The organism is Kitasatospora sp. Xyl93 (genome assembly GCF_055383135.1).
Window position 1 is genome coordinate 796084 of the sequence record NZ_AP029185.1, and the last position, 230686, is coordinate 1026769.

General features: G+C 73.5%; 184 protein-coding genes, 4 pseudogenes and 1 riboswitch (2 of these 189 running past the window's edge). Of the genes and pseudogenes, 95 read left to right on the plus strand and 93 right to left on the minus strand.

From position 1 onward, the window contains the following. From ACZ5GH_RS03395 to ACZ5GH_RS03410, 4 genes are all read left to right on the plus strand, one after another. Positions 1–1290 carry the 3' portion of a putative baseplate assembly protein gene (locus ACZ5GH_RS03395; protein WP_464333380.1) on the plus strand. It extends 1935 nt beyond the left edge of the window, so 1290 of the gene's 3225 nt are visible here — the last part of the coding sequence; its start codon lies off the left edge, out of view; it ends in the stop codon at positions 1288–1290. After that, positions 1287–5042, plus strand: a complete 3756-nt coding sequence (locus ACZ5GH_RS03400; protein WP_464333381.1) for a putative baseplate assembly protein — start codon at positions 1287–1289, stop codon at positions 5040–5042. The genes ACZ5GH_RS03395 and ACZ5GH_RS03400 overlap by 4 nt, the downstream gene beginning before the upstream one ends. A gap of 100 nt (positions 5043–5142) precedes the next feature. Next, complete coding sequence (locus ACZ5GH_RS03405; protein WP_464333382.1) at positions 5143–7377, plus strand: hypothetical protein; 2235 nt, start codon at positions 5143–5145, stop codon at positions 7375–7377. Between the two features lie 46 nt (positions 7378–7423). Further along, positions 7424–8872, plus strand: a complete 1449-nt coding sequence (locus ACZ5GH_RS03410; protein ID WP_464333383.1) for a DUF6519 domain-containing protein — start codon at positions 7424–7426, stop codon at positions 8870–8872. Between the two features lie 52 nt (positions 8873–8924). Here the strand turns inward: ACZ5GH_RS03410 and ACZ5GH_RS03415 are convergent, their stop codons facing one another. From ACZ5GH_RS03415 to ACZ5GH_RS03450, 8 genes are all read right to left on the minus strand, one after another. Further along, complete coding sequence (locus ACZ5GH_RS03415; RefSeq protein WP_464333384.1) at positions 8925–9500, minus strand: hypothetical protein; 576 nt, start codon at positions 9498–9500, stop codon at positions 8925–8927. A 174-nt stretch (positions 9501–9674) separates the two neighbouring features. Further along, positions 9675–10718, minus strand: a complete 1044-nt coding sequence (locus ACZ5GH_RS03420) for an NAD-dependent epimerase/dehydratase family protein (RefSeq protein ID WP_464333385.1) — start codon at positions 10716–10718, stop codon at positions 9675–9677. Between the two features lie 15 nt (positions 10719–10733). After that, positions 10734–11312: a flavin reductase family protein gene (locus tag ACZ5GH_RS03425; protein WP_464333386.1), complete on the minus strand. Its 579-nt coding sequence runs from the start codon at positions 11310–11312 to the stop codon at positions 10734–10736. Next, the gene (locus tag ACZ5GH_RS03430) at positions 11309–11806 is read right to left on the minus strand and encodes an acyl-CoA thioesterase (RefSeq protein WP_387747470.1); all 498 of its coding nucleotides are present in this window, start codon (positions 11804–11806) and stop codon (positions 11309–11311) included. Before ACZ5GH_RS03430 ends, ACZ5GH_RS03425 begins: the two co-directional genes overlap by 4 nt. Then, on the minus strand, positions 11806–17697 hold the full coding sequence (locus ACZ5GH_RS03435; protein WP_464333387.1) for a type I polyketide synthase: 5892 nt from the start codon (positions 17695–17697) through the stop codon (positions 11806–11808). The genes ACZ5GH_RS03430 and ACZ5GH_RS03435 overlap by 1 nt, the downstream gene beginning before the upstream one ends. A gap of 275 nt (positions 17698–17972) precedes the next feature. Continuing rightward, entirely contained in the window at positions 17973–19034 is a 1062-nt protein-coding gene (locus ACZ5GH_RS03440; protein WP_464333388.1) for a carboxymuconolactone decarboxylase family protein, read from the minus strand. A gap of 39 nt (positions 19035–19073) precedes the next feature. Beyond that, complete coding sequence (locus ACZ5GH_RS03445) at positions 19074–20729, minus strand: GMC family oxidoreductase N-terminal domain-containing protein (RefSeq protein ID WP_464333389.1); 1656 nt, start codon at positions 20727–20729, stop codon at positions 19074–19076. Continuing rightward, the gene (locus ACZ5GH_RS03450) at positions 20726–21256 is read right to left on the minus strand and encodes a DUF5987 family protein (protein ID WP_387747462.1); all 531 of its coding nucleotides are present in this window, start codon (positions 21254–21256) and stop codon (positions 20726–20728) included. The genes ACZ5GH_RS03445 and ACZ5GH_RS03450 overlap by 4 nt, the downstream gene beginning before the upstream one ends. A 447-nt stretch (positions 21257–21703) precedes the next feature. On the opposite strand from ACZ5GH_RS03450, the gene ACZ5GH_RS03455 reads away from it, so the two are divergent. After that, positions 21704–22483 (plus strand): helix-turn-helix transcriptional regulator, encoded by a 780-nt coding sequence (locus ACZ5GH_RS03455; RefSeq protein WP_387747460.1) that lies wholly within the window; start codon positions 21704–21706, stop codon positions 22481–22483. Positions 22484–22590: 107 nt separating this feature from the next. On the opposite strand, the gene ACZ5GH_RS03460 is transcribed toward ACZ5GH_RS03455, so the two are convergent. The 3 genes from ACZ5GH_RS03460 to ACZ5GH_RS03470 all read right to left on the minus strand — a co-directional run bounded on the left by ACZ5GH_RS03460 (position 22591) and on the right by ACZ5GH_RS03470 (position 26031). Continuing rightward, positions 22591–23949 carry a cytochrome P450 gene (locus tag ACZ5GH_RS03460; RefSeq protein WP_464333390.1) on the minus strand — a complete coding sequence of 453 codons (1359 nt, stop codon included), beginning with the start codon at positions 23947–23949 and terminating at the stop codon, positions 22591–22593. A 2-nt stretch (positions 23950–23951) separates the two neighbouring features. Further along, positions 23952–24926 (minus strand): DUF1702 family protein, encoded by a 975-nt coding sequence (locus ACZ5GH_RS03465; protein WP_464333391.1) that lies wholly within the window; start codon positions 24924–24926, stop codon positions 23952–23954. A 91-nt stretch (positions 24927–25017) separates the two neighbouring features. Further along, positions 25018–26031 carry a DUF1702 family protein gene (locus tag ACZ5GH_RS03470; RefSeq protein WP_464333392.1) on the minus strand — a complete coding sequence of 338 codons (1014 nt, stop codon included), beginning with the start codon at positions 26029–26031 and terminating at the stop codon, positions 25018–25020. Between the two features lie 249 nt (positions 26032–26280). Between ACZ5GH_RS03470 and ACZ5GH_RS03475 the strand changes: the two genes are divergently transcribed. Further along, complete coding sequence (locus ACZ5GH_RS03475; protein WP_387747454.1) at positions 26281–27006, plus strand: maleylpyruvate isomerase family mycothiol-dependent enzyme; 726 nt, start codon at positions 26281–26283, stop codon at positions 27004–27006. Positions 27007–27127: 121 nt separating this feature from the next. Here ACZ5GH_RS03475 and ACZ5GH_RS03480 read toward each other — a convergent pair whose 3' ends face one another. The 4 genes from ACZ5GH_RS03480 to ACZ5GH_RS03495 form a co-directional block, all read right to left on the minus strand. Next, positions 27128–28135: an enediyne biosynthesis protein gene (locus tag ACZ5GH_RS03480; protein ID WP_464333393.1), complete on the minus strand. Its 1008-nt coding sequence runs from the start codon at positions 28133–28135 to the stop codon at positions 27128–27130. Next, positions 28132–30060 carry a CRTAC1 family protein gene (locus ACZ5GH_RS03485; protein WP_464336790.1) on the minus strand — a complete coding sequence of 643 codons (1929 nt, stop codon included), beginning with the start codon at positions 30058–30060 and terminating at the stop codon, positions 28132–28134. The genes ACZ5GH_RS03480 and ACZ5GH_RS03485 overlap by 4 nt, the downstream gene beginning before the upstream one ends. Before the next feature lie 402 nt (positions 30061–30462). Further along, positions 30463–31839, minus strand: a complete 1377-nt coding sequence (locus tag ACZ5GH_RS03490) for an FAD-binding oxidoreductase (protein ID WP_387747450.1) — start codon at positions 31837–31839, stop codon at positions 30463–30465. Positions 31840–31937: 98 nt separating this feature from the next. Further along, positions 31938–33179: an acyl-CoA dehydrogenase family protein gene (locus ACZ5GH_RS03495; protein ID WP_464333394.1), complete on the minus strand. Its 1242-nt coding sequence runs from the start codon at positions 33177–33179 to the stop codon at positions 31938–31940. Between the two features lie 181 nt (positions 33180–33360). Between ACZ5GH_RS03495 and ACZ5GH_RS03500 the strand changes: the two genes are divergently transcribed. Continuing rightward, positions 33361–34749, plus strand: a complete 1389-nt coding sequence (locus ACZ5GH_RS03500; RefSeq protein WP_464333395.1) for a condensation domain-containing protein — start codon at positions 33361–33363, stop codon at positions 34747–34749. Positions 34750–34807: 58 nt separating this feature from the next. Here the strand turns inward: ACZ5GH_RS03500 and ACZ5GH_RS03505 are convergent, their stop codons facing one another. Beyond that, positions 34808–36145 carry an extracellular solute-binding protein gene (locus ACZ5GH_RS03505; RefSeq protein WP_464333396.1) on the minus strand — a complete coding sequence of 446 codons (1338 nt, stop codon included), beginning with the start codon at positions 36143–36145 and terminating at the stop codon, positions 34808–34810. 203 nt (positions 36146–36348) lie between these two features. Between ACZ5GH_RS03505 and ACZ5GH_RS03510 the strand changes: the two genes are divergently transcribed. The 10 genes from ACZ5GH_RS03510 to ACZ5GH_RS03555 all read left to right on the plus strand — a co-directional run bounded on the left by ACZ5GH_RS03510 (position 36349) and on the right by ACZ5GH_RS03555 (position 46941). After that, on the plus strand, positions 36349–37923 hold the full coding sequence (locus ACZ5GH_RS03510) for a 4-hydroxyphenylacetate 3-hydroxylase family protein (RefSeq protein WP_387747442.1): 1575 nt from the start codon (positions 36349–36351) through the stop codon (positions 37921–37923). A 38-nt stretch (positions 37924–37961) separates the two neighbouring features. Beyond that, positions 37962–39713, plus strand: a complete 1752-nt coding sequence (locus ACZ5GH_RS03515; RefSeq protein ID WP_464333397.1) for an amino acid adenylation domain-containing protein — start codon at positions 37962–37964, stop codon at positions 39711–39713. Beyond that, positions 39710–39931, plus strand: a complete 222-nt coding sequence (locus ACZ5GH_RS03520) for an MbtH family protein (RefSeq protein ID WP_387747438.1) — start codon at positions 39710–39712, stop codon at positions 39929–39931. The genes ACZ5GH_RS03515 and ACZ5GH_RS03520 overlap by 4 nt, the downstream gene beginning before the upstream one ends. 13 nt (positions 39932–39944) lie before the next feature. After that, entirely contained in the window at positions 39945–41027 is a 1083-nt protein-coding gene (hppD, locus tag ACZ5GH_RS03525) for a 4-hydroxyphenylpyruvate dioxygenase (protein ID WP_464333398.1), read from the plus strand. Continuing rightward, the gene (locus ACZ5GH_RS03530) at positions 41017–41859 is read left to right on the plus strand and encodes a class I SAM-dependent methyltransferase (RefSeq protein WP_464333399.1); all 843 of its coding nucleotides are present in this window, start codon (positions 41017–41019) and stop codon (positions 41857–41859) included. Before hppD ends, ACZ5GH_RS03530 begins: the two co-directional genes overlap by 11 nt. 107 nt (positions 41860–41966) lie before the next feature. Then, positions 41967–43115: an LLM class flavin-dependent oxidoreductase gene (locus tag ACZ5GH_RS03535; RefSeq protein ID WP_387747432.1), complete on the plus strand. Its 1149-nt coding sequence runs from the start codon at positions 41967–41969 to the stop codon at positions 43113–43115. Positions 43116–43268: 153 nt separating this feature from the next. Further along, positions 43269–44822, plus strand: coding sequence for an FAD-binding oxidoreductase (locus tag ACZ5GH_RS03540; protein WP_464333400.1), 1554 nt, complete (start codon positions 43269–43271; stop codon positions 44820–44822). Continuing rightward, entirely contained in the window at positions 44815–45588 is a 774-nt protein-coding gene (locus ACZ5GH_RS03545) for an SDR family oxidoreductase (protein WP_387747428.1), read from the plus strand. The genes ACZ5GH_RS03540 and ACZ5GH_RS03545 overlap by 8 nt, the downstream gene beginning before the upstream one ends. 34 nt (positions 45589–45622) lie before the next feature. After that, the gene (locus tag ACZ5GH_RS03550) at positions 45623–46339 is read left to right on the plus strand and encodes a DUF2306 domain-containing protein (protein ID WP_387747426.1); all 717 of its coding nucleotides are present in this window, start codon (positions 45623–45625) and stop codon (positions 46337–46339) included. A gap of 239 nt (positions 46340–46578) precedes the next feature. After that, complete coding sequence (locus tag ACZ5GH_RS03555; RefSeq protein ID WP_401108743.1) at positions 46579–46941, plus strand: YciI family protein; 363 nt, start codon at positions 46579–46581, stop codon at positions 46939–46941. A 146-nt stretch (positions 46942–47087) separates the two neighbouring features. Here the strand turns inward: ACZ5GH_RS03555 and ACZ5GH_RS03560 are convergent, their stop codons facing one another. From ACZ5GH_RS03560 to ACZ5GH_RS03575, 4 genes are all read right to left on the minus strand, one after another. Next, positions 47088–48482: a multicopper oxidase family protein gene (locus ACZ5GH_RS03560; RefSeq protein WP_464333401.1), complete on the minus strand. Its 1395-nt coding sequence runs from the start codon at positions 48480–48482 to the stop codon at positions 47088–47090. Between the two features lie 117 nt (positions 48483–48599). After that, positions 48600–49619 carry an alcohol dehydrogenase catalytic domain-containing protein gene (locus ACZ5GH_RS03565; RefSeq protein ID WP_387747420.1) on the minus strand — a complete coding sequence of 340 codons (1020 nt, stop codon included), beginning with the start codon at positions 49617–49619 and terminating at the stop codon, positions 48600–48602. A gap of 21 nt (positions 49620–49640) precedes the next feature. After that, positions 49641–50873 carry a cytochrome P450 family protein gene (locus tag ACZ5GH_RS03570; protein WP_464333402.1) on the minus strand — a complete coding sequence of 411 codons (1233 nt, stop codon included), beginning with the start codon at positions 50871–50873 and terminating at the stop codon, positions 49641–49643. 89 nt (positions 50874–50962) lie between these two features. After that, positions 50963–52141: an acyl-CoA dehydrogenase family protein gene (locus ACZ5GH_RS03575; protein WP_387747416.1), complete on the minus strand. Its 1179-nt coding sequence runs from the start codon at positions 52139–52141 to the stop codon at positions 50963–50965. Positions 52142–52402: 261 nt separating this feature from the next. Here ACZ5GH_RS03575 and ACZ5GH_RS03580 point away from each other — a divergent pair, with 261 nt between their 5' ends. The 11 genes from ACZ5GH_RS03580 to ACZ5GH_RS03630 all read left to right on the plus strand — a co-directional run bounded on the left by ACZ5GH_RS03580 (position 52403) and on the right by ACZ5GH_RS03630 (position 64755). Then, a complete protein-coding gene (locus ACZ5GH_RS03580; RefSeq protein ID WP_387747414.1) occupies positions 52403–52816 on the plus strand; it encodes an SgcJ/EcaC family oxidoreductase in 414 nt (137 codons plus the stop codon). A gap of 83 nt (positions 52817–52899) precedes the next feature. Next, complete coding sequence (locus tag ACZ5GH_RS03585; protein ID WP_387747412.1) at positions 52900–54057, plus strand: epoxide hydrolase family protein; 1158 nt, start codon at positions 52900–52902, stop codon at positions 54055–54057. 82 nt (positions 54058–54139) lie between these two features. Beyond that, positions 54140–55729, plus strand: a complete 1590-nt coding sequence (locus ACZ5GH_RS03590) for an outer membrane protein assembly factor BamB family protein (protein WP_464333403.1) — start codon at positions 54140–54142, stop codon at positions 55727–55729. Between the two features lie 657 nt (positions 55730–56386). Next, positions 56387–57670, plus strand: coding sequence for a PQQ-dependent sugar dehydrogenase (locus ACZ5GH_RS03595; protein WP_464333404.1), 1284 nt, complete (start codon positions 56387–56389; stop codon positions 57668–57670). Positions 57671–57708: 38 nt separating this feature from the next. Next, positions 57709–58875, plus strand: coding sequence for an inositol-3-phosphate synthase (locus ACZ5GH_RS03600; protein ID WP_464333405.1), 1167 nt, complete (start codon positions 57709–57711; stop codon positions 58873–58875). Beyond that, positions 58872–59798 (plus strand): SCO3242 family prenyltransferase, encoded by a 927-nt coding sequence (locus ACZ5GH_RS03605; RefSeq protein ID WP_464333406.1) that lies wholly within the window; start codon positions 58872–58874, stop codon positions 59796–59798. The genes ACZ5GH_RS03600 and ACZ5GH_RS03605 overlap by 4 nt, the downstream gene beginning before the upstream one ends. Further along, a complete protein-coding gene (locus tag ACZ5GH_RS03610; protein ID WP_464333407.1) occupies positions 59795–60694 on the plus strand; it encodes a sugar phosphate isomerase/epimerase family protein in 900 nt (299 codons plus the stop codon). Before ACZ5GH_RS03605 ends, ACZ5GH_RS03610 begins: the two co-directional genes overlap by 4 nt. After that, positions 60691–61398, plus strand: a complete 708-nt coding sequence (locus ACZ5GH_RS03615; RefSeq protein WP_464333408.1) for an EboA domain-containing protein — start codon at positions 60691–60693, stop codon at positions 61396–61398. Before ACZ5GH_RS03610 ends, ACZ5GH_RS03615 begins: the two co-directional genes overlap by 4 nt. Further along, complete coding sequence (locus ACZ5GH_RS03620) at positions 61395–62255, plus strand: TatD family hydrolase (protein WP_387747398.1); 861 nt, start codon at positions 61395–61397, stop codon at positions 62253–62255. Before ACZ5GH_RS03615 ends, ACZ5GH_RS03620 begins: the two co-directional genes overlap by 4 nt. Beyond that, positions 62252–63370 (plus strand): metabolite traffic protein EboE, encoded by a 1119-nt coding sequence (gene eboE / locus ACZ5GH_RS03625; protein WP_387747396.1) that lies wholly within the window; start codon positions 62252–62254, stop codon positions 63368–63370. The genes ACZ5GH_RS03620 and eboE overlap by 4 nt, the downstream gene beginning before the upstream one ends. Continuing rightward, the gene (locus tag ACZ5GH_RS03630; RefSeq protein WP_464333409.1) at positions 63367–64755 is read left to right on the plus strand and encodes an alkaline phosphatase family protein; all 1389 of its coding nucleotides are present in this window, start codon (positions 63367–63369) and stop codon (positions 64753–64755) included. The genes eboE and ACZ5GH_RS03630 overlap by 4 nt, the downstream gene beginning before the upstream one ends. Positions 64756–64761: 6 nt before the next feature. Here ACZ5GH_RS03630 and ACZ5GH_RS03635 read toward each other — a convergent pair whose 3' ends face one another. Both ACZ5GH_RS03635 and ACZ5GH_RS03640 read right to left on the minus strand, forming a co-directional pair. Further along, positions 64762–66012: an RNA polymerase sigma factor gene (locus tag ACZ5GH_RS03635; RefSeq protein WP_387747392.1), complete on the minus strand. Its 1251-nt coding sequence runs from the start codon at positions 66010–66012 to the stop codon at positions 64762–64764. Between the two features lie 4 nt (positions 66013–66016). Then, positions 66017–66379 (minus strand): YciI family protein, encoded by a 363-nt coding sequence (locus ACZ5GH_RS03640; RefSeq protein WP_387747390.1) that lies wholly within the window; start codon positions 66377–66379, stop codon positions 66017–66019. A gap of 211 nt (positions 66380–66590) precedes the next feature. Between ACZ5GH_RS03640 and ACZ5GH_RS03645 the strand changes: the two genes are divergently transcribed. The 5 genes from ACZ5GH_RS03645 (at position 66591) to ACZ5GH_RS03665 (ending at position 71911) form a co-directional block, all read left to right on the plus strand. After that, positions 66591–68183: an MFS transporter gene (locus ACZ5GH_RS03645; protein WP_387747388.1), complete on the plus strand. Its 1593-nt coding sequence runs from the start codon at positions 66591–66593 to the stop codon at positions 68181–68183. 144 nt (positions 68184–68327) lie between these two features. After that, positions 68328–68972, plus strand: coding sequence for a dihydrofolate reductase family protein (locus tag ACZ5GH_RS03650; RefSeq protein WP_387747386.1), 645 nt, complete (start codon positions 68328–68330; stop codon positions 68970–68972). Between the two features lie 285 nt (positions 68973–69257). Further along, positions 69258–70448: an acyltransferase family protein gene (locus ACZ5GH_RS03655; protein ID WP_387747384.1), complete on the plus strand. Its 1191-nt coding sequence runs from the start codon at positions 69258–69260 to the stop codon at positions 70446–70448. Between the two features lie 30 nt (positions 70449–70478). Continuing rightward, positions 70479–71702 carry a cytochrome P450 gene (locus ACZ5GH_RS03660; RefSeq protein ID WP_387747382.1) on the plus strand — a complete coding sequence of 408 codons (1224 nt, stop codon included), beginning with the start codon at positions 70479–70481 and terminating at the stop codon, positions 71700–71702. 11 nt (positions 71703–71713) lie between these two features. Further along, complete coding sequence (locus ACZ5GH_RS03665; protein ID WP_387747380.1) at positions 71714–71911, plus strand: ferredoxin; 198 nt, start codon at positions 71714–71716, stop codon at positions 71909–71911. 69 nt (positions 71912–71980) lie between these two features. Here the strand turns inward: ACZ5GH_RS03665 and ACZ5GH_RS03670 are convergent, their stop codons facing one another. The 6 genes from ACZ5GH_RS03670 to ACZ5GH_RS03695 form a co-directional block, all read right to left on the minus strand. After that, positions 71981–73498: an MFS transporter gene (locus ACZ5GH_RS03670; RefSeq protein ID WP_387747378.1), complete on the minus strand. Its 1518-nt coding sequence runs from the start codon at positions 73496–73498 to the stop codon at positions 71981–71983. A 266-nt stretch (positions 73499–73764) separates the two neighbouring features. Beyond that, positions 73765–74553, minus strand: a complete 789-nt coding sequence (locus ACZ5GH_RS03675; protein WP_387747376.1) for an SDR family oxidoreductase — start codon at positions 74551–74553, stop codon at positions 73765–73767. An 86-nt stretch (positions 74554–74639) separates the two neighbouring features. Continuing rightward, positions 74640–75008, minus strand: coding sequence for a YciI family protein (locus tag ACZ5GH_RS03680; protein ID WP_387747374.1), 369 nt, complete (start codon positions 75006–75008; stop codon positions 74640–74642). 125 nt (positions 75009–75133) lie between these two features. Next, positions 75134–76504: an FAD-dependent oxidoreductase gene (locus ACZ5GH_RS03685; RefSeq protein ID WP_387747372.1), complete on the minus strand. Its 1371-nt coding sequence runs from the start codon at positions 76502–76504 to the stop codon at positions 75134–75136. A 36-nt stretch (positions 76505–76540) separates the two neighbouring features. Continuing rightward, on the minus strand, positions 76541–77347 hold the full coding sequence (locus ACZ5GH_RS03690) for a TIGR03084 family metal-binding protein (RefSeq protein WP_387747370.1): 807 nt from the start codon (positions 77345–77347) through the stop codon (positions 76541–76543). A 276-nt stretch (positions 77348–77623) separates the two neighbouring features. Beyond that, entirely contained in the window at positions 77624–79108 is a 1485-nt protein-coding gene (locus tag ACZ5GH_RS03695; RefSeq protein ID WP_464333410.1) for an MFS transporter, read from the minus strand. A 209-nt stretch (positions 79109–79317) separates the two neighbouring features. On the opposite strand from ACZ5GH_RS03695, the gene ACZ5GH_RS03700 reads away from it, so the two are divergent. Then, positions 79318–79992 carry a TetR/AcrR family transcriptional regulator gene (locus ACZ5GH_RS03700; protein WP_387747366.1) on the plus strand — a complete coding sequence of 225 codons (675 nt, stop codon included), beginning with the start codon at positions 79318–79320 and terminating at the stop codon, positions 79990–79992. A gap of 445 nt (positions 79993–80437) precedes the next feature. Then, positions 80438–81163 carry a helix-turn-helix transcriptional regulator gene (locus ACZ5GH_RS03705; protein WP_387748048.1) on the plus strand — a complete coding sequence of 242 codons (726 nt, stop codon included), beginning with the start codon at positions 80438–80440 and terminating at the stop codon, positions 81161–81163. Between the two features lie 129 nt (positions 81164–81292). Here ACZ5GH_RS03705 and ACZ5GH_RS03710 read toward each other — a convergent pair whose 3' ends face one another. Next, entirely contained in the window at positions 81293–82675 is a 1383-nt protein-coding gene (locus tag ACZ5GH_RS03710; RefSeq protein WP_464333411.1) for an MFS transporter, read from the minus strand. A gap of 670 nt (positions 82676–83345) precedes the next feature. Between ACZ5GH_RS03710 and ACZ5GH_RS03715 the strand changes: the two genes are divergently transcribed. The 6 genes from ACZ5GH_RS03715 to ACZ5GH_RS03740 all read left to right on the plus strand — a co-directional run bounded on the left by ACZ5GH_RS03715 (position 83346) and on the right by ACZ5GH_RS03740 (position 95819). Then, complete coding sequence (locus ACZ5GH_RS03715) at positions 83346–89378, plus strand: acyltransferase domain-containing protein (protein ID WP_464333412.1); 6033 nt, start codon at positions 83346–83348, stop codon at positions 89376–89378. Further along, positions 89375–91219, plus strand: a complete 1845-nt coding sequence (locus tag ACZ5GH_RS03720; RefSeq protein WP_387747360.1) for a non-ribosomal peptide synthetase — start codon at positions 89375–89377, stop codon at positions 91217–91219. The genes ACZ5GH_RS03715 and ACZ5GH_RS03720 overlap by 4 nt, the downstream gene beginning before the upstream one ends. A gap of 49 nt (positions 91220–91268) precedes the next feature. Continuing rightward, positions 91269–93050, plus strand: coding sequence for a beta-ketoacyl synthase N-terminal-like domain-containing protein (locus ACZ5GH_RS03725; protein ID WP_464333413.1), 1782 nt, complete (start codon positions 91269–91271; stop codon positions 93048–93050). A gap of 2 nt (positions 93051–93052) precedes the next feature. Next, positions 93053–94291, plus strand: a complete 1239-nt coding sequence (locus ACZ5GH_RS03730) for a cytochrome P450 (protein WP_387747356.1) — start codon at positions 93053–93055, stop codon at positions 94289–94291. After that, complete coding sequence (locus tag ACZ5GH_RS03735; protein ID WP_387747354.1) at positions 94288–94983, plus strand: formyltransferase family protein; 696 nt, start codon at positions 94288–94290, stop codon at positions 94981–94983. The genes ACZ5GH_RS03730 and ACZ5GH_RS03735 overlap by 4 nt, the downstream gene beginning before the upstream one ends. A gap of 242 nt (positions 94984–95225) precedes the next feature. Then, positions 95226–95819: a DUF4291 domain-containing protein gene (locus ACZ5GH_RS03740; protein WP_464333414.1), complete on the plus strand. Its 594-nt coding sequence runs from the start codon at positions 95226–95228 to the stop codon at positions 95817–95819. 50 nt (positions 95820–95869) lie between these two features. Here the strand turns inward: ACZ5GH_RS03740 and ACZ5GH_RS03745 are convergent, their stop codons facing one another. The 3 genes and pseudogenes from ACZ5GH_RS03745 to ACZ5GH_RS03755 all read right to left on the minus strand — a co-directional run. Next, on the minus strand, positions 95870–96070 hold the full coding sequence (locus tag ACZ5GH_RS03745) for a DUF397 domain-containing protein (RefSeq protein WP_464333415.1): 201 nt from the start codon (positions 96068–96070) through the stop codon (positions 95870–95872). Continuing rightward, positions 96067–96273, minus strand: coding sequence for a DUF397 domain-containing protein (locus ACZ5GH_RS03750; protein WP_464336791.1), 207 nt, complete (start codon positions 96271–96273; stop codon positions 96067–96069). The genes ACZ5GH_RS03745 and ACZ5GH_RS03750 overlap by 4 nt, the downstream gene beginning before the upstream one ends. Positions 96274–96310: 37 nt before the next feature. Further along, a pseudogene (locus tag ACZ5GH_RS03755) lies at positions 96311–97108 on the minus strand (helix-turn-helix domain-containing protein); the annotation flags it as partial. 161 nt (positions 97109–97269) lie between these two features. Between ACZ5GH_RS03755 and ACZ5GH_RS03760 the strand changes: the two are divergent. Both ACZ5GH_RS03760 and ACZ5GH_RS03765 read left to right on the plus strand, forming a co-directional pair. After that, positions 97270–97707 carry an ATP-binding protein gene (locus ACZ5GH_RS03760; protein ID WP_464333416.1) on the plus strand — a complete coding sequence of 146 codons (438 nt, stop codon included), beginning with the start codon at positions 97270–97272 and terminating at the stop codon, positions 97705–97707. Between the two features lie 14 nt (positions 97708–97721). After that, a complete protein-coding gene (locus tag ACZ5GH_RS03765; RefSeq protein WP_464333417.1) occupies positions 97722–98273 on the plus strand; it encodes a hypothetical protein in 552 nt (183 codons plus the stop codon). Between the two features lie 85 nt (positions 98274–98358). Here the strand turns inward: ACZ5GH_RS03765 and ACZ5GH_RS03770 are convergent, their stop codons facing one another. Continuing rightward, the gene (locus tag ACZ5GH_RS03770; protein WP_387747340.1) at positions 98359–98889 is read right to left on the minus strand and encodes an EF-hand domain-containing protein; all 531 of its coding nucleotides are present in this window, start codon (positions 98887–98889) and stop codon (positions 98359–98361) included. A 122-nt stretch (positions 98890–99011) separates the two neighbouring features. Continuing rightward, positions 99012–99155, minus strand: coding sequence for a hypothetical protein (locus tag ACZ5GH_RS03775; RefSeq protein WP_464333418.1), 144 nt, complete (start codon positions 99153–99155; stop codon positions 99012–99014). Positions 99156–99720: 565 nt separating this feature from the next. Between ACZ5GH_RS03775 and ACZ5GH_RS03780 the strand changes: the two genes are divergently transcribed. Continuing rightward, the gene (locus ACZ5GH_RS03780; RefSeq protein WP_464333419.1) at positions 99721–100119 is read left to right on the plus strand and encodes a hypothetical protein; all 399 of its coding nucleotides are present in this window, start codon (positions 99721–99723) and stop codon (positions 100117–100119) included. Positions 100120–100240: 121 nt separating this feature from the next. Here the strand turns inward: ACZ5GH_RS03780 and ACZ5GH_RS03785 are convergent, their stop codons facing one another. Next, positions 100241–100927 (minus strand): hypothetical protein, encoded by a 687-nt coding sequence (locus tag ACZ5GH_RS03785; protein ID WP_464333420.1) that lies wholly within the window; start codon positions 100925–100927, stop codon positions 100241–100243. Between the two features lie 177 nt (positions 100928–101104). Next, positions 101105–101707 (minus strand): hypothetical protein, encoded by a 603-nt coding sequence (locus ACZ5GH_RS03790; protein WP_387747334.1) that lies wholly within the window; start codon positions 101705–101707, stop codon positions 101105–101107. A gap of 220 nt (positions 101708–101927) precedes the next feature. Here ACZ5GH_RS03790 and ACZ5GH_RS03795 point away from each other — a divergent pair, with 220 nt between their 5' ends. Further along, on the plus strand, positions 101928–102509 hold the full coding sequence (locus tag ACZ5GH_RS03795; protein ID WP_464333421.1) for a hypothetical protein: 582 nt from the start codon (positions 101928–101930) through the stop codon (positions 102507–102509). An 18-nt stretch (positions 102510–102527) separates the two neighbouring features. Here the strand turns inward: ACZ5GH_RS03795 and ACZ5GH_RS03800 are convergent, their stop codons facing one another. The 3 genes from ACZ5GH_RS03800 to ACZ5GH_RS03810 form a co-directional block, all read right to left on the minus strand. Continuing rightward, on the minus strand, positions 102528–103943 hold the full coding sequence (locus ACZ5GH_RS03800; protein WP_464333422.1) for an MbnB/TglH/ChrH family RiPP precursor modification enzyme: 1416 nt from the start codon (positions 103941–103943) through the stop codon (positions 102528–102530). Positions 103944–103956: 13 nt separating this feature from the next. Beyond that, complete coding sequence (locus ACZ5GH_RS03805; protein WP_464333423.1) at positions 103957–104211, minus strand: hypothetical protein; 255 nt, start codon at positions 104209–104211, stop codon at positions 103957–103959. Between the two features lie 305 nt (positions 104212–104516). Next, complete coding sequence (locus tag ACZ5GH_RS03810; protein WP_387747326.1) at positions 104517–105518, minus strand: GlxA family transcriptional regulator; 1002 nt, start codon at positions 105516–105518, stop codon at positions 104517–104519. A gap of 70 nt (positions 105519–105588) precedes the next feature. On the opposite strand from ACZ5GH_RS03810, the gene ACZ5GH_RS03815 reads away from it, so the two are divergent. Beyond that, positions 105589–106539 (plus strand): NADP-dependent oxidoreductase, encoded by a 951-nt coding sequence (locus ACZ5GH_RS03815; protein WP_387747324.1) that lies wholly within the window; start codon positions 105589–105591, stop codon positions 106537–106539. Between the two features lie 69 nt (positions 106540–106608). Here ACZ5GH_RS03815 and ACZ5GH_RS03820 read toward each other — a convergent pair whose 3' ends face one another. Beyond that, positions 106609–106932, minus strand: a complete 324-nt coding sequence (locus ACZ5GH_RS03820; protein WP_464333424.1) for a hypothetical protein — start codon at positions 106930–106932, stop codon at positions 106609–106611. A gap of 125 nt (positions 106933–107057) precedes the next feature. Between ACZ5GH_RS03820 and ACZ5GH_RS03825 the strand changes: the two genes are divergently transcribed. The 4 genes and pseudogenes from ACZ5GH_RS03825 to ACZ5GH_RS03840 form a co-directional block, all read left to right on the plus strand. Next, entirely contained in the window at positions 107058–107879 is an 822-nt protein-coding gene (locus ACZ5GH_RS03825) for a hypothetical protein (protein WP_389575292.1), read from the plus strand. After that, the gene (locus ACZ5GH_RS03830; RefSeq protein WP_464336792.1) at positions 107879–110167 is read left to right on the plus strand and encodes a transposase; all 2289 of its coding nucleotides are present in this window, start codon (positions 107879–107881) and stop codon (positions 110165–110167) included. Before ACZ5GH_RS03825 ends, ACZ5GH_RS03830 begins: the two co-directional genes overlap by 1 nt. Then, complete coding sequence (locus ACZ5GH_RS03835; protein WP_464333425.1) at positions 110164–111450, plus strand: TniB family NTP-binding protein; 1287 nt, start codon at positions 110164–110166, stop codon at positions 111448–111450. The genes ACZ5GH_RS03830 and ACZ5GH_RS03835 overlap by 4 nt, the downstream gene beginning before the upstream one ends. 14 nt (positions 111451–111464) lie before the next feature. Then, a pseudogene (locus ACZ5GH_RS03840) lies at positions 111465–111899 on the plus strand (TniQ family protein); the annotation flags it as partial. Between the two features lie 987 nt (positions 111900–112886). Here the strand turns inward: ACZ5GH_RS03840 and ACZ5GH_RS03845 are convergent. Next, the gene (locus ACZ5GH_RS03845) at positions 112887–113036 is read right to left on the minus strand and encodes a hypothetical protein (protein ID WP_464336947.1); all 150 of its coding nucleotides are present in this window, start codon (positions 113034–113036) and stop codon (positions 112887–112889) included. A 648-nt stretch (positions 113037–113684) separates the two neighbouring features. Between ACZ5GH_RS03845 and ACZ5GH_RS03850 the strand changes: the two genes are divergently transcribed. Next, a complete protein-coding gene (locus ACZ5GH_RS03850) occupies positions 113685–114542 on the plus strand; it encodes a hypothetical protein (protein ID WP_464333426.1) in 858 nt (285 codons plus the stop codon). A gap of 6 nt (positions 114543–114548) precedes the next feature. Here the strand turns inward: ACZ5GH_RS03850 and ACZ5GH_RS03855 are convergent, their stop codons facing one another. Then, positions 114549–115664, minus strand: a complete 1116-nt coding sequence (locus ACZ5GH_RS03855; RefSeq protein WP_389575286.1) for a helix-turn-helix domain-containing protein — start codon at positions 115662–115664, stop codon at positions 114549–114551. Between the two features lie 260 nt (positions 115665–115924). Between ACZ5GH_RS03855 and ACZ5GH_RS03860 the strand changes: the two genes are divergently transcribed. From ACZ5GH_RS03860 to ACZ5GH_RS03880, 5 genes are read left to right on the plus strand one after another with little or no spacing between them, the layout of a single operon-like run. Continuing rightward, positions 115925–116812: an AAA family ATPase gene (locus tag ACZ5GH_RS03860; protein WP_389575285.1), complete on the plus strand. Its 888-nt coding sequence runs from the start codon at positions 115925–115927 to the stop codon at positions 116810–116812. Positions 116813–116858: 46 nt separating this feature from the next. Continuing rightward, entirely contained in the window at positions 116859–117278 is a 420-nt protein-coding gene (locus tag ACZ5GH_RS03865) for a hypothetical protein (RefSeq protein ID WP_386394031.1), read from the plus strand. Then, entirely contained in the window at positions 117275–117778 is a 504-nt protein-coding gene (locus ACZ5GH_RS03870) for a hypothetical protein (protein ID WP_389575284.1), read from the plus strand. Before ACZ5GH_RS03865 ends, ACZ5GH_RS03870 begins: the two co-directional genes overlap by 4 nt. Before the next feature lie 24 nt (positions 117779–117802). After that, positions 117803–118669 carry a CBASS oligonucleotide cyclase gene (locus ACZ5GH_RS03875; protein ID WP_389575283.1) on the plus strand — a complete coding sequence of 289 codons (867 nt, stop codon included), beginning with the start codon at positions 117803–117805 and terminating at the stop codon, positions 118667–118669. Beyond that, a complete protein-coding gene (locus tag ACZ5GH_RS03880) occupies positions 118666–119634 on the plus strand; it encodes an S-4TM family putative pore-forming effector (protein WP_389575282.1) in 969 nt (322 codons plus the stop codon). The genes ACZ5GH_RS03875 and ACZ5GH_RS03880 overlap by 4 nt, the downstream gene beginning before the upstream one ends. A gap of 179 nt (positions 119635–119813) precedes the next feature. On the opposite strand, the gene ACZ5GH_RS03885 is transcribed toward ACZ5GH_RS03880, so the two are convergent. Beyond that, positions 119814–120050, minus strand: coding sequence for a hypothetical protein (locus ACZ5GH_RS03885; RefSeq protein ID WP_464333427.1), 237 nt, complete (start codon positions 120048–120050; stop codon positions 119814–119816). Between the two features lie 195 nt (positions 120051–120245). On the opposite strand from ACZ5GH_RS03885, the gene ACZ5GH_RS03890 reads away from it, so the two are divergent. Both ACZ5GH_RS03890 and ACZ5GH_RS03895 read left to right on the plus strand, forming a co-directional pair. Then, positions 120246–121487, plus strand: coding sequence for a hypothetical protein (locus tag ACZ5GH_RS03890; protein ID WP_464333428.1), 1242 nt, complete (start codon positions 120246–120248; stop codon positions 121485–121487). A gap of 24 nt (positions 121488–121511) precedes the next feature. Continuing rightward, positions 121512–121913 (plus strand): hypothetical protein, encoded by a 402-nt coding sequence (locus ACZ5GH_RS03895; RefSeq protein ID WP_464333429.1) that lies wholly within the window; start codon positions 121512–121514, stop codon positions 121911–121913. Positions 121914–121952: 39 nt separating this feature from the next. Here the strand turns inward: ACZ5GH_RS03895 and ACZ5GH_RS03900 are convergent, their stop codons facing one another. The 3 genes from ACZ5GH_RS03900 to ACZ5GH_RS03910 are packed head-to-tail and all read right to left on the minus strand — an operon-like array spanning position 121953 to position 125142. Continuing rightward, positions 121953–123038, minus strand: a complete 1086-nt coding sequence (locus ACZ5GH_RS03900) for an NAD-dependent epimerase/dehydratase family protein (protein WP_464333430.1) — start codon at positions 123036–123038, stop codon at positions 121953–121955. Further along, positions 123026–124606: a DUF362 domain-containing protein gene (locus ACZ5GH_RS03905; protein ID WP_464333431.1), complete on the minus strand. Its 1581-nt coding sequence runs from the start codon at positions 124604–124606 to the stop codon at positions 123026–123028. The genes ACZ5GH_RS03900 and ACZ5GH_RS03905 overlap by 13 nt, the downstream gene beginning before the upstream one ends. After that, on the minus strand, positions 124489–125142 hold the full coding sequence (locus tag ACZ5GH_RS03910) for a hypothetical protein (RefSeq protein ID WP_464333432.1): 654 nt from the start codon (positions 125140–125142) through the stop codon (positions 124489–124491). The genes ACZ5GH_RS03905 and ACZ5GH_RS03910 overlap by 118 nt, the downstream gene beginning before the upstream one ends. A gap of 200 nt (positions 125143–125342) precedes the next feature. Between ACZ5GH_RS03910 and ACZ5GH_RS03915 the strand changes: the two genes are divergently transcribed. Beyond that, a complete protein-coding gene (locus ACZ5GH_RS03915) occupies positions 125343–126596 on the plus strand; it encodes a threonine/serine exporter family protein (RefSeq protein ID WP_464333433.1) in 1254 nt (417 codons plus the stop codon). A gap of 113 nt (positions 126597–126709) precedes the next feature. Here the strand turns inward: ACZ5GH_RS03915 and ACZ5GH_RS03920 are convergent, their stop codons facing one another. Both ACZ5GH_RS03920 and ACZ5GH_RS03925 read right to left on the minus strand, forming a co-directional pair. Continuing rightward, positions 126710–127423 (minus strand): IclR family transcriptional regulator, encoded by a 714-nt coding sequence (locus tag ACZ5GH_RS03920; protein ID WP_464333434.1) that lies wholly within the window; start codon positions 127421–127423, stop codon positions 126710–126712. 201 nt (positions 127424–127624) lie between these two features. After that, positions 127625–127767: riboswitch (SAM riboswitch) on the minus strand. Between the two features lie 146 nt (positions 127768–127913). Next, on the minus strand, positions 127914–128342 hold the full coding sequence (locus ACZ5GH_RS03925; RefSeq protein ID WP_387747306.1) for a DUF7144 family membrane protein: 429 nt from the start codon (positions 128340–128342) through the stop codon (positions 127914–127916). Positions 128343–128568: 226 nt separating this feature from the next. Here ACZ5GH_RS03925 and ACZ5GH_RS03930 point away from each other — a divergent pair, with 226 nt between their 5' ends. The 3 genes from ACZ5GH_RS03930 (at position 128569) to ACZ5GH_RS03940 (ending at position 131566) form a co-directional block, all read left to right on the plus strand. Next, on the plus strand, positions 128569–129240 hold the full coding sequence (locus ACZ5GH_RS03930) for a HEAT repeat domain-containing protein (RefSeq protein ID WP_387747304.1): 672 nt from the start codon (positions 128569–128571) through the stop codon (positions 129238–129240). A 3-nt stretch (positions 129241–129243) separates the two neighbouring features. Next, positions 129244–130251 (plus strand): MerR family transcriptional regulator, encoded by a 1008-nt coding sequence (locus ACZ5GH_RS03935; protein ID WP_387747302.1) that lies wholly within the window; start codon positions 129244–129246, stop codon positions 130249–130251. Between the two features lie 106 nt (positions 130252–130357). Continuing rightward, on the plus strand, positions 130358–131566 hold the full coding sequence (locus ACZ5GH_RS03940) for an MFS transporter (RefSeq protein WP_387747300.1): 1209 nt from the start codon (positions 130358–130360) through the stop codon (positions 131564–131566). 223 nt (positions 131567–131789) lie between these two features. On the opposite strand, the gene ACZ5GH_RS03945 is transcribed toward ACZ5GH_RS03940, so the two are convergent. Beyond that, complete coding sequence (locus ACZ5GH_RS03945; protein ID WP_464333435.1) at positions 131790–132623, minus strand: hypothetical protein; 834 nt, start codon at positions 132621–132623, stop codon at positions 131790–131792. Positions 132624–132929: 306 nt separating this feature from the next. Here ACZ5GH_RS03945 and ACZ5GH_RS03950 point away from each other — a divergent pair, with 306 nt between their 5' ends. Then, positions 132930–133484 (plus strand): hypothetical protein, encoded by a 555-nt coding sequence (locus ACZ5GH_RS03950; RefSeq protein ID WP_387747296.1) that lies wholly within the window; start codon positions 132930–132932, stop codon positions 133482–133484. 57 nt (positions 133485–133541) lie between these two features. On the opposite strand, the gene ACZ5GH_RS03955 is transcribed toward ACZ5GH_RS03950, so the two are convergent. From ACZ5GH_RS03955 to ACZ5GH_RS03965, 3 genes are all read right to left on the minus strand, one after another. After that, on the minus strand, positions 133542–134018 hold the full coding sequence (locus ACZ5GH_RS03955) for a hypothetical protein (RefSeq protein ID WP_387748046.1): 477 nt from the start codon (positions 134016–134018) through the stop codon (positions 133542–133544). A 317-nt stretch (positions 134019–134335) separates the two neighbouring features. After that, positions 134336–134740: a cupin gene (locus tag ACZ5GH_RS03960; protein WP_464333436.1), complete on the minus strand. Its 405-nt coding sequence runs from the start codon at positions 134738–134740 to the stop codon at positions 134336–134338. Further along, on the minus strand, positions 134737–136197 hold the full coding sequence (locus ACZ5GH_RS03965) for an MFS transporter (protein WP_464333437.1): 1461 nt from the start codon (positions 136195–136197) through the stop codon (positions 134737–134739). The genes ACZ5GH_RS03960 and ACZ5GH_RS03965 overlap by 4 nt, the downstream gene beginning before the upstream one ends. Positions 136198–136254: 57 nt before the next feature. Here ACZ5GH_RS03965 and ACZ5GH_RS03970 point away from each other — a divergent pair, with 57 nt between their 5' ends. Beyond that, positions 136255–136953: a TetR/AcrR family transcriptional regulator gene (locus ACZ5GH_RS03970; RefSeq protein ID WP_387747290.1), complete on the plus strand. Its 699-nt coding sequence runs from the start codon at positions 136255–136257 to the stop codon at positions 136951–136953. Between the two features lie 70 nt (positions 136954–137023). Here the strand turns inward: ACZ5GH_RS03970 and ACZ5GH_RS03975 are convergent, their stop codons facing one another. The 6 genes and pseudogenes from ACZ5GH_RS03975 to ACZ5GH_RS04000 form a co-directional block, all read right to left on the minus strand. Beyond that, complete coding sequence (locus tag ACZ5GH_RS03975; protein WP_387747288.1) at positions 137024–137824, minus strand: metal-dependent hydrolase; 801 nt, start codon at positions 137822–137824, stop codon at positions 137024–137026. A 285-nt stretch (positions 137825–138109) separates the two neighbouring features. Continuing rightward, the gene (locus tag ACZ5GH_RS03980) at positions 138110–138931 is read right to left on the minus strand and encodes a lipase family protein (protein ID WP_464333438.1); all 822 of its coding nucleotides are present in this window, start codon (positions 138929–138931) and stop codon (positions 138110–138112) included. Positions 138932–139134: 203 nt separating this feature from the next. After that, on the minus strand, positions 139135–139281 hold the full coding sequence (locus ACZ5GH_RS03985) for a hypothetical protein (protein WP_464333439.1): 147 nt from the start codon (positions 139279–139281) through the stop codon (positions 139135–139137). 280 nt (positions 139282–139561) lie between these two features. Beyond that, positions 139562–140050 carry a hypothetical protein gene (locus tag ACZ5GH_RS03990; RefSeq protein ID WP_464333440.1) on the minus strand — a complete coding sequence of 163 codons (489 nt, stop codon included), beginning with the start codon at positions 140048–140050 and terminating at the stop codon, positions 139562–139564. Further along, positions 140047–140322: pseudogene (locus ACZ5GH_RS03995) on the minus strand (nitrate reductase); the annotation flags it as partial. The pseudogene ACZ5GH_RS03995 and the gene ACZ5GH_RS03990, both read right to left, overlap by 4 nt. A 240-nt stretch (positions 140323–140562) precedes the next feature. Next, entirely contained in the window at positions 140563–141123 is a 561-nt protein-coding gene (locus tag ACZ5GH_RS04000) for a hemerythrin domain-containing protein (RefSeq protein ID WP_464333441.1), read from the minus strand. A gap of 221 nt (positions 141124–141344) precedes the next feature. On the opposite strand from ACZ5GH_RS04000, the gene ACZ5GH_RS04005 reads away from it, so the two are divergent. Then, the gene (locus ACZ5GH_RS04005; RefSeq protein WP_464333442.1) at positions 141345–142808 is read left to right on the plus strand and encodes an aminotransferase class I/II-fold pyridoxal phosphate-dependent enzyme; all 1464 of its coding nucleotides are present in this window, start codon (positions 141345–141347) and stop codon (positions 142806–142808) included. Positions 142809–142959: 151 nt separating this feature from the next. Here the strand turns inward: ACZ5GH_RS04005 and ACZ5GH_RS04010 are convergent, their stop codons facing one another. From ACZ5GH_RS04010 to ACZ5GH_RS04020, 3 genes are all read right to left on the minus strand, one after another. Then, entirely contained in the window at positions 142960–143418 is a 459-nt protein-coding gene (locus ACZ5GH_RS04010; RefSeq protein ID WP_387747278.1) for an SRPBCC family protein, read from the minus strand. Positions 143419–143575: 157 nt separating this feature from the next. Then, positions 143576–144502: a DUF5133 domain-containing protein gene (locus tag ACZ5GH_RS04015; RefSeq protein WP_464333443.1), complete on the minus strand. Its 927-nt coding sequence runs from the start codon at positions 144500–144502 to the stop codon at positions 143576–143578. Between the two features lie 185 nt (positions 144503–144687). Further along, positions 144688–145434: a GAF and ANTAR domain-containing protein gene (locus tag ACZ5GH_RS04020; RefSeq protein ID WP_387747274.1), complete on the minus strand. Its 747-nt coding sequence runs from the start codon at positions 145432–145434 to the stop codon at positions 144688–144690. Positions 145435–145762: 328 nt separating this feature from the next. On the opposite strand from ACZ5GH_RS04020, the gene ACZ5GH_RS04025 reads away from it, so the two are divergent. The 3 genes from ACZ5GH_RS04025 to ACZ5GH_RS04035 all read left to right on the plus strand — a co-directional run bounded on the left by ACZ5GH_RS04025 (position 145763) and on the right by ACZ5GH_RS04035 (position 147711). Beyond that, positions 145763–146650, plus strand: coding sequence for a Rieske (2Fe-2S) protein (locus tag ACZ5GH_RS04025; RefSeq protein ID WP_387747272.1), 888 nt, complete (start codon positions 145763–145765; stop codon positions 146648–146650). A gap of 175 nt (positions 146651–146825) precedes the next feature. Beyond that, positions 146826–147491, plus strand: a complete 666-nt coding sequence (locus ACZ5GH_RS04030) for a HemK2/MTQ2 family protein methyltransferase (RefSeq protein WP_387747270.1) — start codon at positions 146826–146828, stop codon at positions 147489–147491. After that, entirely contained in the window at positions 147475–147711 is a 237-nt protein-coding gene (locus ACZ5GH_RS04035; RefSeq protein ID WP_464333444.1) for a CDGSH iron-sulfur domain-containing protein, read from the plus strand. Before ACZ5GH_RS04030 ends, ACZ5GH_RS04035 begins: the two co-directional genes overlap by 17 nt. A gap of 28 nt (positions 147712–147739) precedes the next feature. Here the strand turns inward: ACZ5GH_RS04035 and ACZ5GH_RS04040 are convergent, their stop codons facing one another. The 4 genes from ACZ5GH_RS04040 to ACZ5GH_RS04055 form a co-directional block, all read right to left on the minus strand. After that, positions 147740–148045, minus strand: coding sequence for a hypothetical protein (locus ACZ5GH_RS04040; RefSeq protein ID WP_464333445.1), 306 nt, complete (start codon positions 148043–148045; stop codon positions 147740–147742). Between the two features lie 67 nt (positions 148046–148112). Next, the gene (locus ACZ5GH_RS04045) at positions 148113–150599 is read right to left on the minus strand and encodes a SpoIIE family protein phosphatase (protein ID WP_464333446.1); all 2487 of its coding nucleotides are present in this window, start codon (positions 150597–150599) and stop codon (positions 148113–148115) included. 333 nt (positions 150600–150932) lie between these two features. Next, on the minus strand, positions 150933–151859 hold the full coding sequence (locus ACZ5GH_RS04050; RefSeq protein WP_464333447.1) for a SigB/SigF/SigG family RNA polymerase sigma factor: 927 nt from the start codon (positions 151857–151859) through the stop codon (positions 150933–150935). A gap of 261 nt (positions 151860–152120) precedes the next feature. Continuing rightward, positions 152121–152645 (minus strand): ATP-binding protein, encoded by a 525-nt coding sequence (locus tag ACZ5GH_RS04055; RefSeq protein WP_387747260.1) that lies wholly within the window; start codon positions 152643–152645, stop codon positions 152121–152123. A 511-nt stretch (positions 152646–153156) separates the two neighbouring features. Between ACZ5GH_RS04055 and ACZ5GH_RS04060 the strand changes: the two genes are divergently transcribed. After that, on the plus strand, positions 153157–154158 hold the full coding sequence (locus ACZ5GH_RS04060; RefSeq protein ID WP_387747258.1) for a PHP domain-containing protein: 1002 nt from the start codon (positions 153157–153159) through the stop codon (positions 154156–154158). Here ACZ5GH_RS04060 and ACZ5GH_RS04065 read toward each other — a convergent pair whose 3' ends face one another. The 5 genes from ACZ5GH_RS04065 to ACZ5GH_RS04085 all read right to left on the minus strand — a co-directional run bounded on the left by ACZ5GH_RS04065 (position 154159) and on the right by ACZ5GH_RS04085 (position 160220). Continuing rightward, entirely contained in the window at positions 154159–155814 is a 1656-nt protein-coding gene (locus ACZ5GH_RS04065; RefSeq protein ID WP_464333448.1) for a multicopper oxidase family protein, read from the minus strand. A 116-nt stretch (positions 155815–155930) separates the two neighbouring features. Beyond that, positions 155931–157112 (minus strand): ABC transporter ATP-binding protein, encoded by a 1182-nt coding sequence (locus ACZ5GH_RS04070; protein ID WP_387747254.1) that lies wholly within the window; start codon positions 157110–157112, stop codon positions 155931–155933. A gap of 71 nt (positions 157113–157183) precedes the next feature. Beyond that, positions 157184–158017 (minus strand): carbohydrate ABC transporter permease, encoded by an 834-nt coding sequence (locus ACZ5GH_RS04075; protein WP_387747252.1) that lies wholly within the window; start codon positions 158015–158017, stop codon positions 157184–157186. After that, positions 158014–158946, minus strand: a complete 933-nt coding sequence (locus tag ACZ5GH_RS04080) for a carbohydrate ABC transporter permease (RefSeq protein ID WP_387747250.1) — start codon at positions 158944–158946, stop codon at positions 158014–158016. The genes ACZ5GH_RS04075 and ACZ5GH_RS04080 overlap by 4 nt, the downstream gene beginning before the upstream one ends. Continuing rightward, positions 158943–160220, minus strand: coding sequence for an ABC transporter substrate-binding protein (locus ACZ5GH_RS04085; protein WP_464333449.1), 1278 nt, complete (start codon positions 160218–160220; stop codon positions 158943–158945). Before ACZ5GH_RS04085 ends, ACZ5GH_RS04080 begins: the two co-directional genes overlap by 4 nt. A 286-nt stretch (positions 160221–160506) precedes the next feature. On the opposite strand from ACZ5GH_RS04085, the gene ACZ5GH_RS04090 reads away from it, so the two are divergent. Together ACZ5GH_RS04090 and ACZ5GH_RS04095 are read left to right on the plus strand one after the other, a co-directional pair. Next, on the plus strand, positions 160507–161364 hold the full coding sequence (locus ACZ5GH_RS04090) for a universal stress protein (protein ID WP_464333450.1): 858 nt from the start codon (positions 160507–160509) through the stop codon (positions 161362–161364). A 32-nt stretch (positions 161365–161396) separates the two neighbouring features. Beyond that, complete coding sequence (locus ACZ5GH_RS04095; RefSeq protein ID WP_387747244.1) at positions 161397–161960, plus strand: YbaK/EbsC family protein; 564 nt, start codon at positions 161397–161399, stop codon at positions 161958–161960. Positions 161961–162210: 250 nt separating this feature from the next. Here the strand turns inward: ACZ5GH_RS04095 and ACZ5GH_RS04100 are convergent, their stop codons facing one another. Then, positions 162211–162630: a MarR family winged helix-turn-helix transcriptional regulator gene (locus ACZ5GH_RS04100; RefSeq protein WP_387747242.1), complete on the minus strand. Its 420-nt coding sequence runs from the start codon at positions 162628–162630 to the stop codon at positions 162211–162213. Between the two features lie 69 nt (positions 162631–162699). On the opposite strand from ACZ5GH_RS04100, the gene ACZ5GH_RS04105 reads away from it, so the two are divergent. Next, positions 162700–163554, plus strand: coding sequence for an SDR family oxidoreductase (locus ACZ5GH_RS04105; protein ID WP_464333451.1), 855 nt, complete (start codon positions 162700–162702; stop codon positions 163552–163554). 70 nt (positions 163555–163624) lie between these two features. Here ACZ5GH_RS04105 and ACZ5GH_RS04110 read toward each other — a convergent pair whose 3' ends face one another. From ACZ5GH_RS04110 to ACZ5GH_RS04135, 6 genes are all read right to left on the minus strand, one after another. Further along, positions 163625–164077, minus strand: coding sequence for a MarR family winged helix-turn-helix transcriptional regulator (locus tag ACZ5GH_RS04110; RefSeq protein ID WP_464333452.1), 453 nt, complete (start codon positions 164075–164077; stop codon positions 163625–163627). Continuing rightward, entirely contained in the window at positions 164077–165540 is a 1464-nt protein-coding gene (locus ACZ5GH_RS04115) for an MFS transporter (protein ID WP_464333453.1), read from the minus strand. The genes ACZ5GH_RS04110 and ACZ5GH_RS04115 overlap by 1 nt, the downstream gene beginning before the upstream one ends. A gap of 166 nt (positions 165541–165706) precedes the next feature. Continuing rightward, a complete protein-coding gene (locus ACZ5GH_RS04120; RefSeq protein WP_464333454.1) occupies positions 165707–166795 on the minus strand; it encodes an IS110 family RNA-guided transposase in 1089 nt (362 codons plus the stop codon). Positions 166796–167028: 233 nt separating this feature from the next. After that, entirely contained in the window at positions 167029–167385 is a 357-nt protein-coding gene (locus tag ACZ5GH_RS04125; protein WP_387747234.1) for a zinc ribbon domain-containing protein YjdM, read from the minus strand. An 81-nt stretch (positions 167386–167466) separates the two neighbouring features. Continuing rightward, entirely contained in the window at positions 167467–169551 is a 2085-nt protein-coding gene (locus tag ACZ5GH_RS04130) for a HelD family protein (protein WP_464333455.1), read from the minus strand. A gap of 117 nt (positions 169552–169668) precedes the next feature. Further along, positions 169669–171288: an ADP-ribosyltransferase domain-containing protein gene (locus tag ACZ5GH_RS04135; RefSeq protein WP_464333456.1), complete on the minus strand. Its 1620-nt coding sequence runs from the start codon at positions 171286–171288 to the stop codon at positions 169669–169671. A 278-nt stretch (positions 171289–171566) separates the two neighbouring features. Between ACZ5GH_RS04135 and ACZ5GH_RS04140 the strand changes: the two genes are divergently transcribed. Further along, entirely contained in the window at positions 171567–172253 is a 687-nt protein-coding gene (locus ACZ5GH_RS04140; RefSeq protein WP_387747226.1) for a macro domain-containing protein, read from the plus strand. A 97-nt stretch (positions 172254–172350) separates the two neighbouring features. Here the strand turns inward: ACZ5GH_RS04140 and ACZ5GH_RS04145 are convergent, their stop codons facing one another. After that, complete coding sequence (locus ACZ5GH_RS04145) at positions 172351–173031, minus strand: TetR/AcrR family transcriptional regulator (RefSeq protein ID WP_464333457.1); 681 nt, start codon at positions 173029–173031, stop codon at positions 172351–172353. 99 nt (positions 173032–173130) lie between these two features. Here ACZ5GH_RS04145 and ACZ5GH_RS04150 point away from each other — a divergent pair, with 99 nt between their 5' ends. The 7 genes from ACZ5GH_RS04150 (at position 173131) to ACZ5GH_RS04180 (ending at position 182466) form a co-directional block, all read left to right on the plus strand. Beyond that, positions 173131–174144, plus strand: coding sequence for a zinc-binding dehydrogenase (locus ACZ5GH_RS04150; RefSeq protein ID WP_387747222.1), 1014 nt, complete (start codon positions 173131–173133; stop codon positions 174142–174144). 81 nt (positions 174145–174225) lie between these two features. Continuing rightward, positions 174226–174822, plus strand: coding sequence for a DUF1349 domain-containing protein (locus tag ACZ5GH_RS04155; protein ID WP_387747220.1), 597 nt, complete (start codon positions 174226–174228; stop codon positions 174820–174822). 173 nt (positions 174823–174995) lie between these two features. Further along, a complete protein-coding gene (locus tag ACZ5GH_RS04160) occupies positions 174996–177812 on the plus strand; it encodes a penicillin acylase family protein (RefSeq protein WP_464333458.1) in 2817 nt (938 codons plus the stop codon). A 191-nt stretch (positions 177813–178003) separates the two neighbouring features. Continuing rightward, on the plus strand, positions 178004–178558 hold the full coding sequence (locus ACZ5GH_RS04165) for a YceI family protein (RefSeq protein ID WP_387748044.1): 555 nt from the start codon (positions 178004–178006) through the stop codon (positions 178556–178558). A 74-nt stretch (positions 178559–178632) separates the two neighbouring features. Further along, positions 178633–179529 carry an IS982 family transposase gene (locus ACZ5GH_RS04170; RefSeq protein WP_464333288.1) on the plus strand — a complete coding sequence of 299 codons (897 nt, stop codon included), beginning with the start codon at positions 178633–178635 and terminating at the stop codon, positions 179527–179529. Between the two features lie 142 nt (positions 179530–179671). Further along, positions 179672–180889, plus strand: coding sequence for a threonine synthase (locus tag ACZ5GH_RS04175; protein WP_464333459.1), 1218 nt, complete (start codon positions 179672–179674; stop codon positions 180887–180889). Positions 180890–181131: 242 nt separating this feature from the next. Next, on the plus strand, positions 181132–182466 hold the full coding sequence (locus ACZ5GH_RS04180) for a hypothetical protein (protein WP_464336793.1): 1335 nt from the start codon (positions 181132–181134) through the stop codon (positions 182464–182466). 60 nt (positions 182467–182526) lie between these two features. On the opposite strand, the gene ACZ5GH_RS04185 is transcribed toward ACZ5GH_RS04180, so the two are convergent. The 6 genes from ACZ5GH_RS04185 to ACZ5GH_RS04210 form a co-directional block, all read right to left on the minus strand. Continuing rightward, positions 182527–183582: a zinc-binding dehydrogenase gene (locus ACZ5GH_RS04185; RefSeq protein WP_464333460.1), complete on the minus strand. Its 1056-nt coding sequence runs from the start codon at positions 183580–183582 to the stop codon at positions 182527–182529. Then, positions 183579–185243 (minus strand): phytoene desaturase family protein, encoded by a 1665-nt coding sequence (locus ACZ5GH_RS04190; protein WP_387748041.1) that lies wholly within the window; start codon positions 185241–185243, stop codon positions 183579–183581. Before ACZ5GH_RS04190 ends, ACZ5GH_RS04185 begins: the two co-directional genes overlap by 4 nt. Before the next feature lie 29 nt (positions 185244–185272). Continuing rightward, entirely contained in the window at positions 185273–186982 is a 1710-nt protein-coding gene (locus tag ACZ5GH_RS04195) for a phytoene desaturase family protein (protein ID WP_464333461.1), read from the minus strand. Beyond that, positions 186969–196214 (minus strand): non-ribosomal peptide synthetase/type I polyketide synthase, encoded by a 9246-nt coding sequence (locus tag ACZ5GH_RS04200; RefSeq protein WP_464333462.1) that lies wholly within the window; start codon positions 196212–196214, stop codon positions 186969–186971. Before ACZ5GH_RS04200 ends, ACZ5GH_RS04195 begins: the two co-directional genes overlap by 14 nt. A gap of 72 nt (positions 196215–196286) precedes the next feature. Next, on the minus strand, positions 196287–197144 hold the full coding sequence (locus ACZ5GH_RS04205; RefSeq protein WP_387747208.1) for a sterol desaturase family protein: 858 nt from the start codon (positions 197142–197144) through the stop codon (positions 196287–196289). 308 nt (positions 197145–197452) lie between these two features. After that, positions 197453–198886: a helix-turn-helix domain-containing protein gene (locus ACZ5GH_RS04210; RefSeq protein ID WP_464333463.1), complete on the minus strand. Its 1434-nt coding sequence runs from the start codon at positions 198884–198886 to the stop codon at positions 197453–197455. Positions 198887–199221: 335 nt separating this feature from the next. On the opposite strand from ACZ5GH_RS04210, the gene ACZ5GH_RS04215 reads away from it, so the two are divergent. Beyond that, the gene (locus ACZ5GH_RS04215) at positions 199222–202428 is read left to right on the plus strand and encodes a M28 family peptidase (protein WP_464333464.1); all 3207 of its coding nucleotides are present in this window, start codon (positions 199222–199224) and stop codon (positions 202426–202428) included. Positions 202429–202541: 113 nt separating this feature from the next. Here ACZ5GH_RS04215 and ACZ5GH_RS04220 read toward each other — a convergent pair whose 3' ends face one another. After that, positions 202542–203663 carry a hypothetical protein gene (locus ACZ5GH_RS04220; protein ID WP_387747202.1) on the minus strand — a complete coding sequence of 374 codons (1122 nt, stop codon included), beginning with the start codon at positions 203661–203663 and terminating at the stop codon, positions 202542–202544. Positions 203664–204273: 610 nt separating this feature from the next. On the opposite strand from ACZ5GH_RS04220, the gene ACZ5GH_RS04225 reads away from it, so the two are divergent. The 3 genes from ACZ5GH_RS04225 (at position 204274) to ACZ5GH_RS04235 (ending at position 208279) form a co-directional block, all read left to right on the plus strand. Then, complete coding sequence (locus tag ACZ5GH_RS04225) at positions 204274–205512, plus strand: cytochrome P450 (protein ID WP_464333465.1); 1239 nt, start codon at positions 204274–204276, stop codon at positions 205510–205512. 145 nt (positions 205513–205657) lie between these two features. Beyond that, positions 205658–206164, plus strand: coding sequence for a carboxymuconolactone decarboxylase family protein (locus ACZ5GH_RS04230; protein ID WP_464333466.1), 507 nt, complete (start codon positions 205658–205660; stop codon positions 206162–206164). Positions 206165–206359: 195 nt separating this feature from the next. Next, positions 206360–208279 (plus strand): penicillin-binding transpeptidase domain-containing protein, encoded by a 1920-nt coding sequence (locus ACZ5GH_RS04235; RefSeq protein WP_464333467.1) that lies wholly within the window; start codon positions 206360–206362, stop codon positions 208277–208279. Between the two features lie 58 nt (positions 208280–208337). Here the strand turns inward: ACZ5GH_RS04235 and ACZ5GH_RS04240 are convergent, their stop codons facing one another. Next, positions 208338–208649, minus strand: coding sequence for a hypothetical protein (locus tag ACZ5GH_RS04240; RefSeq protein WP_464333468.1), 312 nt, complete (start codon positions 208647–208649; stop codon positions 208338–208340). A 242-nt stretch (positions 208650–208891) separates the two neighbouring features. Here ACZ5GH_RS04240 and ACZ5GH_RS04245 point away from each other — a divergent pair, with 242 nt between their 5' ends. Continuing rightward, positions 208892–209800 (plus strand): UTP--glucose-1-phosphate uridylyltransferase, encoded by a 909-nt coding sequence (locus ACZ5GH_RS04245; protein WP_387747192.1) that lies wholly within the window; start codon positions 208892–208894, stop codon positions 209798–209800. A 92-nt stretch (positions 209801–209892) separates the two neighbouring features. Here the strand turns inward: ACZ5GH_RS04245 and ACZ5GH_RS04250 are convergent, their stop codons facing one another. Further along, entirely contained in the window at positions 209893–211170 is a 1278-nt protein-coding gene (locus ACZ5GH_RS04250) for an FAD-dependent monooxygenase (protein ID WP_464333469.1), read from the minus strand. A gap of 388 nt (positions 211171–211558) precedes the next feature. Between ACZ5GH_RS04250 and ACZ5GH_RS04255 the strand changes: the two genes are divergently transcribed. The 6 genes from ACZ5GH_RS04255 to ACZ5GH_RS04280 all read left to right on the plus strand — a co-directional run bounded on the left by ACZ5GH_RS04255 (position 211559) and on the right by ACZ5GH_RS04280 (position 217018). Continuing rightward, positions 211559–211891 (plus strand): hypothetical protein, encoded by a 333-nt coding sequence (locus ACZ5GH_RS04255; RefSeq protein ID WP_387747188.1) that lies wholly within the window; start codon positions 211559–211561, stop codon positions 211889–211891. 136 nt (positions 211892–212027) lie between these two features. After that, a complete protein-coding gene (locus tag ACZ5GH_RS04260; RefSeq protein ID WP_387747186.1) occupies positions 212028–213605 on the plus strand; it encodes a peptidoglycan-binding protein in 1578 nt (525 codons plus the stop codon). Positions 213606–213619: 14 nt separating this feature from the next. After that, positions 213620–214105: a protease inhibitor I42 family protein gene (locus ACZ5GH_RS04265; protein ID WP_464333470.1), complete on the plus strand. Its 486-nt coding sequence runs from the start codon at positions 213620–213622 to the stop codon at positions 214103–214105. Beyond that, positions 214102–214506, plus strand: coding sequence for a hypothetical protein (locus ACZ5GH_RS04270; protein ID WP_464333471.1), 405 nt, complete (start codon positions 214102–214104; stop codon positions 214504–214506). Before ACZ5GH_RS04265 ends, ACZ5GH_RS04270 begins: the two co-directional genes overlap by 4 nt. A gap of 206 nt (positions 214507–214712) precedes the next feature. Further along, positions 214713–215543, plus strand: a complete 831-nt coding sequence (locus tag ACZ5GH_RS04275) for a glycerophosphodiester phosphodiesterase (protein ID WP_464333472.1) — start codon at positions 214713–214715, stop codon at positions 215541–215543. A 155-nt stretch (positions 215544–215698) separates the two neighbouring features. Further along, positions 215699–217018 (plus strand): MFS transporter, encoded by a 1320-nt coding sequence (locus tag ACZ5GH_RS04280; protein ID WP_464336794.1) that lies wholly within the window; start codon positions 215699–215701, stop codon positions 217016–217018. Between the two features lie 86 nt (positions 217019–217104). Here ACZ5GH_RS04280 and ACZ5GH_RS04285 read toward each other — a convergent pair whose 3' ends face one another. From ACZ5GH_RS04285 to ACZ5GH_RS04305, 5 genes are all read right to left on the minus strand, one after another. Next, a complete protein-coding gene (locus ACZ5GH_RS04285) occupies positions 217105–218835 on the minus strand; it encodes a trypsin-like serine protease (protein WP_464333473.1) in 1731 nt (576 codons plus the stop codon). 97 nt (positions 218836–218932) lie between these two features. After that, positions 218933–220510 carry a trypsin-like serine protease gene (locus ACZ5GH_RS04290; RefSeq protein WP_464333474.1) on the minus strand — a complete coding sequence of 526 codons (1578 nt, stop codon included), beginning with the start codon at positions 220508–220510 and terminating at the stop codon, positions 218933–218935. 102 nt (positions 220511–220612) lie between these two features. Beyond that, complete coding sequence (locus ACZ5GH_RS04295; RefSeq protein ID WP_464333475.1) at positions 220613–222235, minus strand: trypsin-like serine protease; 1623 nt, start codon at positions 222233–222235, stop codon at positions 220613–220615. 45 nt (positions 222236–222280) lie between these two features. Continuing rightward, positions 222281–222787 (minus strand): hypothetical protein, encoded by a 507-nt coding sequence (locus ACZ5GH_RS04300; protein WP_464333476.1) that lies wholly within the window; start codon positions 222785–222787, stop codon positions 222281–222283. A gap of 41 nt (positions 222788–222828) precedes the next feature. Then, positions 222829–223320 carry a hypothetical protein gene (locus ACZ5GH_RS04305; RefSeq protein WP_464333477.1) on the minus strand — a complete coding sequence of 164 codons (492 nt, stop codon included), beginning with the start codon at positions 223318–223320 and terminating at the stop codon, positions 222829–222831. 489 nt (positions 223321–223809) lie between these two features. On the opposite strand from ACZ5GH_RS04305, the gene ACZ5GH_RS04310 reads away from it, so the two are divergent. Together ACZ5GH_RS04310 and ACZ5GH_RS04315 are read left to right on the plus strand one after the other, a co-directional pair. After that, the gene (locus ACZ5GH_RS04310) at positions 223810–227877 is read left to right on the plus strand and encodes a polymorphic toxin-type HINT domain-containing protein (protein ID WP_464333478.1); all 4068 of its coding nucleotides are present in this window, start codon (positions 223810–223812) and stop codon (positions 227875–227877) included. A 15-nt stretch (positions 227878–227892) separates the two neighbouring features. Continuing rightward, positions 227893–228240 carry a hypothetical protein gene (locus tag ACZ5GH_RS04315; RefSeq protein ID WP_464333479.1) on the plus strand — a complete coding sequence of 116 codons (348 nt, stop codon included), beginning with the start codon at positions 227893–227895 and terminating at the stop codon, positions 228238–228240. 88 nt (positions 228241–228328) lie between these two features. Here ACZ5GH_RS04315 and ACZ5GH_RS04320 read toward each other — a convergent pair whose 3' ends face one another. Then, entirely contained in the window at positions 228329–228694 is a 366-nt protein-coding gene (locus ACZ5GH_RS04320) for a hypothetical protein (RefSeq protein WP_401114335.1), read from the minus strand. Between the two features lie 621 nt (positions 228695–229315). Here ACZ5GH_RS04320 and ACZ5GH_RS04325 point away from each other — a divergent pair. Both ACZ5GH_RS04325 and tgmC read left to right on the plus strand, forming a co-directional pair. After that, positions 229316–229546: a hypothetical protein gene (locus tag ACZ5GH_RS04325; RefSeq protein ID WP_464333480.1), complete on the plus strand. Its 231-nt coding sequence runs from the start codon at positions 229316–229318 to the stop codon at positions 229544–229546. Next, a pseudogene (gene tgmC / locus ACZ5GH_RS04330) lies at positions 229543–230686 on the plus strand (ATP-grasp peptide maturase system methyltransferase); it runs 1 nt beyond the window's last position. The gene ACZ5GH_RS04325 and the pseudogene tgmC overlap by 4 nt, the downstream one beginning before the upstream one ends.

The following is a 230686-nucleotide window of genomic DNA, read 5'->3' on the forward strand; positions in this document are numbered from 1 at the left end:
GAACTCACCCTGCTGTTCGGCGCCCGGGTGGTGCACGAGCTGCGCCTCGCCGACCGGCCGGCCGCCGGGCTGCGCGAGCTGCTGGCCCGCCGCACCCGCCTGCTCGCCGCCAAGCTGCGCCGCCTCGAGGTGCTCACCGCGCGGGCCCGCTGCGGCGGGGTGCTCCGGCGCGGCGGCGTCTGGGAGGTGGCCCAGAGCTGGGGCGCCCGGTACGCCGCCGGGCTCGACCCCGACTCCCCCGCGCTGGCCGGCCCGGCGAGCGGCATCGCCGTCCAGGACCCGCGTACCGCCCTGCCCGCGGTGCTGGCCACCGCCGAGGGCCGGGAGTGGACGCCCCGCCGGGACCTGCTCGCCGACGGCCGGCGGGACCGGCACTTCGTGGGCGAGCTGGAGGACGACGGCCGCCTGGCGCTGCGCTTCGGCGACGGCCGCCACGGCCTGCCGCCCCGGCCCGGCGCCGAGCTGCGGGTCGCGTACCGGATCGGCAACGGCACCGCCGGGAACGTGGGCGCGGAAGCCGTCAACCACCTGGTGGTCTGCGGACAGCAGCCCGACCCGACCGGTCGCGGCACCGCCGCCCGGCCGCAGGACGCGGTGCTCCGGGTCCGCAATCCGCTGCCCGCGACCGGCGGCACCGATCCCGAACCGCTCGACCAGGTACGCCAGTTGGCCCCGCTGGCGCTGAGCCGCACCCGGCTGCGCGCCGTCACCGCCGCCGACTACGCGGAGCTGGCCGCCACCCTGCCGGGCGTCCGGCGCGCCGCCGCCGGGCTGCGCTGGACCGGCAGCGTCCAGGAGGTCCACGTGGCCGTCGAACCGTACGGGCGGGCCGAGGCGGACACCGCGCTGCTGGAGGCGGTCGGCCACGGCCTGGAGGCGTACCGCCGGATCGGCCACGACCTGGTGGTCCGCCCCGCGCTGCTGGTGCCGGTCGACCTCGAACTGCGGATCTGCGCCGCCGCGGGGTACCAACGCGGCCACGTGCTGGCCGAGTTGCGGCGGGTGCTGGGCGGCCGCGCCCTGCCGGACGGCCGGGTCGGCTTCTTCCACCCGGACGCGCTGGGCTTCGGCGACCCGGTGCGGGTCTCCCGGCTGGTGGCCGCGGCCGCCGCCGTGCCGGGCGTGGTCAGTGCCCAGGTCACCCGGCTGCGGCGGCAGTTCGGACGGGACGACGGCGAACTGGCGGACGGGCTGCTGCGGCTCGGCGCGCTGGAGGTCGCCGTCTGCGACGACGACCCCGACCGGCCGGAGAACGGCCGGCTCTCGATCGTGATCGGAGGCGGCCGATGACCGGCCAGTGCACCTGCGGCTGCTCGGGCACCGCCACCGCGACCCCGGCCCCGCTGTTCAACCCGCCCGGGCTGGACGCCATCGGCTACCGCGTCGGCCGCTACGGGGAGTTCCTGGACAGCCTGCTCGCCCGGCTGTCCGGCCCCGGCTACCCGGCGCTGCGCGACCTGACCGTCCGCACCCCGGACGACCCGGCGATCGCGCTGCTGGACTCCTGGGCCGTGCTCGCCGACGTGCTCACCTTCTACTCGGAGCGGATCGCCAACGAGGGCTACCTGCGCACCGCCACCGAGGAGGGCTCGCTCGCCCTGCTCGGCCGGCTGGTCGGGCACCGGCCCCGGCCCGGCGTGGCCGCCGACACCTACCTCGCCTACACCCTCGACCACGACCCGCGGGCCGCCGAGGACCCGACCGTGGTCGTGCCGCGCGGCGCCCGCAGCCAGAGCGTCCCCGGCCCCGGCGAGGACCCGCAGTCCTTCGAGACCGCCGAGGACCTCGCCGCCCGCTCGGCCTGGAACGAACTGGCCGTGCTGCGCCGCCGCCCGTACCAGCTGACGCCGGGCCAGCTGAACCCCGGCGGCCGCGCCGAGCTGTTCGCCGCCGGGACCGCCAACAACCTCAGGCCCGGCGACCGGCTGCTCTTCGTGTTCAGCGCCGACAAGGCCGCCGACCCGGTCCACCGGGTGCTGCGGCTGGTGCCCGAGGTCCGGATCGACCGCGAGAACGACGTCACGGTGATCGGGCTGCCCCGGGACCTGCGCACCCTCAAGGACCTGCGCGCCGAACTGGCCGACTGGATCACCGTCACCGAGACCGCCCCGAACCCCAGGCCCGGGCCCAGCCGGATCATCCGGGCGTTCGACGACCAGGTGCTGGCCCCGCTGCGCGCCGACCTCGACCGGCCCGCCGGTCCGCTCAGCACCCCGGCCGAGTTCGCCGACCGGCTCGCCCCGGTCGTCGCCCGGGCCGCCGAGGCCGCCGAACTGGCCCGCTCCCGGCAGCCGGTGGCCGACTGGTTCGGCCGCCTCGGCGAGGAGCTGGCCGGCCTGCGCGACCGGGCCCACCAGCTGGAGCCGCCGCAGGCCCCCGAGCAGCCCGGGCCCGGCCCCGGCGCCGCCGACCCGGCCGTCCGCGGACTCGGCCCGCTGCTGGCGGCGCTGCGCACCACCCCCACCCGGCCCCCGCTGAGCGCCCGGGACCTCGCCCGCGACCCCCGGCGCCTCTTCGCGCCCGGCTCGGACCTCGGCGCGCAGCTGCTGACCGCGCTCGACCCCCGGCTGCGCGACGGCCTCTACCCCGCCTGGCGACGGGTCGACCTGACCGAGCCGCTCGCCGTGCACGAGATCCAGGCGATGCGGGTGGTCGCCACCCCGTTCGGCGCCACCGCGCCGCTCAAGCCCGTCTACGGCGACGACGGCCGGATCGACCGCTACGTGGACTGGCCGCTCGCCGGCAGCACCCTGGTCGGCGTCCGGTTCACCTTCGACGCCGCCGGGACGGTCCCGACGACCGCCGACTTCACGTACGTCGAGGCCGGCAGCCTGGTGCACAGCGGCTTCTCGCTGCCGTGGGACCACACCTTTCCGTTCGGGCCCGGCCAGGTCAAGGTGGTCACCACCGAGCCGCCGGAGCCGCCGCCGAACCCGCGGGCCGCCGTGCCCGCGCCCGCCCCGGAGCCCGGGGTCAGCGCCCGGTTCCTCGCCAAGCTGCCCGAACGCACCGTCTTCGTGTCCCGCCCGCGGGCCGACGGACGCATCCACGTGACGGTCGACGGCGGGCCCGGCCCCGCGCTCGACTACCTGCTCGAACCCGGCCAGGAGAAGACCGGCGAGTCCGGCGAGCTGAACGTCCGGGTGCTGCGCCACACCGCCACCGACCAGTCGGCGCCCGCGGTCGAGGTGGTGTTCACCACCAAGCTGCAGCCGGTCTCCGGCACCGTCCTCGCCCTCGACGCGGTGTACGACCAGATCGCGCCCGGCAGCTGGGTGGTCGTCCAGCGCCCGCGCAAGGGCCTCGACGGCGGCATCCCGGGCAGCCGCGACCTCGCCGAGGTCATCACCCGGGTGACGGACGTGCGGGTGGTCTCCCGCGCCGACTTCGGCATCACCGGCAAGGTGACCGAACTGTCCCTGCAGCAGCCGTGGCTGGACGACAAGGACACCCAGCTCTCGGACATCCGGGACGCCACCGTCTACGCCCGCGGCGAGTCGCTGCGGCTCGCCGACGAGCCCGTCACCGAGGACGTCCACGGCGGCCGGATCGAACTCGCCCGGCTCTACGACGGCTTGACCCCCGGCCGGTGGATCGCGGTCAGCGGCGAGCGGACCGACATCCCGGGCACCACCGGCGTCCGGGCCACCGAACTGGCCATGATCGCCGGCGTCGAGCAGGGCGTCGACCCACACCTGCCCGGCGACACCGTCCGCACCACCATCACGCTCAGCGCCCCCCTCGCCCACCGCTACCGGCGCGACACCGTCCAGGTCCTCGGCAACGTGGTCCGGGCCACCCAGGGCGCCACCCGCGACGAGGCCCTCGGCAGCGGCGACGCCGGCGTCCCGGGCCAGCGCTTCACCCTCTGGCAGTCGCCGCTCACCTGGCTCGCCGCCGACACCCCCGGGGGCGCCCGCAGCACCCTGGAGGTCCGGGTCGACGGGGTGCGCTGGCAGGAGGTCGACAGCCTCGCCGGACGCGGCCCGGACGAGCGCGTCTACGTCACCGGGACCACCGGCGACGGCCGCACCACCGTCACCTTCGGCGACGGCGTGCACGGCTCGCGCCTGCCCACCGGCCGGGAGAACGTCCGCGCCCGCTACCGGATCGGCATCGGCGAGGCGGGCAACGTCGGCGCCGGCCGGATCACCCAGCTCACCACCCGCCCGCTCGGCGTCTCCGCCGTCGTCAACCCGCTGCCCGCCACCGGCGGCGCCGGCCCGGACGGCCCCGGCCTCGCCCGGCGCAACATCCCGCTCGCCGTCACCTCCCTCGACCGGCTGGTCTCGGTGCCCGACTACGAGGACTTCACCCGTTCCCGGGCCGGCATCGGCCGGGCCAGCGCCACCCGGCTCTCGGACGGCGGGCGGGAGCTCGTCCACGTCACCGTGGCCGGGGTGGACGACATCCCGCTCAGCGGCGACTCCGACCTGGTCCGCACCCTGCGCTCCGCGCTCACCGCCTACGGCGACCCGCGGCTGCCGGTCGAGGTCGCGGTGCGCGAACTCGTCCTGCTGGTCGTCGCCGCGCGCGTGAAGGTCCACCCGGACCACTCCTGGGACCTGGTCGAACCGGCACTGCGCCGGGCCCTGCTCGACCGCCTCGGCCACTCCGGACGCCAACTCGGCCAGAGCGCCCACCTGTCCGAGGTGCTCGCCACCGCCCAGGCCGTCCCCGGCGTGGACTGGATCGACGTCGACGCCTTCACCGGCGTGCCCGGCAGCCTCACCCCGGAGGGCCTGGAGCGGCTGTCCGAACAGCTCGCGCAGCCGCAGCCGACCGTCCCGGCCCGGCTCGCCCGCTTCGAGGAGCAGCGGTACCGGGTGCGGGACCGCGACGGGGAGACCCTCACCGACATCGCCGCCCGCAACGGCATCCCGGTCGCCGAGCTGCTGCGCCTCAACCCGGCCGTCACCGACACCCGCCCGCTGCCGCCCGGCCGCGTGCTGACGGTGTTCCGCGGCGTCCGCCCGGCCCAACTCGCCGTGCTGTCACCGAACCTGCCCGACACGTTGATCCTCAAGGAGATCCGCGCATGAGCGAGCGATGGGGGCACCCCCGGCCGGAGGCCGGGGGAGAGCGAGTCGACGAGAGGCGCGCGTGGGCGAACGCCCCCGCCGAGCGGAGCGGGGAGGCCGCATGACCTCGCCGTGGGACAGCCGGGACCCGGACGGACTGCTGGAGCTGCTGCCGCAGTGGCACCGGCTGCGGGACGCCGACGCGGGCGAGCCGCTGCGCGCCCTGCTGGCCGTCATCGCCGAGCAGGTCGACCTGGTCCGCGGCGGCGTCGAACAGGGCTACCGGGACTGGTTCGTGGAGACCGCCGCCGACTGGGCCGTCGCCTACCTCGGCGACCTGGTCGGCTACCGGATCCTGCCCGGCTACGAGGAGGTGCTCGCCACCGGTCTGCACGGCGGCGCCTCCCCGGAGCGGGCCGCGGCCCGCGACCGGCTCGCCGCCCGGCTGGCGCCGCGGCACGACGTCGCGAACACCGTCGCCAACCGCCGGCGCAAGGGCACGCTGCCCCTGCTGGAGGAGCTGTCCGCCTCGGTGGCCGACTGGCCGGCCCGGGCCGTGGAGCTGTCCCGGCTGCTCGGCGGGACCCAGCCGGTGCGGCTGCTGCGCCCCGACGAGGAGCTCGCCGACCGTCAGCGGCTGGGCCGGGGCCGGCTGGTCGACGTACGGCGCGGGGCCGCGCTGGACCTGCTCGGCGGCCCCTTCGACGGGCAGGCCCACACCGTCGACGTCCGCCGGGCCGCCTCCACCCGCCGCCAGGGCGGCCACACGCCGGCCGGGGTCGCCCTGTACGTCTGGCGGCTGAAGCCGTACCGGGTCACCCGGGCGCCGGCCTACTGCGTCGACCGGGCCAGGAACCTCTTCACCTTCTCCGTCCTCGGCAACGACGCCCCGCTGGTCACCCGGCCAGAGCCGGAGCCCTCGGCCACCCACCTCGCGGCGATCGACAACGTGCCGGCGCCGATCCGGCGCCGGCAGCTGGCCGAGCGGCCGGCCGACTACTACGGGCCCGGGAAGAGCTTCGCCATCTGGCGCGACGGCGCCCAGGAGCCGGTCCCGCCCGCGGAGATCACGGTGGCCGACCTGACCGACTGGGCGTACCGGCCCAAGCGCGGCCAGGTCGCCGTCGACCCGCTGCTCGGCCGGATCGCCTTCGGCGCCCGCTCCGCCCCGCGCCGCGGCGTCTGGGTCGACTACCACTACGCGTTCGGCGACGACACCGGCGGCGGCGAGTACCCGCGGGACCGCCCCGAGGCCCGGCACCGCACGGTCTACCAGGTCGGGCCCGGCCGGCCGTACGAGCGGATCAACGACGCCTACCAGCAGTGGCGCGCCGACCAGGCGGACGGCGGCGCGGGCGGCGCCGCCGTCATCGAGATCACCCACAGCGGGGCCTACCAGGAGCAGCTGGACTTCGACCTGGAGGGCGACGACCGCCTCGAACTGCGCGCCGCCGAGGGCGCCCGGCCGGTGATCCGGCTGCTCGACTGGTACAGCAACCGGCCGGACGCGCTCAACGTCCGGGGTGTCTGCCCGGGCGGGCGGCTGGTCCTGGACGGCCTGCTGATCACCGGCCGCGGGGTCAACGTCACCGGGCCGCTGGCCTCCGTCACGCTGCGGCACTGCACCCTGGTGCCGGGCTGGTCGCTGGAGCCGCACTGCGAACCGCACTCGCCGTACGAGCCCAGCCTCGTCCTGGACCACACCACGGCCTGCGTCCGGATCGAGCGCAGCGTCCTGGGCGCGATCCAGGTCGTCGGCGACGAGGTGGACGCCGACCCGCTGGAGGTCCACCTCGCCGACAGCATCCTGGACGCCACCGGATCCGAGCGGCCGGCGCTCGCCGGGCCCGACTGCGAACACGCCTTCGCGCTGCTGCACGCCCACCGCTCCACGGTGGTCGGCGAGGTGCACGCCCACGCGGTGCCGATCGCCGAGGACAGCGTGTTCACCGGGCGGCTGCGGGTGGCCCGCCGCGCGGTCGGCTGCCTGCGGTTCTGCTACGTCCCCCCGGGCTCGCGCACCCCGCGCCGGTACGAGTGCCAGCCCGACCTGGTGCGCTCGGCGGTGACCGGGCTGGTCGAGCGCGGCGAGCTGCCCCCGGCGCAGGCCGCCAGGCTGCGCGACGTGGAGGCGGCCCGGGTCCGCCCGGTGTTCAGCAGCCTGCGGTACGGCACGCCCGACTACGCGCGGCTGGCCGCCGGGTGCGCGCCGGAGATCACCCGCGGCGCCGAGGACCGCTCCGAGCTGGGCGCCTTCCACGACCTGTTCCAGCCCCAGCGCGAGGACAACCTGCGGGCGCGGCTGGCCGAGTACGCGCCGGCCGGCACCGACGCCGGCGTCTTCTTCGTGACCTGACCCGCCCCCGACACCGCCCCCGACCATCGACTGTGAGAGGGAACCCGTGCACGCAGACTTCTCGCGCCTGACCTTCCGGCCCGACAAGCACTACTCCGCGGTGCTGAGCCAGCAGGGCCGCGTCCAGCTGGACGCCGACGCCAACGAGCAGGCCGCGATCGAGCGCTACCAGCTGCGCACGCTCGCCGCCGACCTGATCGGCCGCCGCGGCGGGCCGGCCGCCGCGCCCGGGTTCGAGATCGGCTACCTGCCGGGCAACCAGGACGCGGCCGACCTGACCATCGGCGGCGGCCGGTACTACGTGGACGGCATCCTGTGCGAGGCCTACCGGCCCGAGCCCGGCGCCGCCGTGCCCGACGACGGCCACTGGGGCGGCGACGGGACGGACGGGGCCGCCGGTGCCGTCGGTGTCCCCGGGCAGGAGCCCGCCGTCTGGACGTACTGGGACCAGCCGGACGCCTACCGGGACCAGGAGCGCCCCGGCGACCGGCTGCCCGCCGAGTTCCCGTTCCTGGTCTACCTGAAGGTCTGGGAGCGCAGCGTCACCGCCGTCGAGGACCCGGAGATCCGCGAGGTCGCCCTCGGAGCGGCGATGCCCGACACCGCGGCCCGCGCCAAGGTGGTCTGGCAGGTACTGGCCCTGCCCGCCTCGGAGTTGAGCGTCCCGGACGGCGGGGTGTCCCGGGTCCGGGACGCCTTCGACGCGTGGGCCGAACCGCAGGAGCGGGCCGCCGCCTGGCTGGCCGCGCGCGCCCGGCGTCCGGACCGGGCGAACGAGGACCCGTGCCTGTCCCACCCCGAGGCCGCCTACCGGGGCCCGGAGAACCAGATGTACCGGGTGGAGGTCCACCGGAGCGGCTCGGCCGAGTGCGGCGCCACCTTCAAGTGGTCCCGGGAGAACGGCTCGGTCGTCCTTCCGATCGCCTCGGTCGAGGGCGTCTGGGTCGACCTCACCACGCTGGGCGACGACGACAAGCTGGGCCTCTCGGTCGGCGACTGGGTCGAGGTCGCGGACAGCGCGTACGTCAGCCGGGAGGAGCCGGCGGACCTGCTCCAGGTGGAGGAGACCGACCTGCCGGGCCGCCGGGTGCGGCTGTCCGCCGAACCGGCGCCGGAGGTCGGCCGGCTGGCCGAACGCCACCCCTTCCTGCGCCGCTGGGACCACCGCGCGCCCCGCGGCCGGGACGCCCTGCCGCTGGCCGGCGGCGCCCTGCGGCTGCGGGAGGGCGCCTGGCTCGACCTGGAGGACGGCGTCCAGGTGTACTTCCGCCCGGGCGGCGACTACGCCCGCGGCGACTACTGGCTCGTCCCGGCCCGCACCGCCACCGGCTCGGTCGAGTGGCCGCGGAACGCGGCCGGCGAGGCCCTCCTCCAGCCGCCGGCCGGCGTCCGGGTGCACCACGCCCCGCTCGCCTGGGTGAAGGGCCCGACCACGGTCGTCGACCTCCGCCAGACCTTCGCCCCCCTGACCGCGCCCGCCCCGCAGGAGGCCTGACCCGCCCGGCCCGCACCGGCGGCCGGCGGCCTCCGCGGTTCCGCCCGCGGGCTCAGCCGCTCCAGGTGCCGGTCGTGCCGGTCGTGCCGGTCGCCCGGGGCGTGCCTCCGGTGGCGGTGCCCCGGGTGGCCGGGGCCCCGGCTCCGGCGCCAGAGGTGGTGGTCCGCACCCCCGGGGCGGTGGTGCCGACCGTCGGGCCGGCCGAGGTGCGGGGCGCGGCCGGGGCCGCCGCCGTGCGGGGCGCTGCGGTGGTCCGGCGGGCGGCGGGGGCGGTCGGCGCGGTCGAGGGGGCGTCGCCGCCCGGTGCGATCCGCTCGATCCTCAGCACCAGGTTGCGGTCCTGGCGGCCGCCCGCCAGGTCGCGGTTGCGGCTGTGCACGACCTGTGTCGACACGCCGCCGACGTCCTGCCACCGGCCCTGGACGGCACGGCTGTTGGGGCACCAGCCGCCCTCGTCCCGGTGTTCCAGGTCGAGTTCCCAGCGCTCCGCCTCGACGACGTGGACGGCGCCGACCTCGCCGGGGATCTCCACCGGGGCGGCGCCCCGGACGGTCACCACCGCCCGCTGGGGGAACCGCCCCTCCACCGCCGTCACCGTGATCCGGCTCGCCCCCTGGTACCAGGCCATCGCTGTGCTCCCTCGTCCGTCCTTCGGGCCGGCTGCCGACCGCCCCCAGCCGTTAGCACGGACGGCGCCCCCTCCGGGGTTCGACCGTCCGCGTCCGGCACCGCGGGGCCGGGAACGGCCGACGGCCGGTCGGGGGCGGACCGGAGTCCGCCCGCGACCGGCCGCCGGTGCGGCTCAGCGGGCCCGGGGGCCGTCCTTGTCCCGCGCGAGCACACCGGCCTGACGTGTCGTCAACTTGCCCTGGCCGTACAGCCAGCGCACCGTGTCGGCCATGGTGTCGGCCGTCGGCCTCGGGGTCAGCCCGCCGGTGCTCGCGGCGGGGTCGACCGGGGCCGCGCAGGCGCAGGTGTACACGGCCCCGTACTCGGCGGGGATGTGCCAGGGCCATCCGCGCTGGAGCAGGCCGGCCAGGGTGCCGACCGGCAGCATGGCCCGGGCCGGGAGGAAGGCCGCGGGCAGCCGCCGCCCGGTGACCTCCCGCAGGGTCCGCACGTACTGCCGGGTGGACAGGTGGCGGCCGGGCCCGAAGTGCCGGTCGGCGCCCGCCCTCGGCGCGGTCAGCAGCCGGGCGTGCAGCTGCGCGGTGTCCCGGACGTCGCCGACCGGGAAGCCGCCGAGCGGCCAGATCGGCATCAGCCCGCGCAGGGCGTTGCGCAGCCGGGCGTTCTGGTCGCCCGGCCCCGGGTCCTGCGGGCCGAGCAGCGCCGGCGGGTAGCTGATGACCACCGGCGCGCCGTCCCGCTGGTGGCCCCGGGCGATCCGCTCGGCCGCGGCCTTGGTCGCCATGTACGTGTCCCGGGGGCGGCCGACCGGGGAGTGCTCCCCGAGCGGCCGTCCAGGGGACGGCAGCAGGGCGACGATGCTGGAGACGTGGACGACCGGGTCGGCGCCCGACCGGCGGGCCGCGGCCAGCACCAGCTCGGTGCCCCGTTCGTTGGTCCGGCGCATCTCCGCGTTCCGCCGGCTGTCGAAGGAGTACACCCCGGCCGCGTGCAGGACGGCGTCGGCGCCGCGCACAGCCCGGGCCGCGCCGCCCTCGTCGGTCACGTCCCCGACGACCAGGTCGACGGCGGCCGGGTCCACCGCCAGCAGGCCGAGCGCCCGTTCCGCGGCCTGCGGGTCGCGGACCAGCATGCGCACCCGGTGTCCGCCGCGGACCATCGCCGCGACGGAGTGCAGGCCGAGGAATCCGGTGCCGCCGGTCACGCTCACCAACATCGGTCCATCCTCCGCTCAGCCGATCCCTTCCGGGTTCCCGCCGACGCCCCGGTGGAAGGCGCCACCGTAGAACAGCAGCGCCTGCCGGTGGTCGGACCAGTCCGCGGCCAGCACCTCGCCGAGGAAGATCGAGTGGTCGCCGCCGTCGTACTGCTCGGCGAGCTTGCACTCCAGCCAGGCCAGCGAGTCCGCCAGCAGCGGGGCGCCGGTGAACGGGCCGGGCTGCCAGTCGAGGCCGTCGAACTGGGCGGCCCCGCGCGGCCTGCTCTTGTTCGCGAAGTAGCGTGCGAGACGCTCCTGTTCGGCGCCGAGCACGGAGACCGCGAAGGACCTGGTCGCGGTGATCGCCTCGTGCATCGTCGCGGAGCGGGCCACGCAGCACAGCACCATCGGCGGTTCCAGGGAGACCGAGCTGAACGCGTTGGCGGTCATCCCGTGGACGTACTCGCCGCCCGTGGTCAGCACCGTGATCCCGGTGGCGAACCGGGCCATCGTCTCGCGCAGGGCGCCCGGCAGGACGGCCCGGTTCTCGGCGGCCGCCGGCGCCGGGGCCGGCGGCCGGGTGTTGACCGGGGACCGGCCGTTGCCGATCACAGCGCCCGCTCCGTCTCCACCGGACCGCCGGGCGCGGCCTGGGCCGCCAGGGCCCGCGCGACGGCCGGGCCCTCGGCGTACGGCGCCAGCGCCCGGCGCAGCGCCTCGGGCACCCGGGCGGGGACGGTGGCCGTGTTCGGTCCGCGCATGCACGCGATCCGCTGCCGGCCGCGGGCGACCAGGTTCTCCTGCTCGCCGTCGATCCGCAGGTAGTCGAAGCTGAACTGGATCTGGGTCTGGGTCAGCTCCTCCAGCCGCATCCGGACCGACAGCTCGTCGAACGAGGTGATCTCGGCGAAGAAGTCGCACTCCACCTTGAGGGTGAACAGCTTCAGGTCGTCCTGCAGCTCGGCGAGCACCTCCGGCGCCTTGTCCTTGAGGAACATCTCCCGACAGCGCCCCTGCCAGCGCAGGTAGTTCACGTAGTAGACGTTGCCGACGAGGTTGGTCTCCTCGAACCCGACGGTGTGCCGGATCTCGTAGTAGGCCGACATCAGTTCTCCTTTCCGACGAGGACCGCGAAGAGCACCGGCTCCGTCCGGTCGTTGACGGTGGTCACCCAGGTGGCGACGGACGCGTCACCGGCGGACAGCACCACCCAGCCGCCCGGGTGGACCCGGTCGAGGGTCAGCGCCTGGGTGGTGGCGCCGGACTTGCGCAGGCATTCCAGCGCGCTCCAGACCCGGGTGCCGGCCACCGCCGGGCTGCAGCCCGCATCGGTCACCAGCAGGTCCCGCAGGGCGAGTTGGCCGGCGCCCAGCAGCGCGTCCCAGTCCTCGGCGGTCCGCTCCAGGACGGTCTCGACGTCGCAGGCGAGCCGCCCGCGTCCGGCCACCGCGAGGGTCAGGCCGGCGGCGTGCGAGGCCGACACCGTGGTGCCGTCGAGTTCCGGCGCACCGGCGAGTTCGGGCTTGCCGTCCGGCCGGTGGCGCAGTTCCACCGGCCGGCCCAGCGCCCGGCCGAGGGCGGTCGCGGTGCGGGCCCTGCGGTCCCCGTCCCGGGCGGCGGCCTGGGCCGTGCCGTCCGCGGCGGGCTTCGCCTCGGGTTCGACGACCACCGCGCGGCGGCCGCCCAGCACCCGTTCCAGACCGCGTTCCAGGTACGAGCCGAGCATCGCGGGCACCCAGGGCCCGGCTCCGTCGCGCTTGCGGACGGCGACCAGGGTCAGCCCCTCCCAGCGCTCGACCACCTTCCCGGCCGGGGTGCGCACGTCGAGGTCGTAGACGTAGCTGTCCCCGTCCTGCGAGCGCTCCCTGGCGTCGAGCACCACGTACTCGGAGTCCTGGTCGGCCGGGTCGGCCAGCCAGAGCCGTTCGATGCCCTGCGGCAGCAGCGTGGCGTCCGGCACGCAGCACTGGATGGCGTGCATCATCGCGTCCCGGGTGCCGGGGTCGGCGAGCCGCTGGTCCTGCGGCAGGAAGGCCGCGAACCACGGCGCCTGGGCGGTGGTGGAGATCTCCGCCAGCGCGTGCCGGGCGCTCGCCCGCCGGTACTCCAGCAGCCGCTGGAACCGCTTTCCCTGGAAGAGCACGCTGCCGTACAGCTCGGTCACCGGGTCCACCGGCACCGCCGGCAGGCCGAACTCGGCCGGCACCGGCGTCCCGGGCACCTCGGGCCGCGGGTAGCGCAGCGTGGCCCGGAAGTGGTCGGCGGCGAAGTCGGTGCCCTCGCTGCGCAGCACCACGTCGACCGTCCCGGGATCCCGGACCAGGGCCGCGATCCGGATGGTGGTCGAGCCGCCCGGCCGGACCACCACGGGCCGCCGGAACTCGACGTCCTCCAGCAGCGGCGGGCCCTGGTGGCCGCTCACCGCGGCGGCGACCTGGGCCATCGCCTCCATGCCGAGCACGGCCGGGAAGAGCAGGTCGTCCTGGAGCCGGTGGTCGGTCAGGTACGGGTCGCCGCCCTCGGTGAGCTCGGTCTCGGTGATCAGCTCGATGCCGGGGTGGTGCGCCACCACCCGCTCCACGAACCTGGTCAGCGGCAGCTCCTGGCGGACGGTGGCGAGGGTCGGCAGGCCGCCGGCCCGTCCGCTCACCACCAGGACGGGGCCGGCCGACGGGTCCGCGAGCACCTCGCGGAGCACCTGGATGCCGTTCTCGGTGGAGATCGGCGTGATGCCCTCGCGGATCAGCGCCTCGACGACACCGAGCCGTTCGCCCATGCCCGCGCCCGACCAGACCGACCACTCCAGCGCGAGGGCCCGGGCCTTCGGGTACCGCTGCTGGAAGCGGAGGGTCAGTTCGGTCATCCAGTCGTTGGCGGTGGCGTAGTGCGCCTCGCCGCGCAGGCCGGCCCGGCCGATGATCGAGCCGAAGGTGACCAGCAGCTTGAGGCGCTCCGGCCGGACGGCCGCGAGGACCGCCTCCAGGCCGTCGGTCTTGGGCGCCAGGGTCTGCCGGAAGTCCTCGGCGGTCAGCGCGTCGAGGGCGGCCGGGTGGTTGCGGCCGGCGCCGTGCAGCACCGCGGTGACCGGGCCGAGCCCGCTCTCCAGCAGGGCCACCGCGGCGGCGACCTCCTCGGCCGAGGTGACGTCGGCGCGGGCGTAGCGGTAGCGCAGGCCCGCGTCGTCCATCCTGGCGAGGTTGCCGGCGAGTTCGCGGTCGGTGGCCGGGTCGGCGCGGCCGATCAGGGCCAGGGCGGCCCCGGAGTCCTTGGCCATCGCGATGGCGCACTCGGCGGTGATGCCCTTGCCGCCGCCGGTGACCAGCAGGACGTCCCCGGCGTCGAGCGGGGAGCCGCCCTCCGCTGCCGGGCGCAGCTGCAGCGGCCGCAGCAGCGGGACGGTCCGGCCGCCGTCCGCCTGGTAGCGGACCTCCGCGAAGCCGGCCGTGGCGGCGGTCTCGGCGACCACCCGGGCCACCGCCTCGTCGCGGGCGGCCCCCTCGGGCGCGGTGTCGGGCAGTTCGACGATCGTGGTCGGGACGGTCGGGTGCTCCAGGTGCAGGGTCTTGGCCAGCCCGGCGGCGCCGAGCCGGTGCTGGACCACGACCAGCCGGGTGCCCTCGGGGGCGGCCAGCACGGCCCGCCCGGCGGCCAGGAAGAGCTCCGCCTCGTCCGGTCCGCACGCGTCCGGGAGGCAGAGCAGCACGCCGTTGCCGAGGCCCGCGGCGGCGAGCGCGGTGCGCAGCGGCTCGGCCAGCGGGTGGCCGGGCGTGCTGTGGACCGTCCAGTCCCCGGCCGGGCCCGCGGGGCCGGGCTGCGGGCGGGCCGGCGGGGCGGCCGGGACGTGCTCGACCGCGAAGGGCCGCACCCACGGGGCCACGCCGTCGACCTCGCCCGCCGGCGCGGCGCCGTCCTGCGCGGTCCCGGCCAGCTGGTCGATCAGCTCGGCGATCCCGCCCAGGTTCACGGTCGCGTAGTTGGGCGTGGCGGCGAGCACGGGCCGGCCGAGCGCCCGGGTGACGTCGTTGACGATCTGGCCGATGGTGATCGAGCTCAGGTGCAGGTCGTCCATCGGGTGGGTCTGCGCGGTGACGGAGTCCAGCGGCAGTTCGACCCGCTCGGCGGCGAGCCGGCGCAGCAGCTCCAGGGTGGAGTCCTGGGCCGCGTCGGTGTCCGCGGACGCCCGCGCGCCGTCCCGCTCGTCCCGGCCCGGTCCGCCGTCCCGGGCCACCGGGTCGGCCAGGTCCGCGTCGATGGCCGGAGCCGCCTCGCAGGGGTTGGCCAGGAAGGTCATCGCACCGTCGGCCGGCAGCGGCCGCACCAGGCGGTCGCCGAACAGGGCCTCGGTCCGCAGCGGCACGCCGAGCACGTACGCGGCGCCGGCGACCCTGAGCAGCGGGCCGAGCGAGGCGCTGTCGGTGTCGACCGCCAGGGTGGTGAGGTCCGGGGCGATCTCCGCCAGCAGGCCGGACAGCACCCGGCCCGGGCCGACCTCCACGACCAGGTCGGCGCCGGCGGCCGCCGCGGTGGCGGCCTCCTGGAACCGGACCGGGAGCAGCACCTGCTCGCGCAGGACCTCCCGCAGGTCGGCGGACGGGTCCAGGAACCGGCCGGTGACGGTGGAGGCGATCGGGCGGACCGGCTCGCTGAAGTCGAACTCCGCCAGTTCGGCCGCCATCGCGACCGCGGCCGGCTCGACCAGCGGCGAGTGGAAGGCGTGCGACACGTTCAGCCGGGTCGCCGTGACGCCCTCGGCCGCGGCCCGGCGGCAGACCTCGTCGACCGCCTCGGCGGGGCCGGAGAGCACGGTCTGCCGGGGCCCGTTGTAGCCCGCGACGACCACGTCCTGACCGGCGGACAGCCGGGCGGCCTGCTCCGGGGTCGCCGCCAGGCCGGCCATCGCGCCGCCGCCGCGGCTCGCCCGCGCCATCACCCGGCCGCGGACGGTGGCCAGGCGCACCACCTGCTCCTCGGTCATCGTGCCCGCCCAGTGCAGGGCGGTCAGCTCCCCCAGGCTGTGGCCGACGGCGGTGTCGGCCCGGATGCCGATCGCGTCGAGCACCCGCAGGGCGGCCAGCGAGCCGGTGACGATCCGCGGCTGGGCCACCTGGGTGGCGACCTGGTCGTCGCCGGTGGGCAGCGCGGCCGCCCGGAACACCTCCTCCGCCGCGGCGAACCGGCGCCGGATCGCGCCGACGGCGCCGCGGCCGGAGCCCTGGCCCGGGAAGAGGTAGACGATCCGCGGGGCGGTCCGGGCGCGGCCGAGGAAGACTCCCTCACCGGCCGAGAACGCCTCCCGCGCGCCGGAGTCGAGCAGGGCCAGCAGCCGTTCGAGGCCGCGTACGGCGTCGTCCGGCGTGGTCGCGACGACGGCGGCGCGCACCGGGCCGCCGGCCTGCCGGTCGGCCAGCGTGCCGGCCAGGTCGGCCAGTTCGGCCTGGGCCAGCTTCGGCACGAGTTCCAGCAGTCGGGCCACTTCCGCGCGCAGCGCGGCCGTGTCCGGCCCGTCCAGCAGCAGCAGTTCGGCGTCCTGGCGGCCGGCGACCAGCCGGGTGGTGCGCTCGTCGAGCGCCTCGCGCCGGGTGCTGCCGGGCGCCTGGGCGACCGCGACGTGGGTGTTGATCCCGCCGAAGCCCATCGCCGACACCCCGGCCCGGACCGGCTGGTCGGCCGGCCAGAGTTCGGCCTGGCGCGGGACGTACATCGCCGCGTCGTCACCGAGCAGGCCGGGGTGCGGGTCGACGTGGCCGGTGGCCGGGGGGATCACCTGGTGGTGCACGGCGAGGGCCGCCTTGATCAGACCGGCGACGCCCGCGGCGGCCTTGGTGTGCCCGAAGTTCCCCTTGACCGTGCCCAGCGCGGCCGGACGGGCCGTCGGGTCGGCGAGGCGGCGGGCGGAGGACAGCGCCTCGATCTCGGTCGCGTCGCCGAGGGCGGTGCCGGTGCCGTGACCCTCGAAGTAGGAGACCGTCTCGACGCCGTAGCCCGCCCGCTGGTAGGCGCGGGTCAGCGCCAGCCGGTGGCCGCCGGCCTCCGGCCGGGTGATGCCGCCCTTGCCGTCGGAGGAGACGCCCCAGCCGCTGATGCTCGCGTAGATCCGCCGGCCCTGCGCCACCGCGTCCCGCTCGCGCATCAGCACGAGCATGCCGGAGCCCTCGCCGGGCCAGAAGCCGTTGGAGTCCCGGTCGTAGACCTTCATCTCGCCGGTGGCCAGCGCGCCGGTCTTGGCGAAGCCGATCACCTCGAACGGGTCGATGGAGAGGTCGACGCCGCCGGCGACGGCCACGTCCAGCTCGCCGTCGGCGAGCGCCTTGGCCGCCGTGACGACGGACAGCAGGGAGGAGGAGCAGGCGCCGTCGACCGTGTAGCCGCCACCGCGCAGGTCGAAGTGGTTGCAGATCCGGCCGGCGATGGTGTTGGCGAGGCCGCCGGCCAGCGAGTCCTCGTCGATGGCCGGGAACGGCGCCTTGTACTGCGGCTCCAGCTCCTGGAGGAACTTGGCGACGTCGCCCTCGGACCAGCCCTGGCCGGCCAGCGCGGCGGCCACCGTGCGGCGCACGTACGGCCACCGCAGCCGCATGATGTTGGCCCGCGAGAATTCCCCGGTGAGGCTGTTTCCGACCACCACGCCGGTGCTCTGGTGGGGAAGGCCCGAACCGTCCGGGAATCCGGCGTCGGCGAGCGCCTCGGCGGCCACGTCGAGGGCCAGCCAGTGCGTCAGGTCGGTCGCCCGGTAGGTGCTCCCGGCGACGCTGTACTTGATGCGGTCGAACGCGTAGTCCCGGAGGACGGCGGCCTTCTTCGTGTAGTGCCGGTCGGGCGCGCTCCGGTCCTCCGACCAGTAGTCCGCCTGGTTCATCCGCTCGTCCGGCAGCCGCCGGAAGGCCCGCCGACCACCCAGTACGTTGTCCCACAGTTCGCTCGCCGAATTGGCGTCCGGGTAACGGAGGCCAATTCCCACGATAGCGATCCGCTCACTGCTCACGTATTCACCACCCATGGAGATGAATTGACGGCGAATATTGTCGCCGGCTCGACTCTCTGCACTGTCGTCAAGCGTGCATCTGCGGCCGTCCGGATGTCTTCTCCGAGTTTGCTTTCCGGCTGGTCCGGGCCGGTGCTTTTCCATAACGGCGTGATGCCGCTTTTCCATAACGGTGTGATTTCCTGGCCGCGCTATTCGATAACGCCGTGATTCGCCGGCCGGCCGCGCCGGGAACGCACCGAGGCCCCCGCCGGTCGGCGGGGGCCTCGGTGGTGCGGGCGTACGCGGGGTCAGGGGCCGGCGGCCGCCGGGACGCGGTCGCCGAGCCGGGCGCCCAGCTCCCGGGCCGCCGTCAGGGCGGCCCAGGAGGTGAGCTCGATCAGCGCGGCGTCGCCCGGCCGGTCGCGCCGGAACCCGGCGACGGTACCGTCGTCGACCTGGTACGAGGCCTTGGCGGTCAGCAGGGCCAGCCGGCCCGCCGCACGCTCGTCCTCGGGCAGCGCCGACACCGCCTCCTCGACCCAGCCGCGGCCGAGCCCCGGCGGCCGGCCGTCCCACCCGGCCAGCTGGTCCACGACCAGGCCGCGGACGCCGTCCGGCACGGACCGGGCGCCCGCCGCGTCGATCACGGCGGCCGCCCGGGCGAACGCCCCGGCGACGCTCGGGGTGCCCGCCGCCCAGCGCAGGTCCCCGGGCAGCGGCGCGGACGCCAGCAGGTCGAGCGAGGTCCCGGCCGGCGGGGCGACCCGCGCGCCGCGGCGCATCAGCCGGCCGAGGACGGCCCGCGCCGCCGACCGCGCGGCCGCCGGGAGGCCGGCCGGGAGCGGGCTGTCCGCGAGGAACAGGTTGACCATGCGGTTGAGGTAGTGGAAGGTGACCGCCACCCCGACCAGTTCGGGCGCCGCCTCCGCCGGGAACGGCGGCCCGGCGCCCGGCGTCCGCCCGTGGTCCCCGTCCGCGCGGAACCAGTCGGCCGCCGCCTCCGCCGCCGCGCGGGCCGCACCCGGGGCGCCCGCCCCGGGCAGCAGCGCGCCCAGCGTCGTGCTGTGCACCTCCACGCAGTACGGGCAGGCGTTGGCGGCCGAGACGGCCGCGGCCACCGCCTCCTTGGTCGCCCGGTCGACCCGCCCGCCGGCGACCAGGGTCTCCCGCAGCATCACCCAGGAGGCGGCGAGCACCTCCGGCGCGGCGGCGTGCAGGCCGATCGGCGGTGCGAGCATCCCGAACTCCCGCTCGACCTCGGCGAAGACGCGGGCCACCTCCTCCCCCGCGTCGGCCGGCCGCACCGGGGCGACCCGGTGGATCCCCGCCATGGACCTCCGCAGGGCCGGCCGCAGGAACGGTGTCGTCATGTGCCCTCCTCGATGGCTCGATCCGGCGCCGGGTGTCCGCTACCGGCGCATCAGGCCGGGCAGTTGGACCTGCACGCCCCGCCGTCCGCTGGTGCCGCCGTCCGGCGCGGGCGCGCCGTACCTGACGTTCACGCCGCGCTCCTGGGCGGCGGCCACGATGCCGGGGATCGCGCGCTCGGCGAGCGCGGAGATGGTCAGCGCGGGGTTGACCGTCAGCGCCCCCGGGACGGCGGAGCCGTCGGTGACGAAGATGCCCGGGTGGTCGCGCAGCTCCTGCCGGTCGTCGAGCGCCGAGGTCCCCGGGTCGTCGCCGATCCGGCAGGACGCCAGCGGGTGCACGGTGTAGGCGCCCACCAGGTCGTTGGTCCACGGCATCACGCGGGCCAGGCCGTCGCGCTCCAGGATGTCCTTCACGACCGCGTCCGACTCCTCCCAGGCGCGCAGGGTGTTGGCGGTCGGCCGGTAGGAGATCGTCCCGCGCCCGAGCATCTGCTGGGAGATCCGCTGCGCGTTGCCGGTGGCCGGCGGCGGGCCGAAGACGCCCTCGTTGTCGTCCTCGATCATGGTGAAGACGGTCAGCCAGGACTGCCACTGCCGGACCAGTTCCTTCTTCTCCACGCCGAACCAGCTGGGCCCGCTCGCGTCGGGCACCTGGGCCAGGATGGTGCCGAACCCCGGCGGGAAGTAGAGCTGCTCCAGGGAGAACCGGCGGTGCTCCGGCAGCGAGCCGTCGAGGTTGTCCCAGCTGGCCACGACCGGGCCCTTGCCGATCTGGTTGGCCCGGAACGCCCGGCCGTCGGAGCGCTTGAGCCCCAGCAGGTCGCGGGCCCGGTCCTCGTCGACGACGGCCGTGTTGAGGCGCTCCCCGTTGCCGGAGAAGTAGCGGCCCACGGCGTGCGGCATGGTGCCCAGGGTCGCCTCGGAGCGCTGGAGGATCACCGGGGTGGCGCCGGCGCCGGCGGCGAGCACGATGATCTTCGCGTCGATCGTGCCGCTGCCGACGTGCACCCGGTAGTCCTCGTCGTCGACGACCGAGTAGTGCACCCGGTAGCCGCCGTCGTCCGTCCGGGACAGCTGCTGCACCTCGTGCAGCGGCCGGATCTCGGCGCCGTGCGCGAGGGCCGCGGGCAGGTAGTTCAGCAGCAGCGACCGCTTGGCGTCGAAGCGGCAACCGGACATCATCCAGTTGCAGTTGGTGCACTTGGCCCGGTCGATGGCGGCCGGGACGGGGTTGGCGGTGCGTCCCGCGTGCTCGCAGGCGGCGGCGAACAGCCCGCCCGCGTACGTGACGTCGTTCCAGTCCTGCCGGGTGATGGGCAGCGCCTCCTCCACCCGGTCGTACCAGGGGTCGAGGACGTCCCGGTCGATGGCGGTCGGCCACATGCGCCGGCCGATGCTGCCGCGGCGCTCGAAGACGAACCGCGGCGCGCGCGGCATCGCGGCGAAGTACACCACGCTGCCGCCGCCGACGCAGTTGCCGCCGAGCAGGCTCATGCCGTCGCCCACCACGAAGTCGAAGATCCGGGTGTACGAGGAGCCGAGCATGAAGTCGTGGTCGAAGTCGTCCGCCTTGAGCCACGGGCCGCGCTCCAGGATGGTGACCTTCGCGCCGCCGGCCGCCAGGTGGTACGCCGCGATCGCGCCGCCGAAGCCGCTGCCCACGATCAGGACGTCGGTGCTCTCGGTGCTCGTCATGCGGGACTCCCTGAAGACGTGGTGTCCGGGTGGGGATCGGCCAGCTGCTTGCCGTACGAGAAGTCGGGGAACCGCCACAGGCCGTCCTCGTCCGGCTTCATGAAGCCCATCCCGGTGAGGCCCGGGTGGCCCGCCGCGAGCGCGTCCGTGGTGTGCATGTGGGCGGCGGTGTCGAAGGCCATGTTGGCGAACAGCGCCAGCAGGACCCAGAGTTCGCGTTCCTGGTGGTCCTTCCCGGTCAGTGCCTGCACCAGGCTGGTCCGGTCGGCGAACGGCAGGGCGACGAACGGCGGCACCGAGTCGTCGAGCCGCAGGCCGTGCTCGTCCGCGTACGTGGCCGCGTGGCGGTTCAGCGCCTGCTCGTAGTCGTCCAGGGCGTCCGTGAGTCCGGTCGCGGGGGTCTCCAGCAGCTCGATGGCGCCCGCCTGGACGGCGCCGCCGCCGGTCGAGGCCCCGGCCACCGCCCGGTCGTCGGGGGAACGCTTCTCGCCCGGGACGATGGTGTCCGCGAACGCTTCGAGCGTCATGGTCCGGTAATCGTGTCGATCTGAGGTAGGCGAGCCCACCGGCATCTCCTCAGGTTCTTGTCGAAAAGCGGGCCGGCGCGCATCGGCCGATCCCGATTCGCATACGCGACTGTGGCATCGTGCGCGCAATTCGCCCTCGCCTGCATCTCCCGTGTTGCTGAGGGCCACCGGCGGCCGTTCAAACCTGAATTCCGGGACTTCTCACCCGTCGGGCATGCCAGCGGCAAGTGCCACCGAACCATTGCGACTGTCATGTGCCTGCTGCTACGGTCGTCACTTGCTATGGCGGCGACAATTGTCAGCTTCGCCTTTCCGAAGGGGGTCCTCCCTTCGCTTGCCTGGCACGGACGGTCGGTCGGTCACCGCGGCCGCGACTTTCGTTCCCGATCATCGCCAGGATGGAATTTCCGTTCATCCGCAGGTGCAGCGGAGAATCTGGAGCCAAAGATGACATCTGCCATCGAGCAAGCCGTTTCCCGGGCCATCGAGACCATGCACGACAACATCGGTGAGCTGCTGACCATCGACGACATGGCGCAGGCGGCCATGTACAGCAAATTCCACTTCTCCCGGGAATTCCAGCGGATGACCGGGGTCTCGCCGCGGCGGTTCCTCTCCGCCATCCGCCTCGAAACGGCCAAGCGCCTCCTCATCGAAACGTCGTTCACGGTGACCGAGATCAGCCACCGCGTGGGCTACAACAGCGTCGGTACGTTCAGCTCGCGGTTCGCCAGCAGCGTCGGCGTCCCCCCCACCACCTACCGCCAGCTCGGGGGTTTCACTCCCCGGATCGAGGTCGACTTGCGCGGCGTGGCCCGCGGCACGGAGCTCTCCGCCTTCCGCGGCGAGATCCGCGCCCCGATCGCCGGGGACCTCGGCCGGGTCTACGTCGGGCTGTTCCCGACCCGGGTCCCGGAGGGGCGGCCGGCCGCGTGTACCGTCCTCCCCCGCCCCGGGGTCTTCTTATTCGACCAGGTGCCGGCCGGCACCTGGTACCTGCTGGCGCACTCCGTCCCGGCCGCGTTCGACGAGGTGCTGACGGGTGACCGCGAGGTCTCGGTGGGATCGGTCGGACCGGTCGAGGTGCGGCCGGACGTCCCGCTGCTGCCGATCGAACTGCGCCTGCGCCCGGCCCGCGTCCTCGACCCGCCGGTCCTGCTGGCCCTGCTGGACGCCCGGGCGGTGGCGCTGGCCACCGAACGTGCCCTGATCACCGACACCGCCTGATCCGGCGCGGCCGGCACCACGGCGGCCTCCGCACGGAGCCCCCGCGACGGACGTCGCGGGGGCTCTGCCGTGCGGGCTCCGCCGGACGGGACCGGCGGGGCGGTTCCTCAGCCGACGGACCGCACGGTCATCGGCAGGCCGCCGCGCACCCGCAGCGACAGCATCGGCTCGGCCACCACGCGGTAGCCGGGCACCTTGGCCAGCCGGAGGTCGCGGGCGACCATGGCGATCGTGAAGGTCGCCTCCAGCAGCCCGAGGTGGTTGCCGATGCAGAACCGCGGCCCCGCCCCGAACGGGATGTAGGCGTAGCGCGGCCGCTCGGTGGCCCGGTCCCGGTCGAACCGCTCCGGGTCGAACTGCTCCGGGGCGTCCCAGAACCGGGGGTGGCGGTGCAGGGTGTACGGGCAGATCAGGACGTCGGCGCCGGCCGGGACGTGGTACCCGCCGACCTCGTCGTCCGCCTGGGCCTGCCGGGGCAGGATCCACACCGGCGGGTAGAGCCGCATGACCTCCTCCACCACCATCGAGGTGTACCGCAGGCGGTGCAGGTCGTCGAACCCGGGCAGCCGGTCGCCGAGCACCTCGACGGCCTCGGCGTGCAGCCGGTCCATCACCTCGGGGTGCCGGTCGGCCAGGTAGAAGGTCCAGCCGAGGGTGCTCGCCGTGGTCTCGTGGCCGGCCAGCAGCAGGGTGACCAGCTCGTCGCGCATCCGCTGCCGGGCGACCGCGGCGTCGGGCTCCTGGCGGGTGGCGACGATCAGCCGGGACAGCGCGTCGTCGCCCTCGACCTCCCCGCCGTCGCGGGAGACCCGCTCCGCCACCAGCCGGTCGACCACCTTCTGCAGGTCCTGCCGGGCCTTGCGGAAGCGCAGTTGGGTGGACAGCGGCACCCAGCCGGGCACCATGCCCATGGTGACCATGTCGAACATCGCCTGGTCCTGCACGGCCTCGAAGTCGTGCCCGACCGCCTCGAAGGCGCTGAGGTCGACGTCGAGCAGGGTGCGGCCGAGCACCCCGAGGGTCAGCGCCGTCACCTCCTTGACCACGTCGACCGGTCCGCCGCCCTCGTGCGCCCGCAGCCGGCCGACCAGCTTGGCCGCCTCCTCCGCGACGGCGTCGGCCTGTTGGACGATCCGCTTGTGCTGGAAGGCGGGCTGGATCTGCCGGCGCTGCTTGCGCCAGAGCTCGCCCTCGCTGGTCAGCAGGCCGTTGCCGAGGGCGCGCCGGGCCTGGGCCAGCCCGATCCCCTTGTGGTAGCTGGCCGCGTTGTCCGCGAGCACGTGCTTGGCGTGGTCGGGGTGGTTGAAGAAGTAGAGCGTCTTGGGGCCCATGGAGATCCGGACCGCGTCGCCGTACTCCGCGGCGGCGGAGCGCATCATCGAGAGCCGGTCCCCGACCAGCCTGCGCAGCAGGACGGGGGCGGCCCGGCGCGGCGGGCCCGGCGGCACCCGGTGGCCGGCGGCCACGGCTAGCACCCCCCGACGGCGGGGAAGCGGTCGGCGATGGCCTGGCGCCACACCTCGTACGCGGGAAGCGCGCCCGGCACCGGCCCGGCCGGCCGCACCTCCTGGGTCACCGCGGCCGCCTGGGCGGACGACATGCCGCAGAAGACGCGGGTGGCCAGCTCGGTGTGCGGCACCAGCAGCCCGGCCCGGATCCGGGCCTCCGCGGCGAACGCGCTGCCCTGGGCGACCATCGCCCGGTGGTCGCCGGCCCGCTCCCGGAACGCGCACAGTTCGGCCTCGCCCACGCCCCCGGCGTAGGTGGCCGCGAGGCCGGCCCCGCCGTAGAGGTCGGACCACCGGGACTCCGGGAACTTCTCGATCATGGTCGCGACCAGGTCCGCGTCGGTGCCGCCGACGAACCACAGGGCCCGGCCGATGCCCTGGTCGATGGCGCGGCCCGCGTACGACGGGTGGTCGTGCGCCGGCCAGGGGAACGCCGGGTCCCGGTACTGCTGGTGGACGTACCGGTCGGTGCGGAAGTAGGCCTGGTGGAAGCCGTACCCGTCGAGCACCAGCCAGCGCAGCAGCGGGTCGAGCGCGTCGATGTCGGGCCAGCGGAACCTCGGCAGCCGGGCCATCGCCCAGCCGATCCCGACGTAGACCATGTAGACGTGGTCGGCGCCCCGGCCGGCGAGGAAGCGGGCCACCGAGTCGCGGCCGGTCAGCCGCAGCCCGTCGAGCATGGCGAAGCCCATTCCGGCGCCCTCGTAGGCGAAGCCGCGGAACCGGACCGGGATCTCCTCCAGCGGGTGTTCCGCCTCCGCCGGGTTCCGGGCCTCCACGGCGTGGGCGTAGCCCTCCAGGAAGCGCGCGCCGACCGTCTCCAGGATTTCCTGGGCGGCCGGCGACTTCCGGTGGAAACCACGCGTCTCCAATAGCGTTTCAGAGGTGTTCGGGGTGAGAATTCGACGTCGGAGCGTCCGCCATGCACTGGCCACGCCATACTCCTCTCAGGTTCTCCCGCGAGGCGGCCGATCCGCCCCGCGGCTGGGTTCGCACCCGTCCGGCCCGGGCCCTGCGCGCGGGCGCTCAGCGTGTCCGGGCCGTCGGGAGCGGCGCGGGCCCGCCGTCCCCGAAGTGCGCGCGCACGTTCGCCCGCCACAGCTCGTACGGGGGCGTCCCGCCGGCGGCGCCCGGGGCGGGACCGTCCACCGCGCAGTCGTCGGCGAGCTTCGCGGCCGCCTCCACCGACAGGCCGGTCAGGCTCGTCGAGGCCACCTCGGAGTGCGCGGGGACGAAGCCCGCGTACGCGCGCGCCTTGGCGGCGAACACCGACCCCTGGGCGAGCTCCGCCCGGTGCGGTCCCGCCGTGTCGGCCAGCCCGGCCAGGCCCTCGGCCGTGCCGCCCCCGGCGAAGGTCGCGGCCAGTCCCACGCCGCTCCACAGGTCGCCCTGCCGGTCCGCGCCGAACTTCCGTACCGCGGCCGCGACATGGGTCGGCGATCCGCCGTGGATGAACCACAGCGCCCGTCCGACGCCCTGGTCGACCGCCCGCTGGAAGTAGCCGGGCGCGCCCTGCCACGGGTACGGCTTCGGCCGGCGCTGCTCGTCCACCCAGCGCCGGGTGTGGAAGTAGGCGAGGTCGAAGCCGTAGCCGTCGACGGCCAGCCAGCTCATCGTCGGGTGGTAGGGCGTCCCGGTGAGGTCCGGCAGCACCTTGCGCCACAGCGACCTCGGCAGCCGCGCCATCGCGAAGCCGATGCCGATGTACGCCAGGAAGATGTGCGGCTGCCCGGGCCCGGCCAGCAGGTCGCGGGTGCGGTGGCCGCCGCCCGTCGCGTCCAGGACGGTGAAGGCCATCGTGGCTCCCTCGTACGCGAATCCGCGCTGTTCCGGCTCGACCAGGCCGAGCCTGCGCTCGACCTCCCACTGGCTCCGGGCGTCGATCCCCCACTCGAAGCCGCAGACCACCGCCTGGGGCACCGCCTCCAGCCGTTCGGTGGCCTCCGTCGGCGTCACCGGGAAGCCGCGCCCGGCGAAGGTCACCGAGGCCAGTGACGGTGTCAGTACCAGCCGGCGCAGCGATCCGAAGGTCGTCGGCACGATGCCTCCCATGCTCACGTCCAGAAATCCACGGTCCCCCCATGGTCCTGACGTCCTGTCACGGTCCGCATCTCCGCGGTTGCGTTCCTGGCCCCGCCCGGCCCGCGGGCATCTTCGGACGTGCTCCGCCCGCCTGCGCCGGCCTTCCCGCGGGGCCCCGGCACCACAATGGAACCGGCCCGCGCGAGACCGGAGTTCCGGCGTCGCCGGTCCGTCCCGTCACGGCCGTCCAACCGAAGGAGAGCCCGTATGAGCACGTACCAGCGCAACGCCGAGGCCACGTCCGGGTCGCTCTGGGAGCGGGTGCCCGACCACCTCGCCTACCGCGGTTCCCGGGAGTACATCACCGGATTGGTGGAGCGCCCCGGGGTGGCCGGCGTTCCGGTGCCCGCCTGCCCGGGGTGGACCGTCCTGGACGTGGTCGGCCATCTGCTGGAGGTCTGCCGGACGGTGGCCGCCGACGCGCCCGGCAACCTGTGGGAGGTCCCGCACGACGGCTCCGGCGACGGCCTCGCCGGCCTGCTCGCCGAGTGGGCGCGGCTGGACGGCCCGGTGGAGCGGGTGGTCACGGAGTCCCCGCAGCTGCGGCACACCATGCTGATGATGGACGCGTTCACCCACGAGCTCGACATCCGGGGCGCGCTGGGGGTGCCGGTGGTGCCGGAACACCCCTCCTACCCCTCGTCGTTGGACCTGGTGGTCCGGGGCTTCTCCGCCGCGGTGCGCACCCTGGGCCTTCCGGCGCTGCGGATCGAGACGCCGGGCGCCGAGTGGCTGGCCGGCGACGGCGAGCCGGCCGCCGTGCTGCGCGGGCACCGGCACGACCTGCTGCGGTCGCTCACCGGCCGGCGGTCGCTCGGCCAGATCGCCGAACTGGCCTGGAGCGCCGCGCCCGGGCCCTGGCTGCCGGCGTTCACCTGGGGGCCGTTCCACCCGCCGGCGAAGCCCGTCGAGGCGGTGCTCGCCGAGCGGTAGGCGGCCGGCCCGCCCTTCCGGCGGAACGGCGAACGGCGCTGTGGCGCTGCCCGGTCGGGCAGCGCCACAGCGCCGTTCGCGGTGTCACCCGCGGTGGTTCAGCGGTGTCACCAGCGGTGGTTCAGGCCGCGACCGCGCCGATCTGCTGCGGCTGCGCGGCCGTCCCGTCCGCGGCGCCCGCGCCGGCGGCGGCCGCCTGCCGGGACCGCTGGAGCAGGTGGGCGACCCACCAGCCGATCCCGCGCAGGGCGCAGACGATCGTGGTGGCGTAGAACAGGGTGTAGACGACGTTGAACACCATCAGGACGCCGTAGACCATGGCGACCGAGGAGCCGAACATGAACTGGGCGCGGGCCTTCATCGGCGTCGTCCCCGGGTCGCTGATCATGTAGTTGGTGAACAGCACGAAGGCGACGCCGGTCATCGCGCCGAGCGCGGAGAACAGCGCGACGTCCCAGATCCAGTGCCGGACGAACGCCTGGATGGCGAACGCGCCGAGCCAGCCGACGATCAGCGGGGTCCGCTTGGTGAGCAGCGCGTTGATCACCGTGCCCGCGGTGGCGATGATCAGCGGGATCATGACGCGGAAGAAGGTGTTCGCGTTCTCGGTGAACTGGTACGGCGGCGAGATGCTGAACCAGGAGCCGAAGCACAGCAGCGACATGGTGATCCCGAAGTTGGACGGGTTCATGTAGTGCCGCATCCGGCCGGCGATCGGCGCCTGCAGGGCGTGCTTGCCGCCGACGCCGATGACCACCCCGAAGAACAGCGGCAGCAGCTGGTTGTTGCCGTACGTCAGCATGTTGACCGCGAGCGCCGTGATGTGCGCCGGCAGCAGGAACTCGTAGAGCCCCCGGCCCCCGTTGCCGCGGAAGCGCGGCGCGCGGCGCTGGGCCCAGGCGCTGATCAGCTCGAAGCCGAGCTCACAGGCGTAGGCGGTGAACACCGCGATGAACGGCCACAGCCAGGGCTGTTCGAAGCCGAGCAGGGTGTAGCCGAAGGTGTTGAACACGCTGATGGAGATCGCGAAGTTCCGCAGGGCGAGGTAGCGGGGGTCCTTGGCCTTCGCGGGGGCGGCCGGCGCGGCCGCCGGGGCGCCGCCGGGCTGGGCTTGCGCGGTCGCGCTCATCGGTTCGGGACCTCCTGGACGTCACTGGTCAGCATCAGGGAGTGGGTGCCGGGGGTGATCTCCTGGGTCTTCTCGTGCAGCCCGCCGGCGGCGTCCCGCCAGGTCAGCTTGACGGTGACCGGGCCCTGGTGGGAGCCGAGGCCGAAGCGCACGTCGAAGCTGCGGTAGCCGCCGTGGCCGCCGCCGCCGTCGAGCTGGGAGATCTGGTTGCCGTCCGGGGTCATGACGCACACGGTGGCGCCGTACGCCGGGGCCCCGGTGTTCACCAGGCCCTGGCCCGCTCCGCCCTCGGCGGTCGGCCGGTAGAGCCGCAGGTTCAGCTGGTTGCCGAGGTTCGGCGAGGTGTTGGCGTAGAAGGCGGGCGGCCCCCACTGGCGGGCGACGGCGAAGTCCAGCTTGCCGGTGCCGGTGGTGTCGCCGGTGGCCAGGCCGCGGGTCGGGGTCGGCACGTCGATGCCCAGCTCGGAGCTGATGTTGACGTACGGGCCGCCGGGGGTCTTGGCGTAGAAGGCGATGGCCTCGTCGCCGGCGATGTCGTCGCCCGGCTGGACGTTGGGCCACATCGCGGGGTTGGAGAGCAGGTCGTCGTTGGTCATGGCCATCTCCTGCAGCCACGGCCAGCGGTTGATCTTGCCCTTCACGAAGCCGGTCGCCTGGAGGACGTTGAGCTCGCCGCTGTTGAGGAAGTCGCCCATCTTGGCGTCCCAGCCCCAGCCGCTCCAGGCCATCCCGTGCTCCTGGGCCTCCTGCTTGAACGGCGCGATGCCGGCGGCGAGTTTGGCCCGCATGTCGGCCTCGTCCTTGGACTTGTTGATCCAGACGAAGTTGCTCTCCTCCAGGCCCCAGGCGACGGCGATGTTGCTGACCATCATGTCGAACTTGCCGTCGCGGCCGAGGTCGCCGAAGTCGACGCCCATGCCCTTGAAGGAGCCGTTGCCGAGCACGAAGGACTTGGGCGTGGTCGGGGTGCGCTCGCCCTTGGCCTCGGTGAGCTCGATGTGCCCGGGCGTCGACCGGTTGTACAGCAGGTGCCCGTGGCCGAAGTCGTTGGCGATGTACAGCTCGGGCAGCCCGTCACCGGTCAGGTCGGCGCCGGAGATGGCGAGCGTCCACCCGGTGGACGCGTCGTAGGGGATGGCGCCCTTCTCCTCCACGTAGGACACCGTGGGCTCGGGGCCCGAGGTGCTCTGCTGCCAGCGCAGGACGTGGTCGCCGCCGGCGTTCTTGGCGCTGGACAGCGAGTCGTTCATCTCGACGTTGTTCAGACCGTTCGGGTCGAGCACGTCGGAGTCGGGGAAGTAGTTGCCGATCACGATCGACGGGTGTCCGCTGCCGTCGAGGTCGCCGACGTAGTCCGCGTCGGTGTTCCAGCGCGGGCCGTGGTACCTCCCGTCCAGCGACTCCGAGGGGATCAGCTCCCGGGGCACGTAGGCGCTCGGGGACACGGTCGTGGCGTCCGACTTCGCCATGAACAGGATCGGCGTCCGGCCCCAGTACGTCACCAGGAGGTCCATCCGGCCGTCCGCGTTGAAGTCCCCGGGGGTGCAGGCGGTGGGCGCCATGGCCTCGTCCATCGGCAGCGGCTTGCCGTCCAGCACGAAGGGCGTGAACCGGTCGGCCTCCCGGGCGGTCGGCGTGTACGTCACGATCACGCTGTCGGTCCTGGTGTCGACGATGCACATGCTGTCGGCGACACCGTGCCCGGTGAGGTCGTTGATGGCGATGCTGGCCCCGACCGAGGAGATCCACGAACGGATCTTCTGGTAGGCCGGGTTGACGTTCCGGACGGTCTTCATCGGCCGCTGGTCGTAGTCGGGCGGCATCGCGATGGGCATCTCCTTGAAGCCGTACTTCTTCGCGACGTCCTCCGCGCCGGCCACCGCGACCGAGCTCCTCGCCGCGAAGAACAGCGAGGCGGCCACCATGATCACCACCAGGCCCGGTACCAGTCTGCGGAATCGTTCACGGTTTGACACCGAATTCCCCTCTCAGCAGATCGCGTACGACCCTGCTCTCGCATCGAGTGCACGACGCGGCCGACTCCTGCGGGCCGGAAAAGGCCCGGGGTCCGGAATCCGCGTTCCCGGAATGCGACGGTGAATCCCACTTCACGCGCAGGTCTACTGCACGAGCATGAACTCCGCGCGCTGACCAAGGCATCTCTCACATTGCTCACCGACCCGCCCCGGCTTTTACCGGGAATTGGCCGGCGGAGGAATCCCGCCGTTCGGCCGGCCGGACACGCCGAAGCGCCCTCCGGAGGTACGCGGAGGGCGCTTCGGCGGGTGCGTGCGGTGTCGCCGGCGGTCGGTTCCCGCCGGCGCGGGTCAGTAGCGGGCGGAGGCCCCCGGCGGCACGTCGTGGCGCATCCACCCCGACGGGTCCACCCGGCGGCGCACCCGGTCCACCCGCTCGACGGCGGCCGCGGACAGGTGCCGCTGCGGTTGCTCCAGGCGCTCGACCAGGGTCGGCGCGGTCCGGCCGGTGTCCCAGGGCGCCAGGGCGGAGCGGACCTCGGCGCAGTGCGCCCGGACCGCCGCCGCCGAGGCCTGGTCGACCGCCAGGCCGCCCGCCGTGAACGCGAAGGCGGCGTCGAGGTGGCTCAGCGCCCCGCCGTTCGGATCGGGCACCGCGAGCGCCCCGCCCAGCTGCCGCAGTTCGGCGTTGACCAGCGGCGAGCCCGAGCCCTCGCCGAGCACCTTGAGGAACGTCTCGGCGCCGTCCGCGCCCAGTGCGGAGAGCAGTTGGTGGTCCCCGAGCACCGGCACCGGGTCGGTCGGGTCCATGTGGGTGCCGACCACGGCCGACGGGGTGGTGGTGCACCAGGTGTCCAGCACCGGCCCGGCGACCGCCCGGAACCGGCCGAGCAGGTCCGCGGCCCGGCGTTCGGCCGTCGCCAGGCCGTCCTCGGTCGGGCTGAGCACCACGCCGGCCAGGCACACCACCGGGCCGCCGGTCAGCTCCGGCGGGATGCCGGGCACGGCCGGCAGGTTCATCACCCGGAACACGGTGGTGACGGCCTCGGGCGCGTCCCCGGTCCAGTCCAGCCAGCGCGACAGCAGCTCGGGGCCGTGCGACGCGGGCCAGAAGGCCGCGCCGGTGACCACCCGGGCCGCCGGGAAGAGCCCGACCTCGATCGCGGTGACGACGCCGAGTCCGCCGCCGCCCCCGCGCAGCGCCCAGAACAGCTCCGGGTCCTCACTCGCCGAGACCCGGCGGAACTCGCCGTCCGGGGTGACGAGTTCGACCGCCCGGACGCTGTTCACGGCGAGCCCGGCCCGGCGGCCGTAGAAGCTGATCCCGCCGCGCAGCAGGAAGCCGACCACCCCGACCGTGGGCGAGGTGCCGTGCGGCGCGGCCAGCCCGTGCGCGGCGGCGGCCTCGACCACCTCGCCCCAGCGCGCGCCGGCCGGGACCCGGGCGGTGCGGGCCACCGGGTCGACCACCACCGGGCCGTCGGGCTCGGTGCGGATCAGCAGGCTGTCGTCCATCGGGCGGGCCGAGGAGGCGGCGTGCCCGGTGGTGTGCACCCGGACCCACCGCCCCTCGTGCCGGGCGTGGCGCAGCGCCGCCCGGACCTGCTCGACGGTGCGGACCGTCACCGCCGCCGCGGGCCGGACCGGGGCGGCCAGGTTGAACACGGCGGTCGCGGCGGCGTAGCCGGGCTCCCCGGGCAGCGCGACGGCCTGCTCGGTCTCGGTCATGACGGGAACTCCTCGGGTCGACGGGCTGCTCGGCTGACGGGTTCGGCGGACTGCTCGACGGGCCGCCTGACGGACTGCGTGACGGGCTGCTCGACGCGCTACTTGACACCGAACCGGGCGCGGGCGAGCTCCCGGGTGGTCACCGCGGACAGGAAGACGCCGATCCCGGAGTGGCTGTGCAGGGTGGACAGGTCGCGCCAGACCCGCTCGATCCGCTCGCCGTGCCGCACCGAGCTGGAACCCGCCGTCGGGAACAGCTGCCCCTCCACGGCGTGCCAGCACAGCCGGATCACCTCGCGGCAGATGGTGGCCAGGCGCAGGTCGTGCTCCCGGGTGAAGGCGCCCGGCCCCCGGGCGCACAGCTCCTGCCACTGGGTGACCGCCTGCCGCACGGCCGCCTCGGCGGTGGCGATCATGCCGGCCGCCTCGCCGTACCAGAACTGGTAGTCCGGGTCCTCGGCGCGGGTGACCACGGGCGGGAACAGCGTCGTGCGGGAGACCATCAGCTCCCCGTAGGCGTCCAGCGCGCCCTGGGCCATGCCCACGGCGAGCGAGGCGACCTCCAGCACCATGAAGCTGAGCGAGCCGCCGCCGTACTCCGGGTTGCCGTGCAGCCGGTAGCCGGGCGTGCCCCCGTCGACGAGGACCTCGCTCATGTGGGTCCGCGGCAAGGCCAGGTGGTCCGGGACCCGGCCGTCCTCGATCACGATGCTGTGCGAGCCGCTGCCCTTGAGGCCCAGCTGGCCGCCCCAGTCGTCGAGCCGGCGGAACTGCTCGCGCGGGGCGACGAAGAGCATCGGCGCCGGCGGTTCGCCGTCCTCGCCGGGCATCGGCACGTGTCCCATGAAGTGGGTCGCGTACGGCGAGCCGGAGCAGTAGTTCCAGGTGCCGTCGATCCGCCAGCCGCCGTCCCCGTCCCGCTCCGCCGTGCCGTTCGGGACGATGGTGGCCGGGCAGATGAAGTCGCCGCCGGCGAACAGCTCGGCCTGCGCGCGCTCGCCGAACAGCGAGGCCGCGGGCAGGGCGTGGGTGGCGCCGAGGCAGTACATCCAGCCGGTCGACGGGCAGCCGCGGGCCAGCGTCGTCGCCACCCGCAGGAACGTGTCGATGCCGAACTCGTAGCCGCCGTACCGTTTCGGGACGAGGATCCGGTAGAAGCCGGCCCGGGCGAACGCCTCGTGGGTGTCCTGGGCGTAGTAGGTACGCTGTTCGGTCTCGGCCTGCCGGGGCACCAGGAGCGGCGCGATGGCCTCGGCCCTGGCGATGATCTCCTCGGGTGTCAGACCGGGCTCGGGCGGCTGCGGCGAGCCGGACCCTGCGGCATTCGTGGCGACCGTCATGTGCGCGCGGCTCCTCTGCGGTTCGAGCGGGCTTTCCCGCGGGACTTTCCCGGCCAGCGTCGCGCGCGGACCGGCCGGGCCGCATCTCCCTGATTGCCAGCACGATCGAAGAACCGCGGCGGCGGGGCGGTTGCTACGGTTCCGGGGCGAATTCGCCCCGGAACCAGTGAGAGGAATTCCCATGAGCCTCGATGGAAAGCCGCAGTCGGACGCACCGGTGGGCAGGACGCCGCTCTCGTTCAACCAGGAATTCCTCTGCGGCTTCGACCGCGGCGACGACGAGGGGCCGTTCGGGCCGCGGTTCCACATCGTGCACGGCTGGCGGCTGCGCGGGAAGGTCGACGCCGCGACGCTGCAACTGGCCCTGGACGACGTGGTGGTGCGGCACGAGGCGCTGCGGACCGCGATCGTCCGGGGCGAGGGCGAGCGCTACCAGGAGGTCCACCCGCCCACCCCGGTCCGGCTGGAGCTGCGGGAGCTGCCCGGAGCGGATCCGGCGGCGCGCGAGCAGGCGGTCGAGGACCTGATCACCGAGGTCGAGTCGGGCACCATCAGCGCGCGCGAACTCCCGCTGCTGAAGGCCACCCTGCTCCGCTTCGACGAGGACGACGCGGTCCTGGCGCTGGTCGTGCACCACACCGCGGCGGACGGCTGGTCGGTCCGGCTGATCATCCGCGACCTCGCCGTCCGCTACGCCGAGCGCCGCGGGCACCGGCAGCCCGACCTGCCCGACGCCCTGCCGTACCGCGAGTTCTCCGCCTGGCAGCGGGAGTACGCGGCGGACCCGGCGCTGGAGGAGTCGCGCGCGTTCTGGCGGGAGCGGCTGGCCGGCGCCCGGATCCTCTCGGTGCCCACCGACCGGCCGAAGTCCTCCGGCCTGCCGGAGGCCACCGCCGTCCACCGCTTCACCGTCGACGCCGAGTTGACCGCCCGGGCGGTGGAGATCGGCCGCGCGCTGCGCAGCACGCCGTTCATGGTGCTGCTGGGCGCGTTCGCGGTGATGGTCGCGCGGTCCACCGGGACCACCCGGGTGGTGGTGCCGACCTTCTCGCCGGGCCGCGGCGAGGACCGCTTCCACCACACCGTCGGGCCGTTCTTCAACTTCCTCCCGCTGTGCACCGAGCTGGCCGGGTCCCGCGACTTCGCCGAGGTGGTCTCCCGGATCCGCACCACCAGCCTGGAGGCGTACGCCCACGACATCCCGTTCGGGCAGATCCTCGCGCAGGCACCGGAGTTGATGCTGCCGACGCTGGAGGACGGGCGGGCGGCCTGCGTCTTCCAGGTGTTCCCGTTCCCGTTCCTGCTGGACGGCGAGCTGATCGGGGACCTGGAGTACACCGAGGTGCGCCGCCGGCTCACCTCGCAGCCGGTCGGCTCCGACGTGCCCAACGGCGCGCTGTGGACGCTCAACCTCGACCCGGCCGGCGACGTGGTGGCCGGCATCCAGTACAACAGCAACCTGTACGACGAGAGCTCGGTGGCGGAGCAGGTGGACCGCTTCCGCGAGGTGCTGCGGGAGCTGGTCGGCGCGCCGGACGCGCCCCTGGACCTCCGCCCCGAGCGCTCCTGAGCCCGGGGACCGGGTCCGACGGCCGCCGCCGGGCGGGGCCGTCGGACCCGGTCCGTTCTCAGCCGACCCTGATCGGGCCGCGCGGGCGCAGGCCCCGGCAGGCGTCGTTGTAGTGGTCCAGCAGCCGCTGGGCCTCCGCGTTGGCCCGGGCGAAGCGGACCCGCGGGTCCACGTCGGTGACCAGGACGTCGTGCATGGCGGTGGTCAGGACGTCCTGGATCCCGGCGAACTCCCCGAGCAGCGCGCCCCGGGCGGCCGGCGAGCCGGAGTTGGCGGCGAGCTGGTCCAGCGCCGTGCGGAAGTGCGGGTTGCGCCGGAACCAGCCCTCCTGCTCCAGCAGGTCGATCGCCCCGCCGGTGACCGGGATGAACCCGGTCTCCCGGTGCCGCTCGGCGGCGGTCCGCGGGGTGTTCAGGTACTGCATGAAGGCCAGGGCGCCGTCCTGGGTCCGCTGGTCCAGGCCGGCGGCCAGCCAGAGCGCGTCCCCGCCGATCACGTTGCCCGCGTACGGCACCCGGTCGTTGTACGGCATCCGGCAGGCCCGCACCTCGAACCCGCCGTCCCGGCCGGCCTGGGCCATCCGGGCCGCCTCGACCGAGGTGGTGAGGGTGAAGGCGACCTCCTGGTCGGCGAAGGCGCGGAAGTTGCCGTCCCAGTCGACCTCGGTGTTCACCCGGCTCGGGTGGTAGCGGTACAGGCCCGCCCGGTGCAGCCCCCGCCACCACTCGACGTAGGCCAGCATCGCGTCCGAGTCGAGGTACAGCCGCTCGGCGCGGCCGGACCGGCCGTTGTCCTGGTCGGCGAGCAGGGCGCCCTGCTGGGCCACCGACTGCTGGAACCACCAGCCGTGGTTGGGCCAGGTGATCGCGTGGGCCGGCCCGACCGGGAGCGCGGCGACGGCCCGGCAGGCCGCCTCGATCCCGGCCCAGGTCTGCGGGACCTCGGTGATCCCGGCCCGCTCCAGCAGGGTGGTGTTGGCGTAGAGCAGCGTGGTCGAGGTGAGCGGCGGCATGGCCGCCACCGCGCCGTCGTAGGTGTAGTAGTGCCGGGCGGCGGGCGCGACGTCGCCGAGCACGACCGGCTCGCCGAGGATCTCGGTGCGGCCCGCGATCGCCCGCTCGACGGAGGTGAACAGCGGTGACCCGTCGGGCCGTCGGGCGTCGAGGGCGTCCCGGGTCGAGGTGTAGAAGTACTGCGCGATGGTCGGCGCCTCCCCCTTGCCGACGGCGTCGTGCACCGCCTGGGGCACCGACAGCCAGTCCGCGCCGGTGACCCGGATCCGGTACTCGGGGTGGTTGGCCGTGAACTTCTCCGCCAACTCCCGTGTCCGGTCGAGAAAGTACGGCATGAACGGATAGAGCGGGACCACGATGTCGATGTCGGTTCGCTGGCTCATTCCGGAGTCCTTCCTGCACAGGCCGGGCGATTCAGATGCTCATGCTCCGGGGGCGGCCGGACCGGGGCATCTCCGCAAGTGCTGAGTCCGGCGGGCCTGACCGCCCGGGTGAGGGCAAGCGCGCACGCCGGGAGAAGCGGCCTCCGCATCCGGGCTGGCACGCTCGATCCGTCCGGTGAACTGGCAGCAAGGAGAGGCGTCTGATGGCCGAAGCCCGGGAGACCACCGCCGGCGATGCGCGCGGGACCCGCCCGCTGACCGGGGCGGAGTACATCGAGAGCCTTCGCGACGACCGGGAGATCTATCTCTACGGCGACCGGGTCAAGGACGTCACGACCCACCCGGCGTTCCACAATCCGGTCCGGATGACGGCACGGCTCTACGACGCCCTGCACGATCCCCGGCATCGGCCCGTACTGACCGCGCCGGTCGACAGCGGCGGCGAGGGCTACACCCACCGCTTCTTCACCACCCCGCGCAGCGCGGAGGACCTGGTCGGCGACCAGCAGGCGATCGCCGCCTGGGCGCGGATGAGCTACGGCTGGATGGGCCGCAGCCCCGACTACAAGGCGTCCTTCCTCGGCACCCTGGGCGCGAACGCGGACTTCTACGAGCCGTTCGCGGACAACGCCCGGCGCTGGTACGCGGAGTCGCAGGAGAAGGTGCTGTACTGGAACCACGCGATCGTGCACCCGCCGGTCGACCGGAGCCTGCCGCCGGACCAGGTGAAGGACGTCTTCATCCACGCCGAGCGGGAGACCGACGCCGGGCTGGTCGTGTCCGGCGCGAAGGTGGTCGCCACCGGCTCCGCGCTGACGCACTACAACTTCATCGCGCACTACGGCCTGCCGATCAAGGACCGCACCTTCGCCCTGGTGGCCACCGTGCCGATGGACGCTCCCGGGATGAAGCTGATCTGCCGCCCGTCGTACACCGCGACGGCGGCGGCGATGGGCAGCCCGTTCGACCACCCGCTGTCGTCCCGGCTGGACGAGAACGACACCATCCTGGTGCTCGACAAGGTGCTCATCCCGTGGGAGAACGTCTTCGTCTACGGGCAGCCGGAGAAGATCCGGATGTTCACCGGCCAGTCGGGCTTCATCGAGCGGTTCACCTTCCACGGCTGCACCCGGCTCGCGGTGAAGCTGGAGTTCATCGCCGGGCTGCTGGCCAAGGCGCTGGACATCACCGGTACCGGAGACTTCCGCGGGGTGCAGAGCCGGCTCGGCGAGGTGCTGGCCTGGCGCAACCTGTTCTGGGGGCTGTCGGACGCGGCCGCCCGCAACCCGGTCGCCTGGCGCAACGGCGCGGTGCTGCCCAACTCCCAGTACGGGCTGGCCTACCGGTGGTTCATGCAGACCGGCTACCCGCGGATCAGGGAGATCGTGCTCCAGGACGTGGCCAGCGGGCTGATCTACGTGAACTCCAGCGCCAAGGACTTCGACAACCCGGGGATCCGGCCCTACCTGGACCGGTTCCTGCGCGGCTCCGGCGGCGTGGACGCGGTCGAGCGGGTCAAGGTGATGAAACTGCTCTGGGACGCCGTCGGCAGCGAGTTCGGCGGCCGCCACGAGCTGTACGAGCGCAACTACGCCGGCAGCCACGAGAACACCCGGATCGAGCTGCTCTTCGCCCAGCTCGCCAACGGCCAGCTGGACTCCTACAAGGGCCTGGTCGACGAGTGCCTGGCGGAGTACGACCTGAACGGGTGGACCGTACCCGATCTGTCCTCCTTCGCCGACCTGAGCGACTCCGTCCACGGGCTGCTCGACAGCTGATCCGGGCACCGACAACCAATCGATCAGGATCGGAGGGCATGGTGGCTTCCCCTTCCCTTCAGGGGCATTTCACGGAACAGGCGCTCAGGACACCGGACGCGATCGCCGTGTCGTCCGGCGAAGTCCGGCTCACGTACCGGGAGTTGGACGAACGGGCGAACCGGTTGGCGCACCGGCTGGGCGAGCTCGGCGTGGTGGCCGAGTCGCCGGTCGCGGTGCTGATGGAACGGTCGGCGGACCTGGTGGTGGCGATCCTGGCCGTGCTCAAGGCCGGCGGCTGCTACCTCCCGCTGCACAGCGCCTACCCGCTGCCGCGCAAGCAGTGGATCGTGGAGCACTGCGCGGCGCCGGTGCTGCTGACCGACGAGGCGATGCGCCGGCAGGGTCTGCCGGAGGTCCCCGAGGTGGTCGTCGTCGACGGCGAGAAGGGCCTCGCCGACCACCCGGCGACGGACCCGGCCGTCCCCGTCGGCCCGGACGGGCTCGCCTACGTGATCCACACCTCGGGCTCCACCGGGGAGCCCAAGGGCGTCGCGATCGCCCACCGGGACGCGCTCGGCCTGGCCCTGGACTCGATCTGGGCGGACGGCCGGCACGAGCGGGTGCTGATGGTGGCGCCGTACGCCTTCAACGTCTCCACGTACGAGCTCTGGGTGCCGCTGCTGCACGGCGGGCGGATCGTGGTGGCGCCGCCCGGCGACCTCGACGTGCACGCCCTGCGCGGGCTGATCGCCGAGGAGCGGATCACCGGCATCCACCTGACCGCGGGGCTGTTCCGGGTGCTGGCCGAGGAGGACCCGGGCTGCCTGGCCGGGGTGCGCGAGGTGCTCACCGGCGGCGACGTCATCGCCCCCTCGGCCGTCCGGCGGGTGCTGGAGCACAACCCCGGCCTGGTGGTGCGCGCGATGTACGGCGCGACCGAGGCGACGCTGTTCAGCACCAGCTCGCCGATGACCGCCCCCTTCCGGGCGGACGGCCCGGTGGGCGTCGGCCGGCCGATGGACGACGTGCGGCTGCACGTCCTGGACGCCGAGCTTCGGCCGGTGCCGGTCGGCGGGGTGGGAGAGCTCCACATCGCCGGACGCGGCCTGGCCCGCGGCTACTACAACCGGCCCGACCTGACGGCCGAGCGCTTCGTCGCCAACCCCTTCGACGCGCCGGGCGAACGGATGTACCGCACCGGGGATCTCGTCCGGGTCGACCGGGACGGCCTGCTGGAGTACCTCGGCCGGGCCAACGACCAGCTCAAGGTGATGGGCTTCCGGGTGGAGCCCGCCGAGGTGGAGGCGGTGCTGGCGCGCTACCCCGGCCTGGCCCACGTCGCCGTGGTGGCACGGGAGTCGGAGTCCGGGGACAAGCGCCTGGTCGCCTACTACGTCCCGGAGTCCGACGTCGAGGCGGGCGCGCTGCGGGCGCACGCGGTGGAGCAGCTGCCGGCCTACATGGTGCCGACGGCCTTCGTGAGCGTGCCCGCCCTCCCGCTGACGCCCAACGGCAAGCTGGACCGGCGGGCGCTGCCCGAGCCGGTGGCCGATGCCGCCCGCCGGGCGCCGGCGACCGAGCGGCAGCGGCAGCTGTGCGCGCTGTTCGCCGAGGTGCTCGGGGTGCCCGAGATCGGCGTCGACGACAGCTTCTTCGAGGTCGGCGGCCAGTCCCTGGACGCGATGCGGCTGGTCAGCCGGATCCGCGCGGCGCTGGACGTCCGCCTCACCGTCACCGACTTCTTCGACGTGCCCTCGGTGGCCGCCCTGGAAGCCCTGCTGGACCGGGCGGAGGGGGAACGGGGATGACCAGCCCCTTCGACGCCGACGACGGCGAGTTCACGGTCCTGGTCGACGCGGAGGGCCGGCACTCGCTCTGGCCGGCCGCCGTGGCGGTGCCGGCGGGCTGGACGCCCGTGCACGGGCCGTCCGGACGGGCCGCCGCCCTCGCGTACGTGAACGAGCACTGGACCGACCTGAGGCCGAAGAGCCTCACCGGGCGCCCCGCCGGGCAGCCCGACGACTGACGAGGAGTCTGACATGAGCCTCGACGCGGGTCAGGAGACCTTCTGCGGCATGCTCGTCGACCACATCACCTGCTACGTCGCCGACCTGGCGGTCACCACCGAGTGGCTGGTCCGCGGGTACGGCCTGGAAGTGTACGCGGGCTCCGCCCCGCAGGCGTCGGACCTCCGCTCGGTGGCGGTCGGCCGCAACGGCATCCGGGTGCTGCTCAGCCAGCCGCTGCCGGGCGACCACCCGGGGGCGGCGTACGTGGAGAAGCACGGGGACGGGGTGGCCGACATCGCGCTGCGCGTCCCGGACGCCCGGGCCGCCTTCGCGGCGGCCGTGCGGCGCGGTGCCCGGCCCGTCGCCGGGCCGGTCGCCGACGGCGAGCTGGTCACCGCGACCATCATGGGCGTCGGCGACATCGCCCACACCTTCGTCGAGCGGTCGGACCGGGCGGACGAGCGGACGCTGCCCGGGCTGACGCCGGTCGACACCGACCCGGCCGCGCCGGACCTCGGCCTGCGGGAGGTCGACCACTTCGCGATCTGCGTCGAGCCCGGGCAGATCGACGCGACGGTCGCCTTCTACCGCGAGGTCCTCGACTTCGAGCTGATCTTCACGGAGCGGATCGAGGTCAACGGGCAGGTGATGATCACCAAGGTGGTGCAGAACGGCACCGTCACCTTCACGCTGATCGAACCGGACCAGGCCCAGGTCAGCGGCCACCTGGACGAGTTCCTGAAGGACCACGGCGGCCCGGGGGTGCAGCACATCGCCTTCACCACGGACGACATCGTGCGCTCGGTCGACGCGATCGCCCGCCGGGGCGTGGAGTTCCTGGGCACCCCGCAGGCGTACTACCGGCTGCTGCCGGACCGCCTCACCCCGCTGCGGCACTCGGTGGCGGAGCTGGAGCGGCTGAACCTGCTGATCGACCAGGACCACGACGGCCAGCTGTTCCAGATCTTCGCCAAGTCCGTGCACCCCCGCAACACCCTCTTCCTGGAGGTCATCGAGCGGATGGGGGCCCGCTCCTTCGGCAGCGGCAACATCAAGGCGCTCTACCAGGCCATCGAGCACCAGCAGGGCAGGGGCACCGGCGATGACGCGTGACGGGATCTTCGACGACCGCTTCCGCACCGCGGTGGAGCGGCTGCGGGTGCCCGGCATGGGGACCGAGGTGGTGGCGCCGCTGCTCTCCCACCTGATCCACCTGGCCCGGCCCCGCCGGGTGCTGGAGGTCGGCATGGGGTACACCACGCCGTTCCTGGCGAAGGCCCTGGCCGAGGCCGAGGAGCTGGCCGAGGCCGAGGCGGCCGCGCTGGTCCGCAAGACCGGGCCGTACCTCGCGGACGGCCGGGAGCTGGACGAGGCGTGGATCGACAGCGAGCCCGCGCTGCTGCTGCCGGCCGGTTACCGCGAGCCGTACCGGCCGCGGTTCGTGGCGATCGACGACCTCTCGGACTCCGGCTCCTCGGCCCCGCTGGTGACGGAGGTGCTGGGCGAACTCGGCCTCGCCGAGCGGGTCACCATCGTCAACTCCGACATGCGCGGGGCCGTCGGCCGCCTCCCCGAGGAGTTCCGGCCGATCGACTTCGCCTGGGTGGACGCCTGGGACTGCCTCTACTTCTTCGAGAACTTCTGGGAGTTGATCGACCCGGACGGCGGGATCGTGGTCATGCACTACCTGATGACCTACCCCGAGGGCGAGGCGATCCTGGAGTACATCGCCGACACCCAGCGGACGGCCCCCGGCGAGTTCGAGATGCTGAACCTGCTGGAGAGCCGGAAGCTGCGGCAGAACAGCATGACCGTGCTGCGCCGCACCAGCGGCAGCCGGCCCAGGCAGTACTCCGACACCGGTCAACGCCCGCGCCTCGGCGGCCGGGTGCGCGAGGACGCCGTCGCGCTGGCCCGGTCGCTGGAGGCCCGCGGCACCGGCTGAACCGGGGCCGGACCGCGCGGGCAATCTGGAAGATGGCGGCCTCCGCCTGCCTGGATAGATTGATTCACATCCACTGCGAGCCTTGCGAACAGAGGGGAACCACCGGCATGAGCACACTCTCCGAGGACCCGAACAGCGTCAAGTTCGTCTACTGGGACAACCTCACCTACGCGCCCACGGGCTCGCGCTCGCCGGAGGAGTGGGATCCGGTCCTCGGCGCCCGCCTCTACGAGAGCTACCTCGACCACTGCGTCGAGGCCGAGCGCCTCGGCTACGCCGGCCTGAGCGTGCCGGAGCACTTCGGCCCGTCGTCGATCTCCCCGCACCCGAACATCCTGCTGGCCGCGCTCGCCGCGCGGACCACCCGGGCCCGGCTGGTCACGGGCGTGAACCTGGCCCTGCTGCACCACCCGCTGCACCTCGCCGAGCAGTTCAACATGATCGACGTGCTCTCCAACGGCCGCCTGGAGATCGGCCTCGGCCGGCGCGGCGACCGGGCCGCCTTCGAGCACAGCGCCGACCTCGTCGACGGCGCCGTCAACCGGATCGACCACCCGGTGGCGAAGGACGACCTGACCGCCACGTACACCGCCTTCCTCCAGGACACCGAGGTCGCGAAGGTCACCGTGTGGCCCCGGCCGGTGCAGCCGAGCGTGCCGCTGTGGGTGGCCGCCGAGACGGACGGCTCCCTCGCCATGGCGGCCCGCCGCGGCTGGAACGTGTTCACCGGGCTGAACCTCGACCCGTCGGCCGGCGGCATGTCCAAGATCAGCGTGGACGAGATGGTCACCCGCCTGCACCGCTACTTCGAGGTCGGCAAGGAGCACGGACACGAGCTGTCCATGGCGAACACCGCGGCGAGTTGCTTCACCGTGGTCGCCGACACCGACCGCGAGGCCGCCGAGATCGTCCGCGCCGGCTTCGTCTCGCACATCGAGACGGCCGGCGGGGTCCTGGCGCGGATGGCCGGAGCCTCGCCCGCCGACAGCCCGCTGTCGGAGCTCGCGAAGGAGGGCGACACCGGCGTGCAGGGCGTGTTCGAGGCCCCCGCGGAGTCCTACCTCCGCAACCCCTTCGCCCTGGTCGGCTCGCCCGAGACGGTCCGGGCCAAGCTGGACGCGCTGGTGTCCGCCGGCTTCCGCCGGTTCGTGCTGTTCTGCGGCGGCGTCGGCACCGCCCACGAGGTCGGCTGGCAGTCGGCCCGGGCGATGGCCGAGGACGTGGCCCCCGAGCTGTTCGCCCCCAACGCCGGCTAGCCGGCCGTCCCGGCCCGGGGAACGCGCCCCGTCCCGACGGCGAGGGATCGGGACGGGGCGGGTTCCCCCGGGCCGTGCGGGAGGACCCCGGGACCCGACGGCCGGCACCCGGGGCGACCTGGGCCGGCCGCGCACGTGGAAGGACGAACGAGCATGAGCGACAGGACCGTTGATCCGACCGGGCCGACGGTGGTCAGGCCCGGGGACCCTCGGTACGAGAACCTCGTCCAGGGCTACAACCACCGCTTCGTCGGACGCCCCGACCAGGTGCACGTGGTGACCGGCACCGAGGAGGTGGTGGCGGCCGTCGACGAGGCGGTGGCGGCGGGCAGGCGGATCGCGGTCCGCAGCGGCGGTCACTGCTTCGAGGACTTCACCGCCTCCCCCGACGTCCAGGTGCTGCTGGACGTGTCCCAACTGAACGGCGTCTCCTACGATCCCGCCCGGCGCGCGATCGAGGTCGGCTCCGGCGCCCTGCTGGGCGACGTCTACCGGACCCTCTTCAAGCGCTGGGGCGTGACGGTCCCGGCCGGCACCTGCCTGGAGGTCGGCGTCGGCGGCCACTTCGCGGCCGGCGGCTACGGACACCTCTCGCGCCGCGACGGCCTGGTGGTCGACCACCTGTACGCCGTCGAGGTGGTGGTCGTCGACGAGTCGGGCAGGGCCCGCGCGGTGGTGGCGACCGCCGACCCCGAGGACCCCCACCACGACCTCTGGTGGGCCCACACCGGCGGGGGCGGCGGCAACTTCGGCGTGGTGACCAGGTACTGGCTGCGCACCCCCGGGGCCGACGCCGCGGACCCGGCCCTGCTGCTGCCCAAGGCTCCGGCCCGGGTGTGGAAGCGGACGGTGATGTGGCCCTGGGCGGAGATGACCGAGCGGTCCCTCACCACCCTGCTGCGCAACTACTGCACCTGGTACGAGGACCACGACGACGCCGACGCGCCGGCGGCCGGCCTGTGGAGCAACCTGATCGTCACCCACCGGGACTCCGGGGCGTTCGGGATGGTCGTGGTGATCGACCACGACGGGCCCGACGCCGAGAAGGTGCTGGCCGAGCACTTCGACTCGGTCAGCGCGGGAGTCGGCGTGGAGCCCTCGGTGCACCTCACCGAGGTCGTGCCGTGGCTGAGCTCCTGGCTGCCCTCGTACAGCTTCCCGAACGACCCCAAGGGGCGCTACAAGGACAAGGCCGCCTACCTGCGCAAGGGCTTCACCGACCGCCAACTCGGGGTGATCTGGCGCTACCTGACCGATCCGGAGCACATCAACCCGATGTCGTGCCTGGTGGTCGCCGGCTTCGGCGGGAAGGTCAACACCGTCGCCCCCGACGCCACCGCCGCCGTCCAGCGGGACTCCGTCCTGAAGGTCCTCTACGGAGGCGGCGTCTGGCAGTCCGCGGACCAGGACGAGGCCTGCGTCTCCTGGATCCGGGAGTTCTACCGCGAGGTCCACGCCGGGACCGGCGGGGTCCCCGTCTCCGACGCCTTCACCGACGGCGCCTACATCGGCTACCCCGACAGCGACCTGGCCGACCCCGCGTGGAACACCTCGGGGGTGCCGTGGTCGACGCTCTACTACGGCGCCAACTACCCGCGCCTGCAGCGGGTCAAGCGGACGTACGACCCCCGGAACGTGTTCCGCCACGCACTGTCGATCGAACCAACCGAAGCACACCCGGACTTGCTGGAGGATCAGGATGCTTGAGGACAAGGTCGTCGTGGTCTCGGGGGTCGGCCCCGGCCTGGGACGCTCGATAGCCCTGCGCGCCGCGCACGCGGGCGCGGACGTGGTGCTCGCCGCCCGGACCGGCTCCCGGATCGCGGAGATCGCCGCGGAGGTCGAGCGGACCGGGCGCCGGGCGCTGGCGGTACCGACCGACATCACCGACGACGAGTCGGCGGCCGCCCTGGTCAAGGCCGCGACGGAGACCTTCGGCCGGATCGACGCCCTGGTGAACAACGCCTTCGCGGTGCCGCCGCTGGTCGACCTCGGCGAGGTCGAACTGTCGGACGTCCGGGCCGGGTTCGAGACCAACGTCTACGCCGCACTGCGGCTCACCCGGCTGTTCTCCCCCGCCCTGGCCGAGAACCGGGGCTCGGTCGTGATGATCAACTCCGCGGTGATCCGGCACTCCAAGCGGCTGTTCGGCGCCTACAAGATGAGCAAGGCCGCCCTGCTGTCGCTGGCCCAGAGCCTGGCCACCGAACTCGGCCCGCAGGGCGTCCGGGTGAACACCGTCGCCCCCGGGTACATCTGGGCGGACGCGCTGCGCGAGGGCTTCGGCCAGTGGGCGGCGCAGCGCGGCGTCACCGTCCAGGACATCTACGACGAGGTCGCGGCCACCCTCGACCTCGGCCGGCTCCCCGAGCCGGACGAGGTCGCCGACGCCGTGCTGTTCCTGATGTCCCCGCTCTCCCGCGCCGTCACCGGCCACTGCCTGGACGTCAACGCCGGCGAGTACCACCACTGAACCGCCCGGACCCAACGGAAGTCGAGGATCAGCGGTGACACAGAACACGGAGCCGTCCGGGGCGCTGGCCGCCGGACGGGAACGCGCGAGACCCGGCGGCGGTGCGGCCGCGGCCGCACCGAGCTGGTGGCAGAGCCCATGGGTGGCGGCCCTGGCCGTCCTGGTGGTCTTCAACCTGGTGTACGCCTTCCCCCGCTACCTGACCGGCGGGCCGGGGCAGGCGCGGATCCCGCTGGACGCGGGCTTCCCGGCGCACTACGCCGTCCTGGTGGGGCACGTCGTCTTCGGCAACATCTCGATGGTGACGGTGTTCCTCCAGGTCCTGCCGTGGATCCGCCGCCACTACCCGGCGGTGCACCGGGTGAGCGGCCGGGTGTACGTCTTCGCCGGGGCCCTGCCCGGCGGGCTGCTGGCGCTGGTGCTGCTGCCCTACTCCACCGCCCCGAGCGGCCAGATCGGCCTGGCCATGATGGGCGGGCTCTGGCTGCTCACCACCGTGCTCGGGCTGCGGGCCGCCCTGCAGCGCCGGTACGTCGACCACCGGCGCTGGATGGTCTACAGCTTCGCGATGGCCCTCGGCACCAGCTGGGGCCGGGTGGTGGTCGAGCTGATGGGGTACATCCCGGGCTTCAAGCTCGACCTCCCGACGCTGCTGGAGGTCGCCAACTGGGCGGGCTGGGTGGTCAACCTGCTGGTCGCCCACTGGTGGCTGGAGCGGACCGGCCCCCGGGCCGCCCAGCTGGTGCGCTGACACCGGTCCCCGCGCGGCCGGCCGTGAACCCTCACGGCCGGCCGCGCGTTTTCGTGCCCCCGACCACCCCCTGCACCGCGCCCGCGCCCGTCCCGTTGCCGCAACCCCGACGACCGGAGCCCCCGCGGGCACAACAGACCGGCGGGCCGGAAAACGTCGAGAACGGCCCGTCGGCTCCGACGTCTCCAGTGAGGACCCTCCGGAGACGCCCGGGGGCCACGGCCCAAGGAGTGAGAATCATGAAGTACCTGCTCGTGATGCACATGGACCCGGTGCTGTGGGACGGCCTGTCCGTGGACGAGCAGCAGGCGGTGTACGCCGGCCACGGCGACTTCATGAAGCTCATCAAGGAGTCCGGCGAACTGGTCACCACGCAGGCGCTGGCGGTGCCGGAGCAGAGTACGACCGTCCGGGTCCGCGACGACGGCCCGGTGCACAGCGACGGGCCGTACCTGGACACCAAGGAGTTCGTCTGCGGCTTCTACCTGGTCGACGTCGAGACCAGGGAGCGCGCGATCGAGCTGGCCGCGCTGATCCCGGACGCCCGGCACACGGGGGTCGAGGTCCGTCAGGTGATGTTCGAGCAGGGCCTGGAGATGTGACGGCCCGGGGCCCGGCTCCGACCCCGCGGACGGGGGTCGGAGCCGGGCCCCGGGCCGGTGCGCGAACGCCGGCGGCGGGCCGGGCCGGGGGTCCGGCCCGGCCCGCCGCCGGCGTTCGCGGATCAGCGGATCAGCGGATCAGCGGATCAGTCGACGATCTCCAGCTGGCCCATCATCCCCGCCGAGGAGTGCTCCAGCATGTGGCAGTGGTACATGTAGCGGCCGAGGTAGTCGGTGAAGGTCGCCTGGACCCGGACGGAGGTGCCGGGCGGAAGCGGCACGGTGTCCTTCAGGCCGGCGTCACCGGGCAGCGGCGGGCGGCCGTCCCGGTCCAGCACCCGGAACTGGGCGAGGTGCAGGTGGAACGAGTGCTGGATCGGGCCGTACTTGGTGGCGCTGTCGCCGTTGGTGACCGTCCAGATCTCGGTGGCACCGCGCCGGATCCGCTGGTCGACCCGGTCCGGGTCGAAGGCGAGCCCGTTGACCAGGCCGACCGGCGTGCCGTCCAGGTCGAAGGAGAGCGTCAGCTCGCGGTGGACCGTGGCCGGCGGCAGCTCGGGCAGCGGGCGCAGGACGGCGGGCACCCGGCTGCGGTCGTGCCCCCTGCGGTCCACCCTGAACTGCAGCACCGGCTCGGTCCGGTCGTCGCCGGTGAACTGGCCCTGGTTGGTGAGCGCGGCCCGGCTGCCGACGGACAGCCCGGAGAAGTCCACGACCAGTTCCACCCGCTCACCGGCGGCGAGCGGGAAGTCCGTGCCGGTCCGGTCGACGGGCGCGGGCAGCAGACCGCCGTCCGAACCGATCTGGAGGACCGGCAGGGAGCCGAAGTTCAGCTTCAGGAACCGCAGCGTCGAGCTGTTCAGCAGGCGCAGCCGGTACTTGCGGGCGGCCACCGGGAAGTACGGCTTGGAGCGGCCGTTGACCAGGATCACGTTCCGCTTCGCCGGGTCGCCGTGCACCAGTCGGCCCTCGGCGTCGAACTCGGCGTCGCGGATCGCGATCGGGACGTCGTACTCGCCGCCGGGCAGGTCGTACCGGCGCTCGTCCTCGCCCTCGATCAGGTAGAAGCCGTGCATGCCGCGGTAGACGTGCTCGGCCTCGCTGTGATGGCTGTGGTCGTGGTACCAGAGCGTGGCGCCGGGCTGGCGGTTCGGGTACTCGTAGCGGCGCTCGCCGCCCGGGTCGATGAGCTGCATCGGGTGTCCGTCGCTGTCGGCCGGGACGTGGCCGCCGTGCAGGTGCACGTTGACGGCCTCGGGCAGCCGGTTGCGGTAGGTGACCAGGACCCGGCGGCCCTCCCGGGCGCGGATCGTCGGGCCGACGAAGCTCCCGCCGTAGGTCAGGCAGCTGGTCCGGACGCCCGGGAGCAGCTCCAGGTCGGCGGCCAGGACGTCGAGCCGGTAGACGTCGGTGTCGTCGGTCCGCGCCACCGGCCGCAGGGTCGGCGGGACGGGCATCCGCACGGCGAACGGCCCCTTGGCCGGTCCCCCGGCGGCGGCCGGTCCGGGCGGCAGCGGCTTCCCGCCGGCCAGCGCGCTCACCGGCAGCCCGACACCGGTGGCCGCCGCGATGCCCGCGAGGCCCAGAAATCTTCGCCTGTACAGGGTGTCCTCCCCACATCGGTACGCATGCGTTCACATCAGGGCCGTGACGGTTCGTCAGGCGTAGGTCACGACCGCGCGGAAGCGCGCCTCGCCCCGGTCGGCCCGCTCGACGGCCTCGGCGACCCGCTCCTTGGGGAAGGTCTCGATCATCGGCGTGACGGCGCCGGACGCGACCAGGTCCAGCGCCTCGGTGAGCTGGTCCAGGCCGTTGTGGGTGGCGCCGATCACCTGCTGGCGCTGCGCCCAGAACGGGCTGGTGGGCGGGATCGTGAAGGAGTCGACCGGGTCGATCGTGGCGAGCACGATCCGGCCGTTCGGCCGCAGCCCCTGGAGGGAGTCGGTGGCCGCCCGATAGGAGGTGCCGGTCACCAGGACGACGTCGGCGCCGCCCGCCGCCCGCAGTTGCTCGCCGTCGGCGACCACGTGGTCGGCCCCGAGCGTGCGGGCCAGCCCGTGCTTGTCCGGCGAGCGGGTGACGGCCACCGTCTCGAACCCGGCGGCGTGGGCGAACTGCACGGCGAGGTGGCCGAGTCCGCCGATCCCGAGGACCGCGACCCGCTCGTGCGGCTCGGGGTTGGCGGCACGCAGCGCGCTCCACGCGGTGTACCCCGCGCACAGCACCGGCGCGGCGGCCTCGTACGAGAGGGCGTCCGGCAGCAGCACCGTGCTCCCGGCCGCCACCGCGACGTACTCCGCGTGGCCGCCCTGGACGGTGAGGCCGCTCATCACCGACTCCGGGCAGTTCATCCCGGACTGCCCGGTGAGCGGGAGGTTGAGCCGGCAGTAGTCGCACCGGCCGCAGGTCGCCTGCACCCAGGTGGTGCCGACCCGGTCGCCGACCCGGCGGGTGGTCACTCCCGGGCCGACCTCGACGACCTCGCCGGCGGCCTCGTGGCCGACCACCACCGGGTCGAGCGGCGGGAAGGGGAAGACGCCCTGGCTGACCCAGAGGTCGTTGTGGCAGAGCCCGCAGGCGTGGACCCGGATCAGCACCTGGCCCGGACCTGCCTTGGGGGTGGGGACCTCGCGCAGTTCCCAGCGCGCCTTGGCCTCGGGTACGACGGCAGCCCACATCAGGCCGGCCTCCCTTTCGTGTCAGCGGGTTCGCGGCGTGAGGCGGACCGGGAGGGTCTGCACGCCGTTCATGATGAAGGTGACCTGCGGCTCCAGTTCCCCGGCGGGGACGGCGAGTTCGAGGTCGGGGAAGCGGTCGAACAGCGCGGCGAGGGCGACCTCGGCCTCCATCCGGGCCAGCGGCATGCCGATGCAGCGGTAGACGCCGTGGCCGAAGGAGAGGTGCTCCTTGTCCGGCCGGGTGGCGTCGAAGGCGGCCGCGCTGTCGCCGTGCACGGCGCGGTCGCGGCCCACCGCCGCGAAGTTGATCAGGACCGGTTCGCCCTTGGGGATGACGACGCCGCCGAGCTCGATGTCCTCCACCGCGAAGCGGAACGGCAGGTGGGCGACCGGCGCCTCGACCCGCAGGGTCTCCTCGATCACGTCCGCCCAGCTCACCGCACCGCTGCGGAGCAGCGCCAGCTGCTCGGGGTGGGTGAGCAGGGCCCGGGTCGCGTTGGCGAGCAGGTTCATCACCGGCTCGGTGCCGGTGGCGAGCAGCAGGTGCAGGGTGCCGACGAGTTCGGAGTCGTTCAGCCGGGAGCCGTCCTCCTCCTGGGCCTGGACCAGGTCGCTGGTCAGGTCGTCCCCGGGGCCGCGGCGCTTGGACTCGACGAACTCCGTCATCTCCCGGTGCCACTGCTCGACGTTGGCCGCCGACTCCTCCGGGGTGAGGGTGGTGTCGATGTTCGCCTCGCCGCCGCGCAGCATCTGCGCGCGGTCCTCGGCCGGCACGCCGAACAGGTCGCAGATCACCCGGGCGGGCATCGGGCGGGCGAAGCGGGCCTTGAGGTCCACCACCTCGCCGGGCGCGCAGCGGTCCAGTTCGTCCAGCAGTTCCTCGACGGCCTTCTCGACCTCGGCCCGCATGGCCTCGACCCGGCGCGGGGTGAAGGCCCCGGCGGTCAGCTTGCGCAGCCGGGTGTGGTCGGCGCCGTACCGGGTGGTGAGGTTGTCCATCAGCACCCAGCCGATCAGCGGGAAGTCCTCGCCGATCCGGCCCTCGGCGAAGGCCGTCCAGTGCTGCCGCGGGTCCTTGGACAGCCGGTGGTCGGTCATGGCCTGTCGGGCGAGCTCGTGGTCGGTGATCGACCAGGCGAGCACGCCGCCGGGCAGTTCGATGCGGGCGACCGGGCCGTTCGCCCGGATCCGGGCGGCCTCGCCGTGGATGTCGTGTCCGGCGGGGTCGATGACGACGGGTTCGGGGATTGCCATGGTGGGCCTCCGGCGGTCGGTGGGAACGGTGGGAGGGGCACGCCGGGGACAGGGCCGCCGGCGGGCGGCCCTGTACCGCGGAGCATCGGCTACAGGTAGAGGGTGTTGGGCCCGAGGCCGCAGGCGACCCGCCCGTACAGTTCGAGGTTGGTGTTGGGGTGCAGGATGCCGTGCAGGTTGAGGGTCTGGACGTCCCGCTCGATGCGCTGGATCGGCACCGTGGTGTAGATCGAGGAGCCGCCGCTGGCGGTGTTGAGGATGTCCACCGCTTCCTTGGTGCGCGCGCAGACCGCGCCGAGGTCGAGCCGGATCCGGGCCCGCTCCTCCAGGGTCCACTCCTCGCCGGTGGGGCCCTTGGTGTCGAGCAGGGTGGCGGCGCGGTGGGCGTGGAACTCCACCTCGTCGATCCTGGTGATGGCGTCGGCCACCTGGATGTGGGTCACCGGGGCCTCGGCCTGGTTGGCGTACTCGGTGTAGCTGATCTTCCGGCCGGGGAGCCGCTCGAAGAACGCCTCCCGGGCGGCCTTGGCCAGCCCGAGGGCGGGCGCGGCGACCGTGGCGCAGGCGGTGGGCATGAACGGGGCGCGGTAGATGGGCGCCTCGGCGTTCGCCAGGGAGCGGTGCCGGCCCTGGAGCACCGGGACCATCGGCAGCACCCGCGGCTCGGGGACGAACAGGTCGGTGGCGACGGTGGTGACGCTGCCGGAGCCGCGCAGGCCGGTGGTGTGCCAGTCGTCGACGATCTCCAGCTCCGCGAGCGGGACCGCCACCATGATCGGCTGCGGGCCTTCCGGGGTCATCAGCACGGCCGCGTTGGTGTTCCAGGCGCTGTGCAGCGCACCGGAGTTGAAGGTCCACTTGCCGTTCAGCAGCACGCCGCCCTCGACCGGCACGGCGACCGCGGTCGGGCTGAGGATGCCGCTCACCCGGACGTCCGGGTCAGCGAAGACCTCGTCCTGTACCTCGTCCGGGAACAGGCCGGCCATCCAGGAGCTGATCGCGTAGACCGCCGCGACCCAGGCCGTGGAGCCGTCGCCGCGGGCCAGCTCGGCGATCACGTCCACCGCGGTGCGCATGTCGGACTCGTAGCCGCCGTAGCGGACCGGAACCCGCATCCGCAGCAGCCCGGAGTCCCGGAGCGCGGCCAGCGTCTCGTCGGACAGCCGGCGGTGCTCCTCGTGCCACAGCGCGTTCTTCTGCAGCAGCGGCACCAACTCGGCGGCACGGCTCACCAGTTCTTCCCTGGACGGGGATTCCTTGGCTGTCATCTGGACTCCTCCGGAGTGGGCGGCCCGCTCGGAACGGTGGGCCGTCCGGGGGCCGCGGTCGTTGATCGGCCCTGTCGAGGCTGGCAGCCGGGCGGGGTGCCCGCATCTCCCGGATTGCGGCGCACCCGGAGCGCGGCCTGGCCGGGTGCCCGGTCAACCGAGCATCGCAATCGGGGAGTTGTCGCCCTCCGCGGGCTGCTGTGAGGCTGGCCGTCACCCGGCCGCCGTGATCGCGGCCGCGACCAGGAGAAGGAGAGAGCCATGTCCGCCACTCCCCCGTCCCACACCCCCGACGCCGCCGCGCTGCGCGCCGTCCCGGAGCGCATCGTCGCCGCCTGGGCCCAGCACGACGCCGACGGCTTCGCCGAGGTCTTCACCGAGGACGCCACCCTGATCCTGCCCGGCGACGTGTTCCTGACCGGCCGTCAGGCGATCCGCGCCTTCATGACCCAGGCCTTCGCCGGCCCGTTCAAGGGCACCCGGGTCACCGGCGAGCCGGTGTCGGTCCGCCCGCTGGCCGAGGACGTGGCCGTGGTGGTCACCCGGGGCGGCGTGCTGGCCCCCGGGGACACCGAGGTGACGGCCGAGCGCGCGATCCGGGCGACCTGGGTGCTGGCCCGCCAGGGCGGCGACTGGCGGATCGCCTCGTACCAGAACACCCCGATCGCCGCCTGAGACCCGGCCCGCCGCCGGCCCGCCGCCGCCCGCCGCGGCTGCCCGCCCCGGAGACCCGACCGTCCCACCGAGAGGACTTTGACATGCGCCCCTTCCGTATCGACGTCCCGCAGGAAGCCCTCGACGACCTGGACCGCCGGCTCGCGGCGACCCGCTGGCCGGGTGAACTGCCGGGCGTGGGCTGGCAGCGCGGTGTGCCGCTGGGCTACCTGAAGGACCTGGCCGAGTACTGGCGCACCGGCTTCGACTGGCGCAAGGCCGAGGAGCAGCTCAACGCGTTCCCGCAGTTCCTGACCGAGATCGACGGCGTGGACATCCACTTCCTGCACGTGCGCTCGCCGGAGCCGGACGCCATGCCGTTGATCATCACCCACGGCTGGCCCGGCTCGGTGGCGGAGTTCCTCGACGTGATCGGCCCGTTGACCGATCCGCGGGCCCACGGCGGCGACCCCGCCGACGCGTTCCACCTGGTCATCCCCTCGCTGCCCGGCTACGGCTTCTCCGGCCGCCCCCGGGAGACGGGCTGGGACACCGCCCGGGTCGGCCGGGCCTGGGCCGAGCTGATGCGCCGGCTCGACTACGACCGGTACCTCGTCCAGGGCGGCGACTGGGGCATGCCGATCTCGCTCCGGCTCGGCCTGGCCGATCCGGCGCACGTCGCGGGCGTCCACCTCAACATGCTCGCCACCTTCCCGCCGCAGGACCCGGCCGAGTTCGCGGACCTGGACGAGGCGGACCGGGCCCGGCTGGAGTTCGCCGCGCACTTCGAGCAGGACGGGGCCGGCTGGCGGAAGATCCAGTCCACCCGCCCGCAGACGATCAGCTACGCTCTGACCGACTCGCCGGTCGGCCAACTCGCCTGGATCGTCGAGAAGTTCAAGGAGTGGACGGCCGCCGACACGGCTCCGGAGGACGCCGTGGCCCGCGACCGGCTGCTGACCAACGCCGCGATCTACTGGTTCACCGCCTCCGCGGGCTCCAGCGCCCAGCTCTACTACGAGTCCAACCGGCTGGACTCCGAGTTCGTCGGCACCTGGGCCGGCCCGTGGCAGCTCGCCGCGCCGGTCGGGGTGGCCGTCTTCCCGGAGGACGCCGTCCGGCCGATCCGCCGGTGGGCCGAGCGGATCCTCCCGACCCTTGCCCACTGGTCCGAGTTCGAGCGCGGCGGGCACTTCGCGGCGCTGGAGGAGCCCGGGCTGTTCGTCGGCGACGTCCGGACGTTCGCGCGCCGGGTGCGCTGAGCGCCGTTCCGGGTCACCCTGATCCGGTCCCCTTCGACCAGGCCCGAGGTCGGCAACGACCCTGGGCGGAAAAGGAGTTGAGTTGTCCTTCATCCTGAAGAGCCGCGGCGCCGGGCGGCGCGGTCGCCGCCGGCCCGGCTGGCTGGCGGCCACGGCACTGGCGGCCGCCGCGCTGGCGATCGTTCCCGGCATGGCCGCCCCGGACCTGGCGGCCGCGGGGCCGGAGTCCGCCGCGGACGGCCACGACCGCCGGGTCAACCCACGGGACTGGGCGCTGTCCAACGGCGATCTGACCAACACCCGCAACGTCACCCGGACCCCGATCAACTCGCACAACGTCAAGGACCTCAAGGTCAAGTGGCGGCTGCCGCTGGAGGGGGACCCCACCTTCGCCGGCATCATGGCCTCCAACCCGGTCGTGGTGGGCGACACGGTCTACCTGATCACCCTCAACTCCGACGTCTACGCGGTGGACAAGGAGACCGGGAAGGTCCGCTGGAAGCGCGTGTTCAACAGCCCCTCGGTCGGGCCGAACGGCGTGGCCTACGCGCGCGGGGTGCTCTACGGCACCACCTTCACCGGCGTGTTCGCCCTCGACCCGAGGACCGGCCGGACGCTCTGGGAGCGGGAGCTGATCGCCTCCGGTGCGGGCGGCATCGACGTCGCCCCCCAGGTGTACGAGGACACCGTCGTGGTCAGCACCGTCCCCAACACCTTCGGCCGCTACGTGCCGGGGGCGATGGGGACCATCTACGCGCTGGACACCGCCACCGGGAACCCGCGGTGGAGCTTCAACACGGTCAAGGACGGCGACCTCTGGGGCCACCCGGAGATCAACAGCGGCGGCGGGACGTGGTTCGCGCCGGCCCTGGACGAGCACGGACGGCTCTTCCTCTCCATCGCCAACCCCGCCCCGCTGCCCGGCACCCCCGAGTACCCCAACGGCAGCAGCCGGCCGGGCCCCAACCTCTACACCAACTGCCTGCTGGCCCTGGACGCCAGGACCGGCAAGCTGCTCTGGTACCAGGCGACCGCGCCGCACGACCTGCGCGACTACGACCTCCAGGAACCCCCGATCGTGACCAAGGTCAAGGTCCGCGGCGTGCCCACCGAGATCGTGGTGACGGCGGGCAAGATGGGCAAGGTCTTCGCCTACCGGGCCGACGACGGCACGCCGCTGTGGACCCTGCCGGTCGGCGCCCACCTGAACGACGAGGGCCCGCTGCCGAACACCCCGACCACCGTCCTGCCGGGCATCATCGGCGGGGTGGAGACGCCGATGGCGCTCTCCCGCGGGCGGCTCTTCGTGCCCTGGGTCGACAACCCCGCCAAGCTCGACGCCACCGGCGGGCTGGCGCTGCCCGACTACACCGTCGGCCGGGGAGGCCTCACCGCCGCCGACGTGGCGACCGGCAAGGTGCTCTGGCAGCGGGACCTGCCGCAGATGGCGCTGGGCGCCGCCACCGTGGCCAACGACGTGGTGTTCACCTCCACCTTCGACGGCCAGGTCTACGGGTTCGACACCGCCACCGGAGCGACCCTGTGGACGGCCAGGACACCGGCCGGCATCATCTCCTTCCCGGCGGTGAGCGGCAACCTGCTCCTGGTCGGTGCGGGCGCCCCGGCGTTCACGACCAACCCGTCGTTCGAGCTGATCGCCTACTCGCTCTGATCCTCCGTTCGCTCTGACCCCGTTCCGCACACCGCTCCACCGAGCCCGACCACCGACGGCCACCGGCCCGGCGACCCACGCCGCGCCGGTGGCCGTCGTGCGTGCGTTCCGGCCCGCGCCCAGAGCTACGGCCCGAGGTTCTCCCGAGAAATCTCCCGTCGGATGTCGATCCGCGGCCACCGGCTCCGTCTACCAAGTGCCGGGCCTGGACCCCGGCGCGGTCGAGGCCCCCTGCCTCGACAACGGTCACGGTCGCCGGGGACGGAGTGGACGCCCTCCCCGGCGACCGTCGGCCTCGGCCGACAGCCGGGAAGGGAGCCCGCCGGGAACTACCGGGAGTGACTGGAGAGCGGCGGTCCGGGCTCCGGCCCACGCGTGGACGGCACCCGCGGACGGCCCGTCACCGACGGGCGGCAGCGCCCGGGCCTTCTCGCGTCGTGCGGTGCCCAGCAGACCCCACGGCCCCGCTCCGAGCCGCCCTCCATGGCCTTCACACACCGCCTGACCTGCGCATTCCCCAGCCGTGCCGATCACCGCACGGCCCTCGGCGGGCGCTCGGGCGGTTCTTGACCATGCTTCGTGGACGCTGCTACACATCGTCCGTCGCCGACCGTACCGGGGCGGCGGATCTTCTGTGGGCACGACCGTGGAGGAGCCATGGTGCAATCACTCACCGTACTGGCCGATGGGCTCGACTTCCCGACCAGCCTGGCATTCGACGACGAGGGCCGGACGTACCTGGCCGAGTCCGGACTGCCCTTCGGGGGCGCCGCCCCCGGGGGCCGGATCTGGCGTCTGGAGCCGGGGACCGGCACCTCGTCACGCACACTCCTCGCCGACGGCCTGGCCGCCCCGGTGACCGGACTGCTCTGGCACGAGGGCGACCTCTACGTCTCGGAGGGCGGGGCCGGCCGGATCACCCGGCTCGGCCCGGACGGGCGGCGGACCGTCATCGTCGACGGCCTGCCGGGGCCCGGCAACTACCACGTCGACATGGCCGTGGCCGGCCCGGACGGGAAGCTGTACTTCGCCCAGGGCGCGATGTCCAACCTGGGGATCATCGGTCTGGACGCCTACGAACTCGGCTGGCTGGGACGGCTTCCGCACTCGTACGACGTCCCCGGCCTGGACATCGAGCTCACCGGTGTCAACGTGACCACGGACGACCCGCTGGCCGGCCGGGCCGGGGCGCGGACCACCACCGGCGCGTTCGTCCCCTTCGGCACCCCGACACGGGCCGGGCAGCGGATACCGGCCGGACTGCCGTGCAGCGCGGCCGTGCTGCGCTGCGACCTCGACGGCGGCAACCTGGAGCTGGTGGCCTGGGGGATGCGCAACGCCTTCGGCCTGGGCTTCCTGCCCGACGGCCGGCTGCTGGCGGTCGACCAGGGCGCGGACGACCGCGGCAGCCGCCCGATCGGCAACGCCCCCGACCTGCTGTTCGAGGTGCGCGAGGGAGCCTGGTACGGGTGGCCGGACTTCATCGGCGGCATCCCGGTGACGGACCCGGCGTTCAAGCCCACCCGCGGCCCGCAGCCGACCTTCCTGCTCGCCAACCACGACGAGCTCCCGCCGCCCGAGCGGCCGGTGCTCGACTTCGAGTCGCACGTCGCGGCTACCAAGTTCGCCGTGGCGCCGCCGAGTTCGCCGCTGGCCGGACGGCTGGTGGTCACCCTGTTCGGGGACGAGGCGCCGATGACCCTGCCGCCGGGCGGCCCCCAGCTGGGGCGCGACCTGCTGCTGGTCGACCCCTCCGACTGGTCCACCCGGGGGCTGCCGTCCGGTCCCGAGCTGCACCGGCCGATCGACGTCGGCTTCGCCCCGGGCGACGACGCGCTGCTGATCCTGGACTTCGGCGAGTTCGAGATGACCGACCACGGCGTCGAGTCCCGCCCGGGCACCGGCCGGCTCTGGCGCTGGGCGGGCTGGGACCAGTCGTAGGACCAGTCACCTCCGCCTCACCGAAAGGGAGTTGAACCATGGCAGGCAGGACCGGACTATGGCTGATCGGCGGCCGGGGGTCGGTGGCCACCACCGCGGTCTGCGGGCTCGCCGCGTTGCGGGCCGGGCTCGCCCCGGCGACCGGCAGCGTCAGCGAACGGCTCGACCTCGACCCGGGCGTCTTCCCCGGCTGGTCCGAGCTGGTCACCGGCGGCCACGACGTCGTCCCCACCCCGCTGGGCAAGCGGGCGGAGGAGCTCGCCGCCGCGGGGGTGCTGCCCGCCTGGCTCCCGTCGGCGGTCGCCGGGGAACTCGCGGCCGCCGACCGGGAGATCCGCCGCGGCCACGACCCGGCCGACGACACCCCGGCCACCCAGGCCGAGGCGGCGGCCCGGCTCGCCGCCGACCTCGCGGACTTCCGGCGCTCCCACGGCCTGGAGCGGGTCGTGGTCGTCAACGTCTCCTCCACCGAGCCCCCGCTCCCGCCCCGGCCCGAGCACGCCGACCTGGCCGCCCTCGACGACGCCCTCGCCCGGCCGGGCCAGCGGGTGCTCGGCCCGGCCGCCCTCTCCGCGTACGCCGCGTTCTCGGCCGGCTGCCCCTACGTCGACTTCACCCCGTCGCCCGGCCTGCGCATCCCGGCGGTCACCGAGCTGGCCGACCGGCACGGCCTGCCGTACGCGGGCTGCGACGGCAAGACCGGCGAGACCCTGCTGCGCAGCGCGCTGGCGCCGATGTTCACGGCCCGCGGGCTGCGGGTGCGGTCCTGGTCGGGGACCAACCTGCTCGGCGGCGGGGACGGCGCCAACCTGGGCGTGGCCGGACGGGCGCGGGGCAAGCTGGAGTCCAAGGCCCGCGGTCTGGCCGCGCTGCTCGGCGGGGACGTCACCGCGCCGCTGCACATCGACCACGTGCCCGACCTCGGCGAGCGCAAGGTCGCCTGGGACCACGTCTCCTTCGAGGGCTTCCTCGGCACCCCGATGAGCCTCCAACTGACCTGGGACGGCTACGACTCGACGCTGGCCGCGCCGCTGGTCCTCGACCTCGCCCGGCTGGTCGCCGGTGCGCACGCGGCCGGGATCTCCGGGCCGCTCGGCGCGCTGGCCTTCTTCTTCAAGGACCCGCTCGGCAGCGACGAGCACCGGCTCGCCCGGCAGGAACAGGACCTGGTGTCCTGGACGCGGCGGATCGCGGTGGCCCGATGAGGGTCGCCCTGCGCCCGTGGCTCGACCTGGTCCGGGCACCGGCCGCGCTCACCGTCCTCGGGGACACCGTGGCCGGCGCGGTGGCGGCCGGCCGGCCGCTGCGCGGCCGACGGCTGGCCCTGCCGCTCGCCTCCGTCGCCCTGTACTGGTCGGGGATGGCGTTGAACGACTGGGCGGACCGCGACGTCGACGCGCTGGAGCGCCCCGAGCGCCCCATCCCCTCCGGCCGGATCGCGCCCGGGACCGCGCTCGCGGCGGCCGCCGGGCTCGGCGCCACCGGGCTGGCCCTGGCCGGCCTCGCCGGCGGCGCCGACGCGCTGCGGATCGCCGTCCCGCTCACCGCGACGGTGTGGGCCTACGACACGGTGCTGAAGCCGACCCCGGCCGCTCCGCTGGGCATGGCGGCCTGCCGCGGCCTGGACGTCCTGCTCGGCGCCGGATCCGGGCACTGGCGGGCGGCCGGCGTCCCGGCGCTGGCGCTGGCCACCCACACCCTGGGCGTCACCGCGCTGTCCCGCGGCGAGGTCCACGGCGGCCGCCCGGCCGACACCCGGCTGGCGCTGGCCGCCACCGTGGCCACCACCCTGCTGACCGACGCCGGCCGGGCCGCCTCGGCCCGGCACCGCACGGCCGCGGCGCTCTGCGCGCTGGGGTACGCGGCCACCACCGGCACCGCCCAGCTCGCCACCGCCCCGGGCCGCCCCACCGCGGCGGCGCCGGACCGCACAGCGGCGCCGGACCGCACGGCGGAGGCCGACCGCACCGCCGTCGCGGTCCGGACCGCGACGGTGGCCGGGATCCACGGCATGCTGCCGCTGCAGGCCGCACTGGCCGCACGGCGGGGTTCGCTGCCGGCCGCCGCCCTGGTGCTGGCCGCCCTGCCGCTGGCCCGCCGGCTGTCCGCCCGCAGGAGCCCGACGTGAGCGCGATCGCCATCGGGTACGGCACCAACGGGTTCGCCAACCACCGGCTGGACGACGCGATCCGGGTCATCGCCGACCTGGGCTACACGTCGGTCGCCCTCACCCTCGACCACCACCACCTCGACCCGTTCGGCCCGGACCTGGCCCGCGAGACCGACCGGCTCGCGGCGCTGCTCTCCTCGTCGAAGCTGCGCTGCGTGGTCGAGACCGGCGCGCGCTACCTGCTGGACCCCTACCGCAAGCACCACCCCACGCTGGTGTCCGAGGACGCCCGGCCGAGGATCGACTTCCTGCTGCGCGCCGTCCGGATCGCCGAGTCGCTCGGCGCCGACTGCGTGTCCTTCTGGTCCGGGGTGAGCGAGCCCGGGGCGGACCGCCGGACCAACCGCGCACGGCTGGTCGAGCACCTCGCCCCGGTCCTGGCCGAGGCGGGGCGCCGGGCCGTACGGCTCGGCCTGGAGCCCGAGCCCGGCATGGTCGTCCAGCACCTCGACCAGGCGCTCGACCTGCGCCGCGAACTCGGCGAGCCCGAGGCCCTCGGCATCACCCTCGACGTCGGGCACTGCGTGGCCGTGGAGCCGGTGGACGCCGCGCGGTGCGTCCGGCAGGCGGCCGGGCTGCTGGTCAACGTCCAACTGGACGACATGCTCCCGGGCGTCCACGAGCACCTGGAGTTCGGACAGGGGCGGCTCGACCTCGCCGCGACGCTGGCCGCCCTCGACGGGATCGGCTACACCGGCGTCGCGGCGGTCGAACTGCCCCGGCACAGCCATGCCGCGCCGCAGACCGCACGGACGGCCCTGGCGGCGATACGCCGGGCCCAGGAGACCGTTTCCGTTCCGCCGGCGCACACGGGTGCACCGGCGTCGTCCACGATCGGAGACCGCCAGTCATGACCAACCCAGAGCACCACCGCTGGCTCGAAACCAGCGTCTACGGCGGGAGCTGGCCGGTGCCGCCGGCGGACCCGGAGGACGACTGGCCGACCCGCGCCGAGCGCCGGGTCCGCGAGTGGCCCGGCACCGTCCACCAGGAGTTCCCGCTGGCCGGCCGGATGGTCGGCCGCGACCCGGTCCGGCCGGACGCCGACCCGCAGGGGCTGGTGCACGGCACGGTCGACGACCTGGCCCGGGGCCGGCTGCTCGCGGCGCTGGCCGGGGCCCTGCCCGGGGCGGTCCTGGCGGCCGAGGTCGAGAAGCTCTACCGGCACGGCGACGACGCCGAGCGGCGCGGGGTGCTGCGCGCGCTGCCGGAACTGCCGGACAGCGTGCGACGGCTCGGCCTGGAGCTGGTCGCCGACGGCCTGCGCACCAACGACCCGCGGCTGGTCGCGGCGGCGATGGGCCCCTTCGCGGCCCGGCACCTGCCCCAGGACCAGTGGCGCCACGGCGTGCTGAAGTGCCTGTTCACCGGGGTTCCGCTGACGGCCGTGGCGGAGCTGGTCGCCCGCACCGACTCCGAACTGCTGCGGATGGCCCGCGACCTGGCCGAGGAACGGCGGGCGGCCGGCCGGGAGATCGACCCCGACCTGCGGGCGCTGCTCGGCATGACCGTCCTGCTGGCACTCGTGCCCCCGCGCCCGGAGGAGGCCCGGTCATGAGGATCTTCGACCCGCACGTCCACATGAGCTCGCGCACCACCGACGACTACCGGGCGATGCGGGCGGCCGGGGTCCGCGCCGTCGTCGAGCCGGCCTTCTGGCTCGGCCAGCCCCGCACCAACCCGGGCTCCTTCACCGACTACTTCGACGGCCTGCTCGGCTGGGAGCGGTTCCGGGCGTCCCGGTTCGGGATCAACCACAACTGCGCGATCGCCCTGAACCCCAAGGAGGCCAACGACCCGCGCTGCGTCGGGGTGCTGGACGTCCTGCCCCGCTACCTCGGCAAGGACGGCGTGGTCGCGGTCGGCGAGATCGGCTACGACTCGATGACCAGGGCCGAGGACGAGGCGTTCGCCCGCCAGCTGGAACTGGCCGTCGACCACGGCCTGCCGGCCCTGGTCCACACCCCGCACCGGGACAAGCACGCCGGCACCCGCCGCACCCTGGACGTGGTCCGGGAGTCCGGCATCGACCCGGGCGCCGTCCTGGTGGACCACCTCAACGAGGTCACCGTGGCCACCGTCGCCGACTCCGGCTGCTGGATGGGCTTCTCCATCTACCCGGACACCAAGATGGACGAGCAGCGGATGGTCGCCGTGCTGAAGGAGTACGGCACCGCCCGGATCCTCGTCAACTCCGCCGCGGACTGGGGTAATTCGGACCCGCTCAAGACCCACCTGGTGGGCCGGGCGATGCTGACGGCCGGCTTCACCGCGGCGGACGTGGACACCGTGCTGTGGCGCAACCCGGTCGAGTTCTACGGCCGGAGCGGGCGGCTGATCCTCGACGAGGAGCTCCGGGCCGACACCGGCACCGCCTCCTTCGCGGGCAACTCGGTGCTCCGGGGCGGCTCGTGAACCGGCTCTGCTACTCCACCAACGTCCATCCGGCCGAGGACCTGCCGGGGATCCTCCGCCAGCTCGACACCTGCGCCGGCCCGATCCGCGAGCGGACCGGCTTCGACCGGCTCGGGCTCGGACTGTGGCTGGCCGCCGACGCCGCGGCCGAACTCGCCGCCGACCCCGCCCTGCTCCGCCGGCTGCGCTCGGAACTGGACGCCCGGAGCCTGTCGGTGCTCGCCATGAACGCCTTCCCGTACGGCGGCTTCCACCGGCGGGTGGTCAAGCACGCGGTGTACCGGCCGGACTGGACCGAACCCGCCCGGGCCCGCTACACCGCCGACTGCGCGACCGTGCTGGCCGGCCTGCTGCCCGAGGACGCCGACGGCGGCAGCGTCTCCACCCTGCCGCTGGCCTGGCGCCGGCCGTGGTCCCCCGCCGCGGACCGGACCGCCGAGGAGGCGCTGCGGCGCACCGCGGCGGCGTTCCGCGCCGTCTCGGACCGGGCCGGCCGGCCGATCCGGCTCGCCGTCGAGCCGGAACCCGGCTGCGTGCTGGACGACGTCGCGGACGCCGTGCGCTGGCTCGCCACCCGGGCGGACCTCGACTTCGTCGGCCTCTGCCTCGACACCTGCCACCTGGCGGTCTCCTTCGCCGACCCGGAGCGGACGGTGGCCGACGCCGAACGGGCCGGCGTGCGGGTGGTCAGGATCCAGGCGTCGGCCGCCCTGCACGTGGACGACCCGGGGGACCCGGCGGCCCGCCGGCTGCTCGCCGACTACGCCGAACCCCGCTACCTCCACCAGGTGCGGGAGTCGGACCGCTCCGGCCGGGTGCTCACCGCCGACGACCTGCCGGAGGCACTGGACCGGCTGCCCGGCCGCGGCCCCTGGCGGGTGCACTTCCACGTGCCGCTGCACGCCCCGCCGCCCGCGCCGCTGAGCGCCACCACCGACGTGCTCCGCCGGGCGGTGGCGGCCGTCCGGGAACGGACGGTGGTCGAGGTCGAGACGTACACCTGGCCGGTGCTGCCCGGCCGGCCGGCCGGGGCCCCGGTCGACGTCCCCGCCGGCACGGCCGCCGAACTCCTGTGGGCCGAACGCGAACTGATCAGCGAAAGGGTGGACGGTTGAAACCCGTGGTCCTGCTGGACGTGGTCGGCCTGACCCCGCGCCTGCTGCCGTACATGCCGAACCTCACCCGGCTCGCCGGGCGCGGCGGGTCCGCCCCGCTGCGCACGGTGCTGCCCGCCGTCACCTGCAGCGTGCAGTCCACGCTGCTCACCGGCCGGCTGCCCGCCGAGCACGGGATCGTCGGCAACGGCTGGTACTTCCGGGACCTCGGCGAGATCCACCTCTGGCGCCAGCACAACCGGCTGGTCCGGACGCCGAAGGTGTGGGAGACCGCGCGCGCCCGGCACCCCGGCTACCGGGTCGCCAACGTCTGCTGGTGGTACGCCATGGGCGCCGCCACCGACCTGCTGGTCACCCCGCGCCCGGTCTACCACGCCGACGGCCGCAAGTCGCCCGACTGCTACACCCGGCCGGCCGGGCTGCGCGACGAACTCACCGCCGAGCTGGGGCCCTTCCCGCTCTTCCAGTACTGGGGCCCGACCGCCGGGATCGCCTCCAGCCGCTGGATCGTCTCGGCGGCCCGCCGGATCCTGCGCACCGAGCGGCCCGACCTGCTGCTGGTCTACGTCCCGCACCTGGACTACGACCTGCAGCGCTTCGGGCCCGACTCCCCGCAGGCCGTGGCGGCGGCCCGGGAGGTGGACGCCGAGCTGGCGCCGCTGCTGGAGCAGGCGGAGGGGGCCGGCGCGAGCGTGGTCGCGCTCAGCGAGTACGGCATCACCCCGGTCCGCCGCCCGGTGGACATCAACCGCGAACTGCGCCGGGAGGGCCTGCTGGAGGTGTACACCCAGGCCGGGATGGAGTACCTGGACCCCTGGGCCTCGCGGGCCTTCGCCGTCGCCGACCACCAGATCGCCCACGTCTACGTCCCCGACGAGGCGGACCTGCCCAAGGTGCGCGACCAGCTGCTCCGGCTCCCCGGCGTGGCCGAGGTGCTGGACCGCGCGGACCAGGCCCGCCACGGCCTCGACCACCCGCGCTCCGGGGAGCTGGTGGCGGTCGCGGCCCCCGACTCCTGGTTCACCTACTACTACTGGCTGGACGACGCGCGGGCCCCCGACTTCGCGCGGTCCGTCGAGATCCACCGCAAGCCCGGCTACGACCCCGCCGAGCTGTTCTTCGACCCGGCGGACCCGTGGGCCAGGGCCCGGGCCGCGGTCGGCCTGGCCCGCAAGAAGCTCGGCCTGCGCCACACCATGAACGTGGTGCCGCTGGATCCGACCTGGGTCCGCGGTTCGCACGGCCGCCTCCCGGACTCGCCCGCCGACGGCCCCGTGCTGATCTGCTCGGACCCGGACTGGCGGCCCGTCCTCGACGCGGCCGGGGCGATCGGCGCCACCGACGTCCCGGAACTGCTGCTGGGGCTCCAGGGGCTCACCCGCTGACGGCCGTCACCGGTCGTTGAGCGCCTCGGCCCTGGTCTCCAGGTAGCGCCGCTCGGGGATGCTGCCGGTGCGCCGGGCGGCCTCCCGGAAGCTGTTCCGGGCCGCCTCCCGGTCGCCGTTCATCTCCAGCAGGTGGGCGCGGACCGCGGCGAGCCGGTGGTGGTCGGCGAGCCGGCCGTCGGCCTCCAGCGTGGCGAGCAGTTCGAGCCCGGCCGCCGGGCCGAGGGCCATCCCCCGGGCGACGGCGTGGTTGAGGGTCACCATCGGGCCGGGGGACATCTCCTCCAGCACCTCGTACAGCGCCATGATCTGCGTCCAGTCGGTGTCCTCGGCGTGCGCGGCCTCGCCGTGCACGGCCGCGATCGCCGCCTGCACCTGGTACGGCCCGGCCACCATCCGCGGAAGGGTCTCGGCTATCAGCGCCAGCCCCTCCTTCAGCGCGGACTGGTCCCACGCCGAGCGGTCCTGCTCGGCGAGCGGGACGAGGCTGCCGTCCGGCCGGGTACGGGCCGGCCGGCGGGCGTCGGTCAGCAGCATCAGCGCCAGCAGGCCCGCCACCTCGCCCTCCTCGGGCAGCAGCCGGTGCAGCTCACGGGTGAGGCGGATGGCCTCGCGCGCGAGCTCGGGCTGCAGGAGGTCGGGGCCGCTGGTGGTGGTGTAGCCCTCGTTGAAGATCAGGTAGAGCACCTGGAGCACGACCCCCAGCCGCTCCTTGCGCTCGCTCTGCGGAGGCATCCGGAACGACGACCCGGTGGACTTGATCCGCTGCTTGGCCCGGCTGATCCGCTGGGCCATGGTCGCCTCGGGGACCAGGAAGGCGTGCGCGATCTGCACGGTGGTCAGACCCCCGACGGCCCGGAGGGTCAGCGCGACCTGCGAGCCGGGGGTGAGCGAGGGGTGGCAGCAGAGGAACAGCAGGGTGAGCATGTCGTCCTGCTCGGCCGCCTTCGGCTCCTCGCCCGGGCCGGGCGTCACCGTCTCGTCGGTCGGGGTGAGCGCGGCGGCGGTGGCCTCGCGGCGCTGGCGGGCCTGCTCGCTGCGCAGCCCGTCGATCACCCGGCGGGCGGCCACGGTGATCAGCCAGGCCCGGGGGTTGCCGGGCACGCCCTGGTCGGGCCACTGGACGGCGGCGGCCAGCAGGGCGTCCTGGACGGCGTCCTCGCAGGCGTCGAAGTGCCCGTAGCGGCGGACGACCGCGCCGAGGACCTGCGGTGCGAGCGATCGGAGCAGGTCCTCGACCCGGACGTCACGGTTCATCGGCTCAGCTCTCCGTATCGGCTTCGAAGACGACCTGGCGGACCTCGACGCCCGTGTACCGGGCGTCGGGGATCAGACCCGCCAATTCGATCGCGCGTTCCCTGGACGCGCACTCGACCAGGTAGTACCCGGCCAGGAACTCCTTGCCGGCCAGGTAGGGACCGTCGGAGACCGCGGGCCGGCCGGCGCGGACGCGGACCGTGGCACTGCCGGCCGGGTCGGCGAGGGCTTGGGTCACCACCATCTCACCGGAGTCGAGGATGTTCTGCTGGAACGTGGCGTGTCCGGCGAAGACCTCGTTGCGCTCTCTCTCGGACAAGCCGTCCCAGACTACCGGGTTCATGTGGATCAACAGCATGTACTTCATCTCATCATTCCTTGGTCCCTCGTGCGGCGGACTGGTGCCATGCACCTGAGACGTCGCCGCCGGAGGGCCGCCCTCGACATCCAAGCCGAGATCACGGCGCTCCGCCCGGGTTTCCGGCGCGGACGTCGAGACCGTGTCGCCTGGTCCGACGTACCGGGTGTGACGGCACCCGCGGGTGCCACGTGCCCCGAGAATCCGGAAGGACCCCGCGATGAGCGACACCACACCCCCCAGCGCGCCCGCGCCCCGGGCCGGACGGCGGGAGTGGATCGGGCTGGCCGTCCTCGCCCTGCCCGCCCTGCTGGTCTCCATCGACGTCTTCGTCATGCTGCTGGCCCTGCCCAGCGTGGCGGACGCCCTCGACGCCGGCGGCGTGCAGCAGTTGTGGATCACCGACATCTACTCGTTCATGCTCGCCGGCCTGCTCGTCACCATGGGGTCGCTCGGCGACCGCATCGGCCGGCGCCGGCTGCTGCTGATCGGCGCCGCGGCGTTCGGTGTCGCCTCCGTCGCCTCCGCCTACGCCGTCAGCCCAGGCATGCTGATCGCGGCGCGCGCCCTGCTCGGCGTCGCCGGCGCCACCCTCGCGCCGAGCACCCTCTCGCTGATCACCACCATGTTCCAGGACGCCCGGCAGCGCGGCGCCGCCTTCGGCATCTGGGGCGCCTGCTTCTCGGTCGGCGCCGTTGCCGGTCCGATCATCGGCGGCACCATGCTCGACCACTTCTGGTGGGGCTCGGCCTTCCTGCTCGGCGTCCCCGCGATGGTGCTGCTGCTCGTGCTCGGCCCGGTCCTGCTGCCCGAGTTCCGCGACCCCGACGCCGGGCGCCCGGACCTGATCAGCGTGCTGGAGTCGCTGGCCGCCGTCCTCCCCGCCATCTGGGGCCTGAAGGAGATCGCCAAGGACGGCTGGCAGCCGATGCCGATCGCGGCCGTGCTGGCCGGCATCGGGTTCGGTATCCTCTTCGTCCACCGCCAGCGCCACCTCCCGCACCCGCTGCTGGACCTGGGCCTGTTCGGCCACCGCGCCTTCACCGCGGCGCTGCTCAGCCTGTTCCTCGGCACCATGCTCACCGGCGCGGTGATGTTCTTCGTCACCCAGACCCTCCAACTGCTGTACGGGCGCGACCCGTTCCACGCGGGCCTGTGGATGCTGCCGGCGATCGCCGCCAACACGGTCTCCTTCACCCTGTCCCCCCGGCTCGGCCAGCGCTTCCGTCCGGCGTACCTCATCGGCGGCGGCCTGGTCCTCTGCACGCTCGGCATGCTGGTGATCACCAGGGCGGAGCCCGGGTCCAGCCCAGCGGTGCTGATCACCGGCTTCGCCGTGGTCTTCCTCGGCTCCGGCCCGATGGTCACCCTCGGCATGGGCCTGGTGATGGGATCCGCCCCGGTGGAGAAGGCCGGCTCGGCGGCCGCGCTCAACGAGACCAGCGGCCAACTCGGCTTCGCCCTCGGCGTCGCGGCCCTCGGCAGCGTCGGCGCCGCCGTCTACCGCGGCGCCCTCGACCTGCCGGACGGCCTGCCCGCCGACGCCGTCCGGGCCGCCCGGGACTCCCTCAACGGCGCCCAGGAGGCCGCCCGTTCGCTCTCCGGCCAGCTCGCCGACGCCCTCCTGACCCCCGCCCGGGCCGCCTTCGCCGACGAGCTCCACACCGTGGTCGCCGTCGCCGGCGTCCTGCTGCTCGCCACCGCCGCCCTGGTGACGGCGCTGCTGCGCCACCTGCCGCCCACCGGCCGGCCGCCGGGCGCCGCCGCCGACGGGCACCCGGCGGACCCCGGCACCGCCCCCGCGGCCGGCTGACCGCCCTCCGCACCGCCCGCCCGACGCGGCGATCACCCGTACGGCGTACCGCACCGTGCCCCCGCCTCCGCTCCGGTCGTTGGGGGCGCGGGCGCCCGGTCGTACGGATGCCCGGATCGCCCCACGAGGAAAGGTGCGGAACGCATGTCGCAGCTGGTGTCGGTGCAGTGCTTCAACCTGTCGCGCGACGGGTTCGGGGCCGGCGAGGGACAGTCCCTGGAACGGCCATTCGGCCACGCGGACCCCTCCCCCTTCTTCTCCTGGGCGGGTGCCACCGCGAGCTGGGTGAACCGCACGGACCCCGGCGGCACCCGCGGCCTGGACGACTACCTGACCCGCGACCACGCCCGCCCGCCGGGCGCGGTGATCATGGGACGCAACAAGTTCGGCCCCCAGCGCGGCCCGTGGGAGGACCACGACTGGAAGGGCTGGTGGGGGCCGAACCCGCCCTTCCACGCGCCGGTCTTCGTGCTCACCCACTACGAGCGCCCGTCCTTCACGCTGTCCGACACCACCTTCCACTTCCTCAACGCGACGCCGGCCGAGGCGCTGAAGCACGCGAAGGAGGCCGCCGAGGGCCGGAACGTGCGCATCAGCGGCGGGGTCACCACCGTCCGCGAGTTCATCGACGCCGACCTGGTCGACACCATGCACTTCGCCGTCGCGCCGGTCGACCTCGGCCGCGGGGAGCGGCTCTGGGAGAGCCACACCGAGCTGCTCGACCGCTACCACCTCGACACCGTGCCGAGCCCCAGCGGAGTCACCCACCTCCTGTTCTGGAGGCGGTGACCGGCGGCGCGCACGAACCGCGCGCTCCCCTCCGTACGACCATCGAGAAATAGTGACGGACCGTCACAAACCGCACGGCCGTGGCCGGGGCCCTTCGCCCCGGCCACGGCCGTCCGCGCGTCCGGACCCCGCCGACCGGAGATCCACGGGCAGCACGTTGGAAGAAAACATGTTGTCGAATCTCCTCCCCCGGTTACGACTAACACGCGAGTGGCACCACGCGCCCGACCCATGATCGGCCGGGACCGCGCCAGCGGTCCCCACCTCGGAGACAGGGGTTCACCCATGAGTTCGCCACAACCGACCCGTACGGCGAAACTGCCGTCACTGGAGGGCCTCAGAGCCATCGCGGTCGTCTTCGTCTTCGCCAGCCACGCGCTCGTCCTGGGCGCGTTCAAGGACCCGGACGCCCTCTCCGTCTTCAGCACCCTGACGGGCGACGGACGCATCGGCTTCCTCGCGGTCTCGTTCTTCTTCGTCCTCAGCGGCTTCGTGCTCACCTGGTCCGCCAAGCCGGGGCAGACCGCCACCGGCTTCTGGCGGCGCAGGCTGGTGCGCATCGGCCCCTCCCACGTCCTGATCGGCGTCATCGCCCTGAGCCAGTTCGCCGCCGCGGGCGAGACCATCCGGTGGGGGCCGGCCCTCGCCAACCTCTTCCTGGTGCAGAACTGGTGGCCCTCCCAGGACCTGATCATGTACCAGTTCAACGGCGCGACCTGGACGCTCGCGGTCGAGATGCTCTGCTACGCGATGTTCCCGCTGCTGGTCCGGTACGTCCGGCGGCTCGGCAACCGGGCGCTGTGGTCCTGGATCATCGGCCTCGGCGCGACCGCCGTGCTGCTCCCGGCCGTCAGCTACCCGCTGCTCTCCGGCTTCCCGCCGAGCGAGTTCTACCCCGCCGGGTCCTGGCCCCAGCTGTGGGCGCTGTACTTCTTCCCGCCCGTGCGGTGCATAGACTTCGTGATCGGCATGTTCCTCGCCCGGATCGTCGCCTCCGGGAGCTGGCCGCGGATCCGGATCGTACCGGCCGCCCTGCTCAACCTCGCCGTCTTCCTGCTGCTGTTCCACCTGCCCATCCCGTTCGGGATCGCGGCGCTCTACCCCGTCCCGGCCGCGCTGCTGATCGGCGCGCTCGCCACCCGGGACCTGTCCGGCCGGCCCACGGTCCTCGGCACGCCCTTCATGGTGTGGCTCGGGGAACTGTCCTTCGCCTTCTACGTCATCCACATCACCGTGATGTTCGCGGTGCACGCGGCGTTCGCCGGCGACCTGGTGGGCTACGCCCACTCGTACACCCCGACGGCGTTCAGCACGCCCGTCGCCGTCGCGTTCGTCGTCGCGCTCTACGCCCTGTGCGTCGCGCTCGCCTGGGTCCTGCACAAGTCCGTCGAGATGCCGGCGATGCGCCGCTGGAGCCGACCGGCGGCCCAGCGCGCCCCCAAGCGACCGAACCCGGAACCCCAGCCGCAGACCTGAACCACCGTCACACGACGATCGGAGACAGCCATGGCCGACCCGGCCGACCTGACCGACCACTCCGACCACTCCGAGCACCCGTCCTACCCGATGCGCCGGACGTGCCCGTACACGCTCCCGGCCGGATACCGGCAGCTCCTCGACCGCCCGACGCTGGGCAAGGTCAGGCTGCCCAGCGGCAAGCTCGCCTGGGCCGCCACCCGCTACGAGGACGTCAAGGCGATGCTGGGCGACAACCGGTTCAGCTCCGACCTGCGCCGCCCGGGGTACCCGCTGATGATGGACCACCAGGTCCCCCCGCCGGAGTTCTCCACCTCGCTGGTCGGGATGGACCCGCCGGACCACACCCTGGCGCGGCGCGCGGTGGCCGCCGACTTCACCCCCCGCAGCGTCAACCGGCTGCGGCCCCGGATCCAGGAGATCACCGACGAGTACGTGGACCGGCTGCTGGCCGGCCCGCGCCCCGTCGACCTGATCGACGGCTTCGCCAACCCGGTGCCGCTGCTGGTGATCTGCGAGCTGCTCGGCGTCCCGTTCGCCGACCGCGAGTTCTTCCTGCGGATCTCCTTCACGGTGATGAACGCCAACACCCCGGAGGCCGGCGCCCAGGCGACCGGGGAGCTCATGGGCTACATGGACCAGATGGTCACCGACAAGGAGCGGAACCCGACCGACGACCTGATCGGCCGGCTCGCGGCGCGGCGGGGCGAGCCGGGCGTCCCCGACCACCGCGACCTCGTCGGCATGGCCTTCATGCTGCTGATGGCGGGCCACGAGACCATCGCGAACGTCATCGGGCTGGGCGCCATGCTGCTGCTGGACCGCCCGCTGCTGCGCAAGTCGCTGGCCACCGACCCGTCGCGCTGGCCGGCGGCGATCGACGAGCTGGTGCGGTACTTCACCATCGCGGAGATCGCCAACTCCCGGGTGGCCCTGGAGGACGTCGAGATCGGCGGGGTCCGGATAGCCGCCGGCGAGGGCGTGCTCGGCCTGACGGTGGGGGCCAACCGGGACCCGCAGCGGTTCCGGGACCCGGACGCCTTCGACCTCGACCGCGTCGACCGCAGCCTGGCCTTCGGCTTCGGCGCGCACCAGTGCATCGGCCAGCACCTGGCGCGGACCGAACTGGAGGTCGTCCTGAGCACCCTGTTCGAGCGCATCCCCGAGCTGCGGCTGGCCGAGCCGGTGGAGTCGCTGCGGTTCAAGGAGGAGCACGTCAACTACGGCCTGCACGCGCTGCCGGTCACCTGGTGAGGGAGGAAGCCATGCGGATCCGTACGGACGAAGACCGCTGCATCGGCGCGGGCCGGTGCTACCTCGCGGCACCCGACCTGTTCGACCAGAGCGACCGGGACGGGACGGTGGTGGTGCTGACCGAACGGGTCGCGGGCGCCCAGCTGGCGGGCGCGCGGACGGCGGTCGAGGAGTGCCCGACCCGCACCCTCTCCCTGATCGAGGAGTAGGGCGCAACGGCCGAGGCCGGCGCGGGACCCTCGGGTCCCGCGCCGGCCTCGTCGGGTCGGCCGGTCAGCTCACTGGCCGCTGTTGCGGGCGGCCCGCTGGAAGTAGATCCCGGCCAGCAGCGCCAGCACGACGAAGACCGCGGAGGACACCGCCGCGACGGCGTTCAGGCCGCTCACGAAGGCCGCGTGCGCCGTCTTCAGCAGCGCCGCGGAGGCGTCCGCGCCGAGCTTCGTGGCCTCGGCGGCGGCGCCGGCCACGGTCTCCCGGGCCTGCGCGGAGTCGACACCGCTCATCTCGCTGGTGTACACCGCGGAGCCGATCGTGCCGAGCACGGCCAGGCCGAGCGCGCCACCGAGGTAGTTCGCGGTCTCCGCCATCGAGGCGGCCGAACCGGCGCGCTCCGGCGGCACCGAGCCGACCACCAGGCCGATGCCCAGCGCGAACATCGGGCCGGCGCCCAGGCCGATGACGGCGGTGCCGAGCACGATCGGCCAGGGGCCGTGGTCGCCGTTCACCAGGATCAGCACCGCGGCGCCGATCGCGGAGAGGAACATGCCGCCGATGATCGCGGTCCGCGGCTGGATCGAACGGATCAGGGCCGGCGTGGACATCGTGCCCACCGCCATGCACAGGCCCATCGGGACGAACCACAGGGCCGACGCGAGCGGGGTGTAGCCGAGCACCGTCTGCAGCAGCTGGGTGACGTTCAGGGCGGTGCCCGCCAGGACCATCCCGGCCAGCGCCAGCGCGGTCAGCATGACGGTGAACGAGCTGTTCGCGAAGAGCCGCAGGTCGAGCAGCGGGTCGTCGCCCTTGAGCTGGCGGCGCACGAACACGGTGCCGAACAGCAGGCCCACGGCCAGCGACACCACGCCGGTCAGGGTGCTGCCGGTGCCCAGGCTGAGCACCTTGATCGCGTAGACCACCGGGAGGATTCCCAGCAGGGAGAGCACGACGCTGGTCAGGTCCAGGCTCCGGGACTGCTCGGGGCGGAACTCCGGGAGCAGCACGGGCCCGGCGATCAGCACCACGGCCGCGACCGGGACGGCGAGCAGGAACACCGCGCCCCACCAGAACGGCGCGAGCAGCACGCCGCCGAGCACCGGGCCGAGCGCGGCGCCGGTGAAGGTGCAGGTGGCCCAGATCGAGATGGCCTTCCCGCGCTGCTTGTCGTCGCGGAAGATGTTGGTGATCAGCGCGAGGGTGGAGGGCATCAGCGTGGCACCCGCGATGCCCTGCACGCCGCGCGCCGCGATCAGCATGATCGGGCTGGTCGCCCAGGCGCAGACCAGCGAGGCCAGCGCGAACACCGCCATGCCCGCCATCAGGAGCTTGCGGCGCCCGATCCGGTCACCGACCGTCCCCATCGTGATCACCAGGCCGGCGACCATGAAGCCGTAGGCGTCGGTGATCCACAACTGCTGGACGCTGCTGGCGCCCAGGTCGGCGGTGAGTTCGGGCAGCGCCAGGAACAGGACGTTCGCGTCCAGCGCGACCAGCAGGGTCGGCAGCGCGAGGACCGCGAGTGCCAGCCAGGGCCGTGCAGTGGTGCGAGGGAGGTCTGTCTCCGCTGTAGTGACGGACATGGCCGTGTTGTTCCTTTCGCTCATTTTCGGAAGGTCGCTCACTACGTTGTCGAAGCAGCCGACCGATTCTTGCGCCGGTTCGCGGAACTTTTTTCAGATGACTTCCGCACGGCCCCGACGGCTGTGGCGTCGTCGCTGGTCAGACGCGTGGAGCCGATGGTGGTCGACACCATCGGCTCCACGAATGGACATCTGTTCGACTGTTCTGGGACATGTCCCGGCCACGGCGGCCGGTGGTCCGCCGGCCGCCCGGGGCGGACGCGGGATCAGTGGTGGTACTCGCCGCAGTTGACGTCGAGGCAGTGGCCGGTGACGGCGCGCGCCAGGTCCGAGGCCAGGAAGATCACCACGTCGGCGGTCTCCTCCGGGGTCTGCAGCCGGCGCAGGTCCATGTCGGAGGCCACCTCCTGGTAGCCCTCCTCCAGCGTCAGGCCGCGCATCTCGGCGAGCCCGCCGATGAAGTCCTTGACCTTGTCGGTCCACATCGGCCCGGGCGCCACGGTGTTCACCCGGATCCCCTCCGGGCCCAGCTCGGTGGAGAGCATCTGGGCGGCCGCGAGCAGCCCCGACTTGGCGATCTTGTAGGCGCCGCAGGCACGCTTGGAGTGCCGCAGGACGGACGAGTTGACCATGACGATCGAGCCGCGGCTGTCCCGCAGGGCCGGGGTGAACAGCTTCGACAGCCGCAGCGCCGCGTAGACGGTCACCTCCATGCCGAGGCGGACGTCGTCCAGGTCGGTGTCCTGCAGCTCGGTGTGCGGCGGCTCCACCAGCGCGTTGTTGATCAGGGTGTCGACCCGGCCGAACTCGTCGAGCGCGGCGGCGACGAGCGCGCTCGCGGCGGCCGGATCGGTGATGTCGGTGGGCACCGCCAGTGCGCGGCGCCCGGTCTCCTCGACGGCCTTGGCCACCTCGTCCAGGTAGGAGGAGGTACGGGCCGCGAGCACCACGTCGGCTCCGGCCTCGGCGCACCGCACGGCCAGCGTCCGGCCGAGACCGGCCCCCACGCCCGACACGACGACGACCTTGTCTCGGAGCAGCTCCGGAACCTTCATGTGTTCGTCCTCTCTCGATAACAGTGCGCACGGACTACCGAGGGGCAGGACGGAGCCCGGGGGCCGCGAGGCCCCCGGGCAGCCGGTCAGGCGGCAGCGCCCTCGCTGAAGACGATCGGACGGAGCTCGATGCCGAGGCCCTCGACAGCGGCGTCCGGGATCATCGCGGCGACCTCGTGGGCGCGCGCCAGGTCCTTGACCTCGATGATGTAGGTACCACCCACGTATTCCTTGGCCTCGGCGTACGGGCCGTCCGTCACCGCCGGGACGCCGCCGCGCACCCGCACCACGGAGCTCTGGTCCGGGCCGGCCAGGGCCAGGGTCCCGACGAACTCGCCGGTCGCCTTGATCTTCTCCATGAACGCGCCGTGGCCCTGGAAGACCGCGTTGCGCTCCTCCTCCGGCAGCGCGGCCAGGACGTCGGCGTTCGGGTACATCATGATCAGGTACTTCATCGTTCCGCTCCTTGCGACGTGAGGCGCCCGGTGGGGCCTTCACTTAGAAGTCGGCGCTGATCCGCCGACTTCGACATCCTCGCGAAAAACTTTTTCCCGTACCAGCGGAACGACGGAGGAGGCCCTCACGGCGCGGTGACGCCGAAGGCCGAGGGCGGCACCGGGCGGCGGGCGGCGCGCAGGACGCGCAGCAGCGTCCGAGGGTGCATCAGGGACTGTGGGGTGGCCACCAGTCCGGCGATCCGCACCAGTGCGTCGGTCACCCGGGGGTCGTGCACCGCCGCCCGCTGGGCCAGCGCGGCGTACCGGTTGACCAGGGCGGTCTGGAGGTTCCGCTTGCCCTTGACGCCCTGGTAGCCCAGGTCGGTCACCGCGGCGAAGGACCAGGGCGAGCGGATCTCGCGGGCGATGTCGCGGAAGTAGGCCTGGGGCCTGGGCAGCCGCCGCCCGGCGGCGTGCCGGCGCAGCACGAGCGCCTGCAGGGCCGCCGAGGTCATGCCCTGGGCGTAGGCGGGGTTGAAGCTGCAGATCGCGTCGCCCATCACCAGCAGTCCGGCCGGGAAGCGCTCCAGCCGGTGGTAGTCCCGGCGGACGCTGGCCGGGAAGCGGAAGCGCAGCGGTTCGTCGAGCGGTTCGGCGTCCCGGATCGCCTCGTAGATCTCGGGGACGGGCAGCGACCGGACGAAGGCGTGGAACCCCTCCGGGTCGGTGGGCGGGTGGTCGCCGAGGAGGCCGGTCACCGACAGCTCCACCCGGTTGTCGTCGCCGGGCACCCGGTAGAAGAACGCCCCGCGCGGGTGCGAGGGCGTGGCGGCCGGGATGATGGCGATGTCGCTGCCGAACGGGTCCTTCTCCAGCCGGTAGTGGCGGGTGGTGTACGCCAGGTCGATCTCGATCCGTTCCTCGGGGGGTGCCTGGTACCCGAGGTCGGCCAGCCAGAGCGGGGCCCGGGAGCCGCGGCCGGTGGTGTCGACGACGAGGTTCGCGGAGATCGTCCGCTCCTCGGCTCCGGGGGTGCGCGCCTGCACCCTGACCCCGGTGACCCGGTGCCCGGCGGCGTCGGCCACCGGGGCGATGACGTCGTGCTCCTCCAGGAACGACACCTCCGGCAGCTTCCGCACCCGCTCGCGCAGGTGGTACTCGAGCACCGGCCGGGTGGCGGGCACGGACGGCAGGCCGGTGCGGGCGGGGCTCAGCCGCAGCCCGTTGAAGTACCACTGGATGTCGTTGCTGAAGTCACCGGGCCGCACCCCCGCGGCGATCAACTCGTCGGTGAGGCCCGGGAACAGCGATTCCATGATCTGGTGGCCGCGGGCGACCAGCCCGTGGGCGTGGTTGCCGTGCGGCACGCCGCGGCGCGGCCCCTGGACCCCGAGGATCCGGTCGCGTTCGACGACGACGACCCGGGGATAGGACTCGGAGAGCACCCTGGCCGCCAGCAGGCCCGCAATGCTTCCGCCGAGAACCACGGCACATTCGTCGGTACGGGTGGCCATGAAGGTCCCCTCTCTACGGATTCCGGACGGGTGCGGTCAGTTGGCGGACGGACCGAACTGGCCCGGGGTGCGGCCCTCGCCGGCCGGGCCGCGGTAGGCCTGGGCGACGTCGAGCCAGGCGTCGGCGTCCTTGCCCTCGGCGGTCAGGGCGAGGTCGTCGCGGTGCCGGCGCCGGGTCACCAGGAGGCAGAAGTCGACGGCGGGGCCGCTGACGCGCTGCTCCGCGTCGGCGGGGCCGAACTCCCAGCGGGCGCCCGACGGCGCGGTGATCTCGAAGCGGAACTCGGTGTCGGGGGTGTCGAGTCCGCGCGCCTGGTAGCCGAAGTCCCAGGTGCGGACGGCGAATTCGACCAGGTAGCGGAGCCGGTCGGTGTGCTCGCGGGGCACCCCGAGGGCGTCGGCGATGTCCTGGCCGTGGCCGAACAGCTCCATCATGCCGGCGGCGGCCAGCACGGGCGCCGGCAGCGGGCGGACCAGCCACGGCACCAGCTGCCCCGCCGGGACGGCCGCCAGGGCCTGCTCGGCCATCCGCCGCTCGGCGTTCCAGCGCTCCAGCAGGATCTTCGGCGTGGCGGAGGCCAGGTAGGGCTTGAGGGACTGCTGCACCGCGCCGTCGAAGTCCTGGCCGACGCCCGCGGCCAGCGCCTTGAACGCCTCGGGGTCGGCCGCGGCGGTGCCCGCCAGCTTGAAGGTGGCCGCGAGGTGGGCGATCTGGTGGGCGACGGTCCAGCCGGGCGCCGGCGTGGGCCGCTCCCAGTCGGCGTCCGCCAGGTTCGCCACCAGGGCTTCGACGGCGTCGCCGTCGGCCTTCAGTGCGGCTGTGACGTCCTGCGAGTCGGCCATGCCTCTTCCTTCCGTCCAGGGGGTCCGGTTCCGTCCAGGGGGGATCCGGGTGCCGACGCCCGCTCGACGCGCGGTGCGCGGCGTCGCAGCGGGGGCCAGCCCAGTATTGGCCGGGTGCGGATCTGCGGGCTTCTCTGCTCGTGCTGTACGCCCGCTCCCCCTGCGGAGCGCGGGCGTGCGCCCGGCTCGCCGGCGGCGCGCGACGAAGCACGGCAGGCCTGCCGACCGACGGGTTGCGTCGGTCGGCAGGCCTGCCGCAGATGAGTTGACGGCAGGTCAGTCCACCGCCGGCTCCAGGGTGGCCAGGGCCAGTCGGTGCCGCCGGCTGATGTACCAGGCGGCCGCGCCGCACAGCAGGGCGAGGGCGGAGACCGCCACCAGGACGGCGGAGGCCGAGGACACCAGGCTCGCCAGCAGCAGCGGCCCCATCAGGCCGCCCAGCCGGTTGAACAGCGAGACCCACCCGGTGGTGCGGCCGCGCCGTTCCGGCTCCGCCAGGTCGGCCGCGATCGGCAGGAAGATCGCCGCCATCGAGTTCACCGAGAACAGCGCGGCCACCAGCGCGCCCGCGGCGATCCAGCCCACCTCGGCCACCGCGCCGCTGGCGGTGAGCGCCAGCAGCAGCACGGCGGTGACGGTCGCCAGGCCGGCCGCCATGGAGGTCGGGCCGAAGCGGCGGTAGCCCAGCATCAGCAGCAGGGCGCACGGGATCATCGCGACCGCCGCGACGGTGAGCATCAGGTTCGCGGTGTGCACCGGCACGCCGCCGATCCTGGCCAGGCTCGGCACCCAGGTGGTGAGGCCGAAGGTGAGCAGCCCGATCAGGGTGGCGAAGGCGCGCTGCAGACCGCTGGTGAGGGCCCGGGAGGACCTCGGCAGGTGCCGGACGGCCGGTGCGCCCTCGGCCGCCGGGGCGGGGGCGGAGGTGCGGTTGGGGACGAAGGGCGTGAGCAGGGCCAGCACGGCGCCGGTGGGGGCGCCGATCAGCCACAGGATGCGCCAGCCGAACACCGGTTCCAGCCAGAGCGCCGAGCCGGCGGCGACCAGGTAGCCGACCGCGGTGGCGACCACGGAGAGCGCCACCACCACCGATCCGCGGACCTTTCCGCCGACGGTCTCGGTGAGCAGGGTGATCAGCAGCGGGGCGAGGCCGCCGACCGCCACGCCCATCAGGGCGCACATCACCAGGTTGCCCTCGAAGGTGGGCATCGAGCCGCACATGCTGGTGGCGGTGAAGCCGAGGGTGGCGATCAGGTAGGAGCTGCGGCGGCCGATCCGGTCGGTGAGCACCCCGAACAGCAGCGCCCCGGCCGCCGTGCCGGTCAGCCCGCAGACCGCCAGCAGGGACGCCGTGCGGGGGTCGAGTCCGTACTCGGTGCGCAGGCCCGGTATGACGAAGCCCAGGGTGGAGGTCTTGCTGATGTCGATGGTGAGGGCGGCGGTGCCGATGACGGTGATCAGCAGCCGGCCGCCGCGGCCCGTCCCGGAGTCGGCCGGGACGGCCTTCGGGCGGCCGCGCAGGGCGGCGCCGGCCACCACGAGCAGCAGTCCGCCGAGGGCGGTGAACATCTCCGGCATCTCCGACAGCGCCATGCCGTGCAGCTTCCGGTCGTCGTCGGCCGGCATGTGGGACATCGGCATCGCCGGGTCCATGGCGAAGGAGTGGTAGAAGGCCACGGCCGAGGAGACCAGCACGATCAGGCTGCCCAGGGAGAGCAGCAGCGTGGCGCCGGTGGAGCGGCCGGGGGCGGGCGTGGACAAGAGCGACCTCCGTGGGGACCGAGGGTGGGGAGTGCGCGACGGGTCGTCAAGATATCGTCTCCGGCCGCTCGTTGACCCCGGAAAGTCGCGCCGGGTGACTGGAAAGCTATGCCCGGCGTCCGGACGGCCGCTTCTCGCAATGTGCGGGGATCGGAGGGTTGTGGAGCTCGAACGTGCCTGGGATAACGGCATTTTGCTTGACTGAGGGAATGAGTCCACGTCACTCGGATCCCCGCGCCCGTCCGGCACTGGTGGACATCGCCGCCCGGCTGCTGGCGGAGGAAGGGCCGCAGGCGCTGTCCGCCCGCCGCATCGCGAGCGAGATCGGCACCTCCACGATGGCCCTGTACACCCACTTCAACGGAATGCGCGGACTGGTGCGCGCCATGGTCCACGAAGGGTTCACCCGGCTCCAGCACTACTTCACCCTGGTGGAGTTCAGCGACGATCCGGTGAGCGACCTGGCGCTGCTGGGCCGTGCCTACCGGTGCAATGCGCTGGCCAACCCCCACCTGTACGCGGTGATGTTCGGGGGTTCCTCACTGGCCGGATTCTCACTCGGTGAGGAGGACCGGCAATACGGCCGTTACACGCTGGCCGGCGTCTCCGAGTGCGCCGCCCGTTGCATCGAGGCGGGCCGGTTCCGGGCGGCGGACGCCGATCTGGTGGCGCATCAGATGTGGTCGGCGGTGCACGGCCTGGTCGTTCTGGAGCTCGGCGGCTACCTCACCGAGCCCTGGGACGCCGACCGCCTGCTGGAGGCTCAGCTGGTGGGGCTGATGGTGGCCGTCGGCGACACCCGGCAGGCCGCCGTCGGCTCGGTGGCGGCCTCGGCGGAGCGGCTGTGGAGGGAGGTGGACACCACGGCGACCGGAACGGACTGACGGCGGGAGCCTCCCCCGGCGCGGCCGCCCCACCGGCCCGCCCACCCCACCGGCCCGCCCGCCCCACCGCCTCCCCATCCGCATCGTCCACGCACCCCCCACCGGCGCATCTCCCCAATTGCTGCAGTATTTCAAACACATACCGGCCAGTATTCGATGCTTCGGCTTTGCCAAATGGAAGCACGGGAGGAGCCGTTGAACTTGTCATGTCCGCCTGCTACGGTCATCAGTCGTTATCGGGTCGACACACTGTGTCACCGCCGCTTAACGGAAGGGAGATGGGGAAACCTCGCGCGCTCCGGTAGCCAAGGGTCACCCACCCCTTCGGCCGCGTTCCAGGACGCAATACCGGGGCGGAGTTTCCGTCGTCCACCGGTACATGCGAGAATCTGGAGCAGCCTTGAAGCCAGCAATAGAAGAGGCCGTGGCCCGCGCGATCGAGGTCATGCACGAGAACATCGGCGAATTGCTCACGATAGATGACATGGCCCAGGCCGCCATCTACAGCAAATTCCATTTCTCCCGGGAATTCCAGCGGGTGACCGGGGTCTCGCCCCGACGCTTCCTGTCCGCCATTCGGATCGACGCCGCGAAACGCCTGCTCATCGAAACGGACCTCACCGTCACCGAGATCAGCCACCGGGTCGGCTACAACAGCGTCGGCACCTTCAGTTCGCGGTTCGCCAGCAGCGTCGGCACCTCGCCCACCATGTTCCGCCAGTTACGCGGCTTCACCACCAGGATCGAACTCGACAACCGGCGATGGAGCCGGCCGACGGAACTCGCCACCGTCCAGGGCGAGATCCGGGCCTCCGTCGCCGAGGAACTCGGCCGGGTCTTCGTCGGCCTCTTCCGCACCCGCATCCCGGAGGGCCGGCCGGCCGCCTGCACCGTCCTGCCCCGCCCCGGCGCCTTCCTCCTCGAACACGTACCGGCCGGGACCTGGTACCTCCTCGCGCACTCCGTCCCCGCCTCCTTCGACGAAGTCCTCACCGGCGAGGTCTCCGTCGGATCCGTCGGCCCCATCGAGATCAGGCCGAACGTACCGCTGGACCCGCTCGAACTGCGCCTGCGCCCGGTGCACGTCCTCGACCCGCCGGTCCTGCTCGCACTGCTGGACGTCCGGGCGGCGGCCTTCTCCAGGAACTCCAAGCTCCCCAAGGCCGGTTGAGCCGGCGCCGGGCCTCCCGGCGCCCTCGGCGCCGGCCCCGGACCCGACGAAGGGGGCGGCGGCCGGCTGCTGCCGACCGCCGCCCCCTGGGGTCTGTCGTCGAAACCCGCGTCCGCGACGCCGGGGCGCTCAGGCCCGCCGTCTCACCGCGATGGCCGCCGCACCCAGCAGGCAGGCGACGGCGGCGGTGACGTAGGCGAGGTGGTAGCCGGAGAGCTGGTCGTCGGTGGTCGCCGCGACCAGGACCATCACCGCCACGCCCGCGCTGGCGCCGATCTGCTGGGTCACCACGTTCAACGCCCCTGCGACGCCCTGCTGTTGCTCCGGGACGCCGGACAGGCCCGCGGAGGTCATCGAGGGGAAGTTCAGCCCCTGGCCGATGCCGCTGACCACCAGGCCGGGCAGCACGTGCAGCACGTAGTCGCCGTCCTGCGGCGTACCCAGCCACAGCCCGGTGCCCACCCCGATCAGGACGAGGCCGACGGCCATCAGCGTCCGCGGGGAGTACCTGGCCAGCAGCCGGCCGGTGGCGAAGTTGGCGGTGAGGAACACGGCCAGGGACATCGGCACCAGCGCCATGCCGGACTCGAACGGCGAGTAGTGCAGCATCCCCTGCAGGTACAGCGGGGCGAAGAACAGCATCCCGACCGAGCCCATGTACTGGAGGAACGCCGCCAGGCTGGCCTCCCGCACCGAGGTGATCCGGAAGAGGCCGAGCGGGAGCAGCGGGTCGGCGGTGCGGTGCTCGCGCACGACGAACAGCACCAGGCAGAGCACCGCGGCGCCGAGGACGATCCACGCCGACGCGCCGTTGCCGCTGGCGCCGACGATGAGCAGGGTGAGGCCGAGGGTGCCGGTGATCGCGCCGGGCAGGTCGAGCCGGCCGCGGTGCCCGGCGCCGTCCGGCAGTCCGATCCGCGTCGCGCCCAGCACGCCGAGGCCGAGCAGCACCGAGAACCACAGCACCGAGCGCCAGCCGAAGAACTCGGTCAGCACCCCGCCCAGCAGCACCCCGCCGCTGAAGCTCGCGGCGCCGACGGCCGCGTACACGCCGAAGGCCCGGTTGCGCGCCGGACCGGCCGGGAACGTGTCGGTGAGCAGCGCCAGCGCGGCCGGTCCGGACAGGGCGGCGCCGATGCCCTGGACGGCGCGCGCGCCCAGCAGGGTCACGGTGTTCGGGGCCACGGCCCCGACCAGCGCGGACACGGTGAACAGGGCGACACCGACCTCGAACACCCGCCGCCGCCCGAGCACGTCGGCCAGCCGGCCGCCGACCAGCAGGAAGCCGGCGAAGGTGACGGCGTAGGCGGTCATCACCCACTGGAGCGTGGTCTCGTCGAGGTGGAAGCGCTCTCCGACGGAGGGGAGGGCGGCGTTGAGGACGCCGAGGCCGCTCACGTCCAGTGCGAGCGCCCCGGCCAGCACGCCGAGGGCCAGTCCCGGCCGGCGGACCGGACCGGTCGCGGTGCCGGTGGAGTCGGTGGAGTCAGTGGTATCCGTGGTGTCGGTCATGCGGGCCTGCCGTCGAGGTCGCGGGCGGCGGGTGCCCGGCCGAGGTGGTCGGCACGTCGGGGTAAGGAGCTGTTGGCATCGGCTGACGCCGCATCGAATTTGTCAACTGCCATGCGGACAGCTTGCATTGGTCGATCGTCTGCTGTCCACTCCGCGCCGGGGCGCCCGGACGGTACTGGGCGGTGCCGCCCGAGGAGATCGAATCGGACACTTTGTCGATCAAATCTCGCCACTGCCGCAACCGGACCGCAAAGTGCGCAATCCTGGAGTCGACGCCCCGCCGCGCTCAACGGCGGATGAAAGGCCAGTGCTGCGGAATCCCGGCAGCGGAATGCGCGACAGAACCTTCGGTAAGGCCGCACACGCCGGTGAGAACTCCACAGTGAGCCGCTGAATCGCGATCGCCCACGTCACTTCGAAGCCCCCGTCCTCGGAGCCTCCCGCCCTCGGCGCGCGCCGCCGAGTCGCGTGGTCAGCGCCTCGAACCTCCCTTCCTGCCACGAGAGGAGCCGCGTTGCCCGATCGCATGAACCATCATGTCATGTACAGGTCTAGTCCTTTTCTTCGTGTCCGAATTGGCCCGACGCGGACGTACTGACCAGCCCCCCCTTGCGAACGATCGGTGTGAAGCTCCACCCGTCCATTCCACCCGCCCTGTCGAGGAGTCACCATGCCCCAGGAGCGCGCGGCGCGAGACATATCCGCCGTCACGGATTTCCTGCTATCACGTTTCGCCGAGCTGTTGGACGTCTCCGCGCACTCCGTGGACCGGTGGGCGCCGATGCACCGGTACGGGTTGGACTCGTTGAGGTCGGTGAACCTCGCGGCCGCGCTGTCCGAGTTCCTCGGCTGGCAGGTCCCGGCGACCTGGATTTGGCAGTACCCGACCCTCGACGGGCTGGCCCGCGCCCTCGTCGACGGTCCGCGGGCCGCGGAGCCCGCCCCGAGCACCGAGCGCCGCCAGCCCTCGCACGAGCCCGTCGCGATCGTGGGCATCGGCTGCCGCTTCCCCGGCGGGCCCGACCCGTCCGCGTTCTGGCGGCTGCTGGTCGAGGGCGGCGACGCCGTCGGACCGGTGCCGGCCGCGCGCCGCGAGCTGCTCAACGACCGGGTCCGCTGGGGCGGGTTCATCGACGGCATCGACCGGTTCGACCCGCTGTTCTTCGGCATCTCGCCCCGCGAGGCCGTCCAGATGGACCCCCAGCAGCGGCTGATCCTGGAGCTGTCCTGGGAGGCCCTGGAGGACGCGGGCATCGCGCCGCACACCCTCGTCGGCAGCGACACCGGCGTGTTCATGGCCTCCTGCTGGGGCGACTACGCCGCGCTGGCCCACTACCGCGGCCCCGACAGCCAGATCACCCCGCACACCGCGACCGGCATGCACGACGGCATCATCGCCAACCGCGTCTCGTACGTCCTGGGCCTGCAGGGCCCCAGCATGGCCATCGACTCCGCCTGCGCCGGATCGCTCATCTCGGTGCACACCGGCTGCCAGTCGATCTGGCTCGGCGAGAGCGACCTGGTGCTCGCCGGCGGCGTGAACCTGAGCTTCGTCTCCGACTACTACACCGCCATGGACGCGATGGGCGCGCTCGCCCCGGACGGCCGCTGCAAGTCCTTCGACGCCCGGGCCAACGGCTACGTCCGCGGCGAGGGCGCCGGCGTCGTCGTGCTCGCCCCGCTCAGCGTGGCGCTGGAGCGCGACCTGCCGGTGTACTGCCTGATCAAGGGCAGCTCCTCCAACAACGACGGCCTGAGCAACGGCATGACGGCGCCGAACCCCCAGGCGCAGGAGAAGATGCTCCGCACCGCCTGGCAGCGGGCCGGCGTCGCACCGCACCTGGTGGACTACATCGAGTGCCACGGCTCCGCGACCCCGCTCGGCGACCCGATCGAGGCCAACGCCATCGGCGCCGTCCTCGGCGGCGACCGCGCCGAACCGCTGCGGCTGGGCTCCGTGAAGTCCAACGTCGGCCACCTGGAGGCGGCCGCCGGCATCGTCGGCCTGGTCAAGCTCGCGATGTCGATGCGCAACGGCGTGCTGCCGCCGAGCCTGCACTTCAGCGCGCCGAACCCGCAGATCCTGTTCGACGAGTACAACCTCACCGTCCAGGACCGGCTGGAGCCGTGGCCGCGGCGCTCCGACGCCCGCCGCGGCGGCGTCAGCTCCTTCGGGTTCGGCGGCTCGATCTGTCACGTCGCCGTCGAGGAGCTGCCGCGCCCCGAGTCCTCGCTCCTCCTGCTGGCCGCGGACTCCCGCGAGGAACTGGCCGAGCGGGCCCGGGCGCTGCGCGACGGCACCGACCTGCGCGCGCTCTGCCGCCGCACGCCCGGCGACGGCCCGTTCCGGCTCGCCGCCACCGCCCGCGACATGGCCGAACTCAGGAGCAGCCTCGACGCCTTCGGCAACGGCGGGAAGGCCCCCGGGCTGAGCGTCGGGGAGCCGGCCGGGCGCAGGCCGCGGGTGGCCTTCCTGTTCTCCGGCAACGGCTCGCAGTGGGTCGGCATGGGCCGCCAACTGCTGGCCGGCCAGCCGGTGTTCCGCCGGTCCATGATGAGGTCCGACAAGCGGATGCGGGAGCTGCTGGGCTTCTCGCTCGTCGAGCAGCTGCTCTCCCCCGACGGCCGGCTCGACGACATGGACGTCTTCCAGCCGCTGCTGTTCTCCCTCCAGGTCGCGCTGGCCGAGACCTGGCGCTCGCTGGGCGTGGAGCCGGACGTCGTGGTGGGCCAGAGCGTCGGCGAGTTCGCCGCCTCCCACGTCGCCGGAGCGCTCGACTTCGACGACGCCTCCCGCCTGGCCGCCCACCACGGCCGGCTCCTCCAGCTGCTGGCCGTGGGCCGCGGCGAGGGCATCGTGGTGATGACCCCCGCGGACGAGGTCCGGCCGCACCTGACCGGCGGGCTCACCCTCTCCGGCCACAACGGCCTGAACTCCACGCTCGTCACCGGCACTCCGCAGGAGATCGACGACCTCGTCCGGCGGCTGACCGACGCGGGCGTCACCAACCACCGGGTACGGATGGGCCACGCCCCGCACTCGCCGCTGGTCGACCACGTCCTCGCCCCGCTGAAGGCCGAGCTGGCGGGCATCCGGCCCCGGACCGCCCGCATCCCGATGATCTCGACGGTCACCGGCGAACCCGTCGACGGCGCGGAGCTCGGCCCGGACTACTGGGCGGACAACCTGCGCCGGGAGATCCGGGTGGTCGACGCCCTGACCAGGCTGCGCGACCACGACGTCGACGCGGTGGTCGAGATCAGCCCGCACCCCCTGCTGCTCAAGTCGGTGTCGGAGATCCTGCCGGCGACCACCCTGCCGTCGCTGCGGCGCGGCGCCGACGAGGCCGCGACCCTGCTCGGCTCGCTCGGCGCCCTGTACGCCGCCGGACTCCCCGTCGCGGCCCACCCGTTCCTGGCCGGCGACCGGGGCCGGCACCTCGCGCCGAGCCCGGGCGACGCCCCGGCCGACGAGCGGCCGTACCTGGTGCCCGTCACCGCCCGCACCGCGGGCGCGCTGGCCGACACCTGCCGCGAACTGTCCAACCACGTGGAACGCGACCCGGCCCTGCGGGTCTCCGACCTCGCCTACACCCTCGCCGCCCGGCGCACCCACCACAGCCACCGGATCGCGCTGTTCGCCCGCAACCGGCAGGACGTCCTGGACGGACTCGCCCGGGTCGCCGCCGGCCAGGCGCACCCCGACGTCGTCACGGGCACGGTCTCCGGCAACGCCGACCGGCGGGTGGCGCTGGTGTTCTCCGGCGGCGGCACCCAGTGGGTCGGCATGGGCCGCGAACTGCTGCGCGCGCACGCCGGGTTCCGTACCTGGATGGAGGCCTGCGACGCCGCCGTGCGCGCGGCCGGCGGCTGCTCGGTGCTCGACCACCTCGCCGCCCCGGCCGAGGAGGCCAGGTACGAGGAGATGGACTTCCAGCAGCCCGTGCTGTTCGCCCTCCAGGTGTCGCTGGCGAAGGTCTGGCTGGACCTCGGCATCGAGCCGGCCGCCGTCGTCGGCCACAGCCTGGGCGAGGTCGCGGCCGCCTGCGTGTCCGGCGCGCTGTCCCTGGAGGACGCCGCCCGCGTGGTGGTCGCCCGCTCGCACCTGCTGGAGCGCAAGGCCGCCGAGGGCGCCATGATCTCGGTCGACCTGCCGGAGGCGGAGCTGCTGCCGCGGCTCGCCCCGTACGCCGAGCACGCCGCCGTCGCCGTGGTCAACAGCCCCACCAGCGCCGCGGTCTCCGGATCGCCCGGGGCCGTCGACGCGCTGGAGGCGGACCTCCGGCGGGACGGGATCTCGGTCCGGCGGATCCGGGTCGAGCGCCCGGTGCACAGCCCCGGCATGGACCCGCTGGTCCAGCCGCTGCGCGAGAGCATCGACGGCATCACCCCGCTGACCCCCGGCATCCCCTTCCACTCCACGGCGCTGGCCGACACGGTGGACCCGGTCGCCGACGTCGACTACTGGGTGCACAACCTGCGCAACCAGGTCCGGTTCGCCGAGACCATCGGCGCGCTGGTCGACCGGGGCGTCTCCACCTTCGTCGAGATCGGCCCGCACGAGACGCTGCGCGGCGCCGTCGAGGAGATCGGGCTGTCCCGCGGCGTCCAGGTGCACGCGGTCAACTCCCTGCGGCGCGAGGAGAGCGACGTCCGCTGCCTGCTGGGCGCCGCCGCCTCGCTGTACGTCCGGGGCCTGCCGCTGACCTTCGACTCCCTCTTCCCCGACGACGTCGAGGTCGTGGAGACCCCGCTGGTCCAGTGGCAGAAGGAGCGCTACTGGATCGACACCGAGCCCCGCCGCGAGGCCGCCCCGGCCCCGGCCGCCGCCACGGTGGCGGCGCCCGCCGCGGCGGCCCCGGCGGTCGAGGCGCGGCCGGCCGCCCCGCAGCCGGCGGCGGAGCGGCCGGTCGCGGAGGTCGTCCTCGCCGAACTCGCCGACGCGCTGGGCGTGCCGGTGGGCCGGTTCGACGCGAACGCCGGCCTGCGCGACTTCGGCCTCGACTCGATGCTGGCGATCCGCCTGGTCAACAAGATGCAGGCGGTGCTCGGCCACCGGGTCTCGCCGGTGGTCTTCCTGGACGGGCGCTCCATCGCCGAGGTGGTCGACCACTTCGTCGAGATCACCGGTGGCCCGGCCGCGCCGGCAGCCGCCCGGCCCGCGCCCGCCGCGCCCCCGGCCGCCCCGGCGCCGGTACCGGCCGCCGCGGCCGGACCGACGCCCTCGTTCCTGGCGGACCTGTCCGAACTGGACGCCGAGGAGCTGGTGGAGGAACTCGACGCCCGCGGCCTGCTGGAGGCCACCGACGCACCGGCGCTGGAGCAGCTGCGCGCCGAGGGCCTCGGCCTCCAGGTGGCACCCGCCTCGCACGGCCAGGCCTCGCTCTGGTTCATGCAGATGGTCGCGCCGGACGCCGTGCCCTACAACTTCATGGTGACCGCCCGGATCCGGGCCGAGGTCGACGAGGAGGCCCTGGAGCACGCCGTCCGGGCCGTGCTGGACCGCCATCCCGCGCTGCGCACCGTCTTCGTGGAGGCGGGCGGCAGCCCCTACCAGGTCATCCTGGACGAGCCGGTGTACGAGTTCCTGGTGGTGGACACCTCCGACCTGGACGACGAACAGGCCCGCGAGGAACTGGCCCAGTACGGGCACGAGCCGCTCGACATGGACAACGGGCCGCTGGTGCGGATCGTCCTGATGCGGCGCGGGCCGGCCGACCACTACCTGATGGTGCTCGTCCACCACATCGCCTCGGACGCGGCGTCGGCCGACGTCATGATCCGCGAGATCCAGGAGTACTACGAGGGCGCCGACCCCGCCGACAGCGCGCCGGTCGCCCCGTACACCGAGTTCGTCGAGTGGGAACGGCAGTGGCTGGCCGGGCCGGCCGCCGAGGCGGCGCTGGACTGGTGGTCGCGGAAGCTGGCCGACCCGCCCGCCCACCTCGACCTCTCCAGCAAGGAGCGGCCGCCGGGCGTCACCTACGAGGGCCGCGACATCGCGTTCCGCTGGAGCGCCGAGGAGACCCGCCTGCTGCGGGAGTTCGCGGTGCGCGAGGGCGTGTCGGTCAGCACCGTCGTGCTGGCCGGGTTCTTCGCCACCCTCAACCGGGCGACCGGGACCGAGGACTCGGTGCTGGCCACCGCCATCGCCCAGCGGGCCGAACCCGGCTGGGAGTCCGCCATCGGCTACTACCTCAACACCGTGCTGGTGCGGGCGAACCCGGCCGGCGACCGCAGCTTCCGCGAGCTGCTGCGCGAGGTCCACGCGTTCTCGCTCGGCCTGCTGGAACACATGAACTACCCCCTCGACCTGCTGGCCTCCCAGCTGAAGCCGCCGCGCGCCGAGGGCCGCTCCCCCTGGTTCGACGTGGTGGTGAACTGGCTGTCCTCGGACGCCTTCCCCCGCTCCGTGAAGCTCTTCCACGGCGTCGGCGAGACGCTCACCCCGGACGGCGCGCTGCCGCTCGAACCGCTCCAGGTGCGCAGGCACCTCGCCAAGTTCGACCTCGAGATCTCGATGGCCGACATCGACGGCAGGGTGGCCGGCCACGTCCAGTTCAAACCGAGCTACCTGGAAAGGCAGACCGTGACAGCACTGCTCGCGCTGTACCGCACCGTGCTCTTCGACTCGATCGCCCGACCCGACCAGGCCCTCGGCGACATCGCGTCGACCGGCCTCCCCGAGGAGACCCACCGATGACCGACACCCTGCACTCCGAGTTCGTCGCCCAGGCGGTCAAGAACCCCGACGCGACCGCGGTCTACTCCGACGCGGGCGTCCTGACCTACGGCGAACTGAACGAGCGGTCCCGGGTGCTGGCCGAGCGGCTGGTCGCCGACGGCGCGGGCCCCGGCGTCCCGGTCGGCATCTGCGTCGAACGCACCCCCGACCTGCTGGTGGCGGTCCTGGCCGCGCTGCGCGCCGGATCCTGCTACCTCCCGCTGGACCCGAACTACCCCGCCGACCGGCTGACCTTCATGGTCCAGGACAGCGGCACCCGACTACTGCTCACCACGCCCGCGTCCCGGGCCAGTTGCCCGCCCGGGCCGACGGTGGTCGTGCTCGGGGACACCGTGACGACCGAGCCGGGCGCCAAGCCCGTCGCGGTCGTGCCCGAGGACACCGCGTACGTCATCTACACCTCGGGCTCCACCGGCCGGCCCAAGGGCGTGGCCGTCCGGCACGCCGGCGCGGTGGCGATGCTCGCCGAGATGGACCGGGTCCTGGAGGGCTGCGACCTGAGCGGCGTCTCGGCGGCGAGCTCGGTCTGCTTCGACATGTCCGTGATGGAGCTCTTCAACGCGCTGTGCCGCGGCGGCGCCGTGGTGCTCGTCGAGAGCGCCGTGCACCTGCCGGAGAGCCGGTACGTGGACCGGATCACCCACCTGACCGTCGTCCCGTCGGTCATGAACGGGCTGCTCGACGCCGGCGCCCTGCCCCCGAACGTGCGCTCGGTGGTGTTCGGCGGCGAGGCCCTGCGCCGCAAGCTGGTGGACCGGACCTACCGGGAGACCGGCGCCACCCGGGTGTTCAACGCCTACGGCCCCACCGAGGGGACGGTCTTCTGCACCTTCGGGCTGGTCCCCGAGGACGGGACCGACGAACCGACCATCGGCCCGCCGACCACCACCGACCTGGTCTACGTGCTCGACGAGAACCTGGAGCCGCTGCCGGTCGGCGAGTCCGGCGAGCTCTACCTCGGCGGCGTCGGCGTCGCGCACGGCTACGTCAACCGGCCGCGCACCACCGCCGAGCGGTTCGTGCCGGACCCGTTCCGCCCCGGCGGGCGGATGTACCGCACCGGGGACGTCGTGGCGTTCACCGAGGACGGCGAACTCCGGTTCCTCGGCCGCTCCGACCACCAGGTCAAGCTGCGCGGCTACCGGATCGAGCTGGAGGAGGTCGAGGCCCGGCTGACCGCCTGCCCCGAGGTCCGGGAGGCGGCCGCCGTCGTCCGGGGCAACCGGCTGATCGGCTATGTCGTGCCGGCGGGCGACGGCGCGCCGCAGGACGGCCCCCGGGTGGACGCCGCGCTCCAGAGCGCCGTCACCGGCCGGCTCGCCGTCGAACTGCCCGACTACATGGTGCCCGCGACGCTGGTCTCGCTGCCCGCCCTCCCGCTGGGCCCGGGCGGGAAGCTCGACCGCGCCGCGCTGCCCGAGCCGCCGGCCGCCGGCACCGACCGGCCGCTGACCGCCGCCGCCACCCCGACCGAGGTGGCCCTGTCGGAGATCTGGGGCCAGCTGCTCGACCTCGACCCGTCGGGCATCGACGTGCAGTCCGCGTTCTACGACCTCGGCGGCGACTCGCTGCTGCTGGTCCGCCTCGCCCGGCTGATGACCCGGCGCTTCGACCGCCGCGTCCGGGTGCCCGACCTCTTCAGCTTCCGCGACATCGCCTCGCTCGCCCGCTGGCTCGACGAGGAGGCCGGCGCCACCCCCGAGGTGGTCCAGTCGGCCCGCGAGCGGGCCGGCGCCCGCCGGGCCGCGCTGCGCGGCCGCGGTGGCGCCGCCGGCCGCGGCGGCCCGACCGGCCGCTGAGCCCCGTCACCACCACCCGAACCGAAGCAACCGAAGCAGGAGCCTTCCCATGACCGACAGCCCCGAGCAGGAGTACGACCCGGGTGACGTGGCCATCATCGGCATGTCCCTGCGGGCACCGGGAGCCCGTACCAAGGAGCAGTTCTGGGACGTCCTGGTCAACGGCCGGGAGACCGTCTCCTTCCTGGCCAAGGACGACATCCACGTCGACGAGACCCTGATCCACAGCCCGTTCTACGTACGGGCCTGCGGCGTCCTCGACACGTACGACAAGTTCGACCCGTCGGTGTTCGGGATCAGCGACCGGATGGCGGCCGCGATGACCCCGGAGAACCGGCTGTACCTGGAGAGCGCCTGGGAGTCGCTGGAGGACGGCGGCTACGACCCGGACCGGCTCAAGGCCGAGATCGGCATGTACGGCGCCAACAACCCGCAGACCGCCGCGCTCTACAGCTCGCCGCCGGACCGCGTCTCGGTCGGCCCGGAGGCGATCGAGGCCAGCCTGGCGTGGTCGCCGGACACCATGACCTCCAACGCGCTGTACTACATGGGGCTCACCGGCGAGGCCGTCACCGTCGCCGCCGTCTGTGCGGGCTTCCACTACGCGGTGCACCTGGCCTGCCAGTCGCTGCTGCTCGGCCAGAGCGACATGGCGATCGCCGGCGGCTCGATGGTGCGCATGCCGCACCCCCGCGGCCACCTGTGGGAGGAGAACCGCATCCTGTCGAAGGACGGCCACTGCCGCCCCTTCGATGCCAACGGCACCGGCACCGCGCTGTCCAGCGGCGTCGTCACCGTGCTGCTGAAGCCGCTGGGCCGGGCCGTCGCCGACCGCGACCACGTCTACGCGGTGGTCCGGGGCTCGGCCGTCAACAACAACGGCGTCAGCGCGATGGCGTACGGCCTGGCCCAGCCCGAGCGGCTGAGCGCCTGCATCGCCGCCGCCATGGAGGTGGGCGGCGTCACCCCGGACACGGTGTCCATGTACGAGGCCAACGGGCTCGGCCTGCCGATGACCGACGAGCTCGAAGTGCACGCGGCGACCATGGCGTTCGGCAAGCAGACCGCGACCACCTCGATCGGCGGGGTCAAGGGCAACGTCGGCCACGGCGGCGTGGTGTCCGGCGGCTTCGGCGCGATCAAGGCCGCGCTGGCGCTGTACCACAAGACCCTCCCGGCGACGATCAACCTGACCGAGGTCAACCAGGACCTCGACTTCCCCAGCACCCCGTTCGTACCGCAGATCGAGGGCGCGGCCTGGGAGCCGGAGGCCGGCATCCGCCGCGCGGGCATCACCTCGATCGGCGGCGGCGGCTACAACGCCCACCTGCTGCTGGAGGAGGCGCCGGCGCCCGCCGAGCGCGCCCCCGAGGACACCGGCCGGCCGCGGCTGGCCACCCTGTCCGCGATGGACGACGAGGCGCTGGCCCGTCAGCGCACCCGGCTCAGGGAGTGGCTGGAGGCCGACCCCGGCCTGCGCCTGGACGACGTCTGCTTCACCCTCAACCTCGGCCGCAAGGTGATGGGCCGCCGGTGGGCGGCCGTGGTGCGCAGCCGCGAGGAGCTGGTCGCGGCGCTGTCCGACGACGCCCGCGGCCCGGTCACGTCGACCGCCGCCGCCCCGCGGACGGACGCCGGCGCCTTCGGGCGCACCGACGGCGGGATCGTGCCGGCCGGCCAGGACGCGCCCGCGCTGGCCGACCTGGCCGCCGCCTGGGTGACCGGCCGGCAGGTGGACTTCGACGCCCTGCACCGGGACGGGTCGGGCCGGCGCGTGCCGCTGCCCACCTACCCCTTCCAGCCCCGCCGCTTCTGGCGTACGGACTGGTGAGCATGAGCGCACCGGCACTGGACACGGTGGACCTGGGCGACCCGGCCACCTTCGCGGACCACGACCTGGACGGGTTCTGGCGCAGCCTGCGGGACACCGCGCCGCTGCACTGGAACCCGCCGGTCGGCGGCCGCCGGGGGTTCTGGGTGCTCTCCCGCTACGACGACATCATGGCCACCTACCGGGACAACGTGAACTTCACGTCCCAGCGCGGCAACGTGCTCGTCACCCTCCTGGAGGGCGGCGACGCCGGGGCCGGCCGGATGCTGGCCGTCACCGACGGGCCCCGGCACCTGGAGCTGCGCAAGATCCTCCAGCGGGTGCTGTCGCCGAGGGTGCTCGACGAGGTCGCGCGGACCGTCCGGGACAACACCCGGCTGTGGATCCGCGAGGCGGTCGAGTCCGGCGGCTGCGACTTCGCGGAGCAGATCGCCAGCCGGATCCCGATGACGACCATCTCGAACCTGCTCGGGGTGCCCGAGCGGGACCGGGACTACCTGCTCTCGCTGACCAAGACCGCGCTCTCGGCCGACGACGAGGACGTCGACGAGGTCGACTCCGAGATGGCCCGCAACGAGATCCTGATGTACTTCATGGACGTCGTCGAGGAGCGGCGCGAGTCGCCGGGCGACGACGTGATCAGCATGCTGATCGGCAGCGCCATCGACGGTGTCCCGCTGTCCGACGAGGACGTGGTGCTCAACTGCTACAGCCTGATCATCGGCGGCGACGAGACCAGCCGGCTGACGATGATCGACTGCGTCCGCACGCTGGCGTCCCAGCCCGAGCAGTGGCGCCGGCTCAAGCACGGCGAGGTCGCGGTCGAGACCGCGGTGGACGAGGTGCTGCGCTGGGCCTCGCCCACCATGCACTTCGGGCGCAGCGTCGAACGGGAGACCGAGCTGCACGGCGTACGGCTGCGGCCGGGCGAGATCGTCACGCTCTGGCACGCCTCCGGCAACCGGGACGAGCGGGTCTTCGCGCGGCCCGAGGTGTTCGACCTCGGCCGTACCCCCAACAAGCACCTGGCCTTCGGCTACGGCCCGCACTTCTGCGTGGGCTCGTACCTGGCCAAGGTCGAGATCGCCGAACTGCTGAAGGCCCTGCGGGACTTCACCCTCGGGTTCGAGCAGACCGACGAGGCGCAGCGGATCCGGTCCAACTTCCTGACCGGGTTCTCCACCATGCCGGTGCGCTTCGAGCCCGACCACTCCGGACTGCGACCGCGGGAGTGCGGATGAACATCTACATGTCAGGACAGGGGGCGTTCGCGGTCCAGGTCGCGGAAGCCCTGCTGGACAACGGGCACAAGATCGTCGGCGCGGCCGCACCCCGGCTGCGCAAGGGCAAGTCCGACGAGGGCGACGCGATGGCCTGGGACCGCCTGCGGGCCTGGGCGTTCCCCCGGGACATCCCCTGGACGGACTCGGCCGAGCTGCGCGCGATGCACGTCCCGGACGGGGTGGACGTCATCGTCGCCGCGCACTCGCACGCCTTCCTCGGCCGGCAGACGCGCGCCCGGGCCTCCGTCGCCACCATCGGGTACCACCCCAGCCTGCTGCCGCTGCACCGCGGCCGGGACGCGATCCGGTGGACCATCCGCGACGGCGACAAGGTGACGGGCGGGAGCGTCTACCACCTCACCGAGCGCACCGACGGCGGCCCGCTGGCCGCCCAGGAGCACCTGCTCGTGCCGCCGGGTTCGACCGCGCAGAGCCTGTGGCGCGACCACCTGGCCCCGCTCGGCGTGCGCCTGCTGGTGAAGGTGGTCGCCGACCTCGCCGCGGACCGGCGGATCGAGGTGCCCCAGGACGAGAAGCTGGCGACCTGGGAGCCGGCGATGGACACCCAGCCGCTGTTCAAGCCGGAGCTCATCGCCCTGCCCGGCACCACCCGGGTGGAGAGCAGCGCCTCGGCGCTCCACGACCGGTAGGACCCGCCCGCCCCTCGCGGCCGTGGCCCCGCGCACTCCTCGTGCGCGGGGCCACGGCCGTCTGCGTGTCGCACCCGAGGGCGACAGCTGAGATGAACGGCTCGGGCGGAGCCGTTCACGCCACTTGACGCACCGTCACGGCCCGAGCCCCGCCGTCTTCCGGCGGGGCTCCTTCGGATCCTCAGCGCAGCCGTCGAAGAATCCGCTGGCGCCGCGCTCGCCTATCCTTGATCCTGATCACCGTGCCAGAACCCGAGTTCGAGATCCGCGCCCTCCACACCGCCTCCACCGTGACCGTCTACCAGGCGTACTCCCCCGAGATCGGCCTGCCCGCCGCCAGGGACGGCCGCTTCCCTGCGGTGTGGAAGCGGGACCGGATGACGTGGATCAAGCCGTCGTTCCTCTGGATGATGTACCGCTGCGGGTGGGGGACGAAGGAGGGGCAGGAGACCGTCCTCGCCGTCGAGATCACCCGCGAGGGCTTCGAATGGGCGCTGCGGAACAGCTGCCTGTCCCACTACGTCCCCGCGCTGCACCCTGACCAGGCCGCCTGGAAGCGGGAGTTGAAGCGATCGCCGGCCCGCGTGCAGTGGGACCCGGAGCGCGGCCTGCGCCTGCAGCCGCTCCCCCACCGCTCCCTCCAGCTCGGCCTCGCTGGCGAGGCGGCCAGGCGCTACGCGGACGACTGGATCGTCTCGATCACCGACGTCACCGAGCTCACGCACACGGTCCACGCCCACGTGCGGAACGGGGAACTGGACGCCGCCCGACAGCTCCTCCCCGCCGAACGCCCCTACCCGTCCGCCGACACGCTCCTCGCCCACCTGCGCGCCTGAGCCGGGGCGCGCCGTCCGGGCGCCCCGGCCCCTGTCCTGCCGATCCCCGGTCAGCTGCCGACCGGGAACTCGTCTCCCCGGATCGCGGCGATGAAGGAATCCCAAGCGGCGGCCGGGAAGACGAGCGCCGGGCCGTGCGGGTCCTTGGAGTCACGCACCGGGACGAGGTCGGGGAGGCTTCCGGGGGCCACCTCGACGCAGTTGCCGCCGTTCGTTCCGCTGTAGCTGCTCTTGCGCCAGACCGGTTTCATACCGGGAACTCACCCTCCTGGACGGCTCCCACGAACGCCTCCCACGCGGCGGCCTGGAAGACGAGCGCCGGGCCGTGGGGGTCCTTGGAGTCACGCACGGGGACGAGGCCGGGGAATCCGGGGGCCACCTCGATGCAGTCGCCTCCATTGCTTCCGCTGTAGCTGCTCTTGCGCCAGGCGGTCACGTCGAGCTCGTTCCTCATCATTTCTGAACCCTTCCAGCGCATCGGCGATCAGCGCGAGCGACTCGGCTACTGGCAGTGCCGCCCCATGCACCAGATCATAGTTCCAGCGATGCCGTGCAACGATCGCCGGATCGTCACTGGAGTGTCCGCGATCGAGGCTCTCCGAGTACACGCAGGTGCGGCCATCCGGCAACTCCAGCATCACCATGGACTTGTCGGCGTTGGCCGGTCGACACGTGAACGGCACAACCTGGATGACCACGTTCGGAAGTGCCGAAACGTCCAGCAGGTGCTGCATCTGGCGTCTCATCACTCCGGGTCCGCCGACGACAGTTCGGATCGCGCTCTCATCCAGGATTACCAGCAGAGTCGGCCCCTCCAGCTCCAGGAACCGCCCCTGCCTCGCCAAACGAGCCGCCACTCGTTCTTCGATCACCTCGGGCTTTCCAGCCGCGTCACTGACCGCCAGGACCGATTCGGCGTATTGGCGGCACTGCAAGAGGCCATGCACGACGGCTAGCTGGAAGATCCTTGCGGCCACGGCCTCAGATTCCATGTCGGCATGAGTCTGGAACCAATCCGGATGCTCGACCCCCACGCTCCAGTCCACCCGGTCCCAGAGCCGCTTCAGCGATCCGCCCGTGTCGAGCAACACGTCGGCCTTCACGACCAGGTCCGGCGGCATGCGCCTCTGGCCGGACTCGTACCGCGTGATGTTCGGCCTGGTGCAGTGCAGCAGCTTCGCCAACTGCTCCTGCGTGTAGCCGGCCATCTCCCGGTAGAACCGCAGCTCCTCGCCGAAGATGCGCGCCGAACTGGCCGTCACTTCGCTCTTCAGCCGCCGGTGTGCCATGCAAGACCCCCAGACGTACCGCACGTGCGTGGTACCCGATTTCGGCCATCACCGTACCTCCGCCAGCCGATCATTGAGACCGGAACGCAATCATCTGCATGCGTAGCGTGATGGTGCGCGCTCCTGTCGCACGCCCCCCTCCGCCCCCGTGAGGTACCCCCATGCCCAAAACCCACAGCCGCCCCCGCGCGTTCGTCGCGCACCTCGACTCCCGCGCCGAGTCCACGCCGCTGGCGCGCTACCTGCTCCGCGCCTACCTCTCCGGACTCCCCTCCGGCGAGCGCTACTCGGACACCGCCGAGCTCCTCCTCGGCGAACTCTTCGCCAACGCCGTCCAGCACTCCGACGCCCCCGACGACCGGCACGTCGAGGTCCGCTTCACCCTCGTCGACTCCTGCCTCAGGCTGGAGGTCCACGACGCCGGATCCGGCCGTCCCGTCCTCCACGCCCCGGTCCCCGAGGACGAACACGGCCGAGGCCTGTTCCTCGTCAACGAACTCGCCGAACGCTGGGGCTGCGCCGAGCGCCCCGGCGGCATCGGCAAGTACATCTGGGCCCTCGTCGCCCCCGCCCCCGCCCCCACGCTCGTCACCGCCTGAAAGCCCGAACCCCCGTGCACCTCACCACTCTCGCCGGCCACGCCCTCTCCCGTGGCCGCACCCCCGCCGAGACCTACGCGCTGCTCAGCCGCCGCACCCGCAAGCCGGTGCCCTCCGCCCGCGCGGTCTGCCTCGCCCTGGCCATCCCGCTCGCCGAGACCGCCCGTCGCCTGGACGACTGCTACGACGCCCTCCTCGCCGACCCCCGCCCCGGCTCCGAACACGACACCGGCGAACTCCTCGAAGCCCTCGGCGTCTTCGACGTCCCCAAGCCCCTCACCGACACCGAACTCGCCGTCGTCGAGCACTTCCTGGTCGCCATCGAGGCCATGGGCGGCATCCGCCCCGGCCACCAGCACGGCCTGAGCCGGTGGTTCACCACCGGCAACCTCGGTGCCGCCTACCTCTCCCTCGCCGCCGCCCGACCCCTCCCCCGCACCGGCGACCCCGCCCTGTACTGGGCCACCCTCGTCACCGCCGGCGAGCTCCTCACCATCCCCGTCGCCGACACCCGCCTCAAGTACGCCCTCGCCCACTGCCGCACCCAAGCCGCCCGCCACCCCTGAACCCCGCGCCGTGCGCGGGAAGTCGGCCCCACCGACTTCCCGCGCACGGGGAGCACCGGGTCGCCGCAACCGGAGCTGCGGACCGTCAGCGCGACGGCTGCGCTTCCCGTGGAACGCCACCGTCGCCGTACACGGGGGCCATGGCGGAGATTCCGGTGAGCACGAAGCCGCGGATCCCCTCCAGATACGCGTCGCGGTCGACGTAGCCGTCGCGATCGGTGTCGAGGTTCTCGAAGGCCGTCTCGACATCGGACTTCGCGTTGCCCATCGCCGTACGCAGGCGGACGAACTCGTCGCGGGTCAGCCGCCCGTCGGCGTCGGCGTCCGCGATGTCGAACATGGAACCGAGGACGGCCCGGCAGGACCGCTCGAACGCCTCGGGCCCGGCCCACTCGCGGTACTCCTCGAAGGTGACCCGGCCGTCCTGGTCGGCGTCCATGTCCTGCCACACGCCTTCGTGGGCGGCCCGGGCCGCGAGCACGACCGGATGCCCGGCCTCGAACCCCAGGGCCGACACCACCCGGTCGACCCTCGCGAGGTACTCCGACCTGGAAATGACACCGTCACCATTCGCGTCCAGCATTGCGAAAATACGAAGTTTTGCGGAGTCGGACACAGTGCACCCTTCGGCGTTCGCCCATGGTCTTCTCGAATGGAGATGGTACCCACGGAAATCCGGCGTCCGGGCTGCGGAGACGCGCCCTCCACGCCACCGAAATGAATGCTTCAAAATGCCGATCAGGTAATCCAAAAAAGATCGCGCCGGCGCCGGCGCCGCAGCAGCGAACCGGCGGTGGCCACCGGCACGGTGGCGCCCGGGTTCGCGGGCAGGTCGGTGGTCAGTGCCACAAGGGCGTGTTGCCGGCGCAGTGCGGAGAGCATCCGCTGGATGCCGCGCTCCTCACGATCATCACCAGGACGACGAGCGCCAGGACGATCACGGCTACGACGACCAGAGCCAGGACGATCACGACTACATGGCCGACCCATTCGTTGGTGGCGGACGGGGTTTCCGGAGCGCTCCCCTGTGGAACCCCACGGCGGCTGCCGGGCTCGCCACTGGGTCCGTCGCGTCTCTCCGCCGCCATCGTGTCCTCCCCCATCGCGGTGTGACCTCTCATGGCACGACGTCAGATCCCGTCCGTCAAGGCCTGCGGCGGGTCGCAGTCGGGAAGAGCCGCCCTGCCGTCCCGACGGTCAGTCACGGGGCAGCCCTTGATCCCTGCCGTCGGGCTTCAGGGGCTTGCCCTCCGGGGAGGTGGTCGTGAGCGAGGTCGCGGCGGCGACGATCCGCCTCTTGGGAGTCATGACTCGAAGCGTGGGAGCGGAGGTCCCGATTCGGTAGGACAGGTCCCGCCACCTCGCGCTGACCCGCCGCCGCTGGAGCTCGTCGCAGAAGTGATCCCGGTGGGCCCCGCGCTCAGGCGCGTGCGGAAGAATGTGGATCGTGGAGGGGAAGTACAGGCTGCTGCGCCAGACGAGTCGATGGGCGCGGTTTGCCCAGGTCACCGTGCACGGATCCGTGGCCACCGAGCCAGCGGTGCGGATGGGGCCCGACGTGTTCGGTTGGCGCGGCCGGTCCTACGGCACCGCGCCCTGCGCCGGCCGCGCCGATGACCAACGCGTCGAGGCGGAGGCGCGGGAAGGTGCTTGGTACGCGCTCATGCACCTTCCCGAAGAGGCCCGTGGCGTGCTCGTTTCCGTCGTGGAGATCGTGACGGCACCAGCGGACACGGGCCCCGGTGACGTGAAGTTCGCTGCGGCACGAGCCGTCTGGCAAGCCGTCGGCCGGCAGCCGGACCAGCATCCATGGATCGGCGAGGACGGTAATCCTGTCTTCCCGTAGCGGCTTACCGACAGCTACTCGTTCACGGCCGCGATGAGCACGGTCGCCTCGTAGCCGACGGCGGGTTTGACCGAGGGATCTGTGTGATTTGCCGGCCAGGCCGGGAGCGTGGGCTGCCGTACTAGTCCCGGCCGTCGGGCTTCAGGGGCTTTCCCTCCAGGGAGGTGGTCGTGAGCGAGGCACGGAGTTCGGTGATGACGTCGGCGCGGCCGACCGCCGCGCAGGTCAGCTCCAGCAGGACGAACCCCAGGCGGTGCTTCCCGCGCACCATGCCGGTGCCGACCAGGCCGCCGACCCCCTCGTACAGCCAGTCGTAGGCGCTCTGGGTGTCGCCGTCCTGCCAACCTTCGAGTTCCGCCGCCTCGATGCCGAGGGCCAGCTTCTCGGCCAGGTACTCGGGGTCCAGGACGCTGCGGAAGCGGATCGTCAGGCGCTCGAACGCGTGGCCCGTGCCGAACTCCCAGAGCGCCCACAGTTCGTCGACGCCGTTCGCCCGGGGTGTGGCTTCGAGGAACCAGTCGTACCACTCCAGGAAGGGCGCGTGGAGGTCCAGCCACCAGGCGCGTTCGCGCGGCAGGACCAGCCACGGACGCGGGACCTCCTCGAAGGCCGGCCAGTCCACCTCAGGGCAGTCCCAACTGCCGTTCCACGCACGGACCTTCTCCCGGTTGGCGATGAACTTCGCGCGTGCCTCGTCCGCTTCCCGCCGCTTCCGCCTGCCCAGGACCATGCGCACCAGCCTTCCCCGGTCGCCCCTGTCAGCCGCCGCTCCGCGCTCGTCCGCGACGCGGGCCCGGCCGGTGGACACCGGATCAGCGTATCGACCCTCGGCTTGGTCGAACACCGTTGTGGCACAGCCGAGTTGGGCATCGAGGCGGCCCCACGGTCGGAAGAAGGCGCGGCCCTGCCCTGCCGGAACGTGCCGGGGGCACCGCACACGTCGTGTGCGGTGCCCCCGGGCGTGTGCGCCGGACGGGGTGCGGGGTCAGGCCTTGCCGAGGTAGTAGCCGCCGTGGCCGGTGCAGCCCCATCCCCAGTACGCGCCCGAGACGAAGCCCGGCGGGATCGGCGAGTTGGGACAGGTGAGCAGGCCGACCCGGGCGATCTGGTGGTACCAGGCGCCGACGCCGTTGCAGCCCGGGACCTGGTAGCCGGTCACGACGTAGCCCGGGACGATCGGGGAGCCGCCGCAGGTCCAGATCCCGTCCTTGACGAGGTTGTGCCGCCAGGAACCCACCCCGTTGCAGCCGTACTTGCTGAAGTCGGTGACGACGTAGCCCGAGTAGATCGGGGAGCCGCCGCAGGAGTAGAGCCCGTCCGCTTCCGGCTGCTGGAACCACGAGCCCCAGCCGCTGCAGCCGTCCTTGTTGTAGGCGGTGATGGCCCAGCCGTCCGGGATGGCGGCGCCGGAGCAGGCCCACTGGCCGGTGCCGGCGACCGCGGCGGGCTGGGCGGCCGCGGTCGAGGTGCCGGCGGCGGTGCCCGCGAGGACGAAGGCGGCGACGAGCGCGAACGCGCCTATGGTGGCGCCGATGCCGCGGCGGACGATCGCGCCGGTGAGGCGCTTCCAGAGGGGACGAGGATGCATGTTCGGTTCACTCCTGTCGTGGCGGCGGGCATGCTGGATGCCCGCTGGTCGCGGGGAAGGCCGAGCAGTGGATCGGGCCTCACCTTAGTGGGGAGGCCCTGTGGTTGTCCGGTGTTTGGACCGTGAAGGGAACCGATCAGATCGGAGCGCTCCCCGGCCCCGCCGGGCCAGCGGCCGGCCAAGGGAGCGCGCCGCCCGGCCCGTTGATAGCGTGACCGCCATGACGGAGCTGGCGGAACTGGTCCTGACCCCCGACGAGCGGGCCCGGGGAGTCCGGGTCGACCGGGTGGTGTTCACGATGGACTGGACCGGCGAGGACCGCCCGGGCCGACTGGCGGAGTTCGTGGCCGGTCGGGTACGGGCCTTCGGGGCCGAGCCGACGGGTGTCGACACCGACGCCGTCCACCGGGCCGCCGCGGACGACCCGACGCTGCGCCGCGGTGACCTCCCGGCCCGCCAACTCGATCACCTGGCCGACGTGTTGGCGGAGCTCGGCTACACCCTCCTGGTGCGGGAGGGCGGCACCGACGCCTACGAGCTGCTGGTCGCGCCGACCGGCGGGCACGAGCCGGCCGGGTTGACGCACGAGGGCCTCCCGGTCCGGGCCTGGGGATCGGAATCCGAGGCGTCCGGGGCGTCCGAGGCGGCGACCCTGGTCAGCCTGAACTGCCCGGAGTGCGCGCAGATGCTGGTCTGGGAACTCCCCCCGGCCGAGACCCTGGCCGGCGAGCACTGCGACTGCGGAACCGCCCTGTTCGACGCCGCCGGCCGCCCACTGCCCGACGTCACCCTCCACGACTGACGCCGGCCTGCCGGGCCGTCAGGCCGTCAGCCGGACCAGGAACTCGCCCCGGCGCGGGGCGACCGGCAGTCGGCCGGCGCCGAGCGCGTTCAGCAGGTCGTTCGCGTCAGTGCCGAGGCGGACCGTCTGCGGCGCGCCGTCGAGTCGCACCCGGACCAGACCGAGGTCCAGTTCCAGGACGTCGGCCAGCCAGGGAACGCGCGGGCGGGTGCGCCGCAGGTGGGCGGCGAACGCCACCGCCTCCTCCGTGGGGAACGGCTCCGGAGGGTGGGAGCGAGTGTAGTCGTCCAGCAGGGCGCGAACCCCCGCCTCCCCCAGGGTGAGCAGCAGCAGGCGGACGGTGTGGACCAGTGTGCCGGCCAGCGCGCCCGCCCGCAGCTCCGTGACCAGTTCCCGCAGCAGCGCGGTCGCCGGGTCGGCCGCCAGCTCCCGGGCGAGCGGGCCGTCCGCCTCCCGGCCGACCGCCAGCGCGCCCAGCGCGCACTCCCACTCCTCGGGGCCCGGCCCCTCGCCCCGCCCGTCGCCCCTTCCACCGACCGACGGCGGCCCCGGCGGCAGCGGAAGCAGGAGCGGCCCGAGCACCGGCCGCGGCCGCCACTGCTCGCGGACCCGGACCAGCAGGTCCCGGACGGCCCGCGGATCGACGTACGGCACCGCCGAGCCCGTCACCTCGAACAGGACCGCCCGCAGCGCCGGCAGCCGGGGCAGCACCCGCTCCGCCAGCGCGAGCAACTCCTCGTCGGGCAGCCCGCAGTGGGCGTCCAGCCAGTAGCCGCGGTGTTCGAAGCCGCCGGCGAGGTGCACCTCCCAGACCCGGTCGAGCGGGAGGTCGTCGAGCAGCCCGTCGACGGGCGTCCGGCCGTTGCGCTCGTTGGCGAGGACGTTGTGCAGGTCGAGCAGCAGCCCGCAGCCCGCTCCGTCGGCCACGCCCGCGACGAACCGGCCGTCCGGCAGCTCGTCGGCGCGCGGCCGCAGGTAGTTGGTACCGATCTCGACGGCGAGCGGCACCGGCAGGGCCCCGGCCATGGCCCGCACGGAGGCGACGCCGCGCCGCACGCCCTCGGGGGTCTGCCGCGGCGGGAGCAGGAAGCCGGTGTGGAACTCCTCGCCGTCCCGGCCCGTCCGGTTGAACGCGAGGTGCTCGCTGACCCAGGGAGCGCGCAGTCGCTCGGCCAACTCGCCGACGAGGGCGGTCTGCCGGGGATCGGGCGGCCGGCAGCCGCCGACCGGGTTGCCGACGCCGTGCAGCAGCCGGGCACCGGGGAGGTCCGCGATGCGGCGCAGCGCCTCCTCGTCGCAGCCCGTCGTGCCGTCCGACCGGGCGCGCCAGAGCGTCTGCGGTTCGATCTCGACGACCTCCAGCAGGTCGGCGCAGGCCTCGAGGAGCGGCTCGGCGCCGGGGACGTGGGTGAGCCCGACACCGAGCCCGGTCATCTGGCCGCCCGCCCTAGCCCAGGAAGGGCTGGGCGATGCCCTGCGCGACGTCGCCCTTGGGCGAGACCACGAAGTCCAGCGACTGCCGGAACCTCAGGTCGAACCCGGAGTGGCAGTTCGGATGGCCGAGTTGGGTCATCACGTTCTTGATCACCTGGTTCATCCGGTCGAGGTCACCCGCCAGTCCCACGGGTACGGTGACGGTGACCTCCCGTGCCGTGATCCACGGGTCCGGCAGAGGGCCCATGGTGATTTCGCCGCTCGACATCGCGCCTCCTCGCTGCACGCCGCGGGCCCCGCGCCGGCGGGTACCGGCGCACCCCGGGCCTCGGGCGGGTACAGCATTCCGCCCCGGCGAACCGGGCCACGGCGTACGCGCCCGAACTGTCACCCGGAGCGGCTACCGCGGGGCACCGCGGCTCGCGGTGCGGGCCCTCCCGGCGCCCGCACCGCGGCGGAGCTCCTCCGCACGGGCTCCACGCGGACCCGGTGAGCGGTACGGACGACACGGGAAGTCGGCCCCGTCGACTTCCCGTGCACCCTCCCCGAGAGGCCGCCCCGCCGAGGAACCGCTCAGGCCCCGCTCGGGGCGGCGGCGGCCTGGCCCCGGAAGGTGTTGCGGTAGGCCTGGGGCGACACCCCGATCGCGGCGTGCAGGTGCTGGCGCAGCGACGCTCCGGTGGCGAAGCCGATCTCGGTGGCGATCCGGTCGACCGGGAGGTCGCTGGTCTCCAGCAGGTGCCGGGCGCGGTGCAGCCGCTGCTGGATCAGCCAGCGGCCCGGGCTGGTGCCCGTCTCGTCCTGGAAGCGGCGGGCGAAGGTGCGCGGGCTCATCCGCGCGTGCGCGGCCAACTCCCTGAGCGCGAGCGGCCGGTCGAGGTTCTCCAGGGCCCAGGCCTGGGTCGCGGCGGTGCCGTTGGCGCCCTCCGGGGGCACCGGCTGGTCGATGTACTGGGCCTGGCCGCCCTCGCGCCAGGGCGGCACCACGCACTGCCGGGCGACCTGGTTGGCGACGGCGCTGCCGTGGTCGGAGCGCACCACGTGCAGGCACACGTCGAGGCCGGACGCGGCGCCCGCCGAGGTCAGGATGTCGCCGTCGTCGACGAACAGCACGTCGGCGTCCAGGCGGACCCGGGGGAACATCCGACGGAAGGCCGGGGCCAGCGCCCAGTGGGTGGTGGCGGGACGCCCGTCGAGCAGGCCGACGGCCGCGAGGGCGAACGCCCCGGTGCAGATGGAGACGATGCGGGTGCCGGGGCGGATCCGGGCGAGCGCAGCGCGGTCCGCCTCCGGCAGGTCGGCGGTGACGCGGTGCAGCGCGTAGGGCGGGATGACGACGGTGTCGGCGCTCTCCAGCGCCTCGGGCCCGTGGCCGACGGTGATCGTGAAGTCGGCCACCGTGGCGACCGTCCGCTCCTCCGTGGCGGCGCAGGTCACCACCTCGTACGCCCCCGGCACCCCCGGGAAGACCCGGTTGGGGATGCCCAGCTCGAAGGGGTAGACCCCGTCGAGGGCGAGGACGACGACGCGGTGCGGCGGCCGGTCGCGCAGGGCGAGGGGTTCGATCGGGCGCATGGCACGATCCTATCGGTCTTTGGCACTCTTGCCATTTCCCTGGTCAGGGCCGTGACCGCAGGGTTGGTCCATGACCACGAACACCATGCGAGCCATCACCCAGACCACCCTCGGCGCCCCGGACGTCCTCCACGAGGCCGAGGTCGAACGCCCCGAGCCCGGCGTCGGCCAGATCCTCGTCGCCGTCCACGCCGCCGGCGTCAACCCCACCGACTGGAAGCACCGCGAGCACGGCTACTTCCTCGGCCGGCCGCCGTTCACCCTCGGCTGGGACGTCTCCGGCACCGTCGAGGCGGTCGGCTTCGGCGTCTCGCTGTTCGCGCCGGGCGACGAGGTCTTCGGCATGCTGCCCTACCCGTACGGCGTCGGCTCGCACGCCGAGTACGTCGCGGGCCCCGCCCGGGCCTTCGTGCCCAAGCCGGCCGCGCTGAGCCACGTCGAGGCCGCCGCGCTCCCGCTGGTGTCGCTCACCGCCTGGCAGGCCCTGGTCGACACCGCGCGGGTCCAGCCGGGGCAGCGGGTCCTGGTGCACGCCGCGGCCGGCGGCGTGGGGCACGTCGCCGTGCAGATCGCCAAGGCGCGCGGCGCGTACGTCATCGGCACGGCGTCCGCCGCCAAGCACGACTTCGTCCGGGGCCTGGGCGCGGACGAGGTGATCGACTACCGCACCACCGACTTCGTGCGGGAGGCCCGCGACATCGACGTGGTCCTCGACGCGCTGGGCGGGGACGACCGGCTGCGCTCCCTGGAGACGCTCCGGCCCGGCGGCGTCCTGGTGTCGATCCTGCCCCAGGGCCTCGAAGGACTGGCCGAGCGCGCCGCCGAGTTGGGCGTGACGGCGAAGACCCTGCTGGTCGAGCACGACCAGGCGGGCATGGCCGCGATCGCCTCCCTCGCCGAGTCCGGGCAGCTGCGCGTGCACGTCTCCGCCACCTACCCGCTCGCCGACGCCGCCGCGGCCCACGCCGAGGGCGGCACGGGCCGGGTCACCGGGAAGCTGGTGCTCACCGTCCGCCCGTGACAGCGGCAGGCGGTGCGGATCCGGGGCCCGGATCCGCACCGCCGCTGCCGGCTTCGGTGTTCCCGCGTACTACGCGGTGACGACGCCGCTGAGGCTGATCACCGCAGGGATCTTCTTCCCCGCGTCCCCGGTCACGGTGACCTTCCCGTCGCTGGTGAGCTTGGCCTCGGCGTCCTTCTCCGGATCGGCCATCACCGTGAAGCACAGGCGGGTCTTGTCGCCGTCCTTGCCCGTGTTCAGGTGGCTGTCGAGACTGAAGGAGAGCGTCCTGCCCTCGACGGTCGCGTCGAGGATCTTCGCCGCGGTGGCCTTGTACTCCTTCTCGTCGTAGTAGTAGTAGCTCGCGAATTTGACCCAGTACCAGCCGCTGGGGGCCTTGAGCTCGTACTTCATGTGACCGAGAGTTTTAGTTGGCGGATGAGCGCGCTACTTGGCGGATCTTGGTCTCATAACGCTGCGTTGCGATCAGATGCGAAGAACGGCCCCCGTCTCCAGCCGTTGGGTGCTGCCGTGGGTGGATGAGCAAGGCAGCGAGCGCGAAGATCCCGTCGGATTCGAGTTGTCTGGATCAGCTTGTCACCGCGTACGACGAGGATGCCCGGCTGCGGGATCGGCTGCGGCTCGGGGACGACTGGACGCGTCGTTGGAGTTCGACGTGGCAGGTGGGTGCCGGGGAGGTCTGCTGGCCCGTCCGGGATATGGCCCACGTACCGGTGCTGTTGTCCCGGCCGATGCGGGGGTTCACATGGCGGGCGAAGCAGCGGCATCGGCCCGGGCTGGAGGTGATGGTGTCGACGGGCCGGAAGCACGGCTTCGAGTCGATGGAGGAGGTGCGGCTGCTGGTCGCGCTGGACTTCCTGAGGGCGTCGGAGGTGCTGTCGCAGCCGTTCCGGCTGGACTTCGAGTACGTGGGCGGGCAAGCCTGGCACATCCCGGACTTCCTGGGCGTGATCGGCGGCGGGATGTGGCTGATGGACGTGCGCCCTATGGAGCTGATCAAGGACGATGACGCGCTGAAGTTCGCGGCGGCCAGGGAGGTGGCGGCGGCATGCGGCTGGCGGTACTCGGTGGTCGCGGGCTGGCGCCCGCATGTCTGGAGCGTCCTTGATCACTTGTCCTCGCGGCGTCGGCCAGCGAGGGATCTGCTGGGCATGCGCGACCAGCTGCTCACCGCTATCAGCGGGCAGCAGGGTCGGGTGATGACGTTCTCCGAGCTGGCGGACTCGACCAGCGTGCCTTCCGTCGGCCGGGCGAACATCGTCCGGCTGCTCTGGCAACGCGAACTCGGCGTTGACCTGGGCAGTCCCTTGCGCGACAGCTCGCTGATCTGGGCGGCGTGATGGCGGCGAGGGGGTTCCTGCAGATCGCGCGCGGCAGGCGGGTCGCGCTCAACGGCGTCGAATGGACGGTCGAAGACGTCCAGGGCCAGCGAGGCCGGCTCGTCCTCGTGGATGGCGACGGCCTCGCGGAGACCCGTTCGTTCCGCTGGCTCATCAACCACGCTGACCTGCGGCTCCTGCCGACGGTCGAAGCATCGAGGCGCCCGCCGGCGGTCTCCCGGCAGCCGAGGACATTGGCCGACCTGACCGGGGACCAACTGGAGCGGGCCCGGCTACGGGCTGCGCACGTGCTGGAAGCCGAGACGGGGTTCCGGGAGGGCCACCCGGCTCGGGCCCTGCCGGGTGAACCCCGGCCTGCCTACGATCCGGACCGCACGACTCTGACCCAACGCCGCCACGCGAAGGCGGCGGAGACGAAGGCGATGCCCCGTCCAGAAGCGGTACGGCTCGGCCTGCAGCACCTCAGCTACCGGACCCTGGAGCGTCTGTCGGGCCTGTCTGGCGACAGTCTCCTGCTGGCCTGCGCGGATGGGCGCTGGACACGGCGACGCAGTGGGCACCGCAGCATCACCGAGGAGGTCCGGGAGGCGATCTTCGCCGTCAAGGCCGAATGCGGCGAACGCGCCCGTCTGAGCCTGGCCGCCAGACACCGGTTGATGCACCAGTACATCCGCGAGCGGTTCCCGACGTTCCCAACCGAGAAGATCCCTTCCCGCTGGACGTTTGCGGCAGTCTGGGAGGAGTGGTTCGGGCCCGGCGGAGCCCGGCCACGCTACGGGCGGACGGCCGAGGCCGCCGCGGAGGCGGGCGTCTCGGGCCGGATGGTGGTCCACCGGCCGGGCCAGGTTCTCGTGCTGGACTCAACTCCGATGCCGGTGAAGCTGCGCGAGACCGTGTTCGGAGACGCGGTCACCGCGACGCTGACCCTCGCGCTCGATCTCTACACACACGGGCTGCCGGCTTTCCGGCTCACGCTGCAGTCCGACACGTCGGTCGACGTCGCGATGCTGCTGCGGGACGTGATGCTGCCGCTTCCGATGCGGGAGGGCTGGGACGAGGACATGGAATGGCCCTACGCCGGGGTCCCGGCCGACGTGATCGCCGAGTTCACCGGGCACCGGGTGGCCGCTCTTCCGTTCTTCGCACCTGAGACGGTCACCACCGACCACGGCGGCCCCTACAAGAACCACGACCTGGTGGAGGCCGAGCGGGAGATCGGCTGCCGGATCCTGCCAGCCCGTGTCCTGCGGCAGACCGACAAGTTCGCGGTCGAGCGCCAGTTTCTCACCATCCAGACCATGCTCTTCGAGCACCTGCGGGGCTTCACCGGCGGCGACGTCGCGGACCGCGGCGTCGACCCCGAACGCGATGCGAGCCTCACGCTCGCGCAGGCCGAGCACCTCATCGCGACCTGGATCGTCCAGATCTGGCAGAACCACAAACTAGGTGAATACGCCCCGAGCTGGGCGCCGGGTGAGGACCATAGCCCCAACACGATCTTCGCGGCGGCGATGGAACAGGGCGGCTTCGACCTGGACTTCCCCGAACCGAGCTTCTACTACAAGGTCCTGCGCAAGCACCACGTGAAGATCCATCCGCGACGCGGAGTGAAGATCCTCGGACTTTGGTATCACCACCCGGTCCTCGACGAGCCGCGCTTTCTACAGCCCTCCGCTCGGGGCGGCAAGCACGCGGGCCAGTGGGTGGTCCGCAGTGACCGAAGGGACCGCCGGCAGGTCTTCTTCCAGGACCCTGCCGACCACGAGACCTGGCACATCCTGCGCTGGCGAGGACTGCCGCCCGAGGGCGAGGTTCCCGCCTTCTCGGACAAGACGGCCGACGCCCTTCTGGCACGGGTGAAGGCGAACAACATCAGGATCCACTCCGAGAGCGAGCTCCTGGAGCATCTACTGGGGATCCTCGGCTCGGTCACCCCCGTCGACCAATGGCCCAGCCAGGCCAAGAAGAAGGCCGGGAAGAAGCAGCGCGTCGCCCAGGCCCGCGAGATCACCCGCGCGCAGGCCGCGGCCGCCGACCGCCCCGCCGCACCGACCCCCGCGCCCGAGCGGGCTCCGGTCGAGATGCCCGTGGCCTGGGCCGAGCACGCCCGCACGATCGACCGCGCGGTCGACACCGACCGACGCCGGCGGCGTGAAGAAGCACTTGCCGGAACCAGACCCGTCGCCCCGCCGACGCTCCATGAGGCCTTGAGGCGGCGCCCCATGTTCCTGATTCCGCCACGCGACGGCTCGGAAGCCAACACGGCTGCCGGGGAGGAAGAGGCGTGACCAGATCCCTGTCCCACGGCGATCCACTGGACGGGCTGCCTCAGCGGGCCAGGATCGCCGAGTTGATCCTCGGCGATCGCCCGCCCCGCGACATCTACGTCGGCTGGCAGCATTACCGCACCCACTGCGGCCTGCTCGTCCCCGCTCCCGTGATCTCGCCGCGGCAGTGGCCGTTGATCCCCGAGAGCCGCAGGGCCGACTACGACCTCTACCGGCAGTTGACGAACGCGAACCTTCCGCTGCAGGACACGCCGATGCACGACAAGGTCGGCAAGCTGATCCGGCGCCGGTTGCGCGGCAACACGATGAAGCAGGACGATCCGACGCGGGCCGGCGTCATGGTCAGCGGGTGGGGCAACTACGGCAAGACGGCGTCCGTCTGCTCCGCCGGGGCCGTGTTCGAAGACCAGTGGCTGGAGCTGCACAGCTATCTCAACCCCGGGTCCCTGCCGGGGACGCGTGATCTTCACGCGCCGGTCGTCTATGTCTCGACGCCGGTGACAGCGACCCCGAAGGGCCTTTGCGCGTCGATCCTGGGCTTCTTCCAGGCCCCGACCCGCAGGTCGGCCACGCTGCCGGAACTGGTACGGCAGGTCGCCGACTCCCTCCACGACCATGGCGTCAAGGCGCTGATCCTGGACGACATCAACCGACTGCGGATGCACCGAGCCGACGACCAGGACGTCCTCGACCTGATGCGGGCCTTCATGAGCCTGGATGTCACCCTGATCCTGACCGGCGTCAACATCTCCGGCATCGGGCTGCTGCGCGAGGCCAAATGGAACAAGAAGACCCGGCAGTGGGAGATGCCACCGCTGGAGTCGACCCGCATCCACGGCCTGGAGATCACCCAGACCGAGCATCGCTTCGAGCTCATCGAACTCGACCGCTTCCGCTACACCACCCCGAAGCAGATCCAGGCCTTTGTCGACCACCTGGAGGGAATCGAGCAGCACCTGCGGCTGCTGAACGCAAAGGCGGGCATGCTCACCGGCGGTGTGATGCCGGAGTACTTGATGCGTCGCACCGGTGGCGTCGTCGGCCTGCTGGGACGCCTACTCGAGGACGGCGCCCAGGAGGCTATGGAGTCCGGGAAGGAAATGATCGACGAGAGCCTCCTGGACGAGATCCTGCTCCGGCGAGACGAGCCCGAGCAGGCGCCAGACGAGCCTGTGATCCCTGCAGACCCACAGACCGCTGGCAAAAAGACCACGCGATCGAAGCGGCCCCGGAATACCGTCTTCGATGACCGCGGCCCGGCTGCCGCACACACGGGCTCATGAGGGATGAAGCCGTGATGCATCCGCTACCCCGGAGCCTCGAACCCGTGGCGGGAGAATCCGTGATCAGCTACCTGCTTCGGCTCGGGCACCGCCTCGACCTTTCGCCTCTGCACCTGGTACGTGCAGCGGGCTGGAGCAACCACGACGTCCCCGGCAGTGTGCTGCTGGACCTCTCCAGGCCACAGGCCCAAGCGTTCGCCCGGCTGACGAAGCAGACGGCAGAGGAGGTCTCGGCCCTCACACTGACGCAGTGGCGAGATCGATATCCGCCAATCGCCCGTTCTATGACCAGCCCGGGACGGTTGAGACCAGACACATGGCTCTACTTTGGCTCACCGCGCTTCTGCCCCTCCTGTCTGGCGGGCGACGGCACCCCGACCCAGCAACTGCATGGAGGGCCCTGGGACAAACTCTGGCACCTACCGGTCGTCTTCGCCTGCGTCGAGCATCAGACTTACCTGGAAACTGACTGCCCGCACTGCGGCCGGCCACACGACAGACCAGGACATCTGATTCAGCGGGCCAACGACCACACTCTCCATCCAGCACAATGCCGGTGGACGAGCGACGCCCGGATGCCGAAGAGGAAGTCCTACGCCTGTGCCGGCCGACTCGACGATCGAGCTGCTTTTGCCGACGTTGGTCGGCCACAACCGACTGCCGAAATTCTCGGTTTCCAGCAGTCCCTCCTTTTCCGCCTGGCGCCGTTGACTCCAGCCAAGGATGCATCCGAGTACTTCACTGATCTCCGGCTAGCCGTCGCGCTGATCAGTACAACCTGGCCGCATGGCTGCAACCTCTTCGACGCTGACACCTCTGAGCAAATCGGCTCCTATTCGCGGAACCTGCACGGCGACAGGAGTGGAAGGAACTACCACCGATGGGTCCGCGACACGCCACCGCGTGATCCCGTCGCCTGCGGAGTCCTGCTGATGGCCGCAGATCGGCTGCTTTCGAGGCATGATTTCCCTGATCTGCTTTCAGATCTCACACACGCCGCCTTCGCCACCTCCAACCAGCCTCGAAGCCGAACACCATGGGTCGTTGTCTACGACCGGCACGAGAACAACTGCTCTGAGCGACTCCGCCAGGCGGCCAATCCTGTGACACGCCTATTCCGCCGGGTGCCCACTCGAGCACCCCTCCGAAGCGGCTACCAGCCCGAGCACATCCCGGCATTCCTAGAGCCGGGATGGTATCAGCGTCACCTGGCCAGTGCCGCAGGCTCGGCATCCAAGATCGTACGGAGGACCGCCGCCGTCCGTCTCGTCCAGTGGGCTATGGGCGGATCTCTCGACGACGCCGCAAAGTTCCTAGGGATCCCACTCATCCAGACAAGCAGTTTCTCAGGACGTGATGCTCGGTGGCCGCTGAGGAGTGGCTGCAACCCTGTTGAGTTCGACAAGGCTCTCCGTGCTCTCGCCTCAGAACTGCACTCACCACGCCAACCGCTGATTGACTACCGGCGCAGGCGGCATGCTCTTCACGAGTGGGTAATCAGCCCTGATGCTTGGAATGCCCTGCTCCAGGGCCTTCATCGGCCCCTCCATGCCACGCAGATCGGCCTCGGCGATCGAAAACGTCAAGCGGCATCCGTCTACGTATGGACGCTCATCACACAGGGCGAGCACCTCTTCGCTCCGCGGCCACTCGAAGCCGCACAACCTCCCGAAGTCCGCCAGCAATGGGCTCGACGTCGGAACACAACTTGGTTCCAGCTCACTCGTCCCGATCCGATGAGTCACTATGCTGAAATGCGTCGAATTCTTGCCGAATATGCCCAACAGCTTACCCGGGACATCGACTCAGGCGTTGAGCAGACCAGGCACCCCGAAAGTCACACACAGTGAGCGCCCGACCCTGATTCAACCATCTCAAGGTTGGCCATCAAGAATTCTCCATCACCATCTGACCTGCACAGCGCAGATCAAATTTGCCAACAAATACTCGCAGCCGCATCTCTATGGCCGGAAACGACAACTTGCCGGAGCAGAGCCGGACCTCGACGTATCGGGTTACCGGCCCCTGTGGCATCGAGCCGACGCAGCCGCCAGGCTCAACGGTCGCCCGTAGTGAGCCGGGCCTAAGAAAGCGCCAGCTTGGCCTCGCAGGCGTAACATGGAACGGCACCTGCGTGCCATCAGCAGTTGGAAGACCCCATGCAAAAGCCGTTCTCGTGCCCATTTTGCGGATTGCAGGGCAAGTCGAGTAAAGAACACGTCTGGGCTCAATGGATGCACGCCACTCCAGCGGCGAAAGATCTCCTCGCGGGGACATTTGGAGAGCGGATTTCCGTCGGCCATGCCGAGATCACGGTAGACGAAAACGGAAAATACCAAATAGAGACTTCACAATCTCGGAGCGTCAATAAGTATCTTCCGCAAGTACAGGTCCGCGTCTGCAAGACTTGCAATGAAGGGTGGATAGGCACCCTGGAGGAAGAAGCGAAGAGGATCCTCAGCCCTCACATAATGGAGGGGCAGGAAAATTTGGATCTCGATGCCGAAGATTTGACACTTCTTTCAGCATGGGTGACTAAGACATGGATGGCGTACGCCTTGACGCGCTCGCCACTGAATAACCCCTTCACTGAGGCCGAGTATCACAGCCTAGCCTCAGAACACAGGCCACCGCACAGCGATATTATTCTGCTGATGCATTCGGTCGAGCCCATCACCCAGGTAGCTATTGGAATATTCTCTTCCTACTACGGAACAGCGCCACCTACGGCTTCAGATGCGGACAATGGCGGCCTCTTCTACTTCGCCGTGAAAAACGTCGCATTGCTCATGTTCCGCTGCCCGCCTGAACTGGAAGAGTTCCGAAGCATACTCCTTCAGAGCCTGACAAAGTCCCCTAATGTGCAGCGGGCATGGCCATCCCCCGAGTCGTGTACGTTCCCGTCCGGTTTTCTCTCGGAGGAAGCCCTCGCGACGTTCCTCCGCGACTACGTGGAAACTCAGCAGGCCATCGCCCTTCCCTATGAGGGATTGAGCCCAGATGAAGCACAACGAGCCATGGAAGAGTTTCTGAATGGAGATTCCCCGAATTCTATTAGGGGGAGGTTCCCTTCAGACCCAGCGACTGAGTGAGGTAGGTCAGAACTCCACGCGAGGCCGTTCGACAATATCCCGGCCAAGCAGGGTTCGAATGTCGGATTCTGGAAGGCCGGAACGATTGATGAAATCGCCGAAGGAGACACCAGTTGTTTCCGTGAGCTCCAGTGCACGACGCAAGAGGACCGGAGCTTCTGGATTACCTAGAGAACCTGGCTCTACTTTCCTCCACCCTCGGACGGACAACGCTTTCCATCCTTGCGCGTAGGTGTTTTCGCTCATGACGCCGAGTGTTTTTGCTCGGACGAGGAGAGCAGCTAGCGAGACGTGCCATTTCGCCTTCAAGCGAAGAAGTGCGGGCCAGTCGAGCCGTTCCGGAAGTTCTGATTTGATGTCGCTGGCAGGCATGAGGAACGCGGCGGCGAACTCGTGAGCTTGACTCTCAGTAGCCTTGTCGCCAATTTTTCCAGTGACACCATGCAAGACCAGATGGCCTAGCTCGTGGGCCGCGTCGAAACGGGAACGGTCGCGCAGTCCCTTGTCGGCCCCAAGAGCAACCACGGGCCTGTCGGAGAAGTCGACGCAGAATGCATCGACTTTTTCGAGGCCAACGCGGAAGCGGACAACAATAATTCCGTTCATTTCCAGCAGTCGCACAACGTCTTGGACCGGACCGCGTGGGACTTTCCAGTGGCCACGGATCTGGGCTGCCGCTTGTTCGATATCAGCGGACCGGAGAGGCTGCCCTTCTTCGATTGGCACGCGCGGCAGATTAAGTTCGGGCAACGCAACGTGTTTTTCGAGCTCAAGCGTGAATTCCCGCGCGAGGTGTACGTAGGCGAGAGCTTGTTGGCGGTCTCGCGGAGAGGTGGATCGAAGACTGCGGAAGAAGCCGTTGACCTGCCCTTGGGCGGGGGGACGGGCCGGAGCGGCGAAGAACGACGTCGGAACCCGCAACGCGACCGCGAGCCGGCGAAGCGTCGATGTGGCGGGCTTGGTGTGTCCGTTCTCGAACTGGCTGATCGAGGCTGCGGTGACGGAGCCCACTTCCCTGGCCAGTTGCACCTGGGTGAGCCCCCGCAGTTCGCGTGCCATTCGCAGCCGGGCGCGATCGAACAGGGCTGCGATGTCGCCGGCGTCCAGTTGTAGGTCGTTCACGTCGCTCGCCTCCCGGCCAGTCGACGTCCGCTGATCAGCGGACGCTTCTCGATCTTGAATGCTGCTCGCATCTTAGGCACACCTTGGTTACCGATCGGTCAAATCGCTCAGCTCCGGCCGGACGCGCCCGAGTGAAGTGTGTCGAGTTGCATCTCCACCCCGTCATGTACTCTACCTATCGCACGGAAGATGATGTTCAAATCTGAGGTGACCCGCCAGCGGTGGGGGACGGAGCTGAGGTGCTGAGAGTTCAGGAGTGCGTGCTGTCCAACGAGGTGATCTCCGCCGACTCGGCGGAGACCGCCTTGTGGGACGCCATCGTGGTGCCAGAGGGGATCAAGGAGCGGTTGCGCAACCAAACCGTGTTGTCGCTGCTTGTGCGGCCTGACCTGCCGTTTGCGGTGACGGCGCTGCACGGCCTGTGCACGCTCTACGGTCCTCCTGGTACTGGCAAGACGACCCTGGCGCGGGGTCTGCCGGCGCAGGTCGCCCGCTACGTCGGTGGAGGCGCGGTCCGACGGATCGAGATCAACCCGCACGGGCTCATGAGCGCCGAGCACGGGCAGTCGCAGCAGCGGGTCAGCGAGTTGCTCGGCGAGTACGTTCCGGGCCTCGCGTCGGATGGCGTGCCGACCGTGGTGATTCTCGACGAGGTCGAGTCGATGGCGGTGGCCCGCTCGGCGGCGTCGCTGGCCGCCAACCCGGCCGACGTCCATCGCGCCACGGACGCGGTGCTCACTGCCTTGGATCTCAACGCCGCCGAGCACCCGCACCTGTTCTTCGTCGCGACCAGCAACTTCACCACCGCTCTGGACGAGGCGTTCCTCTCCCGCTCCGACGCCGCCATCCTCGTCCCGCTTCCCGAGCCGGAGGCGCTGCGGAAGATCCTGGCCTCCACGCTGCTGATGCTGGCCGACAAGTACCCCGCCTTGGGCGAGCTTGCGCGCTCCTCGGTGGTGGAGCGCATCGCCGAGGCGGCTCACGGACTGGACGGCCGCCGTACGCGCAAGGTGGTCTTCGAAGCCCTGGCTCAGCGGCTGGACACGGTGCTGGACCCCGGCAGCCTGACCGAAGACGACCTGGCCGCCGCGGTGCACAACGCCGTCGCGGAAACGGGCCAGCCGGAGGTGTCCCGTGCGGCGCGCTAGGCAGGTGGCGGCCTCCCCCACGCGCAGCGCCAGCGGAACCTGGGCGGTGATCTCGGACCTCGTGGCGGATACCGTGGCGCAGTCCTCCGCGCTGTCCCGCGACGAGGCGGTGCAGGCGATGTCGGCCGCCGAGGCAATCGGGCGGATGCTGATCGCGGCAGGGCACCTGCAGCAGCACCCGATCACCCTGGTGGCCGGCAAGGTGCACTGCGAGATCACGACGGTGTCCGGCACGGCGGCGCTGACGTTGGAGGAGAACCTCAACCCGGTCCCCGGCGCGGCGGGCGCCGACGATTTCACGATCCACCTGCCGTCCCCGACCCCGCTCCAGGAGCAGGTGAAGGCAGCCGTCGATGGTCACGCCCGGTTGTCCGACGCTGTCCCGCCCGCTCCGGAGACGAAGGCGGCCAGCTCCGGTCCGCTGATCGACCGTGAGGCTCTGCGTCGGGCGGTGACCCAGCGATGACCTCCACCTATACCTACAGCTACACCCGGACCCACACCGCCACGCACCTGACCGACGTCATCCTCGGCACCATCACCGACATCCTCGCCGACCTGGGGATCAACATGGACCGGCTGCATCGCGACTGGGTGCTGAACGAGAACGCGATCAAGGCGTGGATCGAGGAGGGCTCACTCGACACGGTCGTCCTCGAGTGCCACCAGTCCTCGGGCGCCGTGGCGCCGGTGATCGAGTTCCCGGTCTCCTACACCACCGCCGGCGACGGCAACGCCGAGTTCACCGCCTCTCGTGCCCGAGCCGCCCGGTTCCGGGCCAAGTTCGACCAGGTGCCCGCGGGCACCACCTACCGGCTGTTCTGCACCTTCAACGGGCCCCGCACCCCGCAACCGGGTTGGGGCCCCGGCCAGCGGTCGAGCACCGACGGCCTGCGCGGCATCACCTTCGGCACCCTCGGCTCCGCCCCACACGCCTCGACCGGCATGCGGTACTACCACACCTGAGGCCACGAGCAGGAAGACACCGCTATGGGATACATCGACGACGCCTTCACCAAGCTCAAGCACAACCTGGAGATCACCCAGACCGAGCAGAACCTGGCGAAGGCACGGCACGAGGCCATCCGCGATTTCGTCCGGTCGCACTGGGACCTCGCCGACGATTTCCTCACCGGCAGCTACCGGCGCGACACCAAGACAAAGAAGCTCAAGGACATCGATATCTTCGTGGTCCTCGACGCCAACGGCTCCCAGGCCGACTTCCGCGATCAGGCGCCCATCCAAGTGATCAACGCCCTGGAGACCCTGCTCCGTCAGAAGTGGAGCGCTGCCGCCCGCGACGGCATGGCAGTCGTCATCCCCTACGGCCCCGACGACGAGGTCATGTCGATCGACGTGGTCCCCGCCTTCAAGCGAGGCGAGGGCGGCTACTACATCCCCAATCCCTCGGCAGGCGACTGGATCGCGACCAACCCCAAGCGCCACCACGAGCTGAGCATCGCCAAGAACGCCGACTGCGACGGCAAGTACGTGCCCTTCGTCAAGATGGTCAAGGGCATCAACCGCGAACTCGGTGAGCCCGTGTCGCCCTCCTTCCTGCTGGAGGTCATGGCCCAGTCGCTGGTGAAACCGCCGATAGGGCGCTACCAGGACGAGATCGTACTGTTCTTGGCCACCGCCGCCGAACGCATCGGCGACGAGTGGCCTGACCCCGCTGGCCTGGGCGGTGACGTCAACGCCGTCATGAACGCGATTCAGAAGCTCGCCGCGGCCAACGCACTCACCCAGGCCCGCGCCATCGCAGAGCGGGCGGTCGACTTGGAGGACGAGGGCCAGGAGCGCGCCGCCTACGACGAGTGGAAGAAGCTGTTCGGGAACAGGATGACCAGGCCATGAACCTCTCCACAGACCCCGGCGGCGTTCACGGGATACCGCCTCGGGCTATCCACGAGCGGCAGCTCGACGACGACATGTTGCTTCTCCAGCGCGCCGCGTCGGCAAGCCACCAACGCGGCCAGCTCCTCGAAGCTGTGCGCGTCACCGCCGCCGTTCTGCTCGCCGCCGCCGGTGTCCTGATCACACTGTCCGGCCACGGCCGGACAGTCGTCTCGATCGTCGGGTTCTTCTGGTTCGTCATCTCCGCGTTCCTGCTTAAGGGCCTCGCCGGGAGCACCGCCCGCCAGGGCGCCCTGCTCCAAGAGATGTTCGACGTCGCCCTGTTCCACTTGCCGTGGCGCGCCACCGTTGCAGGCGACCCCATCCCCGAACCCGACGTCCGCCGTCTCGCGCGCAAGCTCCCCCGAGGCGGCCCGAAGGACAAGCGCATCACTGACGGCTGGTACGACCCCACCCACGACGTCCACCACCCCTACGACGTGTTCATTGCTCAGGAACAGAACCTCGCCTGGGACGCTCGTCTTCGCCGTCGCTATAGCTACGTCATCGCTGCCGTTGCGTTGCTGTGGGCCGCCATCGGTTTCCTCGCCGGCTTGGTGGTCGCGGACGCCACTCTGGGCGACACTCTCCTCAGCTTCTTCGTCCCATCCCTGGCGGTCTACCAGATCGCTTACGAAATCTGGTCCGGCCAACGCAAAGTGGCTGACGAACGCGACCGACTCACCAAGGTCGTCAACACCGAGCTACACAGCGGACGCCCAGGCCCCGTCCCTGACGACGAATGGCGCCGCCTTCGAAGCGTTGCACGGGACGTGCAGGACGGCGTACTCCGCACCCGCCTGGACACCACCCGAGTACCCGAGTGGTTCTACAAGCGTTTCCGCGACGACGACGAACGCGACTTCGGCGACACTGCAGAAGGCCACCGCGTCCGGCTCGCCCAAAGCACACCCCCACCCGCGTAGTTCGTAGGGCGGGATACTCCCAGCCCGCCCAACCGACCCACCGCGACTAAGAGCGGCGCACACGCTCACGCACAGTGAACGCCGAAATCTCAAGGTCCGCCAACTAGGCCTCTCAAGATCCGCCAAACAGAATTCTCCACGCGCTCCTGACCTCTGCATCTCAGAACACGATCCGCCAACTAAAGATCTCGGTCACACTTCAGCACTCCGGGCTCATATTTGCCGCCTTGCGGGTCTACACCCAGCGTGATCGTGAAAATATGAAATCCCTTCTCGCCCTTGCGCCCGATAGGAGCGCTTTCCTGCCTGGTGGTGACCGTCTTGACGTCGGCCGCCACGTCCGAGTCCGCAGTCTCTCCAGGCGCCGGTGTCATGATCGTTTCGGTGGGCATCATGGGATCCACCTGTTCTTTCATGAAGGACTTCCGCGAGGAACGGAGGGCGGTCGCCCACCGTCACCACGCGGTTACCCACCCACCCGGTTCGCACACGCGCGAATCCACGGACTTTTCAACCCGGCCCCGCGAGCAGTCACCGTGTCACAATCGGTGCGCATCGCATGCGATCAATCAGCGCCCCTCGTACGCTGATCAACGGAGGCCAGGAATCGGATGGGAAATTACCCCTACGCCTTCCACATCGCCCTGGACGGGAACGGCATGAACGGCCTGGAGGGCGCCGCCGGCGTGTGCGTCTTCCGCTACGACCCGGACAGCGGCGACTACGCCTACCGGATCCAGTACTACGACGGCGTCGCCGGCGGACACGCCGTCAGCATCACCCCCGACCGCAGGTTCGGGTTCCTCGGCAACGCGGGGCAACAGCTCCTCTTCTACGACGTCCAGTCCCTGGACGAGAGCCAGCGGGTCTCCACTCTGCGCTTCGAACCCCCCGACGCGGCCATCAAGAGCAGCACCCACATGGTGTGGCTGGACGGCACCCACGGCATCACCGCGATCGGCGACGGCCTGTGGCTGATGGACCTCGACCGCCCGACCGAGGCCCGCCGCATCGGCGACCACCTGCTGAAGCTCCCGCACGCCATGAAGCGCACCGCCTCCGGCCGGTACCTCGTCTACGGCGGCATGGACCACCCGGGCCGCGGCGAGGCCGCCGAGGTCGGCATCTTCGACCTGGAGAAGCGCGTCGCCCGGCGGGTGCCGCTGCCGACGACCTGCTGGCACGTGGCCTGCCACCCGAGCGACGAGCGGTTCTACGCCCTCTCCTTCCGCGTCCTGCCCCAGGAGGGCCGGGACTGGCACGAGTGGGCCATGGCCTACTTCAAGGAGTACGTGTACGAGATCGACGCCGTGACCGGCCGGATCCTGCGGCACTGGGCCGCCGGCCAGTCCTTCCCCGGGCACATCAACTCGGACGTCTGCGTCTCCGACCGTGAGCTGATCTACTGCAACGGCGGCAGCGGCACCATCGTCATGATCGACCTCGACGACTTCGCCTCGTACCGCGTCATCGACGAACGCCCGCGCCTGGCCGCCCAGTTGCGCTCCGCCCGGCAGGCGGCGCGGCAGGTCACCGACGCCTTCACCCGGGGCTCGCCCGGCCCGAGCAGCAAGCACTTCGTCGGCGCCCTGAGAGTCACCCGCGGCACCCTCGTCGACGGGATCTACGCCTGCCAGCTCTCCGCCGACCAGTCCCTGCTGTTCACCGCCAACCGGGGGCTGAACACGATCACCGTGTACGACTACCCGGCCAACACCGTACGGCTGCGGGTCGCGATGCCGGAGCTGCGCAGCCACCTTCCCGAACTGCCCGTCTGGACCGATCCCCGCCTGGGGTTCCACCACAGCACGCTGCTGAGCCCGCAGGCGGCCCCCGCCCGAAACCCGGCCTGAGGAAACCCGAACCGAGGAGTGCCCATGAGCGCCGAAACCCCCGAGCAGCTGAACGACGAACTCCAGGCCGGCTGGGAGCACCTGCGGTCCACCGCGGCCACGGTCGCCGAGCTCCAGACCTCGATGTGGGGCGACTGGGCGGAGCTGACCGCCGGCCTGGCCACCGGCAGGCTCCCCTGGGGGAAGGTCTACAGCGAGTACTGGAAGTTCGTCGCCGAGGAGGACCTGAGGTTCGCCATGGAGCTGAGCGGCCTCGGCATGGACTACGCCCAGCGGGTCGCGGAGGTCACCCGGGAGCACGAGCAGCGGCTGCGGGACCACCTGCGCAGGGCCGTGGAGGGGGACGTCGAGCCCCTCCCGGAGGAGACCGACGAGCCCGCGCCGAAGCCCGCCCGGCCGTCCCGCTCCAGGACCCCGAAGCGGTGACGCTCGGCCCGCCGGGCCCCCTCGGCCCGCCGGCTCTCCTCAGCCCGCCGGGTCCCCTTCCGCCAGCGGGCGGGGCAGCAGCTCCCGCGCGCCCGTCACCTCCGGGTGCGGCCGCAGCCCGGACCTGACCCGGTCCGACAGGTGCGGGCTGGTCACCAGCCAGCCGAGCGCCTCGACCAGTGCCTGCCGCGCGGGCCGCGGCCGGTAGCCGAGGCCCGCGGCCCGGTCGTGCCGGTACCAGTAGAAGCGCCCCATCGTCCGGGCCTCCGACCGGGTGGTCGCCGGGGCCCGCGCGGTCAGCACCGCGCGGATCTCCCCCAGCGTCGCCGCCAGGTACGCGCCCGTGTGGCTGGTGGTGGCCCACGGCCCCCGCGTGCCGCACAGCTCGGAGACGGTCTGGTGGATGGTCCGCCAGGCCCAGTTCTCGCCGCCGAGCAGGTAGCGCTCCCCGGGCGCCCCGCGCTCGGCGAGCAGCACGTGGCCGGCCGCGACGTCCCGGACGGAGACGATGTTGCAGCCGCCCGGGTAGGTGGTGCGCAGCGGGTCGGCCAGGTACCGGGTGATCAGCGCGTTGCTGGGCACCAGCCGCCAGTCGGGGCCGCCGACCACGATGGTCGGGCAGGCCGCCACCACGTCCAGGCCGAGCTCGGCGCCCAGGGCGAAGGCCGTCCGCTCCTGCTCCAGCTTGGTGACGAAGTAGTCCGGCAGGTACTCCTCCCCGGGCGTCCACTCCTCGTCCCGGGCGACCGGTCCGCCGGAGGAGCCGCAGGTGATGGACGACGAGGTCACCACCATCCGCCGGACCCCGGCCAGCGCCGCCGCCCGCAGCACCTCGCAGGTGCCCTCGACGTTGGCCTTGGTGAGCTCCTCCCTGCTGGCGTCCCAGTAGGCGAAGACGGCGGCGCAGTGGAACACCGTGTCGCAGCCCTCGAACCCGGGCCGCAGGCTGAGCGGGTCGCGCAGGTCCGCGTTGACCAGGGGCACGTCCAGGCCGTGCAGCTGTCGCAGGTCGCTGCTGCGGCGCACCAGCGCCCGCACCTCGTGGCCGGCGGCGCGCAGCGCGCGCACCACCTGGGAGCCGACGAGCCCGCTGGCCCCGGTGACGCACGCCCTCACGGCGTCCACCGGGAGCGCCGGTCCCGGGCCGCCGCCTCGCGCAGCCCCTGCCAGAAGCCGGCCACCGCCGGGCGCAGCGACTCGCGGAACTCCGCCAGCAGCGGGGTGCGGCTCGGGAGGTCGCCGGGCGTGACGTGCCAGAAGCCGTCCGGCCCCAGCCGTCCCGGCGGTGGCGGCACGGTCAGGGCCTGGGCGGCGACGGTCCGCAGCATCAGGGCGGCCTCGGTCAGCCGCTGGGTGGGCAGTTCGGCCGCCTCCAGGTCGTCGAGTTCCTCCCAGGGGCGGCCGATCCGGTAGGGGCGGCCCTCGTACTGCGCCTCGAAGTTGTCGAGGGTGCGGGTGAAGAAGCGCTGGTAGGAGTCCTGCACCAGCGGGTCCCTGAGCTTGGGCCGGGTGTCGGGGCGGATCACCTGCCAGGTCAGCGGCAGGGTGAACCGCTGGCGGACCCGGATGACGATCCGGGTGCGGGCGCCGCCGTCCGCCGGGAGGAAGGTGACCGATCCGTCGTCGTAGTCGGCGGACCCGTTCGGGCTTCGGACCGTCCGCCAGGAGATCCGCTGCCGCTGTTCCGCGTAGTCCACCGACTCCAGCTTGCAGACGTCGATGGGCGGGCCGCCGTAGTACGTCAGGTAGTTCGGCTGCGCCAGGTACAGGTTGCGTTCGATCTGGCGGGTGGGGCGGCCCCGGGCGTCGCGGGACACCACGTGGACCCGTCCGCCGAGGTAGTCGGTCATGTAGCTGATGGACCGGCTGACGTCGACCCGCCGGACGAATTCCCGGTACGGCGCGTTGACGGTGCGTTCGCAGCCGAACAGGATCGAGTGCCCGACGTGCCGCCGGCGCATCTGCCAGGCGTCGGCGGGCAGCGCGTCGATCACCGTCTCCAGCGGGCGCAGCAGGTCGGTGATCCGGTCGAAGTCCGCGAGGGTGTAGGCGTCCGGGTCGACCGCGAGGGAGACGTCCCGGTGGCGGAGGCCGTCCTTGGCGTTCCCCGCCCGCCAGGCGCGGACAGTGGAGGAGGCCGAGGCGGTCGCGCCGAGCACCGCGCAGAGGGTGGCGGCGGCCGGGTTGGTGTCCGCGGCGCGGATCAGCGAGGTGAGGATCCGGGAGAGCCGGGCGAGCGCCGGGTCGGTGACCTGCGCCGTGCCCGGGGCGACGTGCCAGGCGGCGACGCTGAACAGCCGGTGGGCCCACCCGTCGGGGGCGAGCCGGCGCACCGCCTCGACGAGCGGCCTCGGCGGGTTGCGCCAGCCCTGGTAGGGCGTGAGGTCGCCGTCGATCCGGTAGTCGTCCGGCAGGCCGCAGTCGTCGAGCACCCGCGCGTAGAGCGGCGACGAGGCGGGGTCGACGCCCATGAGCAGCGCGCCGACCAGGTCCGCCAGCACGCCGTCCGCCGCGGCGATCACCGTCCCCGTCCGCAGCGGTCTGCCGACCTGCGATCCGGCGCAGCCGTGGCTGCTCACCACGGCGTCGACGAGGTGGAAGTCCGGTGGGTGGGTGCGCAGCAGGTCCACGACGACCTCGGCACCGTCGCGCCGGGCGCGGTAGTGGTGGTGCTTGTCGTCCTGCGGGAGCACGCCGAACAGGTTGGCCAGGCACAGCGCGTAGCCGAACTCCGATGGGTGCTGTTCTTCGCGATGTTGATCCGGAAGCCCGCCTCCAGCCAGCCGCGCGCCATCCCGCTGCCGTGCAGCACCGAGGAGTCGGGGAACCCGGCCGGTTCGACGTCCTCCGCCAGGTCCACGACGCGGTAGGCGTTGCCCTGCGGGGTGCGCCCCGTGTAGCCGAGCCGACGGCAGGCTTCGGGGAGCCCGGGGCCGGCCAGCCAGGTGTCCGGGCCGCAGCGGGCGGCGCCGACGGCGACGTCCCGGTAGCCGCGGTCGTGCAGCAGGTCGATCAGGTGCTCCACCAGGGCGGCGTCGACGGCGGTCGCCGGATCGCCGTACCCGGAGGCGCCCGGTGCCAGCAGCACCGCGAGCGTCCCCGGCTCGCCGTGCGCCCGCTCGGCGAGCCGTTCCCAGAGACCGGCCCGGGCGACCGCCTCGGCGAGCAGGTCGGCGGCGGAGAGCGGTCGGACCCGGGTGGAGCGGGCCACGGCGGCGACGACGGTCACATCTCCCCCAACGCCGGAGGACGGTCTTCCCGCGTGCGGTCGAACCGTCACGGATTCACCGGAAGGCATCCCGAAACAGGTCCAGGCGATGCTACTGCCCGGAGCCGGGAGGCCGGGTGGGACACGCGCTCGACCGGTCCATGACCGAACAGACCGGGGCAGAGTCGGTCCGAACCGGGCAGGGTGGGACGATATCCGCCATGTCTAGCAAGTCTCCGTCGGCCCGGGTCCTCGACGCCCCGCCCGAGCCGCTCCACCGTCTGCTCCTCGACCTGGGCGAGGCCCTGCTCGGCGGTGGCCTGCCCGTCCACGACGTCGAGGAGGAACTCCGTGGGCTGGCACGGGCGTCGGGGGCTCCGGAGGCGCGGGTCGCCGCGCTGACCAACGGGCTGTTCGTCTCGCTCGGCCCGGACGGGGCCACCAGGTTCCAGCCGGTCGGCGGTGCGCTGCGGTTCGAGCAGACGGCCGACGTCCTCCACCTGGTGCACCGGCTGCGGGCGGGCGAGCTCGACGGGCCCCGGGCGCTCGCCGAGCTGGACCGGATCCGGCGGGCGCCGGCCCGCTGGCCCGCGTGGGTGGCGGACCTCGGGGCGCTGCCGGTCGGCGTGGGGGTCTGCCTCTTCCTCCAGCCGGTGGCGGCGAACGTCCTGGCGGCCGGGCTCGGCTCGCTGATCGTGGTGGGGCTGACCGTGCTCGCCCGGCGGTTCCCGTACCTGCGGCCGCTGCTGCCCGTCACGGCCGGGTTCCTGGTCGCCCTGCTGGTCCTGGGGCTCGCGCGGGCGTCGCTGCTGGACGGCCCGCTGCGGACCATCGTGGCCACCCTGGCGATCCTGCTGCCGGGCGGGCTGCTGGTCACCGGGCTGTCCGAGATCGCCGCGGGCGCGGCCAGCGCGGGCACCGCCCGGCTGGTGTCCGGCGCGGTCCAGCTGGCGCTGTTCCTCGCCGGGGTGGCCGCGGCCGCGACGGCGATCGGCATGCCGGCCACCGCGCTGGCCAACGTCCAGGTCGCCGAGCCCAGCTGGTGGGTCATCGCGCTGGGCCTGGCGATCGCGGTGGCCGGCGTGGTGGTCAACGTCCACACGCCGCCCTCGACCATCCCGTGGATCGTCGCCGTGATCGCGGTCAGCGCCACCGCCCAGGTGGCGGTGGGGTCGGCGCACGGCGCGGCGATCGGTGGCCTGGCCGGGGCGGTCGCCGCCGCGGTCGCGGCCACCCTGGTGCACTGGCTGCCGGGCGGGCCGCTCGGGCAGGTGCTCTACCTCCCGGCGTTCTGGATCGTGGTGCCGGGCTCCTTCGGCCTGTTGAACACCGCGCAGATCGAGGTCGGCAACGGCGCCCAGTCGGTCCTGGCGGCCGTCTCGGCGGTGTTCGGAGTGTCGATCGGCACGCTGATCGGCGCCGTGATCAGCCGGATCCCCCGTCCCTGCCGCGCCGGGCTGCTGTCCCGAGCCTGAGCCGTCCCGCCGGGACCGGGCCTCAGCCCTCCCGCCGGGACCGGGCCGGAGCCTCGACCCGGGAACCGGGCCCTGGGGCGCGCGGAGGTGCGCCCCAGGGCCCGGAGTTCTTCTCAGGGGTGGCGCAGGGCCTCGGTGAGGCGGTGGGCCGCCTCGACGACGGCCTGGGAGAGGGTGGCGCCGGGATGCCGGGTGAGGCGTTCGATCGGCCCGGACACCGAGACCGCGGCCACCACCCGGTTGGACTGGCCGCGCACGGGCGCGGAGACCGAGGCCACCCCGAGCTCGCGCTCGCCCACGGACTGGGCCCAGCCGCGCCGCCGTACGCCGCTCAGGGCCGTGGCGGTGAAGCGGGCGCCCTGCAGACCGCGGTGGAGGCGCTCGGGCTCCTCCCAGGCGAGCAGGATCTGGGCCGCGGAGCCGACCTTCATGGGGAGCGTGATGCCCACCGGCACGGTGTCGCGCAGGCCGGAGAGCCGCTCGGCGGCGGCCACGCAGATCCGCACCTCGCCCTGCCGGCGGTAGAGCTGGGCGCTCTCGCCGGTGACGTCCCGCAGGTGGGTGAGCACCGAGCCGGCCGCGGCCAGCAGCCGGTCCTCGCCGGCGGCCGCCGAGAGCTCGCCGAGCCGGGGGCCGAGCATGAACCGGCCCTGCATGTCCCGGCTGACCAGGCGGTGGTGTTCGAGCGCGACGGCCAGGCGGTGGGCGGTGGGCCGCGCCATGCCGGTGGCGGCGACCAGGCCGCCCAGCGTGACGGGGCCGGCCTCCAGGATGCCGAGGATCGAGGTGACCTTGTCGAGCACGCCGACGCCGCTCGTGTTCTCCATGGGTGGGGTACTCCAGTCTCAGGGCCCGGGAGCAGCGGGTCGGCGCTGCTCACCGGTGGCTCCGGGTGGGGAGCCGGGGGGTGGTCAGCGAGGACGGGCCGGGGAAGTCGGCCGATTGCCTGCGCCGGGCACGAGACGGGTACGCGAAAGGGCCGGGGCGGGAAGCGCCCGGGCGAAGGACAGCACAGAGAGCACCGTGTCTCCTCATCTTTCCCGCGCCACAGTGGCGACAGGCCGGAGTTGGCACTGACCCCGGACGGCACGGCGCGTACTTCGGACGCCGGGTCGAACGGGGAGTTGCCGGGGCTTCGTAGGGCCGGTCCCTCCACCCCTCTGGATGATTCGCCAGGAACGATACAAGACTCCCCGGGGCGCTCGGCAAGCCCCCCGCCCACACGTGCGTCCGCCTGCCGGGCGACGGGCGTCCGGCAGGCGGCGGATCGGGCGGGCGAGGGGGGCGGGCGGACCGGGCGGAGGAGTGCGCTGCCGGTCAGGCTGGCCTGTCCACCCGTCCGACGCACAGCGCCCAGATGACCAGGGCGTCGACCGCGATCAGGACGATGGCCCAGACGGGGTAGTAGGGCAGCCAGAGGAAGTTGGCGAGCATGCCCAGCCCGGCGACGACGACGCCGACGACGCGGGCCCAGACGGCGCCGCTGAAGACCGCCACACCGGCCACCACCACGACGACGCCGAGGATGAGGTGGATCCATCCCCACCCCTCGGTGTTCATCGAGTACACGTAGCTGCGGGTGACGATCAGCAGACCGTCCTTGCGGACGGCCGCGGCCCCCTGGAAGACCGCCATCATGCCGGCCGTGATCAGCATGACCCCCGCGAAGACGGTCCACCCGCTCGCGTGGGGGTACCGCTCGGGGCCCCTGGCGACGGGGCCGGCTCCGGTAGCACTACTGGCCATGACATGGGCTCCTTCGGTGGCAGCCGCCTCGCGGACACGGGGAGACGGGGGGAGGGCAGCCGGGCGGCGGTGCTCCGGGAGCGCGGGGACGTGCACCCGCGTCGGCGGAGCCCCGTATTCACGGTAAGACCGGACTCCCCATCCCGCCGCCGTGGGCCGCGTGCCCGGGTCCGCTTGACCTTGTCACGGTGGCAAGCCCTTCACTGTGGCCCAGGAGGTGGTCCTGATGACCAGGGCGGAAGAGGACACGGACACGGTGCGGGCGCTCCGGGGGCTGGCGCACGACGACCCGTCGGTGCGGCTGCGGGCGGCGCTGGCCGTCGGCACGAGCCCGCGGCCGGGGCTCGTCGGCGGGCTCGTCGAGCGGTGCGCGGTCGAACCCGAGTTCCTCGTACGGGAGATGCTCACCTGGGCGCTCACCCGGTACGAGGCGGCGGTGACCGTCCCGCTGCTGCTCGGCGAGGTCCGCTCGGAGCGCGCGCAGGCCCGGAGCCAGGCCCTGCACACGCTGTCCAAGATCGGGGACCGCCGGGCCTGGCCGGCGGTCACCCCGGCGCTGCTGGCCGACGCCGACGAGGAGGTGGCCCGCAGCGCCTGGCGGGCCGCCGTCGTGCTGGTGCCCGAGGGTGGCGAACGCGAGCTGGCCGTAGGCTTGGCGGCTCAGCTCGGACGCGGCGGACACGAGACACGGCTGAGCCTGAGCCGGGCGCTGATCGGGCTCGGGGAGGTGGTGCTGCCGGTGCTGGCCACCGCGGCGACGGACCGCGACCCCCGGGTGCGCGCCCACGCGCTCGCCACGGAACGGCTGTGGCACGACCCGGACGCCGGCTTCGAGTCGGCGATCGAGGAGGCGAAGCGCACGGTGGCCCTCGGCGGGGGCGGCCGGGAGGGACGGTAGGCAGTGTTGATCGGCGACGTCGCGCGGAGGTCCGGGGTCAGCGCCCGCATGCTCCGGCACTACGAATCGCTCGGACTGGTGCGGCCGACGGAGCGCACCGACTCGGGTTACCGCCGGTACTCGGACGAGGACATCCGGCGGATCTTCCACATCGAGAGCCTGCGGTCGCTGGGCCTGTCGCTGCGCGACGTCGGGCGGGCCCTCGACGATCCCGGCTTCGCGCCCGCGGAGCTCGTCGACGACCTGATCCGCCGGACCCGCGAGCGCATCGCGGCGGAGACGGAGCTGCTCACCCGGCTGCGCCGGATCGACGCCGCGGAACCCGCCGGCTGGGAGGAGGCCCTCCGGGTCGTCGCGCTGCTCCAGGGCCTGGAGTCGAAGAGCCCGGGGGCCCGCCAGCGCGCGGCCCTGTCCGTCGGCGAGGCCGTCCCGGTGCCGGCGGAGGCGCTGGTCGAGGCCGTCCTGGGCGAGTCGGACCCGCACGTCGCCGGTGCCCTCCGCTGGGCGCTGGCGCAGGCCGGCGAGGACGGCGCGGCCCTGCTCGCGGAGGGCCTGCGGGCACCCGCGGCCGAGGTGCGCGAACGGGCCGTCCGCTGCCTCGCCGAGCTGCCGGACGGTACGGCGACCGCGCTGCTGCGGGACGCCCTCGGCAGCCCCGACGCCGTGGTCCGCGGGTACGCGGCCCTGGCGCTCGGGGCCCGGGGCGTGGCGGAGGCCGTGCCGACGCTCATCGGCATGGTCGTCGAGGCAGTGAACGACGCCGACGCGGCCGACGCGCTGGGCGCGCTGGCGGGCGACCCGGCGCTGGCGGAGCGGATCGCCACCGGTCTGGTCGACCGCCTCGCCCACGACGCCGTCGGACCGGACGCCCGCCGGCGGCTGACCCAGGCGCTCGCGGAGGTCCCGGGGAGCACGACGTCCCGCGCCCTGGAGGAGCTGTCGCGGGACGAGGACCGTGCGGTCTCGCTCACCGCGACGTACATTCTCAAGCTGCGCGACGACACGCGGTAGTCCGTACCGCGGCCGGGGTGGGTTCCAGAGGGGCGGGTTCGATCGTGGTGGGGGTGGCGTGACAGGGGCCGGGCGGTTCCGTCGGCAGCGGCGGTTGTTCCTCTCGGTGGCGATCGACACGTTCGGCTCCGGCGTCTTCCTGCCGCTGTCGCTGCTGTACTTCGTCACCGTCCAGCACTTCCCGGCGGCCGCCGCGGGCACGGCCGTGACGGTCGGCTCGCTCGCGTCCTTCGCCGTCGTGCCGCTCTGCGGACGGCTCGTCCAGGCCCTCGGGCCCAAGTCCTGCCTGCTCGTCAGCAACGTCCTGACCGCGCTCGGGTACGGCCTGTTCTTCGCGGCGGACGAGCTGCCCGCCGTGGCGGCCGTCACCTTCCTGGTGACCGCCGCCGACCGGCTCTACGGCGCCGCCTGGCCGACGCTGGTCGCGCGGTTCGCGAAGCCGGCCGAGCTCACCGAGTGGTTCTCCGCGGTCACCGTGCTCAAGACCACCTCGCTGGGGGTCGGCACGCTGGGGGCGACCGCCCTGATGGCGCTCGCCGGCGGGCACGGCCTGCAGGCCGCGCTCGCCCTGAACAGCGCCAGCTCCCTGCTCGCCGCCGTCCTCCTGCTGGGGGTCGCCGTGCCGGCCGCCGAGCGGCCCGGGCCCAGGGCGGCGAGGTCCAACGCCCGGGCGGCACTCGCGGACCGGCCCTTCCTGTCGCTGGTGGCATCCCAGACACTGCTGTCGGCGGCCTGGCTGATCCCGACGGTCGCCTTCCCCGTCTACCTGGTCGAGACGCTCCACCAGGCCGCCTACTGGCCGACCGTCGTGGTCGCCGTCCGCTACGCCACCGCCACCACCCTGCAGATGCGGATCAGCCGACGGCTGTCCGGCTGGACCAGGTCACGGGTGCTGGGCCTGTCGATCGGCGCGGCGGCCTGCGCCATCGCCCTGACCGCGACCGTCTCCAGCGCCCCGCACGCCCTCCAGGGGCCGCTCGCCGTCCTCGTGGCCGTGGTGCTGGCGCTGGCCGAGCTGGCCTCGAAGCCGACCGCGGCCGCGGCGGCGGTCGGCTTGGCGCCCAAGGGCGACGAAGGCCCGTACATGTCCGTGTTCCAGCTGACCTGGACGGTGTCCTACGCGGTCGGCCCGGCCGTCATCGGCGTGGGCCTGCAGAACCCCCCGCTGCTCTGGGCCGCCCTGGCGCTCTGCGTGGCGGCCAGCGCACTCGCCCACCGCCTCCGAACGCCCCTGCGGCGCCCGCCGGTCGAGGCCGCCGCCGGTCAACTGCCGCACGGCGCGCCGGAACTGCGAGAGCAGGCCGAGGTGCCATAGCCGTCGCCCCGGCGGCATCACCGTCACCCCCGACCCACAGCCGCCTTGCGGCCGGAAGCCGGTCCCGCTCCGCCCGACTCGCCCCGGTCAACTGCCGCACGGCGTGCCGGAACTGCGGGAGACCGAGGTTCCGTAACCGCCGCCCCGGCGGCACCACCAACACCCCCGACCGACAACCGACTTGCGGCCGGAAGCCGGTCCCGCTCCGCCCGACTCCCGCCGGTCAGCGCCGGATCGGCGGCTGCTCGGTGGGCCCGTAGGCGCGCAGCTGGTACGGGAGCGCGGCCGGGCGGCGCCACTGGAGGTCGAGGCCGCAGGCGCCGAGGACGGCGCCGAAGGCGTGCCGCATCGCGTCCTGGACGGCGGTCCGGGCGCGGGCGGCCCGCTCGGCAGCGGGGGTGTCGCCCTCGGCCGCGGCGGCCAGGCGCCGGGAGGGGTTCCAGCGGAGGTCGGCGACGCCGGTGGTGTCGTCGCCGTCGTCGACGGGCCGGCACGGCGTGAGGGCGATGCCGGGCGCGTCCGGGTGGTCGGCGACCGGCAGCCCGGCCAGCGCGGCGGCGCGGCGCACCGCGTGGACGACGTCCGCGCCGATGCCGAGGTCCTGCGGGCCGGCCCCGGTCGGCGCGGGCACGGAGGCGTCCTGGCCGGTGGCCGGGGCGGGGCCGCCGGCCCGGCCGACCCTGGTCTCCCCGCCGAGCCGGCCGGCCACGACCTCGACGCCGAAGGCCGGCAGGAACTCCGCCAGCGCGTTCCGCATGGTGCTGTCGACGATCCGCCGGGCGGCGGCGGCCGGCTGCTCGGGCTGCTCCATGGCCGCGGCGGCCGCCAGCCGGGGCCCGGGCTCCCAGTGCAGGGCGATCAGGCCTCCGCAGTCGTCGGAGTCGTCGTACGGCCGGGCCGGGCGCAGCTGGACACCGGGCCCGTGTCCGCCGTACCCGACGGGCAGGCCGGCCAGGAGGAGCGCCTCGGTGACGCGGTCGGCGAGCAGCGGGTCGATCCGGGGCTCGCCGGGCGGCCGCTCCGTGCCCGTGTCCCGCCGTACGGCAGCCGTGTCCACACCGTCCTCCTCCGGGTCCCGGGCGGCGGCCGACCGCCTGCGCCCCGAGCGTACGGCGTCCCCGCACGCCCCGTCGGCGAATCCCGAAACCGGCCGCCCCCACCCTCCACCTACCGGACCGGGTCCGGCGGCGACCCGCCGGGAAGGAGCCCCGAACGGGCCGGGACCGGACCGAACTGCCGCCGACCGCCCGGGCGTTGCTTGCCGTGGCCGCCCGGCCCGGACCGGGGGCGGGCGAGACCGGGCGGCGGGGATGATCATCCGGGCGTAGGCTCTCGGCTGATCGCAGGGGCAGGAGAGGGAGACATGGGCCAGAAGATCATCCGGTTCTCGGACCTGACCGGCAAGCACGCGGAGAGCGACCGGGACCTGGTGCGGATCGTGGTGCTCCAGCACCCCGACCTGACGGACGGCCCGGTCGAGATCGACGCGCTCGCCGGGGAGTTGGGCGGGGTGCGGGAGCTGGCGCTCGACCTGGTCACCGTCGAACTGCACCACCCGGACCGCGCGGAGCCGCAGACGGTGGTGATGGAGGCCGGGACGTTCGACCGGCTGGCCTCGGCCGCGCCGATGGCCGAGGTGCTGCGTGGCGCCAGGCCTGCCGCCCGGGCCGCCGGCCACGGGGCGGCGGCCGCCACCCACCGGGAGCGGGTCGACTACGCCAGCCTGGAGCACGCCGGGCGGCCGCACAAGGGCCGCACCACCGACGCCGAGAAGCAGACCGTCCAGCGGCACCTGGACGAGATCAACGAGCGGCTCGCCGCCGAGGGCGTCCGCACGATCGACCTGGAGAACGTCGACCACGTCACCCGGTACGGCCTGGACACCCTGGCCCTGGAGACCGGGGTGATGCACGGCTGAGCGGCCGCTCCACCCGGGCCGCGGCGCCGCCCCGTCCGGGGGCGGCGCCCGGCGCTCCTAGTCCAGCTGGGACAGCGCGTCGGAGACCAGCTTGGTGGCGAAGTCCTCGCCCTGGCCGGAGATCCGGTTGATGTACTCCGCGAGCAGCACCGCCGTGGCCTCCAGGGGGTTCATCTCCTCCTTCGTCCACGGCCCGTACTGGGCGCGCCACAGGTTGGGGCTCAGCCCGGTGCCGGCGGCGACGAGCAGGCCCGCCATCATGGGGACCACCTCGGGACGGAAGGTCCTCGGCATCATCCGCATGGTGGCCACCAGGCTGGGGACGGCGTGCTCGATCACGTCCTCCTCCTGCTGCTCGAAGGCCGAGCGCAGCCAGTTCATGTAGATGTAGACGAGCGTGCAGGCGCCGTCCACCAGCGCCTCGGCCTCCTCGGGGCCGAAGGACGCGGTGAGCTGGTCGACCATCCGCTGGTGCTCGGGGTCCGTCCCGGACTTGCCGTCGTAGACGGACTTGAGCCGGGAGTCGATCACCATGAGCGCTGCGCTCACATCGCCGACGGGAGCGTGTTGGGGGTCGCAGGACGACACGGGACTCCTCCTTGAGCGGCCACGGCCTGGACGGCCGGTCCGTTCGTAGGGTAGGCGACCGGTCGGACGGGGCCGGACGGATCCGTCCGGGAGCACCCCGCGGCGGCGGGTACGGCGGTGCCGCCCCGGGCCGGCCGGGGCGGCACGGTGGCGGTGGGACGGGCCCTGTCCCCCGCTCCCGTCATCCGGCAACGGCGCCTCACACGTCAGGGCGAGGTACCGGCAGCCGAGTTGACGACCGCGGCGCGCGGGCGCGCCTCCCGTCAGCCGGTCTCGGTACGCCCTTCCAGCCGGGTGCCCGTGCGGAGGGTGATCGACATCAGGTCGCTGGGGGCGTCGAGCTCCAGCCGGTGCCAGCGGCCCCGGGGGACGATCACCGCGCTGCCGGGCGCCAGGCGCACCATGGACTCCGGCTCGCCGGGCTCGGCCGGGCGGAGGTGGAGCCGGACGCCGCCGGCCAGGCAGCAGACCGCCTCCTCGGCCTCGGGGTGCATCTCCCAGTGGTCGGCGTGGACGTCGGCGTCGCTCTCCACGTGGAAGGTCGCGATCTGCCAGGCCCCGGCGTCGCCGCCGGTCATCCGGCGCTCGGTGGCCCGGAGGTCGCCGTCGGGGTGGATGTGCAGGGCCGAGGCGAACAGGTCCACCACCGCGATCGGAGCGGTCGTCATGAGCGGGTTCCTTCCAGTCGGTTGGCGGGGGCGAGCGGGTGGGGCGCCTCCGGCCGCCGCCCGGGCAGCACGGCGATCGCCACCAGTGCGGCGAGGACGAAGAGCCCGGCGGTGACGGCCAGTCCGGTGGCGTAGCCGTCGTTGAGGGCGGCGGGGTCGGTGGCGCCGCCGGTGCGGTGGGCGGCGACGGTGGCCAGGGCGGCCAGGCCGACACAACCGCCGAGCTGGCGCGAGCTGTTGAGCAGGCCGGAGGCCGTACCGGCCTCGCGGGCGGCCACGCCGGTGGTCGCGGCGGCGGCGACCGGGGCCAGCACCAGTCCGGTGCCGATGCTGGTGACCAGGGACGGGCCGAGGACGTCGGTGAGGAAGCCGCCGTCGGGGCTGATCAGGGCGAACCAGGCCAGTCCGGCGGCGGCCAGCACGGCCCCGGGCACCAGGGCGACCCGGGGAGTGCGGACGGCGACGACGCGCGTGGCGAGGACGGTGCCCGCGACCAGCCCGGCCGAGAAGGGCAGGAAGGCGAGGCCGGTGGCGGCGGCGCCCAGGCCCAGCACCTGCTGGAGGTAGAGGGAGACGAAGTAGAAGGCCGTGAACTGCCCGGCCGCGGCCAGGAACACCAGGACGTTGGCACCGGCCACCCAGCGGCTGCGCAGCAGGCCGAGCCGGAGCAGCGGTGCCGCGGTCCTGGTCTCGGTGACGGCGAAGGCGGCCAGCAGCGCGACCGCGGCGGCGAGCGTGCCGAGGGTGGCCGGGGAGCCCCAGCCCCGGACGTCGGTGCGGACCACGCCGAACACCAGCAGCCCGATCCCGGCGGTCGCGAGGACGGCGCCGAGCACGTCCGGCCGCGCCCGCCGTACGAACCGGGCGTCAGGCGCCCCGGGCACCCTGGCGGGGTCGCCCGCGGGCAGCAGTGCGAGCGCCGTCGCCACGACGGGCAGGCTGACCAGCATGACCCAGCGCCAGCTCGCGTACTCGGTCAGCAGTCCGCCGGCCAGGACGCCCAGCGCGCCGCCGGCGGCGTTGGCCGCGCTCCACACGCCGAGCGCGCGCACCCGCCGGGGGCCTTCGGCGAACGTGGTGGTGAGCATCGCGAGCGCGGCCGGGGCCGCCGCCGCGGCGCCCACGCCCTGTCCGGCGCGGGCGGCGACCAGCTGCCAGGGCTCCTGGGCCAGTCCGCCCGCCAGTGAGCAGAGTCCGAAGACGGCCAGGCCCAGCAGGAGCAGCCGCCGTCGGCCGTACAGGTCGCAGGCGCGGCCGCCCAGCAGCAGGAGCCCGCCGAAGGTGAGCGCGTAGACGTGCACGACCCAGGAGAGGTCGAGCGGCGCGAAGCCCAGGTCGGCCCGGATCGCGGGCAGGGCGACGTTGACCACGGACATGTCCAGGGCGAAGACGAACTGTGCGACGGTCACGGCCGCCAGCACCAGGCCGGGGCGTGGCCCCGGTAAGTTTCTGTACATGTATAGAAAGTAGCCCCGGACGATCCCCGCTGTCGAGTCCCGGGTGATGATGGGGGCATGCAGCAGCCCTCCGCCCCGCAGCCCGCCGCACCGCAGCCCGCCGCACCGCGCAAGGCCACCGGCCGGCCTCCCCGCATCTCCCGGGAGGAGGTCGTCACCGCGGCCCGCCGGATCGTGGACGAGGAGGGCGTCGAGCGGCTGACCATGCGCCGGCTGGCCACCGAGGTCGGCAGCACGCCGATGGCGCTCTACCACCACGTCCGCGACAAGGAGGAGTTGCTCGTCCTGCTGCTGGACGACTACGCGGAGCGGACGCTGCGGCCGACCGACCTCCCGGCCGAGCCGCGCGAACGGGTCGTCGCCGCGGCGGCCGCCATCCACGGGGCGCTCGCCGCCTGCCCGTGGATCGTCGAGGTGCTGACCGGGGACAGCCTGTTGTCCGCCCACGCCCTGTGGTTCGTCGAGCAGATCGTCGACGGCCTGGTCGGCTGCGGCCTGTCGCCGGAACGGGCCGTCCAGGGCTACCGCGCCATCTGGTACTACACCGCCGGCGAGATCATGGTCCGCGCGACGGCGGCCCGCCGCCGGGCGGCCGACGACGGCCCGACCCACCGTCAGCAGGTCTTCGCCGGGCTCGACCCGGAGCGGCTCCCCCGCCTGGCCGGGCTCGCCGACCGCTGGGCGCCGCTCACCGCCCAGGACACCTACCGGGACGGCCTCGACGCCCTGGTCGACGGCCTGCTCGCGGCCCGCTGAGCGGGCGGGGCGGTCGGCGACACACCAGCCGACGCCCCGCCGACTCCCAAGAACTCGGAAGCAGTCGGCCTCAGCCGTTGCCGAAGAAGCCGAGCGCCCCCACCGCACAGAGCCCGCCGGCCCCCATGAAGACCGGCGTCAGCACCTTGAGCTCCACCCAGCTGCCGGCCCGGAACCGCATGCCCTTCGGCGGCCCGATCGGGTACCAGCGCCGGCGGCCGATCGGTATCGGCCACAGCACCGGGCAGCCCGAGACGGTCAGCGCGTCGCCCAGGCAGTGCACCAGCGCGCCGAGCGCGATCGGCAGCCCGATCCAGAGGTACTGCTGCCCGGGCGCCTCGAACAGCCACTGCGAGCCGTTGCCCGGCTTGTCGAGGACCTCCGCGATCATCCATGCGCCGGCCGCCCCCAGCAGCCACACCAGGACGTCGCTGGAGACCCGGGCGTGCCGCCACAGCAGGCCCTCGATCGCCAGCACCATGTGCACGAACAGCACCGCCAGCACACCCCAGCGGCCGCCGTACCCGGCCACCGCCGCGGCACCCGCCCCGCACAGCACGGCCCAGGGCCAGGTGTGCGTCAGCGTCCGGTGGCCGCCCGAGCGCCGCGGATCGCCCTTGCCCCGGGTGGCCTTGTACACCGCGTACGAGAGGTTGTCGATCACCTCGCAGAGCACCCGGGACACCGGCCCGAACGCCCTGGATATCGTCGCCGCCTTGTGGTCCAGGTCCGGCGCCAGCGCCGCCCCCGCACAGATCAGCGCCCCCGCGAGCAGGACCGGCCAAGGCATCGGCTCCCCCATCCCGGCCGCCACCGCGCCCACCCCCAGCCACGCGGTCGCACCCGACAGCGAATGCGCCGGTCCCATCATGTCCGTACACCACCGATCGTCATCAGCTCCGTCCTCACCCTGAGGACCTGACAACACGGCAGCCTATCCGTCCAAGATCACCGGCCGAACGCCTCGCGCCCACCCCACCGCGGCACCCGGTTCCGCGTCACCCTCGCCCCGGCGTCGAATCCACCCCCACCCCAACCGGCCGTCTCCTCCCCCACCTGTCCGGCTGTCGACTCCCCCGCCCCCGCCGGGCGACGGCCGCCGCACACCCCGACGGCGGCCGCCCCTCCACCCGGGCCGGGTGCCCCTTCCCGCCGGTCAGGCCAGGGCCTTCTCCAACGCGGCGAGGTAGCTGCGCATCATGTGGTCGCGCAGGCCCTCGCCATCGGGCGAGAACGCCGCGGCGCCCAGCCCCTTGGCCCGGTCGGTCAGGGCGGAGACCAGCCCCGTCTTCTCCTTGACGCGGCCCGCGGAGTCGATGTGGCGCAGCGCCTCGACGTGGGTGAAGGCGGGCGCCGGGGGCAGCTCGGGCACGATGTCGTTGCCGTGGACGAACCGGTAGGTGCGCCCCTTCAGGCCCTTGTCGTACGCGGCGGCCAGCAGCCGGTCGCAGGTCCGGGGCTGGCCGAAGGTGTAGACGCCGTCGGCCGCCATTCTCGGGTCCTCCAGGTCGAGCCGGGCGGCGACGAGCATGGCGAGCGCGCCGCCGAGGCTGTGGCCGGTGAACCAGACGCTCTGGTCCTCGGTGCGCAGGTCGGCGATGGCCTTGGCGACGTCGGGGAAGATCGATTCGAGCGCCTCGGCGAAGCCGTAGTGCACGTAGCCCGTCCGGGCGGGGCCCGGCCAGGGCGGGGTGGTGGAGTCGGTGAGCCAGTCGCGGATCTGCACGGGTTCGGTGCCGCGGAACGCCGTGACGATCATGCGGTCGCTCGCCATGGTGTACGCCTGGGTGTCCTGCAGCGGGAACGGCGGGGTGAACCGGGTCTGGTGGTGGCGCACGGTGTCGAAGCCCCAGTCGTGGGCCTGCTCGTCGATGGTGGCCTCGTCCTTGTACGCGAGGTCGGCGGCCTTGGCCAGCCAGTAGGCGTGCTGGAGGCTGTAGCCGGTGACGTTCTGGTCGAAGGTGGTGGGTACGGCCACGGGGGGAAGCTCCTGTCAGGTCGACGGTCGGAACGGCGGCGGTCTGCTCCAGGGCCCGGCCGACCCCACCCGATGAGGGATCACCGTGCCACCCTGGTGACCAGCAGTGACGCTACCTCCCACCCGACCCCCCAGCGACCGGGCCACCGCCTTTCACCCGGCCCCCGCCCTCCCGTCGCCGCCGACGCCGGCGGGACCGCCGATCAGGCGTCCGCGATGGCCGCCTTCGCCGCGCTGAGCATCCGTCCGGGGATGACGACGAGCCGCTCGCCGGGGCCCAGGGCGACGCCTTCCGGGAGCCGGCCTCGGTAGTCCTCCGTCAGGTGCCGGGTGTCCGACCGCCGGGACACAATGGTGAGCCCCGACGCGAAGGAGGACGCCGTGAGCGACAGGATCCCGCCTGACCGGCAGGGCCGGTGGCGCGGCCAGCGGGGCCTCGGCTCGCGCGGGCCCACCAGGGTGCCGACGCATCCGGCGGTCCCGATGCCGGAGGAGGGGGCCGCGGTGAGTGGGGAGCCCGGGCCGGAGCCTTCGGGGGACGGGGACGGGGACGGGGACGGGGGCGCCGGGTTCGACGGGCCGGCCCCGGCGCCGGCGGACGCCCCGGAGGGCGATCGTTGACCGGTCCGTTCAGAGGCTGGAGAGCAGCTGCGGGGAGAGGGTCTTGAGCATCGTGTTGCTCCAGCGCATCTGGCGCAGCGTCTGGGGGTGGCAGGCGGTGGCGAGGGAGAGCAGGGTGTCGTCGCCGGTGGCCTGCGCCACCTGGGCGAGCATCTCCCAGTGGAGGGAGTTCGCGGTCGCGGCGAGGTGGAGGTCCCGCAGGTCGTGGAGCAGGCGCAGGCCGGATTCGGAGTGAGGCCCGGGCACGTCGGGCGGCCCGGGCACGTCGGACACGTCGGACGGCCCAGGAGCGCCGGGCGGCCCCGGCAGGTCGAGCCCGTGGTCGCGGGCCGCGTCGGCGATCCGGCGGGCGTGCTCGCGGGACCACCGGGCGAGGTCCGTGGCGACGTGGTGGACCTCGTGTTCCGCGCGGTGGCGTTCCGCCGCCGCGAGGAGGGCCCGTTCCAGCCGGCGCTCCCCGTCGTGCAGGGCGCGGAGGGTGTCCGTGGTGCCGCTCACGATCCGTCTCCTTCCGGCGCGTCGGCGCGCTGGGCGGCGACCGCCTCCGGCCCGCCGGTGGTGGGCGGTACGGACGCGCCGTCGGCCGGGGCCGAGGCCGTGGTGGTGGGCGCCGGGGCGCGGTGCCCGTCGGCGCGGGCGACCAGGGCGATCCGGGCGGCGGCGGTCTTGAACAGCGGCTGCTTGGAGACCGGGTCCCAGTCGGTGATCGTGGTCTCGTTCGCGGCCCGCCCGCCGTCCGCGCCCGGCCGGTCCCCCTGCGGGGACGATCCGTCCGTCGGCGACGGCGACGTCCATCGCGTCCCCGTTGGAGTGCAGCAGCGACGCCGTGGGCACCCACCGGTCGACCTCGTCGGCATCGACACCGGGTTCCAGGTAGGCGTCCACCCGCACCGGCCACGGCCCGCCGGGGCCGTAGGGGGTGCGGTCGCCCCACGGTTCGGCGATCCGGTCCACTCGTTCACGCACGTCGCACCTCCCGGTTCGATCGGACGGGCCCCGCGCCGGGCGCCTCAGTGCGGTCCGCCCGGCGTCAGGAAGTCCCGCACCCGCTCCCCGACCGAGCGCTCGGGCGGCGGGAGCCGGTCCGCCGGCCGGTCGGTCGGCGGCAGGTGGCGGGGCCGTCCGGTCGAGGACTCCTTGGTCTCCCGGGCCCGGACCGCCAGGGCGTGCAGCTCGGCCTCGGTGGCCACGGCGCGTACGGCCGGGAAGAGCCGGGCCTCCTCGTCGCCGGCGTGACGGGTGACCTCCTCGGCCAGCCGGGCCACCAGGCGGTCGAACCGGGGCGAGGTCACATGGGTCGGGCGGAGTTCGCCGAGCAGCTCCTCCACCCCGCGGTGGTCGGCGAGTTCACGTTCCACCACGGCCGGCCCGTCGGCCAGCCGGTCGCGGGCGAGCGGGTAGAGGTGCTCCTCCTCGGCCCGGGTGTGCCGGACCAGCTGGTCCGTCAGCAGGTCGACCAGTTCCTTGCGCTCCCCGTCCCCGTGGGGGATGCCGCTGAGTCGGCTGAAGCGGACCAGGACCGACCGGTGGTCGGCGGTGAGCTGCTCCAACAGGTCTTCGTCGTACGGCACGGGTGGTGTCCTTCCTGCGTGCGGGCGGGCGGCCCTCCCGGCGCGTCGGCGATGCGGTGGTACCGGTCGCCCTCCTCCTGCCCCTCGGCGGGATTCCCCGCCGCTCCGGGCGTGTCCCCCCGGCTCCTCCGGCCAAACTCCGCTCCGGCGGCGACGCGTGGGTGCAGCCGCCCCCCTGGCGTTCTCGGTTTCCCACCACCGCGGCCGGGCAACCGCCGGACATGGACCACTCACGCGCACCCGTCCTCGAAGCACTCGCCGACTACCACGAGAAGGGCCGGCTGGGGTACACGCCGCCCGGCCACCGGCAGGGCCGGGGCGCCGACCCACGGGTCGTGGCCCTCCTCGGGGACGCCCTGTTCCGCGCCGACGTGCTCGCCACCGGCGGGCTGGACGACCGCCGCTCGACCGGCCGGGTGCTCCAACAGGCCGAGGAGCTGATGGCCGACGCCGTCCACGCGGACCTCACCTACTTCACCACCTGCGGCAGTTCGCTCTCGGTCAAGGCCGCGATGCTCGCGGTGGCCGCGCCCGGCGAGAAGTTGCTGATCGGCCGTGACGTGCACAAGTCGGTCGCCTCCGGCCTCCTCCTGTCCGGCGTGCGCCCGGTATGGGTGGACCCGGAGTGGGATCCCCAGCTGCACTTCGCCCACCCGCCGTCGGCCAGGGCGTTCGCCAAGGCCCTCGCCGACCACCCGGACGCGGCCGGCGCCCTGGTCACCAGCCCGACGCCGTACGGCGGCTGCGCGGACCTGGCCGGCATCGTACGGGTCTGCCACGAACGCGACCTGCCGGTCGTCGTGGACGAGGCCTGGGGCGCCCACCTGCCCTTCCACCCCGGGCTGCCGGCCTGGGCGATGGACGTGGGCGCGGACCTGTGCGTCACCTCGGTGCACAAGATGGGCTCGGGGCTCGAACAGAGCTCGGTCTACCACCTGCGCGGCGACCGCGTCGATCCCGCGAAGCTGAAGGCCCGGGCCGACCTGCTCGGCACCACCAGCCCCTCCGTCCTGATGTACGCGGCGCTGGACGGCTGGCGCCGCCAGATGGTCCAGCACGGCCGCGGGCTGTTCGACCAGGCCCTGCGGACGGCCGAGACCGCCCGGCAGTGGATCCCGCTGGTGCCCGGGCTGCGGCTGTACGGGCGCGAGGAGTTCTGCGCGCCGCACCGGGCCGCCGACTTCGACCCGCTCCAGCTCGTGGTGGACCTGGCCGCGCTGGGCACCGACGGCTACCAGGCGGCCGACTGGCTGCGCGCCCACCGGCGGATCGACCTCCACCTCGCCGACCACCGCCGGATCAGCGCCCAGCTCAGCCACGCCGACGGCCCCGACACCGTGGACGCCCTGGTGGCCGCGCTGCGGGACCTCGTCGACCACGTCGACGAACTCCGGCCCGCGGCCCACATCGACGTGCCGGACCCGTCCGGCCTGCGGCTGGAACAGGCGCTGACCCCGCGCGAGGCCTTCTTCGGGCCGACCGAGGCGGTGCCCGCGGCCCGGGCGGTCGGACGGATCGCCGCCGAGGTGCTGACCCCCTACCCGCCCGGCATCCCGGCCGCCCTGCCCGGCGAACGGCTGAACCGCGAGGTCGTGGACTACCTGCGCTCCGGGACCGCCGCCGGGATGGTCGTCCCGGACGCCGCCGACGACTCCCTGGCCACCCTGCGCGTGGTGGCCGACTGAGCGGCGCCCGTGCGGCCGCCCGCGGACGGTTCCGGGCACACCGCGCGACCCCGGCCGGATCGGCGGCCGGGGTCGCGCGGACATGCGGCTGACGGACGTACGAAGCGTCCAGCAGGCGGCCGGTCCACCGACCGGACGACCGGCGGCAGACTCAACCCGGACTGATCCGCCCCCTCCAGCCGCCCTCCTCCCGGCCGCGGTCCTCGATGAACTCCTTGAACCGCTTCAGGTCCCCCTTCACCCGGCGGTCGACCACGCCCGTGACATCGGCGGCCCGCTCCGCCATGCCCTCGGGCCGGAAGTCGATGGCCATCGCGACCCGGGTGTGGCCCTCGTCGAGCCGTCGGAAGGTCACCACGCCCTTCTGGTCCACGTCGCCGTCCACGGTCCGCCAGGCGATCCGCTCGTCGGGCTCCTGGTCGACGATCTCGGTGTCGAACTCACGGGTGACACCGCCGATGCTGGTCCGCCAGTGGTTGTGGCGGTCGTCCAGCTGGGTCACCGAGTCGACGCCCTCCATGAAGCGCGGGAACTCCTCGAACTGCGTCCACTGGTTGTAGGCGGTGTGCAGGGGGACCGCCACGTCCACGGACTCCTTCACCATGCTCATCCCGGCCTCCTCGTACGGTGCGGCCGGGGCCGTCCCGGCCGCCCCCGCGCCTGCCCGGCCGACACCGGCGCAACCATCCCCGCCGGTCCGGCCTGCCAACCCGGTCCGGCCTTCCCGCCTGGTCCGGCGCCGGCCTGAGTACCGGACCGGGCACCCGCTACGGGCCGCTCCGCTCGCCGGGCCCGGACCGTGCCCGGTCGCCGTCGGCCAGGTGCCGGGCCACCGTGTCGAGGTCCGTGCCCAGCCGCTGCGCGGCCCCGACCAGCAGGCCCAGCGCGGTGTGCGGGGTGACCTCGAACCGCTCCGCGGTGAGGCCGATGGCCAGGCCGGTGGCGTGCCGGCGGTCCAGCAGGTCGGCCACCGCCCTGGACAGCGCGTAGCGGTCGAGGGCGGCCGACGCCTGGAGGGCGAGCACCTCGACCAGCCCGAGCGCCGGGGTGCCGGGCTCGTCCGGCGTGCGCAGGTAGGCGCTGAACACGGTGCAGCCGTGCGGGTGGGTGCGCAGGTGGGCGCCGGCCACCGCCCGTACGCCGCAGCGCCGGGCCCGGTCGGCGAACCGGCCGGTCCGGCCCGGGTCCAGCCGGACCACGACCTGCCCCTCGCCCTGACGGCGGAGCCGGGGCAGCGGGCCCGCTTCCGACCCGCGCTGGGCGCGTTCCAGGGCCAGCAGGTACGACGGGGCCGCCGCGAAGGTCTCGACCGAGCCGTCGTCGTGCCAGGTGCTCACGGCGGCGCCCACGCAGTCCGGGACGGTGACCCGGGTCAGCTGCACCACGTCGTTCAGGGTCGGCAGGGGCGCGGGCCGCAGCCGCTCGCGGGCCGCGAGTTCGCCGAGTTCGGCCAGCAGCGCCGCGCGGGTATCCGTCGCCGGCGCCCCGGCCGCCGTCCCGCCCACGTCGGCCGCCCCCTGGCGGCTCAGCAGCAGGCGGGCCCGGGCGACCGCGCGGACCGCGTCGGCCTCCCCGGTGTAGATGCCGATCGTGTAGCAGACGTCGCGCAGCCGTTGCCCGGCCTCCGGCGAGCTCGACGGGGACAGGGCCTCGTACTCCGCGACCAGTCGGCCGAGGGCAGCGACATCCACCATGGGCATGAGCACCTCCGTGTGTTTACGGAAAGTATGCGCCGATCACGCAGCGAAACCGCGCCGTCGGCTTCCCCGCGCTCTACACTTCGCCCCGGCGCCCGGCGCCCCCTCGCTCAGCTCGCCCGGTGGTCAGCCCGCCGGCGATCCGTCCCGCACCTCAACCCCGCCGTCCGCCGACGACCGGATCACCGGTCCTCCTCCGTGAACCGCAGCCGCCGCTCCACCACGTCGTGGGCGACCTCGTCGATCTCCCGGCCGTGGGCGAAGGCGTGGGCCCGCAGCCGGTCCAGCGCCTCCCCGGCGGGCACCCCGAGCTGCACCATGATCATGCCGATCACCTGGTCCACCTCGACGCCGTCGAGCGCCGACCCCTCCGGCCACGGCTGCTCCGGCAGCCCGCCGGAGCAGCCGTGGCCGGAGGGCGCCAGGAAGGAGCCCACGATCGCGAGGGCCACGGCGGTCGCGGCGACCTGGATGTCGGCGGCCTCCGCGAGCTCCGGGACACCCGGTCGCGCGCCGTACAGGCTGAGCACGCCGATCCCGGACGATCCGAGGTGGAGCGGGGAGGCGTAGGCGCTGCGCAGCGCGGGCCCGGGCGGGGCTGCCGAGGAGGCCAGGTCGACGGCCAGGACCGGCCAGCGCACCTCCTCGGGCGACAGCAGGTCGGCGACCGCGACCGGCCCGCGGGTGCGGAAGGCGTCCACGCCCGGGCCCTCGCCGAGGCCGAACTGCCGCTCCTCGATCCGCCGGGCCCGGTCGTCGCTGGCCCAGACCCCGGCCCGGTGCCCGGGGTCGGCCATCAGGGTGATCGCGGCGGCGTCGGCGGGCAGCGCCGCCACGCAGGCCGCGCAGAGCCGCTCGGGCAGGGAGGGCCGGCCCGGGCCGTTGACGGCCTCGGCCACGATCCGCGCGATGCGCGTCAGATCGGCCATCTCCGCGCCTCGCCCTTCTTCCGTCCTGCCGCCGTCGCCCGGTGGTCGACCGGCCGGGCCGCAGCGTGATCCTCGCGGTCCGGGCCCGCACGGCGGGCGGACGGCGGATCGGCTCCGCACGAACGGCGGTTCGGCGTGCCCCACTCCGTACCGCACCCGGCCGTGTGAGGCCGCCCCGGCCGCGGTCACGCCGGGTCCCGCCGCGTCCAGCCGCCGGCACCCGGCCGCCGCCCCGCGGACGGCCACCGACGCGCGCCTACCCGGCCCGGTCCACGACACACCCCGGCACCCGGGTTTACGGGGCCGGTGCCCGGTTAGCCGCCCGGGTATGGACACCACATCGCTGCACACCCAACGGTGGTCCCGCCGGCTGCGCCGGGCGCTGGACGCACCGGCGCGCTGGGACGTCCTCGACGCCCCGGCCCGGCCGCTCGCCGAAGCGGTCGAGGCCCTCCCGCTCGGACCGTACCGCGACGCCCTGCACGGCGTGTGGCTCGGCCACCCGCTCCACCCGGCGCTGATCCACCTGCCGCTCGGCTGCTGGATGTCCGCCGGAGTGCTGGACTACCTCCCCGGCGGGCGCCGGTCCGCCGACGCCCTGGTGGCGGTCGGCCTGCTGGCCGCCGGGCCCACCGCGCTCACCGGCTGGGTGGACTGGGCCCGGCTCGACCCGCCGCGCCGGCGTACCGGCCTGGTGCACGCGCTGTCCAACACCACCGGCGTGCTGCTGTACGGCGGCTCGCTGCTGGCCCGCTGCCGGGGGCACCGGGCGCGCGGCCGGCTGCTCGGCCTGGCCGGGCTGACCGCCGTCTCGGTCGGTGCCGCGCTCGGCGGCCACCTGACCTACCGGCTGGCCGCCGGACCGGACCGGGCCGCCGCCGTGCCCCGGCTGGGGCCGACCGACTGGGTCGCCCTCGGCGCGGTGGAGGACTTCCCGCCCGGGAAGCCGGTCCGCGCGACGGCCGGTGAGCTGGCCGTGGTGGTGGTCCGCGAGGGCGAGGACTGCCACGTGCTGGCCGAGCGCTGCAGCCACCTGTCGGGGCCGCTGTCCGAGGGCGCCGTGGTGGACGGCTGCCTGCGCTGCCCGTGGCACGGCAGCGAGTTCCGGCTGCGGGACGGCGAGGTGGTGCACGGTCCGGCCACCGCGCCCCAGCCGGTGCTGGAGACCCGGGTGCTCTCCGGACACCTGGAGGTCCGACTGCCCGGATCGGCCTGACCCGCCGTCACCGCCCGGCCTACCCCCCAGGAGCAGCCATGACCGCACCCAGCCCCGTTCACCCGGGCCGCCCCCGCCCCTCCGTCCCCGCACGCCGGTACCGCGCGGGGACCGCGGCGGCGGCCGGGCCGCCGAAGTCCGGTGCCCGGCCGGCCGTCACCGCACCGGAAACGTGGTGACCGCCGTGCTGCTGCTCCGGCCGCCCGGGGTCTATCCGCCCCAGGGGGACACCGCGCTCCTGGCCGCCTGCGTGCGCCGGGAGCCGCTGGACGGCTCCAGCCGGGTGCTCGACCTCTGCACCGGGACGGGCGCCGTCGCGCTCGTGGCGGCCCGGGCGGGGGCGCGGGTCACCGCGGTGGACCTGTCCGCCCGCGCCGTCGCCACCGCCTGGCTCAACAGCCGCCTGCACCACCGGCGCGTCCGGGTGCGCCGGGGCGACCTGCTGGCCCCGGTGGCCGGCGGGAGCTACGACCTGATCACCGCGAACCCGCCGTACGTCCCGGTCCGCGCCGGGTCGGGCACCGCCGGCCGCGGCGCCGCCCTGGCCTGGGACGCCGGCCCGGACGGGCGGCTGGTCCTCGACCGGATCTGCCGGGAGGCGCCCGGTCTGCTCGCCCCCGGCGGCGTGCTGCTGGTGGTGCAGTCCGCGGTCGCGGACGTCCGCGCCACGCTCGTGCTGCTGCGCGCGGCCGGGTTGCGCGCGGAGGTGGCGGCGCACCGGCGGCAGGAGTTCGGTCCGGTGATGACCGCGCGGGCCGCCCTGTTCGAGCAGCGCGGGCTGATCCGGCCGGGCGAGCGCGCGGAGGAGCTGGTGGTGGTGCGCGGTGTCCTCGAACGTTGACCGGGCCGCGACCCGGGTGGTCGTCGTCCCGAACGGTCCGCTGCTGGTGGAGGGGCCGGTCGAGGTGGTCCTGCCGGACGGCACGGTGCGGGTCTCCGAGCGTCCGGTGGTGGCGCTGTGCGCCTGCCGCCGCAGCCGCACCTACCCGTTCTGCGACACCAGCCACCGGCGGCACAGCCGCCCGCCACGCGGTACGGACGGGGTCGTCGGGCCGGCGTGAGCGCGGCGAGCCGCGACCGGCGGCACGCTCACCGCTCCTCCCCGCGGCCGTCGGCGCAGCCGCGGAGCACCGCGGAGGCGGCCGCCAGCGCCAGGGCCCAGCAGCCCGTGAGGCCCCACCGGAACGGGGCCGCCGACACCCCGAGGCCGGCGGCCAGCAGGCCCAGCGACAGCAGGGCGAGCCCGAGCACGGTCCGCGGCCGCAGTCCGCGCACCAGGTCCCAGGCGCGGCCGCGCAGACCGAGCCCGACGGTGCGCAGCAGCGGCTCCGGGGCCGGGTCGCGGCGCGGCCGACGTCCGGTTCCGCGCGCCCGCGCCCGCTCGTGTCCGACCATGCCGTCCGCCTCCTCGCCGTGCCGTCCCCCGTGGTCCGCCGCAGCGATTACCCCGGATGCGCGATCGCTAACGCCCGGGGCGCGGGCGCAGCCGGACGGCCAGCAGGCAGCCGTCCTCGTCGGCGTCGGGGCCGCCGAGCCGGGCGGCGAGGTGGTCCAGGCAGTCCGCCGGCGCGCGGCCGGCACACTCCTCGGCCGCGCGCAGCAGCCGGTCCGGGCGGGCGGTTGCGTCGTCCGGCCGGTTCAGCAGGCCGTCGGTCCAGAACAGCACGGTGTCCTCGGCGGGGCGCAGCGGTAGCACGGTGTCGGGGTAGCGGGTGTCCGGCTGGGCGCCGAGGGCGCTCCCGGTGGGGCCCTCGGCGAGGCCGGCGGTGGCGCCCCGGACCACGGCGGGCGGCGAGTGCCCGGCCGCGCTCCAGGTGAGGGTCGCCGACCCCGGGTCGAGCAGGCCGCACAGCACGCCGGCGGTCCGGCCGCCGCCCTGGTGGCAGAGCATCGTGTTGAGCCGTCCGAGCATCTCCCCCGGCCCCTGGCCGGTGTAGCAGAGGCCGTGCAGCGCGTACCGGAGTTCGGCCGTGCCGACGGCGGCGGTCAGGCCGTGGCCGCCGACCTCGCCGACGGCGAGCAGGATCCGGCCGTCGGCGAGCGCGGCCAGGTCGTACCAGTCGCCGCCGAGCCGGGGGCGGTCCCCGGCGGACAGGTGGCGGGCGGCGTGGTCGAGGACGGCGGGGTCGGGCTCGGGCGCCTGGGGCCCGGCCACCAGCGCGTTCTGCAGGGCCCGCACCGTACGGTGCTCGGCGCCGGCCCGGCGGCGCTGCTCGGCGAGCCGGGCCCGGGCGCCGGTCAGGGCCAGCTCGGTGCGGTGCCACCGGCTGACGTCCTGCAGGACTCCCCGGATCACCCGGGGGCGGCCGCTCTCCGGGTCCCCCGCCGCCTCCGCGGAGACCCGCACGGTGCGGGTGGCCTCGCCGGGCCGCTCGGCGTCGAACTGCAGGGCCGGCGTCCGCCGCCCGGCCAGCAGACGGCGCAGGAACAGCCGGGCCGCCGGGCGGTCGGCGGGGGGCACCCGGGCCACCAGTTCGGCCGGCCGGACCGGGTCGGTGCGGTCGGGGTCGAGGCCGAGCAGCCGCAGGGCCTCCCCGGACAGCTCCGGCGGCGCTCCGGGTGCCCACTCGAAGCTGCCCAGGCCGGCCAGCCGCTGCGCCCGGTGGAGCCGGGCCTCGCGCTCGGCACCGTGGTCGGGGTGCCAGGTGAGCAGTACGCCGTCCAGGAACGGTTCCGCCCGCAGGGCCAGCGTCCGGTCCGGCCCGGCGCCGGTGAAGTCCTCGGTCCGCCCCTCGTACCCGGTGCCGGTCGTCGCGGCCTGCAGGATCCGCGCGAAGTGCCCCGTCGCGACCAGTCCGGGGTGGAGTTCGCTCAGCCGCCGTCCGTCCGCCGCGCCGAGGCCGGCCGCGGCGTTGGCGTACCGGACCCGCAGGTCGGTGATCGCACCGCCGGGGACGGCCCCGCGCACGGCCGTGAGCACCAGGACGGGGTCGAACACGGCGTCCAGCACGGCGCGGAACCAGTGCTCGCCGCCGGGCACCGCCACCTCCGGCTCGTCCTCGCCCGTGCCGTTGAACCGCAGCAGGTGCCCCGCGACCAGCCCGGACAGCGCGTCCACGTACCGGGTCGCCGCGCGGGCCCGGGCGGCCGGTACGTCCCAGCCGAGGCTCATCGCCCCGATGACCCGCTCGCCGGAGCGCAGCGGCACGGCGCAGGCGCTGCGACCGGGGACGATCCGTCCGCTGCCCGGAGCGCGGCCGCCGCGGTGGCCGCGGTCGAACTCCCAGACCAGGCTGCCGCCGTGGGCGGCGGCCACCAGCGGCACGCCGGTCTCCGGCGGGACGCGCTGCCACTGGCTGACCCGCCGGGGCTCCACGCCGTGGCTGCCCACCAGGAGCAGCGCGCCGTCCGGCTCCAGGCGGCCCAGCACCACGGCGACGACGCCGACCGGGGCCAGGGCCACCTGGTGCAGCAGCCGGGCCAGTTCCACGGGCGTCTCCGCGCTGGCCAGGGCCGAGGCCGCCAGGTGGTAGCGCGCGGCGAGGCCGGGCACCGCGGCGGCCGGGGCCGCCGTGGGCGGCCCGGGGGCGGGGGCGGGCGCGGCGGCGGGGGCTGGTGCTGGGGCGGGAGCGGCGGCGGGAGCGAGCGGCTCCCGACGCGGCGAGGCGCCGGCGGCCGTGCGCCCGGGCTCCGCGTCGGGCTCCTCCACCGGCTCCTCCACCGGCTCCTTCGGGTCCGACAGCGGGGCGGCCAGGCCCACCAGTCCCGCGGCGATGTCCGCGAGCCGGCGGTTGGTGTCCTGCGAGAGCTGGACGAGGTGGTCGAACGCCTCCTCCGGCGTGCAGTCCAGCCGCTCGGCCAGCATGCCCTTGGCCTGTTCGATGACACCCCTGGTGCGCATGGCCCGCCGCAGGCCCTCGGCCTCGGTGCGCAGCCGGTCGACGGCCTCCCGCAGCACGGCCGCGTCGTCGGGCGGGGCGGGCTGCTCGGGGCTCCGGTCCTCACGCACGGGTCGCCGCCACGTCCGGGCGGCGGTGCCGCACCGCGCGGGCGCGGCGGTCCCCGCCGAGCGGGACCGCCGTCCACCCGCTGGCCGCCAGAAAGTCCTTCATCCGGGCCGTCCTCGATGCCGGGCCCGGCCGCCCCCACCCGGGCATCCCCCCTCCCAGGCTAGGGGGTGTCCGACCGTTCCCGCCGGGTACGCGACGCCGGGCCGCGCAGTGCGCGGCCCGGTGGATGGGGAGAAGGGTACGTCCCGGTGCCCGACGACCTGCCCGAACGGCCCTACCTGCTCAAGGCCGGCGCCGGGCGGAAGCAGGGTCGACCTGCAGTCCGCTCGGGCTCAGCCGGCCCCCTCGGACTCCTCGGCCCAGCCGGGGGCGTCCAGGTCCTCCAGCTCCTGGCGCAGCCAGGCCAGGGTGGCGCTGAGCAGCCGGGAGACGTGCATCTGGGACACGCCGATCCGCTCGGCGATCCGGGACTGCGTCAGGCCGTCCCAGAACCGCAGCTTGAGGACGGTCTGCTCGCGTTCGGGCAGCCGGGCCAGCAGCGGGCGGACGGCGATGCGGAAGTCGGTGAGTTCGATGCCGGGGTCGCAGCCGCCGAGGCGGTCGAGCAGGGCGCTGCCCGACTCGTCGGTGTCCTGGTCGCGCAGCGCGTCCAACGAGTTGGGGCGGTAGACCCGGCCCGCCGTCAGGCCTTCGGTGGCCTGCTCGACGGTGATGTGCAGGTCCTCGGCGATCTCCTCGGGCTGCGGCAGCCGGCCGAGTTCCTGCTCCAGGCGGTCCGAGCCGCGGGCGACGGACAGGTAGAGCTCCTGCATGCTGCGCGGCACCCGCACCGGCCACGAGGTGTCGCGGAAGAACCGCTTGATCTCACCGGTGATGGTCGGGATCGCGTAGGTGACGAACTCGACGCCGCGCTGCGGGTCGTAGCCGTCCACGGCCTTGATCAGCCCGATCGTGCCGACCTGCAGAATGTCGTCCAGGTCCTCGGCGCGGTGGCGGAAGCGGGCGGCGATGAAGCGCACCAGCGGCATGTTCAGCTCGATGATCGTGCCGCGGACGTAGCTGTACGCGTGGGTCTCCCGGGCCAGCCCGGAGAGCCGCTCGAACAGCGCGTCGCTCAGTTCGCGGGCCTCCGACTTCCCCATCCGGCGCAGTTCGGCGGCCGTCGGGCGCGGCGGCAGGTCGGACGGCGGCACGTCCGACGACACGAATTCCCGGTCGGTCGTTTCCAGGTGGGTGGACACTTGATCGCTCCTGGGCATGCGGGGCAACGCCCTGCGACGCGTGCGAACTCGCACCTCGTGCGTCGCGGACCTCTTCCCCCAGGACCTGTGCCCGGCTTCTTCAAGCGCGGTCCCGGTGGCACCGTCCACGGTGCGGGAGCAGCCGGGTCGGTCACGGCCGCTGCACCACTCGTTCTACCCCTGGATCCGGCTCCGAACACCCGTGCTGGTGTTTTTCCCGCGCCGTCGCCGATCATCGGCCGGACCGGCCGGGCGTCGAGCAGCCTCCGACCCGGCCGGTCAGGCCGGGCGCCCGAGGGGATCGGGCCACCCGGACGGCAGCGCGACCTCCAGCCACACCTGCTTGCCCCCGCCCTCGGGCGCGGAGCCCCAGGAGCGCGCGAGCCGTTCCACCACGCGCAGGCCGTGTCGGCCGGGGCGGCCCGGGTCGGCGTACGGGCGCAGCTCGGGCCGCACCGGGCTGGAGTCCGCGACCTCCACCCGCAGACGTCGCCCGTCCCACCTCAGCCGCAGCTCGTCCGGCCCGCCGCGGGTGTGCAGGCAGGCGTTGGTGACCAGCTCCGAGACCATCAGCACCACGTCCTCGACGACCGCCGGCCGTTCCCCGTCCGCGGCCGGCAGCCAGCGCCAGGACCGCAGTGCCTCCCGGCTGAAGTCACGGCCGGCCTGTACGGCGCCCGCCCGGCCGGCGAACACCAGCCGCCTGGTCTCGTCCCGGCCCGGGACCCGCCTGGGCAGCGGTACTCCGAACGGGTGCGGTGCCCCGATCGGCCCCGGCAGCGGCACTCGTCCGTAGCAGTCCATGCCCGGCCTCCTCACCTCGGCCCGGACGACGACTCGGCGCGCACCCCGCCCGCCGGGTCGTCGTCCGGTTTCCCCGCCGGCGGTCACGTTCCGCACCGGCCCCTCGTCCGGCACCGGGCCACGCAGCCCGCCGGGCCCGTGCTCACCGGTGGTCGCGCGGGCTCCCGTCGCCCGTCTCCGTACGGGCGCCGGCCGCGCCGGCGGACCGCCCTGCCACCCCCCGCGCCGGACCGGGCCGTTGCCCGGTGCCGACGGGGAGGGCTCGGGGGTGAACGGGTGCACCGCCTCGTCGTCCATGACCGACGCCTGCCCGGGCCGGCCCCGGCTACACGCCCCCTCCCGCGGGAAACGGGAGCACCGACCCCGGCCCGTACGGACGGACCTCCGGCGGGATTGGAACGGCCTCCGCCCGGCAAAACGCCCCTCATGCGGATCGACACACCTGCCGGCCCGCGCCCCGGGACCACCGGCGCCGCCCCCGCCGCGGCGGTGCGGTGAGGCGGGCGCGACCGTGGACCCGGCACAGGCGCTGCGGCGGATCGCCTTCCTCCTGGAGTGGCAGGGCGCCTCGCCCTACCGGGTGCGGGCGTTCCACACCGCGGCCGAGGCCGTCCGCGGACTGCCGCCCGGCCCGGTGGACGCCGACGGCGTCCGCCGCCTGCGGGGCGTCGGACCGGTGACCGCCGCGGTGATCGCCGAGGCCTCGGCCGGCGCGACACCGTCGTACCTCGCCCGGCTGGAGGCCGAGGCCGGACCGGCCGCGTCCGCCGGGTGGGCCCTGCTGGCGGCCGCCCGGGGCGACTGCCACCTGCACTCCGACTGGTCCGACGGCGGCCATCCGTTCGAGGAGATGGCCGGCGCCGCCCGCGACCTCGGGCACGACTGGGCGGTGCTCACCGACCACTCCCCCCGGCTGACCATCGCCAACGGCCTCTCCCCCGACCGGCTGCGCCGCCAGCTCGACGCGGTGGCGGCCTGGAACTCCGGCAACGGGCCGTTCCGGCTGCTGACCGGGATCGAGTGCGACATCCTGGAGGACGGCTCCCTGGACCAGCAGCCCGACCTGCTCGACCGGCTCGACGTGGTGGTGGCCTCCGTGCACTCGAAGCTGCGCTCCGACCCCGGACCGATGACGGCCCGGATGCTGGCGGCGGTCCGCGCGCCCCGCACGAACGTCCTCGGGCACTGCACCGGCCGGATCGTCACCGGCCGCGGCCGCCCGCCGTCCCGGTTCGACGCCGAGGCGGTGTTCGCGGCCTGCGCCGCCGGCGGGACGGCGGTGGAGATCAACTGCCGCCCCGAGCGCCGCGATCCGCCCGACGACCTGCTGGGCCTGGCCGCCGCGGCGGGCTGCCTGTTCGCCGTCGACACCGACGCCCACGCACCCGACCAGCTGCACTGGCTCAGCTCCGGCTACGCCCGCGCGGCCCGCTTCGGCCTCGGCCCCGAACGGCTGGTCACCACCTGGCCGCGCGAACGGCTGCTGGCCTGGACGGGCCGGGCCGGCGGCTGATCAGCCCCCGCCCGGCGCGGTCTTCCCCGCCCGCCCCGGCGCCGCCCTCCGGCCCGGCCGCCGCGGTTCGACGTACTCGACCAGCTGCATCATGCCGAGGTCCTCGTGCTGGAGCTGGTGGCAGTGCAGGACGGTGCGGCCGGTGAAGTCCTCGTACCTGACCAGGAAGGTGACGGTGTCGCCGGGCCTGCCGCCGGCCAGGTCGACGGTGTCCTGCCACACCGGCGGGTCGAGCCGCTCGCCGTTGCGGTGGGTGACCAGCACGTGGTTGGTGTGCAGGTGGAAGGGGTGGTGGAAGACCGGCTGGGTGTCGTCGGTGCGCAGGGTCCACCGCTCGACGGCCCCGAGTTCCAGGGTGTGGTTGACGTACTCGGGGTCGAACATTCCGTAGGCGGGGTCGCGCGTGAGGTCGACGCCGCCCCCGTCGCCGTCGTCCGTGGTGCCGGCGGCCGGGGTCGGGTGGCTGCCGAGGATGCGGTAGGCGTTGGGGTACGGCCGCTCGAAGACGCCCGGGTCGACGTGGAAGACCACCGTGCGGTCCCCGTCGGGGTTGACGATGTCGTCCTCGTCGAGGAAGGGCTTGCCCTGCGGCAGGGCGGTCGGCAGCTCCATCGGCGGCTCGACGGCCTCCCCCGCCACCTCGACCGTCATCAGCGGGTCGGGGACACCCTGGGCGCGCAGTTCGTACGTCCCGGCCCCGCCGCCGCGCACCAGCACGTCGGCCCGGCTGCCGGGCGCCAGCTGCACCGTCCCGGCGGCGACCGGCACGGCGAAGGTCACGCCGTCCCGCGCGATCTGGTGCATCGTCATCTCCGTGTCCTCGCGCACCAGTTGGAGCTCCAGCGTGGTGAACCCGGTGGCCGCCACCAGCCGCCACCGCTGGACCTCGCCGGGGCGCAGCACGAGTCCGGGGTTGACCTCGCCGTTGACGGTGAAGGTCGACGGGGCGCCGGTGAGCGAGTTGTCGGCGGTGAACTCGGGGACCGCGCCGTCCCGGAGCCGGAGTTCGTTGACGCAGACCACGAGGTCGGCGGCGGCCGCGATTTCCGGCACCTCGTCGACGTCGCCCTCGACGACGATGACCCCGGCCATCCCCCCGCCGATCTGCTCGGCGGTGGCCCCGTGCGCGTGCGGGTGGTACCAGTAGGTGCCGGCCGGGTGGTCGGCCGGGATCTCGATGACGGTCAGGTACTCCGGCTCGTCGGCGCCGGCCTCGACCTCCTCGGCCGTGCGCGGCGCGAACTCGCGCAGCACGTTGTCGGCGCGCCCGGACGGGGAGACGTGCATCCCGTGGGTGTGCAGGTTGAAGCTGTTCGCGCGGTGCGGGCGGTTGTGGCCGCCGCTGTACGGCGGGTTGGGCGGCAGGCCGTTGACCTGGGTGAGCCGCAGGGTGTCTCCGCCGCGCACCCGCAGGGTCGGTCCGGGGATGGTGCCGTTGTAGGTGCGCGTGGTGACGGTGCCGTAGCCCGGGACGCTGGTCTCGGTGAACCGCACGTCGAGCGTCTGGTCGAGCACCGCCCGCCGGGCCCCGGGGCGCCTTCGCGGACTCCGGACGACCGGCTGCGGGAAGGGGGCCGCCGCCGCCAGCGCGGGCCGGGCGAGGATCCCGTCGGAGGCCGCCATGAGGACGGCGGCCGCGGGGAGGGCCTTGAGCATCGATCGGCGACTGATTCCGACATTTTCTCTCATAGCCGGGCAATGTAGGTCGACTTCCGGACACCCGCGCTCAGGCACACCGCGCACCGCCGGGCGGTTGGGCCTTCCGTACCAGCCTAGGAGCGCTCCGGATGGGTCAGGTTGGCCCCGTCGCGGGGGTCGAAGACGTGGATGCGCGTGGTGTCCACCCACAGCTCCAGCGGCCCGCCCTCGGCGGCCCGGGTGGCGGGGTTCAACCGGGCGACCGCCCCGTGCTCCCGCATGCCGGTGTCGGCCCGGCCCGAGTCGGCGGCGAGTTCGGCGAGTTCCTCGGTCGCCGCCGGTCCGCCCTCCTGCGCGAAGTGGACGAAGACGTCCGAGCCGACCGACTCGCGGACCTCGACGGTCACGGTGACGGTGATCCCGCCGGCGTGCCGCTCGGACAGGGCGGCGTCCTCGAAGTCCTCGGGGCGGATGCCGACGATCAGTTCGCGCGGCGCGTCCGCGCGCTCCAGGGCGCGCCGGGTGCGGTCGTCCAGCGGCAGGTCGCCCAACGGCGTGCGCAGGGCGCCCTGCTCCAGCGCGGCGCCGAGGAAGTTCATCCCGGGCGAGCCGATGAACCCGGCGACGAAGAGGTTCACCGGCTCGTCGTACAGCTCCTGCGGCGAGCCGACCTGCTGGACGACGCCGGAGCGCATCACCACCACCCGGTCGCCGAGCGTCATCGCCTCGACCTGGTCGTGGGTGACGTAGACGGTGGTGGTGCCCAGGCGGCGCTGGAGGGCGGCGATCTGGGTGCGCATCTGCACCCGGAGCTTGGCGTCCAGGTTGGACAGCGGTTCGTCCATCAGGAAGGCCTTGGGGTCGCGGACGATCGCCCGCCCCATCGCGACCCGCTGGCGCTGCCCGCCGGAGAGGTTGGCGGGCTTGCGGTCCAGGTGCCGGGTCAGGTCCAGGATCCGGGCGGCCTCCTCCACCTTGGCGGCGATGGTCGACTTGTCGACCTTGGCCAGGCGCAGCGCGAAGCCCATGTTGTCGCGCACGCTCATGTGCGGGTAGAGGGCGTAGCTCTGGAAGACCATCGCGATGTCGCGGTCCTTGGGCGCGCGGTCGTTGACCACCTGCCCGGCGATCCGCAGGGTGCCCTCGGTGATGTCCTCCAGCCCGGCGATCATGTTGAGCGTGGTGGACTTGCCGCAGCCGGACGGGCCGACCAGGATCACGAACTCGCCGTCGGCGATGGTGAGGTTGACGCCGTGGACGGCGAGGGCGCCGTCGGGGTAGCGCTTGGTGATGCCGTCGAGGACGATCTCGGCCACGATCCGCCTTCCTGGTCCGCCGGGTGCGGCGGGCTCATCCGTCGGGCCCGGGACCGGGTCCCGCGTCCGTCTCAACCCTTGACTGCGCCGGCGGTCAGCCCGGCGACGATGCGGCGCTGGAACAGCAGCACGAACACCACGATCGGGATCGTGATGACCACGGCGGCGGCCGCGATCGAGCCGGTCGGCTGCTCGAACTGGGAGCTCCCGGTGAAGAAGGCGATCGCGGCCGGGACCGTCCGGGCCGAGGTGGTGGAGGTCAGCGAGATCGCGAACAGGAAGTCGTTCCAGCAGAAGATGAACACCAGGATCCCGGTGGTGAACACGCCCGGGGCCGCCAGCGGCGCGATGACCAGCCGGAACGCCTGCCACGGCGTGGCGCCGTCCACCTTGGCCGCCTTCTCCAGGTCCCAGGGGATCTCCCGGAAGAACGCCGAGAGCGTGTAGATCGCCAGCGGCAGCGAGAAGGTCATGTACGGGATGATCAGCCCGGGCCAGGTGTCGAACAGGCCGAGCACCCGCTCGATGTCGAACAGCGGCGAGACCAGCGAGATCGGCGGGAACATCGCGATCAGCAGGGACACCCCGATCAGCAGCCGCTTGCCGGGGAAGCGCAGCCGGGCCACCGCGTACGCGGCCATGGTGCCGAGCACGACGGCGACGGTGGTGGCGATCACCGCGATGCCGACCGAGTTGACCAGGGCGCGGGTGAACTCCGAGGTCTGGAAGATGCCCCGGTAGTTGGCCAGGGTCCACCGGCGGGGCACGAAGTCGCCGTCGGAGAGGGTGCTCGGGTCCTTGAAGGAGAGCGCCACGATCCACCAGACCGGAAAGAGCGCGTAGAGCACGACCACCAGGTTGGCGACGCCCCAGCCGGTCAGGGTCCGGGTGTGCCGGCCGCTCATCGCCGCTCCGGTTCCGCGCCGGGTGCGGCCGTGCCGAACAGCTTGACGAAGACCACGGCGATCAGTGCCACGCAGACGAAGATCAGCACCGAGATCGCCGAGCCGATGCCCAGGTTGAGCGCGGTGAACAGGTTGTCGTAGCCGAGGATCGACACCGAGCCGGTGTCGTTGGAGCCGCCGGTCAGCACGTAGACGTTGTCGAAGATCCGGAACGCGTCCAGGGTGCGGAACAGCAGCGCCACCAGGATCGCCGGCTTCATCAGCGGCAGGACCACCAGCCGCAGCCGCTGCCCGGGACTCGCGCCGTCCACCATCGCCGCCCGGACGGTCTCCTCCGGGACGAGGGCCAGTCCGGCGAGCAGCAGCAGCGCCATGAACGGGGTGGTCTTCCACACCTCCGCGAGGATGATCAGACCGACGGCCGGCCACTGCTCGGTCAGCGGGGCGCTGCCCTCCGGCAGCAGGGCGGCCAGGTAGCCGGTGCCCGGCGTCCAGGCGTACTGCCAGGAGTAGGCCGCGACCACCGTGACGATCCCGTACGGCACCAGCACCGCGGTGCGCACCGTGCCACGCCCGAAGACCGTACGGTGCATCACCAGCGCGAGCGCCAGGCCGAGCACCAGCTCGACGGCCACCGACACCACGGTGACCAGCACGGTGACGCCGAGCGCCTGCCACCACACCGGCGAGGCCAGCACCGCGCCGTAGTTGGCGAGCCCGACCCAGTGCGCCTGTTCGGGGAAGCGCAGGTCGTAGCGCTGCAGGGACAGGTAGACGGCGTAGCCGATCGGATAGGCGGTGACGGCCAGCATCACGATCACCGCGGGGGCGCACAGCAGCAGGCCCAGCCGGCGCTCCTGGCGGGCGCCGCTCGACGGCCCGGCGGGTGCCGGTACGGCTGCGGCGGCGGTCTCGGTGGACGGTGTCACGGGATCAGCCCCTTCGAACCGAGGGCGTCCCGGATCTGCCCGCGGAGGTCGGCCACGTCCTTCTCCGGGCGGATGCCGCCCGGCGGGGAGAGGGTGTGCGAGACGGCGATGGAGACGTTCTGGTAGGCCGGGGTCTGCGGGCGCACGCTGGCGGAGTCGAGGGCGGCCAGCACGTCGGCGGCGAACGGGTAGCTGGCGGTGAGCTCGGCCGTCCCGTACAGGCTGCGCAGCGAGGGCGGCAGGCCGCCCTCCAGCGCGTTGGTGAGCTGGTTGTCCCGGTTGCGCAGGCAGAGGGTGGCCTCGGCGGCGAGGTCGGGGTGCCGGCCGTAGGCGCCCACCGCGAGGTCGATCCCGCCGATGGTGACGCTGGCGGGCCGGTCGGCGCTCACCGCCGGGTACGGGGCCCAGCGGAAGTGCGGGAACAGCTCCGGCCGGTTGGCCTTCATCGACGGGTAGACGAAGGGGTAGTTGAGTTCGAAGGCGGCCGTACCGGACTCCATGGCGAGCCGGTTCTGGTCCTCCATCTGGTTCGGCAGCGAGGGGTCGGCGGCCACGGACGCCGCCAAGTCGCGCATCACCCCGGCGGCCGTGACGGCGGGCGCCCCGAGCGAGGGCGCCTGGGCGTCCGGGGTGAGGATCGAGCCGCCCGCGCTGGTGACCAGCGTGTTGAACCAGACCGTCAGCCCCTCGTACTGGGCGCCCTGGACCTCGACCAGGTGCGGCTTGCCCTCGCGGGCCAGCCCCTGCGCCAGGGCGAGCATCTGCGCCCAGGTCCGGGGCGGGGTCGGCACCAGGTCGTCGCGGTACCAGAGCAGCTGTGTGTTGGAGTTGTACGGCACCGCGTACAGCCGGTCCCGCCAGGTCGCGGTCCGCACCGCCGCGTCCAGGGTGTCGGCGGTGGCCCGCTCGCGCATCTCCCCCGTCCACTCGCGGATCCAGCCGGCCTCGGCGAACTCGGCGGGCCAGGTGACGTCCAGGCCCAGGATGTCCACGTCGGCGTCGTGCGCCGCCATCCGGCGCACCAGCTGCTGGCGCTGGCCGTCGGCGCCCCGGGGCAGCTTGTGGTAGCGGATCGCGTAGCGGCCGCCGGACTGCCGCCCGCAGCGGTCGGCGGCCTGCTGGAGGGCGCCCGAGTCGTCCGGGAAGTTGTACCAGTTCAGGGTCACCGGGCCGCCGCTCCCACCGCCCCCGCAGCCCGCCAGGGCGGAGGCGAGCACGGCCAGTCCGGCGGCGGCGCTCGCCCACCGCGAGCGGAAAGCGGGAACGCTCGGCATCGTTCTCCCAGGCTGGGACGGACGGTCCGGCCGACCCTAGCCCGGGCACCCCCGCCTGACCCGGGCGTGCCGCGCCGCCGGACGGCCGACCAGCCGGACGGCGGAACCGGCACCCGCACCGGCACCGGCGTGGCCACCCTCCGTACGGCGGGCCGGCGCCGGGAGGCGCCGGCCGGGGGCGGCGCGGATACTGGGCCGCACCGGAACCTCCGCAGGCCGCGGGCCGTACGGGACGCCTGGCCCGGGATGCCTGGACCGGAATGCCTGACACCTTACGGAGCACACCGTGACCGGACCCACCGGACCCGTCGTCGTCGGATTCGACGGCTCGCCCCCGAGCCTGGCCGCCGCCGCCTGGGCCGCCCGCGAGGCGCAGCGCCGCGGCCTGCGGCTGGACGTCCTCCAGGCCTGGCCCCGGCCGAAGCACCTCCCGCCGGGGACCAGCTCCGGCGACCATCCGGTCCTGGCGCAACTCGCCGACCACGAGGGCGAGTTGCGGGCCCTCGCGCCGGAGGTGGCGGTCGCCGCCACCTCCGTGGCCGGCGATCCCGTCGAGGCGCTGGAGGCGGCCTCCCGGGAGGCCGCCGTCCTGGTGCTCGGCTCGCGCGGGCTGGGCACGCTGCGTGGGTTCCTGGTCGGCTCGGTCAGCCAGGAGGTGCTGCGCCGGGCGGCCTGCCCCGTGGTGCTGGTCCGCGCCGACGCGGAGGAGCCCGCCGGCCCGGTGACGGTCGGCCTGGACCTGGGCCGCCCCGCGGAGGCCGTGCTGGCCTTCGCCTTCGAGTCCGCCGCGGTCCGCTCCGCGCCGCTGCGGGTGGTGCACGTCTGGTCGCCGCCGGCCGGCAGCGAGCACATGGCGTACGGGGCGATCGGCGGCCTCGAGGGCGAGGCGTCCGCGGCCGAGAGCAGCGGGCTCGAACAGGCCCTGGCGCCCTGGCGGGCCGGGCACCCCGAGGTGGAGGTGACCACCGAGCTGGTCCGGGGCAAGCCCGCCGTCGGCCTGGTCGACGCCGCGGCGACGGCCCGGCTGCTGGTCGTCGGCCGCCGCCTGCGGCGGCTGCCCCTGCTCCACCACCATCTCGGCCCGGTGGCGCACGCCGCGATCCACCACGTGCACTGCCCGGTGGCGGTCGTCCCGTACGACTGACCAGGACGGCGGGCGCGCTACAGTCCGGTCCCATGAGTGAGTCCGTACGCCCGCCCTTCGGGAACTTCGACACCGCCGTGGCCGCGCTGGACCTCGGCGCGGACCTCGCCGCGCCCGTCGCCGACGCGCTGAAGGACTGGGCCGCGCCCGGGGCGGCCGCCTCGGTGCTCCATGTGGACAGCGACCCGGCGCACGCGGACACCGCCGTGTTCTGCGCCGCCTACGACGTACCGCCGGAGCTGTCCGCGAACTGCGTGGTGGTCGCCGCCAAGCGCGCCGGCGAGGTGACCCTGGCCGCGTGCCTGGCGCTCGCCACCACGCGCGTGGACGTCAACCGGGCCGTGCGCACCCACCTGGGCGCGCGCAAGGCGTCCTTCGCGCCGATGGACACCGCGGTCGAGCTGACCGGCATGGAGTACGGCGGGATCACCCCCGTCGGGCTACCCGCCGGCTGGCCGCTGCTGATCGACGAGGCGGTGGCCGCGGCCCCGTACGTCCTGGTCGGCAGCGGCCGACGGCGGGGCAAGCTGATCCTGCCCGGGTGGGCCCTGGCCGAACTGCCGGGCGCCCGGGTGCTGCCGGGGCTGGCCGGCTGACCCGTCGGACCGGTCGGACTGGTTGACCGGTCGACCAGTCCGACTGCCGCTGGAACCGCCCCGCGAACGGCCGCTCCGGAGCCGACCTCCCCGGCGCACCGGACCCCGACCCGGCGGAGGCCGGGCGGGACGGCCCGGAACCGTCCCGCCCGGCCTCCGCCGTGGTTCGGACACCGCGGGGCCCGCCCACCGGTCCGGACACCACGGGGTTCGACCCGCCGCCCCCGGACCACCAGTCCGGGGGCTGCCGTCACGCCTCCAGCACCAGCCGCAGGAGGTCCCGCAGGGACTCGCGCTGGTCCTCGCCGAGCCGGGCCAGCGGGTCGCCGGCGAAGGGCATCCGGGCGCGCAGGTCGGCGGCGACCGCACGCCCGGCGGCGGTGGCGGCGACGTGCTTGACCCGGCGGTCGCCCGGGTCGACGCTGCGCTCGACCAGGCCCCGGGCCTCCAGCCGGTCGATGATCACGGTCACGTTGGACGGCTCCGCGTGCAGCCGCTCGGCGATCCGGCGGGTCGGGACCGGCGCCTCGGCGGCCAGCAGCGCCTTGGCCTGCAGCGGAGTCAGGTCGTGGACCGCCGCGGCGGCCTCGGACTCCCGGCCGTAGCGGCGGTTGACGGCCGCGAAGAGCCCGACGATCTCCCTGGTGAGGTCATCCGATGGGTGGGACATGACCACCAGGGTAGCCAGATGCTTGACAGAGTGAAATGTCAGGCCACATAGTTATGGAACATATTGGTTATGATCCATAAGCGTCTGGGGTACAGCGAGATGAGCGACAGGACCGTCCTGATCACCGGCACCTCCTCCGGCATCGGCCTGGCCACCGCCGTCGCGGCCGCCCGCGGCGGCTGGCACGTGATCGCCACCATGCGGAACACCGCGAAGGCCGACGCACTGCTGGCGGCCGCGACGGAGGCCGGGGTCACCGTCGAGGTCCGGGCGCTGGACGTCACCGACCCGGCCTCGGTCTCGGCCTGCCTGGTCGGCCTCGACCGGCTGGACGCCCTGGTCAACAACGCCGGGGCGGGCCACCTCGGCACCCTGGAGCAGGAGAGCGTGGACGCCGTCCGCGCCGTCATGGAGGTCAACTTCTTCGGGGTCCTGAACGTCACCAAGGCCGCCCTGCCCCTGCTGCGGGCGAGCCGGGGCCGGGTGCTCACCGTGACCAGCGTCGGCGGCGTGGTCGGCCAGCCCTTCAACGAGGCCTACTGCGCCGCCAAGTTCGCGGTGGAGGGCTTCATGGAGTCCCTCGCGCCGGTCGCGGCCACCGCCGGGGTGTCCGTCAGCGTCGTCGAACCGGGCGCGGTGGCCAGCGAGTTCGTCGCCAACGTGGGCCTCACGGACGACGCGCCGCGGCAGGCCGGCCCGTACGCCCCGGCCCTGGTCGCCTACCTGGACCGCACCCGCGGCGCCTTCGCCCACGCGCAGGCGCCGGAGGACGTCGCCGCCCGCATCCTCGGGCTGCTCACCGCCGAGCGGCCCGCCTTCCGGCTGCTCACCTCCGACGCCGCCCGGGCCTTCGCCGGCACGAAGCTCAAGGACCTCGACGGCTCGGCCGTGCAGGCACTGACGGCCGGCTGGGTCGCCCCGTGACCACCGGGCCCGGAGCGCAGGATCCGTAGCCTGGGCGGCCGGTGGTCCAGCGGCGGCGAGCCCGGGCGGGTCAGCCCAGGAGCTTCGCCAGCACCCGGTCGAGCACCCGGAGGTCCTCCGGGGGCAGCGCCAGCAGCGCGTCCGGCGGGGTGGTGAGGATCCCGGTGGCGAGCGCGGCCTTCGCCTCGCCCTCCTCGGTGAGGTGGACCAGCTTGGAGCGCCGGTCGGCCGGGTTGGTGATGCGTTCGGCGAGGCCGCGCCGCACCAGGTCGTCCACGATGACGCTGGTGTACGGCGGGTCGGCGGTCAGCCGCTCGGCCAGCTCCCGCAGGGTGATCGGGCCGGCGGCGAGCCTGCGCAGCGCCCTGACCCGGCCGAAGCTCATGCCGAGGGCTTCGGCGACGGTCTTGCGGCGGTCGTGGCGCTCCAGCACGAGCGCGTTCATCCCCTGCCAGACCCGGGCCGCCGTTCCGGCGTCCGCTTCGCCACCCTCCGGGTGCCCACCGGCCTCCAGGCGCTCCATCAGGCGTCCACCGTCTCCTTCGTGTCCTTGCTTCCCCCGGCCGCCTCCTCGGCGGCGAGCCGCTGCGCCGTGCGCTCGGCCGTCGCCCGGGCCCAGCGGCCCGAGGTGAGCGTACCGGTGACCAGCACGGCGGCCCCGCAGCCGGCGATGATCCACCACGCCGTCCGGGCCGCGCCGGTGAAGGCCGCCGGGTCCGCACCGGCGGCCCCGGCCATCACGGCGCCGATCACCGCGACCCCCAGCGACTGGCCGACCTGTCGGCTGGTGGAGGCGACGGCGGCCGCCACCCCGGCCTGCGAGCGGGGCATCCCGGAGACGGCGGTGTTGGTGATGGGCGCGTTGACCAGGCCGAAGCCGGTGCCGAAGAGCAGGAAGGCGAGGACCAGCAGTCCGCTCGGCACGTGCTCGGAGTAGCCGACCGCCTGGAGCACCGCGCTCGCGGTCAGCGCCGTCCCGGCCAGCAGCAGCGGCGTACGCGGCCCCCGGGTGGCCACCATCCGGCCGGACAGCGGTGCGGCGAGCAGCGACATGGCCGCCATCGGCAGCATGAACAGCCCGGCGTGCAGCGGGTCGAGGCCGCGGACGTCCTGGAGGTACAGGGAGCTGAGGAACAGGAAGCCGCCGAGGGCGGCGAAGGCGGCGACCGCGGTCACGGTGGCGCCGGAGAAGGGCGCGGAGCGGAAGAACCGCAGGTCGATCAGCGGATCGGTGCGCCGGGGCTCGTACCACAGCAGTCCCAGCAGCGCGCCGAGCGCCGCCGCCGTGCAGCCGAGGACCACGGGCGAGGTCCAGCCGCGCTCCGGCGACTCGATGATCGCGCAGGTGAGGGCGGCGAGCAGCACGACGACCAGCAGCTGGCCGACCGGGTCCACCCGGCGGGCGCGGGCGGCCCGGGACTCCGGCACGTAGCGGGTGGTGAGGAAGAGCGCGGCCAGGCCGATCGGGACGTTGATCCAGAAGATCGCCCGCCAGCCGGCCGACTCCACCAGCGCCCCGCCGATGATCGGCCCGGCGGCCATGCTGATGCCGACCACGCCGCTCCAGACGCCGATCGCACGGGCGCGCTGGCAGGAGTCGGTGAAGGTGTTGCTGATGATCGACATGGCGACGGGGTTCAGCATCGATCCGCCGACGGCCTGGAGCATCCGGGCGGCGATCAGCCAGCCGAGGCTCGGGGCCAGGCTGCACAGCAGGGAGGCCGCGGTGAACACCACCAGGCCGATCCGGAACACCCGGCGGCGGCCGATCCGGTCGGCCGTCGAGCCGGCGAGCATCAGCAGGCTCGCCAGCACCAGGGTGTACGCGTCGACCGTCCACTGCAGCCCGGACACCGAGGTGTCCAGGTCGCGCCGGATCGCGGGCAGGGCCACGTTCATGATGGTGATGTCGAGGCTGACGATCAGCAGGCTCATGCAGCAGACGGCGAGCACGAGCCATGGCCGCGTTCGGGCGGCAGGGGGCATGACGGACCCTCCCCAATTAGTTGTGTTGTTGCAATCATTGTGAGACTACAACTAACTCGCGACCGGCTCCACCCCCGACCGGCCCCCGGAAACGGCAACGGCCGCGCCCCGCCGGTCTCCTCGGCGGGGCGCGGCCGTTCCGGCCGGCGGGATGCTCCTATGGATGTCAAGCGGCTTCGGTGAGGTCGTTTTGAGTGGTTCGCCGAGTGTCGGAAGTGCGGATCGACCGCAGCAGGGCGCGGTAGACCTCGCGGGCGACGTGGCGTTTCAGGCAGCGCATGATGTCCTTCTTCGCGAGTCCTTCGGTGGTGCGCCGCTCGACGTAGGCGCGGGTGCGTTCGTCCCAGCGCATGCGGGACAGCACGATCGTGTGGAGGGCGTGATTGGCGGCCCGGTCACCGCCGCGGTTGAGCCGGTGGCGGTCGCGTCGTCCGGACGAGGCGGGTATCGGCGCGACGCCGCACAAGTGGGCGAAGGCGGCCTCGGAGCGGAGCCGGTCGGGGTTGTCGCCGGCGGTGGCCAGCAGCTGGCCGGCCACATCCTGGCCGACGCCCTTGAGCGCCAGCAGCTCCGGGGCGGCCTGGGTGGTCAGCTTCTTGAGCTGGGTGTCCAGCTCGTCGGCCTCGTCGCTCAGGGCCAGGATGCGCTTGCCAAGGCGGCGCAGGGCCGCCTTGGCGGCTTGGGCCGGGTCGGCGAGGTCGTCGCCCGGTCGCAGCCGGACGCATGCCTGGGCCAGGGCGCTGGTCGACAACCCGCGCAGCTGGGCGCGCAGGGCCTCGGGGGCGGTGACCAGCAGCTGCCGGGCCTGGTTGATGGCCTGGGTGCGGGACTTGACGGCCGAGCGGCGTACGACCCGCAGGGTGCGGATGGCCTCCACGATGCCGTCGCGGGTCTTCGGGGTGCCGCTGGCCCGACCGGAGGCCACCGCCTGGGCAGCGGCGTAGGCGTCGATCGGGTCGGACTTGCCCTTCATCCGGCGGGTCTTGCGGTCGGGTCGGTCGACCTCGATCACGGTCAGTCCGGCCCGGCGCAGGGTGCGGGCCAGCTCGGCGCCGTAGGCTCCCGTACCCTCGACCCCGACCGTGGTGAGGGTTCCGAACGAGCTCAACCAGGAAAGTAGCTGCCGGTATCCGGTGCCGTTGGCGGGGAACTCGCGGTCGGCCAGGTGGCGGCCGATCCGGTCGATTACGGCCGCGTGGTGCGTCTCGCCATGGGTATCCACGCCGCCTGTGACTTCCAGAGCCTGATCCGTCATGCTGGTCACTGCCGTCCTCTCACTGAACCGGGTGGGGCGGCACGCGCCGGCCGGGCGGGCGGACAAGACAGTGGCGGGGCTTCTGACCAAGCTCCTATAAGGTCACGAGCGCCCGTCCGGTCGCGTGCGGTGGCCTCCCCGTCCGGGCCGACGAATCCCGCAAAGGACAGCCAGTCGGCGTCGGTCAGGCCGTGAGTCAGACCCGGCGGAGAAGCCACCACACATCCTCACTGTCAGGCCTTCTTCACCACGCTGGACTTGAGCTGCATGGCACCGAAGCCCTCGATGCGGCAGTCGATGTCGTGCCCGTCGACACCGTCCACCAGGCGGATGTTGCGCACCTTGGTGCCGGCCTTGATGCCGGAGGCGCTGCCCTTGACCTTGAGCGCCTTGACCACCGTCACGGTGTCGCCGTCGCTCAGCGGGTTGCCGACCGCGTCCGTGACCACGCGCTGGCCGGCCGGCGCGCCGGCCTGGTCGGCGCCGCCGGGCACCCACTCGTGGGCGCACTCGGGGCACACCATGAGGGCGTTCATCTCATAGGTGTACTCGCTGGAGCACTGCGGGCACGGGGGGAGGTTGTCGCTCATGGGTTCAGGATATCCAGGTGTTCGAAGGGATCCGCGGGACGAGTGCGGAGGTCAGCGGGGTGCCGGGGTCCGCCCCCACCCTCACCCGCCGAGCGGCGCGGGCAACGGGCGGGAGTGCAGGACGTCCAGCCGGGAGACGGCCCTGGTCACCACCACGTACAGCCGGTGCAGCCCGCGCGCCTCGGCCTCCACGATGGCGGCCGGCTCCAGCACCACCACGTGGTCGTACTCCAGCCCCTTCACCAGCGAGGCCGGCAGCACCGTCACCCGCGCCGTGCTCCCGACCTGTTCGGCCGCCCCGGTCGGGATGCCCGCGGCGAGGAGCGCCTCGGCGGCCTCCGCCACCGCGCCGTCCGCCGCGATCACCGCGATCGAGCCCTCGCGCTCCAGCGCGGCCCGCACCGCCGCCACCGCCGCTCCGCCCAGGCCGCCGCCGGCCACCCGCCGCACCGTCAGCTCGCCGTCCTGCCGCAGCGACACGGCCGGCGGCACGTCCACGTCCAGGGCGCCCAGCAGGGTGTTGGCCAGGGCCGTGACGGCGGCCGGGACGCGGAAGCCGGTGGTCAGCGGCACCACCGCGGCCTGCGGCTTGCCCAGGTGGGCGAGCTGCTCGGACCAGCTGCGGGCGGCCCACGGGGCCGTCGCCTGGGCGAGGTCGCCGAGGACGGTGAGGGAGCCGAAGGCGCTGCGCCGGGCGATCGCCCGGCACTGCATCGGGGAGAGGTCCTGGGCCTCGTCCACCACCACGTGCCCGAAGCCGGCCGGGCGCTCGATCAACCCGGCCACCTCGTCCAGGAGCATCAGGTCGTGCTCGGACCACCTGGCGCTCTTCTCCGAGCGCGGCGGCCTGCGCCACAGGACCGCCGCCTGCTCCTCGGGGCCGAGCACCCCGTCGGCGGCCTCGGCCAGCACGGCCGGGTCGCTCAGCAGCGCGGCGACCACGGTCTCCGGGCGCAGCCGGGGCCAGGCGGCCTCCAGGAAGGCCGCGACCGGTTTGCAGCGGCCGGTCTTCCGCGACCAGGCGCCGGACCGGACACCGGTCCGCCGCTCGGCCTGGTCCTGGAGCATCGCCACCACCCGGGTGCGCAGGTTCTCCCGGCCGATCGCGTACGGCGGCGCCTGCTCGCGCAGTTCGGCGACCGTCCGGTCGAGCCGCTCCGGCGACACCCGCCAGCGGTAGGAGCCGTCCGGGACGACCAGCGGCTCCGAGCCCGTCGCCCGGATCCGGCCGTACAGCGCCCGGTGCAGCACTGTCGCCATCCGCGCGTCCTGCTTGACGGCGGCGGCCCGCTCGTCGTCCACCGCGGTGACCAGCCGGGTGGCGACCAGGTCCTCGACGGTGCTCTGGGTGACGTCGATCTCGCCGAGCGCGGGGAGCACCTCGGCGATGTAGCGCAGGAAGGTCCGGTTCGGGCCGATGACCAGCAGGCCGCCGCGCCGGATCCGCTGCGGGAAGCTGTAGAGCAGGTACGCGGCGCGGTGCAGCCCGACGGCGGTCTTGCCGCTGCCGGGCGCGCCCTGCACGCAGACCGACTCGCTCAGCTCGCCCCGCACCAGGACGTCCTGTTCGGGCTGGATGGTGGCGACGATGTCCCGCATCGGGCCGGTGCGGGGCCGCTCGATCTCGGCAGCCAGGATGCCTCCCGCCCCGCCGGACTGGTCGGTCCCGCCGGTCCCGCCGGGCCCGCCGAGGGGCTCGTCCTCCAGCCCGGTCAGCTCCTCGGGCGCGCCCAGGCTCCACGGCGCCCAGCCGAACCGGCGGCGCCGCGCGAGCCCGAGCGGGGCGTGGGCGCTCGCCTGGTAGAACGCCCGGGAGACCGGGGCCCGCCAGTCGACCACCAGCGGCGGCACCGTCGGGTCCTCGGAGATCCGCCGGCGGCCCACGTAGTAGCGCTGGCGCCGGTGGTCGCCGGCCTCCGCGGTGTCGGCGAAGTCGAGGCGGCCGAAGAACGACGGGCTCTCCGGCAGCTCTCGCATCAGCTTGGCGCGGGTGCGCAGGTACCGGCCGAGCGCCTCCGCGCTGGCTCCGTCGCCGGAGACGTCCTCGCCGGCGACGACCTGGCGGCCCGCGTCCTCGACCTGCCGGGCCGTCGCCGCCCGGCAGACCTCCACGTAGGCCCGCTCCCGTTCCAGTTCGCCGTCGAGGGCGTGGGCTTCCGAGGTCATCGTTCGCGTCCCTTCCCGCATGACGGGCTCACCTGTCGTTCGGAGTCCAGCATAACTTAACCGAGTCAAAATACTGACTTGGTTGCCGACTCTGACGGCAGAACGGGCCCGGACCGCTCAGGACACCAGGGGCGCCTCCTCCAGCTCCGTCAGCGTCACGGTGCACAGGCCGCCCCGCTCGGCCCGTACCTCGGTGACCTCCAGCTGGGTACCGGGCAGCAGGATGAACTCCTCCTCGCCGGTGAACGCCGAGAAGTTCTGGATGCCGGCGGCCCGCACCGGACGCACCTCGAAGAGCATCCGCTTGCCCCGGCTGCCGAGGAAGGACCGCGCCACCCCGAGCTTGGAGGTGCAGGAGGAGACGCCCCACCACGTCACCGTCTTCCCGAGCGGGTACTGCCGCCGCAGGTCCAGCGAGACCCCGCGCCACAGCGGCGCGGTGCGGACGGGCAGCCGCGACACCGCCGCGAACAGCAGCCGCAGGTACGGCAGGTAGGGCACCAGCCGGCCGCGGTCCGGCGAGCGCAGCACCGCGTTGATCTCCCGGTAGAACGCGGACTCGCAGGTGTACAGATACAGCGCGGCGACCTCGTCGGCGGACAGGCCGGTGGCCGCCTCGTCGGCCCGCCGCTTGCCGAAGTCGTGCGACAGCGCGACGTGCCGGTCCAGGCCGCGCAGCAGCTCGGCGACCGGCGACACCGCCTCCCGGAAGCCCATCAGCGGGGTGTCGAACACGCCGGTGATGGCGGGCAGGACGAGGCCCTCGTCCTTCACCCCGGCGAGTCGGTCCAGGTAGAGCTGGTGCAGCTCCATGGTGGAGGCGATGAAGGCGCCCATCCGCTCGGCGACCCCGTCCGCCGCCCCGCCGTCCTGCGCCGACGCCGCGTCCCACCCGGTGCTGGGCAGCCAGTCGACCTCGTCGGCGCCGAGCGAGGCGAGAGCGGCGTTGACCGTGGCGAAGTGCTCGCCGTCGCAGAAGATGTCGCCCTGGGCCGCCGGGTTGGCGTGGTCGATGTGCCGGACCTCGACCTCGGGGTACTTCCGCTGCAGCCGCAGGACGACGTTCTTCAGGCTGCGCGCGTGCGCGCCCCACCAGGCGAAGACCACGTAGCGGTCCTCCTCGGCGGCCTGCTGCTTGGCCCGGAGGATCTCCTCCACGATCCGCTCGGCGACCGGCCGCCAGAACCCGGTGTGCTGGTCCGGCCCCATCGCGCCGTCGCTGCTCGCGGTGAGCGCCGCGTTCAGCAGCAGGACGCCCTGGGTGAGCATCGCCTGGAACCACTCCGGCGGCTGGACCGTCTCCTGCTTCTTCAGCAGCGCCCGTATGTCGGCGATCGGCGTCTTCTTGGGGATGCCGTACTTCCACATCGCCGCGGCCTTGATGAGGCAGCGGATGCTGATCACCCGGCCGAACTGGCTGTCCTTCCAGTCGTGGAAGGTGTTGTCGAACATCGCGATGCCGGTGGCGCTCTCCGGCCTCGGGTACGGGTTCTGCCCGAAGACCACGACCTTCCACTTGTGCGGCGCGTGCGGCTTGAGCGCCTGGAAGGTCAGCTCGCGGACCGGGACGACCTCCGGGCTGCGGCCGGGGCCGATGAACGAGGCCGCGCCCGGCTGCGCCTCGATGACCGGCTTCAGCAGCGGCAGCCACGGCTCGCCGCCGCCCGTGAAGAGCTCCGCGAGGGCGAGCGGGTCGTTCGGGTCGGGCTGGGTGGCGGGGGTGTCGACAGCGCTCATGGTGGTGCGACTCCGGCTGGTCGGGACCGTAGGAAGAACAGACGAACGGCAGGTGATGATCCGTCAGCTTCCCTGGCGGACAGCACAGTCCTACCAGCCGGGTCCGACAGTCCCGTCCGCTCCGGCCGGCCGCCCGACCAGGGCGGACGGGGCCCGACGGATTGTCAGTGCGGGGCGCTAGCTTCGTCGGTGTCACCAAGGAACCGGAGCGACCGGCCACGGCCGGCCCGCCCGCCGGACCACCACTCGGCCGACCACCCCACCGACAGGAGCCCAGCATGACCACGGACCGCACCCAGTCGCCGCTCAAGGTGGTGCTGACCGACCTCAACGCGACGGTCGTGGAGTCCTGGCGGGCGGCCTTCGCCGACGTCCCCGGGATCGAGATCCGGCACGCCTCCATCCTCACCGCGAAGGTCGACGCCTGGGTCAGCCCCACCAACTCCCGCGGCCTGATGGACGGCGGGACGGACGCGGCGATCAAGCGCCACCTGGGCGCGGGCATCCAGCTGCGGGTCCAGAAGGCGATCCGCGAGCAGCACGCCGGCAGCCTCCCGGTCGGCAGCGCCGTCTGCGTCCCGTCCGGCGCCGTCAACCCCGGGTTCCTGATATCGGCCCCGACGATGCGGTCCTCCTCGCAGAACGTCAGCGAGACCTTGAACGTGGCCCTGGCCTGCGCCGCCGCCTTCCAGGCCGTCCACCGACAGAACCGGCTGCGGCCGGGTTCCATCGAGTCCGTCGCGCTGGTCGGCATGGGCGCCCGGACGGGCAAGGTCCCGCCCCGGGTCTGCGCCAACCTGATGTGGTCCGGCTACACCCTCTTCAACGACCACCACTTCGAGGACGACGACGACCTGCGCGCCACCCTCCTCGCCCAGCTGGACGACCTGGAGAAGGCGCCCGCCACCGAGCGGGTGCGCATCACGCCGCCCGCGCGCCGGAGTTCCCCGGCCCGGCAGGCCTGACCCCACCCCGGCCGGCCGCCGCCCTCGCCCACCGCCGCACGGCCACCGTGCGGCGGCGGCGCCGCGTCCGTCCCCGCCCGCCGCGCGATGAGAGCCCTCAGCCCGCCGTGAGCGCGAGCCGGATCCAGCGCCCGGACTCCACGACCGCCACCCCCACGTCGAAGGCCTCCGGGGCGGCCGCGGCCTGCACCACCAGCCCCTTGAGCAGCCCGACGAAGGCCGGCGCGAAGGCCTCCGGGTCCACGCCGGGGTGCAGCTCCCCGTCCCGCTGACCCTGCCGGACCACCTCGGCCGCCCAGTTCCGGGTCCGGGCGTCCAGCTCCGCCACCGCCGCGGTCAGTTCCGAGGCCCCGGCGAGCGCCTCGGCCCCCAGCACCACGAACGCCCGGCCCAGGTCGGTCGGCTCGCGTACGCCCTCCAGGCAGCCGCGCGCGAACCCGCACAGCTCGTCCACCGCCCCCGCCCCGCTGCGCTCCGGCGCGGCCGCCGCCATCGCCTCGGCCAGCGCCGCCTCCTGCAGGCGTGCCAGCAGCGCCGCCTTCGACCCGAAGTAGTGGGTGGCCAGGCCCCGGCTGAAGCCCGCCTCCTCCCCCACCCTGGCGAGCGTGACCCCGGTGCTGCCGTGCTCGGCGATCAGCCGGGCGGCGGCCGCGATCAGCGCGGACTCGGCCCGGGCCCGCCGTTCGGCCTGGGTTCGGCGCGCCGGCGCCTCGCCGGGCCCCGCGGACTCCCCGGACTCCCCGGACCGGCCCGTGCGGTCCTCATCGTGCGTAGACATAAGACCATGCTACGGTGAACTTGCTTGTTGGATAACAAGTAACTTCCGGAGCGGCGAGCACTCCCCCGACCCGCCGCCCCCGCGAGAAGGGAAGTCCCGATGACCGCCACGATGCTCGCCGGCCGGCTCGACGTCGCGAAGGGCGCCTTCGCCGTGGAGGAGGTCCCCGTCCCGGCGCCCGGTCCGGGCGAGGTGCTGATCAAGGTGGAGGCCGCCGGCGTCTGCCTCTCCGACGTCCACCTGATCGAGGGCATGCTCAAGCCGCTGTTCCTCCAGGGCGGCAAGGTCACCCTCGGCCACGAGGTCGCGGGCACCGTGCACACCCTCGGCGAGGGCGTCACCACCGCGGCCGTCGGCGACCGGGTGCTGCTGCAGGCCGGCGAGACCCGCGACGGCGTCGTGCACACCCGGGGCGTGGACTACGACGGCGGCTGGGCCGAGTACGCGCTCGCCACCGCCACCACCCTGGTGCCGATCCCCGACGAACTCCCCTTCGAGCAGGCCTGCTTCATCCCCGACGCGGTCTCCACCCCCTGGGCCGCGATCACCGCCACCGGCGCCGTGCGCCCGGCCGAGGCGGTCGGCGTCTGGGGCGTCGGCGGCCTCGGCGCCCACGGCGTCCAGCTGCTGCGGACCGTCGGCGCCTTCCCGATCGTCGCCGTCGACCCGCTGCCGGCCGCCCGCGAGCGCGCCCTGGCCTTCGGCGCGGACGCCGCCCTCGACCCGGCCGACCCCCGGTTCGCCGAGCTGCTGCGCGAGGCCACCGGCGGCCGCCCGCTGTCCGTCGCCTTCGACTTCGCCGGCGTCGCCCCGGTGCGCGAGCAGGCCATGGCCACCCTCGGCGAGCACGGCCGCCTGGTACTGGTCGGCCTCACCGACAAGCCGCTGACCGTCACCAACGGCACCCTGGTCAGCTACCTGCGCCAGCAGATCCGCGGCCACTACGGCTCCGAGGGCCAGGACGTCATCGACCTGGTCAACCTGGTCCGCGGCGGCCGGCTCGACTTCGCCCGCTCGGTGAGCGGCACCTTCCCGCTGGCCGAGGCGGCCCGCGCGGTCGAGGCGCTGGAGCACAAGGAGGGCAACCCGATCCGCCTGGTGCTCAAGCCCTGACCGAGCCCCCACCCCCGTCGCCGGGGCGGGCCGGCCGATAGTCTTTCAGCAACTTCCGGCAAGCCGATGAAGGATGGGACCGTGCACCCGCCCCGCGACATCCCCTGGCACGAGGGCAGCTGGCTCAACGAACCCGAGGACGCCCGGACCGACGGCGCCGACCTCCTGGTCACCGCCCGCGGCCGCAGCGACTTCTGGCGCACCACCGGTTACGGCTTCGTCCGCGACGACGGGCACGCGCTGCTCGCCGGCTTCCCGCCGGGCAGCGCCACCGAGGTCACCTTCGTCGCGGACTTCGCCGCCCTCTACGACCAGGCCGGCCTGCTGGTCCGGGTCGACCCCACGACGTGGATCAAGGCCGGAGTGGAGATGAGCGACGGCGTCCCCCACCTCGGGGCGGTCGTCACCCACGGCGTCTCCGACTGGTCCCTCGCGCCGGTCCCCGACTGGCACGGCCGCCCGGTCACCGTGCGCGCGAGCCGCACCGGCGACGCCGTGACCGTTCGCGCCCGCTGCGCGGACGGCCCCTGGCGCCTGGTCCGCCTCGCGCCGCTCGCCCCCGAGGCGGCCGCCACCGCCGGCCCGTTCTGCTGCTCCCCCGAACGCGCCGGCCTCCAGGTCCGCTTCACCCGCTTCGCCCAGGGCGACGCCGACCCGGCGCTGCACCTGCCGGACTGAGCCCGGCGGGTGCGGCGCCGCCCCTCCCCGTCCTCCCGCTTCCCCGGAAGCGCCGCCCCACGAGCCCCAACTCCCGGCGCCCACAGCGAAAATGGCATGCACGCCACTAGCCAACCGGCCAGTAGCACCCCTACCGTCGACTCTTCCGTGAGACTTCGACGGAGGAGTCCGCCTTGCGTCCACGCCAACGCCCCCGCCCCCGCTCCCTCCGACTCCCGGCCGCCGCCCTCGCCTCGGCCCTGCTCGTCACCGCCGCCCTCACCACCACCCCCGCCGCCACCGCCGCACCCACCCCCGCGACGGCGGCCGCCGCCACCGACTACTGCGGCGGCCGCTGCGCCGACATCCTGCCGCCCGGCGAGAACGGCAACGCCACCCTCGCCGACATCCTGCTCAACCGGGCCTTCGGCACCCGCCCCGCGCACACCGACGACCAGCTCGGCCCCTACGCCGCCCTCGCCTCCGGCTACCCCGGCCTGACCGAGGCCAAGCTGCGCGACTTCTTCAACGACGCCTCCTTCGGCGTCCCCGCCGACCAGGTGGCCAGCACCACCAGCCCGCGCCCGGACGTCACCATCGTGCGCGACAAGGCCACCGGCGTCCCGCACATCACCGGCACCACCCGCTACGGCACCGAGTTCGGCGCGGGCTACGCCGCCGCCCAGGACCGGCTCTGGGTGATGGACCTCTTCCGCCACGTCGGCCGCGGCCAGCTGTCCGGCTTCGCGGGCGGCGCCGCCGCCAACCGCCAGCTGGAGCAGACCTTCTGGCAGGCCGCGCCGTACACCGAGGCGGAGCTGCAGCAGCAGATCGACGCCATCGCCGCCCGCGGCGGCCGGGCCACCCAGGCCCTCGCCGACGCGACCGCCTACCTCGACGGCGTCAACAAGTACGCCAAGGAGTCGTACGACGCCCGCACCTTCCCCGGCGAGTACGACCTCACCGGGCACATCGACCCGATCACCAACGCCGGCTCGATCGAGCCGTTCAAGCTGACCGACCTGGTCGCCCTCGCCTCCGTGGTCGGCGCCCTGTTCGGCTCCGGCGGCGGCGGTGAACTCGCCTCCGCCCAGGTCAAGTCGGCCGCCGAGGCCCGGTACGGCAAGGACACCGGGGACGCGGTCTGGAAGTCGCTGCGCGAGGCGGACGACCCGGAGGCCGTCCAGACCCTGCACGACGGCCAGAGCTTCCCGTACGCGACCGTCCCGGACCACCCGCAGGGCGCGGCGCTGCCCGACCCGGGCTCGGTGGTGCCCGAGCGGGTGGTCTACGACGCCACCGGCTCGGCCGGCTCCGCCACCACCGCGGCGAACGGCGTCCTGCCCGGCAACCTGCTGACCGCCAAGCACGGCATGTCCAACGCCCTGCTGGTCTCCGGCGCGCACACCGACGACGGGCACCCGGTGGCCGTGTTCGGCCCGCAGACCGGCTACTTCGCCCCGCAGCTGCTGATGCTGGAGGAGATCCAGGGCCCCGGCATCAGCGCACGCGGCGCCGCCTTCGCCGGCCTGAGCTTCTACGTGCAGCTCGGCCGCGGCCAGGACTACGCCTGGAGCGCCACCTCCGCCGGACAGGACATCACCGACACCTACGCCGTCCCGCTCTGCACCACCGACGGCTCCCCCGTCACCACCGCCGCCGACTCCTACCTCTGGCACGGCCAGTGCCTGCCCTTCGACCGGCTGGAACGCAGGAACGCGTGGAAGCCGACCACCGCCGACTCCACCCCGGCCGGCTCCTACACCCTGGTGATGAACCGCTCCCGGTACGGCCTGGTGACCGCCCGCGGCACGGTCGGCGGCGCACCCGTCGCCTTCACCTCGCTGCGCTCCACCTACCGGCACGAGGCCGACTCCATCATCGGTTTCCAGGAGCTGAACGACCCGGGCGCGGTGCGCGACGCGGCGGGCTTCCAGCAGGCCGCGCAGGACATCAACTACACCTTCAACTGGTTCTACGCCGACTCGCGCGACATCGCGTACTACAACTCCGGCAGCAACCCGGTCCGCGCCCCCGGCGTGGACCCGGGCCTGCCCGTCCACGCCCGACCCGCCTACGAGTGGGTCGACTTCGACCCCGTCGCCAACACCGCCCGGTACACCCCGGCGGCCGAGCACCCGCAGTCCGTCAACCAGGACTACTACATCTCCTGGAACAACAAGCAGGCGGACGGCTACACCTCGGCCGGCTTCGGCAACGGCTCGGTGCACCGCGGCAACCTGCTGGACGACCGGGTCAGGTCCCTGCTGCGCAACGGCGGCAAGGCCGGCCGGGTCTCGCTCACCCAGGCCATGGAGAGCGCCGCCCTCGCCGACCTGCGGGCCGAGGACGTGCTGCCCGACCTGATCCGCGTGCTGCGCGGCGCCCCCGTCACCGACCAGGCCGCCCTCACCGCCCTGCAGCAGCTGGAGGCCTGGCTCGCCGCCGGCGCCCTGCGGAAGGAGACTTCACCGGGCAGCCACGGCTACGCGGACGCCACCGCGATCCGGGTGATGGACGCCTGGTGGCCGCTGGTCGCCGACGGCGTCATGCGGCCGGGCCTCGGCGACCCGCTGTTCGGCGCGCTGACCGGCGCCCTGCAGATCAACGAGTCCCCCTCCGGCGGCCAGACCGGCGCCGCCTCCGGCCCGGTGAGCGCCAACGAGGCCATCCCGCACAAGGGCTCGGCCTTCCAGTACGGCTGGTGGAGCTACCTGGACAAGGACCTGCGCGCCGTCCTCGGCGACCAGGTGGCCGGCCCGCTGGCCCGGCCGTTCTGCGGCGGCGGCGACCTCGCGGCCTGCCGGACCGTCCTGCTGGACACCCTGAAGCAGGCCGCCGCCCGGACTCCGGCCCAGGTCTACCCGGGCGACGCGGACTGCGCGGCCGGCGACCAGTGGTGCGCCGACACGATCATCCAGCGCCCGCTGGGCGGCGTGACGGACGCCAAGACCACCTGGCAGAACCGCCCGACCTACCAGCAGGTGGTGCAGTTCCCCGGCCACCGCTGAACCCGGGCGCCGCAGAACCCGGCCACCGCTGAACCGGCGCGGCCGGTGCCCCCGACGCGGGGCACCGGCCACCGGTCATCCGGGCCCCCGCATAACGCGCGGCCCCGGGGAGCTGCCCCTAGCGTGGTCCGGGGACCGCCCGACCACCCCCGGGCCGAGACCCGGGACCCGCACCAGGAGGCATGCCGACCATGACCGCCAACCTCTCCGAGCTCACCGGCGACTACGTCCTCGATCCCACCCACACCCGGATCGGCTTCGTCGCCCGCCACGCCATGGTGACCAAGGTCCGCGGCGCGTTCCACGAGTTCGAGGGCACCGCCCACCTGGACGGCGGCGACCCGTCCCGCTCCTCCGGCCAGGTGGTGATCAAGACCGAGAGCATCGACACCGGCGTGGAGCAGCGCGACCAGCACCTGCGCACCAACGACTTCCTGGACGCGCCGAACTTCCCCGACATCACCTTCCGCTCCACCGCGGTCGAGGTGCGCTCGGAGTCCGAGTACCGGGTGACCGGCGACCTCACCATCAAGGACACCACCCGCCCGGTCACCATCGACTTCGAGTACACCGGCAACGCCGTCGACCCGTACGGCAACCTCCGGGTGGGCCTGGAGGGCTCGGTCACCATCAGCCGCAAGGAGTACGGCGTCACCTGGAACGCTGCCCTGGAGGGCGGCGGCGTCCTGGTCGGTGACAAGGTCGTCCTGGAGTTCGACATCTCGGCGATCCGCCAGGGCGGCTAGACGAGTAGTTCCGAAGTGGGCTGGGTTTGCCGGTTCTGCTCCGGGCATGCAGGAAGGGTGTCCAGCATCGGGTTGTGACGACCGAAGAGCTGGACACCCTCCTGACGGCACTCTACGTGCAGATCGATGATCACCTGCCCCGAACGCGGTGGTTGGGCCGCCCGCCGTTGCTGACGGACTCCGAACTGGTCTGCCTGGCCGTGGCCCAGGTGCTGCTCGGCTTCCACTCAGAGGCCCGCTGGATCCGCTTCGCCCAGGCCCATCTGCGCGGCATGTTCCCGAACCTGCCCGGCAGGCCCGGCTACAACAAGCGCCTGCGCGCGGCACGGCCGCTGCTCCAGCAGGCCGTGCGCGACCTGGCCCGGGCGACCGACCTGTGGGGCGACCCGGTGTGGATCACCGACTCGACGCCCGTGGAGTGCGGCCGCTCCCGCGACACCGTCCGCCGCTCGGCGCTGGCCGGCTGGGCCGGCTACGGCTACAGCCGCTCCCACTCGCGCTGGTTCTGGGGCCTGAAGCTGCACCTGGTGTGCACCCCGGCCGGCCTGCCCGTCACCTGGGCCCTCGCCAACCCCAAGGTCGACGAGCGCGAGGTCCTGGCCGCGCTCGTCGAGACCGAGCCCGGTCTCGTGCGCGAGCGGCCCGGCCTGCTGATCCTCGCCGACAAGGGCTACGTCTCCGCCGAACTCGACCGCTTCCTCGACCAGTACGGCATCCAGCTGCTGCGACCGTCGTACCGCAACCTCGCCCCTCGCCCGGGCGAGGGACTGCTGAAGTCGGTCCGCCAGCTCATCGAGTCCGTCAACGACACGCTCAAAGGCCAACTCGGACTCGAACAACACGGCGGCCGCACCATCGAAGGCGTCGGCGCCCGGGTCGGCCAGCGGCTGCTGGCGATGACCTGCGCGATCTGGCACAACCGGACCACCGGCCAACCCGTCACCCGCTCACTGATCGCCTACGACCACTGACCGACTTCGGAACTACTCGTCTAGCACTCCGGACCGGTTCCGACCGCCCGCAGCGGCCGGAACCGGTCCGCCACGAACGGGTTCCCGCCGCGGCCCCGCCAACCGCCGGACCGCGCGGCGTCCGCCCGGCTAGTCTCCTGGCATGCCAACAGAAGACTCCCTCGCGACCGGCCAGCGCTCCCTCGGCGACCCCGCCCTCGACTACCCGCTCCGGCCCGCGCTCACCGCCGGCTGCCCGCGCACCAGCACCGAGGACGTCTCCTACCCCGTCGAGGTCGACTACGCCTACGACAAGGTCGACGTGGCGGCCCTGTTCGCCCCCGCCCCGGTGCGCGGCGGCCTGGAGCGCTGGGCCCCGCTGCTGCCGCCGCTGCTCGCCCCGGGCCTGGGCGAGGGCGCCACCGCGATGGTGGAGATCGAGCCCGGGGTGTACGTGAAGGACGAGTCCCGCAACCCCACCTGGAGCCACAAAGACCGGCTGAACCGCTGCACCACCAGCGCCGCCGTGGCCGCCGGCGCGCCGGGCCTCGCGGTCGCCTCCTCCGGCAACCACGGCGCCTCGGCCGCCGCCTACGCCGCCCGCGCCGGACTGCCCTGCGTGGTGTTCACCGGCCCGGACGTGCCGCCGAACGTCGACTCCTTCCTCAACGCCTACGGCGCGGTGGTGCTCCCGGTGCCGTGGGAGGCCCGCTGGCCGCTGCTGCGCCTGGCGGTCGACCGGCTGGGCCTGCACCCGGTCAGCAACCTGACCACCACCCACACCGGCCACGCGTACGGCCCCGAGGGCTACAAGACCGTCGCGTACGAGATCTTCCAGGACGTCGGCCTGCCGAGTGCGGTGTTCGTCCCGACCGGCTACGGCGAGCTGCTGTTCGGCGTCTGGAAGGGCTTCACCGAGCTGCGGCGGCTGGGCCTGACCGACCGGGTGCCGCGCATCCACTCCTGCGAGACGGCCACCTCCGGGCCGCTCGCCCGGGCGATCGCCGAGGGCCTGCCGGCCGCCCACGTGACGGTCGGCCCGAGCGACGCCTACTCGATCGGCTCCCAGGTGAGCGGCTACCGGGGCGTGCTCGCGGTCCGGGAGAGCGGCGGCCGGGCGCTGACCCTGGACGACGGCCAACTCGCCGCCGCCCAGGGCGAGCTGGCCCGCGCCGGGCTCTGGACGGAACTGTCCGCGGCGGCCGGCCTGGCCGGGCTGCGCAGCCTCGGCGAACCGGACCTCTCGGACGGCCCGGTGGTCTGCGTGTCGACCTCCAGCGGGTTCAAGGACAAGGGCGTCGGCACCCTCCGGACCGAGCCGGTCGCCGCCGACTGGGACGCCGTCGAGCTCAGGCTGCGGGCAGCCGGCATCACGGGCTGAGCCGCGCTCGTCGACCCGCGCTCCCGGGGCGGCCGACCCGCGGCCGGCGGCCCCGGCCGGCGCCCGGCCGCGAGGCCCGCTGTTCGCCCGCCCGTCCATGCCCGTAAGGTCGCCGTAGGGTCGGTGTTCGCCGAGCGCCACCAGGCTTGCACCCTCCGCCAACTGCCCCCACAAGCCGAAGGGTTGCCACCGTGTCGCGTTCCCTCCGCCGCCTGCTGCCGCTCGCCGTCGCCGTCGCGGCGGTGCCCGTGCTCGCCCTGCCCGCCGTCCCGGCCGGCGCGGTCACCTACGGCACCCCGACGATCACCTTCTCGGCCGGGTACCTGTCCGGCGCGGTCGGCGCCACCGGCGACCCGACCGTGACGGTGACGGTCGCCCAGTCCGGCGCCTCCGCCTCCGCGCTGACCGTCGCCGCCTCCGCCACCACCCGCAGCGCCGTCGCCCGCACCGGCGACGTCACGGTCACCGGCAGCGGCGGCACCCGCACCCTGGCGGTCGCCGCCCAGGGCGTCGGCTACGCCGACCTCACGATCAAGGTCACCGGCCTCGGCGGCAAGAGCGCCACCCGCACCCTGCACTACGCCGCCTCCCCCGCCGTCCAGTTCTCCGCCACCAGCCGCTACCTCACCGGCTCCAGCGACGCCTCGGCCGCCGTGGACGCGGGCGGCGGCTACATCGTGGTCGGCGACGACGAGTCCAACACGCTGCGCCTGTACGACCGCGACCGCTCCGGCGCACCGGTCCGCAGCTGGGACTTCAGCTCGGCCCTCGGCGTCTCCAAGGAGATCGACATCGAGGGCGCCACCCGGGTCGGCGACGTCATCTACTGGACGGGCTCGCTCGGCAACAACAAGGACGGCGTGATCAAGCCGGACCGGCACACCGTCTTCGCCACCACCGTCACCGGCTCCGGCGCCGACACCCAGCTGTCCCTGGCCGGCTCGTTCGACGGCCTGCGCGACGACCTGATCGCCTGGGACGACGCCCACGGCAAGCGCTACGGCTTCGCGGCCGGCGCCGCCGACGGCCAGGCGCCCAAGCAGGTCGACGGGTTCAACGTGGAGGGCCTGGAGTTCGCCCCCGGCAGCACCAGCACCGCCTACGTCGGCTTCCGCGCGCCGCTCACCCCGGCGGTCACCGGCGGCCGGGCGCTGCTCGTCCCGGTCACCAACCTCCCGTCGCTGCTGACCGGTTCGGCCGCGCACGCCGCCTTCGGCGACCCGATCGAGCTGGACCTCGGCGGGCTGTCCGTGCGGGACATCCGCCGCAACGACCTCGGCCAGTACCTGATCGTGGCCGGGTCCTGGTCCGCCGAGGACAACTCCGCCCCGTACGCGCTCTACCGCTGGGACGGGCGGCCCGGCAGCCGGCCGACCAAGCTGACCGACCTGCCGACCAGGGACTACGGCGCCTGGGAGGCCGTCGTCGACGTCCCGGACCTGGACGCCCCCGGCGCCCGCGCCCAGCTGATCACCGACGACGGCTCCGCCGACCTCTACGGCGACGCCACCGCCGCCAAGGACCTCACCCACCCGGAGTGGAAGAAGTCCCGCAGCACCTGGTTCACGCTGAACTAGCCTTCCGGCGGGGGACCTTCGGCGCGCCCGCCGAAGATCCCCCGCCGCGGCCCCGCCCGCTCAGAGCTCGACCAGCACCTTGCCGCTGCTGGCCGCACGGTCCAGGTAGAGGCCGCGGTAGGCGGCCGGGATGCTGTCGAACCCCTGGTGCACGGTCTGCCGGTACGTCAGCCGCCCGCTGCGGACCAGCGGCCCGATGTCCCGCCGCAGCGCGGCCCAGTTCTCCTCGGTGAACCACTCCAGCGAGAAGATCCCGCGGATCGTGGTGCGCGGGAACATGATCATCGGCAGCAGGCGCGGCCCCGTCCAGTCCCCGCCGACCTGGCTCGCCCACTGCCAGCAGACCGCCACCCGGCTCTCCACCGCCAGCATCCCGAAGACCACGTCGGTCAGCGCCCCGCCGAGGCTGTCGAAGTAGCGGTCGACGCCCTCCGGGGCGAGTTCGGCCAGCTCCTTCTCCACCGACTCCGCCGGGTCGCCGTCGCGGTACAGCAGCACCTCGTCGTAGCCCAGCTCCCGCAGCCACCCGGTCTTCTCCGGCGTCGCCGTGGTGCCGATCACCCGGGCGCCCCGCAGCTTGGCCAGCTGCCCGACCAGCGACCCGACCGCCCCCGAGGCACCGCTGACCAGCACCGTCGAGCCGGGCCGGATGTCCAGGAACTTCTCGACCGTCCCCCAGGCCGTCATCCCGGGCCCGCCCAGGATGCCGAGCGCGGTGGACAGCGGCAGGGCCTCGTCGTAGTCCGCCGGGTCCAGTCGGCGGAGGGCCGGGAACACCATCGGGAAGGTCCCGGTCCGCCACAGCCGGGGCTCGCCGTTGCTGACCAGGTGGCTGCGCCAGCCGGTGAAGCCCTGCACCAGGTCGCCGACCGCGAACCGCGCGGCCGGCCCGGCCTCCAGCACCTCCATGATCGAGTCCGCGCCCATGCAGTCGCCGATCGGGGTGTCCAGCGCGATGCCCTGGAGGTACGGGTCGACGGAGACGTACCGGGTGCGCAGCAGCATCTCGTCCGGGGCGAGCCGGACGTCCAGGTCCTCCACGACCTTCCGGTACATCCGCTCGACGTCCGGCACGCCGTCCACGTGCTCCTGGACGACCCACTTCTCGATCCTCACGACGTGACTCCAAACTGCCGGACGGCGGGGCCGACCGGTTCGATGAGCAGGGTGGGCGGCGGGGCGCTGTCGTCCACCTCGGCGGTGAAGGGCCTGCCGTCGTCCCGGCAGATGAACTGGACGACGTGCCGGCCGGCCGCCGCCGCCCGGATCAGACCGCCGGTGGTCGCCCACACGCCGGAGAGGTAGAAGTTCGCCAGGCCGGGCAGGCCCGGGCCGTTGCGCTTGACCTCCTCCTCCAGGGTCTCGCCGCTCTCCACGAAGGGCTGCCAGCCCAGCACCGTCCCGTTGTAGTTGCCGGTGTACCGGACCTGGGTGAGCGGGGTGGAGACGTCCTTGACCGACACCGCCTCCCGCAGCCCGGGGTGGTGGCCGTCCAGGAACTCGACGATGGTGTCCCGCACCCGGCGCTTCTCCCGCTGGTACTCCCGCCCCCGGCCGACCGGCAGGGTGTGCAGCTCCTCGCCGCGCCGCACCCGGGGCTCCTGCTCCGGCCCGGTGCTCAGCTCCCGCCACGGCTCGATGTCGCAGAAGTAGCTGGCGTACACCACGGTGGTGCCGGCGGGCGACAGTTCCGGGTAGTGGCGGCTGCGGAACTGGACGTTGATGCTCGGGTGCCGGATGCCGGTGAGCCGCTCGGCGACCTCGTCCTCCAGCAGGTAGGTGGTGCACGGGTCCCCGGCCGGGAAGGGCCGGCGCAGGCCGAGGAAGACGGTCACGTAGCCGGGGAAGACCATGCCCGGCTCGGTGATGGTCTGGGTGTACAGCCTGCGGTAGGTGTCGCTCAGGTAGCGGCCCTTGAGCAGGTCCATCATGGTGGTCCGGCCGTCGCAGGCGGCCACCACGATGTCGGCCCGCACCTCCTGGCCGTCGCTCAGCCGCACCCCCACCGCCCGGTCGTCCTCGATCAGGACCTCGGTCACCTTGGTGTTGTACGAGATCTCGCCGCCCAGTCGCAGGTAGCGCTGCTCGACCGAGTTGGCCAGCCCCAGCGACCCGCCCTCCGGCACTCCGGCCGACTGCCCGGCGTGGCAGGCGAGTTGGAAGTAGTTGGGCAGTACCGGGAAGTTGGGGTGCTTCTCGTACAGGATGAAGTTGAACGCCTCGCGCAGCAGCGGGCTCCGGAACTTCGCCGAGTAGTCGCTCATCAGCACCGTGATCGAGCGCCGGATCACGTTGAAGTACGGCAGGAAGGAGGCCAGCATCCGCATCCGCTCCCACCGGCCCATCAGCCCGACCGGCTTGAGGAAGGGGTAACGGGCCAGCGCCAGGCGGAACTTGCGCAGCCCGGCGCAGAACTGCCGGATCCGGCGGGCGTCCTCCGGCGCGAGCTCCAGCAGGTGGGCCTCCAGCCGGTCCGGGTCGGAGTAGAAGTAGACCGCCCGCCCGTCCCTGGTGCGCACCACGTTGAAGACGTCGAAGTTGCGCATCCGCTTGCCCTGCAGCGCGCCGAGTTCGAGCCAGATCTGGTGCATCTCGTTGCCCGGCCCGCTGCCCAGCAGCCAGCTGACGCAGCAGTCGAAGGTGAACTCGCCGCGGTCCCAGCCGGTGCAGCAGCCGCCGGGGATCTCGTGCATCTCCAGGATCCGGGTGCGGTAGCCGTTCATCTGCGCGAAGCAGCCGGTGGACAGCCCACCGAGCCCCCCGCCGATGATGACCATGCTCCGCCGGCCGCCGGTCGTCGTCCCGCTCACTCCGCCACTCCCACTTCCGCCACTCCCACATCCGGCTGCCCCACGGTGGCCCGGTCGAGTTGCGGCAGGCGGCCCCACTTCCCCGCGTGCCACGGCTCCCGGTTGTCGCTGGGCCAGGCCCGGAACGGCCGGCCGAGCTCCCGGCAGAGGTACTGCGCGGCGAACCGTCCGCTGGTGGCGGCCCGGATCAGCCCGCCGAGCGCGGTCCACTGGCCCGCCATGGAGAAGCCGCTCAGCCCGGGCAGCCGCATCCGGTCCCGGTTGACCAGCCGGTTGGCGGCGTCCTCCGCCTCGGAGAAGGCCTGCCAGGCGAGGATGCTGCCGTAGGTGTTGCCGGTGAACCGCTCGGTGGTCACCGGCGAGGCCACGTCCACGAGTTCGATCCGCCCGCCGAGCCCGGGATAGGTCCGCTCCAGGAACTCCCGGACGAACGCCGCGACTTCCTGCTTGCGCGCCCGGTAGGCCCGGCGGTCCTCGGTCCGCAGGTCCTTCCAGGAGCGGTAGTCGCTGAAGTAGGTGCAGTGCAGCACCGACTTGCCCGGCGGCGCGAAGCCGTCCGCGTAGGAGGAGCGCATCTGCACCACCAGGCTGCGCTGGAGCGAGCCGGGCAGCCGCGCGCCGTCCTCGGGCGCCAGCAGGTAGGTGGTGCTGTGCGGCTCGCCCGCGGGCAGCGGGCCGTCGATGCCGACGAAGGCGGACACCACGGCCGGGTACAGGTTGCCCGGCTTGTCGAGCAGTTCGCCGTACAGCTTCTCGGTGGCAGGGCTGGAGTAGCGGCCCTCCAGCAGCCGTTCGAGCACCGTCGGGCCGTCGCAGGCGGCCACCACGTGGTCGGCGTAGTGCCGTGAGCCGTCCCGGAGCTCCACCCCGATCGCGCGCCCGTCCTCGATCAGGACGCGCTCCACCCGGCAGCGGTAGCCGATCACCCCGCCGAGCGAGGTGTAGCGCTCCTCCACCGAGCGGGCCAGCCCGAGCGAACCGCCCTGCGGGAACCCGGCGTTGCCGTTGTGGGCGGCCGCCAGGGTGTACAGGTACGGCAGCAGCGGGAAGCCCGCGGGCTCCTGGAGGAACATGTTGGGGAACGCCCGCCGCAGCAGCGGGTCCTGGAAGCGCTCGGCGAAGCCGCTCATCGGGGTGGTCGCGGTGCGCCAGAACAGCCGGAACGCGGGCAGCACGGTGCGCAGGGTGCGCAGCCGTTCCGCCGGGGTGCGCAGCGGCGGCGGGGTGAGGTCCCAGGGCAGCTCGATCGCGGCGAAGCGGCGCAGGTCCCGGCAGAAGGCCCGGATCGGCTTGGCGTCGCCGGGTGCGAGGGCCAGCAGGTGGGCCTCCAGCCGGTCCGGGTCGCCGTAGAAGGTGACGGCCCGGCCGTGTTCGTCGACGACCCGGTTGAAGGTGTCGAAGCGGGTCACCGACTTGCCGTCCAGGGCGCCGAGTTCGCTCCAGACCTGGTGCGCCCCGGTGCCCTCGGCGGTGCCGATCAGCCAGTCGATGCAGTAGTCGAACAGGTAGCCGTGCCGGGACCACGCGGTGCAGCAGCCGCCGGGCAGCACGTGCTTCTCGAAGATCCGGGTCTCCAGGCCGCTCATCTGCGCGTAGCAGCCGGTGGCGAGGCCGGCCAGGCCGGCTCCGATCACGATGACCCGGGGCGGGCTGCCGGGGGCCCGCTCCCTGGTGGACCAGTCCGGTCCGCGGTCAGCCGCGGCCATCGGCGGTCCCTCCGGCCAGGATGGAGCCCGCCAGTTCGGCGTTGCGGGCCGCGAACTCCCCGTCGAGCATCTCGGCGTGGGCGCCGTGCCCGACGTACACCGCGGTGCCCGTGGTGGAGGCGCCGTGCCAGGAGCCGGGCTCGCCGGCCACGTGCACCGAGAGCCGGTCGGATTCGCAGACGACGTCCAACTGGGCCTTCACCGTGCCGGTGTTGGGCGTTCGGCTGCTGAACTCCAGGTAGTCCCTGGCCTGTTCGAGGGTCTCCTGGGCGACGATCCGTGAGCCGGTGTGGCGGTGCAGGTGCTCGTGGAGTTCGCGTTCGAAGACGGCCAGGTGCTCCTCGCCGAGGTCGAAGGCCTCGGTGACCCGGTAGGCGTCCACCAGCAGCACCGAGGCCACCTCTCGTCCGCGCCGTTCCAGCTCCTTGGCCACCTCGAAGGCGAGGTTGCCGCCGAGCGAGTAGCCGAGCAGGACGTACGGCCCGGCGGCGTGCAGTTCCTCGACCAGGTCCGCGTAGCGGGCGGTCTTGTCGTCGCCGGTCAGGTAGTTGAAGGAGGCGATCCGGTGCTCCGGGAGGTGCGCGGCGAGCTGCCGGTAGACCAGTCCGTGCCCGCCGGCCGGCGGGAAGCAGAACACCGTTCGGTCCTCGGGCGCCCCGGCGTTGAACCAGAGGTAGGGCTCGCCGCCGGCCACCTCGCCGGTGATGATCTGTTCGACGGTGCGGGCCATCCCGTGCAGGGTGGTGACCTTGAACAGCAGGCCGACCGGGATGCTGATGTTGAACTCGCTCTGGAGGTGGTGGATCAGCTCGATCAGCCGGATCGAGCTGCCGCCGAGTTCGAAGAAGTCGTGCTGGAGGCCGACCTGCTCCAGGCCGAGCAGGTTCCGCCAGTGCTCGGCGACCCTCGTCTCGTAGAGCGTGACGGGTGGTTCGTGCTGGGCCCCGGCGGTGTCGGCCTTCGGCTCGGGCAGCGCCGCGAGGTCCACCTTGCCGTTCGGGGTGAGCGGCAGGGCGGGCAGTTCGGTGAGGTAGGAGGGGATCATCACGGTGGGCAGGTGCTCGGCCAGGTGGCGGCGCAGTTCGCGGCGGTCCAGCGCGGTGCCCTCGGCGGGCACCACGTAGGCGGCGAGGACGGCCTCGCCCCGGGCGTCCTGCCGGACGGCCACGCAGGCCTGGGCGAGTTCCGGGCGGGCGGTGAGGTGGGCCTCGATCTCGCCCAGCTCGATCCGGTGGCCGCGGACCTTGACCTGGTTGTCGATCCGGCCGAGCAGGTGCAGGGTGCCGGCGGTGTCCCAGTGGCCGAGGTCGCCGGTGCGGTAGAGCCGCAGGGGCGTTCCGTCGAGCTCCAGGGTGACGAAGCGCCGGGCGGTCTGCTCCGGGTCGTTGGGGTAGCCGGCCGCGACGCCCGCGCCGCCGATCCACAGCTCGCCGGGCACGCCCGCCGGGACGGGCTCGCCGTAGGGGTCCAGGACGTACACCGCGCTGTTCGGGAACGGCCGTCCGATCGGCACCATCCGGCCGGGTTCCAGCCGGTCGGTCGCGCCCTCGTAGTAGGTGCTGTCGACGCTGGCCTCGGTGAGCCCGTAGGAGTTGACCAGCCGGGTCCGCGGGCCACACAGGGCGCGCACCCGCTGGTGTTCGGCGGCCTTCCAGGAGTCGGAGCCGACGATCAGCAGCCGCAGGAAGTCCAGCGTCAGGCCCTCCCGCTCGCAGTGCGCCAGCAGTGCGCGGGCCACCGCGGGCACGAACTCGCCGCCGTCCACGGCCTCCTCGCGCATCACCCGGTACAGCCGGGCGGTGTCGAAGAGCAGTTCCCGGTCGACCAGGACGAGGGTGCCGCCGGTGCTGAGCGCCCGGGCGAGGTCGCCGGAGAACACGTCGAAGGCGGTACCGGCCATCTGGAGGTGCACCCGCACCTCGGTGTCCAGCCGGTACTCGGCGCGCCAGCCGGCGGTGACGGCGGCCAGGTTGCGGTGGTCGACCCGGACCCCCTTCGGGCGGCCGGTGGAGCCCGAGGTGTGGATCACGTAGGCGGCCCGGTCCGGGTCGGCGGCGGGCAGCGCCGCGGCGCCGTCCGGCACCGGCCGGTCCAGCTCCTCCAGGGTGACCGGCCGGGCGGGCAGGTCGGCCACCAGCGGGCGCCGCTGGTCGACCACCACCAGCTCCGCTCCGGCGTCGGCCACCTGGTGGGCGAGCCGGTCGGCCGGGTGTCCGGGGTCGAGCGGCAGGTAGGCGGCGCCGGCCCGCCAGATCGCCAGCAGGGTGGTGATCAGCTCGGGCGACTTGTCCAGGCAGACCGCGACCACCGAGCCCTCGCCGACGCCGAGTTCGCGCAGGCGTACGGCGGCGCGCCGGGCCTGCCGGTCCAGCTCGCCGTAGGTCAGCCGGCGGACGGCGTCCCGGCCGGGCGCGACCACCGCGACGGCCTCCGGCCGCTCGGCGGCGGCCTTGGCGATCAGCTCCGGCACCGGGGTGCCGTGCTCGATCCGGTGCCCGGCGCCGCTGAAGCCGGTGAGGATCTCCCGCCGTTCGGCCTCGCCCAGCATCCGCAGCCGGCCGACCGGCTCGCTCTCGGCGGCGCGGGTCATGGCGTCCAGCAGGTTGCGGTAGTGGGCGGCCAGCCGCTGGACGGTGGCGGGCTCGAAGAGGTCGGAGTTGTACTTGAAGACGCAGTGGAAGCAGCCGTCCGAACGGTCCTCGTAGGCGGACAGCGTGAGGTCGAACTGTCCTTCCTCCTCGGGCAGTTCGATGTACTCCAGGCGGTAGCCGAAGCGCTCCACGGCGACCTTGTGGGTGAGCAGGATGAACATCGCCTGGAACACCGCGGAGCGGCTCGGGTCGTGCTGGAGCCCGAGCTGCTCGACCAGCAGCGGGAAGGGGTACTCCTGGTTGTCCAGCCCGCCGAGCACGCTCTCCCGCACCCGGGAGAGCAGTTCGGCGACGGTCGGCTCCCCGGCCAGGCTCACGTGCAGCGGCAGCGGGTTGACGAAGTAGCCGTAGACGGAGGCGAACTCCTCCTCGGTGCGGCCGGTGACCGGGCTGCCGACCACGATGTCCGGCTGCCCGGACCAGCGGTGCAGCAGCAGGTAGTAGGCGCTGAGCAGCACCATGAACGGGGTGGCGCCGTTGGCGCGGGCCAGCTCGTGGACCCTGGCGGTGAGGTCGGCGTCGAGCCGGAAGAACTCGGAGGCGCCGTTGTGGGTCTGCACGGCCGGGCGCGGCTTGTCGGTGGGCAGCGCCAGCACCGGCATCTCGACCGGCAGGTGGCCGCGCCAGTAGTCGAGCATCCGCCGGGCCTCGGGCCCGGCCAGGAAGCGGTTCTGGCGGTTGAGGAAGTCCAGGTAGCGGGCGGGCACCGGGGGCAGTTCCGGGGTGCGGCCCTGGCGCAGCGCCTCGTAGACCTCGAACAGCTCCTCGATGAAGGTGAAGGTGGAGATCGCGTCCGAGACGATGTGGTGGACGGCCTTCATCAGCACCCAGCAATCCGGGCCGCGCCGGAACAGCCGCAGCCGCACCAGCGGGTCCTCGGCCAGGTCGTACGGCCGCCGGTACTCGCGGACGATCAGGTCGTGGATCTCCTCCCACGGCCGGCCCTCGACGTCGAACAGCCCGGTGTCGGCCTCGGCGTCCTCCCGGATCCGCTGGACCGGCCGGCCCTCCTCGGCCGTGAAGGCGGCGCGCAGCTCGGGGTGCCGGGCGACGAGGAAGCGGAAGGCCCCGAACATCAGCTCCGGGTCGAGCTCGGCGCGGACCTCGACGGCGCCGCCGATGTTGTACGCGAAGCCGTCCGGGTGGAGCAGGCGCAGGAACCAGAGCGCCTGCTGGTTGTGGGTGAGCGGGAAGCGGGACTCGTCGGTGTACAGCTCCACCTCGGCCTCGGCCGGGCCGCCGTCGGCGGCGAGCCGCTCGGCCAGGCCCTCGGTGAGCAGGTCGACCAGGTCGCCGACGGTGCCGTTGCTGAGCAGGGCCACCACCGGGAGGGCGACGCCGAGTTCGCCGTGCACCCGGGCGCGCAGCTCCATCGCGAGCAGCGAGTCCAGGCCGTGTGCGCCGAGCCTGGTCTCCGCGTCGATCCGCTCGGCGCCGATCCGCAGCACGGCCGCGGCGGCGGCGGTGAACCGCTCGGTGACCAGCTCCCGGCGGGCCTGCGGGTCGGCGGCGCGGTAGGCGTCCAGGAAGCCGCCGGTCTCGGCCGGGGCCTGTTCGGCGGCGCTCGCCGCCAGGTCGGCGACCAGCGGCGGCGGCGCCGGGTACCAGGCGAGGAAGGTCGGCCAGTCGACCACGGTGGCGACCAGCAGCTGGGCGCGGTCCTGGCCGAGGACGCGCTCCAGGACGGCCGTTCCGGCGTCCGGCGGCAGCGAGCTCATGCCGCGGGCGTCGCGGTAGTGGGCGACCAGGCCCAGCTCCTCGATCATGCCGGTGGCCCAGGGGCCCCAGTCCAGGCTGAGCCCGGGCAGCCCCTCGGCCCGGCGGTGGTGGGCGAGGGCGTCCAGGAAGGCGTTGCCGGCCGCGTAGTTGGTCTGTCCGGCGGTGGTGAGCAGCGAGGCGACGGAGGCGAACAGCACGAAGTGGTCGAGCGGTTCGTCGCTCAGCAGCCGGTGCAGCAGGTGGGCGCCGATCACCTTGGGGGCGTAGCCGGCGTCGAAGGACGGGCGGTCCATCTGGGCCAGCAGGGTGTCCTTGACCTGCCCGGCGAGGTGGAACACGCCTCGGATCGGCGGGAGTTGGCGCTGCCGGTAGTCGGCGAGCCAGTCCGCGAGGGCGGTCTCGTCGGTGACGTCGACGGGGGCGAGCAGCGGTTCGGCGCCGAGCGCCTGGAGTTCGCGCAGGAAGGCGATCCGCTCACCGACGGGGCTGTCCGGGTCGGTGCCCGCCCACCGGGAGCGCTCGGGCAGGGCGGTGCGGCCGACCAGGATCAGCCGCCGGGCGCCGCGCCGGACGAGGGTGCGGCAGAGCAGCCGGCCGAGGGCACCGAAGGCCCCGGTGACCAGGTAGCTGCCGTCGGGGCGCAGGACCGGCGGCAGCGGGCGGGTGAGGCCCTCGGCCTGCCGCAGCCGACTGGTGAGCCGGCCGCCGGCCCGCAGGGCGATCTCCTGCTCGTCCCGGGCGGCGAGTTCGGCGAGCAGCGCCTCGGCCTGGTCGGCGGCCTCGACGGCCGGGTCGAGGTCGATCAGGGTGCCGTGCTGGGCGACGAGTTCCTGCTGCCAGAGCACCCGGCCGATGCCCCAGGCGGGGGCGCCGAGCGGTTCGACCCGGTCGCCGGGGGCGGCGGGCTGGGTGCCCCGGGTGACGATGTGCAGCCGGCCGTCCGGGCGGGCGGCGGACAGGGCCGGGGCAAGGGTGATCAGGGAGTAGGCGCCGAGCGTGGCCAGCGGGCCGAGCCGGTCGGCGGAGGTGGCGGCCAGCGCGGGCTGGTCGAGGTTCCAGAGGTGGACGACGGTGGCGAACCCTCTGTCCAGGTCCGCGAAGAGCCGCTGGAGGTCCTCGGCGGAGTCGGGCCGGACGGTCGAGCGCCCCTCGTCGTGCCGGTACCCGGTGCCGGGCCGGACCAGGTGGCAGCGGGCGCCGCGCCCGGCGGCCAGTGCGGCCAGCCGCTCGGCGAGGCCGCCCTCGTCGGCGAACAGCAGCAGGTCGCCGGGGTCCTCGTCGGCGGCCGGTCCGGCGGCGGCCACCCAGGCGACCTCGGTGAGCCAGCCGTCGATGGTGGCGAGCCCGACGGAGGCGGGGGCCTGGGCGACGTCGGCGACCCGGAAGCCGGTGACCCTGCCGACCGGGGTGCCGTCCTCGGCGTAGAGCGCGAGGTCGCCGACGAGCTCCTCGCCGGTGTCCCGGGTGACGGTGGCGTGCACCCACAGCGGGCGGTCGCCGGTCCCGTCGAGCCGGACCTCCTCGATCGAGACGGGGAGCCGGACGCTGCCGCCCTCGGGCGCCTCCAGCTGGGTGGTGAGCAGGGTCTGGAAGCAGCCGTCCAGCAGCACCGGGTGCAGGTGGTGGTCGGCCGCGTCCGGGCCGAGCTGCGCGGTCGGCCGGACCAGGGCCAGCGCCTCGCCGGGGCCGGCCCACACCTCGGCGATGGTCTGGAAGGCGGGCCCGTAGTCGTAGCCGCGCGCGGCCAGTCGCCGGTAGCAGTCCGGGCCGTCCAGGTGCCGTCCGCGGGCGCGCAGGGCGTCGATGTCCGGCGCGGGCCCGTAGGAGCGGCGCTGGCCGGTGCGGACCCGGCCGCCGGCGTGCACGGTCGGTTCGCCGCCGGCGGGGGTGGAGGCGACGGTGAAGCGGGCGTCCTCGGGCGAGTAGCCGAGCTGGACGGGAACAGGCTCGGTCTCGGAGAGGAACAGCGCCCGGTTGAGTTCGACCTCGGCCAGCGTGACCTCGGTGCCGCCGGTCAGGGTGCGGACGGCCTGGGCGGCCATCTCCAGGTACCCGGCGGCCGGGAAGACCACCTGGCCCTCGATCCGGTGGTCGGTGAGGTAGGGCAGCCGCTCGGGGTCGAGCGTGCCGGTCCAGCCGGGCTGGGCGGCGGCGGTGCGGCGGCCGAGCAGCGGGTGGTCGAGCCGGCCGAGCCGGACCTGCGCGACCGGCGCGGGCTCCACCCAGTACCGGTCGCGCCGCCAGGGGTAGCGGGGCAGCGGCACCGGGCGGCCGCCCGGGTGCAGCGCGTTCCAGCTCAACTCGACTCCGAGGGTGTGCAGTTCGGCGAGGCTGCGGGCGAAGCGCTCGGGCTCGTCCTGCTGCCGGCGGATCGACGGCAGGGTGTGCGCCTGCTCGGCGCACTCGCGGATCGCGTGGCCGAGCACCGGGTGCGGGCCGAGCTCCAGGAACAGCCCGTGGCCGTCCTCGGCCATCCGCTCGACGGCGGCCCGGAAGCGGACCGGGTTGCGGACGTTCTGCCACCAGTACTCGCCGTCCAGCTCCGGCCCGCGGGCGAGGCCCTCGCGGGCGGTCAGGTACAGCGGCAGCCGCGCCTCCTGCGGCTTGATGGCGGCGAGCGCGGCCACCAGCTCGTCCCGGATCGGGTCCATCCGCACGCTGTGGTATGGGACTTCGACGTCCAGCAGACGGGCGAAGACGCCCTGTCCGCGCAGTTCCTCGGCCAGTTCGGCCAGCGCCTCGGCGTCCCCGGCCAGGGTCACCGCGGAGGGGCTGTTGACCGCGCCGAGCGAGACCAGCGAGCGGTACGGGCGGATCCGGCGCTCGGCCTCGGCCTCCGGCAGGCCGACCGCGAGCATGGTGCCGGTACCGGCCAGGCGCTGCTGGAGCCGGCTGCGGGCGAGCACCACCCGGACGGCGTCGGCCAGGTCGTACACCCCGGCCTCGTGGAAGGCGGCGACCTCGCCGGTGCTGTGGCCGACCACCGCGTCGGGGCGCAGGCCGTGGCTCCGCCAGAGCGCCGAAAGCCCTACCTGGACGGCGAAGTTGGCGGGCTGGGCCAGCCAGGTCTCGGCCATCCGGGAGTCCGCTTCGGGGCGGCCCAGCTCGGTCAGCAGCGACCAGTCGGCCTGGGCGCGGATCTCCCGGTCGACGGCCTGCACGGCCTCCCGGTAGACCGGCTCGTGCTCGTACAGCCCCCGGCCCATCCCCCACCACTGCGGGCCCATGCCGGTGAACACCCAGGCCAGTCGGCGCTGCCGGCGCTCCCGGGCGCGGCCCTGGACCACCCGGGGGTGCTCCTCGCCGCGCTCGTACGCGGCCAGCGCCTCGGCCAGGTCCTCCCGGGTGGAGTAGACCACCCCGAGCCGCTCGGGCAGGTGCTGGCGGCGGTGCGCCAGGGTGTGGCCGAGGTCGGCCAGGGACACCCCGTCGGCGAGCTCCTGCCGTACGGCGGCGGCCAGTTCGGGCAGTCCGGCGGTGTCCTTGGTGCTCAGCGGCAGCACCGTGCGGGCCGGTTCGGCGGCCGGTACGGCGGGCGCGGGCCGCGGCGGCTCCTCCAGCAGGACGTGGGCGTTGGTGCCGCCGAAGCCGAAGGAGTTGACGCCGGCGCGGGCCGGGCCCCGGTGTTCGGGCCAGTCCACCGGGGCGGTCGGGATCTCGAACGGCAGCGCGTCCAGGTCGATGCCGGGGTTGGGCTGCTCCAGGTTGAGGTGCGGCGGGATGCGGCGGTGCTTGATCGCGAGCGCGGTCTTGATCAGTCCGGCGACGCCGGCCGCCGCCTCGGTGTGCCCGATGTTGGTCTTGACCGAGCCGACGTAGCAGCGCTCCCCGGCGCGGCGGCCGATGCCGAGCACCCGGCCCAGGGCGGCGGCCTCGATCGGGTCGCCGACCGGGGTGGAGGTGCCGTGCGCCTCGACGTACTGGAGGCTGCCGGGCCGCACCCCGGCCTCGGCGCACACCCGCTCGATCAGGGTGACCTGGGCGTCCGCGCTGGGGACGGTGATGCCGTTGGTGCGGCCGTCCTGGTTGACGCCGGTGCCGAGGATGACGGCGTGCACCGGGTCCCCGTCGCGCAGCGCGTCGGAAAGCCGCTTGAGCACGACCACGCCGACGCCCTCGGCCCGGACGTAGCCGTCGGCGGAGGCGTCGAAGGCGCGCGAGCGGCCGTCCGCGGAGAGGAAGCCGCCCTTCGTCTCGGCGATCGTGTACTGCGGCGCCATGTGCAGCAGGGCGCCGCCGGCCAGGGCGAGTTCGGTCTCGCCGCGGAGCAGGCTCTGGCAGGCGAGGTGGACCGCGACCAGCGAGGAGCTGCACGCGGTGTCGATCGAGACGCTGGGCCCGCGGAAGTCGAAGCAGTGCGAGATCCGGTTGGACACCATCGTCATCATGGTGCCGGTGGCGGTGTGCGCCGCGATGGTGGCGAAGTCGAGGTCGGCGAACTGGAGGATCTTCCAGTCCAGGGTGAAGGCGCCCATGTAGACGCCGACCTCCCGGCCGGCCAGTTCGCCGGGGCGCAGGCCGCCGTCCTCCAGGGCCTCCCAGCTGACCTCCAGGAGCTTGCGCTGCTGCGGGTCCATGTGTTCGGCCTCGCGCGGGCTGATCCCGAAGAAGTCCGGGTCGAAGGTGTCGAAGCCGTCGATGTAGCCGCCCCGGCCGCCGATCAGCCGCCCCGGCTTGGCCCGGTCCCTGCTGCCCAGGGTGCCGGTGTCGTAGCGGTCGGCGGGCGTCTCGGTGAGACAGTCCCGGCCCTCGATCAGGTTGCGCCAGTAGGAGCGGTGGTCGTTGGCGTGTCCCGGCAGGCGGCAGCCGATACCGGTGATCGCGATGCGCTCGCGGGGCACGGCGAAGGGCGAGGAGGTCATGATCCATTCCGAGGGTGAAGGCGTGGCGCCGGGGGCACGGGCAGGTGGGGGGGCGGCCTCACGGGCCGGGGTTCAGACGGACTGCTCGGTGGCCTTCGCCCGGCGCCAGGGGTGCAGCAGGGTGGCGCCGAGTTCCCCGGTGGCGGGGAACGCGGCCGGGTCGGTGAGGCCGACGGCCTTCGGCACTCTGCCGGGCCGCCAGGTGAAGCTCCCGAACACGTGGTCCCAGAGCGAGAGGTCCGAGGCGTAGTGGCCCGCTTCGGCGAGGTCGGTGCTGTGGTGCAGGCGGTGGAGTTCCGGGCCGGCCAGGACGTGGCCGAGCAGACCGATTCGGACATCGATGTTGGCGTGGACGAAATACCCCTGGGCAAGCACGAATATTCCGACCACGAACACCGAATCCGGGGAGAATCCGATCAGCGCCAGTGACAGTTGGACCACGGACTGGGCGACGAGCACGTCCAGGAAATGATTCACGCCGTTGTTCGCGACGTTCACCTTGTCCGGGACGTGGTGCACCCCGTGCAGCCGCCAGAGCCACCGGTTGCGGTGGGACCAGCGGTGCACGAGGTAGTCGCCGAGCGAGCCGACCAGCAGCGCGAGTGGGATCTCCACCGCGAACGGCAGCGCCGGGTGGGCCGGGCCGAGCACCTCCACCAGCGTCGTGACCAGCCCCTGGGCCAGTGCGCCGCCGACCATGCTCAGCACGAAGTAGACGCTGTACCAGCCGAGTTCGCGTCGGCTCGGGTGCCATTCGGTCCGGTACGGGATCACCCGCTCCAGGACCGCCAGATATCCGATGACGGTGACCAGGAAGAGCGGGGAGACCCGGTCCGGCGCCCAGCGGAAGTGCAGGGTCGCGACGGCCGTGCACAGCACACCCAGGAGCAGCAGCGGATGGGCGAGCCGGCGGGCAATGGCTGACAGCACGCGCCCCCCGTTCTTCGCGGACTAACGACTGGAAACGTCAGAGACTCTAGCGGCAGACACGCGTCGTGACAGTCATTCGACGTGTTAACTCCATGAATGACCCGATCGGCGGACTATACGCGCACGAAGTTGACGTCTGAGCGGCGCGAAGGGGGCGCATTTTCGAGAAGAGCCGGGAGTTGGCGGCGTGCGGACTCGGTTGTTCCGGCGAACGGGCGCTGGTGTGCGCCCCTTCCACGCCGCCCTGCGCCGCCACCGATCCGGCCAACCGGGACGGACGCCGCCGCGGCCCCCGGACCACCACCCGGTCAGGACCGGGCCGGCTCCACCAGTCGGTGTGCGGCACGGGGCGCGTGCGCCGCGAGACGGTCGCGCAGACCGCGCAGCTCGTACTCGACCAGCGCGGGCAGCGCGGTCGCGCCGGTCGCCGCCAGGGCGGGGCCGAGCAGTTCGACGGCCGTCGCCGGGTCGTGCGCGCAGACGTGGCAGTCGGCCGCCCGGACGGTGAAGAGCAGGCGGCTGGAGGGCAGCTGGTCCGGGCCGAGCAGGCCCAGGGCGGTCTCGGTGGCGTCCAGCGCCCGGCGGGCCAGCCGGGGGTCGTCGGTGGCCGCGGCGAGGTCGCGCAGCGCGGCGGCCGCCGCGGACTCGACCCGCATCCGCATCGAGGCGATGGACAGCCACGGCACGTCGACCTCGTCCTCCGCACCGATGTGGTCCAGGTGCGCCCGGGCCAGGCCGATCTGCCGGACGGTCGCCCGCACGTCGCCGGTGAGGGCGTACGCCCGGGCCCGGCTGATCCGGCCCATCGCCCCGGCCCAGTGCCGGTCCGGGGCGACCCGTTCGATCTCGCGGGCGTAGCCGAGGGCGGCGACCGGGTCCCCGTCCAGCCGGGCCAGGATGCTCATGTCGCTGAGCGTGCCGACCTGGGTGGGCTGGTCCGCGGCCAGGCCGGCCCAGGTGAGGGCGCGGTCGTAGCAGGCCATCGCGGTGGCGTTGCGGCCGTCCTGCATCCGCAGCGCGCCGGCCGCGTGGGCGTGCTCGGCCGCCAGCCGGACCAGCGGGCCGCGCTGCGCGGCGGGGGCGGCGGCGAGCCGGGCGAGCACGGCGCGCAGGGTGCGCTCGACGGCGGCGGCCAGGCCCGGCCGGTCGCCGGTCTCCCCGGAGCGCAGGTGGGAGGCGAGCAGCCCGGTCAGCGCGTGCGCGGTGACGGCGTCCAGCGGGGGCGCGGCGGCCGGATCGGCGAGTGCCTCGGGGGCGCAGAACTCGGCGTGCAGGGCGGCGAGTTCCCCCCGCTCGGGGACGGCGCAGCCCTCGGCGCCGTGCAGCGGGCAGAGCAGGCCGTAGTCGGGCAGTCGCGGCGGAGCGGGGGCCGCGGGCGGGACGGGCGCGCCGGCCGGCTCCCCGCTGGGCAGCGGGGGCCGGAGCAGCGCGGGCGAGAGGGCGTCCGGGACGTGGAGCTCGGCGCTCTCGGCCCGCTGGCAGGCGGCGCTCAACTCGCCGCCGGCGCCGAGGAGGTCGTCGATCCGGTCGGCGATCCGGGGGGTGACCCGGCGGGCGCCGTGCTCGATCCTGCTGACCGCGGTGTGGTCGTAGCCGATCCCGGCGCCGAGCTGCGCCTGGGTGAGGCCGGCCCGGCGCCGCCAGTGCCGCAGCCGGGCGCCGAACTCCCGCCAGGCGTCCTGCCCGCGGCCGGTCGGCGGTGCCGGCACCGCCGCCGCAGGGGCCACACGGTTCCGCTGCACGGCTGCCTCCCCGGGCGCGTCGTCCCCGGCGGCCGGTCGCAGGGCCCGCCGACGATTCCTGTGATTCCGACGACTCCGATGACGAGGACGGTACTCGATCGCCACCCGTCCCGTACATGACGTGGTCTCAACCACTTGAAGAAAACCCCAGCTTGACGGAATTTGCCAACCCCTTTCCCGCCGCGCACCAGGCATTGACCCGGGCATGACGCCGTGTGAGGGTTCGGGGCACCCGAGCGCGGACGGTCCGCACGGCCGTCCTCCCCATGCGGCCCTGCGGTGTGCCACCAGCCCTACCGTCCGCGGTCGAGGACCCCCACATGCGAGGAGCCTCGATGCAACGCAGGATTTCCGCGGGGAGGTTGCTGACCACAGCGACCACCCTGACCGTGCTGGCCGGCATGATCGCCGCCACCGCGGGGCCGGCCACCGCCGCGCCCGCCCCCTCCCCGGCCCCGCCGAGCGCGCTGGCCGCGGCCGTGAACGCGGCCGACGCCGCCACCGCGGCCGGCCTGGACGCCCTGGCCAAGGGCCCCGACGAGACCTACGAACGCAAGTCCGTCACGCCCTGGGTCGCCGGCCTCTACTCCGTCGCCTACGAGCGCAGCTACCACGGCCTGCCCGTGGTCGGCGGCGACGCGGTCGTCCTCGCCGACGGCCAGGGCAGGATCCGCGGCCTGCAGTCCGCCGCCCCCGGCCCCGTCGGCGGCTCCACCACCCCCCGGATACCCGCCGACCAGGCCGAGAAGACCGCCCGCACCGCGCTACCGACGGCGGACGCCGCCGAAGCCCCCCGCCTGGTCGTCCGGGTCAAGGACGGCCAGGGCGCCCGACTGGCCTGGGAGAGCGTCCTCACCGGGCACCGCGGCGCCACCCCCAGCCGCCTGCACGTCTTCGTCGACGCCGCCACCGGCGAGGTGATCGACAGCTACGACGACGTCCGCGCGGGCACCGTCAACAGCGAGTGGAACGGCCCGTCCCCGAGCATCAGCACCACCAGCTCGGGGGGCTCGTACTCGCTGCGCGACCCCAACCGCCCGGGCCTGTCCTGTTCCGACTACGGCACCGGCCAGGTCTTCTCCAAGTCCAGCGACACCTGGGGCAACGGCAGCGCCTCCAGCAAGGAGACCGGCTGCGGCGACGCGATGTTCGCGGCCCAGAAGGAATGGGACATGCTCCGCGACTGGCTCGGTCGCAACGGGCACAACGGCAACGGCGGCAGTTGGCCGGTCAAGGTCGGGCTCAACGACGTCAACGCCTACTGGGACGGCAGCACGGTCTCCATCGGCCACAGCCAGGCCAACAAGTGGATCGCGTCCATCGACGTGGTGGGCCACGAGTTCGGCCACGGCCTGGACCAGTACACCCCCGGCGGCGCCAACAACGAGTCCGGCCTGGGCGAGGCCACCGGCGACATCATGGGCGCCCTCACCGAGTCCTACGCCAACCAGAGCGCCCCCTACGACGCCCCGGACTACACCGTCGGCGAGATGATCAACCTGGTCGGCAGCGGCCCGATCCGCAACATGTACAACCCCTCACTGGTGAGCAACAACCCCAACTGCTACTCGGCGTCCATCCCGCAGACCGAGGAGCACGCGGCGGCCGGCCCGCTGAACCACTGGTTCTACCTCCTCGCCGAGGGCTCCAACCCCGGCGGCGGCAAGCCCACCAGCCCCACCTGCAACAACTCCTCCGTCACCGGCATCGGCATCAAGGACGCCGGCCGCGTCTTCTACGGCGGCATGCTCCTCAAGACCAGCGGCATGACCTACAAGCGCTACCGCACCGCGACCCTGACCGCCGCCAAGAACCTCGACCCGACCTGCACCTTCTTCACCCGCACCAAGGCCGCCTGGGACGCCGTCAGCGTCCCCGCCCAGAGCGGCGACCCCACCTGCACGCCGTCCGGGAACAGCGACTTCTCGCTCTCCCTCAACCCGGCCTCCGGCTCCGTCCAGCCCGGTGCCTCCACCACCGCCACGGTCGCCACCGCCGTCGCCTCCGGCACCGCCCAGACCGTCAACCTCACCGCCTCGGGCCTGCCCGCCGGCGTCACCGCCACCTTCAACCCCTCCTCGGTGCAGGCGGGTTCCTCCTCGACGCTGACGCTCGCGGCCTCCGCGGCGGCCGCGGCCGGGACCTACCAGATCACCGTCACCGGCACCGCCGGCTCGACCAGCCACACCGCCCAGTACGGCCTGACGGTCGGCGGCGGGGGCAACCCCGGCGGTCCGGCGCCCGACATCGACGTCGCCAAGGTCCAGGCCCACCTGTCCCAGCTGAACAGCATCGCCAACCAGAACGGCGGCCACCGCCGGGCGGGCAGCGCCGGGCACAGCCAGTCGGTGGCGTACATCAAGGGCAAGCTGCAGGCGGCCGGCTACAACGTCACCGAGCAGACCTGCACCTCCTGCACCTACCAGTCCAACAACCTGATCGCCGACTGGCCCGGCGGCCCGTCCGACCAGGTCACCATGTTCGGCGCCCACCTGGACAGCGTCTCGGCCGGCCCCGGCATCAACGACAACGGCTCCGGCTCGGCCACCCTGCTGGAGAACGCGCTCGCGCTCGCCCAGCAGAACCCCAGCCTGACCCGGCACGTCCGGTTCGCCTGGTGGACCGGTGAGGAGCAGGGCCTGCAGGGCTCGCAGTCCTACGTCGGCCAGCTGAGCTCCGCCCAGCGCTCCGCGATCAAGGCGTACTACAACTTCGACATGGTCGGCTCGACCAACGCCGGCTACTTCATCAACAACATCAACTCCTCGGCCTCCGCGCCGATGAAGGCCTACTGGGACTCGCTGAACCTCAAGCCGGAGGAGAACGTCGAGGGCCAGGGCCGCTCCGACGACTACTCCTTCCAGCAGGCCGGCATCCCGACGTCGGGCTACGCGGCCGGCGCCAGCGACACCAAGACCTCGGCGCAGGCGGCCAAGTGGGGCGGCACGGCGGGACGTTCCTACGACTCCTGCTACCACTCCTCCTGCGACACCACCAACAACATCGACGCGACGGTGCTGAACCGCAGCGCCGACGGCGTGGCGTACACCATCTGGAAGACCTCGGTCGGCGGCACCACGCCCGCCAACGACTTCTCCGTCTCGGTGAACCCGACCACCGCCACCGTCAAGCCCGGTGAGACCGCCACCGCGACGGTCGCCACCTCGACCACCTCCGGTTCGGCCCAGACGGTCAACCTGACCGCCTCGGGCGCCCCGGCCGGGGTGACGGTCTCCTTCAACCCGTCCTCGGTGCAGTCCGGCGGCTCGGCGACGCTCACCGTCGCCACCTCCGCCTCGACCGCCGCCGGGACGTACAACATCACCCTGACCGGGACCGGCTCGGCCACCCACAGCACCAGCTTCTCCCTGGTGGTGGGCGGCGACACGCCGAACCCCGGTGGCACCTGGGCCGCCGGCACCACCTACCAGGCCGGTGACGTGGTGACCTACAACGGGGTCAGCTACCGCTGCCTCCAGGGCCACACCGCCCAGGTCGGCTGGGAGCCGCCGATCGTCCCCGCGCTCTGGCAGCAGGTGTGACCGAGGCGCTCCGACGCCTGTGAAGCCGCTGCGCCGCGGTCCGTCGAGGGGGACGGACCGCGGCGCAGCCGTACTCGGGGCCGGTGACGGACGGCGCGGGGCGCCGCCGGGCCTCAGCCGGGGTGGAAGGCGACCCGGACGGTGGCGTCGAACGGGACGATCAGCCCGTTGCCCGTCTCCCACGTCCAGTCGCGCGGGACGAGGAACATCCGCCCGCCGGCGTGGGCGAGCAGCCGCAGGCCCTCGTAGCGGTAGCGGAACCGCGCGCCCGGCTCCACGTCGGACAGCGCCGTCTCCCGAACCCCGGACCAGCCCAGGTGGAGGCGCTCCGCGGTGTCCAGGACGACCGCCGGACGCCGGTAGAGGTGGTGGGCGAGCTGCTCGGCGTCGGCCGTGCCCTTCTGCTGGGCGTAGCCGCCGACCGCCCAGTACGAGCAGAGCACGATGATCGCCACGCTGATGCCCAGCGCCGCGCGCTCCCCGGCCAGCGGGTACGGCGCGCCGGTGCTGCGCACGTACATCGTCCGGGCCAGGACCCCGAGCAGCAGCGCGCCGCCGATCAGCAGCGGGGTGCCCGTCGTCCCGGCGTCGAACACCTCGAAGCCGGCCAGGAAGCCGAGCAGCAGCAGCGGTACGACCAGCGCGATCACGGCCAGGCAGATCCACCGCACCGTCCGGGCGCCGCCCCCGCCGCCGCCGGCCGCCCTGGTCGCGAGGTGGTAGACCAGCGCGCCGACCAGGGCCCCGCACAGGGCGACCCCGGCCGGGACGTAGAGCGCGGGGGAACTGCGGAGCAGCAGGTCCTGGGTGGCGAAGCCGATCGTGCCGGCGTCGATGCCGAAGTAGGCGTAGAGCGAGCTGGTGTAGGCGTAGCCGAAGAAGAAGAGCAGCGCGGTGAGGAGGGTGGTCGGGGCGACCCAGGAGGCGAGCTTGGTGATCCAGTCGGTCCAGGAGCGCGCCTCCGGCTGCCGGGGCTCGCCCGCGGGGTCCTCCTCGGCAGGGCTCAGGGGGTGCTCCCGTCGCCGGTGGCGCCGCCGCCGTACGGGGTCGACTCGCCGGTGGGGCTCCCGCCGTCGTCCGGTGTTCCGCCGTCGTCCGGGGTCCCGCTGTCGTCGGTGGTGGCCCCTTCGTCCGGGCTGATGATCTGCACCGAGCCATCGCCCTGGATCCGCTTGGTGGAGTCGTCCGCCGACACCGTGAGGCAGATGGTCCGGGCCGTCGTCTTCGGCTTCCACTGCGGGAGGGTGAACTCGGCCGGCTCGGTCCTGCCGTCGGTCACCCGGACCGTTCGCTCGGCCGGGGTGGCGTACACCGTACTGCCGCAGTCGGCGACCTTGCTGATGACGGCCTCGAAGCTGGTCTTCGACGGGAAGGAGAGGCTGATCAGGGCGGTGTTGTCGGTGCCCTGGACGCTCGCCGAGGGCTGGCCGGCGTTGCGGAACCCGCCCTGGCCCGCCTCCTCCTTGGTCCGCTGGTCGTCCGGCCGGCCCGAACCGCCGTTCCGGTCGTTCTGCCCGGTCTGGTTGGCGCCGGTCGAGCCTGAGTCGCCGCCGCCACCGCAGGCCGCCAGGGCCGGGACGAGCAGGGCGGCCGCCAGCCACCGGGCCGCGCGGCTGGTCCTGCCGCCTCCGAAGTGTCGGGTCCCGGGCATGCGTTCTCCCATCCGCGCAGCGAACAGGGGGCCGGTCGCCCCCGCCGCACGGTATCCGTGCGCGTACGGCCGGGCGGGCCGCCGCGCTGCCCCCCGCCGGGCCCGCCACCCGTTCGGTGCAACCCCCGGACGGTCAGGGCCTACAGTCGTCCCGGAACGGACGAACCGTCAGCAGAACGGAAGGACCCCGAACCGTGAGCACGGACACCCGCCCGGTACCGGAGCTGGCCGCCGAGGTCGTCGAGCAGTGGCGGGCCGAGGAGGCCGAGCTCGTCGACCTGCTGGCCCGCGCGCAGCGCGGCGTCGGCGGCGTCGCCGCCTTCCGGCTCGGCCCGACGCCGACCGTCCTGGTCACCGACCCGGCCGCGGTGCAGCACGTCCTGGGCCGCCACCCGGACCGGTACGTCAAGCGCTCGCACCGCGCCCGGATGCTCGTCGGGGACGGTGTGCTGTCCGCCACCGGAGACGCCTGGAAGCGTCAACGCCGGTTGCTGCAGTCGCAGTTCACCGGCACCGGGATGCGCCGCTACGAGGGGCGGATCGCCGCGGCGGCCCGTCGGACCGCCGACCGCTGGGAGGGGTACCGGCGCACCGGGGAGACCTTCGACGTCGGCGAGGAGATGCGCGGCTTCGCCCTGGACACCGTCTGGCGGGCGCTCACCGGGCTGCCGCTGGATGACCGGACGGATCGCGAACTCCGCGCGGTGGAACGGGTGGTGGCCGCGATGCCGACACTGCCGACCAACGCGGCGGACGCCCGGGACGCCGTCGCCGGGGACCTCGCCCGGATCGACGCGGTGGCCCACGCGGCGATCGACGCGGCACGCTCGGCCGGGCCGACCGAGGAGCCCGGCGTGCTGCGGACGCTGATCGAGGCGGGCGAGCAGTACCCCGAGTACACCGACCGGCTGATCCGCGACGAGCTGGTCACCCTGCTCGTCGCCGGCCACGAGACCACCGCCACCACGCTCACCTGGCTCTTCCTGCTGCTGGACCGCCACCCCGGGGCCCGGACGGCCGATCCGCAGGCCCTGGTGAGCGAGACGCTGCGGCTCTACCCCTCCGCGTGGCTGCTCCCCCGGCACGCCGTCGAGGACGACGTCGTCGCCGGGCACCGCATCGCCGCCGGGACGGACGTACTGGTCTGCCCGTACCTCACCCACCGCGACCCGGCGCTGTGGCCCGACCCGGAACGCTTCGACCCCGCCCGCTTCGCCCCCGGCGCGGACCGCCCGGGGCAGCTCGGCGCCTACTTCCCGTTCGGCCTCGGCGCCCGCGCCTGCCTGGGCACCCAGTTCGCACTGCGCGAGACCACGGCACTGCTGGAACTCCTGCTGCCGATGGGGCGGTTGGCGTTCCGGTCGCGGCCCGCGGGGGCGGCGTACAGCATCACCGTGCGGCCGGACGGGCCGACGCCGGCGGTACTGGGCTGAGGCAGGGCCCCGGGGGCGGCGTCGAATAGCGTCGGACGGCGTTCGACGCAATTCGAGGAAAACGGGCTCCGGCTGTCACACATCCGCGCCGCGATCCGTCGGACCGGTGACCGCACGGTTCACCCGCGAGAAGAGGAACGCCACGATGAACGCCCGCCCGATCACCGCCGAGATCCCGCTGCGCCCGCGCATGGCCCAGGACCCGGTGGAGCTCGTCCCCGAGATCTCCGAGGTCTCGGCCGCCCTGTTCAAGGCGACCGGCAACCACTCGGTCCCCCGCAGCACCATCAGCCTGATCCAGCTGCGGGCCGGCCAGATCGCCGGCAGCACCTACCTGACCGTCCTGCACACCGGCTTCCTGCGCAAGGCCGGCGAGTCGGAGGAGCGGATCGCCTCGGTGGCCGGCTGGCAGGACTCCCCCTGGTTCACCGCCCCCGAGCGCGCCGCGCTCGCCCTGGTCGAGGCCGTCCTCCAGCCCAACCCCCGCGGTGAGCGGGTGTCGGACGCGCTGTACGCCGAGGTCGCCGGGTACTACGACGACAAGGCGTTGACCACGCTCATGCTCGCCATCGGCCAGGTCAACTTCTTCACCGCCATCGCCCTGGTCGCCAAGCCCGTCCCGGGCCGCTCCTTCACCGACCCCTGGGCCTGACCGGCCCCGGGGCCCGGCCCCGGTGGCCCGCCCGGCCGAGCGCCGGGCGGGCCGTCCCGCCGTCGACCGGTCCGGTGGTCCGGCATAGGCTGATCCGCGCCCGAACGGACCTTCGTCCGGTCATCGGGCCGGCGGGCCGACATGCCGGAGGGGGCGTGCCCGCAGCACACACGGGATCGCAGGGGGGACGGAACCATGTCCGGGGAGCGTAGGAACGACCGGCACGACCAGGACGGCCGGCACGACGAGGACGGCCGGCACGACGAGGACGGCCGGCACGACGAGGACCACTGGCACGAAGACGATCACTGGCACGGCGAGGACCACGTGCACGACGACGGGTTCCACGGGCCGGACGGCCACGGGGCCTACCAGGGATACGACGAGCTCGCTGACGACGACGGCCCGTACGACGCCCGTGACGCCTACGCCGAGGACGGGGACGGCGACGGCGACGGTGCCCCGCGCGGTTCGGCCAGGCGCCGGATCGTGCTGGTGGCGGTCGGCGGGGTCTTCACCGCCCTGCTGGCGGTCGGCGGCTACGGCGCCTACAACGTGATGAACGCCGTGACGGACAACGGCCCCTCCGGCGGCGGCCAGGGCTCCAGCGCCGCGGCGCAGGCCCCGCAGGTCCCGCCGACCGCCGAGCAGGCCGAGTCGGCGGCCAGGGAGTTCCTGGCGGCCTGGAGCCGCGGTGACGTCACGGCCGCCGCCGGTCTGACGGACCGCCCGGAGAGCGCCCGCGCCGCGCTGACGTCGTTCCAGCAGCAGGTGGGCGCCCGCTCGCTCGCCCTGACCGGGACGGGCCGGGCGCAGACCGACAGCTCGAGCGAGCCGGCCCTCGGGTTCCGGGTGAAGGCGGAGTTCGAGGGCACCCCGGACGCCTGGGAGTACGACAGCGTGCTGAGCTTCGTCCGGTCCCAGGACGGGCGGCCGGTGGTGCGCTGGCGGCCTTCCGTGGTCCACCCCAGGCTCACCACCGGGACGACCATCGGGGTGAGGGCGCTGCCCAACCCGGTGTCCAAGCCCACCGACCGCAAGGGCCGGCCGCTGGACGCCTTCCCGTCACTGCGCGCCGTCCTCCCCCAGATCGCCCCGCCGGACGGCGCCGCCGTCGCCACCGGTCGGGCCGTGGTGCTCTCGAACGCCGGCGGGACCGGCGGCGAGCCGGAGCAGCTGTTCGTGCTGACGCCGTCGAGCGCCCCGCAGGTCAGGCTCACCCTGGACGCCGACCTCCAGCAGGTCGCCGAGGACGCGGTCAAACAGCAGTCGGCGAACGGCAATCCGGCCTCGCTGGTGGCCGTCCAGCCGAGCACCGGCAACATCCTGGCGATCGCGAGCGCCCCGCAGGGCGGCTTCAACCGGGCGGTCGCCGGCGGTCAGGCGCCCGGCTCGACGATGAAGGTGATCACCTCGGCCGCCCTGCTGGAGGCCGGGGTGACCCCGGACACCGTGGTGCCCTGCAAGGACACCACCTACTCCCCGCGCGCCTGGCACAACGACGAGCGCGGCGACTTCCCGGACTACACCCTCGCCGACGACTTCTCCCACTCCTGCAACACCGGCTTCATCGACAAGGGCCTGGAGAAGCTCCAGCCCGGCGCCCTCGGCAAGGTGGCCCGTGAGCAGTTCGGCCTCGGCCTGGAGTGGCACATCGGCATCCCGAGCCGGGACGGCACCATCCCGGCGCCCGGGAACAAGGACGAGGCCGCGGCCCAGTACATCGGCCAGGGCCAGATCCAGGTCAACTCGCTGCTGATGGCGTCGGTCGCCGCCACCGTGCAGAGCGGAACGTTCCGCCAGCCCGTGCTGCGCGAGGACGCCAAGCGGGCGACGGCGCCCGGCAGGCTCCCGGCCGACGTCGCCCGGGACCTGCGCGCCATGATGGCCAGGACCGCCACCCAGGGCACCGCCCGCACCCCGATGGCCGGCCTGTCCGGCCAGATCGGCGCCAAGACCGGCACCGTCGAGGCCGGCGGGCAGAACAACAACAGCTGGTTCATCGCCTACCGCGGGGACCTCGCCGTCGCCGCCGAGGTCGAGGGCGGCGGGCACGGCTTCAGCGCGGCGGGCGTGGCCGCGGCCCAGGTGCTGAAGGCGGGCGGCAAGGGCTGAGCGGGCGGCCGTACGGCCGTACGGCGGCCGCGCACCGGGCCGTGCGGCCGCCGGGTGTTCAGGAGGATCCGCCCCCGCCGCGGATCAGGCGGAGGTTCGGCAGGCCGGGGTACGGCGGGGTGTGCTCCGCCTCCCGGTCGGTGATCAGGTCGGCCAGCATCCGGGCGCCCCTCGCCCGGAACGCGGCCTTGCGCTCCTCGTCGGCCTCCTCCTCGCCGGGGTAGAGGGTGATGTGGACGGCTCCCTCCTCGTCCTCCCAGGAGTAGCTGCGGTACGGCGGCAGCTCGGGCCAGTCCGGCTCGGCGCCGTCCGGCGCTTCGGGCCCGTCCTTCGCCTCGGGCTCGTTCGGCGTCTCCGGCTCGTCCGTCATGGGGAACCTCCGGTGGTCGTCCTCTGGTGGTCTGACACCGTGGGCAACGAGCCGGGAGCAAAAAGGGCCCGGTCCGGCGGCTCGCTCCTCCCCGCCCACGGCACCGCCGGACGGCTGCCGGGGGGCCAACTTCCGTACGCCGACCGTCCACTTAACGACAGGTCGGGCCTTGATAGCGTCGGCACCGTAACGCCGCGTCACCACGGCGCAGCAGCAGCACCGACGAAACGAGAGGGCGTCACATGGCCCCCAGGACGATCCGCCGAGCCGTCATCCCCGCCGCCGGGCTCGGCTCCCGCCTCCTGCCGCTGACCAAGGCGACCCCCAAGGAGATGCTGCCCGTCGGTGACAAGCCGGTGATCGAGCACACCGTGCGGGAGCTGGTCGAGAGCGGCATCACCGACATCACCATCGTCGTGAACGGCGACAAGGGCCTGATCCAGGAGCACTTCCGCCCCAACCCCGTCCTGGTCGAGCAACTGCGCCGGGACGGCAAGACGGCGTTCGCGGCGGCGGTCGAGGAGGTCGGCGAGCTGTCCCGCAAGGGCCACATCAGCTACCTCTACCAGCACGGCCCGTACGGCAACGGCACCCCGGTGCTCAACGCCGCCCGCCACTTCGGCGACGAGCCCTGCCTGGTGCTCTGGCCCGACGACGTCTTCGTGGCCGAGGTCCCCCGCGCGCAGCAGCTGATCCGGGCGTACGAGCAGACCAACGCGCCGGTGCTCGCGCTGATGCCGATGGCGCCTGAGGACTCCTACCGCTACGGCGTGCCGGTGGTGAAGGAGGACCTCGGCGGCGGCTCGCTGCGGATCACCGGCCTGGTCGAGAAGCCGAAGCCGGACGACGCGCCCTCCTCCTACGCCGCGATCGGCGGCTACGTCATCACCCCCGGCATCGTCGACGAGCTGCGCGAGCTGACCCTCCGATGGGCCGAGAAGCCCGAGGACGAGGTGTACCTGACCGACGCCATCAACGCCTACGCGGCCCGGCGCGCGGTCTACGGGCAGGTCATCGACGGCACCTGGTACGACACCGGCAACCCCGCCGCCTACCTGCGCGCCCAGTTCGCCGCCGCGCTCGCCAATCCCGAGTACGGCCCCGAGCTGCGCCGGCTGGCCGCGGAGCTCTCCCCGCCCGTCGCCCGGTAGGGGCGCGGGACGGGCCGTGCCCGACGGGCGGGCCGACGGGCGGGCCGACGGGCCGTACCCGACGACCGGGCACGGCCCGTCGGCCCGGCCGGTCAGTAGTCCGGCAGGTCGAAGGCGAGGGCCGCCTGGTGGAGCGCCTCCAGCCTCGGGTCGACCAGTCCGAGGTTCGTGACCATCTCGGACCGGGCCTTCCGGTCCCCGGTCACCTCCAGGATCGCCTGGTTCGCGGCCACGTGGTCGCGCAGCCGCCGCTCGTAGGCGGGGAAGGCCGTGCGGTGGTCGCCGTCGGCCGCGTGCAGTTCGCCCGCCAGGACGTAGGCGGCGGTCAGGGCCACGCTGGTGCCCTGGCCGGTGGCCGGGGAGCAGCAGTAGCCGGCGTCGCCGAGCAGGACGACGCGGTTCTTGGACCAGCGGTCCATCCGGATCTGGGCGATGACGTCGTAGTGGAAGGACGCCCCGGGCTCCTCCATCGCCCGGAGGAAGCGCGGCACCTCCCAGCGGGCGTGGGCGGACCGCTCGGCGACCAGCGCGCGCTGCCGGGCGGGCTCGCGCGGGAGCATGTCGTCGAGCGGCTCGTCGCTGTGGAAGCCGACGAAGACGCGCAGCTCGCTGTTCTCGCGGACGGTCATCGCCATGCAGAACCAGTTCGGGTCGGCGCTGTCCCGGAAGGCGACCTCCCAGCGGTCGAGGCCGAGGTGGTTGGGCGCGCTCCAGCCGGCGAGGTAGGTGCCGATGGGGTGCAGGTAGTCCGCCTCGGGGCCGAAGACGAGGCGGCGGGTGTTCGAGTGCAGGCCGTCGGCGCCGACGACCAGGTCGAAGGAGCGCTCGGTGCCGCTGCGGAACCGCACCTCGACGCCCTCCGGGTGCTGCACCAGGGTCTCGATCGCGTCGTCGAAGCGGTACTCGACGCCGGGCCCGGCGCTCCCCGCGGTTACGGCTGCTCCGGCTGCTCCGACGGCCCCGGCGGCCCCGGTGCCCTCGGCGGTCTTCTCCGCTCCGACGATCAGCTCGGCGAGTTCGTCGCGCAGGATCTCCACGTCCGGGCCCTCGATCGGCCCGCCGCTGGCCGTCCACTCGGTGCTGCGGTTCAGCTCTCGGCCGTCCGCGTCGACCACGGACATCCCGAGCAGCCCGGTCCGGCGGGCCCGGACCTCCTCCAGCAGCCCCATCCGCTCGACCACCGTCAGGGCGGTGCCGCGGATGTCCACCGCCTGCCCGCCGCCGCGCAGCGAGGGGGCCCGCTCCACGACGGTGACGTGGAAGCCGTAGCGGTTCAGCCAGTAGGCGAGCGCGGTGCCGGCGATCCCGGCGCCGGAGACCAGGACCGAGGTGGTGCGCGGGTCGGAGTCCGGCCGGGTGCTGTTCGACATGGTGACCTCCCATGGGTCGTCTGCCTCGTTTCGACTCCAGCCTGGGACGGGCCACTTGCAGGTGGTGGACAGGGCGCTGTCACCGCTGACAGGTCACCGGCACCGCGCTGACAGGACGGTGCCCTCGCCGGGCCGGCGCGGCGCCGGCGGCAGCCGTCGCTCGGCGCCGCACCGGCCGTGGACGGGGCGTGGACGGGGCGTGGGCTGGGCGTGGGCGGGCCGTGAACGGGGCGCCGGCGGCGGTGGTCACCGGATGGTGGACGGTGTGTCATGAATCGGCAACACCGCTGCGACCAGGCGCGATACGAATTGCCCGGGCACCGGAGGGCCCGTATGGTGCTCGGACGCCGTCGCGCGGACGGCTCGGGGGACGCACGAGAGGTGAACCATGGCGCAGGGGTCGGGGTACGCGATCCAGGCCGGCGGGGCCGAGGGTCAGGCGAAGGCGCTGGACAAGGCGTCCGGCGACGAGGGCAGGATCGGGACGGCGATCAGCGACCCGATGTGCTACACCGCGGACGTGTTCGGAGGTGAGGACGTCGACCCGGCGTACCAGAACTTCAGCAGCGCCTGGCAGGCGGAGAGCGCGACGATCAAGAGCGCGCTGAGCGAGCTGGCGGGGAAGGTACGGAGCTCCTCGGCCGGTTACCAGTCGGCCGACGGCACCGTGGTGAAGGACCTCGCGGCCGCGGGCAGCGGCGAGTACCGGCCCTTCGGCTGAGCCGGGCGTCCGACGGACGGACGGCCGACGGACGGCCGACGGGCCGCCGGCAGCGGCCGACGGGCAGCGGTGAGAACGAGCAGCACCAGCAGGAACCACACCACGGGCAAGGAAACAGGGGGGCGAACGAGCCGCCATGGCAGGGGAATCCACCACCCAGCGCTGCAAGGCGCTGAGCGAACGGCTGAAGGACGTCCGCGGGGCGGACAGCAAGAACGGCCTGATCTCCGCGATCAAGGGCGCCCTCGCGGTGCACGCCCCGGTCGGGGACGTGGGCACCATCGAGGCCACCGGCAACCGCTACAAGACCGCGGCCGCCGACTCCAACCAGCTCCACCAGGACGTCCTGGCGGTGTCCACCTCCGGGCTGCCGGACGTCTGGACCGGTTCGACGGGCGCGAAGGCCGCCGAGGTGGTGGCCGCCGCCGCCCGGGCCGTCGACCAGCAGACCACCGCGCTCCACAACGGCGGGATAGCCCTGCTCCACCTCGCGGACGCGCTGCGCACCGCCCAGAGCCAGGACGGCGCCGCGCGCTCCGGGCTCCAGCAGGTGCTGAGCTCGCTGGGCGGCGAGGACGGCTGGTTCGACGACATGGTCGAGTACGACGACGAGGAGGCGGAGCGCAAGAAGGCCCAGCAGGCCGCCGCCCCGTACGTCGAGTCGATGCTGGCCGCCGCCAAGCACGCCGACGAGGCCGCCCGGGCCGCGGCCCGCGACCTGAACAAGCTGGCCTCCGAGGCCCGCGCGGGCAAGATGAAGACCAACGCGGTCACCGCCGCCGACAAGATCGTGCTGGCCGAGACCTCCGGTCCGGACGGTCCGACCGAGCTTAACGAGCTGCTGACCGCCAACGACATGAAGCGGTCCGGCGAGTACCTGGACAAGATGAACGAGAAGGACCGGGCGGACTTCGAGAAGCTGCTCGCCGACTCCAAGTCGCCGCAGGAGCGCGCCTATCTGATGAAGGCGCTGGCGGCCGGTCACAACATGGACGAGATCCGCACCTTCCAGGGCAAGATCCACGGCAAGGACCCGGAGTGGCTCCGGACGCACCTGACGCCCGTCCACACCGAGGACGACGACACCACCAGCGGCGGGACCAACGACGACGGCTCCAACCGGAACACGGACGAGGTGACCTTCGACGGCGCCCGCTGGCAGCAGGCGAACACCGAGGGCACCTGCGTCGCCTCCTCCACCGTCACCGCCCGGGCGATGGTAGACCCGCTCTACGCGCTGGACCTGACCGGCGGCCCGACCGGCCAGGAGGACGACCCGGCGGCGTTCCAGCGGCGACTGCTCGCCGAGCAGCACCGGGTGCACCAGGAGGGCGACGGCGGCGACAACTGGGACGGCATGGGGCCGGACGGCAAGGAGAGGGTGCTGGAGCACGAGGTCAGCCCGCACACCGGCGCCGAGTTCGACTACAAGAAGATGCCGGACGCCGACTCCCGGCGCGAGCTGCTGCCGGACATCGAGAAGTCGGTCGCCGACGGCAAGCCGGTGCCGGTCGGGGTGGAGGGCTACGACAAGGACGGCAAGCGGTCGGGCCACGCCATGATGATCGTCGGCCAGGAGGGCAACATGCTGCAGATCTACAACCCGTGGGGCACCACCACCTGGGTCAGCGAGGACGACTTCGTCAACGGCCGCATGGGCGGGGCCTCGGACAACCGGCTGCCCACCGCCTACGCCGTCCACATGCCGAAGTGACCGGGGTGGCAAGGGTGTTCACCAGGAGGCCGGTGCGGAAGGCGGCGCTGGCGGCCGTCCTCGCCGCCGGGCTGACGGTCGGGCTGACGGCCTGCGGACAGGACGGGCAGGCCGGATCGGGCGGGTCGAGCGGATCGAGCGGATCGAGCCGCGGCCGGCTGCTCGGCCCGGAGGAGCGCTCGGTGACCCTCACCGTCGGTGAGCGCTTCACGGTCGCCGTCCGGGACAACTCCTCGGCCGGGGACCGCTGGAGCGTCGCGGACCCGAAACCGGACGCCGCGGTCGCGGCCCTGGCCGACGAGCAGCTCGACCTCCCGAAGGAGTCGAAGACCTCGGACGGCGTCGGCGGCACCCGCTTCTACACCTTCGAGGCCAAGGGCGGCGGGACCACCGCCGTCACCCTCCTCAACTGCTTCCGCGGTTACTGCAACCTCCCCACCACCGGCGAAGAGAACAGGAAACTGGTCGTGCGCAACACCTACACGGTGACGGTCCGATGAGCCCCGACGACCGCTTCCGCCCCAAGGGCGACGCCGAGCTGCTCCGGCTCGACGTGTCCGCCATGCTCCGCTACGGCCTGGCCTTCGCCGGGCCGCACCGGGCCGCGCTGTTCGGCGAGGGCGCCGTCGCGGCCGCCCTGGCCGCCGACCGGCTGGGGGTGCTCCCCCGGTCGCTCACCTTCCTCGCCGAGGTGGTGCGCAGCGGCGGCGCCCGCTTCGCCGCGGACCTCACCGAACCGCTGCCCGGGGCGGAGCCGGCCCGGCTCGCCCGCGACTGGCTGGGCTCGGCGGCCACCACCGTCACCACCGTCGACGGCGACCAGCTGCTCGCGCGCTGGCTGGAGGCCGTCGCGGAGATCCTCGGCATGCGCCGGGACGCCCGCGCGGGGGCGGGCGGCTGAGCGGCGGGTGCTGTGCGCCGGGGGGGGGGGGGGCGGGGCGCGGGGGCCGCGTGCCGGAACCGGGGCGCGGACGCCGGGAGCCTGGGCCCGGGGCCGGGTGATCGTTACTGCTTGACAGGGTGCGTAATACTGTAACGCGCTGGTACGCCCACGGATCCCGGCCTCGCGGGCCCGCCGGGTCCCCTCCCCGCAGCTCGGAGCAGCACATGCACCCCTTCCTCGACCACCCCGGGCCGCTCGCCTTCGCACACCGGGGCGGTGACCTCGGGCGCCCCGAGAACTCGCTCGCCGCCTTCGAGGCCGCCGTCGCGCTCGGCTACCGCTACCTGGAGACGGACGTGCACGCGACGGCCGACGGCGTGCTGGTGGCCTTCCACGACTCGCGCCTCGACCGGGTCACCGACCGCACCGGCGCCGTCTCGGAGCTTCCCTGGGAGAGCGTCAGGCGGGCCCGGATCGGCGGGACCGAGCCGGTGCCGCTGCTGGAGGACCTGCTCGGCGCGTTCCCCGGGGCCCGCTTCAACATCGACGTCAAGGCCGCGCCGGCCGTCGCGCCGCTGGTCGAGGCGATCCGCCGGACCGGCTCCTGGGACCGGGTCTGCGTCGGCGGCTTCTCCGACACCCGGCTGGCCGCCGTCCGGGCCGCCGCCGGGCCCCGGCTGGCCACCTCGCTCGGCCCGCGCGAGGTGGCCCGGCTACGGCTGCGCTCGCTGGCCGAACCGTTCCTGCCGTCGTCCGCGCGCGGTCCGCTGTCCCGGCGTCCGGGAGCGCCCTTCACCGGGCTGTGCGCACAGGTGCCGGAACGGCACCGGGGCCTCCGGGTCGTCGACCGGGCCTTCGTCCGCACCGCCCACCGGCTCGGGCTCCAGGTGCACGTCTGGACTGTGGACGATCCCACACGGATCAGGGCTCTCCTCGACCTGGGTGTGGATGGCATCATGGCCGATCGCATCGACGTCCTGCGGGACGTCCTCGGCGAGCGCGGCTGCTGGACGGACGGCAGCACGGGCTCCAGCACGGTGATGGGAACCCCATGAGCTCCACGAACTCGGCGACGCACCTGCCGGACGACCCACCGACCGACCCCACGGCCGCCGACGCGGCCGCCTCCGCCTCCTCCGCCGCCTCCGGCCCCTCCGCCTCCCCTGCTTCCTCCGCCGCCTCCGCCGAGGACGCCCGCTCCCTGCGGCGGATGCAGTTCGGCTGGTACGTCAACGACTGGGCGAACGCCGCCTTCTCGGCCACCGTCCTGACGGTGTTCCTCGGCCCGTACCTGACCACCGTCGCCAAGGAGGCCGCCGACGCGGCCGGCAACGTGCACCCGCTCGGCCTGTCGATCCGCGCGGGATCGTTCTTCCCGTACACGGTCTCCTTCTCCGTGCTGCTCTCGGTCGCGGTGATGCTGCTGACCGGCACCGTCGCCGACCGCACCGGGCGCCACAAGGAGCTGATGTGCGGCTTCGCGTACGTCGGTTCGCTCGCCACGATGGGGATGTTCCTCCTCGACGGCGACCGCTACCTGCTCGGCGGCGCGCTGCTGGTGGTCGCCAACATCTCGTACGCGACCTCGGTCGCGCTCTCCTACTCCTACCTGCCCGGCCTGGCCTCCCCCGACGAGCGCGACAAGGTCTCCTCCACGGGCTGGGCCTACGGCTACGCGGGCGGCGGACTGCTGCTGATCGCCAACCTGGTGCTGTTCCAGGGCCACGACGCCTTCGGCCTGGACTCCGGCACCGCCGTCCGGATCTGCCTCGCCTCGGCCGGCCTGTGGTGGGCGCTGTTCACCGTCGTCCCGATGTTGCGGCTGCCCTCCCGGGCGGGCATCGCCCCCCGTCCGGCCACCGACCCGGCCGGGACCGACCGGCCGGCCGACGGCAGCCTGCGCCAACTCGCCCGGACTCTGCGCGAGATGCGCAAGCACCCGCTCACCCTGCTCTACCTCGCCGCCTTCCTCTGCTACAACGACGGCATCCAGACCGTCGTCTCCCAGGCCTCGCTCTACGGCAGCGAGGAACTCGGCATGGACCAGACCTCGCTGGTCACCGCCGTGCTCCTGGTCCAGGTGGTGGCGATCGGCGGCGCGCTGCTGCTCGGCCGGATAGCCCACCGGTACGGCGCCAAGCGGACCATCCTCGGCTCCCTGGTCGGCTGGGCCGTCACCGTCGCCCTCGGCTACTTCATGCCCGCCCACCAGCCCGCCTGGTTCTACGCCCTGGCCTGCACGATCGGCCTGGTCCTCGGCGGCAGCCAGGCGCTCTCCCGCTCCCTGTTCTCCCACCTCATCCCGCCCGGCCGGGAGGCCGAGTACTTCAGCTTCTACAAGGTCAGCGACCGCGGCACCAGCTGGATGGGCCCGCTCGTCTTCGGCCTCGCCTACCAGCTCACCGGCAGCTACCGCTCGGCGATCATCTCGCTGCTGGTCTTCTTCGTCATCGGCTTCGCCGTCCTGCTCAAGGTCCCGGTCCGCCGGGCCATCGAGGCCGTCGGCAACCCGGTGCCCGAGCGCCTCTGACGGCTCCACCGGTTCCGCGACGACCCGGCGAGCACTGCGGCCCGCCCTGCCGGTGGCAGGGCGGGCCGCATCGGGTCTGCCGCGGGTCAGGGGGCGGAGGGGCCACCGTGGAAGCGGACCCAGCCCGGGCCCTGCGGGTCGACCGACCAGAGCGTGTTGTTGACATCCCGTACGTACGTGACCGGGTGCTTGGTGGCCGGGTCGAGGACGGTCTGCGGGACGGCGTCCGCGGCCAGCGCGGTGCCCGCCGGGGTGGGGTCGAACTCGGTCCACGCCCCGGTGGAGAAGTCCAGCGAGTGCAGCCGGTTGTTCGGGCCGTTGACGTACACCACGGTCCGGTTGCCGTCCTTGTCGGCGACCGCGACCGGGTCGGTGGCGGCCATCACGCCCCAGTCGCGCCAGCCCGGGCCCCACGGGTCGACGGACCACAGGTGGTTGGCAGCGTCACGGACGAACGTGGTGAAGTGCCCGGTGGCCGGGTCGACCACGGTCGAGGGGACGGCGTCCGGGGCCATCGTCGGCGGGACGAACTCGACTCGGCCCGCGCCCTTGCGGTCGATGGAGTTCAGCCGGTTGTCGGGCCCGTTGACGTACACCACGATGTGGCCGTCGTTCGGGTTGACCACTGGGACGGGATCGGTGGCGGCCAGCGGGCCGTAGTCGTACCAGCCCTCGCCCTGCGGGTCGACCGACCACAGGTGGTTGGCCGTGTCACGGACGAAGGTCACCAGGTTGCCGGTGGCCGGGTCGACGACCGTGCGCGGCACGGCGCCGGGGGCCAGCACGGTCCCCGACGGGGTGGGGACGAACGCGGTCCACTGACCGGTGGTGCGGTCGTAGGACCAGAGCTTGTGGTCCGGCCCGTTGACGTACACCCTCACGTGGTTGTCGGCCGGGTCGACGATCGCGGTGGGCCGGGCGGCGGCGTAACCGCCCAGGTCGAGCCAGCCCTCGTTCCTCGGATCGACCGACCACAGGTGGTTGGCGCTGTCCTGCACGAAGGTCAGCGGGTGGCCGGTGACCGGGTCCACGACGGTGAACGGCGAGGCCGTCACCACGGTCCCCGACGGGGTGGAGTGCCGGACGTTGGTGACCCACTGGCCGAGGTCGTCGACCCGGGTGGCGAACGCGCCGGTGCGGGTCTCGGTGGCGGGCACGCCCAGGCAACCGCCCTGCCAGGAACGGGACGCCACGGCGACCAGCTCGGCCCGACCGTTGACCTCTCGGACCGCCGGGGCGCCGGTGTCGCCCTTGCAGACCGCCGCGCCGCCCGTCCCCGTGATGCCGACACCGGTCGGGCTCACCGTGTCGAGGCTGAACGCGCCGGTGTGCGGCGTGTTCGGGATCCACTCCGACCTGGTGCGCCCGTAGCCGGGCACCCGCAGCGACTGCCCGGCCATCGGCGCGGTGGAGGCGACCGCCAGCGGCACAACGCCCTCCACGGGATTCGCGAGGCGGGCCATCACCAGGTCGCGGTCCTGCCGCGGCACCAGCTCGACCACCTGGGCCGACTTCGCGCCGACCGTGGCGACGGTCCCCCACTTGGGCGCGCCGGCCGCCAACGCCTGCGGCTGCGCCGGGTCGTCGGAGAAGCAGGAGGCGGCGCCGATCACCCAGTACTGGTCGATCAGCGCGCCGGTGCAGGCCCGCAGGCTGTCACCGATCACCAGGCGCGCGGTGAAGGCGTACGAGCCGGCGGCCGTCGGGTCACCGGCCACGGCGCCGGCCGGGGCGAAGGTGCTCAGCGTGCCGGCGGCGGCCGCGACGGCGGCCAGCACTCCCGCTCGCCGGGAGCGGTACTGGGACTTACGGGACATGCGGAATCCCCTTCGGGTGGGTCTGCGGGAGGCTGCGGGAGCCCGCGGGGGCCGACGCTCGTGCGCCGACGGCCCCCGCGGGAAGGGGAGTTGCGGGTCAGCCGGTCACGGTGGCGGCGAGGCCGTGGATGTCACTGCTGGCGACCAGGCCGAAGCTGGTCCAGCTGCCGTCGGCCTTCTTGTCGGCGGTCCAGATCCGGTCGTCGCCGCCGATCGCGAACAGCCGGATGGTGTCACCGATGGTGGTGGTGGCCACCTGCTTGACGGCGTGGCTGCCGGGAACCGGGTCGAAGGCGGTCCAGGGGCCGTTACCGGTGCTGTCAGTGGTGAAGACCCCCTGGTCGGAGCCGACGGCGAACACGCGCACGGTGTTGCCGATCGTGGTGGCGGCGATGTGCCGGATGCCGCTGCTCTCGATGGCCTCGAAGGTGCTCCACGTACCGGCGGTGTAGTCGCCGGTGGTGGTCCAGACCCGGCCGTCGCCGCCGATCGCGAACAGCCGCACGGTGTCGCCGACGACGGTCGCCGTCACCTGCTTGATGGCGCTGCTGGGCAGCGCCTCGAATCCGGACCAGGTGCCGGCCGCGTAGTCGCCCGCCGCGGTGTAGATCCTGCCGTCGCCACCGACGGCGAACAGCCGGACCTTGTCGCCCATGGCGACGGCCGTCACCTGCTGGATGCCGCTGTTGTCCGGCACCGCCTCGAAGGGGCTCCAGGTCCCGGAGACGGGGTCCTTGGTGCTCGTCCAGATGCGCTGGTCGGAGCCGATCCCGAACAGCCGGATCCGGTCGCCCATCGTGACGGCGCTGACCTGCCGGATGCCACTGCCGTTCGACACGGACTCGAAGGTGCCCCACACGTCCGTGGTGTACGAGCCCTCGTTCGCCCAGACCTTGCTGTCCCCGCCGATCGCGAGCAGCTCGCTGCCCGGACGGGACGCCTTCACCTGCTTCACCCAGCCGCCGAGGTCGTCGACCCGGGATCCGTACGCGCCGGTGCGGGTCTCGGTGGCGGGCACACCCAGGCAACCGCCCTGCCAGGAGCGGGAGGCGACGGCGACCAGCTCGGCCCTGCCGTTGACCTCCCGGACTGCCGGGGCGCCGGTGTCGCCCTTGCAGACCGCCGCACCGCCCGTCCCCGTGAGGCCGATGCCCGTCGGGTTCACGGTGTCGAGGCTGAACACGCCGGAGTGGAGCTGGAGCGGCACCCACTCGTCCCTGGTCCGGCCGGCGCCGGGGACGCGCAGCCTCTGCCCGGCGGTCGGCGCCGTGGCGGCCAGCGGCAGCGGCGCGACGCCGTCCACGGCCGTGGTGAGGCGGGCCAGCACCAGATCGCGGTCCTGCCGCGGCACCAGCTCGGCGATCTGCGCGGTCCTGCCGCCGACGGTGGCGGTGGTCGCCCACTTCGGCGCGCCGGCCGCCAGTGCCTGCGGCTGCGCCGGGTCGTCCGCGAAGCACGACGCCGCGGTGACCACCCAGTAGCGGTCCACCAACGCGCCCGTGCAGCCGCGCAGGTGGTCGCCGATCACCAGGCGCGCGGTGAAGGCGTACGAACCGGCGGCAGCGGTGTCGCCCACCACGGCCTGGGCCGGCGAGAAGGTGCTCAGCGTGCTCGCGGCGGCGGCCGCGACGAGCACGCCGGCCCACCCGAAGCGGGACTGGGACTTGCGGGACATCGGTATTCCCCCCTGGGAAGTGCGTGAAGGTGGTGTCCCGCCGCTCGGCCGCTCCGGCGGCCGGACGGCGGGCGGTCCGGCGGGACGCGGTGCGTGCTCGGATCAGCCGGTGGTCGCGGCCGTGACGGCCTTGACGCCGGTGGCACCGCCGGGGACCTCGCCCCAGTCGGTCCACTTGCCGGCGTTGTAGTCGGCGTCGCGGTTGTAGACCCTGTCGTCCTCGTTGACGGCGACGAGGTGGACGACGTTGCCCTCGGCGCTGCTGCTGATCGCCTTCAGACGGTTGTCGCTGACCTTCTCCCAGTTCTGCTCCCAGCGGCCGAGGTCGTAGTAGCCGTAGGTGGTGAACAGGGAGCCGTCGGAGCCGATGATCTGCAGGTCGACGGTGGTGCCGCGGGCGGCGGCGGTGATGCCCCTGACGTCGGCCGCGTCGCCGGGGATCTCGGCCCACGACGGCGTCCACCGGCCGTCGGTCCCGTTGTCCCGGACGTAGACGCGGCCGTCCTCGTTGACGGCGAGGACGTGGAGGACGCCGTCGGCGGTGGCGGCGCTGGTGATGGCCTTCAGGTTGTTGGTGCCGACCTTCTCCCAGGTCGGCGCCCACTGGTGGGCCGCGTAGTCGGCGTAGGTGCTGTAGAGCGAGCCGTCGGAGCCGATGATCTGCAGGTCGACCCGGCTGCCGCGGACGGCGGCGGTGACGCCCTTGGCGCCACCGGCGCCGCCGGGCACCTCCTGCGACGCCGTCCACCCTTCGCCGACCCTGCCGTCGCGGGTGTAGACCTTGCCGTCCGTGCCGACGGCGTAGACGTACACCTTGTCACCGATGGTGACGCTGTCGACGGCGGTCAGCTCGACGCTCCTGAGCGGCGACCAGTTGCCGAGCCAGCCGCCGCCGGCACGGTAGTCGGCGACGGTGTCCCACAGCCTGTTGTCCGAGCCGACGGCCTGCACGTGCAGGCCGCCCTTGACCTCCGCCGTGGTGTAGCGCAGCTCCTTCACCCAGTCGCCGAGGTCGTCGACGCGGGAGTTGTGGGCGCCGGTGCGGGTCTCGGTGGCGGGCACGCCCAGGCAGCCGCCCTGCCAGGAGCGGGACGCCACGGCGACCAGCTCGGCCCGGCCGCCCGTCTCGCGGATCACGGGGGCGCCGGTGTCGCCCTTGCAGACCACCGCGCCGCCGGTGCCGGTGGTGCCGATGCCGGTGGCACTCACCGTGTCGAGGGAGAAGGCGCCGGTGTGCGGCCTGCCCGGGATCCACTCGCCCTTGGTCCGGCCGAAGCCGGTGACGCGCAGGCTCTGCCCGGCGGTCGGCGCCGTGGCGGCCGGCGGCAGCGGCGCGACGCCGTCCACCGGCGTGGCGAGGCGGGCCATCACCAGGTCGCGGTCCTGACGCGGCACCAGCTCCGCTATCTGGACGGACTTGTCGCCGATGGTGGCCGTGGTCCCCCACTTCGGCGCGCCGGCCGCGAGGGCCTGCGGCTGCGCCGGGTCGTCGGCGAAGCAGGAGGCGGCGGTCAGCACCCAGTAGCGGTCCACCAGCGCGCCGGTGCAGGCGCGCAGGTTGTCACCGACGACGATCCGGGCGGCGGAGGCGTAGCTGCCGTCGGCGGCGACGTCACCGGAGACGGCACCGGCCGGGGAGAAGGTGCTCAGCGTGCCGGCGGTCGCGGCCGCGGCCGCGACCAGCACGCCGGCCCGCAGGGTGCGGGACGAGGAGTTGCGAGGCATGAGGTGGTGTTCCCCCAGGTGAGGTGTGGACGCGGGCGGTGGTGGTCAGCCGGTGACGGTGAGTTCGACGAGGCTGGCCGCGGTGCCGGTGTTGCCGACGCCGACGGGCTTGAAGCCGTTGGTGGGGACGTCGACGGTCTGCGAGGTGCCGCCGCTGGTGAGGCCGGCGCGGACCGAGCGGCCGCCGCTGGTCTGGAGGTAGAAGACGTCGGGCAGTTGGAGGGAGAGGTTTCCGGTGGTGCCGGCGACGGTGAAGCAGATCTGGTTGTCCGGGTTGCCCGGGGCCAGGGTGCCGATCTGGATGTGGGTGGGCTGCTTGCAGTCGGCGAGCAGGATGCGGCCGTCGCCGCGCAGCAGTTTGACCTTGGTGATGGCGGCGGCGCCGGGGTAGGCGAAGTCCTCGACGGCCGGTGGTGCGGCGGAGTTGTCGGCGGGCGGCGGGGTGGTGTCGGCGGAGGCGATCGCGGTCGCGCCGCCGAGGGCGGCGGCGGTCACCGCGGCGGTGGCCAGCCACCGGCGTGCGGTGGCGGTGCGCAGGGGGTTGTGGGTCACCTGGGCTCCATGGGGAGGACGGGCGGGCGGGCGGTGGCGGGTCAGCCGGTGACGCGCAGTTCGAGGAGGGTGGCGGGCTTGCCGTTGCCGGTTCCGCTGCCGATGCCGACGGGGACGGCGGTGCCCTTGGCGATGTCGACGCTCTGGGAGACGCCCTCGCTGGTGAGCTTGGCGTTGATGGAGTAGTCGTCGGTGCGGATGCGGAAGACGTTGGGCACCTCGAGGGCGAGGTAGCCGGTGCCGCTGGTGGCGCGGAAGCAGATCCTGTTGCCGCTGCTGTTGGGCAGGTCCCAGCTGAGCACGCTGATCTGGTCGTCGACGGCGCAGTCGGACAGCACGATGTGGCCGTCGCCGCGCAGCAGCTTCACGTTCGGGAACGGGGCCGCGCCGGGGTGCATGAAGTCCTCGACCGCGGGCGGCGCGGCCGAGCTGTCCGCCGGGGAGCCGTCGGCGGAGGCGAGCGCGGTGGCACCGAGCGTGGCGGCCACGGCGACGGCTCCGCCGACGATCCAACGGGACAAGCGCTTTGTCATTCCTGGTCCTCTTCGTTCGTTCGGTGTTGTCCTGATCGACAGATCCGCGGAATGGGACGAAGGCCCCGGAGAGCAGGCGAACCGGCATGACGTGATGAAGCGTCATGAAAGGCGGGAACGAGCACCGGAGAAGCCGTCTGACCACCCCTTCGACCACGAGCGGAAGCCGCCCCATCGAAGCAGATCGAACCAGGCCTCGCCAACCCCCATTTCGGCAGGTCAGACAGCCGACTTGTCATGGTTTAGAAGGCATTCGATCACAAGCTGACGGTGCGACACCTTTGCCGAAATATGAGCCGACTGAGGCGCGTTTTACTGCGGCGCAAAGCCTCGTAAGCGCTCGACCCACCAACTTCGTAGGCATTCTGTCGTTCCGTCATTTATCGTGGGGCTCCGCTGCGGCCGGGATTCGGCCGACGTCGACAGTGGAGGTTTCCCGTGGGTCCTTCGATATCCCGTTCAGAACGGCGAGGGAGGGGGAGGCCGCCATTGCCGGGCAGGCTCTCCCTGGCCCTGCTGCCCCTCGCGCTGACGGCCGGCCTGGTGGGGTCGGGCGTGCAGACCGCCGCCGCGGTCGAACCCGGGAGTGGGCAGGTCCAGCCGAGCTCCCGTGAGCGCGCCCTGCAGGCGTGGCTCAACGGCGGCCCCCGCGTCCACGCGCTGGCCGAGACCGCGCTGGCCGGCTCCGACCAGGACGTGCAGCGGTTCGTCGACAACGAGCTCGCCGGCGCCCAGCACGCGGACGACCTGCTCGCGGCCACGCAGATCTCCAGCGTGGGCGGGCCGAAGGTCCGCGAGGCCGCCGACAAGGCCATCGACGGCACCGCCGAGGAGCTGCGCGCCTTCCTGGAGGGCGGCTGGCAGGCGGCCCTCGACGCCGACCGACGGCTGTGGATCACCCGGATCACCGACCCCGCGACGGGCGCCGGCAGCAGTCTGCAGGCCGCCGGCGACGCCGCGCTGCGCGCCAACACCAGCGACGACCTGCAGAAGTTCCTGACCGAGACCCAGTTCACGGCCAAGGACGCCGACGACCGGGTCAAGCTGGTCCGGATCTACAGCACGGGCGGCGCGAACACCCAGGCGGCGGCGCGCATCGCGCTGAACGGGTCGATCGAGGACGTGCGCGAGTTCCTGGCGACCGGCCAGTACATCGCGCAGAGCCGTGACATGGAGCGCGCGAGCATCGCGCAGCTCGCCCAGCAGGCGAAGGACGCGGGCGCGCAGGCGGCCCAGGAGACGGCCGCGGCGATCGAGGCCAAGGACCAGGCGGTCAAGAACTCGGAGCTGGCCAAGGCCGATGCCGCGCGGGCCGCGCTCGAGACCCAGCAGGCCGGCAGTGACACGGCCAAGGCGACCGAGGCGGCGAACAAGGCCGCGTCGGCGGCCGAGCGCGCGGGTGCGGCGGCGCAGACGGCGATGACCGCCGCGCGTGCGGCCAACGCCTCGGCGCGGTCCGCCGCCGTGGCGGCGTCGAACGCCGCCGCCGCGGCGGCCGGTGCCCAGCGGGCCGCGGCCAACGCCCGGACGGCCGCGGCTGCGGCGGCCGGTGACGAGACGAAGGCGCACGAGGCGCGGGTGGCGGCGGACGCCGCCGACGCGGCGGCGAAGATCGCGGCGGACGCGAACGCCACCCTCGTCAAGGCGAACGAGGCCGCGGCGCGGAGCAAGGACGCGGCGGGTGCCGCACTCAGTGCCAAGGGCAACGCCGATGCCGCGGCGGGTTCCGCCGAGCAGGCCGGTGCCTACGCGGACAGCGCCGGTGGGCAGTCGGCGAAGGCCAAGCAGGCGGCGGCGGCGACGCGTCGCCAGGCCGCCGAGGCCGGCCGTGCGGCCGCGGCTTCGCAGCAGCTGGCTGGCGAGGCCGCGACGCAGGCCGAGGCCGCCAAGACGCTGCTGGCGTCCGCGGCTTCGCACGCCGCCGCCGCCGCGCAGGCGGCTCGGGACGCGGCCGACCACGCAGGGCAGAGCGCCAACGCCGCGCAGGAGGCGACCGACCATGCGAACGCCGCCTCCGGCTTCGCCGCGGAGGCGCAGAGCGCGGTCGACAAGGCCAACGCCGTCCAGGACCTGACCCGGCGTACCGAGGCCGAGGACCTGGCCAACCGCACCGCGGCGGCCGTGGAGAAGGCCCGCAAGGCCAAGGCCGACGAGGCCGAGAAGCAGGCGCAGACCGACCAGGCCGCCCAGCAGGTCCAGCAGGCGAAGGCCGAGGCCGACCGCCTCGCCGCGCTGGCCGGCCAGCCCGGCGCCACCCCGGCGCAGGTCGCCACCGACGGCCGCAAGCTCGCCCTCGTCTCCCGCAAGATGTCCGGCACCTGGGGATCGGCGGCAGCCGACGCGGCCCTCACCGGCCCGGACACGGCCGTGTTCTCCTACGTCAAGGCCGCTCGCAAGCAGGCCGAGGAGCACGACGCCCGCGACCGCGCCACCCAGGTCTACTCGGACTCGGAGAGCGACGCGGTCCGCACCGCGGCCTACACCGCGCTGCAGGGCGACACGGCCCAGGTCGGCGCGTTCGTGACCAGCGGCCAGTACGAGGCCGCCGCGCCGGAGAACCGGCTGACGATCACCCGGATCACCGACAACGCCGGCCCCGCCGTCAAGGCCGCCGCCGACCAGGCGCTGCGGGTCAACACGCCCGCCGCACTGCGGGACTTCCTCGCCAAGGGGCTGGCGGACGCGCAGGCCGCCGACGACCGGCTCACCGCGACCCGACTGGAGGACTCCCCCGCCACCGAGCCCGAACTCAAGGCCGCGGCGAGGATCGCCCTCGAAGGCCCTGTGCAGGACCTGCGCGCCTTCGTCGCCAAGGGCCAGTACACCGCCCAGCAGCGCGACCGGCTCACCGCCGTCCACGTCGCCGACGTCAAGGGCCTGATCGCCCAGGCCACCGCCGCCGCCGCGACCGCCGCCCAGAACGCGGCCACGGCCCAGGCCGCCGCCGCCATCGCCCGCAACGCCGCCGACGAGGCCAAGGGCTACCAGGCCGCCGCCGAAGCCTCGGCCAACACCGCCACCGAACAGGTCGCCAAGGCCCAGGCCGCCGCCGACGCCGCCCAGGCCGACGCCACCAGGGCCGCCGCCTCCGCGAAGACCGCCAACGCCGCCAAGGCCTCCGCCAACCGCGACGCCGCCAAGGCCGTCTACTCCGCCAACCAGGCCGAACGCTCAGCCCGACAGGCCCGATGGTCCGCGGCCGAGGCCAACGACTCCGCAAGCGCCGCCCGCGCCTCCGCCCAGGCGGCCGGCCAGGACGCGACAGCCGCCCAGGCAGCCGCCGACGACGCCCACGCGAGCTACGAGACGAAGCGGGAGGCCGAGGAGAAGGCCCGGCTCGCCAAGCTGGAGGCGGACCGCAGGGCGGCCCAGCAGGAGGCGCAGGAGCAGGCCGCCAAGGAGAAGCAGGACGCGATCGCGGCGATCGAGGAGGAGATCAAGAAGGCGAAGGAGGACAGCGAGAACATCAGCTTCCTCTACCACCTGTTCTCCGAGAGCATCCACCTCACGCTCGACGTCATCGGCGGCGCGGGCGGCGTCATCGCCCCCGGCCTCGCCGACATCGCCGACCTCGTCAACTGCGCCTACTACGCCGTCGAGGGCCGCACCACCGACGCGGTCACCTCCTGCATCGGCGCGATCCCCTTCATCGGCGACGGCGCCGCCATCGCCAAACTCGCCCAGTGGGCCAAGAAGTTCGGCTCCTGGGGCGAGAAGGCCGTCGACTTCATCAAGAAGCTCGTCACACGCGTTCCGCCGGCCTGCCCACTGAACAGCTTCCCGGCCGGCACCCGCGTCCTGATGGCCGACGGCTCCGCCCGCGCGATCGAGGCGGTCCAGGTCGGCGAAGAGGTCGTGGCGACCGATCCCACCCCCGGGCAGACCGGGCCCCGTCGGGTCTCGGCCACCATCTACACCCCGGACGACCGCGACTTCACCGACCTCTCCCTCGGCGCCGGGAAGTCCCTGACCAGCACCGACCACCACCCCTTCTGGTCCGAGAACCGGAAGCAGTGGACCGACGCCGCCGACCTCAGGGCCGGCGACGAACTGCGCGACCCGGCCGGACAGCCGCAACGCATCGAGGGCGTCCGGCACTGGAACACCCTCCAGGGCGCGTACAACCTCACCGTCGACGACCTCCACACCTACTACGTGCTGGCCGGCGACCTTCCGGTCCTGGTCCACAACGCGCCGTACTGCCCGAAGCGCCTCGCACTCGGTGTCACCGAGACCAAGGACCAGGGTGACGTGCTGTGGGAATTCGCCAAGAGCGTCAACGCGAAGTCGTACCTCTCCTTCCCCGAGGGCGTGAACTGGAAGGACGTCATCCGCGAGGCGGTCAAGCCGGAGAAGAAGACCGACATCCTCTTCAACCTCGACCACATCGGGAAGGAGAAGGCCCGGGAATGGGCCGAGTCGGCCAAGGACGTCGTGGATCCCACGGGCAACTACACGGCCTGGGAACTGGCCCTGATCAGGAACGCGCCACCGGAGGTTCGAGCACGCGTGAAGTGGTACGAGAACGGTGTGGAGACGACGAGCCCCTTCGACTGAGACGAGCCATTCCGAATGAGCAGCGAGACGACGTTCCTGGCAGGATTCGAGGACCTGCCCCTGCGGACCGGCCGGGCGTTCCGCCCCTGGTCCTACTCGGTGTCGCACCGCCGCCTGGTGCTGCGCACCTGGGAGGACAGCCGGCAGCCGGTCCTGGAATTGGAGTTCGAGAACGTCACGGGAATGAAGCTCCGCCGGACCTTCGAGGACCTGTACGTCTCCGAGGCCCGTGCGGTCCCCGAGATCGACCAGTTCGTGGGCCTGTCGGACGAGGACCGCGAACTCCACCGGACCCTGCTGTTGTCCGACGGCACCCACCAGGGCTTCGTCGTGTGCAGCCGCATGCAGCTCATGAGCCTGTGACCCGACGCACCTGATTCCAGCAGCACGAAGGCGTCCCACCGGATCCGTCCGGCGGGACGCCTTTCGTCGTTCGGCCGCGCGGTCGGCGTCAGCAGCCGATGGAGCGCATGCTGAGGCTGGTGAAGCGGGTGCCCGAGGGGGCGTGGAGGGTGATGGCGCGGGACTTGCCCTTGCCGCCGGCCCAGTCGCTGTCGACGTAGCCGCCGTTGGAGAGGCCGCCGCGCACGTAGGGACAGCGGCCGTCCGCCTTGGTGTCGTGCACCGTGCCGACGACCTTGGTGTCGTAGTTGCACCACTTTCCGTTGGCGTAGCCCTGGCCGGAGCTGATGCTCCAGTTCTGGGTGCAGGAGTCGGCGGGCGGCGCGGCGTGGGCGCCGGTGAGCGGGACGAGCAGGGAGAGGAGGGCCAGAGCGGCGACGACGGCTCCGTGGACGGCGAAACGGTGCTTGGACATGGCGGTACCTCCACACGGGTGCGCGGGTGGTCATCCGGGCCGGGTGTCGGGACGGCGCGGCGGTTCAGAGCGCGGCTGACTGCTCACGGTTGACGGCTCTCGGCTCCGCAGCGCGTGACACACGGCGCACGTGGCTCGCGGCGAGCGGTTCGCGGCCCGGCCGACGGGCCCGACCTCGGCGGTCCATCGAGCGTGACGCAGTCGACCGACTGCCGTCAACGGCGGTCCGAGGCGAGGGCGTTGGCGCGGTACCTCGGGGGCACCGGCTTGGCACGGGCGACCCAGGGGTACACCCCGCACCATCGGGACGGGTCGGGCGGTCGGCCGTCTGCACGGGCGTCGGTCTGGGGTTCGGCCTCACGGCCGCTCGTCGGCGGGCACCCTGCGCACGGCAAGCCGGGAGATCGACACCACTCGGATCCGGTCCGTCTGGGTGCGTCGGCCCTCCCCTACGAGGGCCGCAGGGGCTGAGCGACCAGGACCGCCGTGTCGGTCTGCCCGCACATGTTCCAGGCCAAGGTCGACAAGGCGTTCGACGTACGGGTGACCGCGATCGGCGGCCCGCTGTAAGGGATCCGGATCGACAGCCCTGATCTCGACTGGCGCTACCGCCAGGAGCTGATGACGTGCACACCGATCGAGGTACCCCGGTCGGTCAGCCGTCCGATCACCGCCTACCTGGCCGAACTCCATTTGGGCTACGGCGCGTTCGACTTCGCCGTCACCGCCGCCGGCGACTGGTACTTCCTCGAGTGCAATCCGAACGGCCAGTGGGCGTGGCAGCCGACGGAGACCACCACGGCGATCGCCCACGCCGTCGCCGACCAGTTGGAGAAGGGCCCCGACACATGAACACGGCAACCCGGCTTCGCGCCGCCCTGGCGGACAGGCTCGCCGAGGACGGCACCCTCATGGAGCCCGAGTGGGGCAGCGCCGTCAGGGCGGTGCCCCGCGAGCTGTTCACCGGTTCCTACTTCCGGCCGGTGGCGGGCAGCGCCCCCACCAGCTACCGGCCCGTCCGCGAGGGCGAGCCCGGGTGGCTTGAAGGTGTCTACTCCGACGAAACGCTGATCACTCAACTCGACGGCCGCATCCGGGCCGACGACGTGCCCGAGGAGGCCGTACACGGTTCCCCGTCCTCGTCGTCCACCCTGCCCTCGCTGGTGCTGCGCATGTGGCACCGGCTCGGCGCCGAGCCCGGACACCGGGTGCTGGAGATCGGCACCGGGACCGGTTACTCGACCGCCCTCGGCGCGCACCGCCTCGGGGACGGCAGCCTCACCAGCATCGAGTACGACCCCGTGGTGGGCGGGGCTTGCCGCAGCGGCGCTCAAGGCGGCGGGCTTCGCGCCCCGACTGGTAATCGGCGACGGGCTGCGCGGTGATCCGGACGGTGGGCGGTACGACCGGCTGATCGCCACCTGCTCGGTCCGGTACATCCCGTTGCCATGGCTTCACCAGGTGGAGCCGGGGGGGAAGGATCCTGGTCACGCTGTCCGGATGGGGTTACGCCAACGCCCTCGCGCTGCTCGACGTGACCGGCCCGGGAGAGGCCACGGGCCGCTTCCTGCCCGGCTGCACCAGCTTCATGATCGCCCGCCCCCACGACCGGCCGCCCCGCCCGACGCTGGCGCTCCTCCCCTGGGAGGAGCGCCCGAGCCGGATCGACCCCGCGAAGCTCGACGACTGGACCGGCGGTTGGATCGCCCAGCTCGCGGCGCCCTCGGCCGAACGCCTGGGGGCGGGAGCGGAACAGATCCTCTGGGACGTGTCCACCGGTTCCCAGGCCCGGACCGCCCGCGACCACGACGGCGGCTGGACCGTCGTCCAGCGCGGTCCCGTCCGCCTGTGGGACCGGGTCGAGCAGGCGGTGCACCGCTGGCAGGCCGCCGGCGAACCCCGCCAGGAGGAATTCGGCATCACGGTCTCACCCACCGGCCAGCGGGTCTGGCTCCGCACCGAGGACGGCCCCGGCTGGGACCTCCCGATCTG

Excerpts from the sequence above, each read along its gene's own strand:
- hppD (WP_464333398.1), top strand. The coding sequence starts at position 39,945 with ATGAGCCTCGACGCGGGTCAGGAGACCTTCTGCGGCATGCTCGTCGAC.
- ACZ5GH_RS03440 (WP_464333388.1), bottom strand. The coding sequence starts at position 19,034 with ATGACGACACCGTTCCTGCGGCCGGCCCTGCGGAGGTCCATGGCGGGG.
- ACZ5GH_RS04055 (WP_387747260.1), bottom strand. The coding sequence starts at position 152,645 with ATGGACTGCTACGGACGAGTGCCGCTGCCGGGGCCGATCGGGGCACCG.
- ACZ5GH_RS04010 (WP_387747278.1), bottom strand. The coding sequence starts at position 143,418 with ATGAGCATGGTGAAGGAGTCCGTGGACGTGGCGGTCCCCCTGCACACC.
- ACZ5GH_RS04315 (WP_464333479.1), top strand. The coding sequence starts at position 227,893 with ATGAGCAGCGAGACGACGTTCCTGGCAGGATTCGAGGACCTGCCCCTG.
- ACZ5GH_RS03705 (WP_387748048.1), top strand. The coding sequence starts at position 80,438 with ATGCACGAGAACATCGGCGAATTGCTCACGATAGATGACATGGCCCAG.
- ACZ5GH_RS03445 (WP_464333389.1), bottom strand. The coding sequence starts at position 20,729 with ATGACGAGCACCGAGAGCACCGACGTCCTGATCGTGGGCAGCGGCTTC.
- ACZ5GH_RS03700 (WP_387747366.1), top strand. The coding sequence starts at position 79,318 with ATGAGTCCACGTCACTCGGATCCCCGCGCCCGTCCGGCACTGGTGGAC.
- ACZ5GH_RS03790 (WP_387747334.1), bottom strand. The coding sequence starts at position 101,707 with ATGCATCCTCGTCCCCTCTGGAAGCGCCTCACCGGCGCGATCGTCCGC.
- ACZ5GH_RS04235 (WP_464333467.1), top strand. The coding sequence starts at position 206,360 with ATGTCCGGGGAGCGTAGGAACGACCGGCACGACCAGGACGGCCGGCAC.
- ACZ5GH_RS04240 (WP_464333468.1), bottom strand. The coding sequence starts at position 208,649 with ATGACGGACGAGCCGGAGACGCCGAACGAGCCCGAGGCGAAGGACGGG.
- ACZ5GH_RS03870 (WP_389575284.1), top strand. The coding sequence starts at position 117,275 with ATGACCTCCACCTATACCTACAGCTACACCCGGACCCACACCGCCACG.
- ACZ5GH_RS03670 (WP_387747378.1), bottom strand. The coding sequence starts at position 73,498 with ATGTCCGTCACTACAGCGGAGACAGACCTCCCTCGCACCACTGCACGG.
- ACZ5GH_RS03570 (WP_464333402.1), bottom strand. The coding sequence starts at position 50,873 with ATGGCAATCCCCGAACCCGTCGTCATCGACCCCGCCGGACACGACATC.
- ACZ5GH_RS04040 (WP_464333445.1), bottom strand. The coding sequence starts at position 148,045 with ATGGTCGGACACGAGCGGGCGCGGGCGCGCGGAACCGGACGTCGGCCG.
- ACZ5GH_RS03420 (WP_464333385.1), bottom strand. The coding sequence starts at position 10,718 with ATGTTGGTGAGCGTGACCGGCGGCACCGGATTCCTCGGCCTGCACTCC.
- ACZ5GH_RS04105 (WP_464333451.1), top strand. The coding sequence starts at position 162,700 with ATGATCCATAAGCGTCTGGGGTACAGCGAGATGAGCGACAGGACCGTC.
- ACZ5GH_RS03500 (WP_464333395.1), top strand. The coding sequence starts at position 33,361 with ATGAGCCTCGATGGAAAGCCGCAGTCGGACGCACCGGTGGGCAGGACG.
- ACZ5GH_RS03485 (WP_464336790.1), bottom strand. The coding sequence starts at position 30,060 with ATGGTGGCCGCCTCGCTGTTCTTCGCGGCGAGGAGCTCGGTCGCGGTG.
- ACZ5GH_RS03505 (WP_464333396.1), bottom strand. The coding sequence starts at position 36,145 with ATGAGCCAGCGAACCGACATCGACATCGTGGTCCCGCTCTATCCGTTC.
- ACZ5GH_RS03970 (WP_387747290.1), top strand. The coding sequence starts at position 136,255 with ATGCAGCAGCCCTCCGCCCCGCAGCCCGCCGCACCGCAGCCCGCCGCA.
- ACZ5GH_RS03720 (WP_387747360.1), top strand. The coding sequence starts at position 89,375 with ATGACCGACACCCTGCACTCCGAGTTCGTCGCCCAGGCGGTCAAGAAC.
- ACZ5GH_RS03810 (WP_387747326.1), bottom strand. The coding sequence starts at position 105,518 with ATGCGCCCGATCGAACCCCTCGCCCTGCGCGACCGGCCGCCGCACCGC.
- ACZ5GH_RS04125 (WP_387747234.1), bottom strand. The coding sequence starts at position 167,385 with ATGAGCGACAACCTCCCCCCGTGCCCGCAGTGCTCCAGCGAGTACACC.
- ACZ5GH_RS03955 (WP_387748046.1), bottom strand. The coding sequence starts at position 134,018 with ATGGTGATCGACTCCCGGCTCAAGTCCGTCTACGACGGCAAGTCCGGG.
- ACZ5GH_RS03825 (WP_389575292.1), top strand. The coding sequence starts at position 107,058 with ATGAGCAAGGCAGCGAGCGCGAAGATCCCGTCGGATTCGAGTTGTCTG.
- ACZ5GH_RS04150 (WP_387747222.1), top strand. The coding sequence starts at position 173,131 with ATGACCGCCACGATGCTCGCCGGCCGGCTCGACGTCGCGAAGGGCGCC.
- ACZ5GH_RS04190 (WP_387748041.1), bottom strand. The coding sequence starts at position 185,243 with ATGGTCATCATCGGCGGGGGGCTCGGTGGGCTGTCCACCGGCTGCTTC.
- ACZ5GH_RS04285 (WP_464333473.1), bottom strand. The coding sequence starts at position 218,835 with ATGTCCCGTAAGTCCCAGTACCGCTCCCGGCGAGCGGGAGTGCTGGCC.
- ACZ5GH_RS03880 (WP_389575282.1), top strand. The coding sequence starts at position 118,666 with ATGAACCTCTCCACAGACCCCGGCGGCGTTCACGGGATACCGCCTCGG.
- ACZ5GH_RS04100 (WP_387747242.1), bottom strand. The coding sequence starts at position 162,630 with ATGTCCCACCCATCGGATGACCTCACCAGGGAGATCGTCGGGCTCTTC.
- ACZ5GH_RS03510 (WP_387747442.1), top strand. The coding sequence starts at position 36,349 with ATGGCCGAAGCCCGGGAGACCACCGCCGGCGATGCGCGCGGGACCCGC.
- ACZ5GH_RS04320 (WP_401114335.1), bottom strand. The coding sequence starts at position 228,694 with ATGTCCAAGCACCGTTTCGCCGTCCACGGAGCCGTCGTCGCCGCTCTG.
- ACZ5GH_RS03915 (WP_464333433.1), top strand. The coding sequence starts at position 125,343 with ATGTCTAGCAAGTCTCCGTCGGCCCGGGTCCTCGACGCCCCGCCCGAG.
- ACZ5GH_RS03400 (WP_464333381.1), top strand. The coding sequence starts at position 1,287 with ATGACCGGCCAGTGCACCTGCGGCTGCTCGGGCACCGCCACCGCGACC.
- ACZ5GH_RS03820 (WP_464333424.1), bottom strand. The coding sequence starts at position 106,932 with ATGAAGTACGAGCTCAAGGCCCCCAGCGGCTGGTACTGGGTCAAATTC.
- ACZ5GH_RS04165 (WP_387748044.1), top strand. The coding sequence starts at position 178,004 with ATGACCGCCAACCTCTCCGAGCTCACCGGCGACTACGTCCTCGATCCC.
- ACZ5GH_RS03660 (WP_387747382.1), top strand. The coding sequence starts at position 70,479 with ATGGCCGACCCGGCCGACCTGACCGACCACTCCGACCACTCCGAGCAC.
- ACZ5GH_RS03650 (WP_387747386.1), top strand. The coding sequence starts at position 68,328 with ATGTCGCAGCTGGTGTCGGTGCAGTGCTTCAACCTGTCGCGCGACGGG.
- ACZ5GH_RS03575 (WP_387747416.1), bottom strand. The coding sequence starts at position 52,141 with ATGACAGCCAAGGAATCCCCGTCCAGGGAAGAACTGGTGAGCCGTGCC.
- ACZ5GH_RS04020 (WP_387747274.1), bottom strand. The coding sequence starts at position 145,434 with ATGGCCGATCTGACGCGCATCGCGCGGATCGTGGCCGAGGCCGTCAAC.
- ACZ5GH_RS03585 (WP_387747412.1), top strand. The coding sequence starts at position 52,900 with ATGCGCCCCTTCCGTATCGACGTCCCGCAGGAAGCCCTCGACGACCTG.
- ACZ5GH_RS03545 (WP_387747428.1), top strand. The coding sequence starts at position 44,815 with ATGCTTGAGGACAAGGTCGTCGTGGTCTCGGGGGTCGGCCCCGGCCTG.
- ACZ5GH_RS03685 (WP_387747372.1), bottom strand. The coding sequence starts at position 76,504 with ATGGCCACCCGTACCGACGAATGTGCCGTGGTTCTCGGCGGAAGCATT.
- ACZ5GH_RS03775 (WP_464333418.1), bottom strand. The coding sequence starts at position 99,155 with ATGCTCTCCGCACTGCGCCGGCAACACGCCCTTGTGGCACTGACCACC.
- ACZ5GH_RS03895 (WP_464333429.1), top strand. The coding sequence starts at position 121,512 with ATGAGCGCCGAAACCCCCGAGCAGCTGAACGACGAACTCCAGGCCGGC.
- ACZ5GH_RS03760 (WP_464333416.1), top strand. The coding sequence starts at position 97,270 with ATGCCCAAAACCCACAGCCGCCCCCGCGCGTTCGTCGCGCACCTCGAC.
- ACZ5GH_RS04120 (WP_464333454.1), bottom strand. The coding sequence starts at position 166,795 with ATGACGGATCAGGCTCTGGAAGTCACAGGCGGCGTGGATACCCATGGC.
- ACZ5GH_RS03800 (WP_464333422.1), bottom strand. The coding sequence starts at position 103,943 with ATGACCGGGCTCGGTGTCGGGCTCACCCACGTCCCCGGCGCCGAGCCG.
- ACZ5GH_RS04065 (WP_464333448.1), bottom strand. The coding sequence starts at position 155,814 with ATGCTCAAGGCCCTCCCCGCGGCCGCCGTCCTCATGGCGGCCTCCGAC.
- ACZ5GH_RS03675 (WP_387747376.1), bottom strand. The coding sequence starts at position 74,553 with ATGAAGGTTCCGGAGCTGCTCCGAGACAAGGTCGTCGTCGTGTCGGGC.
- ACZ5GH_RS03475 (WP_387747454.1), top strand. The coding sequence starts at position 26,281 with ATGAGCACGTACCAGCGCAACGCCGAGGCCACGTCCGGGTCGCTCTGG.
- ACZ5GH_RS04175 (WP_464333459.1), top strand. The coding sequence starts at position 179,672 with ATGCCAACAGAAGACTCCCTCGCGACCGGCCAGCGCTCCCTCGGCGAC.
- ACZ5GH_RS03495 (WP_464333394.1), bottom strand. The coding sequence starts at position 33,179 with ATGACGGTCGCCACGAATGCCGCAGGGTCCGGCTCGCCGCAGCCGCCC.
- ACZ5GH_RS04115 (WP_464333453.1), bottom strand. The coding sequence starts at position 165,540 with ATGCCCCCTGCCGCCCGAACGCGGCCATGGCTCGTGCTCGCCGTCTGC.
- ACZ5GH_RS03580 (WP_387747414.1), top strand. The coding sequence starts at position 52,403 with ATGTCCGCCACTCCCCCGTCCCACACCCCCGACGCCGCCGCGCTGCGC.
- ACZ5GH_RS03450 (WP_387747462.1), bottom strand. The coding sequence starts at position 21,256 with ATGACGCTCGAAGCGTTCGCGGACACCATCGTCCCGGGCGAGAAGCGT.
- ACZ5GH_RS04280 (WP_464336794.1), top strand. The coding sequence starts at position 215,699 with ATGCAGTTCGGCTGGTACGTCAACGACTGGGCGAACGCCGCCTTCTCG.
- ACZ5GH_RS03615 (WP_464333408.1), top strand. The coding sequence starts at position 60,691 with ATGACCAACCCAGAGCACCACCGCTGGCTCGAAACCAGCGTCTACGGC.
- ACZ5GH_RS04295 (WP_464333475.1), bottom strand. The coding sequence starts at position 222,235 with ATGCCTCGCAACTCCTCGTCCCGCACCCTGCGGGCCGGCGTGCTGGTC.
- ACZ5GH_RS04195 (WP_464333461.1), bottom strand. The coding sequence starts at position 186,982 with ATGGCCGCGGCTGACCGCGGACCGGACTGGTCCACCAGGGAGCGGGCC.
- ACZ5GH_RS03480 (WP_464333393.1), bottom strand. The coding sequence starts at position 28,135 with ATGAGCGCGACCGCGCAAGCCCAGCCCGGCGGCGCCCCGGCGGCCGCG.
- ACZ5GH_RS03730 (WP_387747356.1), top strand. The coding sequence starts at position 93,053 with ATGAGCGCACCGGCACTGGACACGGTGGACCTGGGCGACCCGGCCACC.
- ACZ5GH_RS04275 (WP_464333472.1), top strand. The coding sequence starts at position 214,713 with ATGCACCCCTTCCTCGACCACCCCGGGCCGCTCGCCTTCGCACACCGG.
- ACZ5GH_RS04025 (WP_387747272.1), top strand. The coding sequence starts at position 145,763 with ATGGACACCACATCGCTGCACACCCAACGGTGGTCCCGCCGGCTGCGC.
- ACZ5GH_RS03405 (WP_464333382.1), top strand. The coding sequence starts at position 5,143 with ATGACCTCGCCGTGGGACAGCCGGGACCCGGACGGACTGCTGGAGCTG.
- ACZ5GH_RS03745 (WP_464333415.1), bottom strand. The coding sequence starts at position 96,070 with ATGAAACCGGTCTGGCGCAAGAGCAGCTACAGCGGAACGAACGGCGGC.
- ACZ5GH_RS04130 (WP_464333455.1), bottom strand. The coding sequence starts at position 169,551 with ATGACCTCGGAAGCCCACGCCCTCGACGGCGAACTGGAACGGGAGCGG.
- ACZ5GH_RS03640 (WP_387747390.1), bottom strand. The coding sequence starts at position 66,379 with ATGAAGTACATGCTGTTGATCCACATGAACCCGGTAGTCTGGGACGGC.
- ACZ5GH_RS04250 (WP_464333469.1), bottom strand. The coding sequence starts at position 211,170 with ATGTCGAACAGCACCCGGCCGGACTCCGACCCGCGCACCACCTCGGTC.
- ACZ5GH_RS04200 (WP_464333462.1), bottom strand. The coding sequence starts at position 196,214 with ATGACCTCCTCGCCCTTCGCCGTGCCCCGCGAGCGCATCGCGATCACC.
- ACZ5GH_RS03795 (WP_464333421.1), top strand. The coding sequence starts at position 101,928 with ATGACGGAGCTGGCGGAACTGGTCCTGACCCCCGACGAGCGGGCCCGG.
- ACZ5GH_RS03605 (WP_464333406.1), top strand. The coding sequence starts at position 58,872 with ATGAGGGTCGCCCTGCGCCCGTGGCTCGACCTGGTCCGGGCACCGGCC.
- ACZ5GH_RS04255 (WP_387747188.1), top strand. The coding sequence starts at position 211,559 with ATGGCGCAGGGGTCGGGGTACGCGATCCAGGCCGGCGGGGCCGAGGGT.
- ACZ5GH_RS03680 (WP_387747374.1), bottom strand. The coding sequence starts at position 75,008 with ATGAAGTACCTGATCATGATGTACCCGAACGCCGACGTCCTGGCCGCG.
- ACZ5GH_RS04005 (WP_464333442.1), top strand. The coding sequence starts at position 141,345 with ATGGACCACTCACGCGCACCCGTCCTCGAAGCACTCGCCGACTACCAC.
- ACZ5GH_RS03875 (WP_389575283.1), top strand. The coding sequence starts at position 117,803 with ATGGGATACATCGACGACGCCTTCACCAAGCTCAAGCACAACCTGGAG.
- ACZ5GH_RS03620 (WP_387747398.1), top strand. The coding sequence starts at position 61,395 with ATGAGGATCTTCGACCCGCACGTCCACATGAGCTCGCGCACCACCGAC.
- ACZ5GH_RS04135 (WP_464333456.1), bottom strand. The coding sequence starts at position 171,288 with ATGAGCGCTGTCGACACCCCCGCCACCCAGCCCGACCCGAACGACCCG.
- ACZ5GH_RS03965 (WP_464333437.1), bottom strand. The coding sequence starts at position 136,197 with ATGTACAGAAACTTACCGGGGCCACGCCCCGGCCTGGTGCTGGCGGCC.
- ACZ5GH_RS04260 (WP_387747186.1), top strand. The coding sequence starts at position 212,028 with ATGGCAGGGGAATCCACCACCCAGCGCTGCAAGGCGCTGAGCGAACGG.
- ACZ5GH_RS03690 (WP_387747370.1), bottom strand. The coding sequence starts at position 77,347 with ATGGCCGACTCGCAGGACGTCACAGCCGCACTGAAGGCCGACGGCGAC.
- ACZ5GH_RS03715 (WP_464333412.1), top strand. The coding sequence starts at position 83,346 with ATGCCCCAGGAGCGCGCGGCGCGAGACATATCCGCCGTCACGGATTTC.
- ACZ5GH_RS04145 (WP_464333457.1), bottom strand. The coding sequence starts at position 173,031 with ATGTCTACGCACGATGAGGACCGCACGGGCCGGTCCGGGGAGTCCGGG.
- ACZ5GH_RS03520 (WP_387747438.1), top strand. The coding sequence starts at position 39,710 with ATGACCAGCCCCTTCGACGCCGACGACGGCGAGTTCACGGTCCTGGTC.
- ACZ5GH_RS03975 (WP_387747288.1), bottom strand. The coding sequence starts at position 137,824 with ATGATGGGACCGGCGCATTCGCTGTCGGGTGCGACCGCGTGGCTGGGG.
- ACZ5GH_RS04095 (WP_387747244.1), top strand. The coding sequence starts at position 161,397 with ATGAGTGAGTCCGTACGCCCGCCCTTCGGGAACTTCGACACCGCCGTG.
- ACZ5GH_RS03925 (WP_387747306.1), bottom strand. The coding sequence starts at position 128,342 with ATGGCCAGTAGTGCTACCGGAGCCGGCCCCGTCGCCAGGGGCCCCGAG.
- ACZ5GH_RS03490 (WP_387747450.1), bottom strand. The coding sequence starts at position 31,839 with ATGACCGAGACCGAGCAGGCCGTCGCGCTGCCCGGGGAGCCCGGCTAC.
- ACZ5GH_RS03555 (WP_401108743.1), top strand. The coding sequence starts at position 46,579 with ATGAAGTACCTGCTCGTGATGCACATGGACCCGGTGCTGTGGGACGGC.
- ACZ5GH_RS03665 (WP_387747380.1), top strand. The coding sequence starts at position 71,714 with ATGCGGATCCGTACGGACGAAGACCGCTGCATCGGCGCGGGCCGGTGC.
- ACZ5GH_RS04085 (WP_464333449.1), bottom strand. The coding sequence starts at position 160,220 with ATGCCGAGCGTTCCCGCTTTCCGCTCGCGGTGGGCGAGCGCCGCCGCC.
- ACZ5GH_RS03960 (WP_464333436.1), bottom strand. The coding sequence starts at position 134,740 with ATGACGACCGCTCCGATCGCGGTGGTGGACCTGTTCGCCTCGGCCCTG.
- ACZ5GH_RS03930 (WP_387747304.1), top strand. The coding sequence starts at position 128,569 with ATGACCAGGGCGGAAGAGGACACGGACACGGTGCGGGCGCTCCGGGGG.
- ACZ5GH_RS04140 (WP_387747226.1), top strand. The coding sequence starts at position 171,567 with ATGACCACGGACCGCACCCAGTCGCCGCTCAAGGTGGTGCTGACCGAC.
- ACZ5GH_RS04245 (WP_387747192.1), top strand. The coding sequence starts at position 208,892 with ATGGCCCCCAGGACGATCCGCCGAGCCGTCATCCCCGCCGCCGGGCTC.
- ACZ5GH_RS04305 (WP_464333477.1), bottom strand. The coding sequence starts at position 223,320 with ATGACAAAGCGCTTGTCCCGTTGGATCGTCGGCGGAGCCGTCGCCGTG.
- ACZ5GH_RS03430 (WP_387747470.1), bottom strand. The coding sequence starts at position 11,806 with ATGTCGGCCTACTACGAGATCCGGCACACCGTCGGGTTCGAGGAGACC.
- ACZ5GH_RS03920 (WP_464333434.1), bottom strand. The coding sequence starts at position 127,423 with ATGGAGAACACGAGCGGCGTCGGCGTGCTCGACAAGGTCACCTCGATC.
- ACZ5GH_RS04015 (WP_464333443.1), bottom strand. The coding sequence starts at position 144,502 with ATGGTGGATGTCGCTGCCCTCGGCCGACTGGTCGCGGAGTACGAGGCC.
- ACZ5GH_RS03725 (WP_464333413.1), top strand. The coding sequence starts at position 91,269 with ATGACCGACAGCCCCGAGCAGGAGTACGACCCGGGTGACGTGGCCATC.
- ACZ5GH_RS04230 (WP_464333466.1), top strand. The coding sequence starts at position 205,658 with ATGAACGCCCGCCCGATCACCGCCGAGATCCCGCTGCGCCCGCGCATG.
- ACZ5GH_RS03750 (WP_464336791.1), bottom strand. The coding sequence starts at position 96,273 with ATGAGGAACGAGCTCGACGTGACCGCCTGGCGCAAGAGCAGCTACAGC.
- ACZ5GH_RS03535 (WP_387747432.1), top strand. The coding sequence starts at position 41,967 with ATGAGCACACTCTCCGAGGACCCGAACAGCGTCAAGTTCGTCTACTGG.
- ACZ5GH_RS04050 (WP_464333447.1), bottom strand. The coding sequence starts at position 151,859 with ATGCCCAGGAGCGATCAAGTGTCCACCCACCTGGAAACGACCGACCGG.
- ACZ5GH_RS04075 (WP_387747252.1), bottom strand. The coding sequence starts at position 158,017 with ATGAGCGGCCGGCACACCCGGACCCTGACCGGCTGGGGCGTCGCCAAC.
- ACZ5GH_RS03635 (WP_387747392.1), bottom strand. The coding sequence starts at position 66,012 with ATGAACCGTGACGTCCGGGTCGAGGACCTGCTCCGATCGCTCGCACCG.
- ACZ5GH_RS03515 (WP_464333397.1), top strand. The coding sequence starts at position 37,962 with ATGGTGGCTTCCCCTTCCCTTCAGGGGCATTTCACGGAACAGGCGCTC.
- ACZ5GH_RS03415 (WP_464333384.1), bottom strand. The coding sequence starts at position 9,500 with ATGGCCTGGTACCAGGGGGCGAGCCGGATCACGGTGACGGCGGTGGAG.
- ACZ5GH_RS03805 (WP_464333423.1), bottom strand. The coding sequence starts at position 104,211 with ATGTCGAGCGGCGAAATCACCATGGGCCCTCTGCCGGACCCGTGGATC.
- ACZ5GH_RS04110 (WP_464333452.1), bottom strand. The coding sequence starts at position 164,077 with ATGGAGCGCCTGGAGGCCGGTGGGCACCCGGAGGGTGGCGAAGCGGAC.
- ACZ5GH_RS03645 (WP_387747388.1), top strand. The coding sequence starts at position 66,591 with ATGAGCGACACCACACCCCCCAGCGCGCCCGCGCCCCGGGCCGGACGG.
- ACZ5GH_RS03565 (WP_387747420.1), bottom strand. The coding sequence starts at position 49,619 with ATGTGGGCTGCCGTCGTACCCGAGGCCAAGGCGCGCTGGGAACTGCGC.
- ACZ5GH_RS04325 (WP_464333480.1), top strand. The coding sequence starts at position 229,316 with ATGACGTGCACACCGATCGAGGTACCCCGGTCGGTCAGCCGTCCGATC.
- ACZ5GH_RS03890 (WP_464333428.1), top strand. The coding sequence starts at position 120,246 with ATGGGAAATTACCCCTACGCCTTCCACATCGCCCTGGACGGGAACGGC.
- ACZ5GH_RS03600 (WP_464333405.1), top strand. The coding sequence starts at position 57,709 with ATGGCAGGCAGGACCGGACTATGGCTGATCGGCGGCCGGGGGTCGGTG.
- ACZ5GH_RS03455 (WP_387747460.1), top strand. The coding sequence starts at position 21,704 with ATGACATCTGCCATCGAGCAAGCCGTTTCCCGGGCCATCGAGACCATG.
- ACZ5GH_RS03830 (WP_464336792.1), top strand. The coding sequence starts at position 107,879 with ATGGCGGCGAGGGGGTTCCTGCAGATCGCGCGCGGCAGGCGGGTCGCG.
- ACZ5GH_RS03435 (WP_464333387.1), bottom strand. The coding sequence starts at position 17,697 with ATGGGTGGTGAATACGTGAGCAGTGAGCGGATCGCTATCGTGGGAATT.
- ACZ5GH_RS03540 (WP_464333400.1), top strand. The coding sequence starts at position 43,269 with ATGAGCGACAGGACCGTTGATCCGACCGGGCCGACGGTGGTCAGGCCC.
- ACZ5GH_RS03710 (WP_464333411.1), bottom strand. The coding sequence starts at position 82,675 with ATGACCGACACCACGGATACCACTGACTCCACCGACTCCACCGGCACC.
- ACZ5GH_RS04290 (WP_464333474.1), bottom strand. The coding sequence starts at position 220,510 with ATGTCCCGCAAGTCCCAGTCCCGCTTCGGGTGGGCCGGCGTGCTCGTC.
- ACZ5GH_RS04270 (WP_464333471.1), top strand. The coding sequence starts at position 214,102 with ATGAGCCCCGACGACCGCTTCCGCCCCAAGGGCGACGCCGAGCTGCTC.
- ACZ5GH_RS03530 (WP_464333399.1), top strand. The coding sequence starts at position 41,017 with ATGACGCGTGACGGGATCTTCGACGACCGCTTCCGCACCGCGGTGGAG.
- ACZ5GH_RS03850 (WP_464333426.1), top strand. The coding sequence starts at position 113,685 with ATGCACGCCACTCCAGCGGCGAAAGATCTCCTCGCGGGGACATTTGGA.
- ACZ5GH_RS03595 (WP_464333404.1), top strand. The coding sequence starts at position 56,387 with ATGGTGCAATCACTCACCGTACTGGCCGATGGGCTCGACTTCCCGACC.
- ACZ5GH_RS03735 (WP_387747354.1), top strand. The coding sequence starts at position 94,288 with ATGAACATCTACATGTCAGGACAGGGGGCGTTCGCGGTCCAGGTCGCG.
- ACZ5GH_RS04215 (WP_464333464.1), top strand. The coding sequence starts at position 199,222 with ATGCAACGCAGGATTTCCGCGGGGAGGTTGCTGACCACAGCGACCACC.
- ACZ5GH_RS03950 (WP_387747296.1), top strand. The coding sequence starts at position 132,930 with ATGGGCCAGAAGATCATCCGGTTCTCGGACCTGACCGGCAAGCACGCG.
- ACZ5GH_RS03815 (WP_387747324.1), top strand. The coding sequence starts at position 105,589 with ATGACCACGAACACCATGCGAGCCATCACCCAGACCACCCTCGGCGCC.
- ACZ5GH_RS03885 (WP_464333427.1), bottom strand. The coding sequence starts at position 120,050 with ATGAAAGAACAGGTGGATCCCATGATGCCCACCGAAACGATCATGACA.
- ACZ5GH_RS03655 (WP_387747384.1), top strand. The coding sequence starts at position 69,258 with ATGAGTTCGCCACAACCGACCCGTACGGCGAAACTGCCGTCACTGGAG.